Source organism: Chitinophagales bacterium (assembly GCA_020636535.1).
Lineage (GTDB): Bacteria > Bacteroidota > Bacteroidia > Chitinophagales > JADIYW01 > JADJSS01.
On the sequence record JACJXT010000012.1, the window covers coordinates 173,014 to 403,699 of the forward strand.

The 230,686-nt window shown below is 31.2% G+C and carries 201 protein-coding genes and 3 pseudogenes (2 of these 204 running past the window's edge); 78 read left to right on the forward strand and 126 right to left on the reverse strand.

Going from position 1 to position 230,686, the window contains the following annotated elements; all coding sequences use genetic code 11:
* Both H6553_10485 and H6553_10490 read left to right on the forward strand, forming a co-directional pair.
* Positions 1 to 2,203: the 3' portion of a serine hydrolase gene (locus tag H6553_10485; protein ID MCB9034254.1), read on the forward strand. The gene continues 692 nt to the left of window position 1, outside the view; the window shows 2,203 of its 2,895 coding nt (coding positions 693-2,895); its start codon lies beyond the left edge, outside the window; its stop codon occupies positions 2,201 to 2,203.
* A 44-nt stretch (positions 2,204 to 2,247) separates the two neighbouring features.
* Positions 2,248 to 3,273 carry a hypothetical protein gene (locus H6553_10490; GenBank protein MCB9034255.1) on the forward strand — a complete coding sequence of 342 codons (1,026 nt, stop codon included), beginning with the start codon at positions 2,248 to 2,250 and terminating at the stop codon, positions 3,271 to 3,273.
* A gap of 259 nt (positions 3,274 to 3,532) precedes the next feature.
* On the opposite strand, the gene dnaK is transcribed toward H6553_10490, so the two are convergent.
* Positions 3,533 to 5,428: a molecular chaperone DnaK gene (dnaK, locus tag H6553_10495; GenBank protein MCB9034256.1), complete on the reverse strand. Its 1,896-nt coding sequence runs from the start codon at positions 5,426 to 5,428 to the stop codon at positions 3,533 to 3,535.
* A gap of 266 nt (positions 5,429 to 5,694) precedes the next feature.
* Here dnaK and H6553_10500 point away from each other — a divergent pair, with 266 nt between their 5' ends.
* The 3 genes from H6553_10500 to H6553_10510 all read left to right on the forward strand — a co-directional run bounded on the left by H6553_10500 (position 5,695) and on the right by H6553_10510 (position 8,386).
* A complete protein-coding gene (locus H6553_10500; GenBank protein ID MCB9034257.1) occupies positions 5,695 to 6,645 on the forward strand; it encodes a ribose-phosphate pyrophosphokinase in 951 nt (316 codons plus the stop codon).
* Between the two features lie 2 nt (positions 6,646 to 6,647).
* A complete protein-coding gene (locus tag H6553_10505; GenBank protein ID MCB9034258.1) occupies positions 6,648 to 7,232 on the forward strand; it encodes a 50S ribosomal protein L25/general stress protein Ctc in 585 nt (194 codons plus the stop codon).
* 170 nt (positions 7,233 to 7,402) lie between these two features.
* Entirely contained in the window at positions 7,403 to 8,386 is a 984-nt protein-coding gene (locus tag H6553_10510; GenBank protein MCB9034259.1) for a transposase, read from the forward strand.
* 406 nt (positions 8,387 to 8,792) lie between these two features.
* On the opposite strand, the gene raiA is transcribed toward H6553_10510, so the two are convergent.
* The 8 genes from raiA to H6553_10550 form a co-directional block, all read right to left on the reverse strand.
* Entirely contained in the window at positions 8,793 to 9,092 is a 300-nt protein-coding gene (gene raiA / locus H6553_10515) for a ribosome-associated translation inhibitor RaiA (protein ID MCB9034260.1), read from the reverse strand.
* 4 nt (positions 9,093 to 9,096) lie between these two features.
* Complete coding sequence (locus tag H6553_10520) at positions 9,097 to 10,005, reverse strand: tyrosine-type recombinase/integrase (GenBank protein MCB9034261.1); 909 nt, start codon at positions 10,003 to 10,005, stop codon at positions 9,097 to 9,099.
* 66 nt (positions 10,006 to 10,071) lie between these two features.
* On the reverse strand, positions 10,072 to 10,263 hold the full coding sequence (rpsU, locus tag H6553_10525) for a 30S ribosomal protein S21 (protein ID MCB9034262.1): 192 nt from the start codon (positions 10,261 to 10,263) through the stop codon (positions 10,072 to 10,074).
* 77 nt (positions 10,264 to 10,340) lie between these two features.
* Complete coding sequence (locus H6553_10530; GenBank protein ID MCB9034263.1) at positions 10,341 to 11,603, reverse strand: methionine adenosyltransferase; 1,263 nt, start codon at positions 11,601 to 11,603, stop codon at positions 10,341 to 10,343.
* Between the two features lie 36 nt (positions 11,604 to 11,639).
* Entirely contained in the window at positions 11,640 to 12,242 is a 603-nt protein-coding gene (locus H6553_10535; GenBank protein ID MCB9034264.1) for a fumarylacetoacetate hydrolase family protein, read from the reverse strand.
* 288 nt (positions 12,243 to 12,530) lie between these two features.
* Positions 12,531 to 13,094, reverse strand: coding sequence for an aminoacyl-tRNA hydrolase (locus H6553_10540; GenBank protein MCB9034265.1), 564 nt, complete (start codon positions 13,092 to 13,094; stop codon positions 12,531 to 12,533).
* A 142-nt stretch (positions 13,095 to 13,236) separates the two neighbouring features.
* Positions 13,237 to 14,658 (reverse strand): glycosyltransferase family 39 protein, encoded by a 1,422-nt coding sequence (locus H6553_10545; GenBank protein MCB9034266.1) that lies wholly within the window; start codon positions 14,656 to 14,658, stop codon positions 13,237 to 13,239.
* 133 nt (positions 14,659 to 14,791) lie between these two features.
* Complete coding sequence (locus tag H6553_10550) at positions 14,792 to 16,822, reverse strand: NADPH-dependent 2,4-dienoyl-CoA reductase (protein MCB9034267.1); 2,031 nt, start codon at positions 16,820 to 16,822, stop codon at positions 14,792 to 14,794.
* A gap of 222 nt (positions 16,823 to 17,044) precedes the next feature.
* Here H6553_10550 and H6553_10555 point away from each other — a divergent pair, with 222 nt between their 5' ends.
* The 4 genes from H6553_10555 (at position 17,045) to H6553_10570 (ending at position 20,146) form a co-directional block, all read left to right on the forward strand.
* Positions 17,045 to 17,800, forward strand: coding sequence for a nitrilase family protein (locus H6553_10555; protein ID MCB9034268.1), 756 nt, complete (start codon positions 17,045 to 17,047; stop codon positions 17,798 to 17,800).
* Positions 17,800 to 18,150, forward strand: coding sequence for a hypothetical protein (locus H6553_10560; GenBank protein MCB9034269.1), 351 nt, complete (start codon positions 17,800 to 17,802; stop codon positions 18,148 to 18,150). The genes H6553_10555 and H6553_10560 overlap by 1 nt, the downstream gene beginning before the upstream one ends.
* A gap of 2 nt (positions 18,151 to 18,152) precedes the next feature.
* Positions 18,153 to 18,920, forward strand: coding sequence for a peptidylprolyl isomerase (locus H6553_10565; GenBank protein MCB9034270.1), 768 nt, complete (start codon positions 18,153 to 18,155; stop codon positions 18,918 to 18,920).
* A 341-nt stretch (positions 18,921 to 19,261) separates the two neighbouring features.
* Entirely contained in the window at positions 19,262 to 20,146 is an 885-nt protein-coding gene (locus H6553_10570) for a virulence protein RhuM/Fic/DOC family protein (GenBank protein MCB9034271.1), read from the forward strand.
* A gap of 70 nt (positions 20,147 to 20,216) precedes the next feature.
* Here H6553_10570 and H6553_10575 read toward each other — a convergent pair whose 3' ends face one another.
* The 10 genes from H6553_10575 to H6553_10620 form a co-directional block, all read right to left on the reverse strand.
* Entirely contained in the window at positions 20,217 to 20,954 is a 738-nt protein-coding gene (locus H6553_10575; GenBank protein ID MCB9034272.1) for a sulfite exporter TauE/SafE family protein, read from the reverse strand.
* A gap of 266 nt (positions 20,955 to 21,220) precedes the next feature.
* Positions 21,221 to 23,752: a phosphoenolpyruvate carboxylase gene (locus tag H6553_10580; protein MCB9034273.1), complete on the reverse strand. Its 2,532-nt coding sequence runs from the start codon at positions 23,750 to 23,752 to the stop codon at positions 21,221 to 21,223.
* Positions 23,753 to 24,019: 267 nt separating this feature from the next.
* Positions 24,020 to 25,111, reverse strand: coding sequence for a hypothetical protein (locus tag H6553_10585; GenBank protein MCB9034274.1), 1,092 nt, complete (start codon positions 25,109 to 25,111; stop codon positions 24,020 to 24,022).
* The gene (locus H6553_10590) at positions 25,084 to 25,410 is read right to left on the reverse strand and encodes an MGMT family protein (protein MCB9034275.1); all 327 of its coding nucleotides are present in this window, start codon (positions 25,408 to 25,410) and stop codon (positions 25,084 to 25,086) included. The genes H6553_10585 and H6553_10590 overlap by 28 nt, the downstream gene beginning before the upstream one ends.
* Positions 25,411 to 25,517: 107 nt before the next feature.
* The gene (locus tag H6553_10595) at positions 25,518 to 26,129 is read right to left on the reverse strand and encodes a lipoprotein signal peptidase (GenBank protein ID MCB9034276.1); all 612 of its coding nucleotides are present in this window, start codon (positions 26,127 to 26,129) and stop codon (positions 25,518 to 25,520) included.
* Between the two features lie 38 nt (positions 26,130 to 26,167).
* Positions 26,168 to 26,551 (reverse strand): TraR/DksA family transcriptional regulator, encoded by a 384-nt coding sequence (locus H6553_10600; protein MCB9034277.1) that lies wholly within the window; start codon positions 26,549 to 26,551, stop codon positions 26,168 to 26,170.
* Between the two features lie 83 nt (positions 26,552 to 26,634).
* Positions 26,635 to 27,111, reverse strand: a complete 477-nt coding sequence (locus H6553_10605) for a histone H1-like repetitive region-containing protein (GenBank protein MCB9034278.1) — start codon at positions 27,109 to 27,111, stop codon at positions 26,635 to 26,637.
* 2 nt (positions 27,112 to 27,113) lie between these two features.
* Complete coding sequence (locus H6553_10610; protein MCB9034279.1) at positions 27,114 to 30,446, reverse strand: isoleucine--tRNA ligase; 3,333 nt, start codon at positions 30,444 to 30,446, stop codon at positions 27,114 to 27,116.
* A gap of 76 nt (positions 30,447 to 30,522) precedes the next feature.
* Positions 30,523 to 30,783, reverse strand: coding sequence for a Txe/YoeB family addiction module toxin (locus H6553_10615; protein ID MCB9034280.1), 261 nt, complete (start codon positions 30,781 to 30,783; stop codon positions 30,523 to 30,525).
* A complete protein-coding gene (locus H6553_10620) occupies positions 30,774 to 30,992 on the reverse strand; it encodes a hypothetical protein (GenBank protein MCB9034281.1) in 219 nt (72 codons plus the stop codon). Before H6553_10620 ends, H6553_10615 begins: the two co-directional genes overlap by 10 nt.
* A 142-nt stretch (positions 30,993 to 31,134) precedes the next feature.
* On the opposite strand from H6553_10620, the gene H6553_10625 reads away from it, so the two are divergent.
* The 4 genes from H6553_10625 to lysA all read left to right on the forward strand — a co-directional run bounded on the left by H6553_10625 (position 31,135) and on the right by lysA (position 36,576).
* Entirely contained in the window at positions 31,135 to 33,420 is a 2,286-nt protein-coding gene (locus H6553_10625; protein MCB9034282.1) for a hypothetical protein, read from the forward strand.
* A gap of 132 nt (positions 33,421 to 33,552) precedes the next feature.
* Positions 33,553 to 34,269 (forward strand): DNA repair protein RecO, encoded by a 717-nt coding sequence (gene recO / locus H6553_10630; protein ID MCB9034283.1) that lies wholly within the window; start codon positions 33,553 to 33,555, stop codon positions 34,267 to 34,269.
* Positions 34,270 to 34,536: 267 nt separating this feature from the next.
* Positions 34,537 to 35,277, forward strand: coding sequence for a L,D-transpeptidase family protein (locus tag H6553_10635; protein MCB9034284.1), 741 nt, complete (start codon positions 34,537 to 34,539; stop codon positions 35,275 to 35,277).
* A gap of 66 nt (positions 35,278 to 35,343) precedes the next feature.
* The gene (gene lysA, locus H6553_10640; protein ID MCB9034285.1) at positions 35,344 to 36,576 is read left to right on the forward strand and encodes a diaminopimelate decarboxylase; all 1,233 of its coding nucleotides are present in this window, start codon (positions 35,344 to 35,346) and stop codon (positions 36,574 to 36,576) included.
* Between the two features lie 46 nt (positions 36,577 to 36,622).
* Here lysA and H6553_10645 read toward each other — a convergent pair whose 3' ends face one another.
* The gene (locus H6553_10645) at positions 36,623 to 37,111 is read right to left on the reverse strand and encodes a GNAT family N-acetyltransferase (protein ID MCB9034286.1); all 489 of its coding nucleotides are present in this window, start codon (positions 37,109 to 37,111) and stop codon (positions 36,623 to 36,625) included.
* 265 nt (positions 37,112 to 37,376) lie between these two features.
* On the opposite strand from H6553_10645, the gene H6553_10650 reads away from it, so the two are divergent.
* On the forward strand, positions 37,377 to 37,850 hold the full coding sequence (locus H6553_10650) for a hypothetical protein (protein ID MCB9034287.1): 474 nt from the start codon (positions 37,377 to 37,379) through the stop codon (positions 37,848 to 37,850).
* Between the two features lie 130 nt (positions 37,851 to 37,980).
* Here the strand turns inward: H6553_10650 and H6553_10655 are convergent, their stop codons facing one another.
* From H6553_10655 to H6553_10670, 4 genes are read right to left on the reverse strand one after another with little or no spacing between them, the layout of a single operon-like run.
* Positions 37,981 to 39,855 (reverse strand): hypothetical protein, encoded by a 1,875-nt coding sequence (locus tag H6553_10655; protein ID MCB9034288.1) that lies wholly within the window; start codon positions 39,853 to 39,855, stop codon positions 37,981 to 37,983.
* Positions 39,856 to 39,867: 12 nt separating this feature from the next.
* Positions 39,868 to 40,527, reverse strand: coding sequence for a VTT domain-containing protein (locus tag H6553_10660; protein ID MCB9034289.1), 660 nt, complete (start codon positions 40,525 to 40,527; stop codon positions 39,868 to 39,870).
* Between the two features lie 5 nt (positions 40,528 to 40,532).
* Complete coding sequence (locus tag H6553_10665) at positions 40,533 to 41,522, reverse strand: SDR family oxidoreductase (protein MCB9034290.1); 990 nt, start codon at positions 41,520 to 41,522, stop codon at positions 40,533 to 40,535.
* A 40-nt stretch (positions 41,523 to 41,562) separates the two neighbouring features.
* Positions 41,563 to 42,399, reverse strand: coding sequence for a DUF4403 family protein (locus tag H6553_10670; GenBank protein MCB9034291.1), 837 nt, complete (start codon positions 42,397 to 42,399; stop codon positions 41,563 to 41,565).
* A gap of 59 nt (positions 42,400 to 42,458) precedes the next feature.
* Here H6553_10670 and H6553_10675 point away from each other — a divergent pair, with 59 nt between their 5' ends.
* From H6553_10675 to H6553_10695, 5 genes are all read left to right on the forward strand, one after another.
* Positions 42,459 to 43,370: a DMT family transporter gene (locus H6553_10675; GenBank protein MCB9034292.1), complete on the forward strand. Its 912-nt coding sequence runs from the start codon at positions 42,459 to 42,461 to the stop codon at positions 43,368 to 43,370.
* A 179-nt stretch (positions 43,371 to 43,549) separates the two neighbouring features.
* Positions 43,550 to 44,080 carry a gamma carbonic anhydrase family protein gene (locus tag H6553_10680; protein MCB9034293.1) on the forward strand — a complete coding sequence of 177 codons (531 nt, stop codon included), beginning with the start codon at positions 43,550 to 43,552 and terminating at the stop codon, positions 44,078 to 44,080.
* Positions 44,073 to 45,155 (forward strand): glycosyltransferase, encoded by a 1,083-nt coding sequence (locus tag H6553_10685; protein MCB9034294.1) that lies wholly within the window; start codon positions 44,073 to 44,075, stop codon positions 45,153 to 45,155. The genes H6553_10680 and H6553_10685 overlap by 8 nt, the downstream gene beginning before the upstream one ends.
* 55 nt (positions 45,156 to 45,210) lie before the next feature.
* Positions 45,211 to 46,203 carry a hypothetical protein gene (locus H6553_10690; protein ID MCB9034295.1) on the forward strand — a complete coding sequence of 331 codons (993 nt, stop codon included), beginning with the start codon at positions 45,211 to 45,213 and terminating at the stop codon, positions 46,201 to 46,203.
* A complete protein-coding gene (locus H6553_10695; GenBank protein ID MCB9034296.1) occupies positions 46,203 to 46,799 on the forward strand; it encodes an FMN-binding negative transcriptional regulator in 597 nt (198 codons plus the stop codon). The genes H6553_10690 and H6553_10695 overlap by 1 nt, the downstream gene beginning before the upstream one ends.
* 411 nt (positions 46,800 to 47,210) lie before the next feature.
* Here the strand turns inward: H6553_10695 and H6553_10700 are convergent, their stop codons facing one another.
* The 12 genes from H6553_10700 to H6553_10755 form a co-directional block, all read right to left on the reverse strand.
* Entirely contained in the window at positions 47,211 to 48,656 is a 1,446-nt protein-coding gene (locus H6553_10700) for a peptidase S41 (GenBank protein MCB9034297.1), read from the reverse strand.
* A 783-nt stretch (positions 48,657 to 49,439) separates the two neighbouring features.
* Entirely contained in the window at positions 49,440 to 50,447 is a 1,008-nt protein-coding gene (locus H6553_10705; GenBank protein ID MCB9034298.1) for a cytochrome-c peroxidase, read from the reverse strand.
* 59 nt (positions 50,448 to 50,506) lie between these two features.
* Positions 50,507 to 51,322, reverse strand: coding sequence for a hypothetical protein (locus tag H6553_10710; GenBank protein ID MCB9034299.1), 816 nt, complete (start codon positions 51,320 to 51,322; stop codon positions 50,507 to 50,509).
* A 27-nt stretch (positions 51,323 to 51,349) separates the two neighbouring features.
* Complete coding sequence (locus H6553_10715; GenBank protein ID MCB9034300.1) at positions 51,350 to 51,739, reverse strand: hypothetical protein; 390 nt, start codon at positions 51,737 to 51,739, stop codon at positions 51,350 to 51,352.
* Positions 51,736 to 52,623 (reverse strand): hypothetical protein, encoded by an 888-nt coding sequence (locus H6553_10720; GenBank protein MCB9034301.1) that lies wholly within the window; start codon positions 52,621 to 52,623, stop codon positions 51,736 to 51,738. Before H6553_10720 ends, H6553_10715 begins: the two co-directional genes overlap by 4 nt.
* 454 nt (positions 52,624 to 53,077) lie before the next feature.
* Positions 53,078 to 53,428, reverse strand: coding sequence for a hypothetical protein (locus tag H6553_10725; protein MCB9034302.1), 351 nt, complete (start codon positions 53,426 to 53,428; stop codon positions 53,078 to 53,080).
* A 45-nt stretch (positions 53,429 to 53,473) separates the two neighbouring features.
* Positions 53,474 to 54,727, reverse strand: a complete 1,254-nt coding sequence (locus H6553_10730) for a citrate synthase (protein ID MCB9034303.1) — start codon at positions 54,725 to 54,727, stop codon at positions 53,474 to 53,476.
* Between the two features lie 79 nt (positions 54,728 to 54,806).
* A complete protein-coding gene (locus H6553_10735) occupies positions 54,807 to 55,670 on the reverse strand; it encodes a substrate-binding domain-containing protein (GenBank protein ID MCB9034304.1) in 864 nt (287 codons plus the stop codon).
* Positions 55,671 to 55,939: 269 nt separating this feature from the next.
* The gene (locus H6553_10740; GenBank protein ID MCB9034305.1) at positions 55,940 to 56,788 is read right to left on the reverse strand and encodes a TonB family protein; all 849 of its coding nucleotides are present in this window, start codon (positions 56,786 to 56,788) and stop codon (positions 55,940 to 55,942) included.
* Positions 56,789 to 56,823: 35 nt separating this feature from the next.
* A complete protein-coding gene (locus H6553_10745) occupies positions 56,824 to 57,393 on the reverse strand; it encodes a biopolymer transporter ExbD (GenBank protein ID MCB9034306.1) in 570 nt (189 codons plus the stop codon).
* Positions 57,394 to 57,413: 20 nt separating this feature from the next.
* Positions 57,414 to 58,055: a biopolymer transporter ExbD gene (locus tag H6553_10750; protein ID MCB9034307.1), complete on the reverse strand. Its 642-nt coding sequence runs from the start codon at positions 58,053 to 58,055 to the stop codon at positions 57,414 to 57,416.
* A gap of 27 nt (positions 58,056 to 58,082) precedes the next feature.
* The gene (locus H6553_10755) at positions 58,083 to 58,871 is read right to left on the reverse strand and encodes a MotA/TolQ/ExbB proton channel family protein (GenBank protein ID MCB9034308.1); all 789 of its coding nucleotides are present in this window, start codon (positions 58,869 to 58,871) and stop codon (positions 58,083 to 58,085) included.
* Between the two features lie 179 nt (positions 58,872 to 59,050).
* Here H6553_10755 and H6553_10760 point away from each other — a divergent pair, with 179 nt between their 5' ends.
* Positions 59,051 to 59,761, forward strand: coding sequence for a thioesterase (locus H6553_10760; GenBank protein ID MCB9034309.1), 711 nt, complete (start codon positions 59,051 to 59,053; stop codon positions 59,759 to 59,761).
* Entirely contained in the window at positions 59,754 to 60,401 is a 648-nt protein-coding gene (locus H6553_10765; protein MCB9034310.1) for a 4'-phosphopantetheinyl transferase superfamily protein, read from the forward strand. The genes H6553_10760 and H6553_10765 overlap by 8 nt, the downstream gene beginning before the upstream one ends.
* Positions 60,402 to 60,487: 86 nt before the next feature.
* Here the strand turns inward: H6553_10765 and H6553_10770 are convergent, their stop codons facing one another.
* The 7 genes from H6553_10770 to H6553_10800 form a co-directional block, all read right to left on the reverse strand.
* Complete coding sequence (locus H6553_10770) at positions 60,488 to 61,573, reverse strand: hypothetical protein (protein MCB9034311.1); 1,086 nt, start codon at positions 61,571 to 61,573, stop codon at positions 60,488 to 60,490.
* A 2-nt stretch (positions 61,574 to 61,575) separates the two neighbouring features.
* A complete protein-coding gene (locus tag H6553_10775) occupies positions 61,576 to 63,066 on the reverse strand; it encodes an MBOAT family protein (protein MCB9034312.1) in 1,491 nt (496 codons plus the stop codon).
* Positions 63,067 to 63,155: 89 nt separating this feature from the next.
* Positions 63,156 to 63,473, reverse strand: coding sequence for a septum formation initiator family protein (locus H6553_10780; protein ID MCB9034313.1), 318 nt, complete (start codon positions 63,471 to 63,473; stop codon positions 63,156 to 63,158).
* A 227-nt stretch (positions 63,474 to 63,700) separates the two neighbouring features.
* Positions 63,701 to 64,984 (reverse strand): phosphopyruvate hydratase, encoded by a 1,284-nt coding sequence (eno, locus tag H6553_10785; protein ID MCB9034314.1) that lies wholly within the window; start codon positions 64,982 to 64,984, stop codon positions 63,701 to 63,703.
* A 53-nt stretch (positions 64,985 to 65,037) separates the two neighbouring features.
* The gene (locus H6553_10790; protein MCB9034315.1) at positions 65,038 to 65,787 is read right to left on the reverse strand and encodes a class I SAM-dependent methyltransferase; all 750 of its coding nucleotides are present in this window, start codon (positions 65,785 to 65,787) and stop codon (positions 65,038 to 65,040) included.
* A gap of 442 nt (positions 65,788 to 66,229) precedes the next feature.
* Positions 66,230 to 66,793 (reverse strand): hypothetical protein, encoded by a 564-nt coding sequence (locus tag H6553_10795; protein ID MCB9034316.1) that lies wholly within the window; start codon positions 66,791 to 66,793, stop codon positions 66,230 to 66,232.
* An 18-nt stretch (positions 66,794 to 66,811) separates the two neighbouring features.
* The gene (locus H6553_10800; protein ID MCB9034317.1) at positions 66,812 to 67,717 is read right to left on the reverse strand and encodes an OmpA family protein; all 906 of its coding nucleotides are present in this window, start codon (positions 67,715 to 67,717) and stop codon (positions 66,812 to 66,814) included.
* Between the two features lie 547 nt (positions 67,718 to 68,264).
* On the opposite strand from H6553_10800, the gene dgt reads away from it, so the two are divergent.
* Genes dgt through H6553_10815 form a run of 3 tightly spaced genes read left to right on the forward strand, consistent with a single transcriptional unit; the run spans position 68,265 to position 72,017 of the window.
* Positions 68,265 to 69,620, forward strand: a complete 1,356-nt coding sequence (dgt, locus tag H6553_10805; GenBank protein ID MCB9034318.1) for a dNTP triphosphohydrolase — start codon at positions 68,265 to 68,267, stop codon at positions 69,618 to 69,620.
* Positions 69,621 to 69,665: 45 nt separating this feature from the next.
* A complete protein-coding gene (locus tag H6553_10810) occupies positions 69,666 to 71,075 on the forward strand; it encodes an MBOAT family protein (protein MCB9034319.1) in 1,410 nt (469 codons plus the stop codon).
* Between the two features lie 3 nt (positions 71,076 to 71,078).
* Entirely contained in the window at positions 71,079 to 72,017 is a 939-nt protein-coding gene (locus H6553_10815; GenBank protein ID MCB9034320.1) for a hypothetical protein, read from the forward strand.
* A gap of 75 nt (positions 72,018 to 72,092) precedes the next feature.
* Here the strand turns inward: H6553_10815 and H6553_10820 are convergent, their stop codons facing one another.
* The 5 genes from H6553_10820 to H6553_10840 form a co-directional block, all read right to left on the reverse strand.
* A complete protein-coding gene (locus H6553_10820; GenBank protein ID MCB9034321.1) occupies positions 72,093 to 72,476 on the reverse strand; it encodes a DUF3127 domain-containing protein in 384 nt (127 codons plus the stop codon).
* A 3-nt stretch (positions 72,477 to 72,479) separates the two neighbouring features.
* Positions 72,480 to 73,055: an adenylate kinase gene (locus H6553_10825; GenBank protein ID MCB9034322.1), complete on the reverse strand. Its 576-nt coding sequence runs from the start codon at positions 73,053 to 73,055 to the stop codon at positions 72,480 to 72,482.
* A gap of 72 nt (positions 73,056 to 73,127) precedes the next feature.
* The gene (gene serA, locus H6553_10830; protein MCB9034323.1) at positions 73,128 to 74,360 is read right to left on the reverse strand and encodes a phosphoglycerate dehydrogenase; all 1,233 of its coding nucleotides are present in this window, start codon (positions 74,358 to 74,360) and stop codon (positions 73,128 to 73,130) included.
* Positions 74,361 to 74,694: 334 nt separating this feature from the next.
* Entirely contained in the window at positions 74,695 to 75,354 is a 660-nt protein-coding gene (locus tag H6553_10835) for a DUF2461 domain-containing protein (GenBank protein MCB9034324.1), read from the reverse strand.
* Positions 75,347 to 75,784 (reverse strand): Rrf2 family transcriptional regulator, encoded by a 438-nt coding sequence (locus H6553_10840; GenBank protein MCB9034325.1) that lies wholly within the window; start codon positions 75,782 to 75,784, stop codon positions 75,347 to 75,349. Before H6553_10840 ends, H6553_10835 begins: the two co-directional genes overlap by 8 nt.
* A gap of 71 nt (positions 75,785 to 75,855) precedes the next feature.
* Between H6553_10840 and H6553_10845 the strand changes: the two genes are divergently transcribed.
* Together H6553_10845 and H6553_10850 are read left to right on the forward strand one after the other, a co-directional pair.
* Positions 75,856 to 76,134 (forward strand): hypothetical protein, encoded by a 279-nt coding sequence (locus H6553_10845; protein ID MCB9034326.1) that lies wholly within the window; start codon positions 75,856 to 75,858, stop codon positions 76,132 to 76,134.
* Complete coding sequence (locus H6553_10850) at positions 76,134 to 76,889, forward strand: MBL fold metallo-hydrolase (GenBank protein MCB9034327.1); 756 nt, start codon at positions 76,134 to 76,136, stop codon at positions 76,887 to 76,889. Before H6553_10845 ends, H6553_10850 begins: the two co-directional genes overlap by 1 nt.
* A 3-nt stretch (positions 76,890 to 76,892) precedes the next feature.
* Here H6553_10850 and H6553_10855 read toward each other — a convergent pair whose 3' ends face one another.
* On the reverse strand, positions 76,893 to 77,597 hold the full coding sequence (locus H6553_10855) for an acyltransferase family protein (GenBank protein MCB9034328.1): 705 nt from the start codon (positions 77,595 to 77,597) through the stop codon (positions 76,893 to 76,895).
* Positions 77,598 to 77,796: 199 nt separating this feature from the next.
* Between H6553_10855 and H6553_10860 the strand changes: the two genes are divergently transcribed.
* The 10 genes from H6553_10860 (at position 77,797) to H6553_10905 (ending at position 90,029) form a co-directional block, all read left to right on the forward strand.
* Complete coding sequence (locus tag H6553_10860) at positions 77,797 to 78,234, forward strand: hypothetical protein (GenBank protein ID MCB9034329.1); 438 nt, start codon at positions 77,797 to 77,799, stop codon at positions 78,232 to 78,234.
* A 75-nt stretch (positions 78,235 to 78,309) separates the two neighbouring features.
* Positions 78,310 to 80,526 carry a TonB-dependent receptor gene (locus tag H6553_10865; protein MCB9034330.1) on the forward strand — a complete coding sequence of 739 codons (2,217 nt, stop codon included), beginning with the start codon at positions 78,310 to 78,312 and terminating at the stop codon, positions 80,524 to 80,526.
* A 40-nt stretch (positions 80,527 to 80,566) separates the two neighbouring features.
* Positions 80,567 to 80,878 (forward strand): hypothetical protein, encoded by a 312-nt coding sequence (locus H6553_10870; protein ID MCB9034331.1) that lies wholly within the window; start codon positions 80,567 to 80,569, stop codon positions 80,876 to 80,878.
* A 372-nt stretch (positions 80,879 to 81,250) separates the two neighbouring features.
* On the forward strand, positions 81,251 to 81,586 hold the full coding sequence (locus H6553_10875; protein MCB9034332.1) for a hypothetical protein: 336 nt from the start codon (positions 81,251 to 81,253) through the stop codon (positions 81,584 to 81,586).
* Positions 81,587 to 81,749: 163 nt separating this feature from the next.
* Positions 81,750 to 84,338, forward strand: coding sequence for a zinc-dependent metalloprotease (locus H6553_10880; GenBank protein MCB9034333.1), 2,589 nt, complete (start codon positions 81,750 to 81,752; stop codon positions 84,336 to 84,338).
* Positions 84,339 to 84,603: 265 nt separating this feature from the next.
* Entirely contained in the window at positions 84,604 to 85,254 is a 651-nt protein-coding gene (locus H6553_10885; protein MCB9034334.1) for a hypothetical protein, read from the forward strand.
* A gap of 243 nt (positions 85,255 to 85,497) precedes the next feature.
* The gene (locus H6553_10890) at positions 85,498 to 86,010 is read left to right on the forward strand and encodes a peptidylprolyl isomerase (GenBank protein ID MCB9034335.1); all 513 of its coding nucleotides are present in this window, start codon (positions 85,498 to 85,500) and stop codon (positions 86,008 to 86,010) included.
* A gap of 274 nt (positions 86,011 to 86,284) precedes the next feature.
* The gene (locus tag H6553_10895) at positions 86,285 to 87,448 is read left to right on the forward strand and encodes an SAM-dependent methyltransferase (GenBank protein MCB9034336.1); all 1,164 of its coding nucleotides are present in this window, start codon (positions 86,285 to 86,287) and stop codon (positions 87,446 to 87,448) included.
* A 54-nt stretch (positions 87,449 to 87,502) separates the two neighbouring features.
* Positions 87,503 to 88,477, forward strand: a complete 975-nt coding sequence (pfkA, locus tag H6553_10900) for a 6-phosphofructokinase (GenBank protein MCB9034337.1) — start codon at positions 87,503 to 87,505, stop codon at positions 88,475 to 88,477.
* 235 nt (positions 88,478 to 88,712) lie between these two features.
* A complete protein-coding gene (locus tag H6553_10905) occupies positions 88,713 to 90,029 on the forward strand; it encodes an aminopeptidase P N-terminal domain-containing protein (protein ID MCB9034338.1) in 1,317 nt (438 codons plus the stop codon).
* Here the strand turns inward: H6553_10905 and prfA are convergent, their stop codons facing one another.
* The 3 genes from prfA to H6553_10920 form a co-directional block, all read right to left on the reverse strand.
* Positions 90,030 to 91,103 carry a peptide chain release factor 1 gene (gene prfA, locus H6553_10910; GenBank protein ID MCB9034339.1) on the reverse strand — a complete coding sequence of 358 codons (1,074 nt, stop codon included), beginning with the start codon at positions 91,101 to 91,103 and terminating at the stop codon, positions 90,030 to 90,032. It abuts the gene before it with no gap.
* 81 nt (positions 91,104 to 91,184) lie between these two features.
* Positions 91,185 to 93,044, reverse strand: coding sequence for an alkaline phosphatase D family protein (locus tag H6553_10915; protein ID MCB9034340.1), 1,860 nt, complete (start codon positions 93,042 to 93,044; stop codon positions 91,185 to 91,187).
* A gap of 264 nt (positions 93,045 to 93,308) precedes the next feature.
* Entirely contained in the window at positions 93,309 to 94,127 is an 819-nt protein-coding gene (locus H6553_10920; GenBank protein ID MCB9034341.1) for an SDR family NAD(P)-dependent oxidoreductase, read from the reverse strand.
* A 198-nt stretch (positions 94,128 to 94,325) separates the two neighbouring features.
* On the opposite strand from H6553_10920, the gene H6553_10925 reads away from it, so the two are divergent.
* Positions 94,326 to 94,919 carry a YceI family protein gene (locus H6553_10925; protein MCB9034342.1) on the forward strand — a complete coding sequence of 198 codons (594 nt, stop codon included), beginning with the start codon at positions 94,326 to 94,328 and terminating at the stop codon, positions 94,917 to 94,919.
* Positions 94,920 to 95,026: 107 nt separating this feature from the next.
* On the opposite strand, the gene H6553_10930 is transcribed toward H6553_10925, so the two are convergent.
* A complete protein-coding gene (locus H6553_10930) occupies positions 95,027 to 95,584 on the reverse strand; it encodes a hypothetical protein (GenBank protein ID MCB9034343.1) in 558 nt (185 codons plus the stop codon).
* Between the two features lie 275 nt (positions 95,585 to 95,859).
* Here H6553_10930 and gyrB point away from each other — a divergent pair, with 275 nt between their 5' ends.
* From gyrB to H6553_10975, 9 genes are all read left to right on the forward strand, one after another.
* On the forward strand, positions 95,860 to 97,821 hold the full coding sequence (gene gyrB / locus H6553_10935; GenBank protein MCB9034344.1) for a DNA topoisomerase (ATP-hydrolyzing) subunit B: 1,962 nt from the start codon (positions 95,860 to 95,862) through the stop codon (positions 97,819 to 97,821).
* A gap of 6 nt (positions 97,822 to 97,827) precedes the next feature.
* Positions 97,828 to 99,858 (forward strand): NAD-dependent epimerase/dehydratase family protein, encoded by a 2,031-nt coding sequence (locus tag H6553_10940; protein ID MCB9034345.1) that lies wholly within the window; start codon positions 97,828 to 97,830, stop codon positions 99,856 to 99,858.
* Between the two features lie 537 nt (positions 99,859 to 100,395).
* A complete protein-coding gene (locus H6553_10945) occupies positions 100,396 to 101,244 on the forward strand; it encodes an outer membrane beta-barrel protein (GenBank protein MCB9034346.1) in 849 nt (282 codons plus the stop codon).
* A 22-nt stretch (positions 101,245 to 101,266) separates the two neighbouring features.
* On the forward strand, positions 101,267 to 102,016 hold the full coding sequence (locus tag H6553_10950) for an isoprenyl transferase (protein MCB9034347.1): 750 nt from the start codon (positions 101,267 to 101,269) through the stop codon (positions 102,014 to 102,016).
* 12 nt (positions 102,017 to 102,028) lie between these two features.
* Positions 102,029 to 104,722, forward strand: a complete 2,694-nt coding sequence (locus tag H6553_10955) for a BamA/TamA family outer membrane protein (GenBank protein ID MCB9034348.1) — start codon at positions 102,029 to 102,031, stop codon at positions 104,720 to 104,722.
* 12 nt (positions 104,723 to 104,734) lie between these two features.
* Positions 104,735 to 105,247, forward strand: a complete 513-nt coding sequence (locus tag H6553_10960; protein ID MCB9034349.1) for an OmpH family outer membrane protein — start codon at positions 104,735 to 104,737, stop codon at positions 105,245 to 105,247.
* Between the two features lie 36 nt (positions 105,248 to 105,283).
* Positions 105,284 to 105,820, forward strand: coding sequence for an OmpH family outer membrane protein (locus H6553_10965; GenBank protein ID MCB9034350.1), 537 nt, complete (start codon positions 105,284 to 105,286; stop codon positions 105,818 to 105,820).
* A 17-nt stretch (positions 105,821 to 105,837) separates the two neighbouring features.
* Positions 105,838 to 106,641, forward strand: a complete 804-nt coding sequence (gene murI / locus H6553_10970; GenBank protein MCB9034351.1) for a glutamate racemase — start codon at positions 105,838 to 105,840, stop codon at positions 106,639 to 106,641.
* Positions 106,642 to 106,707: 66 nt separating this feature from the next.
* A complete protein-coding gene (locus H6553_10975; protein ID MCB9034352.1) occupies positions 106,708 to 110,520 on the forward strand; it encodes a restriction endonuclease subunit S in 3,813 nt (1,270 codons plus the stop codon).
* Positions 110,521 to 110,522: 2 nt separating this feature from the next.
* Here H6553_10975 and accC read toward each other — a convergent pair whose 3' ends face one another.
* From accC to H6553_11055, 16 genes are all read right to left on the reverse strand, one after another.
* Entirely contained in the window at positions 110,523 to 111,875 is a 1,353-nt protein-coding gene (gene accC / locus H6553_10980; GenBank protein MCB9034353.1) for an acetyl-CoA carboxylase biotin carboxylase subunit, read from the reverse strand.
* 11 nt (positions 111,876 to 111,886) lie between these two features.
* A complete protein-coding gene (gene accB, locus H6553_10985) occupies positions 111,887 to 112,339 on the reverse strand; it encodes an acetyl-CoA carboxylase biotin carboxyl carrier protein (GenBank protein ID MCB9034354.1) in 453 nt (150 codons plus the stop codon).
* 19 nt (positions 112,340 to 112,358) lie between these two features.
* Positions 112,359 to 112,595, reverse strand: a complete 237-nt coding sequence (locus H6553_10990) for a hypothetical protein (GenBank protein MCB9034355.1) — start codon at positions 112,593 to 112,595, stop codon at positions 112,359 to 112,361.
* Between the two features lie 411 nt (positions 112,596 to 113,006).
* The gene (locus H6553_10995; protein ID MCB9034356.1) at positions 113,007 to 113,765 is read right to left on the reverse strand and encodes a hypothetical protein; all 759 of its coding nucleotides are present in this window, start codon (positions 113,763 to 113,765) and stop codon (positions 113,007 to 113,009) included.
* Between the two features lie 145 nt (positions 113,766 to 113,910).
* Positions 113,911 to 114,294, reverse strand: coding sequence for a RidA family protein (locus H6553_11000; GenBank protein MCB9034357.1), 384 nt, complete (start codon positions 114,292 to 114,294; stop codon positions 113,911 to 113,913).
* A gap of 22 nt (positions 114,295 to 114,316) precedes the next feature.
* On the reverse strand, positions 114,317 to 114,712 hold the full coding sequence (locus tag H6553_11005; protein ID MCB9034358.1) for a DUF1398 family protein: 396 nt from the start codon (positions 114,710 to 114,712) through the stop codon (positions 114,317 to 114,319).
* Entirely contained in the window at positions 114,713 to 115,327 is a 615-nt protein-coding gene (locus H6553_11010) for an inorganic pyrophosphatase (protein ID MCB9034359.1), read from the reverse strand. It lies immediately after the preceding gene.
* Positions 115,317 to 115,811 (reverse strand): RecX family transcriptional regulator, encoded by a 495-nt coding sequence (locus H6553_11015; GenBank protein ID MCB9034360.1) that lies wholly within the window; start codon positions 115,809 to 115,811, stop codon positions 115,317 to 115,319. The genes H6553_11010 and H6553_11015 overlap by 11 nt, the downstream gene beginning before the upstream one ends.
* 169 nt (positions 115,812 to 115,980) lie before the next feature.
* The gene (locus tag H6553_11020; GenBank protein ID MCB9034361.1) at positions 115,981 to 116,229 is read right to left on the reverse strand and encodes a PspC domain-containing protein; all 249 of its coding nucleotides are present in this window, start codon (positions 116,227 to 116,229) and stop codon (positions 115,981 to 115,983) included.
* A gap of 242 nt (positions 116,230 to 116,471) precedes the next feature.
* Positions 116,472 to 117,767, reverse strand: coding sequence for a DUF2851 family protein (locus H6553_11025; protein ID MCB9034362.1), 1,296 nt, complete (start codon positions 117,765 to 117,767; stop codon positions 116,472 to 116,474).
* 57 nt (positions 117,768 to 117,824) lie between these two features.
* The gene (gene cobA / locus H6553_11030) at positions 117,825 to 118,538 is read right to left on the reverse strand and encodes a uroporphyrinogen-III C-methyltransferase (protein ID MCB9034363.1); all 714 of its coding nucleotides are present in this window, start codon (positions 118,536 to 118,538) and stop codon (positions 117,825 to 117,827) included.
* The gene (locus tag H6553_11035) at positions 118,535 to 119,473 is read right to left on the reverse strand and encodes an SDR family oxidoreductase (protein ID MCB9034364.1); all 939 of its coding nucleotides are present in this window, start codon (positions 119,471 to 119,473) and stop codon (positions 118,535 to 118,537) included. The genes cobA and H6553_11035 overlap by 4 nt, the downstream gene beginning before the upstream one ends.
* Before the next feature lie 3 nt (positions 119,474 to 119,476).
* Positions 119,477 to 120,811, reverse strand: a complete 1,335-nt coding sequence (locus H6553_11040; GenBank protein ID MCB9034365.1) for a UDP-glucose/GDP-mannose dehydrogenase family protein — start codon at positions 120,809 to 120,811, stop codon at positions 119,477 to 119,479.
* 35 nt (positions 120,812 to 120,846) lie between these two features.
* The gene (locus H6553_11045; protein ID MCB9034366.1) at positions 120,847 to 122,223 is read right to left on the reverse strand and encodes a hypothetical protein; all 1,377 of its coding nucleotides are present in this window, start codon (positions 122,221 to 122,223) and stop codon (positions 120,847 to 120,849) included.
* Positions 122,223 to 122,879, reverse strand: coding sequence for a hypothetical protein (locus H6553_11050; protein ID MCB9034367.1), 657 nt, complete (start codon positions 122,877 to 122,879; stop codon positions 122,223 to 122,225). The genes H6553_11045 and H6553_11050 overlap by 1 nt, the downstream gene beginning before the upstream one ends.
* Before the next feature lie 27 nt (positions 122,880 to 122,906).
* Entirely contained in the window at positions 122,907 to 125,372 is a 2,466-nt protein-coding gene (locus tag H6553_11055; protein ID MCB9034368.1) for a carboxypeptidase-like regulatory domain-containing protein, read from the reverse strand.
* A 55-nt stretch (positions 125,373 to 125,427) separates the two neighbouring features.
* Between H6553_11055 and xth the strand changes: the two genes are divergently transcribed.
* From xth to H6553_11085, 6 genes are all read left to right on the forward strand, one after another.
* Positions 125,428 to 126,204 carry an exodeoxyribonuclease III gene (xth, locus tag H6553_11060; protein ID MCB9034369.1) on the forward strand — a complete coding sequence of 259 codons (777 nt, stop codon included), beginning with the start codon at positions 125,428 to 125,430 and terminating at the stop codon, positions 126,202 to 126,204.
* Position 126,205: 1 nt separating this feature from the next.
* The gene (locus H6553_11065) at positions 126,206 to 127,942 is read left to right on the forward strand and encodes an ABC transporter substrate-binding protein (protein MCB9034370.1); all 1,737 of its coding nucleotides are present in this window, start codon (positions 126,206 to 126,208) and stop codon (positions 127,940 to 127,942) included.
* On the forward strand, positions 127,935 to 128,684 hold the full coding sequence (locus H6553_11070; protein ID MCB9034371.1) for a hypothetical protein: 750 nt from the start codon (positions 127,935 to 127,937) through the stop codon (positions 128,682 to 128,684). The genes H6553_11065 and H6553_11070 overlap by 8 nt, the downstream gene beginning before the upstream one ends.
* On the forward strand, positions 128,677 to 128,850 hold the full coding sequence (locus tag H6553_11075) for a hypothetical protein (protein ID MCB9034372.1): 174 nt from the start codon (positions 128,677 to 128,679) through the stop codon (positions 128,848 to 128,850). The genes H6553_11070 and H6553_11075 overlap by 8 nt, the downstream gene beginning before the upstream one ends.
* A 17-nt stretch (positions 128,851 to 128,867) precedes the next feature.
* Entirely contained in the window at positions 128,868 to 129,683 is an 816-nt protein-coding gene (locus H6553_11080; GenBank protein ID MCB9034373.1) for an SIMPL domain-containing protein, read from the forward strand.
* A 640-nt stretch (positions 129,684 to 130,323) separates the two neighbouring features.
* A complete protein-coding gene (locus H6553_11085) occupies positions 130,324 to 132,450 on the forward strand; it encodes a nitrite/sulfite reductase (GenBank protein ID MCB9034374.1) in 2,127 nt (708 codons plus the stop codon).
* 214 nt (positions 132,451 to 132,664) lie between these two features.
* On the opposite strand, the gene H6553_11090 is transcribed toward H6553_11085, so the two are convergent.
* Positions 132,665 to 133,522: a hypothetical protein gene (locus H6553_11090; protein ID MCB9034375.1), complete on the reverse strand. Its 858-nt coding sequence runs from the start codon at positions 133,520 to 133,522 to the stop codon at positions 132,665 to 132,667.
* A 133-nt stretch (positions 133,523 to 133,655) separates the two neighbouring features.
* Between H6553_11090 and H6553_11095 the strand changes: the two genes are divergently transcribed.
* Complete coding sequence (locus H6553_11095) at positions 133,656 to 134,618, forward strand: transketolase family protein (GenBank protein MCB9034376.1); 963 nt, start codon at positions 133,656 to 133,658, stop codon at positions 134,616 to 134,618.
* Between the two features lie 146 nt (positions 134,619 to 134,764).
* On the opposite strand, the gene H6553_11100 is transcribed toward H6553_11095, so the two are convergent.
* Together H6553_11100 and gcvT are read right to left on the reverse strand one after the other, a co-directional pair.
* Positions 134,765 to 135,289, reverse strand: a complete 525-nt coding sequence (locus H6553_11100) for a CopD family protein (GenBank protein MCB9034377.1) — start codon at positions 135,287 to 135,289, stop codon at positions 134,765 to 134,767.
* A 1-nt stretch (position 135,290) separates the two neighbouring features.
* Complete coding sequence (gene gcvT, locus H6553_11105) at positions 135,291 to 136,367, reverse strand: glycine cleavage system aminomethyltransferase GcvT (GenBank protein MCB9034378.1); 1,077 nt, start codon at positions 136,365 to 136,367, stop codon at positions 135,291 to 135,293.
* A gap of 372 nt (positions 136,368 to 136,739) precedes the next feature.
* Between gcvT and H6553_11110 the strand changes: the two genes are divergently transcribed.
* On the forward strand, positions 136,740 to 137,453 hold the full coding sequence (locus H6553_11110) for a glycosyltransferase family 2 protein (GenBank protein ID MCB9034379.1): 714 nt from the start codon (positions 136,740 to 136,742) through the stop codon (positions 137,451 to 137,453).
* A complete protein-coding gene (locus H6553_11115) occupies positions 137,453 to 139,564 on the forward strand; it encodes a hypothetical protein (GenBank protein MCB9034380.1) in 2,112 nt (703 codons plus the stop codon). Before H6553_11110 ends, H6553_11115 begins: the two co-directional genes overlap by 1 nt.
* Before the next feature lie 110 nt (positions 139,565 to 139,674).
* On the opposite strand, the gene tnpA is transcribed toward H6553_11115, so the two are convergent.
* The 8 genes from tnpA to H6553_11155 form a co-directional block, all read right to left on the reverse strand.
* Positions 139,675 to 140,109, reverse strand: coding sequence for an IS200/IS605 family transposase (gene tnpA, locus H6553_11120; protein MCB9034381.1), 435 nt, complete (start codon positions 140,107 to 140,109; stop codon positions 139,675 to 139,677).
* A 98-nt stretch (positions 140,110 to 140,207) separates the two neighbouring features.
* Positions 140,208 to 140,678, reverse strand: coding sequence for a Spy/CpxP family protein refolding chaperone (locus H6553_11125; GenBank protein ID MCB9034382.1), 471 nt, complete (start codon positions 140,676 to 140,678; stop codon positions 140,208 to 140,210).
* 18 nt (positions 140,679 to 140,696) lie between these two features.
* On the reverse strand, positions 140,697 to 141,380 hold the full coding sequence (locus H6553_11130; protein ID MCB9034383.1) for a hypothetical protein: 684 nt from the start codon (positions 141,378 to 141,380) through the stop codon (positions 140,697 to 140,699).
* Positions 141,381 to 141,412: 32 nt separating this feature from the next.
* Entirely contained in the window at positions 141,413 to 141,937 is a 525-nt protein-coding gene (locus H6553_11135; GenBank protein MCB9034384.1) for a sigma-70 family RNA polymerase sigma factor, read from the reverse strand.
* A gap of 227 nt (positions 141,938 to 142,164) precedes the next feature.
* Complete coding sequence (locus H6553_11140) at positions 142,165 to 142,518, reverse strand: T9SS type A sorting domain-containing protein (GenBank protein ID MCB9034385.1); 354 nt, start codon at positions 142,516 to 142,518, stop codon at positions 142,165 to 142,167.
* A gap of 101 nt (positions 142,519 to 142,619) precedes the next feature.
* Positions 142,620 to 143,930, reverse strand: coding sequence for a UDP-N-acetylglucosamine 1-carboxyvinyltransferase (gene murA, locus H6553_11145; protein ID MCB9034386.1), 1,311 nt, complete (start codon positions 143,928 to 143,930; stop codon positions 142,620 to 142,622).
* A gap of 2 nt (positions 143,931 to 143,932) precedes the next feature.
* Positions 143,933 to 144,595: a DUF4290 domain-containing protein gene (locus H6553_11150; protein ID MCB9034387.1), complete on the reverse strand. Its 663-nt coding sequence runs from the start codon at positions 144,593 to 144,595 to the stop codon at positions 143,933 to 143,935.
* A 137-nt stretch (positions 144,596 to 144,732) separates the two neighbouring features.
* Positions 144,733 to 147,042 (reverse strand): UvrD-helicase domain-containing protein, encoded by a 2,310-nt coding sequence (locus H6553_11155; GenBank protein ID MCB9034388.1) that lies wholly within the window; start codon positions 147,040 to 147,042, stop codon positions 144,733 to 144,735.
* Between the two features lie 661 nt (positions 147,043 to 147,703).
* On the opposite strand from H6553_11155, the gene H6553_11160 reads away from it, so the two are divergent.
* The 4 genes from H6553_11160 (at position 147,704) to H6553_11175 (ending at position 149,522) form a co-directional block, all read left to right on the forward strand.
* The gene (locus tag H6553_11160) at positions 147,704 to 148,063 is read left to right on the forward strand and encodes a hypothetical protein (GenBank protein MCB9034389.1); all 360 of its coding nucleotides are present in this window, start codon (positions 147,704 to 147,706) and stop codon (positions 148,061 to 148,063) included.
* A gap of 28 nt (positions 148,064 to 148,091) precedes the next feature.
* Positions 148,092 to 148,403 carry a hypothetical protein gene (locus H6553_11165; GenBank protein MCB9034390.1) on the forward strand — a complete coding sequence of 104 codons (312 nt, stop codon included), beginning with the start codon at positions 148,092 to 148,094 and terminating at the stop codon, positions 148,401 to 148,403.
* A 97-nt stretch (positions 148,404 to 148,500) separates the two neighbouring features.
* Entirely contained in the window at positions 148,501 to 148,866 is a 366-nt protein-coding gene (locus H6553_11170; protein ID MCB9034391.1) for a hypothetical protein, read from the forward strand.
* A 29-nt stretch (positions 148,867 to 148,895) separates the two neighbouring features.
* A complete protein-coding gene (locus H6553_11175; protein MCB9034392.1) occupies positions 148,896 to 149,522 on the forward strand; it encodes a matrixin family metalloprotease in 627 nt (208 codons plus the stop codon).
* Positions 149,523 to 149,532: 10 nt separating this feature from the next.
* Here H6553_11175 and H6553_11180 read toward each other — a convergent pair whose 3' ends face one another.
* On the reverse strand, positions 149,533 to 149,745 hold the full coding sequence (locus tag H6553_11180) for a hypothetical protein (protein ID MCB9034393.1): 213 nt from the start codon (positions 149,743 to 149,745) through the stop codon (positions 149,533 to 149,535).
* 139 nt (positions 149,746 to 149,884) lie between these two features.
* Between H6553_11180 and H6553_11185 the strand changes: the two genes are divergently transcribed.
* The 7 genes from H6553_11185 to guaB all read left to right on the forward strand — a co-directional run bounded on the left by H6553_11185 (position 149,885) and on the right by guaB (position 157,750).
* The gene (locus tag H6553_11185) at positions 149,885 to 150,631 is read left to right on the forward strand and encodes a hypothetical protein (GenBank protein ID MCB9034394.1); all 747 of its coding nucleotides are present in this window, start codon (positions 149,885 to 149,887) and stop codon (positions 150,629 to 150,631) included.
* A 143-nt stretch (positions 150,632 to 150,774) separates the two neighbouring features.
* The gene (locus H6553_11190) at positions 150,775 to 151,350 is read left to right on the forward strand and encodes a TlpA family protein disulfide reductase (GenBank protein MCB9034395.1); all 576 of its coding nucleotides are present in this window, start codon (positions 150,775 to 150,777) and stop codon (positions 151,348 to 151,350) included.
* A 94-nt stretch (positions 151,351 to 151,444) separates the two neighbouring features.
* Positions 151,445 to 152,017, forward strand: a complete 573-nt coding sequence (locus tag H6553_11195) for a nucleotide exchange factor GrpE (GenBank protein MCB9034396.1) — start codon at positions 151,445 to 151,447, stop codon at positions 152,015 to 152,017.
* Between the two features lie 7 nt (positions 152,018 to 152,024).
* On the forward strand, positions 152,025 to 153,182 hold the full coding sequence (gene dnaJ / locus H6553_11200; GenBank protein ID MCB9034397.1) for a molecular chaperone DnaJ: 1,158 nt from the start codon (positions 152,025 to 152,027) through the stop codon (positions 153,180 to 153,182).
* Positions 153,183 to 153,516: 334 nt separating this feature from the next.
* Positions 153,517 to 153,981, forward strand: a complete 465-nt coding sequence (locus H6553_11205) for a hypothetical protein (GenBank protein MCB9034398.1) — start codon at positions 153,517 to 153,519, stop codon at positions 153,979 to 153,981.
* 50 nt (positions 153,982 to 154,031) lie between these two features.
* Entirely contained in the window at positions 154,032 to 156,215 is a 2,184-nt protein-coding gene (locus H6553_11210) for an AAA family ATPase (protein MCB9034399.1), read from the forward strand.
* A gap of 50 nt (positions 156,216 to 156,265) precedes the next feature.
* Positions 156,266 to 157,750, forward strand: a complete 1,485-nt coding sequence (gene guaB, locus H6553_11215; protein ID MCB9034400.1) for an IMP dehydrogenase — start codon at positions 156,266 to 156,268, stop codon at positions 157,748 to 157,750.
* Positions 157,751 to 157,783: 33 nt separating this feature from the next.
* Here guaB and H6553_11220 read toward each other — a convergent pair whose 3' ends face one another.
* From H6553_11220 to H6553_11240, 5 genes are all read right to left on the reverse strand, one after another.
* Positions 157,784 to 158,329, reverse strand: a complete 546-nt coding sequence (locus H6553_11220; GenBank protein MCB9034401.1) for a hypothetical protein — start codon at positions 158,327 to 158,329, stop codon at positions 157,784 to 157,786.
* Positions 158,330 to 159,349: a COX15/CtaA family protein gene (locus H6553_11225; GenBank protein MCB9034402.1), complete on the reverse strand. Its 1,020-nt coding sequence runs from the start codon at positions 159,347 to 159,349 to the stop codon at positions 158,330 to 158,332.
* A 93-nt stretch (positions 159,350 to 159,442) separates the two neighbouring features.
* The gene (locus H6553_11230) at positions 159,443 to 160,405 is read right to left on the reverse strand and encodes an NAD-dependent epimerase/dehydratase family protein (GenBank protein ID MCB9034403.1); all 963 of its coding nucleotides are present in this window, start codon (positions 160,403 to 160,405) and stop codon (positions 159,443 to 159,445) included.
* An 18-nt stretch (positions 160,406 to 160,423) separates the two neighbouring features.
* Positions 160,424 to 161,506, reverse strand: coding sequence for an anhydro-N-acetylmuramic acid kinase (locus H6553_11235; GenBank protein ID MCB9034404.1), 1,083 nt, complete (start codon positions 161,504 to 161,506; stop codon positions 160,424 to 160,426).
* A gap of 72 nt (positions 161,507 to 161,578) precedes the next feature.
* Entirely contained in the window at positions 161,579 to 162,031 is a 453-nt protein-coding gene (locus H6553_11240; GenBank protein MCB9034405.1) for a low molecular weight phosphotyrosine protein phosphatase, read from the reverse strand.
* A 224-nt stretch (positions 162,032 to 162,255) separates the two neighbouring features.
* Here H6553_11240 and H6553_11245 point away from each other — a divergent pair, with 224 nt between their 5' ends.
* Complete coding sequence (locus tag H6553_11245; protein ID MCB9034406.1) at positions 162,256 to 163,347, forward strand: DUF5005 domain-containing protein; 1,092 nt, start codon at positions 162,256 to 162,258, stop codon at positions 163,345 to 163,347.
* A gap of 43 nt (positions 163,348 to 163,390) precedes the next feature.
* On the opposite strand, the gene mfd is transcribed toward H6553_11245, so the two are convergent.
* From mfd to H6553_11285, 8 genes and pseudogenes are all read right to left on the reverse strand, one after another.
* A complete protein-coding gene (mfd, locus tag H6553_11250) occupies positions 163,391 to 166,774 on the reverse strand; it encodes a transcription-repair coupling factor (GenBank protein MCB9034407.1) in 3,384 nt (1,127 codons plus the stop codon).
* 21 nt (positions 166,775 to 166,795) lie between these two features.
* Complete coding sequence (locus tag H6553_11255; protein ID MCB9034408.1) at positions 166,796 to 167,836, reverse strand: hypothetical protein; 1,041 nt, start codon at positions 167,834 to 167,836, stop codon at positions 166,796 to 166,798.
* 175 nt (positions 167,837 to 168,011) lie between these two features.
* Complete coding sequence (locus tag H6553_11260) at positions 168,012 to 168,434, reverse strand: hypothetical protein (protein ID MCB9034409.1); 423 nt, start codon at positions 168,432 to 168,434, stop codon at positions 168,012 to 168,014.
* 114 nt (positions 168,435 to 168,548) lie between these two features.
* Positions 168,549 to 168,956 carry a type II toxin-antitoxin system VapC family toxin gene (locus H6553_11265; GenBank protein ID MCB9034410.1) on the reverse strand — a complete coding sequence of 136 codons (408 nt, stop codon included), beginning with the start codon at positions 168,954 to 168,956 and terminating at the stop codon, positions 168,549 to 168,551.
* Positions 168,956 to 169,195 carry a hypothetical protein gene (locus H6553_11270; protein ID MCB9034411.1) on the reverse strand — a complete coding sequence of 80 codons (240 nt, stop codon included), beginning with the start codon at positions 169,193 to 169,195 and terminating at the stop codon, positions 168,956 to 168,958. Before H6553_11270 ends, H6553_11265 begins: the two co-directional genes overlap by 1 nt.
* Positions 169,196 to 169,522: 327 nt before the next feature.
* Positions 169,523 to 171,721, reverse strand: a pseudogene (locus H6553_11275) (sodium-translocating pyrophosphatase).
* Positions 171,722 to 171,852: 131 nt separating this feature from the next.
* Entirely contained in the window at positions 171,853 to 172,254 is a 402-nt protein-coding gene (locus tag H6553_11280; protein MCB9034412.1) for a heavy-metal-associated domain-containing protein, read from the reverse strand.
* 6 nt (positions 172,255 to 172,260) lie between these two features.
* Complete coding sequence (locus H6553_11285) at positions 172,261 to 172,623, reverse strand: hypothetical protein (protein ID MCB9034413.1); 363 nt, start codon at positions 172,621 to 172,623, stop codon at positions 172,261 to 172,263.
* Positions 172,624 to 172,758: 135 nt separating this feature from the next.
* On the opposite strand from H6553_11285, the gene H6553_11290 reads away from it, so the two are divergent.
* Both H6553_11290 and H6553_11295 read left to right on the forward strand, forming a co-directional pair.
* On the forward strand, positions 172,759 to 173,826 hold the full coding sequence (locus tag H6553_11290) for a PorP/SprF family type IX secretion system membrane protein (GenBank protein ID MCB9034414.1): 1,068 nt from the start codon (positions 172,759 to 172,761) through the stop codon (positions 173,824 to 173,826).
* A gap of 24 nt (positions 173,827 to 173,850) precedes the next feature.
* Positions 173,851 to 178,164 carry a PKD domain-containing protein gene (locus tag H6553_11295; GenBank protein ID MCB9034415.1) on the forward strand — a complete coding sequence of 1,438 codons (4,314 nt, stop codon included), beginning with the start codon at positions 173,851 to 173,853 and terminating at the stop codon, positions 178,162 to 178,164.
* Positions 178,165 to 178,230: 66 nt separating this feature from the next.
* On the opposite strand, the gene H6553_11300 is transcribed toward H6553_11295, so the two are convergent.
* From H6553_11300 to H6553_11310, 3 genes are all read right to left on the reverse strand, one after another.
* Complete coding sequence (locus H6553_11300) at positions 178,231 to 179,403, reverse strand: DNA/RNA non-specific endonuclease (protein MCB9034416.1); 1,173 nt, start codon at positions 179,401 to 179,403, stop codon at positions 178,231 to 178,233.
* 65 nt (positions 179,404 to 179,468) lie between these two features.
* Entirely contained in the window at positions 179,469 to 180,068 is a 600-nt protein-coding gene (locus H6553_11305; protein MCB9034417.1) for a DUF937 domain-containing protein, read from the reverse strand.
* Between the two features lie 42 nt (positions 180,069 to 180,110).
* Positions 180,111 to 181,103 carry a zinc-binding dehydrogenase gene (locus tag H6553_11310; GenBank protein MCB9034418.1) on the reverse strand — a complete coding sequence of 331 codons (993 nt, stop codon included), beginning with the start codon at positions 181,101 to 181,103 and terminating at the stop codon, positions 180,111 to 180,113.
* 128 nt (positions 181,104 to 181,231) lie between these two features.
* Here H6553_11310 and H6553_11315 point away from each other — a divergent pair, with 128 nt between their 5' ends.
* The 5 genes from H6553_11315 to H6553_11335 all read left to right on the forward strand — a co-directional run bounded on the left by H6553_11315 (position 181,232) and on the right by H6553_11335 (position 188,995).
* Entirely contained in the window at positions 181,232 to 181,873 is a 642-nt protein-coding gene (locus tag H6553_11315; protein MCB9034419.1) for a TetR/AcrR family transcriptional regulator, read from the forward strand.
* A gap of 1 nt (position 181,874) precedes the next feature.
* The gene (locus tag H6553_11320; GenBank protein ID MCB9034420.1) at positions 181,875 to 183,206 is read left to right on the forward strand and encodes a TolC family protein; all 1,332 of its coding nucleotides are present in this window, start codon (positions 181,875 to 181,877) and stop codon (positions 183,204 to 183,206) included.
* Positions 183,207 to 183,212: 6 nt separating this feature from the next.
* Complete coding sequence (locus tag H6553_11325; protein ID MCB9034421.1) at positions 183,213 to 184,268, forward strand: efflux RND transporter periplasmic adaptor subunit; 1,056 nt, start codon at positions 183,213 to 183,215, stop codon at positions 184,266 to 184,268.
* A gap of 6 nt (positions 184,269 to 184,274) precedes the next feature.
* Positions 184,275 to 187,391 carry an efflux RND transporter permease subunit gene (locus H6553_11330; protein MCB9034422.1) on the forward strand — a complete coding sequence of 1,039 codons (3,117 nt, stop codon included), beginning with the start codon at positions 184,275 to 184,277 and terminating at the stop codon, positions 187,389 to 187,391.
* A 425-nt stretch (positions 187,392 to 187,816) separates the two neighbouring features.
* A complete protein-coding gene (locus tag H6553_11335) occupies positions 187,817 to 188,995 on the forward strand; it encodes an IS256 family transposase (GenBank protein MCB9034423.1) in 1,179 nt (392 codons plus the stop codon).
* A gap of 296 nt (positions 188,996 to 189,291) precedes the next feature.
* Here the strand turns inward: H6553_11335 and H6553_11340 are convergent, their stop codons facing one another.
* The 12 genes and pseudogenes from H6553_11340 to H6553_11395 all read right to left on the reverse strand — a co-directional run bounded on the left by H6553_11340 (position 189,292) and on the right by H6553_11395 (position 202,514).
* A complete protein-coding gene (locus H6553_11340) occupies positions 189,292 to 190,188 on the reverse strand; it encodes an SEC-C domain-containing protein (protein ID MCB9034424.1) in 897 nt (298 codons plus the stop codon).
* Position 190,189: 1 nt separating this feature from the next.
* Positions 190,190 to 190,684, reverse strand: a complete 495-nt coding sequence (locus H6553_11345; protein ID MCB9034425.1) for a GNAT family N-acetyltransferase — start codon at positions 190,682 to 190,684, stop codon at positions 190,190 to 190,192.
* Positions 190,685 to 190,696: 12 nt separating this feature from the next.
* Positions 190,697 to 191,005 (reverse strand): hypothetical protein, encoded by a 309-nt coding sequence (locus tag H6553_11350; GenBank protein ID MCB9034426.1) that lies wholly within the window; start codon positions 191,003 to 191,005, stop codon positions 190,697 to 190,699.
* A 57-nt stretch (positions 191,006 to 191,062) separates the two neighbouring features.
* Positions 191,063 to 195,052 (reverse strand): T9SS type A sorting domain-containing protein, encoded by a 3,990-nt coding sequence (locus H6553_11355; protein MCB9034427.1) that lies wholly within the window; start codon positions 195,050 to 195,052, stop codon positions 191,063 to 191,065.
* Between the two features lie 128 nt (positions 195,053 to 195,180).
* On the reverse strand, positions 195,181 to 196,155 hold the full coding sequence (locus tag H6553_11360) for an IS110 family transposase (GenBank protein ID MCB9034428.1): 975 nt from the start codon (positions 196,153 to 196,155) through the stop codon (positions 195,181 to 195,183).
* A gap of 808 nt (positions 196,156 to 196,963) precedes the next feature.
* Positions 196,964 to 197,752, reverse strand: a complete 789-nt coding sequence (locus H6553_11365) for a hypothetical protein (GenBank protein ID MCB9034429.1) — start codon at positions 197,750 to 197,752, stop codon at positions 196,964 to 196,966.
* A gap of 126 nt (positions 197,753 to 197,878) precedes the next feature.
* Positions 197,879 to 198,262 (reverse strand): hypothetical protein, encoded by a 384-nt coding sequence (locus H6553_11370; protein ID MCB9034430.1) that lies wholly within the window; start codon positions 198,260 to 198,262, stop codon positions 197,879 to 197,881.
* A gap of 7 nt (positions 198,263 to 198,269) precedes the next feature.
* On the reverse strand, positions 198,270 to 199,166 hold the full coding sequence (locus H6553_11375) for a branched-chain amino acid transaminase (GenBank protein MCB9034431.1): 897 nt from the start codon (positions 199,164 to 199,166) through the stop codon (positions 198,270 to 198,272).
* Between the two features lie 206 nt (positions 199,167 to 199,372).
* Entirely contained in the window at positions 199,373 to 200,425 is a 1,053-nt protein-coding gene (locus H6553_11380; protein MCB9034432.1) for an RluA family pseudouridine synthase, read from the reverse strand.
* Positions 200,422 to 200,823, reverse strand: coding sequence for a hypothetical protein (locus tag H6553_11385; protein ID MCB9034433.1), 402 nt, complete (start codon positions 200,821 to 200,823; stop codon positions 200,422 to 200,424). The genes H6553_11380 and H6553_11385 overlap by 4 nt, the downstream gene beginning before the upstream one ends.
* Positions 200,817 to 201,499, reverse strand: a pseudogene (lipB, locus tag H6553_11390) (lipoyl(octanoyl) transferase LipB). Before lipB ends, H6553_11385 begins: the two are co-directional and overlap by 7 nt.
* 16 nt (positions 201,500 to 201,515) lie before the next feature.
* Positions 201,516 to 202,514 carry a bifunctional phosphoglucose/phosphomannose isomerase gene (locus tag H6553_11395; GenBank protein ID MCB9034434.1) on the reverse strand — a complete coding sequence of 333 codons (999 nt, stop codon included), beginning with the start codon at positions 202,512 to 202,514 and terminating at the stop codon, positions 201,516 to 201,518.
* A gap of 76 nt (positions 202,515 to 202,590) precedes the next feature.
* Between H6553_11395 and H6553_11400 the strand changes: the two genes are divergently transcribed.
* From H6553_11400 to H6553_11415, 4 genes are all read left to right on the forward strand, one after another.
* On the forward strand, positions 202,591 to 202,944 hold the full coding sequence (locus H6553_11400; GenBank protein MCB9034435.1) for a YraN family protein: 354 nt from the start codon (positions 202,591 to 202,593) through the stop codon (positions 202,942 to 202,944).
* A 111-nt stretch (positions 202,945 to 203,055) separates the two neighbouring features.
* Positions 203,056 to 204,627, forward strand: a complete 1,572-nt coding sequence (locus H6553_11405; GenBank protein ID MCB9034436.1) for a peptide MFS transporter — start codon at positions 203,056 to 203,058, stop codon at positions 204,625 to 204,627.
* A gap of 77 nt (positions 204,628 to 204,704) precedes the next feature.
* A complete protein-coding gene (locus tag H6553_11410) occupies positions 204,705 to 205,088 on the forward strand; it encodes a hypothetical protein (GenBank protein MCB9034437.1) in 384 nt (127 codons plus the stop codon).
* A gap of 286 nt (positions 205,089 to 205,374) precedes the next feature.
* Positions 205,375 to 206,070 carry a hypothetical protein gene (locus tag H6553_11415; protein ID MCB9034438.1) on the forward strand — a complete coding sequence of 232 codons (696 nt, stop codon included), beginning with the start codon at positions 205,375 to 205,377 and terminating at the stop codon, positions 206,068 to 206,070.
* A 455-nt stretch (positions 206,071 to 206,525) separates the two neighbouring features.
* Here H6553_11415 and H6553_11420 read toward each other — a convergent pair whose 3' ends face one another.
* The 17 genes and pseudogenes from H6553_11420 to H6553_11500 form a co-directional block, all read right to left on the reverse strand.
* On the reverse strand, positions 206,526 to 206,939 hold the full coding sequence (locus tag H6553_11420) for an OmpA family protein (protein ID MCB9034439.1): 414 nt from the start codon (positions 206,937 to 206,939) through the stop codon (positions 206,526 to 206,528).
* 757 nt (positions 206,940 to 207,696) lie between these two features.
* The gene (locus H6553_11425; GenBank protein MCB9034440.1) at positions 207,697 to 209,088 is read right to left on the reverse strand and encodes an OmpA family protein; all 1,392 of its coding nucleotides are present in this window, start codon (positions 209,086 to 209,088) and stop codon (positions 207,697 to 207,699) included.
* 15 nt (positions 209,089 to 209,103) lie between these two features.
* Positions 209,104 to 209,247, reverse strand: a pseudogene (locus H6553_11430) (PD40 domain-containing protein).
* 427 nt (positions 209,248 to 209,674) lie between these two features.
* A complete protein-coding gene (locus H6553_11435) occupies positions 209,675 to 210,058 on the reverse strand; it encodes a hypothetical protein (GenBank protein ID MCB9034441.1) in 384 nt (127 codons plus the stop codon).
* A gap of 146 nt (positions 210,059 to 210,204) precedes the next feature.
* Positions 210,205 to 210,369: a type IX secretion system membrane protein PorP/SprF gene (locus H6553_11440; protein ID MCB9034442.1), complete on the reverse strand. Its 165-nt coding sequence runs from the start codon at positions 210,367 to 210,369 to the stop codon at positions 210,205 to 210,207.
* A gap of 18 nt (positions 210,370 to 210,387) precedes the next feature.
* Complete coding sequence (locus H6553_11445) at positions 210,388 to 210,720, reverse strand: type IX secretion system membrane protein PorP/SprF (protein ID MCB9034443.1); 333 nt, start codon at positions 210,718 to 210,720, stop codon at positions 210,388 to 210,390.
* Positions 210,680 to 211,042, reverse strand: a complete 363-nt coding sequence (locus H6553_11450; GenBank protein MCB9034444.1) for a type IX secretion system membrane protein PorP/SprF — start codon at positions 211,040 to 211,042, stop codon at positions 210,680 to 210,682. Before H6553_11450 ends, H6553_11445 begins: the two co-directional genes overlap by 41 nt.
* The gene (locus H6553_11455; GenBank protein ID MCB9034445.1) at positions 211,035 to 211,181 is read right to left on the reverse strand and encodes a type IX secretion system membrane protein PorP/SprF; all 147 of its coding nucleotides are present in this window, start codon (positions 211,179 to 211,181) and stop codon (positions 211,035 to 211,037) included. The genes H6553_11450 and H6553_11455 overlap by 8 nt, the downstream gene beginning before the upstream one ends.
* A gap of 210 nt (positions 211,182 to 211,391) precedes the next feature.
* Complete coding sequence (locus tag H6553_11460) at positions 211,392 to 211,733, reverse strand: gliding motility-associated C-terminal domain-containing protein (protein ID MCB9034446.1); 342 nt, start codon at positions 211,731 to 211,733, stop codon at positions 211,392 to 211,394.
* A gap of 38 nt (positions 211,734 to 211,771) precedes the next feature.
* On the reverse strand, positions 211,772 to 217,171 hold the full coding sequence (locus H6553_11465) for a hypothetical protein (protein MCB9034447.1): 5,400 nt from the start codon (positions 217,169 to 217,171) through the stop codon (positions 211,772 to 211,774).
* A gap of 175 nt (positions 217,172 to 217,346) precedes the next feature.
* Entirely contained in the window at positions 217,347 to 218,042 is a 696-nt protein-coding gene (locus tag H6553_11470; GenBank protein ID MCB9034448.1) for a hypothetical protein, read from the reverse strand.
* Between the two features lie 274 nt (positions 218,043 to 218,316).
* Positions 218,317 to 218,523, reverse strand: coding sequence for a hypothetical protein (locus H6553_11475; protein ID MCB9034449.1), 207 nt, complete (start codon positions 218,521 to 218,523; stop codon positions 218,317 to 218,319).
* A 35-nt stretch (positions 218,524 to 218,558) separates the two neighbouring features.
* A complete protein-coding gene (locus tag H6553_11480; GenBank protein MCB9034450.1) occupies positions 218,559 to 219,704 on the reverse strand; it encodes a hypothetical protein in 1,146 nt (381 codons plus the stop codon).
* Between the two features lie 217 nt (positions 219,705 to 219,921).
* Complete coding sequence (locus H6553_11485) at positions 219,922 to 222,807, reverse strand: hypothetical protein (GenBank protein ID MCB9034451.1); 2,886 nt, start codon at positions 222,805 to 222,807, stop codon at positions 219,922 to 219,924.
* A 174-nt stretch (positions 222,808 to 222,981) separates the two neighbouring features.
* Positions 222,982 to 223,182: a hypothetical protein gene (locus H6553_11490; GenBank protein MCB9034452.1), complete on the reverse strand. Its 201-nt coding sequence runs from the start codon at positions 223,180 to 223,182 to the stop codon at positions 222,982 to 222,984.
* A 119-nt stretch (positions 223,183 to 223,301) separates the two neighbouring features.
* Complete coding sequence (locus H6553_11495) at positions 223,302 to 223,442, reverse strand: hypothetical protein (GenBank protein MCB9034453.1); 141 nt, start codon at positions 223,440 to 223,442, stop codon at positions 223,302 to 223,304.
* 117 nt (positions 223,443 to 223,559) lie between these two features.
* On the reverse strand, positions 223,560 to 230,686 hold the final stretch of the coding sequence (locus tag H6553_11500) for a hypothetical protein (protein ID MCB9034454.1). Its footprint extends 18,361 nt past the window's final position; 7,127 of the gene's 25,488 nt are visible here — the last part of the coding sequence; its start codon lies off the right edge, out of view — the gene reads right to left on this strand; the stop codon is at positions 223,560 to 223,562.

A 230,686-nucleotide genomic window follows, 5' to 3' on the forward strand; every position in this document is an offset into this window, starting at 1 on the left:
ATATCCATTTAGAGCAATGATTAGAAATGGTATTTCTAGTGTTATGGTGGCACATATGAATGTGTTAGCATTAGACAATACACCGAACTTACCATCTACACTTTCGCCAAAAATCATACAAGATAAACTCATAGATGATATGCAATTTAAAGGCATTGTTTTTACGGATGCTTTGAATATGAAAGGAATTACAAAATATTATCCAAGTGGAACAGCCGAAGTAAAAGCAATACTTGCTGGCAATGATGTGATGTTGTTTCCAGAAGATGTAGACCAAGCAGTAAAAGGCATTAAAGAAGCAGTGAATAAAGGTGTTATCAGTCAAGATATCATCAACCAAAAAGTAAAAAAAATATTGATGGCAAAATATTGGTTAGGTTTAAATAAACCATATCAAGCAATAAATACAACAAGTATAGTACAAGAAATCAATACACCTTTTGCAGCAAGCTTAAATGAAAAACTAATTGAAAATACCATCACTGTTGCTAAAGATGAACAGCAGCTTATTCCTATTGTAAATGTGCAACAAAAAATTGCTCATGTTGCATTTGGCAAAGGCGAACAAAATACATTTGGCAATAGATTAAATAGCTATACTAATATTAGTCATTTCTATATTGATAAAGAGAGCGACAAAGCATCAATGAATAAAATTATTGATGAACTAAAAAATTACACTCTCATTATTATTTCTGTTGATGATATGAGTCGATATGCTTCTAAAAATTTTGGATTAACCACAAACGAAATCAATGCCATTAATCAAATCAATAAAGAAAATAAAAAAGTAATTTTAGCATTAATGGGTACACCATATGCTTTAGAAAAATTTCCAGATTTTGAAAGTGTAGTCATTAGTTATCACAATACAGATATAACAGAAGATATTACTGCACAGATTTTATTTGGAGCTACTGGAGCTCATGGTGTATTGCCTGTAAGTGTTGGCAATTATAAATACAATAGTGGTGTTTGTACACAAGGCAATATGCGACTACAATATACGCTTCCTGAAATGGCTGGAATAAACAGTAGTGTTTTAGCAAAGATAGATGACATTGCTAATTTTGCAATCGGTTCTGGTGCTACACCAAGTTGTCAGATTTTGGTTGCTAGAAATGGAAAAGTGTGTTACGAAAAAAGTTTCGGTCACTTTACCTATAATCCACAAACACATAGCGTAGAAAATTCAGACATCTACGATATTGCTTCTATTACTAAAATTACAGCTACGCTTCCTTTAGTAATGAAATTATATGAAAAAGATAAAATAAATCTAGATCAACCAATAAAAAACTATTATCCATTTCCTGAAGATTGCAACAAACGATATTTAAATGCTAGAGAAATTTTATTGCATCAAGCTGGACTAGCTGCATGGATTCCATTCTATAAATCTACATTAGATAGTTATGGTTTTGCATCAGATGAATGGTACTGTCCGTATTATGACAGTCTTTATTCTATAAAAATTAAAGATAATCTTTATCTACGAAACGACTTTTTAGACAGCATTAAACAAACTATTTACAACACAAGTTTAGGTAGTAAAACTTATAAATACAGCGACTTAGGTTTTTATTTGATGAAAGATATTGTAGAATATCAGTTAAAAGATTCACTACAAAATTTAGCAAAGCAATTTCTGTTTTCACCAATGGGAATGAACCATACACTATACAATCCAAAATGGAATGGCGTAGATTTAAATACAATTGTACCAACAGAACAAGAACAAGGTTTTAGAAATGAGTTGATACATGGAACTGTACACGATATGGGTGCTGCTTTAACTAATGGTATTGGCGGACATGCTGGTTTGTTCAGTAACACCAACGATTTAGCAAAGTATATGCAAATGTTGTTGAATGGTGGAATTTATGGTGGCACACGATATTTAAAAACAAGTACTATAAATACATTTACTAGCAAGCAAGAAAGTGGCAATAGAAGAGGTTTGGGTTTTGATAAACCAACTGGAACTAATAGTGGACCAACTTGTGCTAGTGCATCTAGTGTTTCCTTTGGACATTCTGGCTTTACAGGTTGCTTAGTTTGGGCAGATCCAAAATATGATTTAATATATGTCTTTTTGTCAAACAGAATATATCCAACTGCCGAAAACAAAAAACTAATTTCGTATGATATTAGAACTAAAATACAACAAGTAATTTACGATGCCATACAAACACCTTTTTAAAATTTCTTAAGAAAAATTGTAGAAAGCTTTAGTAATTTTGCAACATGAAAAAACTATTTTTTGCTATTGCTACTGTGGTCTTATTACTAAGTGCCTGTAAAAGAGACAAACCATCAGCCAAAAAATCTGCGGAAGTCAATCAAAAAGATATTAATGTAGATATTGTACGATTTGAACGAGATTGGTATGCCATGAACCCGAAAGATGTTGCCAATAGTTTAAAACAGTTACAAGCAAAATATCCTACTATTTACGAAGCTTACTACTATTATGTAATGGAGTTTCAAAAATTTGGTGACGAAAATGCACAATTGAGTGTAATACAGAAGATGTTAACCAATACACAAATGTTAGCACTGTATGATAGTACCGAAAAAACATATCCAAACTTAGATTTTTTAGAAAAGGATTTAAAAACTGCTTTTGCAAATTATAAAAGCTATTATCCAGAAAAACCAATTCCACAAGTATTTACTTGCATTACACAATTTGCTGGATTTCCTGCCTTTACTTTTGACGATAGCATTTTAGGTATTTGTATTGACGACCATTTAGGTAAAGACTATATTTATTATCCTAATTTCTTTTATGAATATCAACTAACTGAATTAGATAAAAAATATATGAGTGTAAATGCTATTAATGTAATGGCACAAGACATCGTTCCTGCACCAGCAGCTCGTTCTACATTATTAGACAAAATGCTTGCTTATGGTAAAATGTTGTTTTTTATTCAATCGCTATTGCCAGAAAAATCTCCAGCAGTAGTAATGCGATATACAGATGAACAATGGCAATGGTGTGTTAATAGTGAAAGACAAATATGGTCGTATTTTTTAGATAAAGAATTATTATATAATACAGATCAAGAAGGATTTAAATATGTACAAGATGCACCTACTACTTATGGCATGCCAAATAATGCACCAGGAAGAGTTGGTGCTTGGTTAGGTTGGCAAATTATTAATGCTTATGTAGAGCAAAATCCAAATGTTACATTAAAAGAATTAATTAATTTAAGTGACAGCCAAAAAATATTAGAAGCATCTAAATACAAACCAAAGCAGTAATACTCAATTTACTTTTAACTTTGCAGTAATGATTGATTATTAGACTGTCTATTGCGAAATTTTTGAGAAACGCAAAAAATTGAAGCAATCTCCAACCTTAGAGTGCTAAAAATAGATTGCTTCGTTACTTTCATTTACTTGCAAAGAAGAAGACTTCTTTAGTTTTCGATAAGGTCTTTCTAAAAATCATATTGGCATAATTGAATAAAAAAAGCGTTTCCTTTTAGGAAACGCTTTAAGTAATTTTATTAAAAAGAAATTAGTCTTTTACTTCTTCAAACTCTGCATCTTGAACATCATCTGCACCATTGTTATTAGCAGTTTGTTCTTGTTGAGCTTGTTGCTCTTGTCCTTGAGTTGAATTGTACATATCTTGTGAAGCAGCAGCCCAAGCATCGTTCAATTCTTTTGTAATTGAATCAATGGCAGTGATATCTTCATTTTTATGTGCTTCTTTCAATCTATCTTTAGCTTGTTCAATAGCTGCTTTTTTCTCAGCAGGAATTTTATCGCCAAATTCTGTTAATTGTTTTTCAGTTTGGAAAACTAAATTGTCAGCAGCATTTAATTTATCAACTTTTTCTCTAGTTAATTTATCAGCTTCTTCATTCGCTTTAGCTTCTGCTTTCATTTTTTCAATCTCATCTTGACTTAAACCAGAAGAGGCAGTTATTCTAATCGCTTGTTCTTTACCAGTACCTTTGTCTTTAGCAGTTACATGTAAGATACCATTGGCATCTATATCAAAAGTAACTTCTACTTGTGGTACACCTCTTGGAGCTGGTGGAATGCCATCTAAGTGAAATCTGCCTATGCTTTTATTGTCTTTAGCCATTGGTCTTTCACCTTGTAGTACATTCAATTCTACAGAAGGTTGGTTATCTGATGCAGTACTAAATACTTCAGATTTTTTTGTAGGAATAGTCGTATTGGCTTCAATCAGTTTGGTAAATACACCACCATAAGTTTCAATTCCTAATGATAAAGGTGTAACATCTAACAACAATACATCTTTCACATCGCCAGTTAATACACCACCTTGAATTGCAGCACCAACAGCAACAACCTCATCTGGATTTACACCTTTGGAAGGTTTTTTGCCAAAGAATTTTTCTACTACTTCTTGTATTTTTGGTATTCTAGTAGAACCACCTACTAAAATTACTTCGTCAATATCAGCATTGCTCATGCCAGCATCTTTCATTGCTTTTCTACATGGCTCAAGCGTTCTTTCTACTAACGAATCTACTAATTGCTCAAATTTAGCTCTAGTTAATTTTCTTACTAAGTGCTTAGGTACACCATCAGCAGCAGTAATATATGGTAAGTTAATTTCAGTTTCAGAAGAAGACGACAATTCAATTTTAGCTTTCTCTGCAGCTTCTTTTAATCTTTGTAATGCCATTGGATCTTTTCTTAGATCCATTCTTTCTTCTTTCTCAAATTCTTCAGCCAACCAATCAATAATAGCTTGATCAAAGTCATCACCACCTAAGTGTACATCACCATTAGTAGATTTTACTTCAAATACGCCATCACCTAATTCTAAGATAGAAATATCAAATGTACCACCACCTAAATCGTACACTGCAATTTTCATATCTTTTCCACCTTTGTCTAAACCATAAGCTAAAGCAGCAGCAGTTGGCTCATTGATGATTCTTTTTACATCTAAACCAGCAATAGTACCAGCTTCTTTAGTTGCTTGTCTTTCTGCATCGTTAAAATATGCAGGAACAGTAATTACTGCTTCATTAATATCTTGACCTAAATAATCTTCTGCCATTTTTTTACATTTCTGTAAAATGATAGCCGAAATTTCTTGTGGCGTATATAAACGATCCATTATTTTTACTCTTACTGTATCGTTGTCGCCTTTTTCAATATCATACGATACATATTTTTTCTCGTTAGATATTTCACTAAATTTTTTACCCATAAATCGTTTAATAGACGATACGGTATTTTTTGGATTGGTGATAGCTTGTCTTTTTGCTGGCTCACCAACTTTTCTTTCTCCATTTTCTAAAAATCCAACTATAGAAGGAAGCGTTCTTCTACCTTCTTCTGTTGTAATAACTACTGGTTCGTTACCTTCCATTACAGCAACGCACGAGTTCGTTGTTCCTAAATCTATACCTATTATTTTTCCCATTGTTTAATTATTTTATTGTTTGTTATGACCTAGAATAGTCAAACATAATGCCAAGCAAAATATGCTGACATATTGACATATTGCAGTATGCAATGAATGAAATAGTATAATGTTTATAAGCTTTTACAAGAAAAGATCTAATATCTAAAAATCTTGGTTCTAATAATCTAAGTAAAAAAGTTTCAATACTTGCTACTCACTACTAAACTTAATACTGATAATCATACTACTTAAATTAAAAATTGTATCTTTGCACCTCAAATTTTATTGTGATAATTCCAGATGTAAAATTGATTAGTGGTAGAAAAACACACTACTTGGCAGAAAAAATCGCTGATTTATATGGTCAGGATTTAACGCCTATGGATGTCTTGGAGTTTAGCGATGGCGAATTTGAACCAGTTATTCAAGAGTCGGTAAGAGGTTCTTATGTGTTTTGCATACAATCTACTTTCGCTCCATCTGATAATCTAATGGAGTTATTACTATTATTAGATGCAGCTAAAAGAGCATCTGCTGGTTATAAAATTGCAGTAATTCCTTACTTTGGTTTGGCTCGTCAAGACAGAAAAGATAAACCAAGAGTAGCTATTGGTGCTAAGTTAGTCGCTAATTTGTTAACGGCTGCTGGTGCAGACAGAATTATGACGATGGATTTACATGCACCACAAATTCAAGGATTTTTTGACATTCCTGTAGATCATCTCGAAGCAAGAACTATTTTTATTAATTACTTAGAATCTTTAAATCTAGATGATTTAATTTTTGCTTCGCCAGATGTAGGAAGTACTAAAAGAGCAAGAAGATATGCTCAATATTTTAATACAGAAATGGTCATTTGCGATAAATATCGTTCTAAACATAACGAAGTAGCATCTATGCGTTTAATTGGCGATGTTACCGATAAAAATGTAGTGATTGTAGATGATTTAATCGACACAGGTGGTACTTTAGCAACTGCGGCCAATCTAATTATGGAAAACGGAGCAAAAAGTGTGCGTGCTTTAATTACACATCCAGTGCTTTCTGGAAATGCTTATGAAAGAATTGAACAATCTGCATTAACAGAATTAGTCGTTTGCGATACCATTCCATTAAAACAAAACATAGACAAAATAAAAGTACTCTCTGTAGCAAAACTGTTTGCACATGCCATCAGAAATGCACACGAGTATAAATCAATAAATTCATTATTCATTCCAAAAAACAAAAATTAATCATGGAGACTTTAACCATTAGCGGACAAGCTAGAGCGGATGTTGGTAAAAAAGCAACAAAAGCCGACAGAAAAAACGGCAACATTCCTTGTGTAATGTATGCTGGAAACGAGGTGGTACACTTTACAACTACTATGAAAGATTTGCGTGGATTAATCTACACGCCAAACTTTTATAAAGTAGCAGTAACATTAGATGGTACAACTCACGAGGCAATTTTAAAAGATGTTCAAGTACATCCAGTAACTGAAGATGTATTGCATGTCGATTTTCAAAAACTAATTGCTGGTAGCAAAGTATTTGCAGATATTCCAGTAAAATTAGTAGGTAATGCAGAAGGTGTTAAATTAGGTGGTAAATTATTAACTAAAGTAAGAAAATTGAGAGTTAGATCTACACCAGAAAATTTAATCGATGCCATTCCAGTTGATGTATCAAGCTTAAATCTTGGTCAATCAATTAAAGTAAAACATATTCCTGAGCAAAAATTCCAAATTTTAAACTCACCGAATATTCCTATTGCATCTGTAGAAATTCCAAGAGCATTGCGTAGTAAAGCAACTGCAGACGCAGCAGCTAAAAAATAAATCCATTAATTGTTTAATTTTAAAGCCGACATTAATTGTCGGCTTTTTTGTTTTAAATTATATGTATTTTAATATATTTTGGCATAATACTGAAAAATAGTTGGTGTATTGTATCAAGAGTACTATAAATAAAGGTTAAACTAGATATTTTATGAAATGTATTTCATAAAATATTTTCTTTGTTAAAAAATGGCAAAAAAAAGCGATGTTGGAGCTGTAGTAGTTTAGATGTAATATGCTGGGGCAAACAACAAAACAAGCAAAGATTTAAGTGTAAAAACTGTGGCATATTATTCACAAGGAATAGACCAGAACAAAAAATAAAGAACCGATTCATATGGTTCAAGAAATGGATAATAGAAAGACAAACCTACAACACATTATGTAGAGATAGTGGTTATTCAAAAGACACCTTACAAAGAACCTTTTATAAAATTTTAGAGCGTTCGCCCACGGTTAAAATCATAAAAAGAGAACAAGTTAATCTTAGAGTGGACGGTACTTATTTTGCACAGTTCTGTTTAATAGCTTATCAAGATAATCTTGATGGCTATACACAACTTATCCGTTTTTCAGATGGAGAGCATTTTGAAGAGATTAAGGAAGATTTAAGTAATTTAATACACTTAGGCATTAAATTAGAAAGTATTACCTCAGATGGTGCTAAAAGTATATTAAAAGCAATTAAACATACTGACAGTAATATAGTTATACAAAGATGCTTGGTACATATTCAACGAATGTGCTTACTATGGCTTACTAAATACCCTAAACACATAGCAGGACAAGAACTTAGAAAACATATTTTGCTATTACTCAAAATAGAAACACAGAATGATAAAATATGGTGGACAAGAGAGTTAAAGCTATGGTATGAAAGACACAAAGACTATCTTAATGAAAAGACTATTAACTTAGAAACTAGAAGGTATTGGTATACTCATAAACTACTAAGAAGATCCTACTTCTCAATAAAAAGAGCATTGCCTAATATGTTTCACTATTTAGAAAATCCAAAAATACCAAGAACAACAAATGGAATTGAAGGTTATTTTAGCCATCTAAAAAATCATCTTGATTTGCACAGAGGTTTGACTTTAAAAAATAGAATAAATTTCATCAAATGGTATGTGTATTTATCTAATGAAAAATAGAGTTTTTTTAGCCATCAAGTATACCAAAAAATGAAAAAGGTTGATAGTTATCTATCAACCCATTTTTTGTATATACATTAATCCTATTGCTAAAAAGTTGGTCTCCACCAGTGCTTTTATCCTCTTCAGATTAACTGGAGAAAGCTAAACATTATTTTTGTCAAATGCACCAACTATTTTTCAGTACATTACCTATATTTTTATTTAAAAAATAAATAAAAAACTTGTAGTGCTTTTTATTTATTACTGAAAGTCATATCATAAGAAATTTAAAATCATAGAGCATTCTCTTGCTTAAGAATTCTTATATTCATTTATTTTCGAGTAATGCTAATGAGCAATAAATCTTCTAGCGACTGATAGTATAGTTAAGTATCAGCCACTAGAAAATAATATGTTATTGAGCTTACTTTTTTGCTTTGGTTTTAATTTTTTCTATTTGTCTGCGTAATGATTCTACTGCTAAATCTATAGATTCTTCAAATTTTTTAGATTTTTCTTTAGCTATTAAAACGGTTCCAGGAATTTGCGTTTTAATGGTTACTACTTTGTCTCTTACTTGAGTATTTAGTCCTTCAAATGTAAGAATAACATCTGAGCCAATTACTTTATCATAATACAAATCTAATTTGCTTAGTTTTTTGTTGATAAAGTCTTTTAATTTTTGATCTGCATCGAAGTGCACTGATTGAATTTGTAATTTCATACTGTTACGCTTTAGGGTGAGCAATTTTATAAATTTCCTTTAATTGTTCTATTGTATTGTGTGTATACACTTGCGTTGAAGCCAAACTTGCATGTCCCATTAATTCTTTAATGTCGTTTAGTTTAGCACCATGATTGCTCATGTGTGTTGCAAAGGAATGACGCAACACATGAGGACTTTTCTTTTCTGCTGTACTACACATCGATAAATACTTTTTTATTAACCTATAAACGAAGTTAGGATACATTTGACTTCCCTTGTCTGTTAAAAAAATATAATTCGCTGTAGAATTATAGTAGTTGGTTTGTGCTTGTTGATACGCTAATAACTCTTGATAAAGAGTATTGCTAATTGGTATTAGTCGTTGTTTATTGCCTTTACCTGTTATTTTTAATTGATAAGTTATATTAGATTGTAATATATCATTCCAAGATAAATTAATAAGTTCTTCTCTACGAATTCCTGTTGCATAAAATACATCTACAATTAATTTATTTCGTAGCAATAAAAATTCATCATCTGTTACATTTGTTTTGATAGTATCATCTAATTCACCATCTAATAAATGATTAATATTTTTTTCTTCAATGTATTTTGGTAGTCGTTCTGCAACTTTTGGTGTTGTAATTTTTAGTGCAGGATTGGTTTTAATCCACGACTTTTTTAGTGCAAATTTATAGTAGCTTTTTAATGCCGAAACTTTGCGTTTTAAGCTAGTAGGTTTTTGTTCTTGATTGATTAAGGAAATTATCCAAGCACGAATTTGATTGTGTTTGGCTTGATTAATGTCTGCTAATTGAAATTCTGCGTTTAAGAATTCAGAAAATTGTTGTAAATCAACTTTATACGCTTGGACTGTTTTTAGAGAATACCGTTTCTCTTTTTGTATATAAACTAAAAAGTTATCTATCATACGCTATCTTAAACCTCAAGTAATATTCTAAAGTTTAAGATAAATAATAAAAACTAAATGTGCAAATTAATCTTCTTGTAATTTTACTTTTTCTCTGTGAATAGCTTTTAATTTTTCAGCTCTTTTTTGAACAGAAGGTAAAGTAAATGCTTGTCTTTCTCTTAATTGCTTAAGTACACCAGACTTCTCATACTTTTTTTTGTACACTTTAAGTGCTCTATCGATTGAATCTTGCTCTCTTGCGTCTATAATCAACATAAATTGTTAAAATTTTTGGAATGCAAATATACTAATTTTTTTTTGAAATTCTACTTAGTATTTAATTGAATTGTTAATTATTTCAGTTTAAATGCTTTTTTAACAACATCTACTGCATTTAACTCTTCCCAAGGAAACAATTTAACTTCTACTTTTAACTCGTTAGCTTTTCCTTTATTAAATACTTTGGTTACTTTTTTAGATTTTCTTCCCATGTGACCATAAGCAGCAGTTTCGCTATAAATTGGCGTTCTTAAATTAAATCTTTGCTCAATAAAATATGGACGCATATCAAATTCTTTTAGTGTTGCAATTTTCTTAGCAATTTCGCCATCAGTCATATTTACTTTTGAAGTACCAAAAGTATTAACATACAAACCAACTGGTTGTGCAACACCAATAGCATACGCTACTTGCACTAGAGCTTCGTCTGCAATACCAGCAGCCACTAAATGCTTAGCAATATGTCTGGTTGCATAAGCAGCAGAACGGTCAACTTTAGAAGGATCTTTGCCAGAAAATGCACCTCCACCATGAGCTCCTTTTCCACCATAAGTATCTACAATAATTTTTCTACCTGTTAAACCAGTATCACCATGTGGTCCACCAATTACAAATTTTCCTGTTGGATTGATGTGATAAATGATTTTATCATCGAAAAGATTTTGAATTCTCTTAGGTAGTTTTTTCAATACTCTAGGAATCAAGATTTTGATAACATCTTCTTTAATTTGTTTTAGCATTTTAGCTTCAGCAGCAAAATCGTCGTGTTGTGTAGAAATAACAATGGCATCAATTCTTATTGGTTGATTGTTGTCATCATACTCTATAGTAACTTGCGATTTTGAATCTGGACGCAAATATTTCATTACTTTACCTTCTCTTCTGATAGCAGCTAATTCTTCTAATAGTAGATGTGACAATTCTAATGGCAATGGCATCAAATTATCTGTTTCGCTACAAGCATAACCAAACATCATACCTTGATCGCCAGCACCTTGTTCTTCTGGTTTCTTTCTTTCTACGCCTTGATTAATATCTGGAGATTGTTCGTGAATAGCTGACAACACACCACAAGAATGTGCATCAAACATATATTCTGATTTATTATATCCTATTTTATCAATTACTTTTCTAGCAATATCTTGTACATCTAAATATGCATTTGATTTTACTTCGCCAGCTAAAATAACTTGACCTGTAGTTACTAAAGTTTCGCAAGCTACTTTTGAAGTTGGATCGTAAGCTAAAAAATTATCAATTAAAGCATCTGAAATTTGGTCGGCAACTTTATCTGGATGTCCTTCTGAAACAGACTCTGATGTAAATAAGTATGGCATAATTTAAATTTATGAATTGCAAAGATAATTAATAGATTATTTAATCGTGCAAGTTGTGATACATTTTTCGTTAATAAATGCTTGAAGTTCATCACCTATTTGCACTGGGCCAACACCTTCTGGCGTTCCTGTAAAGATTAAATCGCCTTGTTGTAAAGTAAAAAATTGGGAGATATAGCTAATAATTCTTTCAAAAGAAAAGATTAAATCGTTGGTATTGCCTATTTGTACTGTTTGATTATTTTTTTTGATTTCAAAATTAATTGCTTTATTTTCATAAGGTAAAAAATCGCCAATAAAAGCAGCACCATCAAAACCTTTAGCAATTTCCCACGGCCATCCATTTTTTTTAAGTTGAGCTTGTACATCTCGTGCAGTAAAATCAAAACCTAAAGTAAATGAGTCGATATAGTTAGTAGCAAACTTTTCTTGAATTTTTTTTCCGTTCTTGCCAATTCTCAAAACGACTTCGCCTTCGTAATGTACATCATTAGAAAAAGCTGGATAGTAAAAATCTTGATTGTTTTTTAGTAGTGCTGTTGGTGGTTTCATAAACACCACAGGATTTTCTGGATAAGCAAAGTGCTTCATCTCTTCGATGTGTTTTTTGTAATTTAATCCGATGCAAAATATTTTCATATTCTATTTCTAATATAATTATAAATTAAAAATGTTTTGTTAGATAAAGTAAAAAATCTACTTTCTTACCTATTATTAGTATTTACTTTTGTCTTGATACAAAAGTAACAAAAAATCAAGACTGCAATATCTACCTGTCGGCAGACAGGAATTCTTAACACTCGAACTGCTTAAAAAAGCTAAAAATCTTAAAACTCGCTTCGCTCAAACAACAAGATTTTCTTAACGCATTTTTATTTGTTCTCACTAAATTTATTGAATGTCATTTTTGATTGCTTGCTAGATAAATTAAATATTATTATATTTATTCATCGTATTATTTAATCCATCTGTACAGAAAGATAAAGCAGCATCTTTAGCAATATTTACTCTTTCTTCCAATTGCTTTAATTCTGCATCTGACCATTTTCCTAGTACAAAATCGACTTGCTTCCCTTTGGAAAAATTGTTGCCAATACCAAATCGCAATCTTGGATATTGATTGTTAGTCAGTACTGCTTCAATATCTTTAAGTCCATTATGACCAGCATGTGTTCCTTTGCCTTTTAATCTAATTTGACCAAATGGCAATGCCAAATCATCTACAATAACCAATACATTTTCTTGATTGATTTTTAATTCATTCATCCAAAATTTCAATGCTTTTCCACTTAAATTCATATATGTAGTTGGCTTAATTAAATGAATTTGCTTGCCTTTATACTTGGTATTGCTATAAATAGCATGTCGTTCTATGCTGAATTTTGCATCGAGTTCTTGTGCAATGGCATCAACAATATTAAAACCAATATTGTGTCTGGTATTGTTGTATTCTGCTCCTATATTTCCTAAACCTACGATTAAATATTTCATCTACTTTATATTGATATTTATCTTTCTTAGATAGGCAAAAGTAATAAAAATTCAAGACTGCTATACCATACAAGATTTCTTATAGGAAATACCAATTATACATAAAGAGTGATACAGCTATGCTGTATTTTTAAATATTTTTCTAATAAGGTTGAAGTGCTACGCCTTTCTTTACTAAATAAAACCCTTTGTAGTTTACTGTAGTATTGTTTTGTTTTTTGAGTTTGTTTTTATCTCTAGTTAATATAAAATCGTAGTGACTAATGTCTTGATTATGCTCTACATTATACAGCGTATATCCTTTGCGTTGTATAGCATATAAATAAATATTCGGACTGCCATCATCTGCACAAAAAACTGTTTTATTTGATGTACAATTATTTTTTAAGAGAAATTCTTGAAATTCATCACTAGACAGAACTGAACTTACAGTACTATAGGTTTGCATTGCACTAATAGTTTTTTTACAGTAGTATAGGTTAAAAATCAATACTAAAATAAATACTATAATTATTAATTTTGTATTCTTTACTTTATTAGTTATCCAAAATACAGCTTGTATCAATACCATTAAAATAAATGGCATAAAAAACAAGTAATAATAATCGTGCTGAATAAATTTTTCTAGAAATAAGATAGCATATAAAATAGTCGTAGCAAATACAATAGTGGTATATTTTAATATAATTGATTTTTTATTTTTAATTACACTAGTAATAAAAACAATTATTGTTGCAATTGAAAAAACAGGTAAAAAGAAAATATAAAAATTAGATTTAAACACTCGCCAAATACTTAAACCTATATCGTAAAAAGACATTGTCCAAATTGGTTGTATAGATAAAAAGTAATACGAGTCGTGATTAATGTGATTGTAATATTTTGCATAAGTATACCATAAAATTGGCAAAAACAATATCAATAAAATACAGATAATATATTTAAAATGAGAAGTGTTTTTGTTTTCTCTATAGTAAAAATAGAGTGGTACTATAATAAACAAAACATAACTTGCTTTCATTAAAACAGCAAGTATAAAAAACAAAATAGCTAAATATTTATTTATACTATTTTTATAATTATATAAATAGAATGAAAATGAAATAAATAAAAAAGATACTGCTGTTGCATCGCTTAAAAAATTAGTTCCATAGTACATTAACAAAGGCGAAGCACACATTAGCATTGTTATAATTAATGCATATCGTTGTTTTTTTATAAAGAAGTAAGCAATGAAATAAATCGCTATTAATGAACAACTCAATACTATAAAATTAATTAATCGTAATACAAAAGCACTATGCTCAAATTTAGAAGCAATAAAATAAAACAAAGGAAATTCACCTGCAACATTTCCATTCGTCGATTGTAAATTATAGCTTGCTGGTTGAAAAAAGGACAAGTTAAACTGCTTGAAATTTTGCACCATCGCCATACAATCTGCTTGTCGCCAAATGTGGGCACCTTGTATATTATGATTTAAAATAGTAGCAATATCATAGTAAAAGAAAAAAAATACTAGAAAAAAAATTAATACAAGAATGCCTTTATAGTTTGATGACATGACTTAAAGTTAAGCAATATTGCCTGTAAAAATTTGTTTTGTATAAATAAATATCAATAGTTATTACTACGAAATTTTTATAAAATAGATTATAATTATCAATAGTAATATTTGAATTTTAATAAAATTTTCTCTACACCACAGCAGCCAATCTTGTAGCTTGGTCTATTGCTCTCTTAGCATCTAATTCGCCTGCTTCAAAAGCACCACCTATAACATGTACTGTTTTGCCTAAATCTATTAATGGTTGTTCTAAACTACGCAACGAAGTTTGTCCTGCACAAATCACTACATTGTCGCATGGAAATACTTGTGCTTGTTTATTAGCATCTATAAAATGTAACCCTTCATCGTCTATTTTGGTATACTGCACTCCTGCTACCATTTTCACTTTTTTCATTTTGAGTGTTGTTCTATGAATCCAACCTGTAGTTTTACCTAATTTTGCACCTACTTTACCTTCACTTCTTTGAAACATTGTTACTGCTCTTGCTGCTTTTGGAATATCTTGTTTGATACCTTCAACACCACCTCTTACTTCATTTTGCAAATCAACGCCCCATTCTTTTAACCATTCTTCTTTGTGTAGCGTAGTAGATTCACCTTCTTGTGTTAAGTATTCACAAACATCAAAGCCAATACCACCAGCACCAATAACTGCAACTTTTTCACCAACTGGCTTGTGATGTTTCAACACATCTATATAAGATAATACTTTTGGATGATCGATGCCTTCCATATTAATATGTCTTGGATTGACACCAGTAGCAACAACTACTTCATCATATGCTTGTAAATCTGCTGGTTCTACTCTTGTATTCAGATTTACTTTTATTTGATGCAACTCTAATTGCTTATTGAAATAACGAAGTGTCTCGTAAAATTCTTCTTTTCCTGGAATTTGTTTCGCCATATTAAACTGACCACCAATCTTATCATCTGCTTCATAAATGGTAATATTATGACCTCTTTCTGCTGCATTAACAGCAAAAGCCAAACCAGCAGGTCCAGCACCAACTACTGCAATATTTTTAGGTGTACTCACCTTTTCTAATATAATTTCTGTTTCGTGACATGCTCTTGGGTTCACCAAACAAGAAGACAATTTATTGCTAAAAGTATGGTCTAAACATGCCTGATTACAAGCAATACAAGTATTTATTTCATTAGCACGATTGGTTTGAGCCTTAGCCACCCAATTTTCATCAGCCAAGAAAGGTCGTGCCATAGATACCATATCTGCACAACCATCTGCTAGTACTTGTTCTGCAACTTCTGGCATATTAATTCTATTAGAAGTGCATAAAGGAATACTAATTTCTGATTTCAATTTCTTAGTCACCCAAGTAAATGCTGCTCTTGGAACAGAAGTAGCAATAGTAGGAATTCTTGCTTCATGCCAACCAATTCCTGTATTAATAATAGTAGCACCAGCAGCTTCTATTGCTTTTGCCAATGTTACAATTTCTTCCCAATTACTACCATCATCAATTAAATCGAGCATAGACAAACGATAGATGATGATAAAATCATTGCCAACTTTTTCTCTTACTTTCTTAATAATTTCAACAGGAAACTTCATTCTATTTTCATAAGTTCCACCATATTCATCGGTTCTTCTATTGGTGTGTTTTACTATAAACTGATTGATTAAATAACCTTCGCTTCCCATAATTTCTACACCATCGTAACCAGCATCTCTTGCCAAAGCAGCACTATCTGCAAAATCATTTATGGTTCTTTTAACACCTTTGGTGCTCAATGCTCTTGGCTTAAATGGCGTAATTGGCGATTGTATAGCACTTGGTGCAACACTTAAAGGATGATAAGCATATCGTCCTGCATGTAAAATTTGCATCGCAATTTTTCCACCTTCCTCATGAACAGCATTGGTTACTATTTTGTGCTTTTTTACATGTGAGCGATTAGACATTCTTTCGGCAAAAGGTTTTAACCAACCTTCCCAGTTTGGAGCCATTCCTCCTGTAACAATAATACCAGCTCCACCTTTAGCTCTCTCTGCATAAAACTTAGCCAATCGTTCAAAACCATTTTTAGCTTCTTCTAAATTGGTATGCATAGAACCCATTAGTGTTCTGTTGCGAAGTTTAGTAAAACCTAAATCTAATTCTGATAATAAGTGCGGATAATTTTGCTGACTCATGCTTAAAAGTTTGGGACAAAATACAAAAAAATCCAATGCATGCATTATATTTATCCTACATTTTATGAAAACAAAACCCTTTTTGAACACGAAATGTCTCTCTTAAAATTTCGTAGCAAAATCAAAATTTGCAATAGAAATCTATCATAAAAATCGTAAAAAGATTCCCAATCAAGTTGAGAATGACGATTTTTATTATATCTTACTTTTAAAAGAAAATTAGTGAGCAAAATACTTAGTGTTGGAATTGTACAAACTGATTTGAAGTGGAAAGATAAAATTCACAATCTAAATACTATTGAACAAATTATTGCTTCATCTGAAAGCGTACCAAATATTGTTTTATTGCCTGAGATGTTTAATACTGGATTTTGTGTTGATGATTTGTCACTTGCTGAAGACAGTAAAGGACAAACAATTGCTTGGATGCAAAATATCGCTAATCAATATCAAACAGCAATTAGTGGAAGCATATTGTTTAATGACAATGGTAATTACTACAATAGATTATTTTTCATCAGTCCTACACAAAACATCAATTATAATAAAAGACATTTATTTAGTTTGGTTGATGAAGATAAATTATTGACGAAAGGCACTGAAAAAGTTGTGATTTCGTACAATGATTGGAAAATTGAACCTTTTATTTGCTATGATTTAAGATTTCCTGAATGGTGTAGTAATAAAAATAATGTTGCACTACAATTTTTTGTAGCAAATTGGCCACACAAAAGAATTGCTCATTGGAATCATTTATTACAAGCACGAGCTATTGAAAATCAATGCTTTGTTGTTGGTATTAATAGAGTTGGCAATGATTATTTTGGCAATGAACACCATGGTTATAGTTGTGTTTACGATTTTAAAGGCAATGAATTAATGCTTTTTAAAGATTTAGTAGGCATGAAAATTGTAGATTTGCACTTAGACGATTGGATTGCTTTTAGAGCAAAGTATCCTTTTTATAAAGATAGATAATGGACAGTACAACAATTGACATAGCATATAATGAACAAGAATGGGAAGCTGTATTGGATCAACTAGAAAACAGATTCCAAAAGCGACCTGATGTTACTTCTATTATTTTTTTGATTGGTCATAGAACACTTGGACAGTTTGAAACCAAAATAAAAAAAGAAGTAAAACAAGATTTTATGCATATTGGCGTTTGTACTTTGTTGAGTGAAGCCAATTACTACAAATTTGTAGGAAAAGATGAAGATGGTTGGCCACACTATGAGTACAATAATAATTTACCAAAATTAAATCATAAGGAACAAGAACAATTATTAAAAAAAATGATTATTGAATATTTTAAAAATTTATAATTATGAGAAAAGTTTTACGCTTTACAATTAGTATTTTAGTTTTATCATTAGTAATGAATGTGCATGCTGCTGATAAAAAAAGTAAGAAAAAAGGAAAAGTTGAAGCAACAACTATTGTTAAACCAGTAATTATTAAAGAAGAACCAAAACCAATTGTTATGCAACCAATAAGTGCCGCAGATACTGCCATTTTTGTAACTATAGAAACAAACATGGGCAACATTAAATTGAGATTATACAACGAAACACCAAAACACAAAGCCAATTTTATTAAAATTATTCAAGATGGTGTTTTAGACAGTACTTTATTTCATAGGGTAATTGATGAATTTATGATACAAGGTGGTGACCCAAATTCTAAAAATGCCAAAGTTGGAGATAGATTAGGTATGGGTGGTTTAGACTACAGAGTAGATGCAGAGTTCAACAAGAATTTAATTCACAAAAGAGGTGTTTTAGCTGCTGCAAGAGATAATAATCCGGCAATGGCTTCTTCTAGTACGCAATTTTATATTGTAGATGGAAGAACTTTTACTGCTGATGAATTGAACACTTTAGCAACTAGAACAGATAATCATTGGACAGAAGACCAAAAGAAAATTTATGAAACTATAGGTGGTGCTCCGTTTTTAGATATGAAATATACTGTTTTTGGTGAAGTAGTAGAAGGCATGGATGTAGTAGATAAGATTGCCAAAGTAGCAAAAGATCCTTATGACAGACCACTTATAGATGTCAGAATGCTAAAGATTTCGTTGAGTAGAGAGTAAGCATATATCATTATGCTGAATTTATTTCAGCATGTGTTTAGTGTTAGATTCTTATTTAATAGTAAATTCCGAAATTTACCTGTTCGGTATCATGTCTGCCGACAGTTAGAGACAGGCAAGTTCGGAATGTAGTTATATATTCAGTTAAAAATTTATAGTTATATTTGATATGTAAGTATTGTAGTATTCAGTGAATTTAATTTCAATAAATCATGATTAATGAAACTAATGATAATATCGTTTTTATTGCCTTTAAGCCTTCTTATGGTGTTACTGAATATCAAGTAATACTTGATAAGGGAGCTGATACTATTTGGGCTTCTGAACTTCAAATTGCTGATATCTTTGGTCGAGATAGAACTGTTATTAATAGACATATTAATAATGCTTATAAAGAAGGAGAATTAGATGAAGTAGCAACTAGTGCAAAAATTGCACAAGTTCGAATGGAAGGAGATAGAGTAATAGAAAGAGAACTTCTTCACTATAATCTTGATGTAATAATATCCGTTGGATATAGAGTTAAATCTCCTCTAGCAACTGAATTTAGAAAATGGGCTACGAGTAAACTTAAAGAATATTTGTTACAAGGTTATACTATAAATCAAGAATTAGTTCAATCAAATTATAAAAAGATTAAAGAACTTGAACTACAAATAAATATTCTAAATGAAAATGCTTTTCAAAATCAAAAGCAAATTACTGAAGGTTTTCTTTCAATAATAGGTCAATATTCAAAATCATTTAATCTTCTTAATAAATTCGATACAGAAGAATTATCTTTAGAGGGATTAAATGAAGAGATAATATATACAATAAACTACGCAGATGTAAAAAAAGCAATTCAAAAACTTAAAATAACTTTAATAGAAAAAGGAGAAGCATCTGATATCTTTGGCAATGAAAAAGACAAGTCATTTGAAGGAATACTAGGCAGTATTTCTCAGACTGTATTTGGTAGGCTTGCATACCCAACTATTGAAGAGCAAGCTACTCAAATATTATATTCGATAATAAAAGGACATCCCTTTAGTGATGGTAATAAAAGAATAGGATCTTTTATATTTGTATGGTTTTTAGAGCAAAATAATTTTCATTTAAATTCTGAAAAAAGAAGAAAAATTGACAATAACACATTAGTTGCTTTAGCACTTGCAGTTGCTCAAAGTCTACCAGAGCAAAGAGATATGATTATTAAACTTATAATAAATTTAATAAAAAATTAATTACAATAATGTGTGATAATACACAACAAGAAACACTACACACAAAATGGTTACAAGAATTTTTAAGTATTTATATAACGCCATCTGTAAACACAAACACCTTTAGCAAAGATATGATACCAATGACGAGTATCAATATCAATGAAATAGTTTTAAATATGTTTTGTGGTATAAATTGCAGAATGTATTTGCCTATGTAAGTACCTACTAATCCAATTACAAACAAGAACGGAATATATTTCATGTCGTGCTGGTGTATATATCCATTTTTAAAATAGACTACACTTCTGGTTAAGTCTATCATTAAATCTATCATAGCCGAAGTTGCAATAAAAGTACTTTTTTCTAAATTAAAAGCAGCCATGGTTAGTCCACGAATAGCTCCACCAGTTCCTAGTAATCCAGCAGAAAAACCAGACAGCAAACCACCTACTACTGCATTTTTATTTTCGGCTTTAATGCTATAATGCTTAAACAACAGAAAAAACAAACTCAATACAATTAAGAAAATACCTAATATTATTTGTAGCACATTTCCATTGAGATACTTAGATGCAATTCCACCTATAATAACAAAAATAACAGATGGAATTCCCATATATATAATTAATCTTTTGTCAATTCCTTTTTTAAAGAGTAGTAACTTGCTTACATTACTCGACAAATGAAAAATAGCTGTAATACCTAAGACAGAATAAAAATCAAAATAAAAATTAGCAATTGGTACAAAGAAAACAGAAGAACCAAATCCACCAATAGTGCCAATGATTTCTGCTACAAGTGCTAATACTAAGAACCAATAATTCATACTATACTTTGATGCTGTTTATTATAGTTTAAAATTAATGATAAATTATTTGTTAAAAATACATCATAAAAATCGTAAGAAAGATTCCCTTCCGAAGTTCGGAACAAGTTGGAAAAGACGATTTTTATTTTATTTGTTTCTAAATGCATAACAAGTTATGTGTTTCTTGTGGTATATTTTCAAACTAAAAATAATAATAAATTACTAAAGAATAGATTACTTCGCTACTTACATTCGCTCATAATGACACAGCATTTTATTTCATACTATGCTGAATTTCTACTAGCGTTGATGTTTCCAAATAAAGAACGCATTACCATTTTTTCGTAAGCTGATTTGTGTTTGCTGTTGGCATGAATTTTTTGCAACGCATATTGTTGAATGGTAATTAATGGCAATACAATTTTTTCTCTTTCAGCAATTGATGCTTTGCTAATTGGTTCTTCTTGCATTAGTGATTCATAGCCACTAATTAGCAATACCATTTTCTTGCTTAATTCATATTCTTTATATAAGATTTTCCAGAATGTACTAAACTCTTTATCTGATTTCATATATGCCGTTAACTCAAAATTTGATTTAGACAAAGACATCATACTATTTAATATAAGTGTTTTAAAGAATGGAAATTGATGAAACAACTTTTGTAATTCTTCTAACTTTCCTTGTTTTTGAAAGGTATCGATAGCAGTGCCAATACCAAAATAACCTGGTACATTTTGTTTTAATAAACTCCAAGCACTTACAAAAGCAATGGCTCTTAAATCTGAAAAGACTAATTTTTTAGCTTGTCCTCTTTTTCCTGGACGACTTCCTATATTAGTTAAATTATAATATTTCAAAGCACTCATTTTTTCTAAATAAGGCAAAAATTTTGGATGTTTTTTTAACGCAGCATATTTGTCATAACTCAACAAAGCCAATTCGTTCATTAATTGTTTTTGTTGTTTTGTTGGACTTGCATCTTTATACAATTCATTGTGCAAACCTGCTGTAATGAGCTGTTCGCAATTGTATTTAAATTGTGCTTCATGACCATACATACTAGAAATAGTTTGTCCTTGAATGGTTAATTGAATGGCTTCATTGGCAATATCATTTCCTTGTGCAGCATAAAAGCGATGCGTTTTTCCGCCACCTCTTGCTGGTGGACCACCTCTTCCATCGAAGAAAATAATTTTTATATTGTGCTTTCTTGCTATGGTTGTCAGTTTTTCTTTGGTTTTATAAATATCCCAATTGGCTCTAAGATAACCTGCATCTTTTGTACCGTCAGAAAATCCAAGCATTATAGTTTGAGTATTATTTCTTTTTTCTAAGTGTTTTTTATATATTTTATCTTTAAACAATAATTCGAGAATTGAAGCCGCATTGGTCATGCCTTCAATTGTTTCAAACAATGGTACTATGTCAAAATTAATTTCGTCGGTAGTATAATTGCACCATATAAAGAAAGCATAGACTTGTAATACATCAAACACAGAAGTTGCATTACTAATAATGTATCGATTACAAGCTTGTTCTCCATTCATCAGTTGAATGTATTTTAGTTGCTTGATGTTTACAACTACATCTTTAATTACTTCATCTTCAAACAAGTTTTCATCTAGTAATAATTTATTATCAAATAGTATTTTATATTTTTCTTTATCATTTATTTTTATGTAGCTTGATTTAGATAAATTATATTTTTCTACAATTAAATTCATCAATTGATTATGAATACTACTGTCTTGTCTAATGTCTAGTGTTGCAAAATGCGTTTTAAAAATATGTACTGCTGTAATTAAGTCTTGTAAATCATCAATGAATAAACCATTGTGCAACTCAATTAATACTCTTTTTGCTTCTTGTAATGGTTGAAGAATTTCAGAAAAAGTTAATAAGTAGTCATTCGAAAACATACTTTTATACAACTGATTACTTAGGTTCAATAAAATATCATCTACTAAATAAAAAGTTAGTTTTTCTCTTAAACCTTTTAACTGCTGATAGTAACACTTCATTAAAGTTTTTCTAAGTTCTTCGGCTACTTCGGCTGTTACTTGTGCTGTTACAAAAGGATTTCCATCTCTGTCGCCACCTGGCCAAAAACCAATTTGCAATAAATTATAATTTATTTTTTGATGATTATTTTTATTTATATTTTTAAATAAGTGTACTGTTCCGTCGTAGTACACTTTTTCTAGATAATAAATTATACTTTTGGCTTCATCTAATGGTGTTGGTTTCTTTTTATTAAAGAAAGATGTTTTGCCTAGTTGCTTTAGCAAATCGTCTATTGTAGTAAATTGATTATTGGTTACTGCATCTCTTAGTTTTTGAATAATATGTAATACATACGGTGGATAAAACTGTGTTGGATGTGCTGTTAACACCAAACGAACACTAAAGTTAGCCAACTTATCAAATAGTGCTTTTGTTTTATGCTGAGTATGACTGTAGTTTAAATCGTCTTGAAATGTAGTATTATTGAACAACTGTACCAATTCTTTAAAGTGTGCATCTTCGATACTGTCAAACAAAACAACTTGTCGTTCTATATATTGAATAATTTTAAATAAAAAATTAATTTGTTCTTCTTCGGTATTCATATTGGTATATCGAGTAAAGAAATCTTCTACAATTTGTAATGGTGTTAAGTGATTAGTAAATCCTTGTTGACTGTTGTTATACAAAATTGGAAGTAACATTCCTATGTTTTGCATTTTTTCGTAAGGTAAATTAGTAAATAAATTATTATAAATAGTATACTGATTAACTACTAAATTATCGAATATCTGCTTTTTATTTATCATACCTTGATGTGTGTTTATAACAAAATAAGCATTATAACTTTATTTGCACCTACTTTTGTCTAGATACAAAAGTAGCAAAAAATCAAGACTGCAATATCTACCTGTCGGTAGACAGGAATTCTTTACACTCGAACCTCCTAAAAAAGCTACAAATCTTAAAACTCGCTACGCTCAAACAGTAATCTTTGTTTAACGCTTTTTTATTTGTTCTCACTAAATTTATTGTAGGTCATTTAGTTTATTAATTAAATATGCTAAATATTAATATTATTTATTTTGTATAGTATAGGTTTTTATGTTTTTTGATAAGTCAGAATGTGCTTTTTTATTCATGCCTTTCCAAAAAATATAATCGGTTCTGTTTTTATGTACAATTTCTCCTTTTTTAAATTGTATTAATTGAATAGTGCCTTGTAGTAAAGCCCAACCTTTTTGTTTAGAAGAAAATTTGGCTTGTGTAGATGCTTTGTTCATTTCATTTTCATATTGTTGTAAATACGACCTATGGTTGAACTGCATTAATCCAGAGTTTTTATTATAATTACATGCTTCTATTGCGTTAGCATAACTCAGTAACCAATGTTCTGAGTTTAAAACAACACATATACTTTTAAATGTTAAAATACCTTGACTATATTTATAATCTCCTTTAATTTCTTTATGCAATACATATTTTGGTGTTGTTTCTTTTTTAGACCAAGCTATCGTTTGATTATAATCTTCGCTAGTAGTATGCATTTGATATTGGTCTGCACCTAAAATTAAATAATATAAATTTATAGTATATTCAAATTTTTTATAAAACCTATTACATTCAAAAGATTTACAATCTACTACTAAGTCGATATCTACTTTTACTTGCATGGTATCTTTGTATTTGCTTGGCATTACATCAGAAAAATTTATTTTAATCATTTGTAATTTATCTGCTCCAGATTCTGAAATCAAATCAAAACCATTAAACACCACTGCTGTTTCACTCCATTTATTAATGATATTTTTTGGCAACAAAATAACTCTGCTAACACTACACAATTCTCCTTGTTTGCCATTTAATGAAATAGACAATTTTCCAGAAAAACAATTAATATTAGTATTAGTTATTTCTGCAAAGTTGGTCTTAAATGTTGCTGTGTCTTTTCCAACTCCAGATGCAGAAGCATGAACCGATGAATAAATATGCTTATCATTGCTAGAACTAGAACTACTTTGTGCAATATAGTCACCTAAACGATTTAAACGATGATTGTATTTCCAAGTGTGTTCAAACCCTTGCCATATTACAAAATTATTTTGTGCATATATATTTGTACAAAAAATAATAGTAAAAATTAAGCTAATTCTTTTAATGGTATCCATTTTATTTGTTCAAAATTTTGTATTTGATTGTCTTTAATAATAACACCTTCGCTTTCTAAAAGTTCTTGCATGAGCGTTGGCATTTCAAAATGATTTTTTCCTGTAAGCAGTCCATTTCTATTGACTACTCTATGTGCTGGAACTTTAGGTGCAATGGTGTGAGCTTTATTCATAGCGTAGCCAACTTGCCGTGCAGCTGATTTAGTGCTTAAATATGCAGCAATATCTCCATAGGTACAAACGCTACCTTTTGGTATTTTTCTAACAACATCGTAAACACTTAAATAAAAATCGTTCATTAAATAACAGCTACGATTGCTAATTTAAAATATTTTTAAAGATTGTTAGCTTAAAAAATGTCAAAAAAGAAAAAATATAAAATTAGATATTTTATTTAAGTATAATATTAATTTTCATCAAATAGTTTCTTCTGAAAAAGGAATAGTGCAAAAACGCCTACGGTGATGCAAGCATCTGCTACATTAAATATATAAGCAAAGAACTCAAAATAAGTTCCGCCTTTAAATGGAATCCAGTTGGGTAATATTCCTTTGTACAAGGAAAATGAAAACATATCTACTACTTTTCCGTGTAGCAGTTTTCCGTATCCTCCACCTTCTGGAAAAAGTGTGGCTACTTGAGTAAACGAACTCTCGCTAAAAATTGCACCATAAAAAATACTATCTACTATATTGCCTATTGCTCCTGACAAAATCAGTGCTAAGCAAAAGATTAGTGCTTTCTTTGATGCTGATTTTTTAATTTGTAAATGCAAGTAATAGCTAATACCAATAACGGCAACTATTCTAAAAAGTGTTAGCAAGAGTTTAAACCAATCGCTACCTAAAGTTAAACCAAAAGCCATGCCTTCATTTTCTACAAAATGAATTTTTGCCCAATTGCCAATATAAGCAAACTCTTGGTCTAGCGTCATATTAAGTTTAACCAAGAATTTAACTATCTGATCAATCAACAAAGAAATAAAAACAGTAAGTATAGCGATTGTTCTCTTACTCATGAAAAAAATTTGAGTGCAAATATAAACAATTAACTAAGCTATTTTTGATTTTTCTTTGCTTCGATACTCAGCGTAGCATGTGGCACCGCTTTTAGTCGAGCTTTACTAATTAATTTGCCAGTTTCTCTACAAATACCATAAGTTTTGTTTTCTATACGAGCGAGTGCATTTTCTAAATGTACCAATAACTTTTGCTGTCTAGCTACAATTTGATTCATGGCTTCTCGTTGAGCAGTTAATGAACCATCGTCTAAGCTAGCAAACTTAGTTTCGCTTTCGTTAGAATTTTTAATTTGGTCTTGGTAAAAAGCAATTTCTTCTTGTGCGTACTTAACTTTCTTTAAAATCAATTCTTTAAACTCTGCTAAATCTTTATCGCTATATCTTTTTAAAGACGACTCATCTTTAGAGAGTGGTTTCAGCTCTTTATGGTGATATTGTTCGCTTCCTCTGCTTTTTACAGAAACTTTTTTCTTAGTAACAACTCTTTCTAAACTAGTTGGTGTTACTTTTTTTTTTTAGCTACTGCTTTTTTTGCCACTGGTTTTTTAGCTACCGCTTTTTTTGCTGGAGCTGCTTTCTTAGCCGCTGGCTTTTTAGCTACTGCTTTTTTTGCTGGAGCTGCTTTCTTAGCCGCTGGCTTTTTAGCTACTGCTTTTTTTGCAGGTGCTACTTTCTTAGCCGCAGATTTTTTAGCTACTGCTTTTTTTGCTGGAGCTGCTTTCTTAGCCGCTGGCTTTTTAGCCACTGCTTTTTTCGCAGGTGCTGCTTTCTTTGCTGCTGGCTTTTTAGCCACTGCTTTTTTTGCAGGTGCTGCTTTCTTTGCTGCTGGCTTTTTAGCTACTGCTTTCTTAGCAGGTGCTGCTTTTTTTGCTACCGCTTTTTTAGCTGGAGCTGCTTTCTTTGCCGCAGTTTTTTTTGCAGCTGCTTTTTTTGCAGGAGCTGTTTTTTTTGCAGCTGGCTTTTTGGTTACTTTTGCCATAATCAACTTTTTAAAATTGTCATTAATAAATTCTGTCCATTTATATCAAACGCTTTTGCATTCGATAAATTATCATGAAACAAAATTTGTTCACATAAAGTTTCGGTGCAAATATATGAATTGAAATCATGCACAACACTATTGAGAACCAATTGGTTTTGCACATTTATTATTATTTTGTCAATAACTTCTAATTGCATCTCTTTTCTTTCGTTTTGTACCTTGTTAATTATTTCTCTTGCATAACCTTCTGCAAGTAGTTCATCAGATAGATGAATGTCTAAAGCAACAGTAATTCCGTTGTCTGTAGCTACTAACCAACCTTCAATATCATCAGAAATTATTTCTACTTCTTCTCTAGTTATTACAAAGCTTTCTCCATCAATAATTAAGCCAAATGTACCTTGTTGTTCTAATTGAGTAATTTCATCGTTGGTCATTGCTTGTATTAATAAGTTCGCTTCTTTCATTTTGCTACCTAATTTTTTTCCTAGCAATTTAAAGTTTGGTTTTACTTTTTTAGATATAATTCCAGATGCATCTTCTATTAGTTCAATTTCTTTTACATTTATTTCTGATAAGATTAATGATTTTACTTTTTCTATTTGTGCTGCAAAGTTTTTATCTAATACAGGAATTAATATTTTTTGTAGTGGTTGTCTTACTTTTATTTTTGATTTTTTTCTGAGTGATAGTGCTAATGAACATATTGATTTTGCATAGTCCATTCTTTGTTCTAAGCTTTCATCAATAAAATTATCATTTGATTTTACTAAATGTGTAAGATGAATAGATTCTTCTGTATATGATGAATTATCATCTGTTAGATTTTTATACAACCACTCTGCAAAATATGGTGCAATTGCACTCATTAACTGACTGACTTGTAGTAGGCATTCAAATAAAGTTTCGAAGGCAGCTTTTTTATCTTGAGTAGATTCGCTATCCCAAAATCTTCTTCTACTTAATCTAACAAACCAATTGGATAAATCATCAATAACAAAATCGTCAATTGCTCTTGCAGCTCTTGTTGGTTCGTATTGTTCAAATGCATCTGTAACTGTTGCCATTAAATTATTCAATCTTGATAAAATCCATTTATCAATTTCTGCTCTATTTTCAAAAGGAACTGTTTGTTTTTTATTGTATTCAAATCCATCTACATTAGCATAAATAGCAAAAAAGTTGTACGAGTTATATAGCGTACCAAATAACTTTCTTTGCGTTTCTACAATACCTTCTATATTAAATTTAAGATTATCCCAAGGTTGTCCGTTGCCAATCATATACCAACGCAAAGCATCTGCACCATATTTTTCAATAGTTTCAAATGGATCAACAGCATTGCCTAATCGCTTAGACATTTTATTGCCTTCTTTATCTAATACCAATCCGTTAGATACTACATTTTTATAAGCAACAGAATCAAATAACATTACTGCTATTGCGTGTAATGTATAAAACCAACCACGAGTTTGATCAACGCCTTCTGCAATAAAATCTGCTGGAAAATTTCTTTCAAACGCTTCTTTATTTTCAAAAGGAAAATGCCATTGTGCATAAGGCATTGCACCACTATCAAACCAAACATCAATTAAGTCTTGTTCTCTGTACATTGGTTTGCCATCATCGCTTACCAAAATAATATCATCTACATAAGGTTTGTGTAAATCAATGTCTTTGTCTTTAAATGGACTTTCAATCATGATTCCTGCATCAATACTTTTTTGAATTTCTTGTTGCAACTCTTCTATGCTTCCAATACATTTTTCTTGCACTTTCTCTGTTGGATTTTTTTCATCGAAAAGCGTTCTCCAAATTGGCAAAGGTGTTCCCCAAAATCTTGTACGCGATAAATTCCAATCGACTAAATTTTCTAACCACTGACCAAATCTTCCTGTTCCTGTACTTTCTGGTTTCCAATTAATTGTTTTATTATGTTCGATTAATTTATCTTTTACTGCTGTAACCTTTATAAACCAAGAATCTAATGGATAATATATAATTGGTTTATCTGTTCGCCAACAATGCGGATAGTTGTGTTCGTATTTCTCTACTTTAAATGCTTTGTTTTCTTTTTTTAGTTTTACTACAATATCAACATTAACATCAACATAATTTGGATCATCAGTATAGTCTTTTACATATCTGCCAGCAAAGTCTGTAACTTCATCAACAAACTTACCTTGTCTATCTACTAAAGTCAAACTGCCAATTCCGTTTTCATCTGCAACTTTCATATCGTCTGCACCAAAACTTGGAGCAATGTGAACAATACCTGTACCGTCTTCTGTAGTAACAAAATCGCCACTAATTACTTTAAACGCATCGCCATTTTCTGGTTGCACATAATTGAGTAGTTGATGATAACGAATGTTTAGTAAATCGCTTCCTTTAAATTCATTAACAATGTAGTAAGGAATATTTTTTCCATCATTTTGATAAGTAGAAAAATCTTTGGTTTCGTTTTCTGCATTAAAATATTTAGCTACTAAATTTTTAGCCAATACCACAGAAATTTTTTCGTTGGTATATTGATTTATTGTATTGATTTGAACATAATCAATATTTTTTCCTACAGCTAATGCAGTATTAGAAGGCAATGTCCAAGGAGTAGTTGTCCATGCTAAGAAAACCAAAACACCATCAGCTGCATCAAATAGTTTTTTTGCTGTTAGATTATCTTGTTCTTTAATATAAAATTGTGCAATACAAGACACATCTTTTACATCTTGATAAGCTCCTGGCATATTTAATTCAGCAGAACTTAAACCAGTTCCTGCTGCTGGAGAAAATGGTTGAATTTTTAATCCTTTATATAAAAACTCTTTTTTATATAATTCTTTTAATAAATACCATACGCTCTCTATATATTTATTTTCATAAGTAATATATGGATCATCTAAATCAACCCAATAAGCCATTCTTTTGGTTAAATCATCCCACTTATCTTTAAAACGCATTACCTCTTTTCTACACTCCTTATTATAATCTTCAACGGTAATTTTTGTGCCAATATCTTTTTTAGTAATGCCTAAAGATTTTTCAACTTGTAGTTCTATTGGCAAACCATGTGTATCCCAACCTGCTTTTCTTTGTACTTGAAACCCTTGTATTGTTTTGAATCTGCAAAAAATATCTTTAATAGTTCTTGCCAATACATGGTGAATACCTGGCATTCCGTTGGCACTTGGTGGTCCTTCGTAAAAAACAAAAGCTGGACTATCTGCTCTTGTACTTACACTTTTTTTAAATATATCTTCGTCATTCCAGAAGTTGGCAATTTGTTTTTCAATTTCGCTAGCGTTATACTGTTTAAATTCTTTGTACTTCATTCGTATTTGTCTTAAATCTTTGGTGTGCAAAGATACACATAATCAAGTATATAAATAAGTGTTTGTAATTTGAGTTTTATTCGTAGTGTCCTTTAAGAGAATAAACATATAATATATTATCTTGAACGAGATATACTAACCGATGTTCCTTATTAATTCTTCTTGACCATTTTGGAGCAAGATTATATTTTAATGCTTCAGGTTTTCCAATACCAGCATATGGATTTTCTATAATTGATTTGGTTAATTCTGCTATCTTTTTTAGGATTGATTTGTTTCCTGTTTTAATCCAATACTCAAGATCTTCATCTGCTTTTGGAAGCAATATTATTTCCATAGCTTATCTAACTCTTGAACAGTTGTTTTCCGTCCTTTTCCTTTTTTTAAATCTTCATCTCCTTGTTCAATTTTTTTTACAAAATCAGTATTGTATGGACTTTGTTCTTTTGTAAGTTCAAATTTTATTTTTAGTGCCTTCATAAAAGCTTTAATTGCTTCTACTTGAGATGCATCTATTGTATGTGCTTTTATATTAACCGTTTCCATTTTTCAAAACTATGTCTAACAAAGATAATCATTTTTATTCATTTTTGAAAATCAGTTTTGTTTGCGTTTTTTGTATTTCTATTAGGTGTATTGCTTCTTTATCCATAAATTATCTCGTTAAAATTGATTAGCTTTGAACTAGATGAAACGAATATTGTTTTTATTGTTTATTGCTTGTTTTTATTTAAGTAAAAGCCAGCAAGTACCACTTGGAACTTGGACAACACAGTTGCCTTATGCTAATGCTGTAAGCGTATGCCAAAGTAATAATAATATTTATTGTGCTGCTGTAAGTGGTTTATATAGCGTAGATAAACAAAATAGTTATATAGAAAAATATACCAAAGTAAATGGTTTATCAGAAATTGAATCAAATAAAATTGCTTATGATATTGACAATAGTATTTTAATTGTTTCTTATAACAACTCAAATATAGATTTAGTTATAAACGGAAAAGTTACCAATTTGCCTTTTTTAAAAGATGCCAATATTATTGCAAATAAAACAATTTATAATATTGCTATATCAAATGGTTTTGCTTATTTAGCAACTGGTTTTGGTGTGGTTGAAATTGACTTAATCAACAAAGAAATAAAAGCATCTTACTTATTTAATACAGGTAGTAGTTATTTGAAAGTAAATGATATTTATGTTGATGATAATCTAATTTATGCTACGACAGCAAATGGCGTATATGTTGGCAATATAAATAATAGTAATTTATTAAATTTTAATAATTGGCAATTATTAAACAATGGAATAAGTAGTGGTAGTGTTGATGCAATTACTAAATACAACAATCAAATTATTATTGCTAAAGATGATGCTTTATATAGTTATAATGGAACTGCTTGGAGTTTGTTTTTAAGTACACCAACTTTTTATACCAAAGATTTGAATACAAGCAACAATCATTTACACATAGTACAGCACAATAACAATTCTAGTGCTGTAAGAATTGGCACTTATAATGGTACTGCTTTCGATTTTAATGCTAGTCAATTTAATATAGCTTATCCCTTAGAAATTATAGAAGACCAATATGGAAAAATTTGGCATGCAGATTTGTATAGAGGTTTAATCAAACATCACGACTTAAACAATTCAGAAGCTATTTATCCAAATGGACCAGCAAATATTACTTGTAAAGAAATGGCTTTTATGAATGGTATATTGTATGTTGCTTCTTCTAATATTAGTATTAATTGGAATCCTGTTGGACAAAATAGTGGTTTTTATACTGCTAAAGATTTAATTTGGACAAATTACAATATTTACAACACTGATTTACTTTCTAACTTTGCAGATATTTCTATAGTACAACCAATTCCTGCAGAAAATAAAGTTTTATTTGGTGCTCACTACACTGGTTTATTTGAGTTTGATGTAAATACTAAAACTATAGTAGCTCCAAAATATTATAGAATAAACAATATTGACAAATACAGATTAACAGGTTCTGATATAGACCAACAAGGAAATATTTTTATGGCAGATGCTTACTCTGCCGAACCAATTTTATGTAGAAAAAATGATGGCACTTATACTTACTTTAGAACTAATTTTTTAAATGGTGCATTAACTAAAGATGTGGTAATAGATGATTACAATCAAGTGTGGATTGCAAAAAATAGCAGCAGTGGTGGCTTAGTTGTTTTTAATCACAATAATACGATAGATGATGTTTCTGACGATAGATATGTGAACTATGCTGCTGGTGAAGACTTGGGCAACTTACCAACCAATCATGTTACATGTATGGCAAAAGATTTAGATGGTATTATTTGGTTAGGCACACCACAAGGTATTGCTATTATTGCATGTGCAGGAAGTGCTATTGATTACAACTGTCCTGCAGAACAAATTTGTATTGATAGAAATGATGGTTCTGGTTTTTGCGATAACTTACTAGAAGACCAAACCGTAACTTGCATTGCTGTTGATGCAGGCAATAGAAAATGGATTGGCACTAATACTGGTTTGTATTTGGTTAGCGATGATGGCAGAACTACACTACATTATTTTACTACTAACAACTCACCTTTATTGTCGAATGAAATTAGATCACTGGCAATTAATCCAGATAATGGCGAAGTAATAATTGGTACAAGTAAAGGTATTAATACTTATAGAGGCGAAGCATTAACTACTTCTTCTGCTAATGATAAAGTAATGGTATATCCAAATCCTGTGTATCCAAATTTTTCTGGAGATATTGCGATAAAAGGATTGCCGAATAATTGTCAAGTAAAAATTACAGATGCTGCTGGCAACTTAGTTTATGAAACTTATGCTTTAGGTGGACAAGCTATTTGGAATGGTTTGTTGAGCAATGGACAAAGAGCTGCTTCTGGTGTGTATTTGATATTAGCTGCTTCTGATGACAAGAAAGAAAAAGTAAGTACTAAGTTTGTGTTTTTTCATTAGAAGTACTCGTGTAAATTCAAGTGTCATTCTAGAAAATTTACCTAGAGTTTTTTCAATCGATTAGGAATGACAACACTACATAATGGTTTTGATAATTTTTACTTTATTTTGTGAACAAACCTACTGCAAGTTATGCTTACTAAAACCAAAGCTATTGTATTAAAGACTACAAAGTATGCTGATGCTAGTATCATAGCCAAAGTATATACAGAACAAATGGGTTTGGTTTCGTTGTTGTTTCAAGGTGTACGAAAATCGAGATACAATAAAGCAAGTATTATACAACCATCATATATTATTACTGTAGATATTTATTTAAAACAAAATAAATCATTATTCAATGTAAAAGAATTTAGTTTAGCCAATTTGTATTTACATATCAATAACGATTTTAGTAAGCAAGCTATATTGTTATTTGCTTGTGAATTATTGAATAAAAGTGTACGAGAACAAGAAGAAAACCAAGCACTATACAATTATGTAGAACAGTTTTTTATTATGATAGATTATAGTGATGAAAAGTTAGCACACTTGCCTTTATTGTTTTTCTACCAATTGGCTGCTTATCTTGGATTTGAACCGTTGAATAATTATTCTATTCATCAACCATACTTTAATATGGTAAATGGTGAGTTTGAAAAAATGCCAAATACTCGACATCAAAATTTATCGATAGAAGATAGTTTATTAATGCATCAATTTTTAAGTTTTGTTACTAGCAATTCGTTTAGTAGTTTAAGTAAAATCAATAGAACAAAATTACTAGACATTTGGACAAACTACTACAAAATACACTTGGCAGAATTTCATAGTTTAAACAGCATTAAAATTTTACAAGAAGTTTTGTGATACGATATGCTTAGAATTTATTATCACATTGAGAAACCCAATAATGTAAAATCTATTATCTCTTACATCTTTGCTTTCATTCTTCGTAATTTTGAGGAACAAAAAATATACGAAATCTAATGTGTGCTTAAGATAGATTCCTGTTAAAATTCTCCGTTATACTGTGAAATTTTCAGGACGATAAAATATAAAATAATTATCCATTATAAATTTTATAATTAATATTTATTAGCAAATAAAAATACAGTTTTAGAGTTATTATTGAAGATGAAACTATTACTAGGATTTTTTTGTTTATTTTCTATCAAAAGTTGTGGACAAAACAATATGCAAAACTTAAGTAGAACAGAACAAGCAGCATTGGCTTATCATACAATATTAGTACCTATTCTACAGCAAAAAGAGATAGATACCATTCCTAATTTTTTATTTCTACGAGCATTTAAAAAAGAACAACAATTAGAACTTTGGGCAAGTAATTCAAAGCAATTACAATTGATTGCTACTTATAAATTTACAGCATTTTCAGGAAAATTAGGACCAAAACACAAAGAAGGCGACAAGCAAATTCCAGAAGGATTTTATGAAATAGATTTATTTAATCCTGCTAGTCAATTCTTTTTATCAATGCGCGTTAACTATCCAAATAAAAGAGATAAAATAGTCAATGCTAATGAAGCTAAAATTGGTTCTGATATTTATATTCACGGAAGCAATGTAAGTATTGGTTGTATTGCAATTGGCAATAATAAGATAAAAGAATTATATTATATCTGTAATTTATATTATAAAAAACAAAACAAAAATATACCTATACAAATCTATCCTTGTAAAATGACCGCACCTAACATTAAAGCACTAGAAAATTCTTTTGGTAAAACGCATCCTTATTTTTCACTTTGGAAACCAATGGTACAATACTATCAGTTTTTTGAAAAAAATCACACACTTATAAATACAACTGTAGACGAAAAAGGTGTTTATAAGTTTGTACTTCCTACAAATTGATTAATCCTTTGTTAATAGAATACACAATATTCAAAATCTCACTACTTATTCCTATCTTTGTACGCTATGCAACTGACTAATAATCAATATCAAATTGGTGGCGTTTCTGTACTAGATATTTGTAGTGAATTTGGTACGCCTTTGTATATCTATGATGCTAATACCATAGAAAAAAATTATAACAGATTAATGAATGCGTTTAAAGACACACGAGTGCATATTCATTATGCATGTAAAGCTTTAAGCAATATTAATGTATTAAAATATATAAAAAGTTTAGGTGCTCATTTAGATACAGTTTCTATACAAGAAGTACAATTAGGACTAAAAGCTGGTTTTGCTCCACAAGAAATTATGTATACGCCAAACTGTGTGAATATTGATGAAATTAGAAGAGCTGTAGAATTTGGTGTAAAAATTAATATAGATAATATTTCTATATTAGAACAATTTGGACATGAATATGGCAACTCTTATCCAGTTTGTATTCGTATTAATCCACATATTATGGCTGGTGGAAATTCTAAAATTTCTACTGGACACATCGATTCTAAGTTTGGTATTTCGGTATATCAAATGCGACATGTAGAACGCGTGGTAAAAAGCAACCAAATAATTGTAGAAGGTTTGCATATGCATACTGGTTCTGAAATTAAAGATGTAGATGTATTTTTACAAGGTGCCGATATTTTATTTAATGCTGCTAAGAGTTTTCCTGATTTACAGTTTCTAGACTTTGGTTCTGGCTTTAAAGTAAAGTACAGCGAAAATGATATTGATACAGATGTTGAAGAGTTAGGTAAAAAAATAAGTGAAAGGTTTAATCAATTTTGCAAAAACTATGGCAGAGATTTATTGTTGATTTTTGAACCAGGAAAGTTTCTAGTGAGTGAAAGTGGTTTTTTAGCTGTAAGAGTTAATGTAATTAAACAAACCATGTCTACTGTTTTTGCTGGCGTTGACTCTGGACAAAATCATTTAATTCGTCCAATGTTCTACGATGCTTATCATCACATTACTAATATCTCTAATCCAACAGGAACGAATAGAATATATACTATTGTTGGATATATTTGTGAAACAGATACTTTTGGCTGGGATAGAAAATTAAACGAAGTAAAAGAAAACGACATATTGGTAATTCACAATGCTGGTGCTTATGGTTTTTCTATGGCATCTAATTATAACTCGAGATATAGACCAGCAGAAGTTTTAGTAAAAGATGGAAAAGCACACTTAATAAGACGCCGAGAAAACTTAGACGATTTATTAAACACTACTGTAGAGATAGATTTGTAAGTGCTCTAATTTTTTCTATTGCTTTTGTGAAGTGCTAAGCAAATCTTTAAACTGTTTCTCGTGCCATTAATAACACACTCAATTTTTGATTATTAAAATCTACTGTTTTATTAAAAGTTGTATTGAGAACAAAATTGTTCTTTTGTAAGAAATGTATCATTGGTTGATTGGTAGCTAAGACTTCTGTATTTATAGTAGTAACCGTTTTTCTCTTTAATAGTTCAGACAATAATTTAAAAGCAATTCCATTCTGACGATATGCTTTTTGGATTATAATTCCCATTGTTCCAAAATCATTTTTTTCATCACTAATAAAATCTAAAAAACCTATTATTTTATTTTCTATTGAAGCAACTAAAAAGACTGACCCTTTTTTATTGTTTATATATCGGATATAATCTTCTTGTTCTTTAATGTTTATTTTATTTTTAAAATTAAACAGTTGGTGTTGGTCTTCATCTAATACTTCATTTAAAATATTGCTGATTTCGGTCGCCTCTTTAATTTGTGCTGTAGTAATTATAAATTGTTGCATACTTAGAATTCCTTTAAAAATACTAATGTGATATTATATAATTATATTATAAATTTATTTCATCGTCTTTTATCAATAGGTTCCGAAATATGTTTGGAATGGTCTATACTATAATAAATAATATTAGTACAAATTAATAAAGATAGGCATAACAAATTATGAGTTGTTTATATGTACTTTTGAAAAAATACGAAATGGACAACCAACAACTTAAAATTGTAAGTTGAAAATAAATTAGGACAAGCTAAAACAACAGACAACTTTGATGCAGGAATTAGAATTAACTAAAACGGACAAGGCGATACTTAAACAGGATATTAATATCTCGTTTATTGTAGGATTTGTGTTTTGTGTTGCATTATTTATTCTTGTGATAGTTGGACCAATTTTGTTTGTTCTTTTTGGTTATCGACCTGCTGACAATTTTGTAAGCCGTGGACTTTTTACTCTTGGACTTTTCTTTATTCTCTTTATTGCTGTTTCTTGGAAAAATATTTTGAAGTTTGTAGATATTAAAAGAGGTAAAAAGTTAGTAATTGAAACGACCGACTATGAAATAAAAAAAACCAAAAATTCAGTTTTATTACGATTAAAGGACAATGAAAATCGGACAATTGAAATTTGGGAGGAATTATTGCCTCTAATAGATATTTCCCGACCTTTGAAAATTGATATCGCAATTTTAAGTAAGACAATAATCTTTATTTCTCACAATAATAAAAACCTACTTGACGACTAATCTTTAGTTAAACAATAAGTTTGGATTAAACTTCGATACTAACTATCTTTAGACAGATAGCTTTACTATCGCCAACAGAAATAGCTGATGAAATTTATACTAGAAAAAATATAAATTTTCTATAAATAATTTAATTTCCAATAAAAGAATTTATAGTTGGATCTTCGAAAAACATATTGTTGGTTGGTATGGCATAAAAGTTGCTTTCGTATAATTTAAACTGAAATAAGTTAACGCCATAGTTTTTCCCATTTGGATAGAATGCAAACTGAAAATCTAAAAATGGCATACCTAAGTCTACACTTCTAAAACGCAAACCTACACCTACACCATACTGAAAATTACTTTGTAGTATTAGCGTTTTATCATTCGGACTCAACCATGCTAAGTCTGCAAAAGCATAAACCATTCCTTTTGATAAAGCCACTTTTCTATTTAAGTATAAATCGCTTTCTAAGTTAATGGTATAGCTTTTAGAACCTCTTAGGTTCGGCGAATAAAAACCTCTAATGCCACTAGTTTCATTTACACCAAAATATCTGTCGGTTGGTGTGAAAAAACCATAATTAAAACTGCTTTTAATAATTTGTCTAAAAGAAAATTGTTGCTTTTTACCAAACGAAAGTGCATTAGACAACCAAGACTCTTGTACACTCACTAGCATTTGCTCGCCTTTTCTTTCTTTTAAAAATCCACTATAAGTAATAGAAGAATTTAAATAACCAAATTTTTTATATTGTTTACTATAATTTAAATTAGAATAAAAATAATTTCTTCTGCCAAAAATTTCATCTATCTGCGGACCAATCCAAATACTCATATTAAAACCTTTAGGTAAGTATTCCGGAATATCAACAAAAAATGCATTTTTATATAAGTAATAATCCCAGTTGGCTAATCCTAATCCAAATAAATAATTGCTAGTATTTACAAATTGTTTGCTATAATTTCTATCAATAATAAAAGGTCGGTCTTTGTAATTGTCTCGATTTATTTTTAAACCCATTACAAATTTCATTTTATTATTTCTGGTTGCCATTAATCTGTTTAATGGAATAGCATACGCCAACCAAATTCCATAATAATGCGATTTAGTTTTTACCAAGCTGCTTTCATCTCTTATGTTATTATTCAAACTCGTAGTAATATTGCCAAACTGATAGTTAATTTTAAAAGCCCATTTTGTTTTGAGTGAAATAAAATCTTTTCCTAGAGAAATGTAATTGAATTTATTATATTTATCAATAGTAAATTTATCTCTAAAATTTATTCTAGAACCCAATATGTTATTGTAGTAATAGTTTCCATTAAAAGTTATTATATTGTTTTTATTACTATTAAAGCTGGTGTTTAAATTTAAAGAATTTGGCAATCCAAAGAAATTACTAATTGTAGTACCAATAATTAAACTTTCGCTACTATAACCTGCATAAAGTGTATAAGAAAGTTTGTCTTGTACAATAATATGAACAATCACATTATTACTATCAATTGATTCTAGTAGTATATGAATTTCTTTATATCGTCCACTTTCCCAAAGCAATCGTTCAAAATCTGCAAACACCAATGGATTTACTTTTTCGCCAGTTTCAAATAGCAAATCTTTTTTTACTTGCCAAATCTTGCTGTTAAAATGAATTTTATTACCAAATTTTTGTGCTTTCTTTAGTGTAGTACAAGAATCAACAGTACAATCAAATGGTTTAAATAGTTTAATATTAATACTATCTATTATTTTATTTTCGAAAGGTTTATAAAAATCAACGCCTTTAAATTGTATACCATCACCTCTGTCAGAATAATTTAAATAAGAAATCCATTTAAAAGCATTAGTTGCTTTTTCTTCTTTCGTCTTTTCTTCTTTGTCAGATTTGTCTTTTTTCTCTTTCCTTATTTCATCATTAGAAAGTGAGTCTATCACTATGCTATCATTAACAGCATAAAGATTGTTTGATTTTACAATAAATAATATTAATATGATTGTATATTTTATTATATTTTTCAAACATTGTATGTTTTACTTTTTCTTTTTTTGTAGTACACTTTGTACACCTTTTATTAGCATTGGCAGTACAGAAATAAATACAATGCCTAGAATAAATTTTTCTAAATTATCTTCTACAAATTGATTATTACCTAAGAAATAACCGATGGTAGTAATACTGCCTACCCAAAGTACACCACCTAAAATATCATAAGGTAAAAAAGTAGTATAATTCATTTTTCCAATACCAGTTACAAAAGGCGTAATGGTTCTTACAATTGGCATAAACCTAGCAATAATAATAGTTTTGGTACCGTGTTTCTCAAAATATTCATGTACTTGATCTATCCACTCTTGTTTTACTATTGGTTTTGCTTTAAATTTTATAGACAACATTTTTTCACTAAAGAATTTTCCTACAAAATAATTGACATTATCTCCTAGTACTGCTGCAAAAATAAGTAGTGGAATAACTATAGCAATGTTTAGTCCAGAAGCAGCTGTAGCACAAATCATTCCTACAGTAAACAAAAGAGAGTCGCCTGGAAGAAAAGGCATAATAACTAAACCAGTTTCTACAAAAATAATTAGAAACAAAATGCCATAAATCCAATTTGGATATTGTGAGGTTAGTCCTAAAATGATTTCTTTAGTATTGGTTAGTAACTCAATTAAGAAATGTATAATTTCCATAGATATTATTTAAAAATGTTTTTAAAGTATTGAATGGTTAAAGGCAAACCTGCTTCAAAAGAAAATTCAGGTTGATATTGTAGTAAGTTTTCTGCTTTGCTAATGTCTGCTTGCGAATCTCTAATGTCGCCAGCTCTTGCTTCTCTATGTATTGCATTAATATCTTTTCCTAAAATATTTTTAATAGCATCATACATATAATTGATAGAATATCTTCCACCAACAGCTACATTATATGCTTGGTTCAATGCCTCTTGATTGGTAGTACTCATTGCTAAAACATTAGCTTGAACTGCGTTGTGTACAAAAGTAAAATCTCTGGTTTGTTCACCATCGCCATTAATAAATGGAGCTTCGTTTTGTAGCAATGCTTTTATAAACAAAGGCATTACTGCAGCATATTCTCCATCTGGATCTTGCTTTGGACCAAATACATTAAAATATCTGAGTCCAATTAATTCCATACCATAACAATCTGCAAATACTTTAGCATATACTTCATTCGTATATTTAGTTACTGCATATGGCGAAAGTGGATTGCCAATTTTGTCTTCTTTTTTAGGAAGCGTTTTTTCATCGCCATAAATAGAAGAAGAAGACGCATAGACAAATCGTTTGATATTATTTTCTTTTGCAGCAAACAACATATTGACAAATCCGTTTACATTGACTTCGTTGCTAGTAATTGGATCTTTAATTGAACGAGGCACAGAACCAATTGCTGCTTGATGACAGACAATGTCTATGTTGTTGCAAGCATCTAAACAAGTGTCTTTATCTCTAATGTCGCCATTAATAAAATTAAAATTTGGATTGCTTATAAATGGATTTATATTTTCTATATTTCCAGTTGCCAAATTATCTAATACGGTAACTTTGCTTTGGTGTTGCAATGAATATTCTACAATATTAGAACCAATAAATCCAGCACCACCAGTAATTAAAATTCGTTTGTCTTTTAAATTAGAAGTGTGTTCAAACTGCTTTTCGTACATGCTATTAAATTCTTAACGAAAATAAGAAAAAAAAGAAAAACTATCGCAATACTTCTATATTGCCTTCAGCTAGAAAGAAACCACGAAGTGCGTCGTAGTCTATGGTAATTCGTTCCAATTGTAAATCGTTAACAGTACCACTAATCCACGAGTTGCCTTCTTGAAATGAATTGATTTGTTCTTGTGCTAAAATTTTGGCATTTTGTATTTCTTCTCTAAAATCATATACTAAAAAATCAGATAATGATTTTACTATCTCTTGATGGTAATTGCTATCAATCCATTTTAGCATTTTACTTTCGGTTTGTAGTGTATAATTTAAGTTTCTTGTTCTAATAGTATATCTAGGATGATTGAATGACAAAGAACAAATAAGTGTAGCAATGCCATCTACTGTTCTTTTAAATTTCCACCATTTTGCATGAATTTTAAATGGTACTACAATTTCTGCTTTTGTACCAACAGATGATATAGTAAAACTATCTATATAAATACTATATCTATTTGGCTCTATATCGTAAGTTTGTTTTGCAAAATGAAAATTAAAGAAATTGCCAATTTCTTTATAGTTAGCTTTTGCTTTGAGTAAGATATTAAACTTGTAATTCGTAGTATTTTTACTCCAACTAGCAATATTAAAACTTAGTAATCGCCTAGTATTCTCAATTCTTTTTTGAACTATATTTTCTACATACGACTGAATAGATAAATCTACTTTTGCAGTGTCAATCTCAAAGGTAGTATCTTGTTTGTAAATTTCTATAGGTTTAAGCGTAAGCAGTTGTAACCATCGCTTATTTGTAAATAAATATTTTTGAAGCTGTTCCCAAATGTCAGCATAGGAAGTATCACCTAATATCCTATCAAAAATACTCATTCTTCAATTCATCAATTCATAACAATATTAGTAATAAATAATAATATCTTTGCATCGTTTTGACAAGTAATGATGAAATAAAAGCACCAGACTGGATAATATTTATCGGTCTGTCAATTATTTGGGGATTTTCTTTCTTTTTTATTAAGAAAGGATTGCTATTTTTTAATCCAATTCAAGTAGCTGCACTTAGAATGTCTATTGCATTTTTGGCGTTAACACCTTTTATTCTTCTTAATCTAAAAAAGATAAAAATAGAACCATGGCAGTGGAAATTTGTACCATTGTTAGGTTTGTTTGGCAACTTATTTCCTGCTTTATTTTTTTGCTTTGCACAAACAAAAGTAGCAAGTGGTTTAGTAGGAATTATGAATGCAACTACTCCATTATTTGTAATGCTATTAGGTGCTCTATTTTTTGGCGTACCTATCACGAAAAATAAAATTTCCGGTGTTCTAATTGGTTTTTTTGGTGCTGGATTAATTATTCTATCTAAAACTAAAGCCATACATAATCAACCATTTTCTATTCATATTATATTGCCATTGTTAGCGACTATGTGCTACGGATTAAATGCCAATATCTTTAAGAAATACTTTCAAAACAACCATCCATTAATTATTGCTTTAGTACAATATTCTGTAGTAGCATTGGTAACTATTCCGTACTTAATTTTTTCAGGAACAATAAAACAAATACAAGTAAACCCAATAGCAGCTTGGCAGAGTTTAAAATATTTATTGTTGTTAGGCGTTTTAGGTACTGGCATGGCTCAAGTGTTTTTTAATATATTGACACAAAGAACATCTGCTTTATTTGCTACAATGACTACTTATTTAATTCCAATAGTTTCTGTAATAATTGGATTATTTATTGGCGAACAAATTTTATTTATTCATATTATTGCACTTTTTATTATTTTGATAGGTGTATACTTTGTTACTAGAAAAAGAAAAGTTGTAGTTAATTAATGTGATGAATTTTTCTTATTTCCATTAAAAGTAGGACAACCACACTTTTTAGATTTATAAGCAGCACAACTACTCATTAATATCAAACAAGCTAATAAAACAAGCAATGGTTTAATTTTTCTTCTAAGCATGATTAAATATAGTAGATAAAATTCTATTTTTATAAAAAACGAAAATTTATGTCATTTATTATCGCTTGTAGAGATAAAACACCAAGTATTGGCAAAAATTGTTTTATAGCACCAAATGCTACTTTAGTTGGCGATATTATTTGTGGTGATGATTGTAGTTTTTGGTTTAATACAGTAGTAAGAGGTGATGTAAACAGTATCGTCATTGGCAATAAAGTGAATATTCAAGATAATGCTACGATACATTGTACTTATAATAAGACGAAAACAATTATTGGCAATAATGTTTCTATTGGACACAATGCTATTGTGCATGGTTGTACGATAGAAGACAATGTTCTCGTAGGTATGGGTGCTATTATTATGGATAATTGCTACATAGAAGAAAACGCATTAATTGCTGCTGGTGCTGTAGTTTTAGAAAATACAAGAGTAGAAGCTGGAAGTATTTACGCTGGTGTTCCTGCAAAAAAAGTAAAGCAATTAGACAGCGAAACATTTAAAGACCAAAACGAAAGAATTGCCAATAATTATTTATTTTACGCTTCTTGGTTTAAAAATGTAAACGATAATGAGTAAACAAAAAATATTGTTTTTATCACCATATCCATTTGGAAAAGCACCAAGTCAACGATTAAAGTACGAACAATATTATCCGTTTTTTGAAGCTGCTGGTTTTGATATTACTACAAGTTCTTTTATAGATGATGACTTATGGTCAGTTATTTATAAAAAAGGAAATTATATAAAAAAAATACTTGGAGTAGCTAGAGGTTATTTAAGACGATTAAGAGATTTATTTCGCATAAGACAGTTTGATATAGTATACAACCACCTTTGGATTACACCTTTAGGTTTACCAATAGAAGAATACTTATTTACTAAAGTAGCTAAATCATTTGTTTACGATATTGATGATATGATTTATTTATCTCCAAATAACAGTTGGTGGTATAAAGCAATCAAAGGAAAATACAAACCAATAATATTAATGAAGAATGCTAATTTTGTTTTTACATCATCACCAAGCTTACAAGAGTTTGTAAATCAGTACAACAAAAACAACACACTTATTTTAGCAAGTTATGATACCCAAAAATTTCAACCAATAAAAGAACATCAACAAAAAGAAAAGGTAGTTGTAGGTTGGACAGGCACACATTCTACACTAAAATATTTAGAAATCGTAGCACCAACTTTATTAAAACTACAGCAAGAAAAGAATATTGAATTTTTAGTAATTAGCAATGCACCATACCAACATAAAAATTTAAAAGTAAACAATATTGAATGGAATGCTACTACAGAATTTGAAGACCTAAAGAAGATAGATATTGGCATTTATCCATTAGAAAAAGACCAATGGGTATTAGGTAAAAGTGGTAACAAAGCATTGGCATATATGAGTTGTGGAATTCCTTGTGTAGCAACTGCTTATGGTACAAATAATGTAGTTATTCAAAATGAAGTAGATAGTTTTTTAGCCGATGACACAAATGATTGGGAAAAATATTTGTTGAAATTAATTAATGATGTTCACCTAAGAAAATCTATAGGTATAGCTGCTAGAGCATCTGTAGAAAAAAGGTTTTCTTTAAGTGCTAATAAAGATAAATACATTAATGAGTTGTTAAAATTGATAAACAAGAACTAATGGTTTAATATTTAAATGCTTGACTTTGTATATCTTTACAAAAAAACAACAAAATATGAAGAAACTCTTTGGTTTTGGATTTTTTATCTTGATAATAGTAACTATTTTTAATTCTACAGCGTGTAAAAACGATAAAAATAAAAATGTAGCTGCCGAAAATGCAATAGATTCTTTAGAGCATGCCTACGATTTATTGCCAGAAGAACAACAGCAGATTATTAATATTGTAAAAGAGTGGAATACAGTACACAACGATACTGCTTATTTTGATGATTTAATTAATTTTTATAATTATAATGTATTGTTCTATAAGAAAAATTTTAGTGCCAACTCTGTAGTGGCTACTAAAAAATATAGAATTAAAGGAGCTAAAACATATCGACAATTAATTATTGGAAGAATTGGTATCTATCCGTCAGATACTGGCGAGTACAAATGCGAGTTCTTGAAAATGGTGAATATCAACAACAAAGCTAAGGTGTATCATTCCTATTTAATTTTTGATAATATTAATGGCGAATGGAAAATTATTGTAGAAAGCGACAAAGAATCGGATAACAGACCAGATATGGTTAGTTTATTTGAATCGTTTCAAGAAAGCGAGTCAAAAAGTAAAGGTGATTTTAATGGCGACGGTGAAGATGAAGACTTAATCATTATCAAACCACAGCAAGATAGCACAGGAAAATACATTACTACCAAAACAAAAATTTCATTTACCAATTTCGACTTACCTGAAATAGAAGTTCCAAATTGCGTTGGTGTAAATGTACTCAACGAAAATGATGTAGATGGCGATGGTTCAGATGATTTTTCTATCGTAGTGAAAAAACCAGATGGCAGTGTTGGCGATGTAATTTTGTTTGCCTTTCATAGAGGAAAATGGGAACAAATAGCAAAATTCAAAGCACCATCTAAAGAAGTGTTTGGCTCTAGACAAAACTTAATTGAGTTTGCAGGAAGTGGTAATGTAAAAATTAGAACAGCAGTTACAGACTCATTGGGTAACGACTCATTAATTATTAAGACGATAAGTACTTGGGAATAATGTATATTCCAAAACACTTTAAGCAACAAGATATAGATAAATTGCATAGTTTTATGCAGCAGTATCCATTTGCTATTTTAATTACTACAGAAAATAATAAACCAATTGCTACACATCTACCATTTGTAATTAACAAACAAAATAACAGCATCATACTTACATCACATATAAGTAAACAAAATAATCAATTAAATAATATAGAAAATAAAGAAGCATTAGTAATTTTTCAAGAACCACATCACTACATTTCTCCAACTTTGTACGAACATGAAAAAAATGTACCCACTTGGAATTATGTAGCAGTACATTGCTATGGAAAACTACAACTACATACCAACAATGAACAACGCATTGCTGTTTTAGAACAAATGATAAACAGCTTCGAACCAAAATATCGAGAACAATGGAAAACGCTAGATGATACCTATAAAAACAATTTATTAAAAGGAATTGAATCTTTTGACATTGTTGTAGAAGAGATTCAAGGAAAAGAAAAACTGAGTCAAAACAAAACAGCACAAGAAAGAACCAATATTAAAAACCACTTACTACAACAAGAAGACAGCAATGCACAAGCACTAGGAAAAATGATGTAGAATAAATAATTTAACAATAAATATATTGGTTTTTACTTTTTAAATACAGAAGAAAACACTTGACATGGCGTAAAGTTAATTATTTAATGAGAAATTTCTACCACAATGTTCGCCCTTCTTTTGGCTAGGTACTGTTTATTAATAATTTAGATTTAAACGAATCTTAAAGGTGATACAGCTACGCTGTATTTTATAAATTTTCTATCATTTCTAATAAGGTTGAAGTGCTACGCACTTATTAAGTTGCTAAAATATAATACCAAATTAAATACTTATACTATTTTTATGTATTTTTAAAATTAAACTAAAGTTAGTATAAACAATATACAATATGTCAAGTGAAAATAATTGAGTTGGCGTGAGTTTTTACCTAGATTTATAAAAGTTACCAATGTTAGCTAATGCATTTTATTATTCGTTCAAAACTTTGTTTACATAGTCTGTCCATTCGTATTGTGGAATTTCTTTGTCCAAATAGTAGTCTGGTTGTATCCCCTTTTCATCAATCGTAAAGTCTGGTATTCGCATACTTCTTGATAGCGAATAACCTAATTGAAATTCTTTACAAGGTGATTCTACAAAATACATATTAGAAATATCCAAAACTCCAAATGTAGTTACACCAAAGAGTTTAACTTTCTTGCTTTGTTTAGCTTCCAATAAAAATTGTTCTGCTGTACTACCATTAGCTTCGTTAATAATAATACCAATATTTTGTGGAAAAGGGTAAATTGTATCTTTTTTATCTTCTGAAACTATGGACTCATCCAAATTTACAAATTGCCCTAACTTACTTTCTAATTTATCATATGCTTCTTTAGCCCATTTTTTATCTTCTTCATCAAGACCATATTCAGAGTTACTAATAAAGTCGAGCATTCTTTGGTTGTTGAGTTTTGTTGATAAGAACTCAACACCGACTGATCTAATGGGATTGGTATATAAATATGGTATAATTGAACTATACGAAGCATCACTTCCTCCTCCATTATTTCTAATATCAATAATAAGATTTTTCATGCTTAGTAATTTTTCATTATTCGCATTAAGTATGCTGTCAATACTTCTTTTGTAACTGATATTAAATGAAGGTATTCTTAAATATAATGTTGTTTCGTTTAGTTTTTCAATGTATGGCTGTTCTGCATTTAAAGCATTGAAATATTGTGCGTATTTAGGATCATCTTCAATTTTAGGATAAATTCTTGAAAGAGTAAAATGACCTATTTGTAGATGGTTGTTTCCCGTCATTGTTACACTATTGTATTCTACCGCGGAATGGTCACGCATATAGAATACAGCATTTGCGTTGTCTTCAGTTATGCTAATTTTTAATTTTACTTGTTCTTTTGTCCAAGTTTCTACACCTGATTCAATAATAAACCCAATATAATTATCGCCTTCTTTCTTAATTCCGATTGTATATGGTCCAGTTTCCCAAATTCCCTCATAATCGAAATCTTTCTTTTTATCTAAATATTTTTTGAAATTTTCTGTATTAATAGTATAAGTTTCCCAATTAGAGAATTGCTTTTCTGATTTTATAGCATTGTTTTGTTGGAATTGCTCAGTAATACTTATTGCAACATGCCCTGAACGAAAGAAATTTAACCACTCATACAATATGGGTGTGCATTCGGTAAGTGTTTTTACATTTTGCACTTTATCTAAAATCCTTTTATTGTGGTCGGCATATGATTGTTCGCCTTTGGTTTTTAAAGCATATTGAAATCCTGCATCATTTTCTTCGAAAGTTTTCTTAACCCATTCGTAGTTAGCTTTGCAATCACAATTTTGTGCAAATGAAAATATGGCTACAAACAGTAAAAAAAATAGGATTAAATTTCTTTTTGTCATAATATCGTCTATTTTAACGAAGCGTTGTTTTACGCTTACGGGTAACTTATTTATTAACTGCATTAACTTGCTGTAATTTTTTCAGTAAGTTTTTGCTATAACAAGGTACTCAATTATTTTTAATTTTCAAATATTTTATTAGTAGTTTATAGTGTTTTTTTAATTAGTAAGCTGAGTTCGGTTTAATAATTATTATAAAATACTGTTTATTAATAATTTAGATTTAAACGAATCTTAAAGGTGATACAGCTACGCTGTATTTTATAAATTTTCTATCATTTCTAATAAGGTTGAAGTGCTACGCACTTATTAAGTTGCTAAAATATAATACCAAATTAAATACTTATACTATTTTTATGTATTTTTAAAATTAAACTAAAGTTAGTATAAACAATATACAATATGCCAAGTGAAAATAATTGAGTTGCGTAACACTTAAAACTATGACAATGCTATAAAAATCGTTATAATACTTTTATTCTCAGAGTCTTCTTGCGAATGAGACTGTGATTCAGTAAATGACATAAATAGTTATAATTTATTATGCTGTTCTGGTTTTATTAGCACAATTTGCATAAGGGATAGAACGGAAAGCCCACAGCGATGTTGTAAACGAGCGAGGACTTGTAGTGATAGCCCGACCGTAACGCAGTGAAGGTTATGCTCAAATAAAAATTAAACAAGTTTGAAGTACAAATAAAAAAAGGAACACTGTTAGGCATTCCTTTTTTATTATAAATTGTCCTTTTTCTTACTATGCAAATATAAAGGACTGTTTTTACTTTAATGTGGATCTATAAATCGTTCATCATTTAAGAAATCGGTATCGGTAAGTGATTTTAAGAATGCAATTATTTTAAGTTTTTCATTATCTGTCATTGCAATTCCATTTATCAATAAACTGTCTGTTGTTGAAGTTACTATAATTCCATTTGCATAATGCTCTAAGACTTGATTTAACGAATTGGCTATTCCGTTATGAAAATATGGTGCAGTATACTCTATGTTTCGTAACGATGGCACCTTAAATTTACCTTTATCGTTTGGATTTAGTGTAACTGCTTCTCTGCCAATATCTGCTAAATTATTGCCGTTGTTTCTAAATGAACCGTCTGTAAAAAATGGTTCTGTATGACAAGCGGCACACTTTTGCCGAAAGAGTTGTAGTCCTTCAATTTCTGTTGTAGTTAAAGCATTTTGATTGCCAGCAATATATTGGTCGTATCTTGAATTGACAGAAACTAGACATGCTTGAAACTGACTGAGTGCTTTTAAAATTGTTGCTTCTGTTATTGCTTGAGTACCAAATACATTTTTAAATTGCGTAACATATTCTGAATTATTATACAATCTATTAATAATTGTATCTATCGTATTATCCATTTCTACATGACTTGTAATGGCATTTAATGGTACTAAGTCTAAATTAAATACACCACCATCCCAAAAGAAATCATTTTTCCAAATGAGATTTTGTAGTGCGAGCGTATTTCGAGTACCTATTCTATCATCTACTCCATGACTTACATCGTGATCTGCGTGAGCAAAGCCAGCATATTGTTGATGACAGTTGGCACAGCTTATAGTATAATCTAAAGAGAGCAATGGATCGTAAAATAATTTTCTGCCTAATTCAAATCCTTCTTGTGTAATTGGATTGTTGTTTAAATTATATTTAGGTGTTCCAAATTTTTCTGGCAAGTTAAGTAATGCTTGTTCTTCTATACTTTCTTCTTTTTTACAAGCACTTACTAGTATTAAAAGTAATACTATATATTTAATATATTTCATAATAAATAATTTAAAAAGAAGGCAAGTTGTTATGCTCTTACCTTCTTTAATTATAAAAATTAGTTTGGATTATGAAAATGATCGAAACTAAACATATCGGCATAATTATCAGCTACTTGAACAGACAATGGACTAAACATTATGGTAGGATTTGCTCCAAGACTTAATGTATTTGGTGTTTCAAATAGATTTAAAACATCTGCCATTATATGCATTTGAGTAGTTTTGTTTGATTTTACAACTCCTACAGAAGCTGGATTAGAACTTTGTATTGTAATTTCTTTTATATTATTTATTGTAGGTGTACTATAACCACCAAATCCACCAATATGATATTTATAGTTTCTATTTGGGTTTGTTGTGGTTGAGTCTATTTGTGGTGAACTCCCTTCAATTTTCAAGAAAATATAACCAGAATTCCAAACCCAATACATTCCTTCTGAACCACTTAAAACACCTGTCCTTTCTTCAATTGGTTTGTCTGTATTGGTTAGTGAATCTATACCTAAAACAAATTTAATGCCTTTATAATTTCCTGTTGGAATATTATTTAGCACTATTTCTTTTGACGCAGCATCATCTGCCTTTACTAAGAAAAATGATGAATCCTTTGGATAAGTATAGAACGCTCCATCTTCTTTAATGAGTTGAATATTACTTATATAATAATTAAACTTAGTTACGGTAAATGTATCTCCATTGGCATTAACATAGCTTTCATTATTTAAAACTAGTGCATCATCTCCTACCACATTTTCTAAAACAACTTGGAATGAACCAGTTGTAGTGGTACTTATATCTTCCTCTTTTGAACAAGCTGACATTAGAAGAACAGATAGGAATATTATAATATTAAATTTTATATTTGTTTTCATTTTATATTTTTTATATTTTTAATAATTTTACATTGGATGTATGTGAAATTCTACTTCGGCACTTGATTCATTTTCGTTATGATCTACTGCTGTTATTGTTAAAATAGCATCGGTATGATCTGGAACAACAATAGATAAAGTATCTAAATAAGTATATGGATTGCTGTGTAAGTGCGTCATTGGATAGTCGTACAATAAAGAATCGTCTGACAGTCTGTTGATGGTAAAACCAACTTCGTGTATGTCTTCGTCGTTTATCGTAAAGTTGATGATGACTGAATCTTTTTTGAATTCTTGTGCTGCTGTTGGACTATTAATGACAATGCTTGGTTGTGTTACATCTTCATTTTTTTCGCATGCTATTACTACTGTTGCTACTACTATAATTAATAGTGCTAATAATTTATTTGTTTTCATTTTATATTATATTTTAAATTAATGTTGAAAATTTGTTTTTGTTGTATGTTGTTTGCTGTTGTGATTTGATACATTGGTTGCTGATAACTGAACGCAAAACTCCATTGTTTGATTAATGTTTCTAATCCTAAAATGGTAGATAGCATATAGTAACCAGAATTGTTTTGGATAAAACTATTGTGCAGGTTTTTGTCGTTAAAATCTGAGCTTAGTGCAACAAATGGTTTGATGCTGCACTTGTTAAAATCTTTTAAGTAAGCACTCATTAGAGAAACGATATAAGTATTTCCATATTTGTATTTTTCTTTATTATAAGTGTTTATTTTTAAATTTACAGATTCGTTGATTATCCAATTTTTTATTCTGAAACTATACGATTGATTGAATAAGAAATCTACACTCTTAGAACCAAAGCTAAAGTTTTGTAGTAACTCGTAATCGTTTTGGATTTGCTTACCTGTTGGCAATTCTATACCTACGCCAAAATTAAGTTGGTGTTTTTTAAAGATAGAGTCTTTTGCTTGTTTGTCTATTACTGTAAAGTTGCTGAGCAATTGCATATCGCCTACATTAAAACTTTTATTGCTTACTTGTGTAGCATCTACATTATTTAGCAATAACAATGGTAGATTTACTCTAAGTGCAAGCCAACTTTTTGGTGCATATGCTCCTTGTAATACCAACGCATTGATGGTGCTATACTTCATTTGTTCGCTATTCTTAAAGTCTAACTTTCTGTATTGCCAAGTTGCTGCTACAAAGCTTTTGTTTTGTTGATTTAAAAAATCGCTGGCTAATGCATTGCTGGCACAACTACAAAAATCGCAACTGAATACTGCAATACTATAACATACGAATAGTACTGCTAAAATATTTTTTATCATTATAAATAATTATATTTAATTTGAATTACCATGATTTTTATTACATGGTTATTTACTTGGATTACTTTGTACTTGTTTTGATTTATAGTTATAGCTATATCTTAAAAATTTGTCACAATATAAAAAAACTGTCATCGAAGTATAATAAAGAAGTTCATAGATTCCTTCTTTCGAAGGAATGACGCTTTATGTTAATTTAGCTATAATACTGCTAAAAAAGCTACAAATCTTGAAACTCGCTTTGCATTCTTGTTTTGAACTGAGATTGCCACATTTTTTCGTTCCTCAAAAATTCGCAATGACGGTTTTTATAATTTATTCTCACTGAACCAGCCTGCGGTTGGCAGGTTTATTGAAGTCATTATTGTTCTGCTCAGAAAAATTAGATAATTACACCATTCTTCTTTTAGTATGACTCATCGTAATAAATAAATTAGCTTAAACCAAAATAAGTTTATGCAATAAAGTGCTGTGGTGGTTTTAGTAAGTGGTTTTCAAAACTAAAATGATAATAAAATTTATATTCTTTAAATATATTTTTATATACTTTACGCTGATATACAATTGGCTGAATGCTAAAATCATTATTTAATGCAGTAATTTCTTCTGCTACACGATTTAAGATGCCATTTTCGTCTGAGTCTTTTTGTTTTGTGTTTTTTTCTAAAGTTTTTTCTAAATGACATTGACCATCGCAATGCATTTCTGGTTTGTCTTTATTCTCACAATAAACTTTAGTAATATATGTTTTATTCAACTGATAAAATCCAACAATAAGTACTTTTTGCATAGATGAAGTTATCATCCCTAATAAAAAAAACCATGCTAGAATATTTTTCAATTGTTTTGTTTATCGTTCTTCAATCGGAAGATATGACCTTAAGGTATCTCCCATATAAATTTGTCGTGGTCTACCAATTGGCTCCTTGTTGTCTTTCATTTCTTTCCACTGAGATACCCAACCTGGCAATCTTCCTAGTGCAAATAATGTAGTAAACACATTTGTTTCAAAACCAATAGCATTATAAATAATTCCTGAATAGAAATCTACATTTGGATATAAATTTCTTGATTTGAAATAATCATCACTCAATGCAGCTGCTTCTAATTCTTTAGCAATTCTTAGTTTTTCGCTTTTAATGCCTAAGTCTTCTAGTACATTATCGCAAGCTACTTTTATAATTTTTGCTCTTGGATCGAAGTTTTTATATACTCTATGACCAAATCCCATTAGTCTAAAACCACTTTCTTTGTCTTTAGCCATGTTTACAAACTTTTCGGTATCTCCACCATCTGCTTGTATTGCTTCTAATTGCTCTAGTACTTTTTGATTGGCTCCACCATGAGCTGGTCCCCACAAAGCGTTAATTCCACCAGCAATGGCTGCATACATATTTACGCCAGAAGATCCTACAATTCTTACAGATGAAGTAGAACAGTTTTGCTCGTGATCTGCGTGTAAAATCAATAATTTATCCATTGCATCTAATACTACGCTTGATGCTGGTTTGCCAAATGCCATATTCATAAAATTGGCAACATAATCTAAGTTTGCATCTGGAGCAACAAAATCTGCACCTTGAGCATTTCTTATAACCATTGCTACTAGCGTAGAAAACTTAGCTAATAGTTTTACGATATCATCGTCGTTGGCTTGTGTTGCTTTTGGGAAATATGCCGACAATAAAACACATGCTGATGATAACTGTGCCATTGGATGCGTATCTTTTGGCATTGCTTTTATTACATTAGCAATTTCTTGTGGCACATCTGCGTATTCTCTTAATTTGCTTTTTAAGCTATCTAATTGTGTTTGATTAGGTAGTTCTCCATGAATTAGCAAATACATTACTTCTTCAAAAGAAGCTTTATCGGCTAAATCGGCAATATCATAACCTCTGTATCTAAGAATTCCTAACTCACCATCTAAGAAGGTAATTTTACTAGTAGTAGCACCTGTATTTTTATAACCGAAATCGAGTGTTACAAAACCAGTGGCAGCTCTTAAATTAGCTATATCTATTGCAGGTTCATTTTCAGTTCCTATTATTACATCTAGCTCTACTGTTTTTCCACCTAAATTAATATTCACTTTGTCTGACATAAAAAAAATTTCTGAAGCATAAAAATAAGCATTTTTAAGCTACTTTACATTAAGATATTATTACATAGAACAATTGATTTTACTCTGTCACTAATTTTACTTGTAATTCTGGAATGGCATGAGGCACTAAACCGCTGTGTATGCATATTTTAGCTGCTCGATCTTTAAATATAAAATTGACAAATCCTTTAACTAGTGGATCGACTGACTCATTAAATGCAACCGTTAATTGCTTTTGATAGATTTTTGGATAGATTTCTTTTGCAATATTATTTTGATTCAATGCAATTGTAGTATCTTTCTCTTGAACTGCTAATACTTTTATTTGATTCCTTCTTTCGAGATGTTTTTTATCGTAAGGATTACTGAATACTGAATAATTAACTACTGCTACGCTGTTTGGATATTTATCTAAATTGCCGATGAGTTCGTCGATGTTTTCAATTACAGCTGCTTTACTAAGTATGCTAGAATCTTTTGTAATTGATATTATTTTTTTAGGCACACCAGATTTTGCATTAGAAAAAAACAAATTATTAAAACTATTCAGTTTATTGATATCTAAACTACTTACACTATTATTTTTTGATGTAATGAAAGCTAAAGCATCATAAGCAAAAACCATTTGTTTTCCATTTGTTGCTGTATGTTGATTGTGATAAATTATTTCTGTATCTGATAGTGATCTAGATATAATTATATTTTGAAGTGAATCGTATAGATATGCTTTAATTAAGTCTTCTTCGTTTTTATAAACTACATTGATTGTTGATTTATCATAAATATTTTCAAATGCTTGCACCAACTGGTCGATTAAGTATTTTAATTGAATGTCTGCATAAATAGTTGTTGTTCCACTAAAATAAGTATTGGTGTTAGTTGGATGATTTCTTTTGCAACTAAAAAAAACTAACAGTAGTATAGGAAATAATATTTTTTTCATGAGTTTTCAAATTTATCTGAATTAAAAGCTCTATAAATTCTAAAGATACCATATGCGATAAGCAAAACCGCAAAGCCAATTTTATAATAAACAGACAAAAAGAAGATATTGTTTGCCATAATTAAAACAATGCTTCCTAATACAATGTAGGCAAGTCCAATAAACAACCTAATGACAAACGCTGGATTTTTAAATTTCGACCACATTGCTATAAAGATAAAAAAGTCCAACAAGATAGTTGGACTTTATGATTAAAATTGATTGTTTTATTAATATAATTTAAAGGTTACTGGTAGTGTATAGTATACTTTTACTGGTTTTCCTCTTTGTAAACCTGGATTCCATTTAGGCATACCTTCTACTACTCTTTTCGCTTCTGGTCCACAACCTCCACCTACACCATCTTTAATTACCTTGGCATCTTTAATTGAACCATCAGTATCTACATAAAATTTAATATATACTTTTCCTTCTAAGCCATTTTCTTTAGCTAAAGAAGGATAGTTAATATTCTTAGATAGATATTTCATTAACTCTGTTGGTCCACCAGGAAATGATGGTTGCACTTCTGCTCTTTCAAAAATATCTGGTTCTTTTGGAGGCGGTGGTGGTGGTGGCGTTGTTACCTCTGGTCCTTTTCCACCTTCATCTTTAGGAATTTCAATTTTTGCTTTAGCATCTTTATCTCCTTTAATTGTTTTATCAGAGATTTGAGTTTCTTTCACCTCTTCTTGCTTAGTAATTGGTTCTTCTTCTTGTACCAACTCATCTTTTTTCGCTACCAACTCTACTAATTTAATAGTAGGTCTTACTGGTGGTGGCGGCGGTGGTGGTGGCGGTGGCGGTGGTGGTGCCTCAATCACTGGAGGTGGTTCTTCTATATTCACCTCTGTCATTTCTAAGGTAACTTCTTTTTCTTTCTTTTTACCTATTTGTTGAAATACTTTTAGCTGCGCTAATAACACCATTACAACAAATACACCACTAGTAATTAAAAACGCTCTTAAAGTGTTTTTGTTAACTAGCTTTCTTAATATATATGCACCATAGTCTTTGTTTAAGTCTTCAAAAACTATATCGTCCCATGTTGCATTACTATAATCTTTATTATTACTCATAATTTCTTATAACGAATATTTTATAAAAAAATTATCTAATCTGCGAAAGTTGTTACTGTTCCACCATTATCTACCGCTTCTTGTTCTATATCTGATAAATCTTGTATAGAGTAGATTTTGGTTTTAGTAATATCCATTTCGTCTAATACATCTACTAAGTTCTTGTAGTTTGCATCTTTGGTATATTTAATTAATACAATTGTTTCAGTATCTCCATCTTTATCTTTACCAAATTTTGCATCTACCTCTTTTTGTTTTTTATAAATAATATCTCTCAAACCCTCTGGACTAAAATCAGTAGTTTTAAGTCCAACCACAGTAGTACCATTATAATACCAAATTTTATTGTCTTTGTCAAGAATTAAGTTCAACACTTTAGATTCTTTAACTGTTTGCTTCTCCTCATCATTTTCTGGCGGTTTAGGCATATTTAAGTCCATTGCCACCGATTTGCTCAATTGAGTAGTTAACATAAAGAATGTAATCAAAAGGAATGCCAAATCTACCATAGGTGTTAAATCCACTCTGGTTGACATTTTTTTACTTCTGACACCACCTTTGTGTTTCTTATTGCCACTGCCCTGGGAAGTATCTATATCTGCCATAGCTCTTTTTTATTGGTTAATTAATCTCTAGCTCCTTCTAGAGTGGTGATTAAATTATAAGAGTAAACATCATTATCTCTAAAAGTATTAATCAACTTCCTAACATCTTCTATATTTGTATTTTGGTCTCCTCTAATAGCTATTGGTGCTTTGTCTAGGTTTTCTTCTTCTACATAGACATGTCTAATAGCCATTACCCAATCTGCTAACTCGTTATTCGTAGAATCTGAAGGAATACCTGATAACTGACCTGCACTTTTTAATTCAATCATTTTATCTGACTCTAAGCCAATAGTTGCTTTTAGTTTACTCATTGGCACGCCAATTACTTCTAAACCAGATAATTCTTTTTCTTCTGCAGCAGATAATTTGATATTAGCATACTTTTCTGGTTTTAAGGCAATCATTTTATCTACTATTGCTTTTCTTTTTTCTGGTTTGCTAATAGTCATGTAGACTTTTCCATCTTTATCTAGCATGAAAGTAACCAAATCGTCTTTTACTTCTTTTTCTGCTCTAGAAGTTGGTTGAGCAATATTTACGATTTGCGGTGGAGTAAACTTAGCCGTTAAGATAAAGAAAGTCAAAAGCAAAAATGCTACATCACACATTGCTGTCATGTCTACATGGGTGCTTTTGCGAGGTACTTTAATTTTTGGCATAGTTATCTATTTTTAGCGTTATAAATTTTAATGCTTTCTTGATGCGAAAGTTTGTGTGATACTATAACCCATTTCATCTATACCATATGTTAATTTATCAATCATATTAGTACAAAGGTTATAAGAAACGATAGCAATTGCAGAAGTAATGATACCAATAGCTGTATTGATTAATGCTTCTGAGATACCTACTGCTAATGCTTCTGGATCTGTACCACCTGCACCTGCTAAGGCAGCAAACGCTCTAATCATACCTAATACAGTACCAAATAGTGCTAAAAGCGTACCAACTGATGCGATAGTTGCTAAAATCCACATATTTTTTTCTAAAGCAGGCAATTCTAAAGAAGTTGATTCTTCAATTTCTTGTTGAATCGCTAAAATCTTTTTCTCGCCTTCTAACTCTGTATTTTTTTCCATCTCTGCATATTTATGTAAACCTGCTTGTACCACATTAGCTACAGAACCTTTTTGTTTATTACATGCATCAATAGCACCATTAATATCGTTGCTAGATAATTTTGTTTTGATGTTTTTTAAGAACGCATCTATTGAACCTGTACCTTTTGCTTTACTAATAGTTAATAGTCTTTCGATAGTAAAAATAATACAAGTTAAAAAAGTTGCTAAAAGGAATGGTACTACCCATCCTCCTTTGTAGATTAATCCCATAAAGTTTGTTGGATGACCATTTTCATCTAATTGTTTTCCGAAAAACAAATAGAATAACAAATTACAAAGGATTACTGCAATAAGAATAACAAGTCCTGCTGACAATCCTGCTGGTTTACTGTTTGTTGTTTTTGCTTGCGCCATAATTATCAATTTAAGTTTAAAAAGATGTTTATTTAATTTTAACGCCGATAAAGATATATCAATTTTTTAATTCTGCAATAAAATTTATCAATTAAAATTAAATCATCAATTTTTGTTTTTTGTGTGATTATGTAAACGATACAAATTTGTTTTTGTTGTACTTTTAACTTTTTTAATGTATGAAACTGCTGTTACTACATCATGCTGGTGGTGATAAATATGCTTACAAAGTACTAGTAAATAAGCTAGAAGCTGTTGGTTTTATTTGTATATGCTATGAACTTTCTGGCAGAAGTGATAGATATGCCGAACCATTAAATAATAACTTGCAAACCACTATAGATAAGCTAGAACTATTTATAAATCAACAGTTTAAATCGAATGAAACTTATGCTATTATTGGTTTGAGTATGGGTGCATTATTGGCGTATTTAGTTAGTCATCAGTTAGTGCAAAAAGAAAAGAATGCTCCAAAATTATTGATTTTATCTTCTAGAATGTCTTTGAGTAGTTATGCTAATGATATTGATTTTAACCAAATGACTAGCGAAGCATTTTGGCAATATATTTTAAAATATGGTGGTTTTTCTGAGCAATTTTTACAACATCAAGAATTGAAAAATTTTTATGAACCAATTTTAAGAAACGATTTTAGTTTATTGAATCAGTTTAAAATTTCTATGGCTGATGAATTATCTCTAGACATTCCTGCTTATATTTTAAATGGAAAAGAAGACTTCACTATTCATCAAAATGGTATAAATGATTGGCGTAGTTATTTTAATGGTGTTTTAGAATTTGAAATTTTTAAAGGTGGACATTTTTTTCTATACGATGCTAGTGATGAAATAGTTGATTTTATCATCGGAAAAATAAATCACTATGATTGAAATACAATTATTTAATGCCACAGAACAAATTGTTGATGAAAAATTATTTGATTTTTTGTTTCACCAATTGCCTTTGTCTATGCAAAAAGATGTTATTGCACACACACATTGGCAAGATAAATGTAATATTGTTGTAGGAAAAACGATTTTAAAAAATTGGTTGAAAGACAATAATAAAGTAGCAACTTTAAACAATTTACAATACGAACAAAAAGAACGACCTTTTTTTATAAATGTAGATTTTGATTTTAATATTTCGCATTCTAAAGAAATTGTTGCTTGTGCTTTTAGTAATAATAGAGTTGGTTTAGATATAGAAAAATATAGAAATATTGAAGTGAATCATTTTCAGAAATATTTTAATGCTAATGAATTATTGCAAATAATGACTGCTGAAAAACCTTTACAACAGTTTTTTAAATTCTGGACAATTAAAGAAGCTGCAATTAAATATAATGGCAATGGCGTTGCCGTTTTAGGTGATACTGAGATTTTAGATAACGAAAAAGTAAAATGCAAAGAAAAGATACTCTATTACCAATTACGAAATATTGTTGATGGATTTTCTTGTTGTGTAGTTAGTAAAAATGAAATTGAAGCTATTGATATAAAAGTATTAAGTGTAGAAGATTTACTTTGATGGTAATTATTGGTTTTATTATGTCAAGTGAAAAATACTTGATATGGCTAATAGATGCTGAATCTTTTTCAGCATCTGTGTTAAATCTATCTTACGGCTTGTTGGTTTTGTTGAAAAAGCTGTACAATTTTTTGTGCTAGTATTTTACTATACAATTGTGCTCCTTTATTATTTAAATGATGAAAGTTATAACCATATTCAAAGCTATAAAACTCTGGATATTGTCTGATATCTGCTAGACTAATACATCTATTTTTTGGCAAAGCATTAAATACTGGTAGTAACAAACTATAAGAAGTTCTTGCCTTTGGTGGTAAAACAAAATACACATCAATTCCTTTTTTACTGCACTGTTTAATTAAGTTTTGAAGCAGTTTTACCATCTGTTTGTTTGGTTTGTCTGTAGGTTCATAATTGTTAAACGAAGCTAAAACTGTTTGATTTAAACTATCTCTGTGTGTTTTATCGTTAATAAATGCATTTCTAGATTCTTTAACTAAGTCGACTTCCCAATTGTATTCTAGTAATAAATTTTCTTCTTCATCATAAGATAAAAATCCATCTTTATATTTTCCTAGATAGTTGGTATCTAGTGAAGTATTAAAAATTAAGTTTTCTAGTGCATCTGGCATAATACCCATATTTAGTTTATTTTCTATGAGTGAACTCGTGTAGTAATAGGAATATTTTGCTCTTGTTTTATAAGAGTCCTCTTTAAGTGTTGGTATCACTCTCATAGCATTGATGTACGAAGAAAAATTTTGCCAAGAAATCCATTTTGCAGTGTGTCTATTAAATGCAAAGAAATATGGTTCGCTAGAAACACTTATAAATATTTGTTTTAGACTGTCGTTTTTAATTTTTAAGATGCCTTGTATGTCTCTTAATTCTTGTATGATATTGTGTCCATCTATTCCAAAATTAAATGACTTTATATCTAGATGATTGTCGTTTGCAATTTTATCTATAATATGTGGACTGATGTGTCTGTACTCTAAACTGCCACCAAAAAATAAAGTATTAAATTGTTCGCTGTTTTGTTTATAGTAATCTACTTTTACATGCTGTGTTTTATCGCCCCAATAAAATGGCAACAGACTACTTATAATAACTGAAATTAAAACTATTACAGTAACTATTATTAATATATTTTTAATTAATTTACTTGTCATAGTTAAAATTGAAAATAAACAAATGAAGTATTATTATATACACCAAACCAAAGTGTGCTTATTGCTAAAAAGAAATAAAACAACCATCTTTTGTTTTTGTGAAATTGTGCTACTACTGTATCTATAGGTTCATCTTTGATAAAATGTTCTATTAATAATAATATTAATAAAAAACTAATTCCTATAATAAACTGAGCAATTCCTTTATGTAATATCCAAGTAGAAAAATAATTGGCAGAAAAAATATGTAATGACTTAGCATACAACTGACCAGCAATAGTTGTCCAACTTACACCTAATTCTTGACTAGTTACATGAACTCTAAATAGTAAAAAACAAAAAGTAAGTATTAATATAGTAACGACTATATGCATTTGTTCTGGAAAGTATTTTTTATATAGTTTATATGCATTACTTGGTTTAATACTTCGTAGTACATTGTATTGCCACAAGTAACGAATTGCCATTGCTACGCCTACTAGAGAAAATGCTAAAACCATTGGCCAATTAGCACCATGCCACAATCCGCATAAAGACAATACCAATACTAAATTGAATACTACTTTTGTACCTGATGCTTTGTAAGCTCCTAGATAGAAAAAAACATAATCGGTGAGCCATGTAGATAAAGAGATGTGCCAACGCGTCCAGAAGTCTGCTAAGTTTTTAGAGAAGAAAGGTCGTTTAAAGTTTTCTGTAATATTTATTCCCATACATTTAGCAGCACCAAGTGCAATGTCTGAGTATCCACTAAAATCGCAATACACTTGAAAGAAAAAGAGTAAAGCACCAATGATGATTGTCCAACCACTTGCTTCTTGATAGTGTAAATACATATCATCAACATAAAATGCCAATCTATCTGCAATAACTACTTTTTTAAACAAGCCCCATAATATTCTAAACAAACCATCTCTTACATTATTATATTCAAAATGATGCGGAACTTTTAATTGTGGTAATAAGTTTTTTGCTCTTTCAATTGGTCCATTTACCATTACTGGCCAAAAACAAGTAAACAAAGCGAAGTAACCCATTTTTCGTTCTGGCTCAATAATACCTTTATAAATATCTAGTGTATAGCTTAACGATTGAAATGTGATGAAAGAAACGCCAACAGGAACAACAAAGTCGTTAAACCAAGGTTCTGGCACAACATATGGCAGTTGAAATAAATCGAAAATGCTTCTTATATTATCATCTATAAAATTAGCGTATTTGAAAAAGAACAGAATACCTAGATTCATTGCCATACTTAAAGCCAACCATCTTTTTTTTGATTTTTTAGTTGTTGCTTCTGCGATTTTTATTCCTGCAAAATAATCGTTGAGTGTAATTGCTGCAAGAATTAACAAATAAGATGGACTAAACGAACCGTAAAAGTAATAGCCACTTAACAACAAAAAGAACCATTGATACTTTTTATTTATCTTGAAATAGAGATAAAGGAAAATAGGAAAAAATATAAAGAAGTGTAGCGAGTTAAACAGCATTATGTATTGTGATTGAAAAACAAAAATAAAAAAACAAATGACAATGTATAGGCATTACATATAAAAACTTAAGTATACTGTTGTTGTAATTAATCTTCTATTGCAACGAAAATGTAAACATCTTCACTGTCTTTTTTCATCCAGTAGTTTTCTCTAGCAAACTTTTCTATATTTTGAATATTAGACAATACCATTGTTCTTTCTTGATTGATATCATTTATTGCTTTGGTATAATATTGTTCTTCTTTATTTAGTTGTCGAAGTTGTTTTGCCAATTTGAATTGACTGATTAAATTTCTATCAGAAATAAATAAAAGATATATAAAATAAACAAAAGCAACTAAGAAAAACTTGTTCTTGAGTATTGCTGGAATTTTGTCTAATAATTGTTTGTCTATTATTTGCACTAGAGCGTAAATGTAGTGCAAATTATTTTTTTCTTTTATAAAAAGTTGATAACAAGCGTGGAAAGTTGTAAGATAATTCTATAAACCCAAAAATAGATTCTGTATATTTCTCATACTTCAAAATTACGGACGACAAGAATGGAGATTATTACAATTTTGTTCGTTCCTCTCAAAATTTTGCAATGGCACTCTTTTATTAGTTTCTCTAACCTTTAAGCTCAGTTTAACTAAAAGAATCTAAAGTTTTTTCCTGGAAAATAAGCTGCGTCTCCTAATGTTTCTTCAATTCTTAACAACTGATTGTATTTAGCAATTCTGTCGCTTCGTGAAGCAGAACCTGTTTTTATCTGACCACAATTTAACGCTACTGCTAAATCTGCAATGGTCGTATCTTCTGTTTCACCACTTCTATGCGACATTACAGAGGTATATTTATTTCTGTGTGCTAAATCAACTGCATTTATGGTTTCGGTAAGTGTACCAATTTGGTTTACCTTTACTAAAATTGAATTGGCAATATGTTCATCAATTCCTTTCTGTAATCTCTTTACATTGGTTACAAATAAATCGTCGCCTACCAACTGACATTTATTGCCTACTCTTTCTGTCAATAATTTCCAACCTTTCCAATCATCTTCTGCCAAACCATCTTCAATAGAAACAATAGGATATTTTTTAATCCAATTTGCCCAATAATCTACCAACTCTTCTGATGTATACATTTTATGTGTTGATTTATTAAAAGTATATTTATTGGTTTTTGCATCATAAAATTCAGAACTTGCTGCATCCATCGCAATAAAAATATCTACACCAGGTTTGTAGCCAGCAACTTCAATTGCTTTTAAAACAGTTTCTATAGCTTCTTCATTGCTTTTAATGTTTGGAGCAAAGCCACCTTCATCTCCAACATTAGTAGAATAACCTTTTTCATGTAATACTTTTTTAAGATGATGAAATACTTCTACACCCATTCTCAATGCATCTGAAAATGTATCTGCACCAGTTGGCACAATCATAAATTCTTGAAAATCGATAGCATTGTCGGCATGAGCACCACCGTTTAAGATATTCATTAATGGAATTGGCAAAGTTTTAGCATTTACTCCACCAATATAATTGTACAAAGGTAAACCTGCTTCTTGTGCTGCTGCTTTGGCAACTGCCATAGAAACAGCTAAAATGGCATTGGCACCTAATTTCTTTTTATTTTCGGTTCCATCTAAATCAATCATTATTTGGTCGATATTAGATTGCTCAAAAACAGATTCTCCTAAAATAGCTTCGGCAATAAGTGTGTTGACATTTTTAACTGCTTTAGTAACGCCTTTTCCCATGTATTTTTTTCCACCATCTCTTAATTCTACAGCTTCGTGAATTCCAGTAGATGCACCAGAAGGCACAGCGGCTCTACTTACCGTTCCACTTTCTGTAATGATTTCTGCTTCTACTGTTGGATTTCCTCTTGAATCTAAAATTTGTCGTGCATGGACATTTACTATAAAACTCATATGTTAAAAATCTGTTTTAACAAATATACGAAGTGAAAATTTAAAAGAAAGATTTATTTACATAAATACAGTGTTGTTTGATATTGAAAGTTGATTTTACCTTGTTTTTGGTATTGGTTGAATAAGTTTTGTAGTGCATTTTTCATTTCAGCAAAATTTTGGTGGTGCTGATTTGGCATATATGAACACGATGTTACTCTGCCTAATAATCCTTCAAAATCAAATATTTGTTGATATGAAAAGGTATAGTAATTTATTTCAAAATCTTTAAATAGTTGATAGACATCTTCTTCTTTTATGTTTTTATGGTTTATCTGATTATAATCGATACTGAATTGATGAATAAACTTTTCGTATGCTTGCATGAATGGTTTGGTTTCGTCTCTATCATTCCAAATAATAGCAATTAGTCCGCTTGGTTTTAAAATTCTTTTGGCTTCTACTACAAATACTTGATTGAAAAACCAATGCAATGCTTGAGCACATACAATAATATCACACGAATGATTTTCTATTGTTGTTTGTATTGCTGTAGCATTAATAGTAATGAATTGCGTATATTCTTTTAAGTAGTTGATAGCTGCATCTTGCATATTTTGATTTGGTTCTACGCCATAAACTTTACAGTTTTCTTCTAAAAACAATTTTGCGGAAATGCCTGTACCAGAACCAATATCTGCTACAACAAGATTTTGTTTTGTGGTACTGTTTTCTAGTATCGTATTGATTACTGCTATTGGATAAGATGGTCGATACAAAACATAATCGTTGACTCTATCGCTAAACCGCTGTGTTGATTCCATAGTAAATTAATGTTTGCTCTTATACTAGTTGGTATTCAAAATTTATTATGTTCTTCTCAATGCTAATTGATATTACCAGTAAATGTAATAAATGTATTTTGATTAGATTGTAATTTTTTAGCAGAGAAAAAAGTAACAGTAATTTTTTCTTATGTGTAGATTCCTGCTTTCGCAGGAATGACGAGCGTTACTTTGCTGTTTAAACTGTCAGAAGGAAACTTCTGACAGCACGGAAAAATTGGCATTCTATAAGATATACTATAACTAATTCCAATAGACCACACTTTCTTCTTGGCTATTGCTACGCAGCGTCCTACCTAGCTTTAACCTACGCTTAGAGACTCTGCGAAGAAAAAAGTGTCAAGTAAAAAACACTTCACATTATTTTTTTTTGAGACTCTTCGCTTCGTAAACTACGCTCTGAGTGACGAAAAAAGGAATATTACTTACCTCCGTCTAGTTCGTCTTGCCATTTTTTAAGTGATTCCCATTTGCCTTCGTATGCTAATTGTGCTTGTTGTGGCCATGTTCCTGGATTGTGTACTCTAAATCTATCGCCTCCATTATTTAAGATTGTTTGACATTCTTCTACACTTGCATCGGCTAGTTTTTTCCATGTATCAATGCCTGCATCTTTAAACATGCCTTCTATTACTGGTCCTATGCCTTCTATGATTTTTAAATCGTCTTCTGCTACTTTCTTGCCAAATACTGTTGCTGCTAATGCTGCATTAAATGGAATGCTTGGTGCTACTGCTGCGGCCATACTAATATTGGTAGATAGTTTGCTATTGCAAGCATCTAAATCTGCTTTTAGTTTGTCTATTTGTGCTTGTAAGTCTGCATTTAAGCTAACAAATTTATCTCGCTCGTTGGTAAGCAAACTTATTCTTTGATTGCACTCATCGTGGTTATTGTTTTGACCAGCTAATAATTTTCCTAATAAATATCCTAGTAAAGCTGAAATCAATCCAACTATTAAAGGAATAAAAAAACACCAATTCATATTTTATTATTTAATATTTTAATTAATCGTAACAACTGTTCTTCTGTTCTTACTTCTACCCTCTTCTGTATTATTGTCGGCAATTGGATCATCTGGTCCTTTTGACGACACATTTAGTTTATCTGCATTTATACCATTATTTACAAAATAAGATTTTGCAAAATTGGCTCTTTCTAAACCTAAATTGATGTTGGTTTGTCTGTCGCCAGTATTGTCTGTATAACCAATAATATTTACTGTACTGCCTTCTACTTTATCTAAGTACATAGAAATTTGTGCAAATTTTTGTTTTTGTTCATCTGACAAATTGATGGTATTTTGACCTGTTTCAAAGTAAAGTATTAAAGGATTCGCTTTAATTTCTGCTGCCAATTTTTCCCAATCAATTGCATTTGAATCTGCTTCGTTTGCATTAGATGCTAGTTTCCAGCTAAAGTTTAATGGTCCGTGTAATATTGAATCTGTACTTGGTTCAAATGTATCATCTAAGCGAGAAGATAAGTTTAGTTGTTGTGATGAAATGCCTTTTGACACAAAGAAGTTTTTCACTGCGTTTGCTCTTGCTAATCCTAAATCTGGGAAAGCTGTATTGTTGACTTCATTGGAGCGATATAATCCTACAATATCAATTTGTTTGTTTGGATTGGCTTCTAGATATGCTTTCAACTCCTCTACTTTTAATTGAACATCATCACTGACTGGTTCTAGTAAATGTGCATCATTCCAATTAAAATTAAAATTGTCGTTTGCACTAAAGCTATTTGCATCATCGCCATTAATTATAAATGCATTCATGGTTGGACTAGCGATATCAGTTGTTGATTCTTTGTTACAACAACCACAACAACATAGCTTGATATACAGTAGTGTCCCAATTATAATAGTTAATAATATACCTAAAAGGTACAATGTTTTTTTAGACATCTCTTCTTTTATTTATTTGAAGTTAATCAAAAGAAATAAGAAATCAAAAGAAATTTTACATTATTTTAACATTACTGTTGGGTTTCGAGAAAACATAGTTAAATCTTAATAATTTGTCACAATATAAAAAACTGTCATCGAAGTATAATAAAGGAGTTTATAGATTCCTTCTTTCGAAGGAATGACGATATATGTTGATTTAGCTATATTTTATAACTATTTATATAAAAAAGATTTTGAAATGAATTCAGAATGAAAGTTGATTTGTAAGTTACTTCATCATTATATATACAAACCAAAGTAATTGTTTATTCTATTCTTTTTATTGTTTTGTGAGGACACGAAACAATGCTATTGATTGTCACGATTTTGTTCGTGCTTCCTTCCAAAGTTTTGTAAAGACAGTCTAATTTAATTGCATCAGAGTTTTCTTCAAATAACTTTGATGGCAACTTATACAGAAGCAGCAATAAAAGAAAGGTATAAAAGCAAATAGTAAAAAGAACAAATTCTCAACACTTTACCCAATTCTAGTTATCTTTGTTTAATGGATTGGAATACTATTTACTCCACTCAAAGAACTGGACAAAGTTTATCGACTTCTATCGATGCTAGAACAGAATTTCAAAGAGATTTTGACCGCATTATTTTTTCTACCAGCTTTAGACGATTGCAAAATAAAACACAGGTTTTTCCTTTGCCAAAAAACATCTTGGTACACAATCGACTGACACATTCTTTAGAAGTAGCTTCGGTTGGCAGAACACTTGGTGCTTTAATTGGTCAGCATATTGCCGAAAAATTTACTAAGCATTTAACCGATGATGCCAAAGCATTCTATCAACACAGCTTGTACAATGTAATAGCAGCAGCTTGTTTGTGTCATGATATTGGCAATCCAGCATTTGGACATTCTGGCGAAGATGCCATTGCCCATTTTTTTATTGAGAATGAGCGTCATCTTAAATCGTATTTTAACGATGAACAATGGTTCGACTTTATACATTTTGAAGGCAATGCTAATGCTATGCGTTTGCTGACACATCAACAGAATGGAAAAGATGAAGGTGGTTTAAAATTAACGCATACTACACTAGCAAGTATTGCCAAATATCCTTGTGAAGCCAAAGGAAAACAAAAAGGCATTTTACATCGCAAGAAGTTTGGCTTCCTACAATCGCAGAAAGAAATATTTAAAGACATTGCTCTTAGTACCAATATGATAATGGAAAACGATAATCCATTAATTTATAAACGACATCCTTTTGTTTGGTTAGTAGAAATTGCTGATGATATTTGCTATAATATTATAGATGTTGAAGATGCACATCGACTAGGCATTATTAGTTTCGATACTTGTAAAACATTATTTACAGATATTATTCATGCTTTAAATCCAGAATCTAATTATAATAAAAAATTAAATACCATATCAGATAAAAATGAAACCATTGCTTTTTTAAGAGCATTGTGTATTAACTATCTAATAAAAGCAGCTGTAAAATGTTATGAAGAAAATATAGATGCAATTTTAGATGGCAGTTTAAATAAAAGCATAATCAATATTATAAAGGAAAAATGTATTGCTTTAGATACTATAGAAAAATTTTCAATAGAAAATATTTATGGATATAAAGCAGTGGTAGAAATTGAGAACGCTGGCTATAATGTAATGTATGAATTATTACAACATTTCATACCACCAATTTTAAAAATTAAGTCAGACAGAAGTAATGCCGATAAGAAAGCACTACAATTAGTAGCACCACAATTTATTTATGATAATAACAATACCTACGAAAATGTATTAGGCATTATTGATTTTGTTTCTGGTATGACCGATAATTATGCCACCGACTTGTATAGAAAAATTAAAGGAATAGAAATTGGCATGAGTTTCTAATGAAAGCATTTAATTAATAAACAAAAATATGTAGTTTAGTGTCATATGCTTTTAAACTCTTTAGATTTTGCCATCTTTTTACCTATTGTACTGATATTGTATTGGATAATAGGCAGTAAAAGAGTTAAATTGCAAAATATATTATTATTAATTGCAAGTTATATTTTTTATGGTTGGTGGGACTGGCGATTTCTTTCCTTGATATTTATTAGCTCTATTGTTGATTATACTGTTGGTAATAAAATTCATCAAACAGAAGATAATAAAAAAAGAAAATATTTATTAATTATTAGTCTAATTGTAAACTTAGGATTTTTAGGATTCTTTAAATACGCCAACTTCTTTATAGATAGTTTTAATAATTCTTTCAATTTTCTAGGTATTCCAATTCAAGGAAGTCTGCTCAATATTATTTTACCAGTAGGAATAAGTTTTTATACTTTTCAAACATTAAGTTATACTATAGATATTTACAAACGACAATTAGAACCATCTGAAAATATATTAAATTTCTTAACATTCGTAAGTTTCTTTCCTCAATTAGTTGCTGGACCAATTGAAAGAGCAAGCAATCTCTTGCCACAGTTTAGTAAAAATAGAGACTTAACTTATGCCTATTTCTCTCAAGGATTTAAATATATTGTCTTTGGATTTTTTATGAAAGTGGTTGTTGCCGACAGAGCTGCCATTTATGTAAATGCAGTATATAATAATGTTGTCAACCACGATGGTATTACTTTTGTTTTTGCAACACTCGCTTTTTGCTTTCAAATTTATGGCGATTTTGCTGGCTACTCACTCATTGCCATTGGCACAGCAAAATTCTTTGGTTTCGACTTGATGACTAATTTCAATCGACCTTATTTTTCTACTTCTGTTAAACAGTTTTGGACGCGTTGGCATATTTCCTTATCTACTTGGTTTAGAGATTATTTATACATTCCGCTTGGTGGAAATAAAACAACAAAGCCAAGATGGTTGTCTAATTTGTTTATTACTTTTTTAATAAGCGGATTGTGGCATGGTGCAAATTGGACTTTTGTAATTTGGGGAGCTTTAAATGGTTTTTACTTGATTATAGAATCGGTATTATTTAAAAAAAGAAAAACTAATGCATTAAACTTAATAATAACTTTTATTTTAATAAATTTTGCATGGATATTTTTTAGAGCCAATAGTGTAAACGATGCATTTACAGTTATAAAAGATATTTTTACCAATTCTGGCAGATTGTATATTGGCGAAGGAGAAGATGTGACTTCTCTACTATATACAATTATGGCAATTACGATGTTGTTGTTTGTAGAAACATTTCAAGAGTATTTTAGCAATTTGCTACAAAAACCAATACTTAAAAACAGATATGTAAAGATGACTGCTTATGCTATTTTAATTTTTATTATTTTATACTTAGGCGTATTTGATGAAAGTCAATTTATATATTTTCAATTTTAATCAATGAAAAACGAATTAATTAAAATATTATCTACTGCTATAAAATTTATTATTATTTTTATTTTGATTGATTTTTCATTAGGTACTATTGCTACTAAATTAATTTACGCTCAAAAAACTGGAAAGTATGGCAAACTTATTGAAGGATTAGATAAAAGCAATGCTGCTATTTTTGTTTTTGGCAGTTCTCATGCACTTCGACATTACGATAATGATTTAATCGAACAACAGTATCAATCATCTTGTTATAATGTTGGCTCTAAAGGACAGAAAATGCTTTTTCAAACAGTGCTTTTAAAAACTTTACTAGAACGACATGCACCTAAAACAATTATTTTAGATATTGATGACGATTGGTTGTATGAATTTCCTGCTGCCTACGATAGATTAGGTGCTTTACATCCATTCTATTCAAAACATAGAAAAGTACTACGACAATCATTACAGGAATACGACAAGTATACTGGACTTAAATTAGCGTTTAAATCGTATCAGCAGAACTCTACATTTTTACATGTGGTTCGTTATTTTTTATTTCCTGAACCAAAATCTACCAATGGCTTTGAACCTTTAAACGGAAAACTAAATGCTAGCGACAGTGTTCATCTTAAAGAGATATTTAATACAGTCAATACAAATACTAAAAAAATAGATACTAATTTCATTCACTCATTAGAAGCATTTATACAATTATCAAAGTCAAACAATATAGAATTAGTCTTGTGTATTTCTCCTAATTTATATTATAAGAATGAAAAAGATAATATTTCTTATCATAAAATAATTGATATAGCAAAATCGAATCATATTTTGCTCTACGATTTTACCAATGATACCAAATTTTTAAATCAGTATACTTTGTTTAATGATGTAGACCATTTAAATATTGATGGTGCAAAACTATATACGCAACAACTATTAGATAGCTTGTTGAATAAATAAACATCAGCTTCTGAAGCAAGTTCAGAAGCCATTCTAGTTTATAATTCTAATAGAAACCTTTTGTAGATACTGTAATTAGAACGGTAAATCGTCGTCTAATTCTTCTACACTAGCATCAGTACTGCTGTTACTCATAACAGGTTCTTGGCTATAGTCTGGTTGGTAATCTTGATTGTATTCGTTTTGTTGTGCAGGCACTGCTTTCCATGCTCTTACATCAGTATACCATTTACCATTAAATTCTCTACTTTCTATATCAATAGAAAATTCATATTCTGCTCCTACTTGTAATCTAAAATTGTCAACACTATCTCCCCAAACTACTAAACATATTTTTTTTGGGTCGTAATTGCCATTTGGTTTTTCTACAATAGCAAATTGTTTTTTCCAGTTATTTCCTGCTCTACTAACGCCACTTTGTAATGGCAATAACTCTACTACTTTTCCTTTAAATTGCATCTTTTATATTTTATCGATTTGAGCTACTAAATTATCAAATATTTCATCAATACTGCCTACACCATTAATTGCTGTAAACTTATTGCTTTGTTTATAGTGTTCTGCTACTTGAGCTGTTTCATTTAAGTAAACAGCAAATCTGTTTTTAATAATTTCTTCGTTTAAGTCATCTGCTCTGCCAGAAGTTTTTCCTCTTTCCAAAATTCTTGTTACGATTTCTGCTTCTGGAACATCTAATGCCAACACTTTTGTAATGGTTGTTTCCTTTAATTCTAGTAGTTTATCTAATGCTTCGGCTTGTGCTTGTGTTCTCGGAAATCCATCAAAAATAAAACCATCTACTTTGCCTATGTGTTCATCTAATTTATTAGACAACATACCAATAGTTACTTCATCAGGAACTAACTCGCCTTTGTCCATATACTTTTTAGCTTCTACACCAAGTGGTGTTTCGTTTTTAATTTCGTGTCTAAATAAATCGCCAGTAGAAATATGACAAAGATTAAAGTGTTCTGCTAGTTTTACTGCTTGCGTTCCTTTTCCACTTCCTGGTGGTCCAAATAAAATAAGATTAATCATGAATAATTATTTCGATTCTTTTGCAAAATTACTAAATTTTATAGGTTGATACAATTTAGTTTTACACATAGTTTAATACAAAATTCTTGCATTAATAGTATGTGGAATGTTTTTAACATCTTGAACAACTTCATTATCTGCGTTAGCATCAACATCTAAAACAACATAACCAATAGTTTCGTTGGTTTTTAAATACTGTCCTAAAATATTTACCTGATGTTGCGACAAGATAGAGTTAATTTGCGACAAGATTCCTGGTACATTTTCATGAACATGCAATATTCTTCTCGTATTTTCTTGTAATGGCAAGCTTAATTCTGGTACAGTTTTACAACCAATAGTACTTCCATTATCTATAAACGATGTTAATTTTAATGCTACATCTCTACCAATATTTTCTTGTGCTTCTTGTGTGCTTCCGCCAATATGTGGTGTAAGAATTACATTGTCTAGTCCTTGCAATTCGCTTACAAAACCAGTTCCTTTTTTCTCTGGTTCTTGCGGAAATACATCAACAGCAGCACCAACCACTTTTCCACTTTCGTAAGCATTTTTTAAAGCAGCAATATCCACGACATTGCCTCTTGCTAAGTTTTGGAAAATAACACCATCTTTCATCTTAGCAAATTCATCAGCACCAATCATGTTTGCAGTTTGTGGTGTAGCTGGCACATGTAGCGTAACAATATCTGAGTTGGCTAATAATTCATCTAAGCTATTGGTTGCTTTAGCATTTCCTAGTGTTAACTTTGGTTCTACATCATAAAAAAGTACATTTAAACCTACTGCTTCTGCTAACACAGATACTTGCGAACCAATGTGTCCGTAGCCAATAATGCCTATGGTTTTACCTCTTAATTCGTACGAGTTAATGGCATCTTTTAACCAAGTTCCTTCGTGAGCGGCTTTATTTCTTGCAGGAATTCCTCGTAGCAACATAATAGAGTTAGCGATGATTAATTCAGCTACCGAACGCGTATTGGAATATGGTGAATTAAACACTGGAATACCTAGCTGAGTTGCTTTTTTTAAATCCACTTGATTGGTTCCTATACAAAAACAACCTACCGCCAACAGTTTTTTTGCTTTTTCTAAAACTGGAGCTGTAATATTGGTTTTAGAACGAATACCAATAATATGATAATCTTCTATACAATCTAACAACTCTTCTTCTGTCATTGCATTTTTAGAAGTAGTGATGTTAGTAAAACCTTTTTGATTAAATGTTTCTACTGAAGATGGATGTAAACCTTCTAACAGTAAAATTTTAATTTTCTCTTTCGGATAAGATAGTTCTTTCGCCATAATATTTACTTGTATCGAAAATAAGTATTATGCATAAGTATTTGCTATACTAAAGATAATCATAGCATTTAGTTAAGATAGAATTAAAGTAATTTGTTTGATTGCACAATAAGTTATCATGTGAAAAACACTTGATTTGGCAAGAGTATATTCTAAAGTAAATTCATCTGTGAATGTAATTATAGGTAAAAGTCTATTTTCTTACCTTTTGTCTTGATACAAAAGGCAACCAAAAAATCAAGAAAAGATGATCGCTCTACGCTACACTGCCAACGCTTTGCCGCCGCATCTTTTCATCCTACGCTTCATTTGCCAATGATTATTTTAAATTATTTTACTCATTGCTTCTATTTAAAAAGGCAACTAATGGTTGTAATGCATTGCTTCTTTTTACAATTTCTGAAAGTAGTTTCTTATCTGTAATCATTTCATCTGAGATAGATGACATTGCTACAAAATTTTTGAGTTTTAAAAATTCTATCGCTGGATTGCTGTCTTCGTAATCTTTTGGTTTTCTTTTTAATTTATTTTCTTCACTTAAATTTACAAAATATTTTTTAAATTCTTTAGCATTCAAAATGCTTTTAAATTCTGCAAAATTATAGTCAATTTCTTGTCGAATGTTGGCTAAATTTTCTGGACTTGGATCATATTTTCCTCCACCAAAAAAACAATTATTTGGTTCTATGTGTAAGTAAAATCCACCATTTTCTGAATTTTTTCCACCTTTTACTACATACAAACCTATATTGGTTTTGTAAGGCGATTTGTCATTAGAAAATCGTACATCTCTATTAATTCTAAACATGCATTTTTTTGGATCGATACTAGCATATTGTGTATCTATTTTGGCTAGTTCATTAATCCAATCTTGTAAAAAAGCAAGCAACTCAACTTTAATAGCATCGTATCTTTTTTTATTAGATTGAAACCATTCTTTGTTATTGTTCTGCTTTAACTCATTTAAGAAATCAAATGTCGTTTTACTAATCATCTGTTTTTAGTTTTTCTTCCTTGTTAATCATTTTTTCTATGGTGTTTTCTTTTAACATTTCTACCGTAGCATTTCTAATGGCTAAAAACGCATGTCTTATGCCACAAGTTTTTTCGTCTAAACATTCTTCGCATTTTTCGTAATATTTATGTGTAACACAAGGTAGTAAGCCAATAGCACCATCAAAATATCTTACAATTTCTGCCAAATTAACTTCCGATGCTTCTTTGATAAAGTAGTAACCACCACCTTTTCCTTTCTTACTATTTAAGTAACCAGCATTCTTTAAATCTAACAAAATGGTTTCTAAAAATTTTTTAGGAATGTTTTCATGTTCTGCAATCGTGCTAATTAAAATTGGTCCTTCATCTTTGTTTTTAGCAAGATAGACTAAAGCATTAATGGCGTATTTGGTTTTTTTGGATAACATGCTCTACTTAAACGATAGATTAGGTAAAGTTAATGATTTTAAATTAAAATCCTAATGCTTACCTTTGTGTTATGTCTATTAAGTATAATCAGAATACACTTTCGTTAATCGAATCGATATATAAACACAACAAATATGTAATTAGATATGAAAAAGGTTCATTTCAATCTGGCTATTGTATTTTACAAGAAAAGTTAGTTGTTGTAATTAATAAGTTTTTTGATGTAGAAGCAAGGATTAATGCATTGGTAGATATTTTTCATCAAATAGATTTAAGTAAAGATGATTTAGATGAAAAACAATTGGCGATGTTTGATGAATTAGCACAACAAAAATTAGATTTACAATAATGCGTTTTTCGTTTTTAGGCACTGGAACTTCGCAAGGTGTACCTGTTATTACTTGCAACTGTGCTGTATGCACTTCTACGAATTCTAAAGACCAACGACTAAGAACTTCGTTGATGGTTGAGTCTGACACGACTACATTAGTAGTAGATACTGGTCCAGATTTTAGACAACAAATGCTGAATAATAAAGTGCAAGATTTAGATGCTGTGTTGTTTACACACGGACATAAAGATCACATTGCTGGTTTAGATGATATTCGTCCGTTTAATTATTTATTAGATAAAAAAATTGACATTTATGCTGAACCAATGGTGCAAGATGCCTTGAAAAGAGAATTTCAGTATGCCTTTGAACCACAACAATATCCTGGTGTGCCTTTAATGAATTTGATTACCATAGATGAAACACCTTTTATAGTCAATGATATTAAGGTAATTCCAATTAGAGCAATGCATAAAACGCTACCTGTGCTTGGTTTTAGATTTGATAATTTCACCTACATCACTGATGCTAATTTTATTGATGAAAAAGAATTAGAAAAAATATACAATACAGATATATTAGTATTAAATGCTTTAAGAAGAGAAGCACATTATTCTCATTTTTCGTTAGATGAAGCTATTGCCATTGCACAAAAAGTAAATGCTAAGCAAACTTTTTTTACGCATATTTCGCACCACATGGGATTACATGATGCAATAAATAAAACCTTACCAAAAAATATGTATTTAGCTTACGATGGCTTGGTGTTGTGAGTCTTACTTAAAAAATCCAGCTCCTTTATCTAAACCTAATTGAATGAGTCTTTCAACTTCTGCTTTAACAATGTCGTTTTTTTCTTGTAATTGTATTTCGTTGCCAACATCACCTTCAAAATATATAGGTTCGCCAAAATGCATAATCACTTTTGAAGGAAACATAAAAGGAACCAAAGTAGGAAAGGATGGAAATCGCAATGCTTTTTCTAAAAATTTAATATTGCCAAAGTTGACTAATATTTCTTCGCAACCTGCAATACCAACTGGAATTATAGGTGCTTTACTTTTTAATGCCATTGCTATATAACCATTGCCAAAATTTTGTAATTGATATTTTCTACTATACGGTTTTGAAATACCTCTTGCTCCTTCTGGAAAAATAATAACTGCTTCATCATTATTCAACATCTTCATACAGTTTTCAGGATCGCCTAATGCACCGCCCCATTGACTAAAAAGTGTACCAAAAAATGGCACTTGTGGTACAAATCTTTCAAACATACCTTTTGGAGCTCTTGGTGCTTGTTCATTGGTCACTAAAGCATATCCTAATAACATCGCATCAATAGGTAACTGCCCACTATGATTGCCAATAATTAAACACCTACCTTCTTTTGGAATATTTTCTAAACCATAAGCATCTACTCTAAAATATTGCTCGTAAAAAATTTTAGCAGCATTTACAAAAGGTTTAATGCCATTCAAATTAAATCCCCAAGCATCGTAGCCATAGCTGCCTACATGGTTAGGAAATTTTGCAAGAAATGCATTTCTATGTTTTACATCTCTTGATTGTTTGATGATATTTCTAATCTGCTTTTTGATAGCTTAAATATAAAATTTAATATCTTATGTTTAGTTAAAAACAATATTTTTTACTTCAAAAGTAATAATTTTGTGCTTGGTGAAGAAAGCAACCAACATAGTATCATTAATTATTGCTTTTGTTTTTCTGTTTAATGCAAATGGTGTAATTGTATTTAAACATCTTTGTAAAACAGAAAATATTGCAAATTATAGCGTGTTAAATTCTCCTGGTTGTGAAAAAGAAAAAGAGTCAAAAGAAGAAAGTTGTTGCAAAGAACAAGCTAGTAAAAGCAATGACTGTTGCGAACATTCTTTAAGCTTTAAAAAATTTAGCTATAATGGATTTACTTCAAATCTGTTCGAGTTAAAAAAGGTAGACATTGTTCCTATTTTTAATTTTCCTATTGTACAATCTATTGTTTTAATTAAACAATGTAGAGTGCAATTTCAAGGATTAAGTCCACCATATCCAGATTATCATATTGAACAATATTTGCAACCATCTTTAGAAGCGTTGCAATCTTTCTTGTGTTAGGTCATACAATATTTATAAACACTATTTATTAATTAGATAGTGTTTTGAATTAATTGTTCACTTAACAAATTTCAAATGAAAAAAATTATATTAATAGTAAGTACAATTATACTTACACTACAAATAAAAGCAAAGACAATACACTTAATGGTTAAAGATGGCACTACCAACGAACCATTAATTGGTGCTAATATTTCAATACAAAATTCTTTAGATGGTGCCGTTACAGATATTGATGGAATGGCAATGTTAGACATCAATACAGAACAAGCAACTTATGTTTTAATTAGCTATGTAGGTTATACTACAGATTCTATATTGGTAGATAAAAAACAATCGAAGTACGAAATAGCTTTATTGCCAGATATTTCTTTAGAAGAAGTTCAAATTACTGCCAAGCAAAAATCAAACTATATTTCTGCTTTGTATCCAATAAAAACAGAAAAAATTAATAACGATGAATTACGAAAAGCGGCTTGTTGTAATTTATCAGAAAGTTTTCAAACCAATAGTGGCGTAGATGTTAACTATCAAGATGCAGCTACTGGTGCTAAAGAAATTAAGTTACTTGGATTAAGAGGTATTTATATACAAAACTTATTAAATAATCTTCCAGCATTAAGAGGACTTTCAGCAAACTACAGCTTAGACAATATTCCTGCAGCTTGGATAAGTAATATTTCTATTTCTAAAGGAATGCCATCTGTAAAATCTGGTTACGAAGGCATTACAGGTTCGCTTAATGTAGAACTACAAAATCCAATTTATAGCAAAGAAAAATTTTATATCGATGGATTTGGTAATAGCATGGGAAGAATTGAAACCAATATGCTTATCAATCATGAAATTGACCACAACTTAGGTACTTCTTTAATGTTTAGTGGAGGATTTAATCCATTGAATGTTGATAGAAATGACGATGGATTTTTAGATCAAACTAAATCTAAACAATACAATTTTGCAAATGCATGGTCGTTCAACAAAAAGAATGTAGAAGGACAATATTTAGTTAAAGCATTGAGCGAAGATAGAATTTCTGGACAAACCAACTACAATCCAATTACTACAGAAGCATCAGATAGTATTTATGGTATTCATGTAAAAAACAAAGGTGTAGAATTAATTGCTAAAACTGGATTCTTACTACAAAAACACAATGCAAGTATTGGTACACAGTTTGGCGGAACTTATTACAAACAAGATGCCAATTTTGATACAAAACAATACAATGGTATTCAAGGTTCTTTTGTAGGAAATATACTCTATCAAACAGATATAAAAAATGACAAGCACACTTTGGTAAATGGCATTAATTTTACCTATGATAATTTCGATGAATCATTTTTAAACACTACTCTTCAAAGAGACAATTATGTAATTGGATTATATGCTGAATACAGTTTTAAATTGCCTGAAAAATTTACATTAGTAGCTGGTTATCGTGCAGACTATAGTAATGTGGCAAAGTTTCAATTCAATCCAAGAGTACACATCAAATACAATATTACTAAAAACACTATTTTATTTGTTGCAGGTGGAAAAGGTTTTAGAATTCCAAACTTGTATGCAGACCATATTGCTTATTTGGCAAGTTCTAGAGATTGGCAAATTACCAATAATCCAACTTATGAAACAGCTTGGAATTATGGTGCTTCATTTATCCAAAATTTTGAATGGAAAGAAAGAGAAGGCAGCTTAATTATAGATTATTATAGAACCGATTTTCTAAAACAAATTATTGCAGATATTGACCAAGCAGACAATATTATTCACATTGATAACTTAAACGGAAAATCTTTTTCTAATAGTTTACTCGTAGAGTTTAATACCGATATTGTTAAAGGATTAAACTTTAAAGCAGCATATCGTTGGGAAGATGTAAAATCTACCTATCATGGTGTGTTGCTACAAAAACCTTTGCAAGCAATTCATAAAGGTTTGGTTACGCTTTCTTACGAAACACCAAAACAAAATTGGCAGTTCGATATTGTAACTGCTATTGTAGGAAAACAAAGATTGCCGAATAGTTTTAGTACAGAAAATTTAGATAGGAGAGCTTATTCTAAAGCTTTTGTTACACTAAATGCTCAAATTACTAAGAAATGGAAATTAGGCGAACTCTTTTTTGGATTAGAAAATTTAACTAACTTTACTCAACAACAGCCAATTTTAAATGCAGATAATCCGTATAAAACTGGATTTGATGCCAATCAGGTTTGGGGACCAATAAACGGAATTACAGCTCATGGTGGCTTTAGATTCTGGTTAGATAAAAACGAACACAATGATTAATATTATTAAAAATTTTAAACTTTAAATTAAACAACTCATTATGAAACAAATTAAATTATTATTTTCGGTATTAGCAGTAGTATTTGCTATTACACTAACATTTACAGCTTGTAAAGGCAAATGCGAAAAAGGTGAAAAATGCGACAAAACAGAACAGTGTTGTAAAGGCGATGAAAAATGTTGCGACAAATGTTCTGACGAATGTACACCAGACAATAAATGTTGCGATAAATGTACTAAAGAAGAATGCAAAAAAGAAGAAAAAGCATGTTGCGATAAAGATTCTGCTAGTACAGAAGGAGAAACAGTAACAACTGAGACACAAAAAGTTACAGATTCTATCAGTATGTAATTCTAAAGAAAAATCTGTTATAGATGGCAAAAGAAGCGTGGGAAGAAAAAATGCGGCGGCAAAGCGTGGCAATGTGGCGTGGAGCGATTATTTTTTCTTGATTTTCCATTTCCAAGCAGTGTCTCTCGGAGAGGACACTGCGTTAAGGAAAGGTACAATCTGTTATAGATGGCAAAAGAAGCGTAGGAAGAAAAAAGGAAATGTGCTCGATGTGTTATTTAAGATAAACCATTTTGTTCTGTAATTTTTCTTTGGCACGATTTTTTCTTGTATTTACATATAAACAAGCATTTCGTCATTCCAAAAAAATTCGTAGTATGCCGAAGAAATTTGTTTGGAATCTATATACAAAACAACTAAAAATGACTTATTATGAAATCAATTAAAATCATTGTACTTTCAGTAATGACAGTTTTTGCTTTAAGTGTATTAGCTAAGTCCACAAAAGTAAAATCTACATTTTTTGTAAACGGTGTTTGCGACCAATGTAAAGAGAGAATAGAAACTGCTGCATTAAATGCAGGAGCCAATAAAGCGTATTGGAGTGAAACTACTAAAGACTTAAGCGTAGTTTATGATAAGGATAAAATAGACTTACAAAAAATTCAAAAAGCAATTGCTTTAGTTGGACACGACAATGCTAAGTATAAAGCACCAGAAAAGGTTTACAATAACCTACATCACTGTTGCCAATACGAAAGACAATAACAAAACAAGTTGCGTTATTTCTGTGCAAACAGAAATCTAATTTAGCGTAACCAATTACAAAATTAGAACCACTGCTTATTACAATGAGTAGTGGTTTTTTTTTGGTTTTCTTTACAAATATTAAGAAAATATTATGCTACCTTTGCAAAAAAATATTTCACGCATGAGGCATATAAAACTTTTCTGTCTGGTAATGATTGGTTTCGTATTTATCAATTCAACATTTGCTCAAAAATCAAAAAAAGACAAAAAAAATAAAGCAACAACAACGGTAGAAGAAACTACTAAAAAAGATTCTACTGATAGTAAACCAAAACCTTTATACAAATCAATTAATGAAGTAACTAAAAATTGCAAAAAATACGATGGTTTATTCAACATCTATCAAGACACTACCAATGGCAAAGCGTATATAGAAGTCAGTGCAGACAAAATTGGTAAAGAGTTTATCTACTTTGCACACTCAATGAATGGTGTTATAGAAGCAGGTTATGTAAAAGGTGGATATAGAGACAACTCTATTTTTAAAGTAGAACAGTATTTTGGTAACATCAATTTCCGATTACAAAACACCAATTTTTATTTCGATCCAAACAATGCACTAAGCAAAGTAAAAGATGCCAATATCAATAGTCCTTTGTTTTTATCAGAAAAAATTCTAGCACAAACAGACAATAATTATTTAGTAAGTGCTGATGACCTTTTTTTAAGTGAAACCATTACACAAATCAAACGAGCTTCTTATCCAGGAAGCAGTCCAACCGAATTTAAATTAGGTTCATTAAGTAAAGATAAAACCAACTATATTGCTATCAAAAATTATCCAGAAAATACAGATGTAGCAGTAGAGTATGTGTATCAAAATCCAATGCCATTAAACTATGGTGGCGATGAAGTTACCGATGCAAGATATGTATCTATAAAAATGCAACACAGTATTATTGCAGTTCCAGAAAATAATTATCAACCAAGAAACTCTGATCCAAGAGTAGGTTATTTCGATGATAAAATTACCGACCAAACTACCACAGATGAAATTCCTTACAGAGATCAAATTCATCGTTGGTATTTAGAAAAGAAAGATTCAAATGCAGCTTTATCAGAGCCAGTAAAACCAATTGTTTGGTGGATAGAAAATACTACACCAGAATCATTCCGACCAATTATTAAAGAAGCCGTTTTAGAATGGAATAAATCTTTTGAAAAAGCAGGATTCAAAAATGCAGTAGAAGTATACATTCAACCAGATACAGCTAGTTGGGATGCTGAAGATATAAGATATAATGTTTTAAGATGGACATCATCTCCAAGACCACCGTTTGGTGGCTACGGACCAAGTTTTGTTAATCCAAGAACAGGTCAAATTTTAGGAGCAGACATAATGTTAGAACATATATTTTTAACCAATAGATTAATTTATGAAAAACTGTTCGATTTAACTAGTCAGAATGAAGAAGAACACAATCATAATTATAATCAATATGAATGTATGGCTGGTCAAATTATGAATGAGAATATGGCTACAAGTATGGCAGTATTAACTTCATACGGATTAAGTGATATTGATAAAGACAAATTTTTAAGACAAGCATTAAAAGACTTAATTATGCACGAAGTTGGACATACTATGGGTTTAAGTCATAATTTTATTGCAAGTCAAATGAATACTTTAGAACAAGTTTATAACAAAGATTATAGTACATCAAACGGATTAACAGCTTCTGTTATGGATTATACTGTTCCTAATATTGTTCCAGAAAAAATTGGCAAACAAAGTGTTTATTTTGATGATCAAACTGGTCATTATGATGATTGGGCTATTCAGTATGGTTATACTGTTTACAATTCTCCTGAAGCAGAAAAAATAGGATTGCAACAAATTCTAAGTCAATCTATAAAACCAGAGCATCGTTTTTTTAATGATGGCGATGATATGCGTTCTACAGGAAAAGGTATCGATCCAAGAGTAATGATTTACGACATGAGTGACGATGCAATTAGCTATGCAGCAAACAACACTGAAATGATGAACGATGCCATTGCTAAACTATTAGACATTTATGGAAAAGACACGGCTTCTTATCAACCATTGCGAAATGCATTTTTAATGTTATCATCTAGAGTAAATACAAACATGACTGTAGTTTCAAGATACATTGGTGGTGTTTATATTGATAGATCATTTGCCAACCAAAACTCACCAAATAAACCATACACACCAGTTCCGTTAGCAACTCAAAAGAAAGCAATGAGTACACTAGCAAAATATTTATTTGCACCAGATGCATTTGATTGTCAAGAACCAGTTTTAAATTATATTCAATATCAAAGAAGAGGATATTTAAGAGGTACAAATGAAGATGTAAAACTACACGATAGAATTGCTGGTTATCAAGACAATGTTTTAAATCAGTTATTACATCCAACGGTAACACAAAGAATTGTTGATGCATCTTTGTATGGCGATGAATATAGCATTAATGATATGATGACCGATTTAACCAACGCTATTTTTAGTGCAGATTTAGGTAAAAATGTAAATACCATTCGTCAGAATTTACAAGGACTGTATATAGAAAAATTATTGAGTATTATAGATAAAGACTCGTATTCTTTTCCAGTAAAATCTGCTGCATTTGCACAAGTTAATACCATTGAAAAATGGATGAAAGCAAATACAGGTGGCGATGCATTTACCAAAGGTCATAGAAGTAACTTACTACATATTATTAATGATACTTTAAGTAAATAATATAAAATTTATTTATCTCAAATTACAGATTAAAAATAGATCAACAGAAAAGATTAAGAAGCTTGTATCTTTTTTAGCATAAGAAGCATGAAATGCTTCAATGTTAATAACCATGCGATGAAACCATGGCAATAAGATGCTAATGTGTAACTTGGGTTTATAGTAACTTCACAAAGCATTGACTATTAATTACTTTTTCTTAATGAGTTGCTAAAACTCAATTAATCTCTTGTTTGTAACTTTGTATTACATTAAATATAAAAAAATGGACTCAAGAGAAAAATTCAAAGAAGCATTAGACGCAATCATTAATAACTTCAATCAAAAAGTAGAAGAGTTTAGAACTAGCTTTGATGATTTTACTGAAGATGTAAAAGTACAAGTGGAAGGTCAAAAAGAAAACTTTCAAGAATACGGTGAAAAGCTAAAAGGAAGATTGAATAAAATTGTAGATGTTGACAGATTTGAAAAAACTAAAGACGATATTTTAGCAGAAGCAGAAAATTTATTTGACGATACAAAGTCTAAAATTGATGAGTTCTTTAAAGTATTAAATGATAAAGTGAATGCTACTGAAAAGAAAGCAAAAGAACAAGCCAATAAATATTCTAAGTCTGCTAAAGCAACAAAATCTAAAATAGAAAAAGGAGCAAGCAAAGTAAAAAAAGACTTAGAAAAAACAGTAGAAGACATAGAAGATACAGTTAAGGATATAACCAATACTAAAAAGCCAGTAGCTAAGCAACCTGCAACGAAAAAGGCAGTAGCTAAAAAGCCAGTTGCCAAAAAAGCACCAGCTAAGAAACCTGCGGCTAAAAAGGCACCAGCTAAAAAAGCCACTACTAAAAAAACAACAACAAAGCAACCAAGTACTGCTAAAAAAGCATCTACTAAGAAAGCACCAGCTAAAAAATAATTTTTTAGTTTGTATAAAACGAGATTTCCTGCTAGGTTCGCTTAGCAGGATTTTTTATTTTAAGCATACTATAAATAACTATAATTAAATCTACACAAAATAAAATATCATACCAACAAACAAAGAAATTTATGAGATACCTTATTTTTCATTCAGATTATATATTAAAAGCGATATCTTGATTCTTGTATCTTGGCATGTATATAATTTAATTTGCGTACCTTTGTAAAAAAATATTGATATATGTTGTTAATACAAAAAGACATGGTAGTAAGTGTCAATTACGAATTAAAAGTAGATAAAGACGGCGAAATGGTCGTTGCAGATAAATCAAACGGAAATCCATTGGTTTTCTTACATGGAGCAGGTATGTTATTGCCAGAGTTTGAGCAAAACTTATTAGGTAAAAAAGTAGGCGATTCTGTTTCTTTTGCTATCAATCCAGAAAATGGTTATGGTGTACAAGACGAAAAAAATATTGTAAAAATTCCTATCGATAGTTTTAAAGACGACAAAGGTGAAATAGATACCAACCATGTAAAAGTAGGTAATGTATTACCAATGATGGATAATAATGGCAATCAATTTCAAGGTATTGTTTGCGATGTATCAGACGAGTTTGTGGTAATGGATTTCAATCATCCACTAGCAGGAAAAGTATTAAACTTTACTGTTGATGTAGTAGATGTAAGACCAGCAACTAAAGAAGAATTAGAACACGGACATGTTCATGGACCAGGTGGTCATCATCACTAAATAAATTTTAAAAAGGTCGTTTGTAATATAAACGACCTTTTTTATTTTTACACGAAAGTCATTACGAGGAAGTATGACGAAGTAATCTTTCAATGCTACTAGTTCTAGCTAATTTTAATGATTTGTCATAATACAAGCATCTGCCATTCTGAATGAAATGAAGAATCTCATAACTTAGAGATGACACTCTATATAGATTTAGCTACAATTTCCATTTCTACTTTTTCACTTAACATATCCCAATCTACAAAAAAATGGTATTACTTTTACCATCATGAATGATTTTAATAAAGTCATACAACTAATAACCAACAGTATTCAACAAAATGAATTGCTTAAATTAATATTGAGTGAGCCAAAAGCTACTAGCGATTTAAAAAAAGTCATCATACAACCAGTCATCATTAAACAAAAAAATCATTTGTCATTTGTTTATAGATACACGACCAAAGACATCACCAAAAATTTTCTATATGATGATGCACTAATAAACATTAAACAGTTACTACAAACACAGTTTAATGCTGCAAATATATTCACTACAACAACACATTATAGTGTCAATAGTCATCAAAATAAAATAAAAATTAAAGAACAAAAAAATACGACTATTACCAATAATAATTTACAGCATGATAGACAAAAAGATCAATTGTTTACACAAACTATTTTTTTAGAACAGTTAGGTTTAACCAATAGCAACGGACAAATATTACAAAACAAAGGCAAAAAAATTAATCAAATTAGAAAGTTTGTAGAAATATTGGGCGGACTAATTGAGCAATCTTCGTTGGATAAAAATAAAACACTACAAATCTACGACATGGGTTGTGGCAAAGCATATCTTACATTTGCCTTGTACGATTATCTCCATCATACAAAAAATATAAGTACAACAATAACTGGTGTTGAAGCAAGAACTGATTTAATACGACATAACAATCAATTAGCACAACAAATAAAATTTAATCATTTATATTTTGAAGAAGGATATATCTCTGACTTTAACTTTAAGAATATTGATATTTTAATTGCACTACATGCTTGCAATACAGCTACCGACGATGCTTTGTACAAAGCCATTAAAGCCAATGCTAAAATTATTGTAGTAGCACCATGTTGCCATAAAGAAATCAGACAACAAATAAGTAGCAATGATATCGCCATGCAAAGTATTTTAAAACATGGCATTTTAGCAGAACGACAAGCAGAAATGCTTACAGATACTATTAGAGCATTATTGTTAGAAATAAACGGATATAAAACAAAAGTATTTGAATTTGTATCTACAGAACACACTGCAAAAAATGTAATGATAACTGCTCAAAAAAGAGACCAAACAATTGATGTATCTAAATATCAAGCACAATTACAAGCACTCAAACAACAATTCAATATCAAAACACAGCACCTAGAACAACTTTTGTTAAAGTGCTAATCTTCAAAAAAATTGCTATTCCACTTTATTCAAAAAATACTGTATTTTTGATTGATGGCTACTATCAAACATATTGGTGTTTTTTGTTCTGGTGGCGATGCTCCAGGTATGAATGCAGCTGTGCGTGCTGTTGTTAGAACTGCAATACAAGCCAATCTAAAAGTGAGTGGTATTATTGGTGGTTATCAAGGCATGATAGACGGAAATTTTATGCCAATGTATTCGCATACAGTTGGCAATATTATTCATCGTGGAGGTACTATTCTAAAATCTGCAAGAAGCAAAGATTTTCATACAAAAGAAGGTAGAGCTAAAGCAATGGAGCAATTGAAACTTCATCAATTAGATGCTTTAATTGCAATTGGTGGCGATGGTACTTTAAAAGGAGCAACACTATTTACACAAGAACATCAAATTCCATTTATAGGTTTACCAGGAACAATTGATAACGATTTGAATGGCACAGACTTTACCATTGGTTACGATACTGCTGTTCAAACTGCTGTAGAATGCATCGACAAAGTGAGAGATACTGCACAGTCGCACAACAGAATTTTTTTTATTGAAGTAATGGGAAGAGATGTTGGTACTATTGCATTGGCTAGTGGTATTGCCGCTGGTGCCGAAGATATTTTAATACCAGAAACAGTTACTAATATTCAACAAATTGCTGCAAGAATAAACGCCAATCATCATAAGCAATCCTATTTAATTATTGTAGCAGAAGGTGATGAAGCTGGTGGTGCGATGGCTATAGCAAATGATTTTCAACAACAAAATCCAAACTATGATGTTAAGACTTTAATCTTAGGTCATTTGTTAAGAGGTGGAAGTCCTACTGCTAACGACAGAATTTTGGCTTCTCGTTTAGGTGTAGCTGCTGTAGATGAATTGCTAAAAGAAAACTATAATCATATGATTGGTATTCATCACAATAAAATTATTACAACTCCATTTGAACAGTGTACCAAACATTTATTAGAAATAAATAAAGAATATCAAAATTTATTATATAAATTATCTTATTGATTTTATTTAATATCAAATGTAATTTACTAGCACGACTTACATTCCGAACTCGTTTCGGAATCTGTTGTTAAAAAAGAATAAGACATTAAAAAAGATTCTGAAATAAACTTGCCTACTGCTAATGCAAACAGTTTCAGAATGTATTTTATTTGCTAATTTTGTATTTAGACAAAAATGCTAGTTAAAATAAAATGAAGTATTTTATATAAATCTTTAATAAGTAATCAACAATATCATGATACAAAAAAACAGATACCCAAATTTAAATCCACAATTATTTATAGATAATAGAAAACGACTAGCAAAGCACTTACCTAAAAATGCAATGGCAATTTTATTTGCTAACGATGAAATGCCAAGAACTGGTGATGCTTACTACGATTTTAAACAGAATTCTAATTTCTTTTATTTAACAGGCATTGACCAAGAACAATGTGCTTTTATTTTTTATCCAGATTGTCCAAATCCAAAATTTAGAACGACTTTATTTCTTAGAAAAACCAACGAACATATTGCAGTTTGGGAAGGTTATAAATACACCATTGAAGATGCTAAAAAAATATCTGGTATTGATACTATTGTTTGGATAGATAGTTTTGATGATACACTAGCTATGTTAATGACATTTTGTAGTGAAGTGTTTATCAATATCAACGAGAACGACAGAGCTTTGAATTATGTAGCATATAAAGATATTCGTTTTGGTAATGAATTGCGACAGATGTATCCAGCACATCAAATTAATCGTTTAGAACCGATAATGAAAAAATTGCGTGCTGTAAAAAGCAAACAAGAAATTGAGTTGATTGCTAAAGCTTGTAATATTACTAGAGATGCTTTTAATCGTGTGTTGCATTTTGTTCAACCTAATGTAAATGAATACGAAGTAGAAGCAGAAATTATTCATGAATTTATCAGACAAGGTGCAACAGGTCATGCTTATACACCAATCATTGCTTCAGGAAAAAATGCTTGCGTTTTACATTATATCAATAATAATAATATTTGTAAAGATGGCGATTTATTATTGATGGATTTTGGTGCACAGTATGCTAACTACAATGCAGATTTAACTAGAACCATTCCTGTAAATGGAAAATTTACTGCAAGACAAAAAGCAGTGTATAATGCTGTTTTAAAAGTAATGAAACATGCCAAGAAGATTTTAAAACCTGGCGTTTTGTTAAGCGATTATCAAGATGAAGTAGGAAAAGTAATGGAAGCAGAATTGATACAACTTAAATTGTTAGACAAAACAGCTGTTAAAAATCAAGATAAAGACAATCCGTTGTACAAACAATATTTTATGCATGGCACTTCGCATCATTTAGGTTTAGATGTGCATGATACTTGCGATAGATTTGCTCCAGTACAAATTGGCAATGTGTTTACAGTTGAACCTGGAATATATATTCCAAAAGAAAATATTGGTATTAGAATAGAAAACGATATTGTAATTGGCAAGACAAAAAACACTGATTTAATGGCAGATATTCCTATTGAAGTAGAAGAAATAGAAAGCATCATGCAAGGAAAAAAACGAAAAAAGTAATTAAAGTGTTTCGCCAGCTTTTAGTTTTTCAGCATTTTCTTCCATAATTAATTTATCAATAATTGGATTTAAATCACCGTTCATAATTTCTGGTAAATTATAAAGCGTTAAATTAATTCTATGGTCGGTAACTCTTCCTTGTGGATAGTTATAAGTTCTAATTTTTGCAGATCTATCACCAGAAGAAACCAGCGTTTTTCTTTTCTTAGAAATCTCTGCATGATGTTCTTCTAAAGCTTTTTCATACAATCTAGTTCGTAGTACTTTTAAAGCACTTTCGTAGTTTTTAATCTGCGATCTTCCATCTTGACACTCTACTACCATACCTGTTGGAATATGTGTTAGTCGAACAGCAGATTCTGTTTTATTGACATGCTGTCCACCAGCACCAGATGCTCTAAATACATCTTTTCTAATATCACTTTCTTTAATATCAACATCTACTTCTTCTGCTTCTGGTAAAACAGCAACTGTAGCAGCAGAGGTATGTACTCTACCTTGCGATTCTGTTTCTGGAATTCTTTGTACACGATGTACACCACTTTCATATTTTAAAATTCCATAAACTCCATTTCCACTTACTTCAACAACTACTTCTTTATAACCACCAACAGTGCCTTCGTTTTCAGAAATGATTTCAGTCGTCCACTTCATCGTATCACAATATCTCAAATACATTCTTAGTAAATCGCCTGCAAAAATACTTGCTTCGTCGCCACCAGTTCCTGCTCTAATTTCTAGAATAGCATTTTTATCATCTTCAGGATCTTTAGGTACTAACAATAATTTTATTTGTTCTTCTATTGCTGGAAGTTGAGCTTCTTGTTCGTCTAATTCCAATTTAGCCATTTCTCTAAGCTCATCATCTTTTTCTTCTTTTAAAACTTGCTTATTATAGCTAATATTGCTTAGCAAATTTTTATATTGATGATAGATAGCTACAATAGGTTCTAAATCTCTATACTCTTTTCCAACTTTTTTAAACTGTTGCATATTCGCCACTACACTTGGGTCAGAAAGTTGTAATTCCAAGTCTTTAAATCTAATCTCTATCGCTGCTAATTTGTCTAACATAGTATAACGGTGCAAAAATAATACAATAATTGCTAGTAATGTTATCTATTTAAAACTTCTTATTAAGATAAAAGAGTTGTGCTATTTAATTAAAAACTTTTCAGACGCAATTTTATCTTTTGTTATTAGTGAACCTATATAAACGCCTTTTGGAAGTGTAGATAATGAAATTTTATTGTTTGCACTACTTACATGATTTTGGTAGTATATCTTTCCACTTAAATCTGATATAGAGAGTACTGCATCTATTGGCATTAAATTTGTTTGGTTTATATTCATAAATAAATATCCATTGGTATAATAAATAGAAAATTCATTTTTATTGGTAGTTATTTTTGTAGGAACATTGGTTCTTTTATAATAAGGGGCTAAAGGTGATTTTAGTTGAACTGTATCTACAACTTGTTGTGTTGGATATAAGTTACTTTGCTTGTCTTTAGTACACAATCTATATAAAAATCTTGGTGGATAATTATTTATATTATAAGAACTATCTACATTCCAATAATTACAGCAAACAGAGTCATTATTAATTTCTAAAATACAATATCCTTTATTGTTTTGACCAATAAACTTACAATGTGGATTGTTTGGATAATACCAATTAGGATCAACTGAAAAAACATCACCATCGCCTAAACCATCAACTACAAATTCTACACCAAGTGTTTTATTGTTATTCATATATGGAGTAGTTCTATCCATTTCAATATTATATGCCATGAAGTTGTGAATATCTCCAGATACAACTACAAAATTTTCTATATTGTTTGATTTAATAGTATCTAATAATTGTCTTCTTTCTAATGGATAGCCATCCCAACTTTCTGGATGTCTAATTTTTGAAAGCGGAAAGAGCAATTGTCCTATAAAAAAAGGAGAAAAAACAACTTGATTGGACAAAATTTTCCATTTTGCATTGCTATTTTTGAGTCCATCGCAAAGCCAATTGAGTTGTGTTTTACCAAGCATTGTTCTATCAGAATCATCTATGTTTTCAATGTCGGCAGTGCCTAAAGCTGTAGTATTAAATGGACGAAGCAAAAAGCGTATATCTTGTCTGCTTCTATCCGTTCTATTGTCTATAAAATAAAACTCTGCCAAATTACCAAAAGCTTTATTGGTATTAATATAGTTCGACCTATTGGCATCATCTCTCAAAGGCATCCACTCCATATATGCTTGTATCGCTGCTTGTTTTCTTACTAAGTAATCGCCTTGATATGGAAAATGTTTGGCAGCAGTATCTGCATTGGCATCATTAGCAAATTCATGGTCGTCCCAAATCGTCATAAAAGGATATTGTCGGTGTAAATCTCTAAGCGATTCGTCTAATCTATAATGTCCATATCTTGCTCTGTATCCATCTAAAGTATAAACTGCTTGTCTAGGAAAATTATATCTATTTAAAGTGTCAAATGTATTTGGATTAAAACCATCTTCATAAATATAGTCGCCTAAGTGTATTACTAAATCTACATTATTTAAATTGTTGACTATATCGTAAGCATTATAATAAGCTCCTGCATAATTGGTACAACTAAAAAATGCTATTTTTAAGTTTTTAATAGAATCACTTTCACTAGGCAAAGTATGCGTTCTACCTCTTTGAGAGTAATTTTTACCTACATTAAATTCGTAATAATAATAAGTATTGGACATTAAATTTTGTACATCTACTTTTACAGTGTAATCTTTAGTAGCATCAGTAGTAGTAGTACCTGCTTGTATTATTTCATTAAAGCTAGTATCTTTGGCAACTCTCCAATGTACTTCTTCATAACTATTGTTGCTACTTACTCTTGTCCAAATAATAACACTATTAAAAGTTGGGTCTCCAGATGCAACACCATGGTAAAAAGGAAAGAGTGTTGAATCTGGAGTACTCCTGTTTAATGGTTGAATAGGATTTTGACTTAACCCAACTAAATAATAAAGCATAATTAGGAATAAAGAGCATCTCATAGGTAAGGTATATGAGATAAAGGTATATTATGAATTAAATAATTTTTTATACAAATAAATGTATTTGTCAAATTTTAAAAGGAATAAAAAACTATTTATATTAAATTTATTTACAATGCCTTATTGGGTTAATTTTATTTTTACTCAGTATTTACTATAAAAAACTATTAATCTTCAAAAAATTAGCGTTTTTTTTAGATTACAAAAAACTAGCATTGTCAAAAAAAACAGGCAATTTTATTAAAAAGCATCTTGAAAAATTCTTTTAATGATTGGTGTGTATCCTACTGGCATTGTTCTTTGCATGCTGTCGGCAAGATAAGTTTCAATACCAATTAACAATCTTTCGTCTTTATTTTTTATGGCTTTAATAATTTGTTTTGCAGCAGCTTTTGCAGAAGTTCTGCCAGCATTTTTTCTAAACTTTTCTACTAATTCATCAACCGTTTCTTTGTTGTCGTAATGAACACCATTTCGTACAATATTAGTATCAATACCACCAGGATGAACACAAGTTGTAGTAATATTTGTGCCTTCTAGTTCCATTCTAAGAGCTTCAGTAAAACCTCTTACTGCAAATTTTGTAGTACAGTAAGCCACTTGTTGTTTAACTCCTAGCAATCCAAATAAACTAGAAATATTTACAATGCTTGCTTCCGGTCTGTTTAACATACTATCAATAAAACCTTTGGTGTGTAGTACAACGCCCCATAAATTTACATCAACAATATTTCTAAAATCTTCTACTTTAAGATCATTGAAATCTATAGTGCCTAAAGCATATCCAGCATTATTAATTAAAACATCTATATATCGATGTTTGTCTAATACTGTCGCCACAAAATTATTAATAGCACTTTCATCACTAACATCTACTACAAAATACTCGCATTGATTCCCTTTGTTTACAATATTCGTAGCTGTTTCTGCTATAGTATCTTTGTTCTTATCAGAAATAATAACTAATGCACCAGCATCAGATAATTGATATGCCATTTCTCGTCCCATTCCAGAACCAGCTCCAGTAATTACAGCTATTTTGTTTTTAAATGATTTCATTTTTATGTTTTAGATAAGCTAAATCTACAAATGAATTTTTAAAGTTGTTTAAAACCACATTGATTTTTATCTTTTGTTTAGTAAATTTTAATTGTGTATTTATTTACAATTTTTAACATACAATTAAAACAAAATACTTCAACTTTGTGTTCTTAAACATAGAACCTTTACTAACGAGGAAATTAAAATTAAAAGATGATAAAAAATTTAAGTAAAATAGGATTGGTTTTATTGTGTGCAGTGTTGACTGTAAGTGCAACTGGTCAAACAAACTTTGCTATAGATACCAAGAAAAGTACATTAGCATGGGAAGGTAAAAAGATTACAGGCAAACACAATGGCAATGTAGATATTAAGAGTGGTACTTTAGTTATTAAGAATAACAATATTGCAGGTGGAAATTTTGTTATAGATATGAATTCAATAACATGTGCTGATATTGAGAATGAAGAGTATAACAAAAAATTAGTGGGTCATTTAAAAAATGATGACTTCTTTGCAACCGAAAAGTATCCAACTGCGTCTTTAGTATTGAAAAAAATTAAGCGATATAAAAGCGAAGCTGGAAAGTATGAATTGACAGCAGATTTAACGATTAAAGGAATTACAAAGTCAATTGTATTTCCTGCGAAATTGACAAAAACTGGCAATACTTACAAAGCAACAGCAAACATTACAATAGATAGAACTTTATGGAATATTCAATATGGTTCATCTAAGTTCTTTGATGCTCTTGGAGATAAAGCAATAAAAGATGACATTAATTTTAATGTAGAATTGCAAACAAAATAGTATCTTTACAATAAATTGTTTAGTGCAATGCTAAACAATTGGTTTTTCATAGTTTTATGGTTTTTGTGGTTAATCCCGTCTTTCGACGGGATTAATCATTTCTAGTGTTATATATGATGAATTACAGCCAACTGTTCGTTGCTAAAGAAATTATGTTGTGCTAATTCCAATAGTACAAGTTCAGCATCTTGTTGTTCAATACCTCTTGCAAAAACAACTTCTTTATTAGGTGTATTAAATTTTAATACAGTTCTATTTCGTTCTATCCAGCTTTGGTTTCTTTTTACTTTGTAAATTTCTTTATCAATTCTTAAGTTGCTAATTTCTTGTATTGGATAAAAATTTCTTCTATAAAAAAAAATAAGTGGTTTGTCTGTAATTAAATACTCGTTGGTAATGATTACTCGTTCTCTACCAAAAAACATCCAAATAAAAATAGAAACACCAATAGTGCCTATAAACGACCACGATGCAATAATAAGGAGCAATAAAACTTTAGTCCAATAACCATGTCCACTAATACTATAACGAATTAAATAAAATAAACCAAAGCACCACAAAATACTAGCAGCAATCATAATAAGCAATCGATATTTGCTCTTTCTCAAAGGTAAAATGAAAGACAAACTATCTTTAGTTGATTTTATTTTTACGCGTTTTCTCAAGGTTAATCTTATTGGCTAATTTATAAATTTATTTCAATTATAAATAAGTAGCAATGTATTTTAACTAAAAATATAGAAAGCAAACAAGAAGAACTAGCTAGCACAATAAAACACTATTCAAAGCAATATAACATTCTTTATTTTTAAATATTCAAAATACTCAAAACAAGTATACTAAATAATTTTATTTTTAACCTTTTTTTGTGGATAAAAGCCATAGTAAAACCAATGCTTTACCAGCATTTTTTCGTATCTTTGTTACTTAATAATTTTGAATGAGCGAAGACAATAAAGATATAGAAAATAAAGGATATAGTGCCGATAATATTCGTGCCTTAGAAGGTTTGGAAGCAGTAAGAATGCGTCCTGGTATGTATGTTGGTGGTACCGACTTAAGAGCTTTACATCACTTAGTTAACGAAGTATTAGATAACTCTATCGATGAAGCTTTAGCTGGCTATTGCGATAAAATTGAAATTACCATTCACAGCAACAACAGTATTACTGTAAAAGACAATGGTAGAGGTATTCCTGTAGATATTCATAAAGAAAAAGGTGTTTCTGCTTTAGAAGTAGTAATGACCAATCTACACGCAGGTGGTAAATTCGACAAAAACAACTATAAAGTTTCTGGTGGTTTAAATGGTGTGGGTGTTTCTTGCGTTAATGCTTTGTCATCACATTTAACAGCAACAGTACACAGAAACGGAAAAGAGTACATACAAGAATATTCAAAAGGAGAGCCATTATATCCAACTAAAGAAATTGGTACAGCAAACGATACAGGTACTATGGTTACTTTTTTAGCAGATGATACCATTTTTGATGAAGTAAACTACAAGTACGAAACTTTAGCTAATCGTTTAAGAGAAATGTCTTTCTTAAACAAGAATGTGCGTATTACGCTTACTGATGAAAGAGAAGTTGATGATAATGGCAATCCAAAAAGTAATACCTTTTATTCTGAAAACGGATTGGTAGAATTTGTTCAATACATTGATGCTAGTAAAACACCAATCATTAATGAACCAATTTATGTAACAGCTTCGCAAGATGATGTTCATGTAGAAGTAGCTATGCAATACAATACAGGATATTCCGAAGTGATACAATCTTACGCTAACAATATCAATACTTATAATGGCGGAACACATGTGTCTGGTTTTAAAAGAGCCATTACACATTATTTCAAAAAATATGCAGATGCCAACGGATTCTTTAGCAAGTTAAAATTTGCTGTTTCTGGCGAAGATTTTAGAGAAGGATTATCTGCTGTTATTTCTATAAAAATTCCAAATCCACAGTTTAAAAGTCAAACTAAAGACGAAGTTACCAATTCAGAATTGTCAGGTATTGTTTCTGCTTGTGTAGGTAATGCCTTAGAAATCTACTTAGAAGAAAATCCAAAACAAGCAAGAACTATAATTGATAAGGTAATTATTGCTGCTACAGCTAGACATGCTGCTAGAAAAGCTAGAGAATTAGTTCAACGAAAAAGTGTTTTGTCTGGAAGTGGTTTGCCTGGAAAACTTGCCGATTGCTCTGAAAAAGATCCATCGCTTTGCGAAATTTACTTAGTAGAGGGTGACTCTGCTGGTGGTACTGCAAAACAAGGTCGTAATAGAAATTATCAAGCCATTATGCCTTTGCGTGGTAAAATTCTAAATGTAGAAAAAGCACTCGAACACAAAATCTACGACAACGAAGAAATCAAAAACATTTTTACAGCATTAGGTGTTACTAGAGGAACAGAAGACGACGATAAAGCACTCAATACTGTAAAACTTAGGTATCACAAAATTATTATCATGTGTGATGCCGATGTCGATGGTTCGCATATTACTACACTTATCCTAACTTTCTTTTTTAGATATATGCGAGAATTGGTAGAAAAAGGATATGTATATATTGCCAATCCACCATTATACTTAGTTAAAAAAGGCAATAAACAACAATATGCTTGGACAGAAAAACAACGCTTAACAGCTATTAAAGAAATTGCTGGTGATGCCAAAGAAGATAGTGTACATGTACAACGATATAAAGGTTTAGGTGAGATGAATGCTGAACAATTATGGTCAACTACCATGAATCCAGAAACCAGAACGCTAATGCAAGTTACCATAGACAATGCAGCTGAAGCTGATAGAATTTTCTCTATGTTAATGGGCGATGAAGTTCCACCAAGAAGAGAATTTATAGAAACACATGCTACTTATGCTAAAATTGATGTTTAAGTTGCTATGAAAAAAGCTGTACTTACAGGAGCTGCTGGTCATATTGGTTTTAATGTTGCTCAACAGTTATTAGAAAAAAAATATGAACTTACTTTATTGGTTCGTAGTATTAATACTAATGTTATTGAATTACAAAACCAAGGAGCAACTGTTGTACCATGCAATTTATTTCAACCAGAATCGTACGAACAATATTTAAACAATATTGATGTTTTATTTCATTTAGCTGCAGAAAATACTACAGCTATGGCAAATGCTGCTAGTGTATTAAGCAACAGCATCGATTTAACGAAAACAGTACTACAAACTTGTTTAAAACAAAGTGTTCCTACAGTTGTTTATACAAGTTCTGTTGTAGTCATTGGCAGAAGTACTGACAAAAATATTCTGCTAAACGAAACCAATCTTACTACAACAGCAGAAAGTCCTTATGTAGAAGGAAAACTACAAGCAGAACAGTTTGTTACACAATTCATCCAAGAAAACAATATTGATGTTCGTAGAGTTTATCCAAGTTGGGTTGTTGGTAGTGGCGATGCAAAACTAACACCTCCACATAAAGTTGTCAAAGATTTTATAACAAAAAGCCAACCATTCTATTTTGATGGTGGTGTATCTATTGCAGATGTAAAAGATGTTGCCTACGGACATATTGCTGCTTACGAAAGAGGCGAGAAAAACGGTTCGTATATTCTTTCTGGTGATAATATTACATTCAAAGAATTATATCAAATTTTATCATCGTATTCGCATCAAAAAATGCCAAAAATAAAACTACCTAAGTGGTTTATTTATATAGCAGCATGGATTTTACAAAAAGCATTAAAACTAATAGGCAAAGAATCACCTATTAGTCCAGAATATGTACAAACAGTGGTAGGCAATTATTCTTGGTATGATAGTACTAAAGCACAAAAAGAGCTTGGTTTTAAAATCACTAAAGCCAACAACAGTTTAAAACCAGTTGTTCAAGATTCGTATAAAAGAATGGCAGGTACTTTATTACTAGGAAAACAAACCAAAACACTACCCACTTTAGCTCCAAATACTAGCGAAGATATTTTGTTGATTACAGGAGTTCCTGGTTGGTTAGGCAATAGAATGATAGACATTTTAATTAATGGCGACAGATTTGGCAATTATCGTTCTAATAGAAAAGTTAGAGTTTTAATTGAACCAAGATTTAAAGCTTATATCAACTTACCAAGCAATTACGAAATTGTATATGGAGATATTACCAATGCTGATGATATGCTACAAATTACAAAAGGAGTAAAAACAGTTTTTCATTTAGCAGGAGCTATTTATCCTAAAAATATTGATGTATTATACAAAGTAAACGAACAAGGCACTAAAAATTTAGTCGATGCTTGTATTGCCAACAGCGTAGATAGATTTATATATATGAGTACCGATTCTACTTGTGGTCATGGTACCAAAGCACAACCTATTTTTGATGAAAATACCAAAGCGACACCTTATAAGAATTATGGTAAAAGTAAATATGCTGGCGAAAAATATGTATTAGATAAAACTGCTGAAGGAAAAATAAAAGGAACAAGTTTAAGAGGTTTTTGGTTTTTTGGTCCATTTGCACCAGACCGACAATTAAACTTTGTCAATATGTTTTATTGGCCACGACAAATTGTATTTGGCAATGGCAAAAACTTAAGAAGCATTTCTCATGTAGATAATATTATTAGCGCATTTTTTGAAGCAGAGAACAATGAAAAATCTGTAGGCAATTGGTATTGGATAGGCAACGACCAACCATTTTTAACTGTAGATAATATTTATCAAGCTATAGCAAACGCATTAGGTGTAAAATACAAACCATTGTATGTACCTAAATTTGTATGTAGATTACTAGAACTATTCGATAGCGTTTTAGGTAAGTTCAACTACTTACAACCAACTATACACGCAGCAGGTAAATTTGACTACGACATAGCTGGCACTATAGACAAAGCCAAATCAGACTTTGGTTACGAGCCAAAAGTAACACTAGAAGACGCCGCAAAAGAGCTAGCAAAGTAAAATACCCGTCATTCTCAACCTGCCTGCGGTAGACCAGATAAATTTCTTCGTTATACTACGAAATTTTCTGGAATGATACGCCATTGCTGAATGGTTATTTGTTTATAATAAATAACCTGAGTTCGGTTTTAAAAATATCTAAAAATTTTATAAGTGCTTAATTTATATTGTACTAGTTGTATGTTTTAGTAACTTAATAAGTGCGTAGCACTTCAACTTTATTAGAAATGATTGAAAATTTATAAAATACAGCGTAGCTGTATTACCTTTAAAATCTGCTTAAATCTAAATTGTTGATAAACAGTATTTTACAATAACTTTTAAACCGAACTCAGGTTAGTAATGCGTGGCGTAGCTACGCAACCTTAAAAACAAACAAAATGAAAACCTATTTTCACTAATGCCTAATTTGGGTTAAAACCTATTTTTAAGTTAAATTATTATAAATCAACCAATAGAAACATTACTTTTAAACACACTTAATTAGTTTAATAAGCGTTATTATAGTATCTTTGGAAACTTTTTATTGCTCATTTTTTGAACAAAATAGCTAAAATATTTGTTGTACTACTTTTTTGCCTAGCAAATACAAGCCATTCTTATGCTCAAGAAAAAGAATTCGGCGTTTGGGCAGGTACAGTAGTTTATCTAGGCGATTTAAATCCTAATGTCTCTTTCAAAAATGCAAGACAAGCTTTTGGTACATTTTTCCGATACAACTTAAATAATCGAATGGCACTAAGAGCAGGTATCAACTATGGGTTTCTACAAGCTAAAGATGCCAATGCTGTTCGTTATCCATACTTACAACACAGAAACTTAAGCTTTAAAAGCCAATTATTTGAAGGGATGCTAGCTTACGAAATTAACTTCTTTCCATATTCTAATGTACCTAATAGCAAAGAAAGAAACTGGACGCCTTATGTATTTGGCGGAGCTTCTTTATTTTACTACAGTCCAAGTGTAAGATACGATGGTACTAACTTTAAACTAGAAGCCATTGGAACCGAAGGACAAAAAGATCCAAATGTCATTAAAAAAGAAAGAGGATACCAAAGTTATAGTTTTGCAATTGCTTATGGTGGAGGAATTAAATATGCCTTAAACCAAAATTGGGCAATCAATGTAGAAGTTAGTAGCAGAGCAACTTTTACCGATTTTATCGATGATGTAAGCGGAAAATATCCAGCAGCAGATGAATTATATTACTTATATGGCGATGTAAATATTGCAGAGTTACTATCTGATAGATCTACCGAAGTAGGACCAAAAATTGGCTACGAAGGCAAACAAAGAGGAACGAGCAAAGACAAAGACCGATTTATGTTCTTAGGTGTTACACTTACATATACTATTCACGATCTAAAATGTCCAAAAGTATTCTAACTTGGAAAACCAACCACAACATATCGACTATAAATCGCTTATCAACTTAAATAAGTTGCCTAAACACATTGCTATTATAATGGATGGCAACGGAAGATGGGCTCAAGAAAAAGGAAAACACAGAATCTTTGGACATAAAAATGGTGTAAGTGCAGTGAGAGCAACTACCGAAGCTTGTGCAGAACTAGGCGTACAACATCTTACACTATATGCATTCTCTACTGAAAATTGGAACAGACCACAAACCGAAGTAAGTGCATTAATGGAACTATTATTCTTAACCATCGGAAAAGAAATAAAAACACTACAAAAAAACAACATCAAGCTTAGTGCAATTGGAAATATTGACACACTACCAGAAAAAAGTCAAAAAGCACTACTAAAAGCTATAGACGAAACCAAATACAATACTAGAATGACATTACACTTGGCTTTAAGTTACGGTTCTAGAGAAGAAATACTACAAGCAACAAAAAAAATTGCAGAAGCATATAAATTAGGAAAAATTAATATTAATCAAATCAATGAAACCGATTTTGATCAATACCTTTACACCAAAAATATACCTGATCCAGAATTATTGATAAGAACAAGTGGAGAACAAAGAATTAGCAATTTCCTTTTATGGCAAATTGCTTATGCAGAACTTTACTTTACCGATAAATTTTGGCCAGATTTTAATAAAGAAGATATCTATCAAGCTATTTATGACTATCAAAATAGAGAAAGAAGGTTTGGAAAAACAAGTAAACAAATTGAAGAAAATGCTTAACGAAATTAAATTATGAATATTAAAATTACTAACTTATACATACTCTTTTTTCTTTGTTTTATAACAACTCAACAACTTAGTAAAGCACAAGATTCTGTTAGCATCAATACTATCGAAACAGATGAAAGCAATGCACTATTTTCCTACAAAGAACCAAAATCATACAAAATAGTAGCTATAGATTTTGATGGATTAAACTATCTCGACAAAACAGTAGTCACTTCATTAACTAGTTTAAAAGTAGGTCAAACCATTACCATTCCAGGCGATGATGTTACAAAATGCATCAAAAATTTATGGAATCAAGGACTTTTTGGCGATGTGAGTGTATACGCATCAAAAATTGAAGGCAACGAAATATCAATAGTCATTAAAGTTGAAGAAAAACCAAGACTAAACAACATCAATTTCGTAGGCATTAAAAAAGGCGATGCTCAAACACTTATGGAAAGCATAGAAAGTTTTAAAGCACGACCACTTACACCAGCACTTAAAAACAACATTGCTAATATTGTTAAAGACTTTTACATAGAAAAATCATATTTAAATACTACGGTAGATATAGAAGAAACTGAAGATGTTGGTTTAAAGAACAGTGCATCAATCAATATTAATATAGACAAAGGCAACAAAGTAAAAATAGAATCGGTTACTTATTTAGGCAGAGAAAATGGCGAATTGGCTAAAATGCGTAAAGCAATGTCTAAAACAAAACCAATGTCTAAAATCTCATTAATTGATGAAGATGTACCAGACTATTCTACTAAGCAAAAAATTAAAAACACACTATATACACTAGCCAATTTAAATCACATTTCTTTAATGGATTTCTTAGGAAGCAGATTTAAAATTGCATTTAAAGGCACTAAGTTCAACGAAGACTTATACAAAGAAGACAAAAACAACTTGTTGGCTTATTATAATAAAATAGGATATAGAGATGCTAAAATTCTAGAAGACACAGTAATTACTAATCCAAATACAGGCAATGTAAATATTATTATTAAGCTAGAAGAAGGTAATAAATATTACTTTAGAGACATTAAATTTAAAGGTAATTCTAAATACAGCGAAGAACAATTAGCCAAAGTATTAAATATAGAAAAAGGCGATGTTTACAATACAGAGTTATTACAACAACGCTTATTTTCCGATCCAAATTATGGCGATATCAGTTCACTTTACTACGATGATGGTTATTTGTTCTTTAGTGCAAATCCAGTAGAAGTTGCAGTAGAAAACGATTCTATTGATCTTGAAATTAGAATTAACGAAGGACCACAAGCAACGATAAAAAATATCATAATAGAAGGCAACGATAAAACCAACGAACATGTAATTCGTAGAGAATTAAGAACATTACCAGGCGATAAATTTTCTCGTACTAACTTAATTCGTTCTCAAAGAGAGTTAGCCAATCTAGGATTTATCGATCCAAATGAAACACAAATTGTACCTATTCCAAATCCACAAGACGGAACTGTAGATATTAAATATTCTGTAGTAGAAAAATCTGCCGACCAAATAGAATTATCTGCAGGTTGGGGCGGACAAAATGGTGGTTTAATTGGTACGCTTGGTTTAAAATTTAACAACTTTTCAGTTAAAAATATGTTCAAAAAAGGAACATGGTCGCCATTACCAACAGGAGATGGTCAACAATTTAGCGTAAGAGTTGAAACCAATGGTAAACAATACCAAAACTATAACTTCTCATTTACAGAGCCATGGTTAGGTGGTAAAAAACCAAATGCATTTTCTGTAGCAGTGTTCCGTTCTCGTTTACAAGATGTATTGAATAAAGAAGTAAGAGGTCGTCAAATTACCAATGGTTTGTCGGTAGGTTTAGGAACAAGACTTAAAAAACCAGATGACTATTTCATTATGCGTGCTTCTGCAGACTATTATGGCTATCAGCTAAATAATTTTGGCGGAAGATATTATGTAAACAATCAACCATTAACAGATGGTAAATTCAACAACTTAAACTTTACCTTAAACCTACAAAGAAACAGTATCGACCAACCAGTGTTTCCTACAAGTGGTTCTAGTGTGTCTTTATCTTTAGAATTTACACCACCATATTCTTTATTTAAAGGAAAAGATTATAACTACGATGCATTAAGCGATGCAGAACGATATAAATTTGTAGAATATCATAAGTGGAAATTTAATGTAGATTGGTATACTTCTCTAGGAAAATCTAAGTTTGTACTACGAACAGCAGCTAAATTTGGTTTCTTAGGAAATTATAATAAAAACTTAGGTACAACACCTTTCGAAAGATTTGAAGTTGGTGGAAATGGTATTCCTTCTTCTGTAACTTTATTTGGTACAGACATTATAGCACAAAGAGGTTACGAAGGACCATACTCTTCAAATGGTGGCGATCCAATCTATAACAAATTTGTAATGGAATTACGCTATCCATTCTCATTAAATCCATCTGCAACGGTTTACGGTATTCTATTTGCAGAAGGAGCCAACACTTATAAAGATATTAAAAACTATAATCCATTCCAATTAAAAAAGAGTGTGGGCTTCGGTATTAGAGCCATTTTACCAATGTTTGGATTGATTGGAATTGATTATGGCATACGATTTGATAATGCTAATGGTAGTAGTATCCAAAATGCTAATGGTTTCTTCGATTACATCGGTAAAAACGGAAACATATCATTCATTTTAGGATTCGAACCTGAATAAAAAAATATTATTATGAAAAAAGCAACTGTATTATTTAGCTTATTATTTTTAGTTGTAGCAGGAAGTTTTGCTCAACGATTTGCTTATGTAGACACGAAGTATATTTTAGAAAAAATGCCAGAATATACACAAGCACAAGCTGCATTAGACAAACAAGCAGCACTTTGGCAACAAGAAATCGACAACAAAAATGAAGCACTTAAAAAAATGTATAACAAATATCAGGCAGAAGAATTTTTATTGTCTGATGATTTGAAAAAAGAAAGAGAAAATGAAATTATGCAGGCAGAAGAAGAAGTAAAAGAACTTCAAAAACAAAGATTTGGCTTTAATGGCGATTTATTCACTAAAAGACAAGAACTGATTCAGCCAGTACAAGACAAAGTTTTTGATGCAGTGCAAAAAATATCAGAACAAAGAGCGTACGATTTTATTTTCGATAAAGCGTCTGGTGGTGCTACCATGTTGTACACCAATCCCAAATACGATATTAGCGAAGAAGTCATTAAAAAACTAGGACTATAAAAACTTATTTGTAAACCAATTATAATTTTAAATAACATGAAGAAATTTTTAACAATTGCAACACTATTTATTGGATTAGCATTTTCTGCTAATGCACAAAAATTTGGTCACTTAAACTCTCTAGATTTATATAGTTTAATGCCAGAAGTAATCGCAGCTGACTCAATGGTGCAAGTTTATGCTCAAGAGTTAGATGGACTATTAAACGATATGTACACAGAGTACGATACTAAAGCGAAAGGAGCTTCTGAGAAGAAACAAAAAGGACTTTTAACACCAGCTTCTGAAGAACTAGTATTAAAAGAGTTAGCAGATTTAGAAAAAAGAATTACCGATTTTCAAAATTCTGCTGATGCTAAAATTCAAGACAAGCAGTCAAAATTATTAGCACCAATTAACGAAAAAGTATACAATGCTGTACAAAAAGTAGCTAAAGCAAATGCATATACTTATATTTTTGATGTAAGTAGTGGTGCTTTAGTATATGCTAATCAAAGCGACGATGTTTTGCCTTTAATCGCTAAAGAATTAGGTTTAAAACTTCCAGCAGATTATGGCAAAACACCTCAATAAAAATTAATCAATAGTAAATGGATGCACAAAATCCAATAGGTATATTTGATTCTGGTATTGGCGGCTTAACGGTCGCCAATGCTATTTTAGCACTATTACCAAAAGAGTCTTTAATCTATTTTGGCGATACTGCTCATTTGCCGTACGGTGATAAATCTGCTGATGCGATTAAAAGCTATGCTAAAAACATTACTGAGTTTTTACTTAAGCACAAAGTAAAAATGATAGTTATTGCATGTAATACAGCATCGGCACATGCTTATCATTTGGTACAAAATATCGCAAAAGATATTCCTGTTATCAATGTAATAGAACCAGTAGTCAATTACATTTTAGATAAGCAATACAAAAAAGTAGGCATTATTGGAACACAAGGTACTGTCAACTCAAAAGTGTACTTAAATCAAATTCAAGAAAAATCAAACACTATAAATGCAGTACAATTAGCTACACCTTTACTAGCACCAATGATAGAATCTGGATTTGTAAATGGCGAGATTTCTCATTTAGTAATAGAAGAATATTTAAGCGATGCTTCCTTACAAAATATAGATAGCTTGATATTAGCTTGTACACATTATCCACTAATAAAGAAAGAAATAGAAGCATACTATAAAAGCAAAAACTTACAAGTAGAAGTATTGGCGACCAACGAAATTGTAGCACAATATGTAAAACAGTTTGCTATAGAAAACGGACTAGTCAATTACAATAATGAGTTTGAACGAAAGTTTTTTGTATCAGACTATACACAAAGCTTTGAAAAAACCACTCAGCTCTTTTACGGAAAAACCATACACCTAAAGCAAGAAAAGTTGTAAATAATATATAATTTAATTTCTTTAGTAAATTATTACAATAAATTTTTATAATTTTGATATATTCTTATGAATGTACACAACTTTGTTAAAGCACTAAATTTTCTTCCAAAAGAGAACGCTTCTGATATTTTTATTAAAAAATATGCAGATAACTATGCTATTGAGGTTGATGTAAAGAATTCAATCTTTAATTTTGGTGGAAAAGTTAAAGTTGGAGATAAAGCAATTCAAAATATCACAAAACCAGAAGATTGGGTAGTATTTGAATGTGTGGATAGGTTACTCGAAAAAGGATATAAACCAAAAAACATCTCATTAGAAAAAGTTTATCCAGCAGGACATGGATTTTCTGGAAGATTAGATATTTGTGTTACACATGATGATGGTTCTGAGTATTTATTAATTGAATGTAAAACCTACGGTAAAGAATTTGATAAAGCTTTAAATCGCTTAAATAAAGATGGCGGACAGCTTTTTACCTATTTTAAGTTTAGTAATAAGGCAGATGTTATTATGCTTTATACTTCTGAATTGAAAGGAAAAGAAATTGTTTATCAAAACGAAATTATAAAAATTGAAGCCGATTATAGAACTGGTGATGTAAAAGATTTTTACGAAAAATGGAATAAATTAACCAAAGACAATGGTATTTTTGACACTTGGGTAAAACCTTACAACTTTGAAAGTAAAGCATTAACAATAAATGACTTAGAAGAAATAAGACAAGAAGATAGTAGCTTTATATTCAATCGTTTTTTAGAAATTCTTCGACATAATGTAGTTTCAGATAAAGGAAATGCTTTTAATAGAATCTTCACCTTATTCCTTTGTAAAATTTATGATGAAAAAGATAAAGAAGATACCGATAAAGAATTAGAATTTCAGTGGTTTGAATCTCCATTTACTTATGATGGCGTTTATTATGAAAAAGACGACCATAAAATTTTTCAAATTAGATTGACCGATTTGTATAAAAATGGTATGAAAGCATTTTTAGAAAAAAATGTAACTGATTTATCCGACCAAGAATTTAATGATAAATTTTATTATTTAACCGAAGAGCAAAGAGCACCAATTCTTGTTGAGTTTAAAAAGATTAGATTAGAAAAAAATAACGAGTTTGCTATAAAAGATGTGTATGATGAGCAATCTTTTTATGATAATGCCGTAGTGGTTAAAGAAATTGTAGAATTGCTTCAAAAATATAAAATACGCTATACAAAAAAACAACAATACCTTTCTGATTTTTTTGAATTACTGCTAACTACAGGTTTAAAACAAGAGTCTGGACAATTTTTTACACCAGTGCCAGTTTCTCAGTTTATAATTAAAAGTTTACCTATCGATAAAATCATTGAAGATAAATTGCAGAAAGGAGTAAGCAATGAATACTTGCCTCATGTAATAGATTATGCAGCAGGAAGTGGACATTTTCTTACAGAAAGTATGCACGAAATCCAACGGATTATTGATAGTAATGAGTTTTTAGGGTTAAAAAAAGATGTAAAAAAGTTTATAGATAAAGCTAAAACCTATCATTTTGACTGGGCTTTTGATTATGTATATGGTATAGAAAAAGATTATCGCTTAGTAAAAGTCGGCAAAGTCGGTTGTTATTTACACGGCGATGGATTAGCGAATGTTATTCATTCTGATGGATTGGCTCGTTTTAGTCATTCAGATTATAAAGGAATTTTAAAACATCAAGACAAAGATTTTCCTAAAGAAAACAAACAGTTTGATATTGTTATCTCAAATCCACCTTATTCAGTTTCAGCATTCAGAAACAATGCTTCTAAATATTACAATCAGGAAGAATTTGATTTATATAATAAACTCACAGATGTTAGTTCCGAAATAGAATGTTTGTTTATAGAACGCACTAAGCAATTGCTTAAAGATGGTGGCGTGGCAGGTATTATATTACCAAGTTCTATTTTAAGCAATTCTGGTATATATGCTAAAGCTAGAGAAGTTATTTTGCAATATTTTGATATTGTAGCTATAACAGAGTTAGGTTCTAATACCTTTATGGCAACAGGTACAAATACTGTTACTTTATTTTTAAGACGAAGAAACAATTATGATTGCGAAAAAATAAAATCGTTTGTAAATAGGTTTTTAGACAATTTTTTAGACAATACTATACAAATAAACGATAATACCCAAGCCATAGAAAAGCCAATTGCTAAATACATAAACCATGTTTGGCAAGATATTTCGTTTGATGATTATGTAACACTATTAAAACAAAAACCAACAAAAGCAATTGAAACACACGAAATATATAAAGAATATAGAAAAAAGATAAAGGCAAAAGACGAAAAAGCATTTTGGCAAACACTAATAGAAATAGAAACAGAAAAATTGTACTATTTTATAATGGCATATCCGCAAAAAGTAGTATTGGTAAAAAGTGGTGAGAAAAATGCAGAAAAACGATTTTTGGGATACGAATTCTCCAACAGAAGAGGAAGTGAAGGTATACACCCAATACAACGAGGAAAAAATATAAGTGATTGCACGCAATTGTTTGATGAAGATACTTTTGAAAACCCGAGCAAAGCAAGCACCTATATTTACAAAGCATTTACAGGTGATTATGATTTTGCAATTGATAAAACGATGCAAAAAAATATTTCTCGCCATGATTTGGTAGATATGCTCACTTTTGACCGAGTTGATTTTGAAAAAAACATTTCACTTTCGGTTAAAAAAAAAGTAAAGATTGAGAGTAAGTGGGAATTAGTTAGAATTGGAGATTTATCGAAAGAAATAATTAATGGAAGTACACCCTCAAAAAACGAATTTAAATTTTGGGACAAAAAAGAACTAAATTGGTTAACTGTTGCTGATTTTAATTCAGATAAATTAGAGGTCGATAATACTGAAAATTTTGTTTCTCGTTTTGCTTTAGAAAATAACAAAGTTAGACTTGTTCCAAAAAACAGTGTATTGGTTAGTTGTACCGCAACCATTGGAAAAGTTGGAATTAATTCAATAGAACTAACCACAAATCAACAAATTAATTCAATTATTTGTAATCAAAATATTTTGCCTTACTATTTAGGAAATATTTTAAAAGTACACGGAAAATTATTAGAAGAATTAACATCAAATTCTGGCGTGAAACATGTTAATCTTCAAATGCTTAATGACTTTAAAATTCCACTTCCACCTCTCAACATTCAACAAAAAATAGTTGCAGAAATTGAAGTTTTAGAAACCAAAGAAAAGGAAGCAAAAGAGAAAGTTGAGGAACAAAAAGAAAATATTAAAAATGTAATTTCTAAAGTTTCAGGAAACTTAATTTCTCTATCAGAAATAACTTCTAAAATTGGAAGTGGAGCTACTCCAAGAGGCGGAGAAGGTTCATACAAACAAAATGGTATTTCATTAATTCGCAGTCAAAATGTTTATGATAATGAATTTTATGAAAAAGGATTGGCTTTTATAGATGAAGAACAAGCTGAAAAACTAAAAGGTGTAACAGTTGAAAAAAATGATATTTTATTCAATATAACTGGAGCTTCAATTTGCAGATGTTGCATTGTACCTGAAATACATTTACCAGCAAGAGTAAATCAACATGTTTCAATAATTAGAGTTACTAAAAAAGCTTTACCAAAATATGTTCAAACAATATTGGTTTCTGAAACTTATAAAAATCAATTATTAGAAATTGGAGACGGAGCAACTTCAAGAGAAGCAATAACAAAACAACAATTAGAAGACTTTAAAATCCCACTTCCACCAATTACCGAGCAACAAAAAATTGTTGCCAAAATTGAGAAAATAGAAGCAAAAATTAAGGATTTAGAAACAGAAATTGCTTCAATTCCTAAACAAAAGGAAGCTATACTGAAAAAACATCTTTAATGCTACTCTTCTTCATGCAACTCAAAATCTTCTAAAAATTTTGTAGTAAAATTGCCTGATTGAAAATTGGCATTGTCCATTAATTGTAAGTGAAATGGTATTGTTGTTTGAATGCCTTCTATTTTCATTTCAGTTAAAGCTCTTTTCATTTTTTGAATCGCCGATGGTCTGTCTTTTGCTTTAACAATTAGTTTTGCAATCATAGAATCGTAAAAAGGTGGAATACTATAGCTTGGATATACTGCTGTATCTATGCGTACACCAAAACCACCACTAGGAATATAATTGGTAATTTTTCCTGCATTTGGTTTAAAATCATCAAAAGGATTTTCTGCATTAATTCTACATTCAATAGCATGACCTGTTGGCAAATACGCTTCTTTTTCTAATTTTGCACCAGCAGCCAATTCTATTTGTAACTGAATTAAATCAACTCCAACTACTTCTTCTGTTACAGGATGTTCTACTTGTATTCTGGTGTTCATTTCCATAAAGTAGCAATTTTTGTGTTTGTCTACTAGAAACTCAACTGTACCAACACCTTCATATTTAATAGCTTTAACAGCTTTTGTAGCAGCATCGCCTAAAAGTTTTCTTAGTTTATCATCTACAAAAGGTGAAGGCGATTCTTCTACCAATTTTTGATGTCGTCTTTGAATAGAGCAATCTCTTTCACTAAAATGTGCTGCATTGCCGTGTTGATCGCCAGCCACTTGTACTTCAATGTGTCGTGGTTCTTCAATAAATTTTTCTAAGTAAACACCACTGTTGCCAAAACTTGCACCAGCTTCAGATGTTGCCATATTAAAATTGCTTTCAAAATCTTGTTCATTCCAAACTACACGCATACCTTTTCCACCACCACCAGCCGTTGCTTTTAAAATGATTGGATAACCTGCTTCTTGTGCTAATTTTTTTCCTTCGGCAATATTTTTTATTAAATCTTTAGAACCAGGAATACAAGGTACTTTTGCTTTAAGCATAGTATCTTTAGCTGTAATTTTATCGCCCATTAAAGCAATTTGTTGTGGTGTTGGTCCTATAAATTTAATGTTGTTTTCAGCACATCGTTTAGCAAAGTTTTCATTTTCTGCTAAAAAACCATAACCAGGATGAATGGCATCTGCTTGAGTAATTTGAGCAACCATTAATATATTATATATATTTAGATATGACAATTTAGAATTTGGCGGACCAATACAAAAAGCTTCGTCTGCTTCTTGAACATGTAATGCTGTTTTGTCTGCTGTAGAGTAAACGGCTACTGTTGCAATATTCATTTCTTTACAAGAACGAATAATGCGTAGTGCAATTTCGCCACGATTAGCGATGAGTATTTTGTTGAAAAGCTTCATCAAACAAAAAACTATTTAGGTTCAATTAAAAATAGTGCTTGATCGTATTCTACAGCTTGTGCATTGTCTAACATTACTTTTACTACTTTGCCACTTACCTCGCTTTGAATTTCGTTAAACAATTTCATGGCTTCTATGATACACAAAACATCTCCTTTTTTAATGATATCACCTACTTTTACAAATGGTGGTGTTTCTGGATTGGCAGAACGATAAAAGGTACCTACCATTGGTGCTTTTATTGTAGTTAAATTACCTGTGTTTTCTGTAGTAGTACTTTCTGTTGGTGTTGTTGGTGCTACGACATTGGTTGGCGTAGTTGCTATTGGTGCTTGTAAAATTGGTGTAGTAGTACTTCCTTTTTGTGTGATTTCAATTTTTATATCTTTCTCTTCTATTTTGATAGAAGCTAAGTCGTTGTCTTTTACTAATTGAATGAGTTTTTTTATGCTGTTAAAATCCATATTTTGTTATTCTATAAATTTATTTTTTCTTTTTACTTTTTTTGTTCTGAGATTCTTGAGAACTCATATCGTTACTTGCTTTGCCTTTTTGTTTTTTAAACTTGTTTTTTTGCATGGCTTTATTGTTCTCTTGAATTTTTTTCCAGTCGTTGTATTGGTCTTGCGGACAACCCATTTTTTTGCTACAAGCAGTAGATGCAGTAGAAAACAGCAATACTGTAATTAAAATTAGTATGTATTGAAAAACTTTTTTCATTAGTATAAAAGTAAGCATTTTTTTGATAATATAAATAGTTGTGTGTGCTAGTATTGAGTAGTGTGCTTTTTTATGATTGTTCTTTTGCTGTGATTTTATGAATATTACAATATAGCTAAATCTTAATAATTTGTCACAATAAAAAAAACTGTCATCGAAGTATAATGAAAGAGTTCATAGATTCCTTCTTTCGAAGGAATGACGCTTTATGTTGATTTAGCTATGGTGCCAAGCATTGTTATAGTTTAAAACTTTGACAATGTTTTGTAGCAGACTTTTTGCATAAGGGATAGAACGGAAAGCCCACAGCGACGAAAGGAGCGAGGACTTGTAGTGATAGCCCGACCGAAATGTAATGGAGGTTATGCCAAAGAATCAGTCAATAGTCATTTGTTGGTATTTGCAATTGGACTATACAAGAGCTCTAAAAACAATTATAGATAGTATACATACTATAATTAATGATATTGATACTTTTGTTATTTTGAGTGGTGCTTCGTTGAGGTTTAATTTTTTGTAACCGCCTAAGACACTAAAGTAAGTAAATGGCATAAAGATAGTTGGTAATAAACTTACCCAAGTTACTACTGGTAAATTTAATAATGTAACAAATATAATTGAACTATATATTGGTAGTAAGAATAATTGTTTGGCATTTGTTGTTTTGTTGAATATGGTTTCGTTTTTGTAGTAAATAAATTGTTTGGCGAATTTTCTAAACAATATATTTATCCAAATAAACATAACGATTGCTATAATAATTGCTACAACTGTTGGTATGTGGAAATAGGCGAAGATTTTTCCTGTGTCGCCTTCTGTTGCAAATGGTGCTATTAAAAAATAACCCATAAATGTTAATAGTCCTTGCATGCCAAACCACTGCATAAATAGTTTAAACAGCGATGGTTTTATTATTTTGATGGCAATAATCAATGCAATGATACCTTGTATTAAACTAATGATTGGTCCTGCTGCTGCTACAATAGTGTTTTGTGTGTCTGTGCCAATTGTTTCATTAAAATTGACATAGTTGTGGTGTAAGCTTGGATGAAAGCCAAAGTATTGTGCTACAATATAGTGTCCGAATTCGTGAATGATAGTTACTAGTAGTGTAACAGATATTACTATAAGTATGGAATTAATTGCTAATGCATTTTTTGTTTCTTTCATGGTTTATTTTTTATTATATGTTAAGTGTTAATACTTGATATGGCGTAAATACTCGACATAGTATTAAGATATTTCGCTCATGCTTTGCTTAATTATGTGAAAAGAGATTGCTTCGTCATTCTTCCTCGCAAAGACGAATTGAAAATTATTCCACTATTGCTGTAAACTCAATTTCTACTAATAACTTTTCGTCTATTAGTTTTGCCATTTGGTACATGCCTGTAGCTGGTTTACTGTCTTTAAAGAACAGACTGTGTGCTTTGCCAATTTCTTGCCATTGCGAAATGTCTGCACAGAAAATTCTGGTTCTAATTACATCATCAACGCTTGCATTAAAATGTTCTAATACTTTAATTGCTTTCTCTATAATACATTTAGTTTGTTCGTATACATTGTTTTCTCCTACAACATTTCCGTTTACCGTTGCTGTAGTTCCAGAAATTTCAATGATATTACCCATTTTTACTGCTCTTGCATAGCCAATTTCATCTTCCCAAATTACGCCATCTTTAAAGTGTGTTTTGCTCATTTATCTATTTGTTTTAAAATTATTAATTTATTGTTGGTATATTTTCTACTAGTACTTCGTTGTGATTAACATCATAATAAGTGCAAATCATTTTGGTTAAATCTACTATCCATTTTTCAATTCCAGTTGTAGCACAATCATTACAAAAAGTAAAATAATCTGTTTTTCCTTGTTGGTGTGCTTTGAGTTGCGTACTAAATTGTTCTTTATTTACTACAGTTGTTATTGGTAAGTCATCATACATTGGTGTTGATTGAATAACAAAATTGTCTGCTCCAAAATAAGAAGTCTGACTATTGATTACTTTGGTTTCAAAACGCAATACACCAAAGTTTTTTATGGTATGAATATACATAGGAAAATCGTTGCCAGATTTTACTTTGCTATGTGCTGCTGTTATTTGTTCTATTGTAAACATCTATATATTAAAATTATTTTTATAATCTTTAATACTTTCTGCAATTACTTGATGTGCTATTGTTTTATTGTACACTGCTGTAATGTCGCAGACTTTATTTTCATTAGGTAAATTTTTATAGGTTAAAAAATAATGCTTTAGTCTATTTATAACATCTGTTGGTATGTCATCAATATCGTTATACGATTGAAAAACATCATCTCCTTCTAAAACTGCAATTATTTTATCGTCAGCTTCTCCTTTGTCTATTAGTCGTAAACCACCAATAGGTTTTGCTCTTACTAGTATATTTCCATTATGTATATTTCTACTAGTAAGTACACAAATATCTAACGGATCTTTATCTCCATCTGTAATTTGAATATTAGGTTCGTGTTGTTGTGCAAATGTAGCTACACTTTTTTCGCAATAAGTTTGTGGAATAAAACCATACAAACAAGGAATGATATTAGAAAATTTTTGAGGTCGGTCTATTTTTAGAAAACCACTTGCTTTATCAATTTCATATTTAACTGTATCTGTTGGTACAATTTCTATAAAAGCATATACTTCGTTTGGTGTTGTTTCCAACAAATCAATTCCATGCCAAGGATGTGCTATAAATTTATTTTTCATCTATTATTTTATTCAATATTGGTGTGATTGATGCTGTATCATATCCTTTTTGCAAAGCAAATCTATATAACTTTTGCTTTTTTTCTAATATACTGTTTGATTTTATTTGAGACGCTTTTTTTTCTAAGAGCAACTGCAATCGTTCTTGATATTCAAATTCATTTAATTGACTCAATGCTTGTTGAATTAAATTATAGTCAATTTGTTTTTTTAGTAATTCATTAGTGAGTTTTTGTTTTCCCCATTTTTTGTGTTTGGCTTTTCCATTAATAAAACTAGCTACAAATCTTTCTTCATTGTAAAAATTATTTTCTTGTAGATGTTCAATAATGGTATCTTGCATTGCAACTGGAATTTCTAGTTTATACATTTTTTGTTTTAATTCTGCTAAACACCTTTCTTGATAACTACAATAATATTCGAGCTTAACTATAAACTCATTAAGCTGTTCTTGATATTCTTTTTCTTGTTGATTTAAACCCAAATTACACATTAGAAATTTATTACGAAAAAATTATACTTTATATTTACTTCTGTACTCATTTTTTCTTTCCTCAATGTAGTTAAAACTACATTTCCGGAATAAAAATTCCGTGCTTTGTAAATATTTTGTATAATTCTCTCTCATGACAAAGTCTAATATATAATTTGGGTTAAATATCCCAAACTGGAACTCTTTTAGAACGAATACTATATTTTAAATTCAGTATAAAAGTTAATATTAGATAAATGATTATTGGTGAACCTAATGCAATAAAAGAAGTATAAATAAAAAAGAGTCGGACTTTTTTAGATGGAATTGCCATTTTTCTACCTAGGTAAGCACAGACACCATATACATTTGCTTCTATTACATCTCTTAAACTTTTTGAATGTAATAGTTTTATTGGCTTTTCTAACATAGTTTAAAGGTAGTGATTTTTAGTTTTTTTTGAGATAAAACATTGTCAAAATTTTAAACCTTGAAAATATTCATCAATGAAAAAAAGCACTTCAATTTAAGTAAACTTGTGAAATAGGTCATGGTGATAAAATAACGAATTCGTAGATTATGAATTTATTTCAGAACCTTTGATAATAGAATGCTTAGTAACAGATTCCGAAACGAGTTCGGAATGCAAACAGCTTTTAAATTGTAGTAGCATTAAACATAAAATACATTTTCTTCTTCTATATAGTTCTGAATTTTGTTTGACTGTGCTAATACATGATGTCCGATGACACACTGCAAACATTTTTGTTTAGTACAAAACTCATCGTGTAATTCTATAAATGCTTGTGAGTCGTAAGCTGTTTTATGATTAAAATGTTCGTAATCAAACAGTTTGGTTTTATTATTGGTTTCTTTTGATAAAGAATAATAATATTCTAAAATGTACTCTAATGGTTTTTGTTCGTATTTAGCATAAGTATATTGTATTGGCAAGGTATAATTAATTAAAATTTTATCTATTTGTTTTTTGCCTAAGCAATTTGTATGATTGCTTGTAGATTTGTCTAATAGATAATGTGTTTGCCAATAAACTGATGCTTGTACATTTTGTAGTGTGTACTTTACCTTATCTAATTGATAGAGTCGTACAAATTGTGGTGATGTATGCAACAAATTGGCTAATTGCGACAAACGGATACTTGGAAATGACATTGGACGAATACGAAAGTAATTCCAATATTTTTTGTTACTGATTTTGAGTTGATACTTTGCTTGTAGAAAGGAAAACTCTTTTTGTAGCATGCTCGGATAATCGTCTGAAAAATTATCATGTAGTAAGCCAGCAACACCAAATAGTAATGCTTCTAACTGAAAAATATTATCGGCGTGTTTGAGTAGTACTGAATAGGGTAAATTTACCAATAAGTTTTTTGCGGCAAACTGATTGCTTTTATCAAAAAAGCATTGTACTAAATTGTAGTAGTGTACTTGATTCCAATCGCCATTAAATTGATGCAATTGTTGTTGTATTTGTACACTTTTTCGTTCTAAACGATGAATAATTGCTTTTTCTTTTGCTTGTTGAATGACAATTGAGTTAAGTGTTGCTGATAAATTTTTACATTTTACTACATTATTGTTATCCATAATAGTACGATATTTTTGTAGTAGCAATGGCATCACTCTTCCGTTGAGTTGTAGTGTTGGCATTCCGTTAATTAGTTCAACATCATTAAAATAAACGACATGTAAAATAACTGATTGGTAATTGCTGTCATTTGTATGTTGATGTTTTATCCAATCTGAAGCAAAGACATGAATTTCTATATTTCCAAAAAGTTTTATGCCATTAATTACAATACTTGCATTTAAAAAATCTGGTCCATGTTGTGTAGTATTATAATCACCTTGATAAATAATTTGCAAGTCATCTTGAGTTACCGTTTTTAAATTGGCAAGATGGTATAGTTGAAACTTCCAGATATATTGTAGTAATGCTTCTTTCATCTTTACTTTATATAAAGACGCAAGAAGTATATTTTTTCCATAAAAAGTTAAAACAAATTACTGCATATGTTCAACAACATTACCTATTATAATTAATGCTGGAGATTTGATTTGTTGTTCTTCTTTCAGTTGAATGATATTTTGTAGTGTCCCTTTGATGTATTTTTCGTTCTCAAAACTTCCATTTTGAATGATTGCAATTGGATGATTATTGCCTCTTTTTTCTATAAATATATCTATAATTTGTTGCAACTGACTCATTCCCATTAAAATAACAACAGTAGCATTTGATTGAGCAGCTATAATAATATCATCAGAGATTTGACATTTTTTTGTAGTACCTGTAACTATCCAAACACTTTCGTTAGTGCCTCGTTTGGTTAATGGAATTTGATGTAAAGAAGGAATACCAATAGCAGACGAAATTCCTGGAATTACTTCTACAGCAATATTATGTTTTGTAGCAAAATCAACTTCTTCTTGCCCTCGACCAAAAATAAATGGATCGCCACCTTTTAGTCGAACTACTGCTCCAAGCTCATTGGCTTTTTCTAAAATCAACTGGTTAATTTCTTCTTGCGAATGATAGTGTGTTCCAGCTCTTTTGCCTACATAAATACATTCGGCATCTTTTGCGTAATTTAATAAATCTGTATGTACCAATGCATCGTATAAAACCACTTTTGCCTGTTGCAAAGCTTTCATGCCTTTAATAGAAATTAAATCAGGATCTCCAGGACCAGCACCAATGAGTGTTAGTTTTTTTATCAATTGAAAACAGCTTCTTTAAAATAGTCTAGTGTTATTTTTAAACCTTCGCTTCTGTTAACAGTTGGTTGCCAACCTAAAATAGTTTTAGCTTTAGTAATATCTGGTTGCCTTTGTTTTGGATCATCTTTTGGTAAATCTTGAAAAACAATTTTAGATTGATTGCCTGTTAAGTTTTGAATTTCCTTAGCAAAATCTAGCAGTGAAATTTCATCAGGATTGCCAATATTTACTGGCAAATGATAATCGGACAACAACAAACGATAGATACCTTCTACTAAATCTGCCACATAACAAAATGAACGCGTTTGAGAACCATCGCCAAAAACAGTAATGTCTTCACCTTTTAATCCTTGACTCATAAATTGTGGTAAAGCTCTACCATCATCTAATCGCATTCTTGGTCCATAGGTATTAAAAATTCTAATAATTCTTGTGTCAACTTGATGAAAGTTGTGGTAAGCCATAGTAATTGCTTCCATGTATCTTTTAGCTTCATCGTAAACACCTCTTGGTCCAACTGGATTTACATTTCCCCAATATTCTTCATTTTGAGGATGAACAGTTGGATCACCATAGACTTCGGAAGTAGACGCTACTAGAATTCTAGCATTCTTTTCTTTTGCTAAACCCAGTAAATTATAAGTTCCCATTGCACCAACTTTTAAAGTCTGAATAGGCATTTTTAAGTAATCAATAGGACTTGCTGGTGATGCAAAGTGTAAGATATAATCTAATTTACCAGAAACATGAACAAAAGTAGTTACATCATGATGATGATATTCGAAGTTTGGATTTGGAAATAGATGTTCTATGTTTTTGATATTTCCAGTAGAAAGATTATCCATTCCTACTACTTTATATCCTTCTTTAATGAATCTATCGCATAGGTGAGATCCTAAAAATCCAGCCGCTCCTGTAATTAAAATTTTTTTCATTACTTAATCATTTATAGTTTTTCTTCCTATACTATTATAATAAAAACCAAGCTGTTGCATCGTTTCTAAATCGTATAAATTTCTTCCATCAAAAATAATTGGTGTTTTTAATATTGCTTTAACCTGACTCAAATCAGCACCTCTAAATTCAGACCATTCTGTAAGAATAGCTAAGCAGTCTGCATTATTTAATGCATCCATATTCTTATCTACAAAATGCAATTTTTGTTTTTGTTCATCAGATAGATTGCTAAAATATTGTGCTACATTTTCCATAGCTTCAGGATCATATGCTTTAATTGTAGCACCAGCTTCTAGTAAATCTTTAATAATGTATAAAGCAGGAGCTTCTCTAATATCATCAGTATTTGGTTTAAACGCTAAGCCCCAAATAGCTATAGTTAAGTTGCTTAAATCGCTACCATAATGATTGATGATTTTTTCTACCAATACATGTTTTTGAATGTGATTGACTTTCATTACTGCATCTAAAATCTTAAATTGATATTGATTTTCTTCTGCAATTTTTGCTAGCGCTTGCACATCTTTAGGAAAACAACTTCCACCATAACCAATACCAGGAAATAAGAATCGTTTACCAATTCTATTATCGCTTCCCATACCTACTCTAACTGTTTCTACATCAGCACCAGTTTTTTCACAAAGCAGTGCTAACTCATTCATAAAAGAAATTCTAGTAGCCAAATAAGAGTTAGCAGCATATTTAGTCATTTCTGCACTCTTTTCATCCATAAAAATAATTGGATTGCCTTGTCGCACAAATGGTTTATACAGTTGTTCCATTAAATCTTTAGCTTTATTAGAACTAACACCTACTACAACTCTATCTGGTTTCATAAAATCGTCAACAGCTACACCTTCACGCAAAAATTCAGGATTGGAAACCACATCAAAATCGACAGTTGCATTTTTAGCAACAGCATTTTTAACTTTTTCGGCTGTACCAACAGGAACTGTACTTTTATTGATGATGACTTTATAATCTGTAATTATTTTACCCAAAGTATCTGCCACATTAAGCACATAAGACAAATCTGCAGAGCCATCTTCTCCTGGTGGCGTTGGTAGTGCTAAAAAAATTAGTGTAGCATTTTGAATAGCTTCTTCTATAGAAGTAGTAAACTTTAACCTTCCTTCTTTAATATTTCTTTGAAAGAGCGTATCTAAACCTGGTTCGTATATTGTAATTTGTCCAGACTTCAGTTTATCTACTTTCTTTTGATCGACATCTACACAAGTAACATGATTACCTGTTTCAGAAAGACAAGTTCCTGAAACCAAACCTACATATCCTGTACCAATAACAGCTATATTCATTTAATTTAAATTATTGAAGTGCAAAAATAAGTAAATTATGTTGTATTCTCTGGTTTTTTGGTAGCATCTACACTATAAAGAATAGTTAATCCTATAAAATAAAAAGGCATCATTGGAATTTTATATCGTGCTAAAGCACCAAAATTAAAACTAGTAAATCCAACAGCAAAAGCAAAGATGATAGAAAAGGTAAAACAGAATAAAACATCTGGATTTGAAAAAACATTTTTAAAGACTTTAATTGGTCCTTGTCTGAAGAATAGCATTAATGTAAAATAGAGTGTGGCAACAGCTTCTATTGCTGCAATAAAAAGTGTAGGTTTTCTAGCTTCCCAAATATAAGGACGAAATAAGGCAACATTAACTGCTTTTGGAAAGACTTTTATCAAGCCCATTGTAGTATATTCTAAATCGCCAAGTGTATATAGAGAGGCGTCTTGTTGTTCTGAAGAATATACCAACCAATTTTGAGTGTCTTTAGCAGTACGCATTAATTGTTCAAAAGAATATCTTTCAGCGACGGAAGCCATTTGACTTAACATTAATAGACCAATGCCACTACCTATTACAATTAATATTGGTGCAATAAAAACTTTTACAATTTTATTTTGTATAGTTAGAGCATATTTAGCAAAGACCCATAAAGATAATGCTGGCACAAACGCTAATATAATATATACTTTAATTGTTTTAACTAGCAACACCGACAATAACAATGCAATAATATATTTTATTTTTATATTTTTATTGATAAATAATTCATAAGTCGAGTAAGTCAAAACACCCAATGCACCAATACACAAAGGTTCTTTCATTAATCCTGTTCCCCAAAAGAATACAGAAGGAATAAACAAGCAAGATATGGCAATTTCTTTTTCTAAATGTGGATATAGTTTATAGAAAAGTTTAAATAATTTCCAAAAGCCATAGTAAGCAAACATTGTAAATAATAAAGAAATAAGTATATATGTGTTAAGACAAAAAAAACTTAATACATATCCAATTAATATTACTGTTCTTGTTCCGTCTTCAATTAAGTATGAATAATATCCACCAAAATATTGATATAGTATATTATTATAGTTAGGATTAGAAGTATTAAAAAATGTATCTATTATAACATTAAAATCTGTAAAGGTAAATTTTCTAAGCCACAGCATTACTTTAAAATAAGACATGGTATCTCCGCCATGATAATAATATTGGTACATTAAAGCAGACATTACTGCTCCAAACACTCTTACATACCATCCTTTTAAAAAATATTTTTGATAAATTGGATTTGTTTGTTTCTGTACATGTTTCTTTAAAAAAAAGTGTACTATTAGCAAAAATGGTATTATTAATAATAAATCATTTATAAATAGTATGTCTTGTCCCCAACCATTTCGTAAATGTGTAAACCAATCCATTACACCTCCAAGTATTTAATGAAACTTTCGGCTCTTTCTTTTAAATGGTCAGTATATACATTTTCTGCGGATTGATAAATGACTTCGTAACCAAACCTTTCAAAGGTATTAGCAATAGCTGCATAATTTTCTGCTTGTAGTATTAAGGTAATTTGAGCAATATTGTTTTCTTTTCTTGCATAATTGCTATAGTAGATTTGTGCATGATTTGATTCTACTATTTTAGCAATATCTGACATTGCATAATTATTTGCTGTAATTTCAACTACAAATATACTTTGGTGTTCATTCAATATATTATTATCAAATAAAATATTAATAATACTTTCTGCTGAAGTTAATCCAAGGAAATTTTTACTTTCATCTACTATTGGTAAGATAAAGCTATTGTATTGTTTTGCTTTTGCAATTAGTTCTATTGCATGTTTATTTTCGGAAACAGTTATTGGTTCTGCAAAATCAATTAAAGTTGACAACAATGAATTGTTATCATAGTTATATAAAAAATCTTCACTAAATCTACCAATAAGAACAGCATTGTCTACTACAAAAGCATAAAGCGAGTTATGTGTAGTACACCATTCTATTGCATCGGCAACTGTTTGGTTTAACCTTAATGGCATTAAATTAATATCTATCGCATCTTTTGCAAACATAGCTTGTGATTAAAGTTAATACAAATTTTAGAAATCAAAATCAAAGCCAAATAAAAATCCCCATTTTGGTGCTGTTGGTACTCTGTGTGTTAATCGCCATGAGAATCCAACTTTAAAAAATTTGACAATATTTTCTATACCAAAGCCCAACTCTAAGTATGGTTTTTTACCTACTTCTGTTATTTCATTATACTTGTTTGATGCTTTATTGTTTGGATTTAAAGTTCCTAAAACGCCTCTAAAATCTATATACTCTCGTAGTTTTAATTTTCTTATTCCTGGAATTTTATTCAAGAAAAATCCATCAAAATGATGTATTAAAATCCACTGTAGGTATTGGTCGCTCACAAACTCATAATCGTTCATTAAATTAAATGCTCTGTTATTAAAGATATAAGTTTGATTGCCATCATGAACTTCTGACAAGAAGAAAGGAACATTGCCAAAAACTTTACCAGCTTGAACGCTCATTTCTAGTTTACCTATTGGTTTGATTTGAACTAAATCGGAGAAATAAAACGAGAGTTTATGATAGTTGTATTCACTCTTTAAAATGTTTTTAATACCATATACATATTCAAACTGAAATACAGGAATACTTGTTTTATTAATACTCGTTCTAAAAATAGTTTTGTTGCCTAAAAATTTTTCTTTAAGTGCAAATCTTAAGTTTAAAATTAGTTCTGTTTGCGTTAGATTGTAGTGTAAGTGTTCTATTGGAGCAGCCACATCTTCTACATACTGAAATGGAATTAAACCTGGCTCTATTTTTCTGTTTTGAAAAGTAATGCTTGAACTATAACCTTCTCGCCACTCAAAATCGTATTTAATTTTCGCTTCTCTTGCATATAATAATTTTTGATTTCTGTTTCTAAGCACTGCAATATTCAATAAACTACTTGAAGAAATGGCTTCGGTAGTTCTTCTTAATTTGCTTACATCATAAGTATATTCTAATGTTAAAACTTGCCTTGGTTTCTTAGAAAGTAGTGCTTTTACAATTCCACCGTATTTCCATTCTTTATCTCTTAAACCATAAGCAGCTTGAGTTCTTAAGAAAATATTTTTTGAGAAATCTTCGTTGGTTTCAATTCCTAAGCCAAAACGCCAACCTTCTAGTTGATTATAGCTTACTGCACTTGATACTGGACCTATATCAATTGGACCAGCTTTAACATTTCCACTAATTAGAATTTCAATAATATAAAAATAAGTTTTATATGCTTTTACTGATTGAATGGTGTCTACTAAATGATAAATAGCGGCTTCATTTTTACTGAGTGGAACATAACGAGCAGAATCCCAAAATGCTTTGCTTTTGTTCGATGCATCATCATCAACAATTACTAGTTCTTTCAATGCTTTTACATTGTCTTCTATTTGTGGTTTGTTGATTAGAAAATCTTTATATGCTGCTTTTTTTCTTATTACAATAGAAGGTTTATTGGGTATTGGTTGAAACTCTATAGTAAAATTGTCTTTAGATAAAATCCAAGCAGTAGTATCGGCAAATTGAAAATCTTGTTGTATAATAATTCTACTAATAAAGTTAATATTTACATGTTTTGCCATATTCATTTGAATACTCTTTATGGCATAATTATTTTCGGATACTACAAAATTTCCAAAAAAAGTATTCGACCCTTTTCCTTTTGGCTGAAATTCCATTCTATAATGCACTACATTATCAATAACCATAGTGTCGATAACTCTATAGTTGTAAAACAATTTGCCACTTGCTGCAATTGGACTAATGAATTCTTTTTCTAAGATATTAAATCCATTGTCATAGATATTATATTCTGTAGCAGAAGCACCTAAAAAAGCACCTAAACTTTCATCTTCTGTTCCAGAAATTTTAGTAGCAAGTACTCTTTCTTTAAACTTATTTTGTGATTTAGAATAGTATACTTCCGACAATGTTTCTGACAACATCATTGGTAAAAATGGTTCTTCTTCTGAAGTGCTATCTATATTATTAAAAACAAAAGCAAAAGGTTTTAACAACTTTCTATTCATCAATTTGTCATTGAGATTTTTAACATCTACTTCTACCTTACTGTATGCATTGTACTGATAGTTATTAAATTTATTTTTGTCATTTATTGGTTTGTTCTCTTGAATTTTTCTAAACAAATAATCTTCTAGTGCTTCTTTATCTGCATAAATAATAGTTTCAAATAATTCATTAGCATCTTCACTCAATTGAAAGTCAATCTGCTGTCTGCTTATATCTTTTATTTGTTTTGATTGTTCTTTATATCCTAAAAAAGAAACGGTAAGCGAATCATAGTATTCATTCAAAGTAATCTTATAATATCCAGTATCATCTGTAGAAGTACCTATAGTTGTTCCTTTAATATAAACATTAGCAAAAGCAACACCTTCGTCTGTAATTTTATCTCTAATAACACCATCAATAAAGTACTGAGCTAATACTGTAGAGCTTAAGAAAAAGAATAAAAAAAATATGTTTACCTTTATGCTTTGCATTAAACCGTTGAAGATAATAATAAGTAGATATTTAGCATAGAATAGTTGTATTTTTATGAATGATTTAAGTATAATTTCTTATAATGTTAATGGCATTAGAGCTGCAATTAAAAAAGGACTAATTGATTGGATTAAAAGTTCTCCTTATCAAGTATTTCTTTTTCAAGAAATTAAGGCAGATGAAGCCGATGTTCCCAAAGAACTTTTTGAAGATTTAGGTTTTGAATGTCATTGGTTTTCTGCTCAAAAAAAAGGATATAGTGGCGTTGGCGTTATTAGTAAAGTTCCTTTAACCAATATTATTAAAGGAATGAATAACAAATTGTACGATGCAGAAGGAAGAGTTATTCGTTTTAACATAGGAGATATTCACTTTATCAATGCTTATTTTCCATCTGGCTCTAGTGGCGATGAAAGACAAGCGATTAAAATGGAGTTTTTAGATGACTTTTATAATTTTGTGGATGCAATAAAACAAACACATCAAAAGATTGTAATTGCTGGCGATTATAATATTTGTCATGAAGCAATAGACATTCATAATCCTGTTGGTAATAAAAACTCTTCTGGATTTTTACCTGAAGAAAGAGCTTGGATGACAAAATTCTTTGACAGTGGATTTATAGATTCTTTCAGAAGTTTACATCCAACATTAAAAGATCAATATACTTGGTGGAGTTTTAGAGCTAATGCAAGAGCCAATAACAAAGGTTGGAGAATCGACTATCAAAGTTGTAGCAATGCACTCTCTAATCAAATTGTAGAAGCAGCAATCTTTCCTGATGTAAAACAATCAGACCATTGTCCAATTTTATTAAAACTAAAACTATAATATGAAAAAATATATAATAATTTTACTGTCTTTTTTAGCCATTGCTTGTGGTTCAAATCAGTCATCAGAATTTAAACTAACCAAAGCCAAAGGAGACAGATACTATGGTGGTACTTTTAGATACAATGAAGAAGAATATTTTAAATCACTATATCCTTTAAATATTACAGAAGTAACTGGACACAGAATTGCAGAACAAATTTATGAAGGATTGGTAAAGTTTAATGTTAAAACACTAGCTATTGAACCTTGCATTGCAAAACGATGGGATATTCTTGAAAATGGAAAAGTGTATATTTTTCATTTAAGAGATAGCGTTTATTACCATGATGACGAATGCTTTCCTAATGGAAAAGGAAGAAAAGTTACAGCTCAAGATTTTAAATACTGTTTCGATAGATTGTGTTTCCATGATCCAGCAAACAATCAAGGCACTTGGATTTTTCAAGATGTAGTACAAGGTGCAAATGAATACAACGAAGCAACTGCAAACGGACAAAATCCTAGCGAAGGTGTTAGTGGTGTTCAAGTAATCAACGACTCTACGCTTTCTATTACATTAGAAAAACCTTACGCTGTTTTCTTAGCTCGTTTAGGTTTAATTTTTGCTAAAGTATATCCAAAAGAAGCAGTTGAACATTATGGACAAGAAATGCGAGTAAAATGTGTTGGAACAGGTCCTTTTTATTTGAATAAGTTGATAGAAAATCAAGTGGTATTTTTGAGTAAAAATGAACAATATTGGAATAAAGATGAATTTGGAAATCAATTGCCTTTGCTAGACAACATTAAAGTTACTTTTATTAAAGAAAAGAAAGCAGAGCTAGAAGAATTCAAAAAGGGAAAGTCCGATTTAGTCTATAAGTTTCCACTAGAAATTATTGATGAAATTATTGATGTCAATGCCAACTTGCGTCCAGCATTTCAACAGTTTCAAGTGCAATATATGCCATCTATGTCGCTACAATATTATGGTTTTTTACATATAGGAAAAATCTTTCATGATAAAAATGTTCGTTTAGCTTTTTGCTATGCTGTTGACAGAGAAAAGCTGTGTAAGTTTACTTTAAAAAATACTGGTTTTCCTGCAAAATATGGTGTAGTTCCTCCAGGAACTGGAACTTATCCTTCAGACAATGTAAAAGGATTTACTTACGATCCTGAAAAAGCTAGAAAATATTTAGCTGATGCTGGATTTCCAAACGGAAAAGGATTTCCTAAAGTTACACTACAATTAAATAGTGGTGGTTCTAGAAATACACAAGTTGCAGAAGCTATTACAAAAATGATAGAAGAAACTTTAAATGTAGAAGTAGATATGCTAATGGTACCTTGGGCTCAACACACCGAAGCAGTTGAAGCAGCTAAAGTCGATTTCTTTAGAATGGGTTGGATTGCAGATTATCCTGATGCAGAAAACTTCTTAAATTTATTTCATAGTAAATATGTTCCAGACGATCCTACACAAAAAACATATATTAATTCTTATCGATTTAAAGATGCTAAGTTTGATGCTTTGTTTGATAAAGCAGTAAGTACTACAGATGAAACTGAAAGAAATAAACTCTACAATCAAGCAGACCAAGAAGTAATAGACAATGCTGCGGTATTGCCTACTTACTACGATATAGACTTTAGATTACTACAACCAAATGTTCGTAACTGTCCACAAAATGCCATGGAATACAGAGAGTTTTCAGAAGTATATTTAGTTCCAAAAGAAAAGAAAAATGAATAATGAAACTCAAATAAAATCTAAAGATACTTATTATAATACTGGTGCTACTATTGCTGTAGTAACTATTTTGGCTATGAGTGCTATGTTCGCTTTAATTGTAGCCAATAGTCCAATGTGGTTAACACTTCCTGTTTTTTTAGGATTAATGTTCGGATTAATCAATTTATCTACAGCTTATCATACTGTTACTATTAACGGATTAGAACTCAACAGAACAATAGAAGCAGTTCATCAAAAGCTACCACTAAAAACAAAAACAGAACGCTACGAGTGGAGTCAAGTGAAATGGTACAAAGAAGGAAAAGACAAAGGCAGATATACCAACGAATTTGAGTTTCTAAAAATAGGATTTAATAATGGTATTGTTTGGACAATCACAGATAGTAAAGGTGCAAATAAAGCAGCGTTTGAAGAATTTAAAACTGAATTTATAAATCAAATCAATAAGTTTAATCATCATTTATCAGATGAAACAATTAAACCAAACGACTCACTGCTTTCAAAAAAAACAAATACAATTTCTACTACTTCTAAAATTGAAAAAAGACCATCATTTTACGAAACCATTTGGGCTCAATTATTTACAATACTCTTAGGAATATTGATTGCATTAATCGTTACCTTTTTAATTTTCAATCCATCATATATAAAGTTTTCAACTGTTTTTAGATTGTCAGCTATTTTAATTCCTGGATTTGTCTATATGTATTACAGAGTATTTAAAAACAAAAATCATGAGTAAACAAAAGAAAAATAATAAACAGAATAAAGTAACTGAAAAGAAACAAACACTAGAAAATCAAAAACAAGATATTCAAGAAACACCGTTTGATAAATTTACACTAATGCCAGAGTTAGAAGAATTAGTCAAAAAAAATCCAAATAGAAATATTGGTTGTGGAGGATAATTATTATTTTTACTCACATGAAAAGATATTTAATAGCAATTCTATTATGTTGTAGTGTAGCAACACTTCACGCTCAAGCAATTACTACAACCAACGGAACAGACAAATATATAGAAGTGAAAGTAAGCGATACCATGATGGTAGAAGCAGACCAAGTAACGCTTATTGTTTCTATTGAAGAAGAAAAAGAAAGTTGGGATGATTGGGATTGGGATGATGAAGAAGAAACTGACGATTTAGAATGGAATGACAAAGACAAAAAAGCTAAAGGAACAGGAACAGTTGTTGATGCTACTAGCGAAGAAGTTGAACCAGAAAATAGTTTTAGTGAAAATCAAAAAGCAGTAGAAGCCATTTTAAATAAATACAAACTAACTTACAAGTTTACACCTAAAAACAATAGCTCAAATCCATTTGCAAAAGATTTTTCATTATATGAAAACAGTTATAAAGTAACCATTGGTAATATTTCAAATTTAGAGAAAATAAAAACAGAACTAAACGCAATAGACAATGTTAAAACTGCCGTTACAGAAACAATTGTAAAAGACAAATACGCCTACGAATTAAAATTAATTGACAAATTAATGAAAAAAGCAAATACCGAAGCCAACACTATTGCTACAGCTATGCAAGTAAAACTAGGAAAACCATTAAATGTTTCTAATCAATCTTGGGAAGACTTATATTCCAATATGTTAAACAACAAAGAAAGCATGGGTGGTTTTGGTGCTATTTTTTCTATGATGGGAGAAATGTTTAAAGAAAATTCAGAAAATCCAACTAAAGTTACCATATCAAAATCTCTTATTGTAAGATATGCTTTTGAATAGTTTTTAATTTATTGTAAAAGACTAACTAAGAAGTACAGACCAATGCAGTTTATCGTAGAAGCATTTTCAGCAATAGATGTAAAATATCTCGGAATTGCATTGCGAGGAACGAGCAATAGGCATGAAGAGATAAATTTATCATCGTTTTGCTTAACTAAAATAAAAATAGAACAGAAGCAAAATTGCCTTAAATGCTTCTTGACTCTTGCCTGCTGGCAAGCAGGTTTTAGTTACCTTTTGTATCAAGACAAAAGGTAAAAGAAAATACTTCAACAAAAACCATTTATAAAGTACGCAGACAAATAATACCTGTTTTTCCGAACTTGCCTGTCTCTACCTGTCGGTAGACATGGTACCGAACAGGTAGATTTCGGAATCTGTTTTTAGAAGATTCTGAAATAAATTCAGAATGAGCTATATATCATTTTGGTCTAATTCCTATAAAAAATAACCAAACGCTTTCAAATTAAAAAAACATTAAGTGCTTTTATAATTTAAGAAACTGTGCTATTTTAGTATTGTTGAAAAAGAATCAAAATAAATGTTGTTGTTGCCTTACTAATTAAACTTAGTCAGGAAATACTATATTTAAAAATATATACCTGTCTTAAACGACAGGTTTTTTTATAAAAAATAAATTATGAGTGATATTACGCTAACAAAAAACATTTCTCCAGAAGCAGCCAAAGACATCTTTGAATTGCAACAAAAAATAAATGGTTTTATTAATGGAGAAATTCCAGAAGATAAATTCAAACACTTTCGTTTAACTAGAGGTGTTTATGGTCAACGACAATTAGGCGTTCAAATGTTTCGTATTAAAATTCCTATGGGAAGAATTAATCCAGCACAACTCATAAAAATTGCAGAACTCGCTGAAAAATACGGAAATGCCAACTTGCATCTTACTACAAGACAAGACATTCAGTTACACTATGTAAAAGTAACAGACGCTCCAGCTGTTTGGGTTGGATTAGAAGATGTTGGACTCACTGGTCGTGAAGCTTGTGGCAACACGGTTAGAAATATTACAGCTTCAGCAACTGCTGGTGTAGATAAAGATGAACCTTTTGATGTTTCTCCAGCTACTTACGAAATTTATAAATACTTACTACGAAATCCTATCAATCAAGATATGGGAAGAAAAATTAAAATTGCTTTTTCTTCTTCCGAGAGCGATTCTGCTTTTGCTTATATTCATGATTTTGGAATGATTCCTAAAATTGTTGATGGCAAAAGAGGATTTAAAGTGGTAGTTGGTGGTGGATTAGGTGCTCAGGCAATTACTGCTGTAACAGCTTACGAATTTTTACCAGAAGAAAAATTATTTCCATTTATAGAAGCTGGTCTTAGAGTATTTGATAGATATGGTGAACGACAAAGACGACATAAAGCAAGAATGAAATTTTTGTTGAAAGACTTAGGTTTAGAGCAATGGATGAAATTGGTAGAAGAAGAAATGATTGCTACAAAAGTAAAGTCATTTCCTATTAATTGGAATGCCATTCCAGAACCACAACCTGCTTTAGAAAGTGCCATTCCAAATTATACTATTGATGACGAACAAGCATATCAAGATTGGTTAAAAACAAATACATTTGAACAAAAACAAGCTGGTTTTTATGGCGTATTTTTAAAAGTTACCAATGGCGATATTAAACCAGACCAAGCAAGAACAATTGCTGAGTTAGTAAACGAGTTTGCTTCGCAAGATATGCGTATTACCATGAACCAAAACTTGCTTATAAAGTTTGTTCGCAAAGAAGCATTACCTTATGTATATAGTATTTTGAAATCATTAGGTTTTGCAAATGTTGGCTATGGTACTATTGCAGACATTACCACTTGTCCAGGAACAGATACTTGTAACTTAGGTGTTACCAATAGTATGACTTTAGCTAGAATTTTAGAAAAACAAATTCAAGAAGAATATTACGATTTAATATTCGATAAAGCCATACATATAAAAATGAGTGGTTGTATGAATGCTTGTGGTCAACACATGTCTGCTAATATTGGCTTACACGGAAGTTCTATTAGAGTAGGCGATAAAGTAGCTCCAGCAATGCAAATTTGTTTAGGTGGTGGTGTTGATATAAATGGCGTAGGAACTGTAGCCGATAAAGTAGTAAAGTTACCTACGAAAAAAATGCCAGAAGCACTACGCACTATTTTAAACGATTACGAAGATAATGCTACAGAAAACGAATACTTTAACGATTACTATCAACGACAAGGCAAAAAGTATTTCTATTCATTATTAAAACCAATTGCAGATACTGAGTTATTTGTAGATGATGATTTCTTTGATTACGGACACGATGAATTATTTACGCCAGAAGTTGGCGTAGGTGAATGTGCTGGTGTTGCTTATGATATGATAAGTATTATTATAAACGATGCATGCATTAAACAGAAAGAAGCTAAAGAAGCATTGAGTAAAGATTTATATGCAGAAGCTATATATTATGCTTACACAGGTTTTGTAATTAGTGCCAAAGCTGTTTTGTTAAGTCATGATGTAGAATGTAATACACAAATTAAAATACTACAAGATTTTGATACACATATCATCAACGAAAACAGATTATCTATAGATGGCAATAGCTTTGAACAAATGGTATTAGCCATTAATCAAAATGAACCAAGCGAAGCTTTTGCAAAACAATATGTAGCACAGTTTAAGCAATTTTTAGAACAAGTGGTAACCTATAGAAATCAGTTTATAGAAGACAAACCAGTATTAGAAAGCAATTATAAAGCATAGCTTAAAAACCATTGTGTAGTCGAGAGGAAACTCTCGACAATATCAGAAAAAGATAAATTCTTTGGGCAGTAGTAAGGAAACTTTCCACTGCACGAAAAATATAGCTAAATCAACATAAAGCGTCATTCCTTCGAAAGAAGGAATCTATGACCTCTCTCATTATACTTCGATGACAGTTTTTTATATTGTAATATATTATTAATATTTATATATATTAATAGCTCAATTCATATATTTTATCTACATCAAAAACATAGGTGAAGTTGTTATATTTTTTAGCAGTTACTTTATTTACTTTTCCTTCATTATTTCTTTCATAGCTATATTGAAAATAACTTTCTTTTTGCTTGATTAAATCTTTGTTTTTATAACCAACAGTTAAACCACAAAGTTGTGCAATATAACTTAAAGAAATATCGTCATTGTATTCCATTGGATACTGAAAAAATAAATCGCTCTGTAAAAAATTCTGACAAGGAATGAATACATCGTCATAAGCATTGTTTAAAAAGTAAGTGTTATTCATTGTTCCATTACAATAAGTAGTAACAAAAATGATTGAATAATAACAATACATATATTTTGTAAGATTGTTATTGTTATAAGTAAAATCATATGCTTTGTTATTACTTTGAAACAAAGCACCAACACCATTACCATTAATAGAGTCTACTAGATTATTATTATCGTAAACAAAATTAATTTTCTCTTCCGTTCTTACAGAATCAATCCAAATACCATTTATTAAAGTATCTTTTTGATAAACAGCATTGACCGATTTTAAATAATTGCCTTGCTTGATAAAATAAAAATTGACATCAAAACCATCGAAAGAAGAATTTGTTTGTACAAAAATAGTATCTAAATGATACGACAATGAAACCCAATCTTGATTATTTCTTTGTATAGACTGCAACTGTCCTGATGAAAAATTAAACGCATAACGATTTAATACATTACCCAAAGAGTCTTTCACCACAATAGATTTGATAACTGTAGTGGTATTACTATCTTCTTTCTTACAAGCAACAACTAAAGCAAAAGCCAACAGCATAAAATAAAACAACCGCATAAAATATATTTACTATTTTAAATGTACGGAAAAAATTAAACCTTATACAATTTTTTAATGAAACACATAAAATCACGATTGTTTAAAATTAAATATTGGCTTTTTTTGTAATTTTAGCTGCACAACAAAGAAAATGACACTATCTAACATTACATACACAGCAAAAAAAGATACCAGAAGTGGTTTTGGTGATGGCATTCACGAAGCAGGAAAAAACAATCCGAATGTAGTGGCACTTTGTGCCGACTTAATTGGTTCGCTTAAACTGCAAAACTTCATCAAAGATTTTCCAGATCGTTTTATTCAAACAGGAATTGCAGAAGCCAATATGATTGGCATTGCTGCTGGTTTAACTATTGGTGGAAAAATTCCTGTAGCTACTACTTTTGCTAATTTTGGTACTGGCAGAGTGTACGACCAAATTCGTCAGTCGGTGGCGTACTCTGATAAAAATGTAAAGATTTGTTGCTCACATGCTGGTTTAACACTTGGCGAAGATGGTGCTACGCATCAAATTTTAGAAGATATTGGTTTGATGAAAATGCTACCACACATGACTGTTGTTGTTCCTGCAGATTACAATCAAACGAAATTGGCGACACAAGCAATTATAGAAAGAAACGGACCAACTTACTTGCGTTTCGGCAGACCTGTTTGGCCAATTTTTACACCAGAAAACGATAAAGATTTTCAAATTGGTAAAGCTCAGTTTTTAAGTAAAGGCACTGATGTTACTATTATTGCTTGTGGACATATGGTGTGGCAAGCTGTAGAAGCTGGTAAAGTGCTAGAAGCAAAAGGCATTTCTGTAGAGTTGATTAATATGCATACCATTAAACCTTTAGATGTTGATGCTATTTTGCAGTCGGTTAAAAAAACGAACTGTGTAGTTACTTGCGAAGAACATCAAAAGTTTGGTGGTTTAGGCGAAAGCGTAGCAGCAGTATTATCAGAAAATTATTTAGCACCACAAGAATTTGTTGCTGTAAACGATTCGTTTGGCGAAAGTGGAACACCAGACCAACTTTTGGAAAAATATGGTTTAATGCCAAGTGATATTGTTAAAGCTGCTGAAAAAGTTATTAGTAGAAAATAATTCTTTAAATTATTATGGACGAATGAGAAAAGTAAAGTTTATCTGTCCGATATGGTGCTTTTTTATTTGTCCTTACTAAACCAGCCTGCGGTTGGCAGGTTTCTTGAAGGTCGTTAGTCTTATTATATCTAAAAAAAGAACTAAAACTAGTCTTTTCTTAAAGTGGCATATAGTTTAATGCCTAACATCAATAAAATAGACAATACAACAACACCAATTAAACCAAACAGCCAACTTAAATTTGTTTTTACTACTACCAAGAAAACAATACTAAATAAAAAGAGTGTAGAAATTTCGTTGATGATTCGTAGTTGCTTAGAATTATATTTGAATTGATATTTTTGCTGTTGTTTATATATGTTATGACAAAATAAATGATAAACATATAATCCTAGAACGAAACACAACTTTATAATTAACCATGTAGGAAAACTACCGTAAAGATGCAGAATAGTTAAACCAAGTATTAGAGTAATAATTGCAGATGGTGTAGTAATAATATTCCACAAGCGTTGTTGCATGAGCAAGTTTTGTTTTAGTAAAATACTACGGTCTGGTTCTGGTTTTTCGTTTGCTTCGGCTGAATAAATAAATAATCTTGGCATATAAAACAAACCTGCAAACCAAGTAACTACAAAAATAATATGCAATGCTTTAATGTATAAAAACATATTATAAAAATGGTAATTTTACAATTTCTGCTTTTAGGTTTTTGTTTCTAACGGCAATATAAATTTCATTTCCAACTTTGGCAAAATCAGTATCAACATATCCTAAGCCAATACCATAATTTAAACTCGGCGATTGCGAACCACTGGTTACTCTACCTATACTATTTCCACTAGCATCAACAACCGTATAATCATGCCTTGGAATGCCTTTGTCTATCATTTTAAAACCGACTAATTTCTGTTTGGCACCATTGGTTTTAACATCAGCAATCATCTCTTTTCCTACAAAATCTTTATTGAATTTAGTTACCCAAGACAATCCAGCGGCAATTGGCGAAGTGCTGTCGTCAATATCATTACCATATAAACAAAATCCTTTCTCTAAACGCAGCGTATCTCTTGCTCCAAGACCAATTGCTTGCAGGCCAAAAGGTTTTCCTGCTGCTATAATTTTATCCCAAATAGTAGTAGCATGGTCGGCATTAAAGTACAATTCAAAACCTCCAGCACCAGTGTAACCAGTAGCAGAAATAATTACATTGTCTACACCAGCGAATTTTCCACGAATAAATCTATAATAAGGAATTGCTTTTAAATCGACATCGGTTAATGATTGCAAAGCATCTGCCGCTTTTGGTCCTTGAATTGCCAACAAAGCTGTTTTGTCTGAAATGTTGTGCATTTCTACATCGTAGCTATTGTGTTGTTGAAACCAGTTCCAATCTTTGTCAATATTACCTGCGTTGACTACACACATATAATTGTCATCGTCTAAATGATAGACCAATAAATCGTCGATAATTCCACCATCTTCATTAGGCAAGTAAGCATATTGTGCTTGATTTCTTTCGAGTTTGCTTACATCATTAGAAACGATAGATTGTAAAAAAGCCAAAGCATTTGCTCCTTTAATAATGAACTCGCCCATATGCGATACATCGAACATACCAACAGCATTTCGTACACAATGATGTTCTTCTATAATGCTTGTATATTGAATTGGCATATTGTAACCAGCAAAGCTTGCCATTTTAGCACCTAATTCGATATGCTTTTGAGTAAGTGGCGTATTTTTCATGGTGAAAAGATAAGAAGAATTTGGAAAATGAAGTGTCTTTATCTTTTATGCTTCTCTTGAAAAAGTAGATAAGTCTTTTTTATATAAGCGGTGCGAATTAACTAAAGTCGAATTAAATCTATTGAAAAAACCTGTAATAGGAAGCAAGAATTAGAAAACATGCTATAGATTAATTTTTATTTTCTTGACAAACCTATTTTTATGTTACATGATAAAATACTGATAATCATACTGATAATATTTCTAATAAAATAATACAACAATAAAATAGCTTTTTTAATATGACAATTGGCAAAATTTGTACTAAATATAACGGTTGCTATATTTTATTTTGTGGTGTATAAAAATAAACATCTATTATATAAAATAATAATGAAAAAAGTATCAATTATAATTCCAGTTTACAATGAAGAACGAACGATAACTAGTATTTTAGATAAACTGATAGAAGTTGAATTAGTTAATAATATATTAAAAGAAATAGTTATAGTTAATGATGCGTCTACAGATAATAGCGAGCCAATAATTATAGACTATATTGAACAAAACAGACAGTATAATATCAAGTATTTTAAGCATATAATTAATCAAGGAAAAGGAGCCGCTTTACATAAAGGAATACAAGAGGCAACAGGAGATTATTTGATTATTCAAGATGCTGATTTAGAATATGATCCAACGGAATACAATTTATTATTTGAACCAATATTTAAAGGCAATGCAGATGTAGTATATGGTTCTAGGTTTATAGGAGGAAAGCCACATAGAGTATTATTTTTTTGGCACTCTGTAGGCAATAAAATACTTACTTTTATTTCTAATATGTTTACTAATATCAATATAACAGATATGGAAACATGTTATAAAATATTTAAAACTTCTTTAATTCAGAATATAAATTTGAAAGAAAAAAGGTTTGGTTTTGAACCAGAGGTTACGGCTAAAATAGCCAAAATTCCAAATATTAGATTTTATGAAGTTGGTATTTCATACTATGGAAGGACTTATGAAGAAGGAAAAAAAATTGGATGGAGAGATGGTTTTAGAGCAATCTATTGTATTCTCAGATATAATTTATTTAATTAATGCTACTATTATTATTGTTTTTATTTTTTATTAGAAATGAAAAACTGCCATCAATTCAGTTGCTATTTGAAAGTTTAATAAAAGCATATTTGAGTTCTAGTTTAATTGTTCTTATAAATGTAGAACTGTGTTCCTTGTTTAATCTGCTTAATCATGTTACTTTATTAGCTGTTTATATGTTGGAACTCTTGATTGTTGTTGTTTTTATTTTTCCAAGATATAAAAATATAATTAATATTATTATGTCTATTGTTAAGAGAAAGAAGAAAATATATTTTTATCTTTTTCTATTCTCTGTTTTTGTTTTACTATTTCTAGCAATATTTATTCCAACGACCAATAATGATTCTATCTCTTACCATATGCCAAGAGTTTTTTATTGGATGCAAAATCATAATGTAAACTTTTATCCAACATTAAATGGACGACAGTTGTTTTCAAGTCCATTTGCAGAATATTTAATACTTCAAAATACACTACTAAGCAATAGCGAATACTATAATAACTTGCCACAATTACTTGCAATGTTTATGAGTTGTGTTACTGTATATCTTATAACAATTCAGTTAAGTAATAAAAAGAAAACAGCACTTATAGGTATGTTATTTTGTTTCTGTTTACCAATGGGAATTTTTCAATCAACAACAACTCAAAATGATTATGTAGTTGCAGCTTATTCTATAATTTTATTATATTATATATTAATTTCATTTAAAGAAGGAATAACTTTGTCTAATTCTATTTTTTTTGGAGTTGCATTAGTTTTAACAGGATTAACAAAATTTACTGGCTGGATTTTAATAAGTCCTTTCTTATGCTTTTATGGTTTAAAAATCTTATTTCGACATAAAATCAAATCAATAAAGCTAATAGTTATTACTGGACTATTAACATTGTTATTATTGCCTTCGTTTTATAGAAACTATAATTCTTTTAATAATGTTATTGGACCAAAAATGTCGGAGCCATTATCTGTTCCTGTTACAATGACAAACTTAAGTTTAAAAGATGGAATTTCTAATACAATTAAGAACATAGCAGTTTCTTCAGCTGTACCATTTGCTCCAATTAATAGAATTTCTAAAAAAATAGTATATAAAATACACAAATTAATAGTTGTTAATGTAAATAAAAAATGGAATAACTATAATAATATACCATTTAGTAATAATTTTATTTTTCATGAAGATGGTGTTTCAAATTTCATACACTTAATTTTATTTCTATTTTCATTAATTTGTCTTTGTTTTATTAAATACAATAAACTTCTTAAAATCTATGCACTATTATTAGTTAGTTCTTATCTCTTATTTTCCATTTTACTAATGTGGCAACCTTGGCACAACAGATTAGAGCTGCCTTGGTTTGTTATATTGTGTCCTTATTTAGCACTATTTATTTCAGAATTTAAATGTTTTAAATATATTATAATTAGCTTAATGATATTTTTTATGATTCCTTGTCTATTGTTAAATCCATCAAAACCAATAATTAATGTGTTTGGCAAGAAGCATTATCAACCTATTTTTTTTTCTGGAGAAGATTTAAAGATACTTAAACAAAAAAATGCTACCTTATTTAATGCTATTGACAACAGTTTAACTAAAAATAATTTTAATGGAATTGTATTCTATACCACAGAAAATGATACCATAAAAAACAGAATATCAAAAGAAATAGATTTTAATTATCCAAGATCTATTTTTAAGAAGACTTATAATGAACGAATGTTTGCGAATGATATAACCATATATCATCAGATAAAAAACATGAATATATTAATTGATAATAATACAAATATAGCAATGTCAATATTAGCAGGAACACCAGAATATGCCATTCTATATTCTTTAAGAGAAAACAAAAAAGTGCATCAAATACAAAATATTGGAGTGTTAAGCTCGTTAAAAAATTTGCCCAATGCAACAAAACCATTTGAATATGATTATCTCATAACCAATAATTTTTTACTAGAAAAACAAATTAATAAAAACAATATTGATTCGATTTATGACTTTGCTTATTTTAGACTATATCATTTTAAAACAAGGCAACATAAAAAATATATAGTACAAGATGTGTTGCAAGATTTTTATAAGGAAGCAAAATAAAAAAACAATGTCAAGCACTATAATCTTGACATTGTTAAAAATAAACCACTATGGACTAAAAGTCCATAGTTTTGTTACGGACTGAAAGTCCTATTTCGGACAGTACTTCTCTATTCAATTATAAAATTATCATTTGAGTTCGTATTTGGATTCCTATGATGTTCTAAATATTCATTTACCATTTCATCTGTTATATTACCTGTACTCCAGCAACCATAACCTATTGCCCAAAAATGACGACCCCAATATCTCTTCTTTAACTCTGGAAACTCTATCTGTAATTTTCGTGAACTGCGTCCTTTCAATAATTTTACCATGCTACTTATTGATTGTGATGGACGATATTCTATATGCATATGAATATGATCTTTGGATACTACTCCTTTCAATATTACAATATCTTCTGCTTCACATATTTGCATCAAAAGACTTCTACACCTTACTTTTATATCTCCTTCCAATACTGCATATCTATATTTTGTAGCCCAAACAATATGTACTGTAAGCCGTGATATGCTATGACCATTGACCCTTTGGTATTCCATACTACAAAAGTAAACATTTTTAGAAGCTAAAGCGAAATGCACTAAAGTGCATAGTTTTAACTATTTTTGAGACCAATAAACTTATGAATTATTTGAGATTAATCTTCGTTTGGTGGTGGTGGTGGACCTTCGCCTGGTTTTGCATGATTAATTAGCATCTTTTTAAAATTGTCTTCCGCTGTAATTAACTTTGCTACTTGTTTATTGTTAAGCACTGTTTTAAACTGTGCAATATATTTTTTGGTTAACTCAACATCTTTGGTTTTAAACTCAAGATGCTTATTAATTAAATTAGTTACTTCTGCTTCTGTCATTTCATCAATTGGCTTCTCTTTGTCAATATCACCAATAGTGTTTTTTCGCAATGCTTTTTTTTCGGCTTCAAACTGATTGTAAATTGGCCAAAATTTTTGTGCTTGCTCTTCAGTCAAATCTAATCGTTGTGTGATAAATCCAATTTTTAATGCTTCAATTTTTTCTTTAGATGGTTTGTCAAACTTTGGTGGTTGAGCAGAAACGATAAACAAAAATCCTGCTGTAAATAATAATAGTGTGAATATTTTTTTCATAATTATAAATTTTATTTATTAAAATATATAAGTTTCATCGTCGTAATAATCAAAAGTTGCTGGATTGTCTTCTATATATTCTTTAATTGAATTGGCATCAATAGCATTAATAGTTGATACATCAATATCTTCGTGAATATTTGTTTCTTTAATAGCTACTGTTGTTTCAATTGGCTCAATGGTTTTGGTGTTAACTGCTAATAGTTTAATGCTATCTAAATTAGTATTAAAGACTGTTTGCACATCACTTGGTTCAAAATCATATAAATTATTAGCTACATAGTTTTGAATATCACTTGTAGTTACTTCATTTAGCAATGCATTATATGATGTATTGGTGTTGTTTTGTTTGATGATGAAACTCAAGCCAAGAAAAAAGATACCTATAATACTAGCAGCAATACTTAAATGCTTAAATGAAAATCTTGATTTAGAAATGGCAACCACTTTTGTTTTAGGTAAATCAAGCGAAGCGTAAAAATTTTCAAAATAGTTATTTGGAATATCTTCTACCTTTTTCTTATTGATAGCTTGTAATACGCTTGGCGTTTCTGTTTCAAGTTCAATTTTATTCCAAATGGTATCTGCCAACAAATCAAAATATTGATTAGGAACAACTACTTCTTTTTCTTGCAATTTTATTTGATGCAATAATTCTGCTTGTTCTTTCAATTCATTTAATATGTTGTTTTTTTCTTGCATTTAATAGTTAGACTTTTTTAACTTAAAAAGGTTTAATGGCTTAAAATAAATTCTTCAATTTTTTTTGCTGCATGATGATAAGACGCTTTTAATGCACCAACTGATGTTTCTAAAATTTCGCTCATTTGCTCGTAAGGCATTTCATCATAATAACGCATTACAAAAACTTGTTTCTGTTTGTCTGGTAACTGTGCTAATGCTTTAGCTAATTTTTGTTCTATCTGTTGTGTGTTGTCGCTATCTACACTTGTTTGTTGCGAAATATTGGACTGACTAATATCTACCGAAAGATGTTTTTTGTTTTTGTTGATGAATGTTAGTGTTTCGTTCGTTGCAATTCTAAAAATCCAAGTGTATAAAGAACTATCGCCTTTAAATTGAGTACTATTTTTATACACTTTTATAAATACATTTTGTAAGATGTCGTTAGCATCATCATGATTGTTGGTCATTCTTCTAATATGGTAATACAATGGCTTTTGATAAGTGGCTACCAATGTTTTAAACGCTTGTTCTTTAGTGTTTTCTTGTTGAATAGCAATCAGCAATTCGTCCATATAATTGTTTAGACTAAAATAATACCAAAAGGTTTAATTGAACAAAATATATAGGTTGAATTTATTTTAGTAGCTTTTTTATTTTGTTGAAATAAAAGTCTTCAAGTTGATTGTTTCTTAGAGCTTTTACAGTGAACTACAAAGCTATCTCTATTAGATTGCCACATTTTTTTCGTACTTAAAAAAATGACTACAACAGTTTTAAATTATAAATTAACAAAGAAAAACTACTTCACAGTAACTCTGCCCGTAGTAATGATTTTATTATCTATTCTTAGTTGATAGATGAGTATGCCTTTAGATTTTAAATCGTTCTTATCAATTTTTACTTGATAATCTTTAATATCTTCTACTTTATAAACTTCGCTGCCAATTAAATTATAGAAAGTAACAGATACTTTAGCTGTAGTAACATCTACGCTTTGATCTATACTAATAATGGCATCTGAAACAATTGGATTTGGATAAACTTTTACAATATTGGCATATTTGTCATACGCAAACTCAAACTTAGCACTTGCCATTTGATGGCTTGCTATGCTTAAAATTATGACCAATAATAATGTAAAAAATCTATTCATACGCTTTTACTATATCTCTACACTTGTAAATTTATCATAATATTTTTAAATAAACAATACTTGTGCCAATTTTTTTTCGATTTCTTCGTTATCGCCAATAACTATAATCTAACAATATCTGCACCTAAAGCTCTTAGTCGCTCGTCTATGTTTTGGTAACCTCTATCTATTTGATGAATATTAGATATCACGCTTTTTCCTTCGGCGGATAATGCTGCAATTAATAAAGAAACACCAGCTCTAATATCTGGCGAACTCATATTAATTCCTCTTAATTTATATTCTTTATTGATGCCAATTACTGTTGCACGATGTGGATCACACAAAATAATTTTAGCACCCATATCTATCAATTTATCGACAAAAAACAAACGACTCTCAAACATTTTTTGATGTACTAATAAACTGCCTTTTGCTTGAATGGCTGTTACTAGTATAATACTTAATAAGTCTGGTGTAAACAATGGCCAAGGTCCATCGGCAATACTTAAAATACTACCATCAATAAACGATTTAATTTTATATCTTTCTTGTGCTGGAATAAAAATATCATCGTTAATAAATTGCATTTCTATACCTAATTTTTGAAAATAAGTTGGAATTAAACCTAACTTGTCTAAACGAACATCTTTAATGGTAATTTCAGAAGAGGTCATTGCTGCCAAACCAATAAAGCTACCAATTTCAATCATATCTGGTAGCATGGTATGTGTAGTACCATTTAATTTTTCAACGCCTGTAATATGTAGTAGATTAGAACCAATGCCTGTAATTTTTGCACCCATTCTTACCAACATTTCGCAAAGTTGTTGTATGTATGGTTCGCAAGCAGCATTGAAAAGAGTAGTTTCGCCTTCTGCTAAAACTGCTGCCATAATAATATTGGCTGTTCCTGTAACCGATGGTTCTTCTAGTAAAATATAAGCACCTTTTAATACATTGGCAGTTAATGAATAAAAACTATTGATTTTATCAAACTCGAATGTAGCACCTAATGCTTGAAATCCTAGGAAGTGTGTGTCGAGTCTTCTTCGTCCAATTTTATCGCCGCCTGGTGTTGGTAAATATGCTTGTTTAAATCTTGCTAAAAGTGGTCCAAGTATCATTACAGAACCTCTTAAGTGTGTTGCTTTTTGTTTGAATGCTTCTGTCAATAAAACTTCTGGTGAAATATTTTTAGCATTAAATGTATAGCTGTGTTCATTGTGTTTGGTAACAGCAACGCCCATATCTTGTAGTAAAAGAATGAGTTTGTTTACATCTAAAATATTAGGAATATTGTTGATGGTTACATCTTCTTCGGTAAGCAATACTGCCGAAATTATTTGTAGTGCTTCGTTTTTTGCACCTTGTGGTTGTATAGTTCCTTTTAATGGTTTTCCTCCGTGTACTTCAAAAGCATCTGCCAACATAATTATTTATAGCGTTTATTTCGGTTTTGGTAATTTCGGTTTTTGTTGTTTCTGTTGTTCTTTTTATAGTTGTTGTTTTTCTTTCTGCCGTTACTGCTATTTTTTGCTTGTGTAATATTTATTTTAGCAGTTGCTTCAATCTTCATTTCATCAGTAATCACCAACTCACCTTTAGATAGTGTTTTGATGTCTTCTTTGATGAGTTCGTCGTTTACTTCTTCAAAACTCCAATTTCTATACGCTAGTTTCATGTAACCAGCAATCATCTCTATAAATGCTTTTCTCTTTTCTGGATCTTTTTCTAACATGGCTTTCTTTACCATGGTTTCTACATTCTTTCCATAATGGCGAAATCGCATATTGTGTTTTGGATAAGCCATTGGTGTTGGTTGTATATAAGCAGTTTCTAAGGTTGGCTTTGGATATGGTGAGTTGACTTCTAGTTTAAAATCAGACATGATGAACAAATGATCCCACAGTTTTTGTCTATAATCTTGTGTGGTTTTTACTTGTGGATTGAGTTGAGCCATCATATTAATAATAATCTCAGCAACGGCTTGTCTTTCTTCGTCATCTTTTATAGAAACAGCGTGATTTATCATTCTTTGAATGTGTCTACCATATTCACGCATAATAATATTTTCTCTTGTTGTGTTGTAAAACATAAGTTTTTAGTATTTAAAAAATGGAGCAGTTTAATGAATAGCTTGTACTATTATACACTTGCGAACTACAAAAATGATGCTTTTTTTTAATTTATCAAACTATTGCTTAAAAATAATGGTGTAGATTGTTGAACTAACTACTCAATCACCTCTAGTTTTGCAAACTTAAGCATGATTTTTTTGTTGCCTGATGTATCAAAATAAATGGTTGCAATTTTATTATCGCCAACACCTTCTATAGCAATTACTTTTCCTGTATCAAATTTTTCGTGGTAAACTTTTGTGCCAATCGCTAAGTCGTTTAATGCAACATCTATTTTTGCTTTTTTAACTGCTTTACTTTTTGAAGTTAAATTTTTGCTGATTTCAGTCGTAGTAATTGGCTTTGCTGTGGTTTCTTTTGCTTTAGATAAATACCACTTGCTGTTAGAAGTTTCGTCTGCAATAGTATTTTGTGTATTTTCTTTTTTCTTTTGTCCTAAAAACTTTAAATGCTTATCATTAATTTCTTCTATAAATCTACTTGGATCATTATAGTTTAACTGACCAAATTTGTAACGCATTAAAGCATAAGACAGTGTAAGATATTGTTTAGCTCTAGTAACAGCTACATAAAATAAACGGCGTTCTTCTTCTATGTCTTCTCTACTAAAAATAGACAAAGCAGATGGAAATAAATTTTCTTCTAATCCAACTATAAAAACACTTTCAAACTCTAAACCTTTGGCTGCGTGAATGGTCATCAGCTTTACTTTAGGTCGCATGTCTTTATCATCTTCATCTTGATCAGTCAATAAAGAAATTTGTTGTAAGTAAGCGGCTAAATCATTTTCTGGTTTCACTTCTTCCTCTTCGTATTCTGGTTTTTCTTCTACGGTATATTCTTTAATACCATTTAGTAATTCTTGCACATTTTCATATCTGCTAATGCCTTCAACTGTTTTATCATTAAACAGTTCTAGAACTAACTTAGATGTTTTTCCTATATATTCTGCAATTTCGTAAGCGTTTTTAGTCCTCAACATTACTTGAAAACTCTTAATCATCAAAGCAAAATTTTTGATAGCATTAATTGCTCTTGCTGTTAAACCTTGAATAGTTTCTGCATGTTGCACCATGTGCCATAAAGGTAAATCATGTTCATCTGCTGCTATAATCAATCGTTCAATAGATGTCTGACCAATGCCTCGAACTGGATAATTAATGACTCTTTTTAGTGCTTCTTCATCATTCGGATTAACAGTTACTCTTAGATATGCCAAAAAATCTTTTATTTCTTTTCGTTGATAAAAAGAAGTGCCTCCATAAATTTTATACGGAATATTGAGCTTGCGTAAAGATTCCTCGAATGAACGAGATTGTGCATTGGTTCTATATAAAATAGCTATTTCATCATTGCTGATGTGATGACGCATTTTGTGTTCAAAAATAGTATCGGCTACTAATCTTGCTTCTTCTGTATCTGACTGTGTTTTATAGACATTTATTTTATCACCATCGGTTTTGTTCGTCCAAATTTTCTTTTCTAATTGGTCTTTATTGTTTTTGATGATATCGTTTGCTGCTTCAACAATAAAAGGTGTAGAGCGATAGTTTTGTTCTAATTTATATATTTTTAAATCTGGATAATCTTTCTCGTAATTTAAAATATTTTGAATTGTAGCACCACGAAAAGCATAAATACTTTGAGCATCATCACCTACTACACAAATATTTTGGTTTCTATCTGCCAACATTTTTACAATAGCATATTGTACCGTATTGGTATCTTGAAACTCATCTATCATAATATGTGTAAATCGCTTCTGATATTTAAGTAATACATCAGGAAAGTTAGATAGCAACTCATGCATTTTTAGCAACAAATCATCAAAATCCATTGCTCCAGCTTTAAAACATCGTACACAGTATTTTTTATAGAGTTCACCAAACTTAGGTCGTCCACTTTGTTCATCTTCTTCAATTAAGTCGTCATAGTTGTCGTAATCATTCGGACCAATTAAATTATTTTTACAATTCGATATTCTGTAAAAAACAGTCGCTGCTTTATACATTTTATCGTTCAAACCTTCTTCTTTAATAATGGTTTTTAATAAACTCTTTGCATCAGCAGTATCATAAATGGTAAAATTATTCGGATAACCCAATTTGTTCGCTTCCATTCTTAAAATTCTAGCAAAAATAGAATGGAAAGTTCCCATAAACAAATTTCTAGCTTCGCCACCTAGAATGTGTTTAATTCGTTCTTGCATTTCTTTGGCAGCTTTATTGGTAAAAGTTAGAGCCAAAATTCTAAAAGGGTCAATGCCTTGTTCCATCAAATAGGCAATACGATAAGTTAAGACTCTAGTTTTACCAGAACCAGGTCCAGCTATAATCATTTGAGGACCATCTATATTAGTAACTGCTTGGTGTTGTACTTCGTTTAATTCGTCTAAATACGACATTGAACAAAGATAATTAACTGCACTACATTTTTAAAAGTAAATATCAACAAGTATTAAATTAAACCATTTTAATAATACAGCTATTTTTTCAACACACAAATATCTATTCCGTTAATAACTACATAAAAAATGTGATACTGATTAGTATTCGGAAGAGCAAAATAAATTTTGAACATTTTTTTGTTGAGTTCAAGGCAAAAAACACAGGCATAGCCAAAAGCTACGGCGAGTATTTTTAACGAAGAAGTCAGCAAAAAAATGCAAAAGAATAAAGCTATTTTGAATGCTAATTAGTATTAACAATTAAAGTAAAATTTAACATAATATATTTTAATTTTAATATTTTCTGTATTATATTTGTTATCAATTAGTATAAGACACAAGAAACCATACACAAGAAACCACACTCAAGAATATTGGTCTTGCATAGCTGTTTTATACTATAAAGCGTTCTTTAAATCTGCGTCACTCTGAACGAAATGAAATGTAGTGAAGAGTCTCTTATTTGTATCACAGAGATACTTCGCTCGTACCTCGCTCAGTATAGACGATTACCCAAAAGGCGTCCACTCTGAGCATTAGCGAAGTTTACCTGTGGTAGACAGGAGTCTCACATTTTATTAAACAAAAAACAAAATTTTAAACAACAAAATAAAAAAATATGAGACAAATTATTGTAGCCCTAGTGGCATTAAGCTGTATAATAAATATAGCTTGTAAAAAAGACTGTAAAGAAGAAGAAGTAATAGACCCAAATAAGGTTTATACTGGTGTAGTAGTTCGTTATTATAACCCAGAATGTGTAAGTACAGGATTGAATACACCACCTTATTTAATGCGAGTAAATGATTATGTTTTAGATTCCTTCATTACCATGACTTTGCCTAGCCAGTATAGAATTGAAGGCAAACAGCTAAACTTTAAAATTGCTGAAGATAGTGTAAATATTGCTTATTTAATATGCAATGCCTCAATAATAAATGGACCAAAATTATTAAAAATAGATGATATCACCGAATAAAATTTAAAACCTTTAAAAATATTTTATTATGAAACCTTTAATTTTAAAATTAATGCTGGTAGTGTTATGTCTACTAGGAAAAGCGTATGCCAAAAACAATGTTTTCTATTACTCCGATAATAGAAAAATAACACTTAGTGTAGATACCAATATAATTGTGTATAAAACCAAATCGGATATAGTAAAAGAGCAAATTCAAAAAAAATTTCCAGCACTACAATATATCGATGAAAACAAACATCAAGTTATTCGTTTGTCAACAAATAAAGCTATAGCTAATTCAAAGCAAGGCATCATAACTAGCTATTGTCAGTACCTTGCAAACAGTACTTCAATATAAAGACCAAAACATTAGTTTTAAATTTAAGCAAGCTCAAGAAAAACCTCAGTTGAATAACTAATAAAAAATATTTTAAAAACAAAATAAATTTATCATCATGAAGAAATTAATTTTAATTCAATCACTCGCATTCCTTTTATTTGCATTTTGTGATAGGAATGAAACTGACTCTTGCGACTATGATATGTGTAACCCAAATAGAAGCACAATATTAGTTGCTGAAAACTGGACTGGCTACCTTAGCTATTACAATGACTTAAATAAGTGGGCGGCTAATATTCACATTCAAGGCACAATAGATGGAATACGCACTTGTATTATTTGTTCAGATATACCAGACTCATTAAAGATTATTGGTAAAACAGTAGTTATTAGCGGTGAACTAAAAGAAAGTTGTGATACACCAACACCCGTACTCGGAGGACAAGAAATTTATTTTATTAATCCAACTAAATTACAATAATGAAAAATATGTTAATAATAGTATCTATAATGGCAAATGCAATTTTTTGTAATTCAATTTATTCTCAAATAAGATATGACAATGGTGGAATATTAATAGAAAGTTCTAGCAGTAGTGAGTACACAATTCATGGTAATAAATGGAATAAGCAGTTTGTTACTTATTTCTTTGATAATATAACAAATGATATTACGCATTCTGAATCAGCAAAAGAATCAATAAGAACAGCATTCAAAACTTGGCAAAATATAACTCGTTTATATTTTATAGAAGGGTGTAATATAAATGATGCAGATATTGTAATTAGATTTGCAAGTGGAAATCATGGAGAAGGAGAATCTTTTGATGGAGTTAATGGTGTTTTGGCACATGCCTTTTTCCCACCACCCAATGCAGGATCTTTAGCAGGTGATGTTCATTTTGATGATTCTGAAACATGGTCATTATTATCCCAAAATAGTAGTTCTCAACCAATTGATTTACAAACTGTTGCTCTACATGAGATTGGGCATAGCTTAGGATTGGCACATTCAACAGTAAGTGGTGCTGTAATGTATGCATATTATGGAGGTACAGATAGAGACTTAGAATCTGATGATATTAATGGAATTAGAACAATATATGGCTCTTTATTACAGGAGCTTCAAGTTTTGTAAATAATGGCACTTATAACATTGCCGAAACTTTACCTATCGGATATACTCTAAATTGGTCAACTAATATTCCGTGTGTTGCTTTCTCTACTAGTGGAACATCAGTAACCTTAACAAGTAATGGATATTCTGGATCTCTAACTTTAACAGCATTAGTAAGCAATGGATGTAGTAATATTTTATTTACAAAGGAAATACAGACTTCTTCACCACCACTTACTATCACAGGTAGTGGTTCAATATGTACCAGTGGTAGTAGTAGTACTTATACACTTAATGGTGTACCTATAGGTGCTATAGTTACTTGGTCTTATGCCTCACCTGCTAGTGGTATTGTTACATTAACACCAAGTGGCAATACCTGTGTGCTTACTAAAAATAATACAGATAATGGTTTAATTACATTAGTAGCTACTGTTACACTATGTGGTCAAAACTATACTGCTATAAAATACATCAACTCTGGGTTGCCATTTTTCGATGAACCTACACACGCTATTCCTAGCTTTATAGATTGTGATGGTGCCACCAACTTTCAATGTTATACTTCTGGACCTGATGGAACAGTAAAATGGTATGCTGCTAGACCATTAAATCATACTAATACTTCATGGACAAAAGTATGGTCTGTACCAAGTACTGGTTCAGGCATAATTTGGTCAGGCAACTCAGCACCAAATAATACATTAAATGCTGTAGATGTACATTTTAGAGCCAATAACAGACAAATAACACTTAAAACAACAGCTTCAAATGCTTGTGGTTCTGCTGTTCAATATTATTGTTTTGCTACAAACAATACGGCTTGTCCACCAAGTGGATATGCATTAATGAGCGACTGTAATAATTTTGAAGTTAGCTTACAAACTATGTCCAAACAAGTCCAAATACAACAAAGTAGTAATTCTTTATGTAATACAGAAAGTGAATCACTACAATTAAATAGTATACAAATAATAGACAAACTGGGCAATGTTGTCAATGAACAAAAAGTAGATAATGTACAAAAACTATACAATATAGATTTATCAATGGCAAAAAATGATATTTATTTTGTATTACTACAATACGATAATTATGTAGAAACACATCAAATAGCAATGTTTAAGTAAGTAAATTATTCTATTAAGTAAATTAAAGCAGGTTGGTTATTAAATCAAACTGCTTTTTATGTACATGACTTATTAAATTAAACCATTTTAACAGTATAGGCATTATTTTTGATTATATTTGTAGCAAGCAATAGAAATACAGAATGAAAAAAATATACTTATCACTTAGTTTTATATTTATTGTACTAATAAGTCTTGCCAATCAACCAGCAATTGGTACTAAGGCACCAGAAATAAGCGAAAAAATGCCAAATGGAGAAATACTTACACTGTCTTCTTTACAAGGCAATGTTGTTTTAATAGATTTTTGGGCTTCTTGGTGTTATCCTTGTAGAAAAAAAAATCCGCAAGTAGTTGCACTATATAATAAGTACAAAGAAACTTCTTGGAATAAAGCAACAACCAACGGTTTTGTTATTTTAAATGTATCGTTAGACAAAAACCAACAAGCATGGGAAGATGCAATTGCTAAAGATGGTCTAGTTTGGAAACATCATGTAAGCGATTTAGGTGGTTGGAATGCAAAACCAGCTCAAGATTATGGCATTCGGTCTATACCACAAACTGTTTTAGTTGATGAACAAGGTTTTATCATTGCTTATAATCCATCAATACCATTTGTAGAAGAATTTTTAAACAAACGAGTTTTTGTTTCTAAAAAAGAGTTGAAAGAAAAACAAAAGAAAGAAAAGAAAAAGAAAAGTAAAAAATCTGAATAAACATACGAGCAATTGACAGCTAATAAAATTATGTCAAATTGTCTGATAAAATCCTTTGGCAAGTTATTTGTCGAAGGATTTTTAAATAAAAACAATGATGAACGAAGAGATAAAAGATAAAGACGAACAGTTGGAACAGGACACAGTAAATCCATCAACTGACGATATACATACTACTCAACAAAAAGAAACGGTTGAGAATGCAGAAGAATCAATCGACGAATTGGCTAAAACACAACAAATTGCAGACGAATACAAGGATAAATATCTAAGATTATACGCAGAATTTGACAACTTTAAAAGAAGAAATGCTAAAGAAAAATTAGACTTAATCAAATCTGCTAGTCAAGATACCATGAAAGCACTTTTGCCTATTTTAGATGACATTAAAAGAGCAGAAGCCAATTATGAAAAGGACAAAAATGCAGATACTTTTGCCAATGGCACACAATTAATCAATGATAAACTCATTAAAGCATTACAACATAAAGGTTTGGCTAAAATGGATTGCTTAGGCAAAGATTTTGATACGGAATATCATGAAGCAGTAGCAGAAATTCCAGCACCAAGTCCAGAGTTAAAAGGTAAAATTATTGATGTAGTAGAAGATGGTTATACTTTAAATGGTGTAATTATTAGATATGCAAAAGTAGTGGTAGGTAAATAAAAATATTATGGTAAAAAGAGATTACTACGAAGTACTAGAGGTAACAAAAACTGCGTCTGGAGAAGAAATAAAGAAAGCTTATAGAAGGTTAGCATTGCAGTATCATCCTGATAGAAATCCTGATGATAAAAATGCAGAAGAAAAATTTAAAGAAGCTGCAGAAGCTTATGATGTGCTAAGCAATCCTGATAAAAAAGCAAGATACGATAGATTTGGACATCAAGCATTTGGTGGAGGTGGAAATAGTGGTGGCTTTGGTGGTATGAATATGGACGATATTTTCTCGCAGTTTGGTGATATTTTTGGTGGTGGTGATGGTAATCCTTTTGAATCATTTTTCGGTGGAGGCAATCGTCGTTCTAATCGTAGAGGTAATGGCAGACCAGGAAGTAATCTTAGAGTTAAAGTAAAATTGAACTTAAAAGAAATGGCTTATGGTGCTCAAAAGAAAATCAAAATAAAAAAATATACTACCTGTACAACTTGTGATGGCATTGGAGCGAAAGACAAAGACTCTTTCCAAACTTGTAATACTTGTAATGGAAGTGGTGCTGTAAGAAAAGTAACGCAAACTTTTTTAGGACAAATGGCAACAACTTCTACTTGTCCAACTTGCGAAGGAGAAGGTAGAATTGTAACCAACAAATGTACTAAATGTAAAGGCGAAGGTAGAGTGTATACTGAAGATACAATTACACTTGATATTCCTGCTGGAGTTAGAGAAGGTGTACAGTTTTCTATGCAAGGAAAAGGAAATGCAGGAATAAGAGGTGGTTATGCTGGTGATTTGCTTATTTATGTAGAAGAAGAAAAACACGCAGAATTAGTTAGAGAAGATGACGATGTGGTGTATACGCTTTATTTGAATATTGCAGATGCAGCTTTAGGAACACAGGTTGAAGTACCAACAATTGATGGAAAAGCAAAAATTAAAATTCCGAAAGGCACACAAAGTGGTAAACTATTTAAGTTGCAAGGCAAAGGTATTCCAAACTTAAATGGATATGGCAAAGGCAATCAAATAGTAAAAATACAAATATTTACACCAGTAGATTTAACAAAAGAAGAAACAGACTTGTTAGAAAAAATGCGACTATCAGACAACTTCAATCCAAACGAACAAAAAACAAAAAATAAAGGTTTCTTTGAAAAGTTTTTTTCTTAGGTTAGCTATTTCTTTGCTGTAATAATATTACTATTAGTTTAATTAAAGAGTGTTTTATAGCAACAAAGAAGCGTAGGAAGAAAAAATTCGGTGGCTAAGCGTGGCTATGTAGCGTGGAGCGATCATTTTTTCTTGATTTTTTGTTTCTTTTTTATCAAGAAAAAAGAAAAAGAATAATAGTTTAAGCATTATTTTTTGTTAGCTTGAAATGCTTTATAATGTTACAGAAACTCGAAGTACTCAATAACAACTACTATTAAATTAGCTACAATACAAAATGTGCTACTAATTAGTTAGTCCGTAAAGTAGTTTTTATTTAATTTTAGCTATCAATATGGAAAGTCCTTTAGACATCAAAACTATAGTAGCTACACTCAACAAAGATTTACCACTACACAGTATGTGGGACGGATTTTGGATTAGTCGCTTCAAAGGAAAAGAATTAAACATTTCTTGTAGTTTTGATAGAAGTTATTATAGAAACTACGATATTATATTTAAAGATGTCATATTCTTTAACTTACCAAGTGAATGGAGAGATACTGATATTTATGGAGACGACTTAATTCGTTTGAGTAATAAAACAGAGTTTGGTCAACATCATCCAAATTTTAATACCGAAGAGTATAATATCTTTGCCATAGACATTCATTTTAACAGCAAGGAATATTCGTTCTTTGTCGTATCAAAAAGAGTATACTTATATAAATGTGAAGGACAGCACTGCTTTCCAGAAGTAGATTACAAAGAACCATTTACAAACGAACCATTTCCTTGCACTAAAAATAGAGTTTTGTGATTTCATAATATTTATTTTACGCTTAACTATTTTATGCTTATTTTTAATTTATGGAAAACCTTTTTTATATAGGACTAGATAAAAATATACTATACCAAAAAGAATTTATAGACAATGGATATCCATTAAAGTATTTTGGACCAACAAACAATATAAACATATTAATTGGTGCAAATAATTCTAGAAAGAGTAGGTTGATGCGTAATTTGATTGTGGACTTACAAGAAGAAGTTACTCCATACTATGAGTTTAACATTCAAAAGAAATTAAATTCAATTCATTTAAAGTTAAATTCATTAATAAAGATGATGAATCTATTAAATAGAGATAATTCAATAAATTTAGTAATTAACTACATTGATAGAATAACACATGATGAGAATCTAAAACATATTTTGGATAATAAAGTAGATATAAAGACAATAACCAATACAAATAGAGCGACTATAAACCTAACAGTTAAGAAGGCAACTGACTTAAAAGAAAATATTAAATTGCTATCAACTAGAGAGTTTATTACATTAGTAGATAAACAAGGATTCAGTGGGACAAACAGTAAAGAAAAGATAATTAAAGATATAAATAATTTTATTTTAGAATCAAATTTAATTGTAAAGAGTTTAAAGTCTACTGAAAAAAACAGCTCTCTTTCAATGTTTGAGATAGATGAAAGTAGAGAGAAAGTTACATTGTTACAAAAAATTAATAATTCTAAATATAGAGTATTAGAATTTAGTTCTAATTTAGAAAGAAGTACAATTCTATTATTCTTAGAACCATTAATTACCGAATTAGAAAACTTTGAATCTTTAATTCCAAATAAATTAAGTGTAGAAAACATTACTTATATTCCTATATTACGAACAGCATATTCTTTATATAATAATAAAAACGGGAAGGTCAGTAATGATGTTTTAAAGGAAACGGTAACAGAACTATATTTTAAGAATAAAGATTTTAATAATAATGAGCATAAAACATCAAGTTCATTTAAAATATTTAGTGGATATACACTTTACGAAGAAATAAAAACATTACGAAACAGTATTAAAAAAGATAGAGACAAATTAGATAAGTTTCAAGAGTTTATCGGCACTCATTTTTTTAACACTAAAGAATTTGATATTATATCACAACATAATAAATGGGATTCTAAAAATGAGCATATATTAATAAAGCTGCCAAATGAAGATGATAGAACACTACACAATCTAGGAGATGGAATACAATCTTTAATTATTTTATTATTTCCAATTTTTATGGCAAATGAAAATGATTGGTTTTTTATAGAAGAACCTGAATTAAACTTACATCCATCTTTGCAAAGAATCTTCTTAGAAACAATAAGTTCCAATAAAGATATAGTATATAAAAATCTAAAAATATTTTTTACAACACATTCTAACCATCTATTAGATTTAAGTATTGAACATCCAGATAATATTACTATTTTTTCTTTTGAAAATAAATCTAGTAGTAAAGAATCTGTATCTGTTATTAAAGAAATTAAATCAAAAGATTTATCTATTTTAAATCAGTTAGGTGTAAATAATAGTTCTGTATTTATGGCAAATTGTTCTATTTGGGTTGAAGGACATACTGATAGAAAATATATAAAAGGATTTATAGAACTATACAAACAAGTTAATAATTTTAATTATAATGAAGATATACATTTTTCTTTTTTTGAATATTCAGGTAGTAATTTAATGCATTATAATTTTGATGATGAAGAGAATGAAATTGATTTAATAAATGCAAATTTTCTGTCTAATAGAATTCTCGTCGTTGCTGATGAAGATACTGGAAAAGAAAAAAAACATAACTACTTTAAACAGGAACTTAAAGAAAAGTATATTACTACAAGAAGATTTAATTCAGAAGAACTTGAAGGAGGAAAAGAAATTGAAAACCTATTACCACCTATTATTATTGAAAAAATGATTAAAAATATATTTAAAGAAAATAAGTTTTTAATTCCCAAAAAAGAGACTAAGCATGAAGATTATATGATGAAATCATTTGGTAGTTTTATAAAAACAAAATTTCAAATTAAAAACAAAGTTGTATCTGATAGTAGTAGTTTAGCAGGAGAGTATAAAGGGAAATTTGCAGATACCTTTTTAGAATTGGTTAGTAATAAAGAAATTAAATGGAATGATTTAGGAATTATAACTCAAACTTTTACTAAAGAAATTATCAAATTTATACAAGAGAATAATACAAGAAACTAACACTACAAAAAACTTTTTTCTAAATAATTTTCTTTTCCGTATCTTTGCATATGGAAATCAACTCACGCTTTTCTCAACACAAATTTGCTGGTGAAGGTCTAACTTTCGATGATGTATTACTCATTCCATCGTACTCAAATATCTTACCAAGAGAAACCAACTTGCAAACTAAAGTCACTAGAAACATCAGTATCAACATACCTATTCTGTCGGCTGCTATGGACACCGTAACCGAAGCACCTTTGGCAATTGCTTTAGCAAGAGAAGGTGGCATTGGCGTCATTCACAAAAATATGAGTATAGAACAACAAGCAGCTCAAGTGCGTAAAGTAAAACGCTCTGAGTCTGGCTTAATCATCGACCCAATTACACTTAAAGCCAATAATAAAGTAGAAGATGCAATGCAACTCATGGCAGAAAATAAAATTGGTGGCATTCCTATTACAGACGACAATAATTATCTCATTGGAATTTTAACCAACAGAGATTTGAGATTTTGCAAAAACTATAAAATTGATATAAAAGATTTAATGACCAAAGACAATTTGGTTACTGCTCCAGAAGGCACGAGTTTACAACAAGCAGAAAATATACTACACGAATACAAAATTGAAAAACTGCCTGTTGTAGATAAAAATGGAAAGCTAATCGGACTAATAACTTATAAAGATATATTAAAAGTTAAAAATTATCCAAATGCAAGTAAAGATGATTTAGGAAGACTACGAACTGCTGCTGCGGTTGGTGTTACCGAAGATATGTTTGATAGAATTAGTGCATTGGTAAGCGTAGGTGTAGATTTTATTACCATTGATACTGCTCACGGACATTCGGCTGGTGTTATCAACGCAGTAAAAAAAGCCAAACAACAATTTAACCATTTAGATATTGTAGCAGGAAATATTGCAACTGCCGAAGCAGCCAAAGCTTTAGCCGAAGCAGGTGCAGATGCTATTAAAGTTGGCATTGGTCCAGGTTCAATTTGTACTACGAGAATTGTTGCTGGAGTAGGTGTTCCTCAACTAAGTGCTATCTACGAAAGTGCTATGGCTTTAAAAGGGACCAACATTCCAATTATTGGAGATGGTGGTATTCGTTATACTGGCGATGTAGTGAAAGCAATTGCTGCTGGTGCCAATACTATTATGGCTGGTTCTTTGTTTGCAGGAACAGATGAGAGTCCAGGACATACTGTAATTTACGAAGGCAGAAAATTTAAAGTGTATAGAGGCATGGGTTCATTAGAAGCCATGGATAGTGGAAGTAAAGATCGTTATTTTCAAGATGTAGAAGACGACATTAAAAAATTAGTGCCAGAAGGTATTGTAGGAAGAGTACCATACAAAGGTACATTGAACGAAGTGGTGTATCAATTTATTGGTGGATTAAAAGCAGGAATGGGCTATTGTGGAGCGAAAGATATTCCTACACTACAAGAAACAGCACGATTTGTAAAAATTACTGCTGCTGGCGTAAACGAAAGTCATCCACACGATGTAACCATCACCAACGAAGCACCAAATTACAGTAGATAGCAAGAAGTTTTTTAATGATTGAAAAGATAAGAGTTATTCCAAATAGTCTTCAATAATGTCTAGCCAGTCTGCGTAAATGTCTACGCTGCTAATACCAGCTTTTTCTTCTTTGCTACAATTAATAACTATTCCTTTTACTTGCTGATTGATTGCTATTTCTAATTTTTCTTGTGTCCAATCATCTACAAAAAAACAGTTGGTATGCTTATTTGCATTAGATATATTTCTAACAATATAATCTAAATCATCATTTAGTAATTCATCAATCGTAGTAATATCATTTAGATTGATGAAAGTATGCGTACCAATTTGTGCTTCATCTATATAAGTATAATCAACTTCAACAGCATCGAATTGTAGTTGTTCGTGTACAAATAAAATTTCTTCAATACTTTGATAATTGGCAAACTGACCAACTATTTTAGGTTCGTGCAACCAAGCAATAATTTCTTTTGCTTTTTCAATGGTAAGTGCATTTTCATTGAGTGCATCGAAACAAAATCCAAAATAATGTGTAGGATAAGCTGCAAAAAATCTTGCGTCAGTTAAATTAGATATGTTTCTTACATATAATTGCATCTATAGTTTAATTTTATAAAAGTATTGTAATGCAATAGTACTTAATAAAACACCATAAGCACCAAGTTGGTGAATCTCTGCAAAAAAGATTGGAATATTGCCTTTGCTACTCATTACAGTTATTATTCCAAGAGTAATTTGTAGTATAATTAAAAGAGCAAGAATGGTTCTTTCTAGCTTAAATTTTCTATAATCAATGTGCTTGGTTTTAATCCATAAATAAATAAAATATAGAATAATAACAAAAGCAATATTTCTATGAATAAACTGAATTAATAAATTAAAAGATGCTTCGTAGGAAACACTAAAATCAATAGTGTTTGGATAATAACTACCATTCATTAATGGAAATGTATTACATGCTAGTGCAGCTTTAGAACCAGCAACCAATGCACCAACACCAATTTGTAGAATAACCAAAACCAAAAATCCAACAATAGTTGCATTGTTTTTATTGCTCATAGGTTTATTGTATAAATAACCTAAAGCAAATCTAAATGTAAGTGCTATAATTAGTGTTGCTATAAGCAAGTGAAACATCAGTTTAAATGGATTAACTAATACTTTGTTGGCTTCTAAACCACTCATTACCATTATCCAACCAACAATGCCAGCCAAACCACCTAATGCAATTAGTAATAATAATTTTAGTATATCTTTTTTAAGTAATATTTTTTTAATTATAAAATATATCATTGGAAGAAAAGCACACAATCCCATAAATCTTGCCCAAAAACGATGAATGTATTCCCAAAAAAATAACGACTTAAATTCTTGTAGTGTTATAGTACTATTGACTAATCTGAATTGGTCGAATTGTTTGTATTTTTCAAAAGCTATTGTCCACTCTTGTACATTCATAGGTGGAATAAAACCCATGATAGCTTTCCATTCTGTAATAGATAAACCAGAACCAGTTAATCGTGTTACACCACCTAAAAATATTTGAACTAACAGCATGAAAACACCAAGCATTAGCCAAACACCTATAATTTTATTTCTTTTTTGTTCAGTAATCATTAGTTGTAATTATTTTGTTTTTCGCAGAGTCCTCTATGAGAGACTCTGCTAGGAAGATTAGAGATTTCATTACTCTGTTGTTCAGTTCTCATATTACACTTCTATATGTTTTAATGTCGCTGCAATACTTGTAAATTCAAATGGCAAATAGTTTTTTATTTTACTATTGTCGTATTCAAAATTAACTTGTGCCAACAACATTTGTTCTTTATTAATACTTTTAGATTTGCCTGTTATCCAACTTTTCAATGTTTCAAAAATAAGATACAAATTAATCATATAATTTTTTAATACTTTATTTGGAATTGTAGCATTTGTAGATTCTGCAATAAGTGAAATGTAGTCTTTAAAAGATAAATTTTCTCCTACTACAATAAAATTTTCATTGGGTAAATCTCGTTGACTAAATTGTATAGCAATACTTGCTACATCTTGTACTGCAACAAAACCATTACTTCCTGAAGCATAAAATGGCATTCTGTTTGTAGCGACTCTTTTAATTAAATTTTGTGTTGCTTTATTTTGGTCGTTACCTTTTCCTACAATAATTCCAACTTGCAAAACTACAGCATTAATTCCTTCTTGTATTCCTCTATAAATTTCTTTTTCTGCCAGCGATTTACTAATACCATATTGTGTATTATAATCGTTCTTTTCAAACTTAGTGGTTTCATCAATTATGCCTTTATTAGGTTTGGCACCAATAGCAGCAATAGAACTAATGTGTACTATATTTTTAACTCCTTTTGCTAAAGCAACATTTATAACATTAGCCGTTCCTTCAGTATTTATTTTATATAACTGATTAATATCTTTGTTTTGATAACTGATTTTTGCTGCACAATGAATGATAGTAGAAATACCTTTCATTGCATCTTCCAAAGTAATAATATCTAATATATCTCCATGTAAAATATTATTTTTACTGATGTAATTTTTAATATAATCTATGTTGGAAGATGTTCTAACTAATATTTTAAATGGAATATTTTGTTCATGCAACTGCTTAGCAATTTCGCTGCCTAAATAACCAGACGCACCTGTTAACAAAATCATGGCACAAAGGTACGGTATTTATGGCATATAGATAGCTCCGCCAATGCTATTTTTAGAAGCACCAGTAACTGAAGCCATTACATTTGGAATTTCTAAATAGCGTAGCGTACCAAAGAAAGCAATAGCCAAAGCTTCTTTAAAATCTATAATTTCGTTAGAGGGAATTTCGACAGTAATTGCAGTATTGGCTCGAATGCGTTCTACTAAAAAATTATTTTTAGCACCTCCACCTGTAATGAGTAATTTTTGATTATGGTTGATATTATTTTGTACAATAACATTGTTGACTTGCATAGCAATATGTTCTACCATAGTTGCCATTTTATCTTCAATAGTAATATTATATTGGTTAATACAATTAATCCAGTACTCAAAAACATGTTCAGTACCCAGAGATTTTGGTGCTTTGTTTTGTAAGAATTCGATATTATTGAATTGTTGTAGTAAATCGTGATTAATTATTCCACGCTTTGCAATAGCACCATCTTTGTCGTAATTTTGATTGACTTGATTGGCTAAATAATTTAAAACAGTGTTTGCTCCAACTACATCAAAAGCTATACAATTATTATTTTGATGAATGCTGATGTTGGCAATTCCACCTATATTTAAAAATAAATTATAGTTTGAAAACAAATATTTTTCTGTAATTGGAACAATCGGAGCACCTTGTCCACCAAAAGCCATGTCTGTAGTTCTTAAATCACAAATAGTTTTACAATTGGTAATTGCAGCAATAGTTGCACCACAACCAATTTGCGTAGTAAAGCTTTTATTAGGTTGATGAAAAATTGTTTGTCCATGAGAACAAATTATATTTATATTATTAATACTATATTTATTTATGAATAATTTTGTAGCATTGCCAAAATATTTACCTAGTGTATGATGTAATTGTGCTAATTCATAAGCACTTGCTTTTGGAGCTTGTTTTAATGAAACAACTAAATCATTTTGATAAGGTGTATAATCTGTTTGAAGTATTTTAAATTGAAAAGATGGATTTTGTTTGTCTTGATTCCAATTGAATTGTACAAAAGCAATATCTAAACCATCTAATGATGAACCAGACATTAAACCAATTGTATGAATTGTTTGCACAGGATAAAGGTAGTTATTTTAATTAGCAGATTAGCTAATATATTAATAGCTTAATTTCTAATTACTAAAGTTTTATTTATATTTTTCTATAATAACATCACAAGCTTTGTTAAGCATTTGGAACACTTCTTCAAAACCATTGTCATTCCAATATGGATCTGGTACACTTCTATTTTCGTTTGGATAGATTTCATTGAGAATGAGCTTAACTTTTGCTTCTTCATTTTTATCTAAAGCCCAAGCTAAAATATCTTTTTTGTTAGAAGTATCCATAGCAAAAATTAAATCAAAATTTTCGTAGTCGCTGTAATTAAATGCTCTTGCTTTTTGTTGTGAAATATCTATTCCATGTTTTTGTGCTACAGCTATAGACCTTTTATCTGGTGGATTTCCAATGTGCCATTTCCCAGTTCCAGCACTATCTACTTGCCAACCCAATCCTTTTTGCTTGCATTTTTGTCTTAAAATTCCTTCGGCTAAAGGAGAACGACAGATATTGCCTAAACAAACCATTAGTATTTTCATAATGTAATATTAGTTCACATCAAAAATAAGAAAGTAAACAAAATATTTATAGCGGATACTAATTAACATTCAAAACAGCTTTATTCTTTTAATGCATTAAAAAAACAAAGAGTATATTATAATAATTGACTATATGATAAGTATATTTTTTGTTATTATTTTAAAAAAACTGAAACACAACAATTGTTAACTAAGTTTTAAATTGCAGTTAAAATAAAATTATTATGAAAAAGAGACTAAGACCTTTAATGTATCTATTTATTGTTTATTTTATTTCCACGGCTGCTGTAATGGAGTGCTCTCCAGATGAACCTGTCTGTGATAATGGATTTACAGATAATAAGCTAGAAAACTTATTTAATAGAAAATGTGGTTGGATAGCAGGAGATGCTTGCTATTCCCTTCAACTAAGCAATGGCAATCATATCTGGATGTTTGGTGACAGTTATGTAGACCAATATGATTTTTCAACAGGAACGGTACCTTGTATGTTTAATACTAATAATACAATGCTTTATCACTTACCAAATAACTATAATGATGTATTCACATTAAAAGGTTATTTTTCTGTAGGAGGAGACATGACAAGTCCTGTTGAATGGCCAGGTGCTGCATTTGAAACTAATAGTAAAGCTTATGTTTGGGTAGGTTCGTTTAATAGTAGCATGCAAATACAATCTCAAAGGTTAAAATATTTCAATATTGATGATGTAAATACTAATGGTATTATTAATTTACCACAATATAAAGATTTTAATTATAGTTGTGGCTTTGTAAATAAAGGAGATGGCTATATATATGCTTATGGTACTACAAGTGGATTTGGAGCCAGTAGTTATGGTCTTAATGCTTTAATTTTAGCTCGTTTTCCCAAAACAAATGTCAATAGTTCTGCATGGAGATATTGGACTGGCAGTTCATGGAGTAGTAATATTGCAGATACAAAACAGTTAATGTACGCAGTATTGCCTACTGTTGCTAAAGTTGGCAATAAAGTGGTAGTTATTTCACAAGATTTAAATTTAAATTGTAACTCAGCATATCATAAAATTTATGCAGCTTATGCTAGTAATGTAACAGGCCCATTTTCTAATAGTGAACCAGTTTATACAGTACCTTCTATGTATGGAAGTATACCTCATTATTATTCTTGTGTAGCACATCCTGAATTTGTAAGAAATGGAAAAACATTAGTAACTTTTTGTATTAATGAAATTGGTACCAATTGTCATACCTGTAATGGTGGTTTTAAACCTAATTTATACAGACCCAAAATGGTTTGGTTAGATTTAAGTGGACCAACTGCAGGTAGTTAACCTAGATGTTGATTTTTGTTCTTTAGATGGACTGTGATTTCTATTACAGTCCATCTAATTTTATATGCTCTACAATGTCTTTGAGTAAGTGTTCTGCTTGGTGCATGGTTTTGATGTTCTCGTAGATTAAAATGAGTTTATCGCCACTTTGTTTTAGCATACACTTGTTTTTGCCTTGTTGTATATATTGCATAATTTTTGGAAAGTCGTTGCTTTCGTAAAATGCAGAATTTGGATTTTCTATAAAGTAGCAAGACATTTTATTTTTCTTCAACGATATTCTTTCAAAGCCAATTTTCTTAGCCAACCATCGTAGTCGCAAACCATCAAATAATTCGCTGACTTGTTTTGGAATTTTTCCAAATCTATCAATTAGTTTTTGTTCAAATTTAGCTAATTGCTTTTCGTTTTCAATATTGTCGAGTTCAGTGTATAGTCGCAACCTTTCATCTGTGTTTTGAACATATTCACTCGGAATTAATAATTCAAAATCTGTATCAATAGTACAATCATATACAAAGCTTTCTTGTTTGGCTATTTGGTCTTTAAACAAATCTTTAAAATCAGTGTGCTTTAATTCTTGTATCGCTTCGTCTAAAATCTTATGATACATCTCAAAACCAATATCAGCAATAAAACCACTTTGTTCTCCACCTAATAAATTTCCTGCACCACGAATATCCATATCTCGTAAAGCAATTTGAAAACCAGCACCTAAATCGGCAAACTCTTCCAAAGTTTGTAGTCGTCTTCTAGCTTCTTTAGTAAGCGTAGATTTTGGTGGAGCTAATAAATAACAAAATGCTTTTTTATTGCCACGACCAACTCTTCCTCTAAGTTGATGCAAATCACTCAAACCAAAATGGTGTGCATTGTTGATGATAATGGTATTGGCATTTGGAATATCTAAACCAGATTCTACAATATTGGTACTGAGCAAAACATCAAAATTGCCTTGCATAAAATCGAGCATTATTTTTTCAAGCTGATGACCTTCCATTTGTCCGTGTGCAGCTTGAATAGAAATTTCTGGCAACAATTTTTTGAGCATGATTTCTAATTCGTGCAAGTCTTTAATTCTATTGTGAACAAAGAAAACTTGTCCGCCTCTAAACACTTCAAATTCTATGGCTTCTTTAATCGCTTCTACATTAAATACTTGTACTTCGGTCTCAACTGGTTGTCTGTTTGGTGGTGGTGTCATGATGTTCGACAAATCTCTAGCACCCATTAATGAAAACTTAAGTGTTCTTGGAATTGGTGTAGCTGTAAGCGTAAGCGTGTCTATGTTTGGAGCAAAACTTCTTATTTTTTCTTTTGCACTTACACCAAATTTTTGTTCTTCATCTATAATTAATAAACCAATATTTTTAAATTTTATCTTTTTATTTAATATAGCATGAGTTCCTATAAGAATATCTATTTTTCCATCTACTAATTTTTTGAGTGTTTCGGTTTTTTCTTTCGCACTTTTAAAACGATTGATATAGTCAACCGTAACAGGAAAATCAGCTAAACGACTGCTAAAAGTTTTATAGTGTTGCCATGCTAAAATAGTAGTAGGTACTAGCACTGCAACTTGTTTATTATTGCACACTGCTTTAAATGCTGCTCTAATGGCGACTTCGGTTTTTCCAAAACCAACATCACCACAAATTAGTCGGTCCATTGGATGTGGCAACTCCATATCTGCTTTTACTTCTTGCGTTGCTTTGTATTGGTCTGGCGTATCTTCGTAAATAAAACTAGCTTCCAACTCATCTTGCAAGTAGTTGTCTTTTTCAAACATAAAACCTTCTTGCACTTTTCTTTTGGCATACAAAGCAATGAGTTCTTTAGCAATGTCTTTTACTTTCTTTTTGGTTTTTTGTTTTAGATTTTGCCATACATTAGAACCTAATTTATGAACAGTAGGTACTTGTCCTTCTTTACCTGCATATTTGGTAATCTTGTGTAAAGAGTTGATGTTTACATATAATAAATCATTGTCTTTGTATTTGAGTCGAACCATTTCTTGTTCCTGACCATTGATATTCATTTTTTCTAAACCAGAAAAAACACCAACACCATGGTCAATGTGCGTTACAAAATCGCCAGGATTCAGATCTTTAAGCATACTAATAGTAACCGACTTACTTCTAGTAAATGCATTTTTAGATTTGTATTTATGATAGCGTTCAAAAATTTGATGGTCGGTATAACAAGCTAAGTTTAATGATTTATCTATAAATCCAGAGCTAATAGATTGATAAATTGGAAAGAATTTTACAGCAGCTTGTTTGTCTTCAAAGATGTGATAGAAGCGTTCAATTTGTCGTGGATTTTCTGCAAAAATAAAATTATTGATTTGCTCTTGGTTGTTTTGTAATAGATGTTGTATGATTGAATCGAAGTTTCTATTAAAAATAGGTTGGTCTTCTTGATGATAGGTAATTGTTAATGAATCATTTTTATTAGTATATTGTTGTTTAGTATAAATTTCAATCGTATTATATTGTAAAAACTGATTGATAAAATCTTCGTCTGTAATAAATAATTTATCAATAGTTTTGTTATAGAAATTATGCTCTTGATGTTTTTTGTTTTGATGAATATTGTTCCAAGATTCTACAGCTTTGTAGTATTGTTTTTGAGTTTGTTCTTGTAGTAACTGATAATCGTTAAACCAAATAACAGTATCTTTTGGCAAGAAATCGAAAATAGTTGCACTTTGTTCTTCTATAAATTGTTTTTGAATATTTGGAATAATAGTGAGTTCGTTTATTTTCTTCAATGACAATTGCGTTGCTGCATCAAAAGTTCGTAAGCTTTCTACTTCATCGTCAAACAATTCAATTCTGTATGGATTATCATTGCCAAACGAAAAAATATCTATAATGCCACCTCTTATAGAAAACTCGCCAGGTTCGTAAACAAAATCTGTTCTTTCAAAACCATAAGTCAATAATAAATCTAATATAAAATCAATATCTATTTTTTCTCCTAATTTTAAAAACAGTGTATTTTCTTGTAACTTTTTTTTGTGAACCAATTTTTCAATAATGGCTTCTGGATACGAAATAATTAAATTGCCATCTTTTCTTTGTTGAAGTAATGCATTGAGTGTTTGAGCTCGTAGTAAAATATTGTTGTTGTTGAGTTCATCGAACTTACCTAATTTTTTATACGATGATGGTAATAAAAGAATGTCTTTGAGTTCTAAAATACTTTGTAAATCATTTTGAAAATAAAGTGCTTCATCAACATCGTTTAAAATAAATAAATGTGTTTGATTAGATTTTCGATGCAGTGCTGTTGCTAAAAATGCTTGAAACGAACCTTTAATTCCACTACAAAAAACATGTGCCTTTTTGCTTTGTAACTGTTGATGAATTTGCGTAGTTCTCGAGTCTTTATCTATGTTTGTTAAAATGTCTATAATATTCATTGCTGAATGAATTCTGTGCTTTTAATTAGAAACAATAAATTGTTCAAAAAAGTTGGCATTCTTAATTTGATTGACAGATTTTTTATTTCCTACTACAAGCAACTGATATAATGAATCATTGCTATAGATATATCTTACTCTGTAATATATTTTATTGTATTTAAATACATATTCTCTGTTATTCGCTCTAATCAACCAGCTTTCTTTTTCTTCTTCAATTTTTGGATTGATATAATTACTTAAAGCTTGAAATGCAATTTGAATTAATGAATCTGCATTTTGTTGTTGTTCGTAATTCCTCTGACTAATTAAATACGATACATTATTAGATTCATCTTGAAAATAATAATTATTAACAATATATTTTACTGTATCATTTGATGCAATAACATCTTTCTTTAGTTTAGGTTCGTTTGGAAACTGACATTCAAATCCATCATAAGCAAACGATTGCCAATTAGTTATATTTTTATTTTTTGACTTTGTTTTTTTATCTTTTGAATTATTGTTAGTTATAATTTCTGTTGGATTATATTCTAAGCTATTAAAGAAATAATTAAAAATAGCAGTGTAGTTGTTTTTCCCGAAGTAACTTCCAGTAACTGTAGTTAAATAATCATCTAAAATATAAATTCTATAATTAGATGTTTTTTTATCTGGCGTTACAATGCTAACACTGGTATATGCTCTTCCTTTATTGTCTATTGCTTTATCAGTAATTGGATAAGCTCCATTTTCTACTGTAATTCTTTGAATTTCTTCTTTGATAGCAGTTTTGGCTTCTTTAATACTAATGAGTGGTCTTAAGGAAACTTCAAACTGTAAATCCAATGCTTTATGTTCTGCTTTAAACAAATATTGTGTTTGCAATCCTTTTTCGGTATAAATAGATTTTTTATCCATTGTAGTTTTATACGGAAATTTGATTGAGCCATTAATGAATTGTAGTGGTGTTTTGTACCAAGACGAAGTATCTGCTATTGAAATATTGGCATCTTGTGCTAATATAGTTGTAGCAGAGATTATGCAAAATGTAAGTAATAAGAGAAGCTTTTTTGCCATTGCACAAATATAAAGCTTATTCAAGAAGTAGTGTAGAAAAATATAAAATTTAGGAATTGAATTCTCTATGATTAGGTTTTGTTGTAAAATAATAATTGTTATAGATAAAATAGTTCATTTGGGTAAATAGATTCCGTATATTTTTCGTTCCTCAAAATTACGAAATGACGAAATTTTAAGAATTACTACCTATAGTAAAACTTGCTGGCGAACATCTTAAGTCAATTTTATTATATGCTGGTACATATTCTTCAATAAAAACTTCATCGCCATCTTGTGTATATTGAATTAACTCTTGTAAGTCCATTTGTTTTAATTTCAACAATCGTAAATAAACAGGTGGTTCATTTTTTCCTGCAGTAGATTTTATAGTGATGTTGAAATATATTTTATTGACATTATCTTTAGAAACGGTAATAATTCCTTTAGATTTTTTAGAGAATAAATCGCCACAAGCTATTGGTTGGTTATTGACATATACTTGTACACATGGATCAGCAGAAATCTTTGAATCGTACTTTTCAATAGCACGAGGTGGTTGCTGTGCATGTGTAAAATACATCAACGCCATTATCAATATGATGAGTATATTTCTCATTTTTAACAAAGTTAAACAAAATATGTCAATTTATGTGCCAAAATATTAAAATATGTTATTAAGAAGCAAAAAAGACGCCAAATTGGCGTCTTTTTTTATAATTTGATTGTTTGATTAATCTTTTTCTCGTCTTACCCAATTTTCAATTTTTATTTGCTTAATTCTTTCAAACTCTTTTATGTTTTCAGTTACCATTATTAAATCATGTTCAATTGCAGTGCATGCAATTAGCAAGTCAAAGTCGCTAATCATTTTACCTAAATTTTGAAGTCTTACTTTTTCTTTTCCATAAGTTGGAATTGCATCGAAAATTGGTAAGATTGTAAGTTGGCTAATAAATTTTTCAATTAATTTGAGGTTCTTTTGGGAGTTTGTGCTTTTTTCTGCACCAAAAACTAATTCTGCTAATGTAATTTCAGAGATAGCACAATTAGAAAGCGTTACTTCATTCAACTTATCAATTATGCCATATTTCCCTCTAAAGAAATGAATACAAATGTTTGAATCGAGCAAGTATTTCATTATAAATCAATTGGGTTTACCTTTTCAACTCTTGAGTTTTTAATATCATTTATTATTTCGTCTGAACTTCTTGTGTCTTCCCACTCACCGTATATACTTTTTAAATCGAAAGGTTCTCTCTCTTTCACTTCTATTGATTCAGTTAATTTTACAATTAGGCGTTTTTTAGAAATATTATCAAGTCTTGACAGAAAACTAAAATATTTATCAATAGTTGTATTTTTTAATGCTATGCCCATTACTTAACTTTTATCAAAAGTACAAAATCTAACAACAAAAAAGACGCCAAATTGGCGTCTTTTTATTTTATTCTTGAATGAAGCTTAAAACTACTCTTCTTTAGTCTTCGTTATCTCTACTTCTTTCTCTATGATTTTTTTCTTTTTGCAACAGTCTTTTTTGCCATCTTTCTCGCAAGCTGCTTTTTCACCTTTGCACTCTTTTTTACAACCACCTTCTTCGCATTGGCTTGGATCGCAAATTTCGCCAGTTTTAATACATACTTTTTGAGTGATGGTATTGCCAAAAGAATCTACATAAGTAGTATCTCTAGTACAAGTTTTCATAGTAGCACATTGCTCCATTTTATCTTTACAATGTTCATTTGCACCACTACACTCAGCACCACCTTTTACAGCAATATGTGGAGCAATAATTAACGCTACAATAGACATCAACTTAATTAAAATATTCATAGATGGACCAGAAGTATCTTTAAATGGATCGCCAACAGTATCACCAGTTACAGATGCTTTATGTGGTTCAGAACCTTTGTAAAATATTTCACCTTTAATGTTAGCACCTTTCTCAAATGATTTTTTAGCATTGTCCCAAGCACCACCAGCATTGTTTTGGAAAATTCCCATTAAAACACCAGATACCGTAACACCAGCTAATAAACCACCTAACATTTCTGCACTTGACACATTTTCAAAAACACCTTTAAAACCAAATCCAACAGCAATAGGCACTAATAAAGCAATAGCACCAGGCAAAATCATTTTTCTGATAGATGCTTGCGTAGAAATTTCAACACATTTTTCGTATTCTGGTTTTCCTGTTCCTTCTAAAATTCCAGGAATTTCTCTAAACTGTCTTCTTACTTCTTCTACCATGCTCATCGCAGCTTGACCTACAGCAGCAATTGCTAATGAAGAAAATATAAAAGGAATCATTGCTCCTACAAATAAAGCAGCCAATACTGGAGCTTTATATAAATCGATTGAATTAATTCCTGCAATTCCAACAAAAGCCGCAAACAAAGCTAATGAAGTTAAAGCCGCAGATGCAATAGCAAAACCTTTACCAGTTGCAGCTGTTGTGTTTCCTACAGCATCTAAATTATCTGTTCTTTCTCTTACTTCTTTAGGTAAACCACTCATTTCTGCAATACCACCAGCATTATCTGCAATTGGACCAAATGCATCGATTGCTAATTGCATAGCTGTAGTTGCCATCATACCAGCAGCACTAATGGCTACACCATATAATCCAGCAAAAGAATAAGAAATAATGATACCAGCAGCTAAAATTAAAATAGGAATTAATGTTGATTCCATACCTACAGCCAATCCACCAATAATATTAGTAGCATGACCAGTTGAAGATTGCTCTATAATAGAACTTACAGGTCTTTTTCCCATAGAAGTATAGTACTCTGTAATCCAACTCATAGCAGCACCAACGATTAATCCGCAGAAAATAGCACCAAAAACACTCAGTTTTGTAAACTCAACACCTCTAATACTCATAGTAGTATCTGGCAACAAATAATCTACTACAAAATAAGAAGCAATTACGGTTAATATAATAGAAGACCAGTTTCCTAAGTTCAATGCATTTTGTACACTACTGTCTTCGTTTTTAACTTTTACAAATAAAGTACCAATGATTGAAAATACTAAGCCCAAACCAGCAATTACCATTGGTAAAAGAATTGGAGCATGTCCTAGCATATTGCTTCCTTCTGGAATTACAATTTCTCTACCTAAGACCATAGTTGCTAAAATAGTTGCTACATAAGAACCAAATAAATCGGCACCCATACCAGCCACATCACCAACATTATCACCAACATTATCTGCAATAGTAGCAGGATTTCTTGGATCGTCTTCTGGAATACCCGCTTCTACTTTACCCACTAAGTCAGCACCAACATCGGCAGCTTTGGTATAAATACCTCCACCAACTCTAGCAAACAAAGCAATAGATTCGGCACCTAATGAAAAACCAGCCAATACTTCTAATGCTCTTTCCATATCTACTCCGTTTACATCACCATTAGCACCAACATATAAATTATAAAATACAATGAATAAACTACCTAAACCAAGTACTGCCAAACCTGCAACGCCTAAACCCATTACTGTACCACCAGTAAATGATACTTTTAATGCTTGAGCTAAACTTGTTCTAGCAGCTTGTGTAGTTCTAACATTTGCCATAGTTGCTACTTTCATACCAATATAACCAGCTAAAGCAGATAATACGGCACCTATTAAGAATGAAACAGCTATGATTGGACTAGAATTTTCTACTAATGTTCCTGAGAATCCTAGTAATATTGCAGCAATTACTGCGAAATAAATTAATACTTTCCATTCGGCTTTCAAGAAAGCAATGGCTCCATTAGCAATGTGAGAAGCTAACTCAACCATGTTTTTATCTCCTGCATCTTGTTTAGAAACCCAAGCATATTTAATAGCCATAATGACTAATCCAATAATACCTAGGAAAGGAGCAACATAAATCAACAAATCTTGCATAAATATTTTTTTTGAGGTGCGAAGATACAATATTTTGTAAAAATTAACTAATATTTTGTTTTTAGATAGCGTTAACAAATTAAAAAAGCCACTCATTAAGAGTGGCTTATAAGCTTATTGAAAACATTAAACTAATCTTTTTTGTCGCAAGACTTCTTTTTTGTTTCGCCTTTTTTGCAAGCAGGATTAGTAGCTCCTTTTTGACAACAACTACTTGGTTTTCCTGCAACTTGATTTGTTTCTTTGCCATTTGTATTGTTAGCAACAGTATAGCCAGTATTTTCTGCCAATGCTTCAATTACTTCTTTGCTGTTAATTTCATCCATATCAAAGGTTACTGTAGCAGTTCCTGTTTCAGCACTTACAGCATCAACCGATTTAATGCCTTTAATATTTAATGCTTTTTCTTTGAATTTATTTTCACAGCCACCACAAGTCATACCTTTTACTGATAAGTTGATAGATGCTAAATTGCCTGCAAACATTAAAGTTGTAACAAAACAGACAATTAAAAATGTACTTACTTTTTTCATAAAAATTTATTTTAAATAATAGATTAATCCAATTACTAAGGCAAGATAAAACATTAACAAAGATAATGCCACTAAAATTTTGTTATTTTTTTTAAACCCAATTATTCCTAGTGGAATTGCCAATAAAGCCATTGTAATTTTTGGATCTAGCATATGGCTATAAGTTTCTGATGTAATTCGTTGTATCAACATATAAATTCCAGATACTAAGAAGATTACAGAAAAAATAGTTTCTACTACAATTGTTTTCTTTTTAAAGTTAGCATAAGATGCATTCCCAGTTAAAAAAAGTACAGATTTAACAGTGTATGATAGTAAGAATAATACCACAAAAGTTAAATGTATGTGTTGCCAAATTTGAAAATTCATTAGTGATTAATTTAATATTTAGTTAAAATTCAGCAACAAAGTTATTAATTTTCTGTTTACATAGAATATTAAATTTATCTTTGTACGACTACTATAAGAGTTAATAGTAACTTAGAAATATAAAAAGGTTGAGTTTTGAGAGTTAAGATTTTAATAATTGCTTTATTGGCAATACAGACGAGTTTGAATGCACAAGATCCTAATTTTGCTCAATATTATAATTTTAGAGTGTTCTTAAATCCAGCAGCAACTGGCTCTGAAAAAGGATTAAATGTAGCTGCTATTTATAAAAATCAATGGTCATATGTTCCTAGTGGTTTTAATACTTATGGTATTAGTGCAGATATTCAGTCTGCGAGACTATCTTCTGGTGTTGGTATAATAGCATATAGAGATGTAGAAGCCAAAGCATTAATTAAGAACTATGTAGGAGCATCTTATGCTTATATTGTTCGTATTTCAAAATCATTTAATTTACATATCGGATTAAAAGCTGCCTTTGTTAATAATCATTTAGACCAGAGTAAATTAATTTTTTCTGATCAATTAGATCCAGAAACTGGTTACGATCCTGGAGTTAGCAATGGCATAGATATTCCTATAAGAAAAGTAAACTATTTTGATTTAGATGCAGGAATCTTAGCACGATTTAAATTTGATATTCGAGAAAATCCAGTGCACAACTCAATAGGTTTTGCGGTAAGTCATTTAACACAGCCAGATGAATCTTATTTGAATATTGCGACAAAAGTTCCTATGCGTTTTACGGTACACTATGGTTCTATGTTTCCAATATTTGGCAATAAATACAAGCGAGAGCCAATAATGTATATCTCGCCAGTGTTTAAATTTGACTATCAAAATAAAATTAGAGTGTATAATGCTGGATTTTTTACCACTTTCAAACCATTGTATTCTGGAATTATGTATCAGCTAAATAAGCTAGATTTTAATAATACTCATGGTTTAATTATTACAGGCGGAATAAATTGGGATATGGGAATGGACGAAGCAATGACACTTAATGTTGGATATAGCTACCAAATGGATTTTACAGGTGTAGAAACAAAGAGTAGAGGACAGCATGAAATTACAATGCGACTGAATTTTAATAATGTAGCGTTGTATTCTCCAAAGAAAAGTAAACCTAAAAGAATTGATTGTTATGATTTTCCTGGTAAAAAAGCCGTAAAATTGTTTTAAATTTATAAAGATTGAATTGATATTGTGATACTTAGAAATTTTATATTAATACTAGCAAGTTTATTTATTAGCTATTCTTTTGCTCAATGTAGTGGAAATGGCGGTGTTTCTATTTCTCCAGCTAAGTCTAGTTATTGTGCAGGAGAACCTATTACATTTCAAGTAAATAATCCCAATTCAAATTTTGAATATAGAATTCGTATTAACGGAGTTACTTATGATGATACCATTGTAACTGTTGGACTGCCTGGAGCTGCAACAACTAAAATTTATACTGTAGATGTGCAATTTAAAGGAGTAATTGGTGGTTGGATTTCTTGTCAACCATTAGATATATTAAAACCATCAGTTACTATAAGTCCTTCTCCAGATCCAACATTAATAGATGTAACTCCTGAACCAACGCAGAGTTCTCCTTTTAGACAATGTCAGCAGCTATCTAATAATTATACTTTAGATGTGCAAAATGGTTCAACAACAGCAAGTTCTTTTAATCAAACCTATATTATTGATTGGGGAGATGGTACTACTACTGGAACAATAAGTAATTTTACAAATTTATCTCACACCTATAATTCACCAGGAGGATATACGCTTGCTTTTACTGTTAGCACTAGTGATTTGTCTGCACCTTGTAATACTGTTACACATTATTATGATGCTTATTTTGGTGTACTACCTAATGTTGGTATTTCTAAGGTAGGAGCGTTAATTAAGTGTGCACCTGTAACTGCAGAGTTCTTAATTGATACATCTGTAACAAATAGAAACCCTATAGGAACTTCCTATGATATTTTTGTTGGCGGAGAACTGATAGCAACATACAATCAGCCAGCTCCTAGAAATATATTTCATACATATACAAAAACTTCCTGTGGTGAAAATTGTAGTGGCAAAGAATATTATGAGATTAAAGTAGTAGCAAAAAATGGTTGTGGAGATCTTCCAGCTACAGTTTGTGAGCCAGTTAGTGAGCAACCAAAACCAATACTGCAAGTTCCTGATACTGTTTGTATTGGTGTAGCTACACCACATATCAATCAAACACAAGAAAAAGATTTACAATCTAATGGAACTTGTCAGCCATTAAAAACAGAATGGACTATTACTCCAAGTACTGGTTGGACACTCAATAGTGGTGATATGACTGAAGATCCTACAATAAATGTAACTTATGATGTTGCAGGAACTTATTTAGTGGAAATGAGAGCAATTTCTACTTTATGTGGCGACAGTATTATTACAAAGAATGTAGTAGCTGTACCAAAACCAGATGTTGCTATTACAGTAGATAAAAATAGTTTATGTACTGGAGAATCTGTTAATGTTTCAAATGTATCTTCTAATCCTAGTACTGTAAAATATACTTGGAGTATTACACCAAATACTGGTTGGACGATTACTTCTGGTTCAATTACTTCTACGAATTTTACAGTATTATTTAATAACGCTAGTAATTATACTATTACTTTGTCTGCGAACCAAAGTGGCTGTACTGATGTTGCTAGTGAAACAATTAATGTAAAAGAAGCACCAACCATTACACAACAAGGTATTTTTGATACACTTTGTTCTATTCCAGCTGATTTATATCCATATTTTAAATTTACATTTGATAAAGGTGGTGATGCTAATACTACATTTAATTGGGAACTTGATGGTGCAACACCAAGTAGCTCTTCTATTGAAAATCCTGGTAAAATTACTTATGCCAATGCTGGAGATTATACGGTTTTTGTGGAATTAGTTAATCAATGTGGTAACGATTCTATAAGAGTGCCTTTTAATATTCAAGATAATCCAAAACCAGATGCAGGTACAGATTTTTCTATATGTAAAAATGCAGATAATATTATATTAACTGGAAATCCAAGTGGAGGTGTTTGGTCTGGACAAGGTTTTGTAAATGTAAATTCTGGAGAATGGAGTCCAAGCTCATTTGCTAATGCAGGAACATATGATTTAGAGTATACCATTAACCAAAGTAGTGCTTGTCCAACTATGGATACTTTAAAAGCAACTATTACAGAAATTGTAGGACTAACAGCTGGACCAGATCAAACAATATGTAAGCCAGACCTATTAGAATTAGAAGGTGATCCTAATTTTACTGGTGGCAATTGGATAGGCACAGGAGTAGTTAATTCTTCTACAGGAATTTTCAATGCTTCGGGTTTAACACCTGGAAATTATTCTGTAGGTTATGTTTTTCAAGATGCTAGTGGAACTTGTAGTGATACTGCTTACAAAATAGTAACTGTTTATGATAGTATTCATGTAAGTAATAATATACCAGATTTATGTGTAGGACAGTCGTTTGATTTTGGAACGATTACTGGCAATATGATTTCAGCACTTTGGGATTTTGGCGATGGTACACCACTAGGAATTATTACTAATCCAAAGCATACTTATACTAGTGCCGGAACTTATACTGTAGAGTTACAAGCAGAAACTGCTGATGGTTGTAAAGACACCGTATTCTTTACTGTTAATGTTATTCAAAATCCAGATTTATCATTTATAATTACACCAGATTCTACTTGTACTGGACAAAATGTTGCTTTCTCATTTCCTCCAACACATCAAGCTACCAATAATTATTTATGGAGTTTTGGCGTAAGCACGATTAGTGATAATGCTCCAAATACACAAGTAGTTAATTTTCCAGTTCCTTCATTTGCAGATACTTTGTATCCAATTGTACTAAAAGCTAAATATTACTGTGGCGATGTATATGCTTATGATACTGTAAAAGTAAAAGCACCAGCTTATGCCGCATTTTCAGTTCAAACAATTGGGTGCTCACCATATCAACCACAGTTAACAAATCAGTCATATGGTACGCCTACCAATTTTTATTGGGATTTTGGCAATGGACAAACTTCAAATCTAGCAAATCCAATTGCACCTACTTATATTAATACTACCAATAGAGATACTACTTATACAATTACACTTACTGCTTCTAATATTTGTGGAACAAGTACTGTTTCTAAAACAATTACAGTATTAGGCAATCAAGTAGAAGCCAGTTTCTTTACAGATATTACACAAGGTTGCGAGCCATTAACTGTTTCCTTTTATTCTACATCAACAGTAGGAACAAATCAAACATGGACATTTGGTGATGGTGAACAAGGATATGGTGAACAACCAGCTCATACTTTTACTAATAATGGCACTTATAATGTAAAACTGTTAGCTACTTCTACTTGTGGAAAAGATTCTGCTTATACTACAATAAAAGTATTACAAAAACCAACAGCGAGTTTTACCGTTGGAGCAACTTGTGTAAATAGTCCAACACAATTTAATAATGCTTCAACAAGTGCTAATGCTTATCAATGGAATTTTGGTGATGGTGATGCATCGAGCATAAAAAACCCAACACATACATATACAAGTACTGGAAGTTATGTTGTTACGATGCATGCTTTTAATAGTAATGGTTGTGAAGATTCTACGCAATTGGCTATTGGTGTTAGTACTAAACCAACAGCAGACTTTGATGTTCCTTTTCCAAATGTATGTTTAGGTGAAGCCATTCAGTTTGTTAATAATTCAGTAAGTGCTAATTCATTTTTATGGAATTTTGGCAATGGAGAAACTTCTACTGTGGCTGCTCCAAATTATGTATATCCAGCAGCAGGAACATATACGGTTTCTTTGCTAGCAATAAATGGTAGTTGTAGAGATAGTATTACCAAGCCAGCAGTAGCAGAAGTTTATCCAAATCCATTGGCAGATTTTATTGCATATATTACAGATAATGGTTTTGAAGATCCTGTAGAATTTACCAATACTACAGCTTTTGGCGATGAGTACTTGTGGGTTTTTGGTGATGGAGATTCTTCTGTAGAAGTAAGTCCAATTCACCTGTACGAATTTAAGAAACCTAATTATAAAGTATATTTATATGTTGTAAGCGAACATGGTTGTACTGATACGGTTATTAAAATAATTGGATATGAATATGATGGAACACTATTTGTTCCAAATGTTTTAGCACCAGAATTAGGAGCAGGAAATGAGTCTTCTATCTTTATGCCAAAAGGATTTAACTTAAAAGAATATCATATAGAAATATTTTCTACTTATGGTCAGTTACTTTGGGAAAGTACTGCATTAGTAGATGGACAACCTGCAGAAGGTTGGGACGGAACTTATAAAGGCAAATTGCTACCTCAAGATGTTTATGTTTGGAAAATAAGAGCCATTTTTGAGAATGGACAATCGTGGGAAGGTATGGCATCTCCAGAAGATATTAAAAATCCACCAGCAGATTTATCTAAAGTGAAAAAGCGAACAATGGGTTCTTTGTTGTTGATTAGGTAGTTTACAACAATATTATTTATCAATAGAATAAGATTCTAAAATAAATTCAGAATGAACTCGCTTGGTTTATTCTTTAACTTCAATTTGTTTTTCGCTATTGGCAATAATTTGTGGTGTACCTTTGTATTGTCCAACTTTTCCAGAAACACAAATAGTTTTATCTTTTAAAGTATTGAAATCGTAGGAGAAATTACCTTTGTTTTTTCCATAAATTACTACTGTAAATAATTGGTTTGGATACGATTTATCTAAATTAATATAAGTCGGATTACTTTTTCCATTTTCAACTGTTTTTACACTGACAGCTTTACCACAAACACACGCGTCTTTTCCTATATAATCTATTGCTTGTATGGTGTTGATTTTTCCTTTACCAAAATTTTCATCTAAAATTTCATCAGTAATAGATTTATAATCTTTATCCCAATCAAAAATATCGTGTTCTTGTTCTAACTGATTTTCTAATGCATCGTCTAAACTAGGCAAAAAATCAATTCCAGTCAATTGTTCAATGCTATCAATAGACACTACATATTTATCTATTTCAAAAGGAATATTTTTATTAGGCATTAAAAAGGCAATAGCTTTAAAGTTTGGAGGATATAAATCGTACAATATTTTATAAAAATATTTTGGTGTAGCAACCATATAAGAACCTTGTTGTAATAAACCTAATTTATTGTTTAAAACTGGACCAGTTACTACGAATAATTCATTAGATTGAATTGCCAAACTTCTAATAAACATTTCAAGTTTTGCCCAAGTGCCTCTGTTAAATTCTGGATTTTGTGGTGCAATATTAGAGTAGAAATACGATTCTGCAACTGCTTCTTTATTCCATCTAAAATCTGCTGCTGGTGCCATATGTCCTCTATCATATCCGCTATAAATAAAATCAGAAGAATCTGCTGTACTTGTTTTAGTTAATTTTTCTGGAATAAAACCATTGTCTTTATAGTTTGTTCCAAATAAAATATCTTTAGTAATAATGTGTGATACCCAATATGGCTGTTTATATTTTGAAGAATACGCACTTATAAAAGCAGTGTGTTTTACTAATTCTGCATCTGAAGGAAGCGTGTGCGTAGTTAGTGAATCTAATAAATGATTAATGTAGTTTAGCTTCTTGTTCTCAATTTTGTTGATGATTTTATAGCTGTTGTTGTAATATTTTTTCTGTGCAAAACACGATTTCAAACCAGTAAATGATAAAATCAATAATAAGATAAGTGTTCTCATAATGCTCTAAAATAAAAAAAGTACTTCAAACGATGAAGTACTTTAAATATAATTTTATTGAATGATTATTTCTTGAATAGTTTTCCTAAGAAACCCATGCCAATTTTTACTGCATCATCTGCTACATTACCATCGCCATTTTGATCTAGTAATTGCGAAATAATACTTTGATTTTTTGGTGCTTCTTTTTGATATTGTTGTGTAAACATATTGAGTAAAGAAGCTAATCCATTAGCATTTAAACCTTGTTGCTGCGTTTGATTTCCTAATGCTTTTAAAACTATTGGAGCTAAAATCTGTAAAATTTGTGCTGCTTGTCCAGTATTTACACCAGTATTGTTAGATAAAGCATTTTCTACATTTTGTGTATTGCCACCTAAAATATGTTTTAATATAGAGTTACCTTCTCCACTCAATGCACTTTGAGCAATATTGACTAAGTTGCTACTTAAATCGCCTGCATTACTGTGGTCTTTTGTAATTGCATTAAATAAAGAGGCAGCACCAGTTTCGCTTGATGAGTTCTTCGTTAATGCATTTAAAAGTGTTGGCAATGCTAAACTAACTGCACTTTGTGCTTGGCTTTCGTTTAAGTTTAACTGTTGACTAATTAATTGTGTTGCTTGATTAGCCAATGATCCGTTTAAAATTTGATTTAAATCCATGTTTATTTTTTATTTTTAAAAATTATTGTACAAATATCATTCCTAAATTTTAATGATAATTTTTCCAAACTGTTTTCCAGCAGCCATTCTATCGAAAGCAACTACTGCATCATCTAAATTATATGTTTCATCAATGATTGGAATTATTTTATGTGTTTCTATAAAGTCCACCATATTATTAAAATCTTCATCGCTTCCCATAGTACTTCCTAGTAATTGTAAATGATTCCAAAATATATTACGCATATTTAAATCTTTTGGTAAACCACGAGTAGCACCATAAAAAACATACCTGCCGTTTTGTTTTAATAAACTCAATAACAAATTCATGCCATCACCACAAGCACTATCAATAATTACATCAAAACCATTAGCCGCTTTTGACATTAATTTCATATCCTCTTCAATTTTGTAATTGCAACCACCAGTAGCTCCTAACTGCATACATTTATCAACTACTTCATTCTTGCTTGATGTAACAAAAACTTCTGCTCCAACAGCCATAGAAAATAAAAAAGCAAACTGAGCAACACCACCACCAACGCCAGAAATTAAAACTTTAGAGTTTTGATTAATCATTCCTTTATTAAAACAAGCATTGAAAGCTGTTAGTCCACCTAAAGGAAAAGCTGCAGCTTGTTCTAATGTAAGATAATTTGGTTTGGTTTTAATTCTATCAATATTTACTACAATATATTCGGCAATAGTACCTTGCGTAGGCATTCCTAAAATTTGATATGCTCGATTTTGAGCTTTAGGATTATTTCCCCAATTAATATTCGGATTGATGATGACTTCTTTTCCAATCCACGAATTATCAACAGCAGTACCAACTTGTTCAATGACACCACTTCCATCAGAACCTAAAATACTTGGATATTGAATTTTAGCATATTGTCCAACTCTAATCCATTCATCTCTATGATTGAGTGCTGCAAACTTTAGTTTTATTAAAACTTCATTTTCATTTTTAATTTGTGGTATTTCAACTCCTTGAATACCAAAACTGTTTTCATTTAAGACTAATGCTTTCACTTTTTTAGCTATAAATCTAAGTATTTTTTGTGATTAACGATAACTTAATGATATAAATATGGAAACTTAAAAACTTTTTAGAGTTTCCTGCGTTTATTTGAAATATCTTTGCAACGCCTAATTATAAAATGGTAAAAGAACAAAACATAGAACAACAAGACGAGCTTTTAGCTTTCAAAATTCATGAGAAAGCAACTGAGTTATTTAGAACTATTGGTGTTAGAAATACTACTATGGATGACTTAGCAAAAGAGTTAGGTATTTCTAAAAAAACACTTTATAAAGTGATAGGCAATAAAGCAGACTTGGTTTTGTTTTGTATTTCTAAAGATATTAACCAAAGAGAATTAGAGTTAAAAGCAATAGAGCAGCAAGCAACCAATGCCATTGAAGAAATGATACTTGTAGGAAAAGTAATTTATAATTCACTACAAATATTTCATCCATCAACCATTCACGATTTAATGAAATTTTATCCAAGAGGTTGGGAAAAAATTGAAGAACATAAAGTTAGTTTTTCTAATAATTTAATTAAAAAAAATATAAGAGAAGGTATTGCTCAAAAACTTTATAGAGAAGATATAGATATAGAATTAGTATCTGATTTTTATGTTAGCTTATCTACTTTAAGTTTACATAACTATAGTAATCATTCAAAATATACAGTAAGTACTGTTTTTAAAGAAATATTGGCTTATCATATCAATGCTATTGCATTACCAAAAGGAAAAGAATTATTCAATCAACTATTTAATCAATTTGAAATATAGTATGAGAAAAAAAATATTTATAATAAGTATATTGTTTTATTTTGTAGGAAATGTTACTGCTCAAGAACTTTTTAATCTACAACAATGTATAGATTACGCTTTAAAAAATAGTGTAACTGTAAAAATGGCCGCTAATGATGTAGCTGTTGCTTATGCTAAGAAAAGAGAAGGACAGTCGGCTTATTTACCACAAATAAATGCACAAGTAAAATGGGATGATAATCTTAAATTGCAATCTACTGCATTTCCTGCTATGGATTTTGGTGGCGTTAGTATTCCTGGACAAACGCTACAAATTGGTAATAAATACAACACTACTGCTGGTATAGAATTAAATCAAATGATTTTCAATTGGTCATATATTCAAGGTATTAAAGCAATACAACCAGGTTATGAGTTGGCTCAAATGAAAAAACAACAAACAGAACAAGACCTAATCTACAATGTTGCTGTTGCTTACTACAATATTTTGGTAATTAATGAAAACGAAAAACTAATTCTACAAAATGAAGAAAGATTAGCTAAAACGCTACCTATTATTAAGTTGCAAAAAGACAAAGGCGTTATTCGTCAAGTAGATGTAGATAAAGTTCAAGTAAATTATAACAATGTACTGATTCAAAAAGATATTTTATCAACAAAAAAAGATATTGCTTATAATAATTTAAAATATACAATAGGAATGCCATTAACTGATGATATTGCTATTGACTCTACGGTTACTACGGCAAATGCAATTAAAGCAAATTATGGAGATACAGCAAATGTAAAAAACAGAATAGAATTACAAATGATAAGAAAAAATATCTACTTACAAAATATTCTATCTAAAAGAATTTCTGCAGGATATATGCCACAATTATCATTCTATACAAGATATGCAGCTAATTCATTTGGCGATAAGTTTGTAAATTCATTCAATAATTGGCACGATTTTGCAGCAATAGGCATTAGTTTAGATATTCCAATTTTCGATGGATTAAGAACCAAGTCATCACTACAACAAGCAAAGCTAAATATTGCTACAATGAAAGAAGACTTGATACAAAAAGAGCAAGCCATGCAGTTGCAACTACTTAATGCCAACACACAATTGCAAAATGCAGAGCAAAACTTAACGATAAACAGAAACAACATCGACTTAGCTAAAAATGTATTAGATGTTGCTACACTACAATACCAAAAAGGTACAATTAGTTATACCGATTGGATGGCAAGCGATTATTCTTATAGAGAAGCAGAACAAAACTATTTAAATACACTAGTACAGTTTATACAATCTAAGCTAGAAGTTGATAGAGCAAACAATAATATTGAATCATATAAACAATAATAAAGAATGAAGAGTAAAATTATAATAGGTGTCGTTGTTTTAGCACTACTTGGTGCTACAGTTTACAAACTGTCTCAAAACAAAAAAGTAATCGATAAAAACGAAACACCAATTGATAGATCAAACATACCAGTTTCTGTAACTGTTGCTAAAGCAGAATATATGCCTGTAAGTACAGATTATGCTATTCCTGCAACACTCGATATCAATAATAGTGGAACTATTACAGCAACACAACCTGGTAAATTAATTAGCTTTAAGGTAGAAGTTGGTCAGCATGTTTCTAAAGGACAACTAATTGGTAAAATTGATTCTAAGCAAAGAGAAATTGGTATTAAATCATACGATGTTACATTACAAAAACTACAAGATGATTTAAAACGAACTCAAGAGTTAATCGCTGGAGATGCTGCACCTGCTAATGCTGTAGATGATATTAAATACAATATCGAAACTACCAAAATTCAAAAAGAAAATATGCAACAACAAATTGCAGACAATAATATTTATGCACCAATAAGTGGAATTATTGTTCAAAAAAATGCTAATGCAGGCGAGTTTGCAAATCCAGGTACACCATTAGCTACTATTATGGATGTATCGCTTTTAAAAGCGGTAGTGTTTGTTGGAGAAGACAATGTATACGAATTAAAACTTGGACAAAAAGCTCAAATTTCTTCTTCAATATTTCCAGGTAAGTTAGTTACAGGTACTATCAAATACATCAGTCCAAAAGGCGATGAAAATCACAACTATAAAGTAGAAGTAGTAATACCAAACAGTGGTTATAAAGCAGGAACTTATGTTTCAGTAAAATTCAATTTCAAAAAACCAGCTGCTGCATTACAAATTCCAAAAAATGCATTAGTAGAAGGTATAAAAGATCCGTATGTATTTGTAGTAAAAGACAATAAATCAATTATAAGAAAAGTACAATTAGGCGAAGAAAATGGAGAAAACATTATTGTAATAGGTGGTTTAATTCCTGGAGAACAAGTAGTTATTTCAGGTCAAATTAATCTAAGCGAAAACTCTAATGTTAAGATTATAAACCCAAAATAAAACAAAATGTCTATTACCGAATTAGCAATAAAACGACCATTACTAATACTTGTTATATTTACAGTATTAATACTTTTTGGAATTATAGGATATTCTAACTTAAATTATAATTTACTACCTAAGTTTGAAGCACCTATTCTTTCTATCCAAACGGTTTATAGAGGAGCATCATCTGAAGAAGTACAAAATAATGTAACTAAAAAAATAGAAGATGCCGTTTCTTCTATAGAAGGTGTTGATATTGTGTCTTCTACTTCTCAAGAAAATGTTTCGGTTGTAGTGTTGCAACTAAAGCAAAAAACAGATGTTACACAAGCACAACAAGATGCTGAAAGAAAAATAAATAATATATCTAATGAATTACCTGAAGATGTAGACAGACCAATCATTTCTAAATTTAGTTCTAGCGATATTCCTGTACTTAAACTAACAGCATTTGGTAATGTTAGCGATGAAGAACTATACGATTTTGTTGATTTGACTATAAAACCAATTCTCTTAAACACTAAAGGTGTAGGACAAGTAAACTTAATTGGTGGTTCTAAAAGAGAAATTAAAGTCAACCTAGATAATGATAAACTACAAGCTTATAATCTATCTTCTGCACAAGTAAGTCAGGTAATTATGGCAAGTAATATGTCTTATCCTGCTGGTGCAATTGAAGATAATAACAATCGATTTACGATTAGACTAGATGCAAATTTAGGCAGTGTAGACCAACTCAATAATTTAATTATTAGAGAAAACAGAGATGGTAGTAGATTATTATTAAGAGATGTTGCTAGTGTTAGTGATGCCATTGCAGAACCAACATCTATTAACCGTATTAATGGTAATGTAGGTTTAGGTATGGAAATATCTAAACAAACAGATGCCAATGCAGTTGAAGTAAGTACTGCAGTTAAAGCTCAGTTAGATACTTTAGTTAGTCAATATAAAGACAAAGGTTTTAATTACGAAGTGGCTATCGACCAATCTACTTATACCGTAGAATCTGCAAATGCAGTAACACACGATTTATTCTTAGCTGTGTTTATTGTAGCTGCTGTAATGTTAGTTTTCTTACATAGTTTTAGAAGTTCTATGTTTGTACTAGTAGCATTGCCTTCTGCTATGATACCAACTTTCTTATTAATGTATTTAATGGGATTTTCACTCAACTTAATGACCTTACTAGCACTTTCATTAGTAGTAGGTATTTTGGTAGATGATAGTATCGTAATCTTAGAAAATATTTTCCGACATATGGAAATGGGAAAAGACAAGGTAAAAGCATCTATCGAAGGTCGTAGCGAAATTGGATTTACAGCAGTTGCCATAACTTTAGTGGATGTCGTAGTATTTGTTCCATTATCATTAGCTGGTGGATTAATTGGAAATATATTAAGAGAGTTTGCTCTAGTCGTTGTGTTTTCTACCTTAATGAGTTTATTTGTTTCTTTTACACTTACACCTTTATTAGCTTCTCGTTGGGCAAAATTACCACACCTTAGTAAAGACAGTTTATGGGGAAGAATTAATCTTGGATTTGAAAGCATGATTGATAAACTAATTGATGCTTACGGAAAAGTATTAAATTGGGTATTAGGTCATAAACGCTATGTAATTACAGGAGTGATTCTTTTGTTTGTTGGAGCTGGTTCTATTGGTGCACTTGGATTTATTGGTAGCTCTTTTGCTGGTAGTGGAGATAGAGGCGAGTTTAGTTTAATTGTAGAGTTAGAACCACAAGCTACTTTGTTTCAAACCAATAAAGTTACACAACAAATTGAAAAAACACTATTAAAACATCCAGAGGTAGTTAGAGTGTTTACCAAAGTTGGTGCTGTTGGTACGCAAATGGGAGAAAGTATCTCTACACCAAATCAAGCAGATATTACAGTTTCACTTACCGACAAACGAGAAAGAGTAAAATCTACAGATGAAATTGGTAAAGAATTGCGTGATGAGTTAGATCAAATTCCAGGAATTAAATTTTCTATTAAACCTACAAGTGTTACAGGTAATAATCAACCACAAATACAAATTGTAGCAATGGGTTCAGACTACGATGAACTTTGGGTTGCTGCTCAAAAAATTCATGATATTGTAAAAGAAACACCAGGAACTGACTATGTTGAGTATAGTACTAAATCGCCTAAAACAGAAATTCAAATTAAACTAGATAGAGATAAAGTTGCCAAAATGGGATTAACAATTCCTGCAGTTGGTGCTGCTATTCAAATTGCTTTTAGAGGAAATGACAATGCTAAGTTTAAAGAGCAAGGAGAAGAATATCCAATCAATATTGTTTATGATGAAGCCGATAAAAAAGATATTGCTAGTCTAGCCAATACCATTATTCAAACACCAACTGGTGGAATAATTCGTTTAAGTGATGTTGCAAATATTGAAGAAGTACAAGGACAAGCTATCTTAGAAAGATACAATAGATTAAATTCAGTACAAGTATTAGCATCTACTGTTGGTCGTCCTACTGGTACAGTTACTGCAGATATTCGTGAAAAAATTGATAAAGCTAATTTACCAGCAACCGTAAAAGTAGATTATTTGGGTGAAGAAAAAAATCAACAAGAATCTTTTGGTAGCTTAGGTTATGCTATGTTAATTGGTATAGTATTGGTATATCTAATTATGGTAGCACTATATGAAAGTGTAGTTTATCCTTTTGTGGTATTATTCTCTATTCCAGTTGCCTTAATTGGTTCAATTTTAGCACTAGCACTAACAATGGAAAGCTTAAGTATTTTTGGCTTTATTGGTTTTATTATGCTAATGGGACTCGTTGCCAAAAATGGTATTCTAATTGTCGATTTTGCCAATCATTTAAAAGAGAGAGGTTACGCACTTAAAGATGCACTGATTGAAGCAGGTAGAGAAAGGTTACGACCAATATTAATGACCACTTTAGCAATGGTATTTGGTATGTTGCCAATTGCCTTATCAAATGGACCAGGTTCCGAGTTTAAACGCTCTATGGCTTGGGTTATTATTGGTGGATTAACAAGTTCTTTACTATTAACCTTAATTGTAGTACCAACTGTTTTTTATTTAGTAGATAGATTAAAAGAAAAAATATCAGGAAAAAAACAAGCTAACAATGCAGTATTAGAGGTTGAATAAATAAAGTATTTAATAAGTCGGAGATATAAAAACTGCCTTATTTTGGAGCATTTGCTATGATAGTAAATGCTCTTTTTTTATACGGTATTTATTTGTTGGACTCAAGAGTCATAGCCAAAAGTTTATGGCGAATATTTTAACGCAGAAGTCAGCGAAAAAATGCAAAAGAATAAAACTGTTGTGAATGCTAATTAGCATTAGACCTATTTAAGCTGAGTTATGGATTAAGTTTTTCATAATTAATTAATAATCAATGTGTTTATTGCGAAATTTTGAGAGGAACGAACAAAATTGTGACAATCTCAAACTATGAACTGCTATAAAGTAGATTACCTCATACTGTCCCAAAAAGTGTGTCTAATAGATAAAAAAAGGTTTCCCACAATTAACTTTGTTAATAACAACAACAACAAAATTTAATTAAGATGGAAAACCAAATCAAACCTACAAAAGAGCAATTAGAAAAAGCAATTAATTTACATTTAAGTGAACCAAATGGAATTAATGAGTTATTTAGCATGGTCATCAATGGACTAATGCTAAGCGAAAGACAACATTTTTTAGGCGAAGAACTAAGTAGTAAGAACAAAGGCAATGGCTATCGATCGTTAAAAAAATCAGGCATGGGTAATCAATTAGAACTTAGAGTTCCACGCGACCGATTAGGGATGTTTAAGCCATTAATCTTAGGCATATTAGAACAACAAGAAGAACGGATAAAAGACCTAAGTTTTGCCTTATATGGAAAAGGATTAACCACAAGACAAATCAATGAAATACTGGTAGATATTTACGGAACCAATTATAGCAAATCAAGTATTTCTCGTATAAATACAGAATTTGCATCGATAGTAAAACAATGGCAACAAAGACCATTAGACCAATATTATCCTGTAATATTTATAGATGCTACACATCAAAAAGTAAGAAGAGATACAGTAAGTACCGAAGCATTTTATGTAATCTTAGGACTAAAAGCTGACTTCACAAGAGAAGTACTCGGCATTACTAACTTTCCTACAGAACATGCTAGTGGCTGGACAGAATGCTTAGAAACACTTAAACAAAGAGGCGTAGAACAAGTAGACTTATTTGTAAGTGATGATTTAACTGGACTAGATAGCAGTATTTCAAAATGCTTTAAAAACAGTAAACATCAAAAATGTATATTACACTTTCAAAGGCAACTAAGCAAAAATATAAGAGTTAGCGATAGAACTGAATTTTGCAACCAAGTAAAAGCAGTATTTAATCCAGACGATCAATACTATACTGTAGAACAAGGCATAGAACAACTAAAGCAAGTACTCAATAAATGGATAAAAAAATATCCTAAATTACAGTATACTTACCAAAGAGATGACTTAGCATTGTTATTTACTTACCTTAGATATGACTATAGAATAAGGCGTATGATATATACTACCAATTGGATAGAACGACTCAATAAATCCTTTAAAAGAACACTTAAAATAAGGAATGCTTTACCCAGTATAGATGCAACTTTAACACTTATGGGATATGTTGCTATGGAAATGGAAAATAAAACATATAAATATCCAGTAAGAAATTTTAAATTTGAAACAACTTTTAATATAATATGACAAAGTTAACAGTGGAAAACCTTCACATCACAGACACACTAATTGGGACACTACCGATTACACCTGTCTCTACCTGTCGGCAGACATGGTGTCGAACAGGTAGACTTCGCTTCTTTCATCCACTCGTAAAGACGAAAGGTTATTTTGGTTATTGCGTTTTGTTAATTTGCTTAAACCGAACTCAGGTTAATAATTTATTCACTCGAGTGTAAACTACTAATTGCTTTCTTAAATTCTTTGGAATAAAAATTATTCATATTTTAAATATCATATTAAAATAATATATTATTAATTGCCTAAACAACATTTTTTATATTTTTTCCACTTCCACACGGACAGAGTTCGTTTCTTCCTATTTTTTTTGTTTCTCTAACAAATGGTTCTTGTTTAGTAAAGTAATCATCATTATTATAAAAAAAATTATTTTCTGTTGAGTTTCTATTTTCAAAAGCAATTAAATCTTCATTTAGTTTATAAACCGAAACAAGCTCTCTTTCCTCTTCTGTGACTTTTAAGAAGTCTTCATATTTTCCATAAACCATATAATCGATATAATTATTATCATATAACTTTTTAATTAATACTTTTTGTTGTTCATTAGGATTGGCTATGTAGTTTATAAAAAAAGCAAAATAAGTATGGTCAATAATATTACTATCTTCATCTAAATTAGCGTAAAACTCCAATAATTCTGTCCAATAGTTTGAAATGAGTGTTCTTTTATCTTCGTTTTTTAAATATAACTGATAAATAGCTAAGGCGATTTCTTCTTTATTAAAAGTATCTATTTCTTTTTCTGTTTTTAGAAGAGCAACTAATTGATGAATATCATCATAAGCAAAAAAGTAAACGATATTCCAAAGATATTTACAAACTGTATCGCCAAACCAAAAATCCATTTTTTCATCTTCCCAATGTATAATATCAAAAACTATATCTAATTGATTTTTAGCTTCTATTTCTTTAAGTATAAACAAGGCATATAAAAGTAAGTTATATGATATTTCATCAAAATCAACTTCACTACCAAATAAAGAATTACAAAAATGAATAGTTGTTCTTAAATCTTCAATTAAACTTTCAAGAGGTAAACTTAAAATGTTATTGAGTTCATCATTTGTAAGTGTTTTATTAAAATATATTTTTTCTAAAATAGTGTGATTTAGTTTTGGTATGTTTATTTTTTGTTCCATATTATTTTAATATTTTTCCCATATAATATTCATCATAAAAAATATCATTCATTAAAATCGCTCTTTTTCTTGTGCCTTCAATTTCAAAACCTATGCGTTGGTATAATTTAATAGCTCTTGTATTGTGCTTCATTACTGTTAATTCTAGTCTAGAAATATTATTTACTATACACCATTGTTCTGCTTTTTGCATTAATTGAGTAGCTATACCTTTACTAGAAAATTTTTGTAGTACACCAATGGCAATACTAGCACAATGATTTATTTTATTAAGCATACTTCTTTGTATTAATATGAATCCAACTAAAATATTATCTACTTCAAAAGCAAAAATACTTCCTGTTTTGTTTATTGCTTCCATTCTGTTCGACATTTCTTCTACTGTAGTATTGCGTTCACCTTGCTCGTACAACATAAATGTAGTTTCATCATCTAATGCTAATAATAATTGTAGAAATACTTCAGCATCATCTTTATTTAGTTGTTTGATGTTCATATAAATAATAAATTATTTTATTAGATTTCCAGTATTATCATAAACTAAATCGAATGAAGTAAACTGAATAATATATTCATTTCCTTTCTCAAAAGCATTATAAACAATTTTATTGCTATCTAGATAGTTTAGCATTTCTGTTTTGTTTAAACCTTCTGATAGTAATTTTTGTAATTCGGTTAAGTCGTTTTTGTAAGCTTCGCAACTGTCTTTGTAATAACTATGTCCAACAGCAGTATCCATTTTATTATGAATCCAAAATAAATTAGTTAAAAACAAGAAAACCAAAGTTATCCAAAAAAGTATTTTATATATTTTCATAGTTTTGCTTTGTATAAAATTACAAAACTATTTATTAGTTGATATATTTTGTTACACTTACTGTTTCACTATCTTTTTGATGCCAATTAGTTCTTTAGTTTGTGTGTCTTCTACTGCTATGAAATAAGCTCCTGTTGCAATGGAAGATAAGTCTATATTAATATTATTGTTTGTGATATTGGTAAGCACTTTTAATCTTTTGCCTTCTATGTTGACAATAGAAATATCTACGCTTTGCTGTGTGCTTGGTTTTGATAGTTCTATATTCACCATACTATTAAATGGATTTGGATAAGCATTGATACCAACATCATATTTTTTCTCAAGTATTGCTGTGGTTACTCTGAGGTTAGAGACTAATGTATTGGTTACTGTATTGGTAATAACTGGATAGTTAGTGAACTTGTCAAATACAATGTTTGCTGTATTATTTATGACTGTGTTCTCTGGTAAGTCTTTCTTTGGCTTGATGCTAAAGGAAACAAAACCTTGACTTGCAACTTCATTAGTAGCACTATCTGGCAAAATGATTGGATGAAAAGTAAACGACAATTCATGATACTCATTAGCTGTACCAATATTATAAGTTTGTTTTTGTATTTGTAAATTACTGTGTGATGCTGCTATAAATTTGAATGTGTTAATATCTAAATTTTTATCTAAAGAATCGGTGATTTGTACATGAAAAGCCGTATCGTTTCCTGTATTTTGAAAACGAATGATATAGATAATGTCTTCATCTTTGTAAGTTAGGTTATTCTCACCTTCACCTTTTGGATTGGCTTGTTTGTCGTTTGGATCAAATGAGCAAAAAATTAGAGAATAAAAAGGACCATTGATAGCAATTTCATCGTAGCTTGGTTTTTTTGCTTTACAGTCATCTGTATCAATATCGCCATCACCATCAATATCTGTGATTGGTACAATATCACAATCATAAAAGATATAGTCATTATAGCCAAAACTATCAATTGCACTTAATGGTACTTCTAAAACTACATAGTGGTCATTATCTGCTGCTGTACAATGGCAGATTGTAACCTTATCGGTTGTAGTACTTCCTGTATTATTATGATATGCTGTAGCATTGTTATACAAAACTGGCACTACTGCTTGAGCAGAAAGCGTTAATGTATCTCCAGCAAAACTTTGGTCTGCGACTGTGTAGTATTGTATTATCGTTTTGCTCTCTGTTGGATATAAATCATCAAAGAACCAAAAGCGTTCACTACCTGAAGTACTATCTGTTGGCGTATTATTTGGACTATCCACATATGTAATTAGGTTTTCTTCTGTTACTGTAACATAACCATTTAGTTTTGTAGTTCCTGTATTAGTATAGGTTATTTGAAAAGGAATATCTCTAGCACATCTTGTATTGGCTTGAGCTATATTGGTAAATTTTAAATCATTAATTAAATGCTTAGGTGTAAAGCCAAAATAAAGTGTATCTGTTGTATTATAGTTTGAAAGATCTAAATTATATACTTCAGGTATTGTTGTTTGCATCCAGTTAGTATCTATAATAGCAGAAATAACATAAGCTCCTGTATCTAAAACAAAAAGTGCATAACCATCACTACTAGTAAAAACGCCTAATTCATTAGGTGCTACTAATATCTCTGCAAAATTTAAAAGTCGTTCACTACCATCTTGTACTCCATTGTTATTTTCATCATAGAATGCTATTGCTTTAATTAATGGTTTTTCAATTAAATTTTGACGCCAGAATAATTGTACTATAGATGATATTAATAAATCAGAAATACCATCTCCATCAATATCTGGTGTAAGTATGGAATGAAGATAATCATCTGTTATATCATTAACTATTGTATATGCTACGGTAAATAATCCAGTACTATCGTCTTTACTTAGAATGGTGGTATTATTTTGTGTTAAACAAACTATATTATTAGTACCATCTCTATCAATATCTGCAATGGTAAATGCCTTGATTGGATTAGCTCCAGTAGTAATGTCTATACTGTTAAAGATGCCATTGCCATCATTTTTGAACCATGTAAGATTACTGGTATTAGGAATATTGTAAATTAAATCTATACTACTATCATTATCTACATCGGTACTGTATATTTCTGTATAATTACAATTGTTAGTAATAATTTGTGGTGCTGAAAAACTACCACTTCCATTATTTTGATACCACAATAATTTTCCACCATTAACTGCTGAAATAATATCTATATGTCCATCGTTGTTTACATCATTAGATAAAAGTGTACAATTATTAAATGTATCTGTAATTGATATTATATTCTCAGTACTAAAAATATTATTGCCATCATTTTTATACCATGCTAATTTATTGGAGTTAGAAAAAAGAATATCGTTAAAGCCATCGTTGTCAATATCTATAGAATGTATAGCAGTTATACTATCGATTATATTTACAAGAGACTGACTAGTAAAGTTGCCATTGCCATTATTTTTATAGTAGGCTATATTATTATCGTTATAAGTATATAGAATATCTACATTTCCGTTGTTGTTAACATCTGCCAGCTCAACTTGGTTAATATAGTTGACACCAGTTTCTAAAAAGTATGGACTTTCAAAACTACCATTGCCTTTATTTTTATACCAGCCAATTCTATTATAAAAATAAAATACAATATCGTTATCTCCATCATTATCTATATCATTAGAATGTATGTTTTTTGAATAATACAAAGAATCACCATGTACATTTTGATAATTATTAAAATGTTGTACGCCATTGGCATCACTTAGTGAGTAATTGATTTCACTTAAAGAAGTATTGAAACCAATACTATTATATAAAAAATCTGGATGGTTGTCCCCATTTAAGTCTTCAAATAAATAACTGAAAAGATATGGTGAATCAAATGTCTCTCTTAGTGGTAAAGTTTGTTTAATACTAAAATTATCATTACCATCATTTAAATAATAGAAATATTCATAGCTATTATCAATAATTATATCTTTATGATTGTCTGAATTAATATCAACAAGGTCTAATCTTATAGGAAATTGAACAAATATAGTTTGTGCTGGCAACTCTAAAATGCTTTTGTAAAAAGAAAAATTACCCATACCATCATTTTTATAAAGATTTACATATATAGAACTTCCACCAGGAATACCACTGCTAGTAGTTGTTACCATAAGGTCTTTATCTCCATCATCTTCTATATCTACTAAGTTAGCTGAAAGTATTGAGGTTGTTATGCAATATCCTCCATCCCAAAAAGTTGTACCTCCAATAATTGTCCTTTTTTGAAAATTACCATTGCCATCATTTTCAAACCAAAACAAACTATCTGGCATACAAAGTGCTTCAAATAAATGATAATTATAACCTGATAGTTTGTTTACTATATCTATATCTCCATCTAAGTCTACGTCCACAACACCAGTATTATAAACTAAAGGAGATGGGAATTCTTCACTGGTATTAGGAAAGATATTAGATTGTGCTATAAAATTGCCATTGCCATCATTTTGAAACCAAGTATTGTTAAGTCCTACAACATCTAGATTATTATCTCCATTCATATCTGTTAATGCAACTACTCCATCTGACGAATAGGATGGGTTATCAAATGGAGTGGTTAAAATGTTGTGCATTGTATTAAATTGTTCATTACCATTATTCTCATACCATTTATAATAACTAGTATCTTCATCTGTATTTTTATAATAGACAACTATATCATTATCATTATCACTATCTATGTCTCCAATAAGAAATGGAACAAAAGGATCGCCATAAAAAAAGAAATAAATAGGTAATTTTAAGTTTATAATATTCTTTGGCTTAGAAAAATGACCCAAACCATCATTTTCAAACCATACTATTTTGTCTTGTATACTATTTGGCTCAAGTATATATGAAATAACATCTAAATCACCATCATTATCTAAGTCTGCAGTTGTAGAGTAGGTAGCTCCATTTGCAGCATCAATTAAATGAGCATCGCTAAACGGTTGTGCGTATAATTTGCTATTTGTAGTAAGTATTAGAATACATATTAGTGCCAAAAATTTGTAGTAATGCCTCATAGGAATGATTTTTTGCCATAAATATAAATAAATTAAATAAACTATCCTTGCTTTTTTGTAGGATATATTTGTTAATTCTTTTGTTTTAATTTGGAGAGATTCTTCGCTTCGCTCAGAATGTTCTGTGCTTAAAAACAAACTTTTTGCATAAAATTTTCATTATATACTTCTTTATTTTTTGCTATTGCAAAGGCTTGTTTTAATAACTTATTAGCTATTGCTATTTTTACTACTCTTTCTGCTTTGCCTTTGGCAATTAATCTTTCATACATTGCTATACATGCTTTATTTAGTTTCTTGGCTGACCAACTACACATATACAATAACTTCCTTATTTGCGATTGTCCCATTTTACAAATATGTCCTCTGCCTCGCACACTTGTTCCTGATTCATACTTTCTCGGACTTAGTCCTACATATGCAATTAACTGTCTATAATTATCAAATTTTTTAAAATTATTGGTAATTACAGTTAACATGACGGCTGTTTTTTTACCTATACCTGGTATTGTTGCTAAACGCTCTAGAGTGTCTCCGTATGTTTGTTCTGATAATAATCTAAATCTTGTTTCTAATTTTTCTTTTCTTCTTTTTAGGGTTTTTATATGTTGATTTAGTTCTTGCTTTAATGATGAACTTAGTATACCACTGCTCGTATGTGCTTCTAACTGATGTTGTGTCTGACTTACTTGTTTACTTAATAACTCTATTGTGGAATATAGTTGTTTTAACTCCATTACTTCTTTATCTTGAGATTGCCATAACTCTGGATTTTGTTCTATACCATACATTGCTATGGTTTGTGCGTCTTTCTTATCTGTCTTTGCTCTTTGAAGTTTCATTTGACTGTATCTTCTTATAACCAAAGGATTTACTACACTTACTTTTATATTATTCATTTCTAAATACAAAGCTAATTGTAGATAATAACTGCCACTTGCTTCCATTACAACATGACTCTGTTCTGAAATAAACTTACATAACTTTTTAAATCCAAGTTTGTTGTTTTCTAATACATGATGTTGCCATTTACTAGTTTTGCTGTCTAATAATGCTACATCAAATGTTTGTTTACTAATGTCAATTCCTATAACTTTACTCATAATATTGTTTTTTTGTGAAAAGTAATACTACACTAACTTATCTATCCTTAATACAAGCTTTATGCTTAATGTTCTGTTCAAGTTTTTTGTAGTAATGGGTAAAGGGATTAACATTGCGAACGGTCTTTTTGACTAATGACAAACTAAAATCTTACTCTTTACCCTTTACTTTTCCTGTTAATAATTTCTACTAATTTAATTATTTATACAAACATAGGATGGGTAAAGGGATTAACATTGCGAACGGTCTTTTTGACTAATGACAAACTAAAATCTTACTCTTTACCCTTTACTTTTCCTGTTAATAATTTCTACTAATTTAATTATTTATACAAACATAGGATGGGTAAAGGGATTAACATTGCGAACGGTCTTTTTGACTAATGACAAACTAAAATCTTACTCTTTACCCTTTACTTTTCCTGTTAATAATTTCTACTAATTTAATTATTTATACAAACATAGGATGACGAGAACAAGTAGAAAAGTTAGAGATGCTATGCATCTTCACAACTTAGGTTATATGTAGATGCTGAAATCTACCTATTCGGTAGACAGGCAAGTTCAGCAAGAATTGGAGATTCTTCGCTTCGCTCAGAATGGAAGAGTCCATAGATTCCTTCTTTCGAAGGACGATTTCTCCTTTATTTTGTTTCTAAATGCACAACGGATTACATATTATGTTTTTATAGTATAGACTTTTCACCACATGATTGCTTATAAAAATACATTGTGTTTTTTGTACAAATAAAGTAGTGAAATCTTATTGATAATATCTTTTAACAATAAAAAACTTGGCTTAGGTTTTTTAATGAATTTCTACATCAGCATCGTTGATATAGACTTCATCAGCATTATACATTTCTATAGAGTATGTGCCTCTCTTTGTAAATTTATAATTAGTAGATACAATATTCCAATTTGGTTCTACATTAACCTCTAAAGTTTCTATAAAATCATCACCTAGATATATATCAACATAAATTAAATCTGTTTTAAATTCAACATCTCCTTTTAAAATCAAAGCAACATCAACATATCCTTTTTCCCTTGGAATTGTAAACTCATCATTCTGACCTTGTACAGCAAAATTATTATTTTTATCTAGCCCAGTTCCAAAAACAATTTCAGTTTCTTCATAATACCAAGTGTCTACTTCTTCATTATCCTCATCTTCTCTATCATTATAATTAGAGTTAGAACTGCTTGCATTATCTGCATATTTAATAGTTACTTCTGTAGAAGCTAGTTCTGTTTTATCTTTTAATGCAATAATTCTGTATTTTCCTGGTTCAGTAAAAAAATAATCGTACAAAGCCCAATTTGAATTACTTTCTACATCGAATTTCAAAGTTTCGTATGGTACATATTTCCCATTAAAGTATTTATCAATATATAAATCTAATACTCCTTTAATTGCTTTAGGTTGGTTGTATAATATATAAACATATCCACCATCTTGTTTTATGCTCCATGTACTGTATATACCACTTGGCTCTCCAGTATTTTCGTTATAGCTTTCGCAAGTAACAATTTTTTGTGCATTTGCAACTACAGAGCCAATCATCAATAGTGCAATAAATAGTAGTTTGTTCATAGTTAGTTATAATTTTTAATCGAAGTTAAATCAATTAAATGAATAAAGCTATAGTTGCTTAAAAATTTATAGTGAAAATTAGTTAAAAAAGACAGCTTAATAAATTACTAGTCAATTACTCATATATTAATATGTTTTGCCATGTAATTTGCCTCTAGTAGTATTGTAGTATAACTTTGTAGTAAGTTGTTTTTCTATGTCGATATTTAAACCACCAACCATATCTAATAAGCGAATAATGGCATCTGCAATTTCATCTTCAAACGAATCTTTTATGTTTGCTTCAAAGTTGGTTTTAAAATCTGTTTGTTGATTCGTGTTGAAAGCACTCCAATTAGCAAATTTTCCTTTGCGATGTGCTTCCATAGCTTCGCCTAATTCTGATGTAACAAGCATTAGCATTTCACCTACATTGCGTTCTTTATCCCAAAAACCTTTTGCTTTATTGTCGGTATATATTTGCTGTGCCAATTGATTAATTCCTGTTACAGTATAGTTGTTTTCTGACATATTATAGTTAAAAATATTCTAAGAAATTGGTGTCTTTTCCTGCTACAATTCTTTTATATCTGTTGTGAAGTAAGTGTCCTATGGTGTCTTCCCATTTTAAGTTTAAAGTATGTCCATTTATACTTTCAATTCCTGCTACTTCGGTTGCTGTACCTGTAAAAAAAGCACCGTCTGCTTGCATTACTTCTTCTGTTCCGTATTGCTTTTCAATAACTTCGATGCCCATTTGTTTAGCAATTTCAATTAGCGTTAAACGCGTAATTCCTGGAAAAATATTATTTAATGGCGGAACAATCAGCTGTCCGTTTTTTTCCATAAAGAAAGATGCACCTGGTCCTGTTGCTACATATCCTTCTACATCTAAGATTAAAGCATCATCATACCCTTTTTGTTTGGCTTCTCGTGTTGCTAAAATAGAATTCATATAATTTCCTGTTGCTTTTATTTCTACTGGCATTGATTTTGGACTTGGTCTTCGCCAAGAGGAAACCATAATTTTTAGTTTGTTATTAGGATAATATCTGTTCCATTTCCAGCAAGTCATGAGTACATTTGGTTGGTCTGCATCAACTGCTCTAAGCGTCATATTTTTATCCATAAAAATTAATGGACGAATATATGCTTCTTTCATATGGTTTTGTTCTATTAATTCGTAAGCAAAATTAATGAGTTCTTGAACTGTATATGGTAGTTTGATATTTAGTTTTTCGGCAGAATTTGCTAATCGTTCGAAATGTCGTCTTACTTTAAATAAGTGTGGTCCACTTTGTGTTTGATATGCTCTTATTCCTTCAAAGACACCATAACCGTAATGGAGCGTTTGATTGAATGGACTTATCTTAAAATCGTCGACTGGTTTGAACTGTCCATTAAAGAAAAGGATTGATTTATTAGTATGATACAACATCTTGCAAATAAAATTAACAATATTATTGAAAATGAGAAAATATTTTATTGAGTAGTAAGACTTTTAGTAGCAGGAATTTTGCATAAGGGATAGAACGGATAGCCCACAGCGAGTTGAAAACGAGCGAGGACTTGAAGTGATAGCCCGACCGTAGGTTATGCCATAAACTTAGTCATTTTTAATAGTTGTTTAAAATATATATATTATGATTCTGCTTGATTTTGTAAACTACCAGAATATCTATCCCATTTTTCTAGTAGTTGTGTAAAGTTTTCTGGTAGTGCTTGTTCAAAGTACATTTTTTGTTTGTTGGTTGGATGTATAAATCCTAGTGATTTGGCATGTAGTGCTTGGTGTGGCATAAGTTGTAAGCAGTTATCAATAAACTGTTTGTACTTTGTATATACTGTTCCTTTTCTTATTTGGTCGCCACCATAAATTACATCGCCAAAAATAGTATGTCCAATATATTTTAAGTGTACTCTTATTTGATGTGTTCTGCCTGTTTCGAGTTTACATTCTACTAGTGTAACAAAGCTGTATCTTTTAATAACTTCGTAATTGGTAGCCGCTGGTTTGCCTTCTAGTCCATCAACATCTACATAAAATATTTTTCTGTTATTTGGATTCCTTGCAATGTTGCCTTCTATTCTGCCTTTGTCTTCGTCAACATCTCCCCAAGCCAATGCAATATATTTTCTATCAATTGTTCTATCAAAAAATTGTTTGGCTAAGTGATTTAAAGCCAACTCTGTTTTGCCTATAACCATTAGTCCAGAAGTATATCTATCGATACGATGTACTAAACCTGGTCGAATATCGCCGTTGACATTAGGTAAGTCTTTACAATGCCACAACAAAGCATTGACTAAAGTGCCTGTATAATTACCATGACCTGGATGACATACCATGCCTGCTGGTTTATTAATTACCATAATATCGTCATCTTCATATATGATATCTAATGGTATATTTTCTGGTTGAACAGTATAATCCCATTTTGGTTCTGGCATTACTACACGAATAATGTCGTTGCCTTTGATTTTATAATTGGACTTTACGACTTTATCGTTGACTAAAATATTTTCGGCAGTTGCTGCTTGTTGAATTTTATTACGAGATACATTAGGAATTTTTTCGGTAAGAAATTTATCTATACGAAGTGGTGATTGACCTTTATCTACAATGAAGCGAAAATGTTCAATCAATTCATCTTCATCATGAATGGTGTCAATATCTTTGTCTTCTAAATTCATTTTATTAATATTCCTTTTTTGTTGATTATAGGAACAGTTGTTAAGTTTTCTTTGCTTATACTTCCTTCTACAAAGATAAACTTTCTATCGTAGATTTGAGTACCTATATAAAAACTCACCATAAACTCGTTGTTTAAGTGATGTAACTCGCTAGGTATTTCTTCAATTTTTGCGAATGAATTTGGAGCAACATCTCCCATAAACCAACGCAGCGTAGATGTTTGCAAGTGTTTATCTTTTTCTACTTTGTATCCTTCTGAAGTAATGAGCATTTTTTCTTTCGCGGTTTCTCCAAAATTAATAATGTAAGCACTCCAAATTGGTTGACCGTTATCGTTTTCTTCTACAATCGCCATGCCTAAATCTGTTACGGTATTAAAGTTTATATCTTTTAACATTGTATCTTACAATTAAATATTTTTTCAAAATTATTAATTAGTAATTGTTTTACTTTATCTTTTTCTATTGTTTGATTGATTTTTTTTGCATACTTGTAACGCCTTTGTCTGCAATACCACATGGAACGATATAATTAAAATAATCTAAATTGGTATTTACATTGAGTGCTAAACCATGCATGGTTATCCATCTGCTCATCTTAACACCAAAAGCACAAATTTTGTTGTACGCATGATTTTTTTTAACCCAAACACCTGTTTCTTTTTCCAACCTTTCACCAGTAATATGATGTGCTTGTAGTGTTTGGATAACAACTTCTTCCAAATTTCGCATGTATTGTTTTACATCTGCTATAAAAAAATCTAAATCTAATATTGGATATATAACAATTTGTTCTGGTCCGTGAAATGTGATATCTCCACCTCTATTGGTTTCAAAAAACTCAATGCCTTTTTGTTGTAACAACTCTTTTTGTAGTAATAGATTTTCTTGCTTTCCACTTTTTCCAAGTGTAATTACTGGATAATGCTCACATACTATTAAATGCATGTTGTTTTCGTTAGAAATGGCATTCAATTTATTATTGACCATTTGCTGAAAGTATTCAGTTTGTATAGCTAATGCATCTTGATAATGCATTAAACCACAGTCGTGAAGTTGTACGACAGCCGACATTATATTGTGTATTTATTTATATAATAGGATTTTCTGCTAGCTTGTTTTTTAGTTTATTGATGACATCAATTTCAATGGCATCAACACCTTTTAATTCTGCTAAATAACAAGACACCCAATCTGTGATATGAATTAAATACAATGCTCTTTCAATATCATGTTCTCCTTTAGAATATAATTCTATAACTGTACTTGCATACTGAGAAACAACCTCTTTTACAAAATCCATTCTTTCTATATTGCGTTCGTAGTCTTTATTATTTCGTAAGAAGATAACACCAATTTGCTCATTTCTATCTCTCCAACCTACTAATTCGTTGTGGTTCATTTCTGGTACAACATGATGCCAAGCAAGTGTTTTAGCATTTTCATTAATTTGTTGACGGAAACGAACAGATACACCTTCAAACTTTGCACAAGCATATATTACTGGAATTTTTCCGTTGAGTTGTTCTGCAATATTCTTAGCAATTTGTTGTATATCGCTTGCTTCGCTATTCAGTAAATCTATACTATTTTGTAAGTATGTTTTAAAGTTTTCTTGGATTAATCCTAAGTAGAATAAAATATATAATAACTGAACAAAAGACTGACCAAAACAAGCTCTTGGTGGCATTCCTCCATCAATTAAAATATAATCTAAATCATTTGTTTCTGCATATTCTTTTACTAAACCACCAGAAGTAACACAAATAATTTGAGCATTTGCTTTTTTGGCTTGTAGTAAAGCACTCATGGTTTCTTCAGTGTTTCCTGAGTAAGAAGAAACAATAACTAAAGTATTTTCGTTTACAAAATTTGGTATTTGATAATCTTTATTAACGACAATTGGAACTTCAACATCATCTTTAAGAATATCGCTTATTATAGTGCCACCAATACCAGAACCACCTAATCCACTTATTAAAATATTTCGTATAGGAAATTTATTTTTGCCAATTTTAGCTACATCACCAATAGCCATAGCTCTTGTAAGTTGTTCAGGAAATGCATTGACTAAATCAATCATATTCATCTTGTTAAAAATTTATGTAAAAAAACAAAAAAGTACTTAATTTACCTATTTTATACTGTTATAAATATTAAAAATCGTGCCAAATAAACAAGCCATTGGAAATATAGGTGAGGCAAAAGCTGTTGATTTTTTGCTTGATTTAAAGTATAGCATTTTGTATAAAAATTGGCGTTTTAAAAAAAGCGAAATTGATATTATTGCTTTAGATAATAGTGCTTTAGTTTTTGTTGAAGTGAAATTGAGAAAGCAATCGAGGTTTGGTTTTCCTGAAACAACTGTAAGTGATAATAAAATTAAAAAAATGCATGAAGCTGCTGATGCATACATAGCAGAGCATAATTGGCAAGGTGAATTGCGATTTGATATTATAGCTATTAGTCAAACGAATGACACTTACACAATAGCACATTTTGTAGATGCTTTTTACTAGTTAAGTTAGTTATTAGTTAATAAGTCATTGAGTTATTAGTCTTTATTAAGAAGTGATTTGTTAGTTCAAATTCAAAAAAAAGCATATCTTTCGTTTCAAATTGCTAGAAATATGAGTACTGTAAGTGATGAATTAAACCCAATAGAACACGAATCGTATATTGCTGATGGCATTAGTGGTCATCCAAAACAATTATACCTTTTATTTTTTACAGAAATGTGGGAACGCTTTTCTTATTATGGAATGCGTGCATTATTTGTTCTATATCTTACAGCTCAAATTATAGATGGTGGTTTGGCATGGAATTCTACAGAAGCATCTAAACTTTATGGTTGGTATACTGGCTTAGTTTATGTTACGCCAATTATTGGTGGATACTTAGCCGATAAAGTTTTTGGACATAGAACAGCTATTATATTAGGTGCCTTTATTATGACTTTGGGCCACTTATCTCTAGCTAACCAACAGTTGCCTTTCTTTTATCTTGGATTAGGACTGTTAATTATAGGCAATGGTTTATTTAAACCAAATATCTCATCTATTGTTGGACAGCTCTATAATCCAAATGATGGAAGAAAAGATGGTGCTTATACTATTTTTTATATGGGAATTAATGTAGGTGCTTTTTTAGGTATTTTAATGTGTGGTTGGTTGGGTGAAAAAGTTGGTTGGCATTACGGTTTTGGTTGTGCTGGTGTTTTTATGTTTTTTGGTATGATAGTATTTTGGGCTTCTCAAAAAATATTTGGAGAGCTTGGAAAACTAGAAAAAAATAAATTAACTCAACAAAATATTAAAGAAAAAAATAAACCATTAACCAATATAGAAATTGACAGAATAAAAGTAATTGTAATATTTTCTTTTGTCACAGTCTTCTTTTGGTTGGCTTTTGAACAAGCTGGTTCTTCTATGACTTTCTTTGCAAAAGATTTTACCAAACGAACTTTTGATAGTATTGCAGCAGCCAATGCTTTTAAACTAATAAACACTATAATTTCATTAGTACCATTAGCTATTTTATTTTATGTATTATTTAAAGTTGGTGGTGCAATCAAAAAAATCCCAATTGGTATAATTGTTATGACTATTAGCGTATGCATTTTATCCGGCTTAATGTATTGGATGATTAGCACACAAATTTCAGATAAAGATTTAGAAATTCCTGCCTCGTGGTTTGGTGTACTTAACTCTTTATTTATTTTTACACTGGCTCCACTATTTTCTACTATGTGGGAAAAATTAGCACAAACAAAATATAATCCATCTGCACCATTAAAATTTGCTATAGGATTATTTTTAGTTGGTGCTGGATTTTTAGTGCTAGTAATTGGCTCTGCATCAATTGGGAAAGGAGATAGCATAGCTAAAGTAAGTATGTTTTGGTTAGTATTTGCTTACTTATTACATACCTTGGGCGAATTGTGTATTTCTCCAGTAGGTTTATCATTAGTAAACAAACTATCGCCTCAACGATTATTAGGATTAATGTTTGGTATTTGGTTTTTCTCATCAGCCATTGCTAATTGGATAGGTGGTTTCATTGCAAGCTTTATGGAACGCATTTCAAAAGAAAGTTCACTTTCAACCTTTTTTATGATTTTTGTAATTAGTTCCTTCTTAGTTTCGTTATTTATTGTAATAATGAATAAAACAATAAATCGCTGGATGCATGGTGTAGGTTAATCTTTTTACTTATTTTTGCACTTGAGATGCATCTTTAGCACAGTTTTTGTCGTCTAAAAGCATAAACAACCCTGAACATGATTGGAACTAAAGAAGTGAAAGCTTTTGTACATATATTGATTATTGTTTTAATTGGCTCATTATCTATGCTGATCTATAGAAATGAAAAAACTAGTTTTAAAGACCAAGTTATAGTTGTTGGTGGCGATACTTTGGGAAGAAACTGGGATAATCTGCCATCTGCTAAAGAAATTGAGGACCAAAGAATTAGAGAGTTGGAACAAGCAGGAAATCAACAGTACTACGAAGCAATGCCACAGCAAGAAGAAGCTACCGCAGATAATTTTTACAACGATTATACACCAACTACCTTTAGCGATAAAGCTTATAGAGAACAAACACAAACCATAGTAGCTCCAGATGGGCGAGAAGTAGTGGTTAGCAGTGATGGATATTATTAGTTAATAGCTATTGGATTTTATTGAAGAACTTGAGGTTCGTTCCAACATAGAATATTAGCCAATTTATTTGTCGCTTATTTTAGAAATTAAATCTACATTACAAATTCGTTTTGTAATTTTCTTAATAAACTATTTTATTGATAAATTATGATAAAATTAAAATTTTTAAATATATAATTTTATTATTTATATATTTAAAAAACAAAAGAAACAGCTTTACACTTGAGTCTTCATTTTTATATGTCGATATTTTTTAATATCTTCACTACTATTAAAAATTATAATTATGAAAAACTTGTTTTATCTACTAGCGTTTTTAATGATTGTCTCTTGTTCTAACTATGGTGAAAAAATAGTAGTTGACAAAACTGAAATTTACTATAAAGATGGTGTAACTAAAGAGCAAGCGGAAACACTAGGGAAATATTTACAAAAAGCAGAGTTTACGGACGATAATGAAAAATCTGTTCAGCTAACAAAAAATGCAGACAATAATCACCTTATATTTAGAATGGTTGTAGATGAAGCGTATGCTAATGACAAGCAATACGATGCAATGTATAAAAGTTTTGCACGCAATCTTTCTGCTGCGTTAAATCAACCAGTAGATTTTGAAATTTGCGACAATAGTTTTACTACTTTAAAAACTTTTAAAGCAGATGATATATCTAAACTTGTAAATGTTGGCAATACTGAGTTATTGTATACTAAAAATATTTCTGAAGAGGAATTGAATAGTATGATTGCTCATTTAGAAGAAAGCAATAAAAGTGAAGATGTGCCAATGACAATAGAATTGGATAAACAAAACGACACTATTATTTATAGAATGGTAGTAAAAGAAAGTTACTTGAATGATGCATCTTATGAAGCAATATTTAAAAACTATGGAACACTACTTTCAAGAGAAGTTTTTAATGGCACACCATTACAAGCAGAAATGTGTAATGATATGATGCAAACAGTGAAAGTTGTTCGGTAATACATCATATAAAAATCAATATTATCAAAAGGAAATCTATAGTAAAATCAGAATAAAAAGTCATATATTTATAGTATGAGTTATTCGTTAGATTTTCGCAAACAAGTATTTAAAATAAAATTAGAAGAAGGTTTAACCTTTCAACAAACAAAATTTATTATTATTTTTGACAACAGAATTAAAATTTAAAACAACTCAACTTTTTAACTTTACACACTTCTTGGGATACTGCTGTCAGTCTAGATTTAAATCCAATAGAAAAGAAATGGACACGAGTCAAATAGCTAAAAAAAATTAAGATGTAACCCTTACTGAGTTATTACTCTCAAACTTATGACCAATTATAATGATTTGACATAACTGTTCAACTAAAACACTTAAGGGAGTAATATAGTGTTACTCCCTTAAATTTGTTTCTAAACATTGTGACTTTTTTATATCTTCCTCTCTCCTTCTTAGAATGGGCAGTCTCTACATGGGTTGACTTGCATATCAAATCTTTGTAGTGATTTGAAGTCGTAGCCACCACCTACTATTCTAAACTCTGTTCTTCTGTTTCTTTGGTGTTCGTACTCGCTACATGGTACACCATCGGTACAGCCGTTCACTGGTTGTGTTTCGCCGTATCCTTTGGCTTGTAGTCTGTTTTTTTGTATGCCTCTTGCTATTAACCAGTTCACTACACTCTGTGCTCTGCGTTGCGATAGCTTGATGTTATAATCATACGGTGCTCTTGAGTCGGTATGTGAGCCAATTTCTACTATCACACTTGGGTTCTCTTGCATGAAGCTGAGTAACTTGTTTAAGTCGCCTTCACTCTCTTCTCTTATGTACCACTTGTCAAAGTCATAGTATATGTCTTTTAACACGATTGTATACTGTTGTTCCATCTGGATAGCTGAATTGGTATGCCATCGCCATCTGTGTCTATCATGACAGCTTATTTAGAAGAAAAGTAATAAAAGTGATTATGTGCCAATGACAATAGAATTGGATAAACAAAACGACACTATTATTTATAGAATGGTAGTAAAAAGAAAGTTACTTGAATGATGCATCTTATGAAGCAATATCTATGGAACACTACTTTCAAGAGAAGTTTTTTAATGGCACACCATTACAAGCAGAAATGTGTAATGATATGATGCAAACAGTGAAAGTTGTTCGGTAATACATCATATAAAAATCAATATTATCAAAAGGAAATCTATAGTAAAATCAGAATAAAAAGTCATATATTTATAGTATGAGTTATTCGTTAGATTTTCGCAAACAAGTATTTAAAATAAAATTAGAAGAAGGTTTAACCTTTCAACAAACAAAATTTATTATTATTTTTGACAACAGAATTAAAATTTAAAACAACTCAACTTTTTAACTTTACACACTTCTTGGGATACTGCTGTCAGTCTAGATTTAAATCCAATAGAAAAGAAATGGACACGAGTCAAATAGCTAAAAAAAATTAAGATGTAACCCTTACTGAGTTATTACTCTCAAACTTATGACCAATTATAATGATTTGACATAACTGTTCAACTAAAACACTTAAGGGAGTAATATAGTGTTACTCCCCTTAAATTTGTTTCTAAACATTGTGACTTTTTATATCTTCCTCTCTCCTTCTTAGAATGGGCAGTCTCTACATGGGTTGACTTGCATATCAAATCTTTGTAGTGATTTGAAGTCGTAGCCACCACCTACTATTCTAAACTCTGTTCTTCTGTTTCTTTGGTGTTCGTACTCGCTACATGGTACACCATCGGTACAGCCGTTCACTGGTTGTGTTTCGCCGTATCCTTTGGCTTGTAGTCTGTTTTTTTGTATGCCTCTTGCTATTAACCAGTTCACTACACTCTGTGCTCTGCGTTGCGATAGCTTGATGTTATAATCATACGGTGCTCTTGAGTCGGTATGTGAGCCAATTTCTACTATCACACTTGGGTTCTCTTGCATGAAGCTGAGTAACTTGTTTAAGTCGCCTTCACTCTCTTCTCTTATGTACCACTTGTCAAAGTCATAGTATATGTCTTTTAACACGATTGATGGTCCTGTTGTTCCATCTGGATAGCTGTCTGGTATGCCATCGCCATCTGTGTCTATCATGCCACCTGGTATTGGATCTAGTATTACTTCTACTTCTTTTGGATTAACACCACATCTCATGTCTATCTTACAATCGCCATCATCTTTGATTACTTCTGTGTAACCTGGTAGGTATCCTTCTTTGTTGGCTACTACTATGTAATCACAGTCGCATCTTACTATCTCGCATATCTTACCATTCTCATCTGCTACTAGTGCTTTTGTCCATCCTTCACACTTGCTAGACAATAGTATCTTCGCTCCTGCCAGTGGATGGGTGTTCTCTGGTGTTTTGTTGTCTATGTTTTCTATGCTTTCTGGTGTCGTAGTATTTGGTATGTTTAAGCTCTCTAAGCTCTTACCTAGTACCGTGATGCTCATTGCATACTCTTTGCTCTTCTCTAATGGTATTTTTACAAACACTGTGCCGCCTGGCTCTACGCCTTTAGTGGTAGCACATACACTGTTGTTGCTAGCATAGCCTTCTGCACTCGCCTCAAAACAGTAATCCATATTCTTAATCACTCCAAACTCAAACTCTCCATCACATTCCGTTTCTGTTCTTCCTTCTTCACTGCTCGTAGTTTTGGCAATCATCTTTACTTTACTCTCACATATCGGCTCGCCTGTTTGTGCATCTACTACTATTCCTTCTAAATATATGCCATCATCCTCAAAGCTATAAATGTCATCTAAGCCATGTCCACCTTCTCTGTTCGATGTAAAGTATCCTGTGCTTTTGTCTTCGCCATACACCAAGCCAAAGTCATCATACGAACTGTTGATTGGTGCTCCTATGTTTCTTATCTTACCTACTTTGTCTGTCTTTGCGTCTACTTTCGTTCTAAAGATGTCTAGACCGCCTAATCCGCCATGTCCATCACTAGCAAAATATAGGTTATTATCTTTATCTACATACGGAAACATCTCCATGCCTTCTGTGTTGATTTACTCATTCCTAAGTTCTTTGGTGTACCCCCAACTGCCTTCGCCTTCTTTCTGTGTTACATATACATCTGTACCACCGTAACCACCTGGCATATCACTGATAAAATACATCGTATTACCATCTGGTGTAAGTGCTGGATGTCCTACACTATATTCATCGTTATTATAGGCAAACTCTTTGTCTTTTCTCCCACTTCAGTCCATTCACCTCCGATTCGTATATCTTTAACTTTACTATCTTATCATCACTCTTGCCTGTCTTGCCATGATAGTAGTTGTTTCTAGTAAAATATACCTTATTCCCTTCTCGGTGTGAAGCTTGGTGTTGCTTCGTGATACTTCGTACTGGCATCGTCTTTTAGCTGTTTTGGCTTGCTATCGAACTTCGTACCTTTTCCTTCTACAAAGTACATATCAAAAAACTGTGTCCCTGTCCATGTGTGTTCTCTGCCTATTGCTTTTGAACTGTCTCTACTTGAGGAGTAGTATAAGCCACCGTCTTTGTAATATATTCAAAAATCATATCCACCACTGTTAAAATCTAAATTATGTATTTCGTATCTATCTCTACTTAGTAAGTACTGTCCGTAGTCCGCACTTGCTTTGAGTTGATTCCCTGCTCTTTTATCTTCGGTACACTTTGCTTGTAATTGGCATACCACTTTGCTGCTTCTTCATACTTCTCATTTGCCTGTAGCATTTGTGCGTAGTATAGCTTGTATTTTGGATCTAATTCATCTCCTGCATTTACTGCTTTGCCATACCAATACTCTGCTTGTACAAAGTTAGATGTTAATCTATAGCAATCGCCTAACTCGCTCATCGCTTTGACATCGCCTTCACCTTTTTTCTTTAGGTAATCTTCATATAATGGTATCGCTTCTTTGTAGGCTAAGTCGTTGTATAACTTCTCTGCTTTGCTTATGCCTCCTATTGCATTTTTCTGTAACTCCACCGCCTTCTATTACTTGTGCTTTGGTTTGCATGCCTAAAAACAGGAGCATCATAAGTAATAGTACTATTTTGCTTATGTTTATTTTTATTGCTCTTTTTATATATTTTTGTCCCTTTTTCATTTGTATTTCTGTTTTAGGTCTTTTTTTAAAAATATCTTGGTGTGATTACTTTTTTCTTCTCAAAGCCAAAGTCATAGCCTAGTATCACTTCATAACTACCATTGTTATAATCTCCGAGTTTGGTTAGTGTATAATCATAGGCAAAGCCTATTAACAGTTGTTTGGTTGGCCATACCTCTAAAAAGTGCATCGAAGCTATCGCTGTTCGTTAGTCCTGTCTTCTTGTTGTGAAAGGCAGTTCTATAGGTTCGCCTATGTTTACTCTATCGTAAATGAGTAAGCTTAAGTTAAAGTCAAACTCATGTGGTATCTTTTGCTCTGCACTAGCTATGTATTTGTACATTATCTGTGGTCTGATTTTAAGTACCTTACCTGCTGGTATTACACCTCCTGCTAGTGCAAAAAAGTGTGGTGTTCTGCTTGCACTTGTAAAGCTACCTTGTGAACTCTGTGCTAGTGCGTCTACTTGGTCTTTGTTGTACAAGTCGCCTTTGATAAAGTTAGGTACACTCGCTCCTACATAAAAATACTTGTGATAGATATATAGTCCTGCTCCTACATGGAAGTATTCTACTTACATTCTCTTGGAATACTGGATCTTGTTGTTCCAATGGATTTAACTCCGATAAGTTGCTCTTATACCATAGTATACCTGCATTGATACCAATGCTTAACTTTACGCCTTTGCCTAGTGGTACTCGGTATGCGTAACTTACATCAAACCATGTTTGGTTCGTTACACCTAGTCTGTCGTTCACTAAGAAAAAGCCCATGGCTGAGTGTTCTTTCTTAAACGGTGAGTGAATACTCACTGTCGTTGTCTGTAGGCTTCCATCTATGCCTGTCCACTGGTTTCTATACAGTCTTACTAATGCTTAGCACCTCTCTAGAACCTGTGTAACCTGCGTTGATTGGCAACTTGTTATACATGAACTGCGTGTACTGTGGTTCTTGTTGTCCGTATACCACTCCTGCTTGTAATAGTAACAGTAGCAACGCCATTTTACCGAATACTTTAAGACTATTTATCATCTCTTTTCTTTTTTATTTGTTCCTTTTATTGTTCCTTTTTTTTTGCCTTTGGGGCAGCATGCCTTCTATTACACGCTGCCTTATTGGCTTTTTGGTATTCTCTCTCTTTTCTTATCTATTACCTGTGAATGACTATAAATCCTGCTTTGTTCACCTGCTCTCCTTCTCTGGTTAAGTATTTCAACACATAGTAGTAAGTACCATCACGGTAGTAGTGGCTCCTTTGTACTCGCCATCCCAGCCGGACAAGTTGCTATATGCCTCGTTTCTATACACCTCTATGCCCCATCGGTTGTAAACGCATAACACTACATCTACTGACTCTTCTATACATGGTATGTACCAAGTATCGTTGATACCATCTCCGTTTGGTGAGATCGCATTTGGTATGATACAGCTTTCTATCTCTATAAATACCCATGCTGTATCGTTACCATCCGGATCGCAGATTACATACTGGAAGCTGTCTACTCCTCTGTAGTCTACCTGTGGTGTATAGGTTATCGTGCCGTCTGTATTCATTCACTACCACTTCCATGCTTCGGTGCTGTAATGATACCTTACGGACTACATACTTGTAGTGGATCACTATCGGTTTGTTCGTCATTACCTAGTACCGTTATTGTAATTGGTGTGTTTACATCGGTTACCACTGTATCATTATTTGCTACTGGTGGCACGCCTGTTACCGTGATGATAACCGTAGTCTCGAAGCATTCGCCGTCCTCATTACATGCACTTATACATAGTGTATCTGTTCCCTTAACATCACCTGCCGTGTAAACCAAGCAACCTTCCTCATTAATGTACCAACTAATATAGTCTTCTACGCCTGCTGTCGCTCCTGTGCATGCCGTTATCGTAATAGCTGTGCCTGCCGGCGTAGTGAACTCACAGATGCTGTCCGTTTCGTTGATTGGTATTATCTCTCTTATAGTATCTTTTGGTTCTTCTACTGTGATAATGATGATAGTTGTATCGCACATGCCTAAGTCATCGCATACTGTAATACATATCGTATCGTTGCCTGTAAAGCCGTCTTCTGGTGTATATACTATACATGGATCTGTACCTGTTATCTCTACATTTGCATTGCCATCGCAGGTACTGATGCTCGTTACCGTGCCTGATAATTGCACCGTATCTAAACATACTGTTACCGGACATCCATAACAGGTCGTATCTCTGATTGTATCCACTGGTATACAGCCGCTGATATCTACACATACCCATACACTATCTCTACACAAGTTCTCCTTGTCTTCTACTACTACCCAATGACAACCACCTGGTACTACTATCTCGCTACCTAAATAGGTTTCATCAAAATTAAAGTTAATGATTGATTTAAGAACCTGTGGCTGAGTTGCAAATATTATCATTGCACTATCTTGGTCGTAAATCGTAGAGAAATTACCAGCGTATACGGTTAAGCTATCTCTATACCACATACCTTCTGGCCTTACCATATTCATATAAGTCACTAACTCATCTAATGTATAGAATTCAAAATTATCAGTGATTAATGTGGTATCATCTACTTTCCAACGCTCTAGTATATGTTTAACTCCATCTACATATGTTTCTGGACTAAATGAGTATCTAGCATTTACTAATGCTTGATCACATATCTCAATTCCAGAAGTATATAAATCACTACTTACATAGATATTGTAGTTTTGAATATCATTATATGGTATCGGTAAGCACAATCTGCCTTCGTAGTTATCACATACTAAATCTATCGTATCCTCTACTATTAAACTATCGCAGGTTGGACATACTATACAAATTTGTGCTGTATCTCTACATCCTGTCATCGTATCTACTAAAATCACTTCATGACATCCTTCAGTAAGTACTAGTCTAGAACCGCTATAAGTAGTTTTATCATTATATCTAACCGAATAAGTTGCGGCTTCTGGATGTAATGAGAAGAACTGTAAACCACTTCCTTCTCTATAATCTACATTTGGATTAGCAGACTTAATATTCAGTCCGTCTACAAACCACATACCTGATGCGTCTACACTGTTCATATAGCTCGCTAACTCTGTTAAGTTACTGAAGTTAACCATTGGTGCTAATGTTGTAGTACTATTAACGCCCCATACCTCTAATAAGTGTGGTACATTGTCTACATAATCTATCACCTCAAAATTAAATCCTGCTTCTACAATTGCCTCTCCACAACCACTCTCACTGCTAAACTGTTGTGCACTTAGCGTACCATCTATATAGATATGATACCTTTGAATAGTATTCAAATCTAATGGTATACAATAGTCGCCTTCGCCATTAAAGTTACATGTAATTGTAGTATCTGAAATAAAATCACAATGATCTGATAAGTTGCTGATGATCGCTACTGTGGTATCGCTGATACCTGTTATCGTATCTGTTTTGATGATACATAGCGTGTCTAAGTTGTAACCTACTACTTCACTTCTATCTATGATGATACATCCGTTCTCATCTGCTGTGTATGTGTTACCACTATTGTCTATCGCTCCTGCACAATCGCTGATCGTTGTTACGATGTTACTCATACCATTGTCTATTGCGGCACATATTGTATCAGTAGTGAAGATGATATTTGTATCTCGTATCGTGTCTTTGCTTGGTAAGTTACTAATAATCACTACTGTCGTGTCTGTGATGCCTGTTGTGGTATCTATCGTTACTACACATAGTGTATCTAAGTTGTAACCTACTAAGTCGCTTCTGTCTACTACTATACATGTCGTTCCTTCTACTACTGCATACGAGTTGCCACTGTTGTCTATCGCTCCTGCACAGTCTACTATGTAGATGCTGTCTGCATTCATGCCTACTTCTACATCAACACAGATCGTATCTGTCGTCTCGATGATGTTCGTATCTCTAATCGTATCTTTTTGTGGTAAGTTAGAGATGATCGCTACTGTGGTATCGCTGATACCTGTTATCGTATCTATTTTGATGATACATAGCGTGTCTAAGTTGTAACCTACTACTTCACTTCTATCTATGATGATACATCCGTTCTCATCTGCTGTGTATGTGTTACCACTGTTGTCTATCGCTCCTGCACAGTCTGATATTGTTGTTACGATGTTACTCATACCATTGTCTATTGCGGCACAAATCGTGTCGGTTGTGAAGATGATATTCGTATCTCGTATCGTGTCTTTACTTGGTAAGTTAGAGATAATCACTACTGTCGTGTCGGTAATACCTGTTGTGGTATCTATCGTTACTACACATAGTGTATCTAAGTTGTATCCTACTAAGTCGCTTCTGTCTACTACTATACATGTTGTGCCTTCGATTACTGCATACGAGTTGCCACTGTTGTCTATCGCTCCTGCACAGTCTACTATGTAGATGCTGTCTGCATTCATGCCTACTTCTACATCTACACATATCGTATCTGTTGTTTCGATGATGTTTGTATCTCTAATAGTATCTTTCTGTGGTAAGTTAGAGATGATTGCTACTGTCGTATCGCTGATACCTGTTATTGTATCTGTTTTGATGATACATAGCGTGTCTAAGTTGTAACCTACTACTTCACTTCTATCTATGATGATACATCCGTTCTCATCTGCTGTGTATGTGTTACCACTGTTGTTCATCGCTCCTGCACAATCGCTGATCGTTGTTACGATGTTACTCATGCCATTGTCTATTGCGGCACAAATCGTGTCGGTTGTGAAGATGATATTCGTATCTCGTATCGTGTCTTTACTTGGTAAGTTAGAGATAATCACTACTGTGGTATCGGTGATGCCTGTTGTGGTATCTACTGTTACTACGCATAGTGTATCTAAGTTGTAACCTACTAAGTCGCTTCTGTCTACTACTATACAAGTCGTGCCTTCTACTACTGCATACGAGTTGCCACTGTTGTCTATCGCTCCTGCACAGTCTACTATGTAGATGCTGTCTGCATTCATACCTACTTCTACTGCTACACAGATCGTATCTGTCGTCTCGATGATGTTCGTATCTCTGATAGTATCTTTTTGTGGTAAGTTACTGATTATCGCTACTGTCGTATCACTGATACCTGTTATCGTATCTGTTTTGATGATACATAGCGTATCTAAGTTGTAACCTACTACTTCACTTCTATCTATGATGATACATCCGTTCTCATCTGCTGTGTATGTGTTACCACTGTTGTCTATCGCTCCTGCACAATCGCTGATTGTTGTTACGATGTTACTCATGCCATTGTCTATTGCTGCACAGATGGTGTCTGTTGTGAAGATGATATTCGTGTCTCTGATAGTGTCTTTACTTGGTAAGTTAGAGATAATCACTACTGTTGTATCGGTAATACCTGTTGTGGTATCTACTGTTACTACGCATAGTGTATCTAAGTTGTATCCTACTAAGTCGCTTCTGTCTACTACTATACATGTTGTGCCTGGGATTACTGCATACGAGTTGCCACTGTTGTCTATCGCTCCTGCACAGTCTACTATGTAGATGCTGTCTGCATTCATACCTACTTCTACTGCTACACATATCGTATCTGTCGTCTCGATGATGTTCGTATCTCTAATCGTATCTTTTTGTGGTAAGTTACTGATGATCGCTACTGTGGTATCGCTGATACCTGTTATCGTATCTGTTTTGATGATACATAGCGTGTCTAAGTTGTAACCTACTACTTCACTTCTATCTATGATGATACATCCGTTCTCATCTGCTGTGTATGTATTACCACTGTTGTTCATCGCTCCTGCACAGTCTGATATTGTTGTTTCGATGTTACTCATACCATTGTCTATTGCGGCACAAATCGTGTCGGTTGTGAAGATGATATTCGTATCTCGTATCGTGTCTTTACTTGGTAAGTTAGAGATAATCACTACTGTCGTATCTGTGATGCCTGTTGTGGTATCTACTGTTACTACGCATAGTGTATCTAAGTTGTATCCTACTAAGTCGCTTCTGTCTACTACTATACAAGTCGTTCCTTCGATTACTGCATACGAGTTGCCACTGTTGTCTATCGCTCCTGCACAGTCTACTATGTAGATGCTGTCTGCATTCATGCCTACTTCTACTGCTACACAGATCGTATCGGTCGTCTCGATGATGTTCGTATCTCTAATCGTATCTTTTTGTGGTAAGTTACTGATGATCGCTACTGTGGTATCGCTGATACCTGTTATCGTATCTGTTTTGATGATACATAGCGTGTCTAAGTTGTAACCTACTACTTCACTTCTATCTATGATGATACATCCGTTCTCATCTGCTGTGTATGTGTTACCACTGTTGTCTATCGCTCCTGCACAATCGCTGATCGTTGTTACGATGTTACTCATACCATTGTCTATTGCTGCACAAATCGTGTCGGTTGTGAAGATGATATTCGTATCTCGTATCGTGTCTTTACTTGGTAAGTTAGAGATAATCACTACTGTCGTATCTGTGATGCCTGTTGTGGTATCTACTGTTACTACGCATAGTGTATCTAAGTTGTATCCTACTAAGTCGCTTCTGTCTACTACTATACAAGTCGTTCCTTCGATTACTGCATACGAGTTGCCACTGTTGTCTATCGCTCCTGCACAGTCTACTATGTAGATGCTGTCTGCATTCATGCCTACTTCTACTGCTACACAGATCGTATCTGTTGTCTCGATGATGTTTGTATCTCTAATCGTATCTTTTTGTGGTAGAGTTACTGATGATGATGTTCGTATCTCTAATCGTATCTGTTTTTTACATAGCGTGTCAGTTGTAACCTTACTTCTGTCTATGATGATACATCCGTTCTCATCTGCTGTGTGTGTGTTGTCATCGCTCCTGCACATCGCTGTTGTTACGATGTTACTACCTGTTATCGTATCTGTATTTGATGATACATACTGTCGTATCAGTATACCTGTTGTGGTATCTACTGTTACTACACATAGTGTATCTAAGTTGTATCCTACTAAGTCGCTTCTGTATACCACTTACTTCATATGTGTTCACTTCCTATCTATGATGATACACAGATCCTGTTCTCATCTGTTAGAGATGTGCTATGTATGCTGATACCTGTTATCGTATCTGTTTTGATGATACATATCTAAGTTGTAACCTACTACTTCACTTCTGTCACATCCGTTCTCATCTGCTGTGTATGTGTTACCACTGTTGTTCATCGCTCCTGCACAATCTTACGATGTTACTCATACCATTGTCTATTGCGGCACATATTGTATCAGTAGTGAAGATGATATTCGTATCTCGTATCGTGTCTTTACTTGGTAAGTTAGAGATAATCACTACTGTCGTATCTGTGATGCCTGTTGTGGTATCTATCGTTACTACACATAGTGTATCTAAGTTGTATCCTACTAAGTCGCTTCTGTCTACTACTATACAAGTCGTTCCTTCGATTACTGCATACGAGTTGCCACTGTTGTCTATCGCTCCTGCACAGTCTACTATGTAGATGCTGTCTGCATTCATACCTACTTCTACTGCTACACAGATCGTATCTGTTGTCTCGATGATGTTTGTATCTCTAATCGTATCTTTTTGTGGTAAGTTAGAGATGATCGCTACTGTAGTATCGCTGATACCTGTTATCGTATCTGTTTTGATGATACATAGCGTATCTAAGTTGTAACCTACTACTTCACTTCTATCTATGATGATACATCCGTTCTCATCTGCTGTGTATGTGTTACCACTGTTGTCTATCGCTCCTGCACAATCGCTGATCGTTGTTACGATGTTACTCATACCATTGTCTATTGCGGCACATATTGTGTCAGTTGTGAAGATGATATTCGTATCTCGTATCGTGTCTTTACTTGGTAAGTTAGAGATAATCACTACTGTCGTATCTGTGATGCCTGTTGTGGTATCTATCGTTACTACACATAGTGTATCTAAGTTGTAACCTACTACTACTTCGCTTCTGTCTACATCATCTGCTGTGTATGTGTGTATCGCTCTATTACTTCGATATTTGTTACGATGTTATCATTGTCTGCACAGTCTACTATGTAGATGATATCTGTATCTCATTCGTGTCTTTACTACTACTATCTACTGTTACTACACATAGTGTATCTGTTGTATCCTACTAAGTCGCTTTTGTCTACTACTATACAAGTTCTTCGATTACTGCATACGAGTTGCCACTGTTGTCTATCGCTCCTGCACAGTCTACTATGTAGATGCTGTCTGCATTCATGCCTACTTCTACTGCTACACAGATCGTATCTGTTGTCTCGATGATGTTCGTATCTCTAATCGTATCTTTTTGTGGTGTTAGAGATGATACTGTTGTGTATCTGTTTTGATGATACATAGCGTATCTAAGTTGTAACCTACTACTTCTTCTATCTATGATGATACATCCGTTCTCATCTGCTGTGTATGTGTTACCACTGTTGTTGATATCGTTGTTTCGATGTTACTCATACCATTGTCTATTGCTGCACAAATCGTGTCAGTTGTGAAAATGATATTTGTATCTCGTATCGTGTCTTTGCTTGGTAAGTTACTAATAATCACTACTGTAGTATCTGTGATGCCTGTTGTAGTGTCTACGGTTACTACACATAGTGTATCTAAGTTGTATCCTACTAAGTCGCTTCTGTCTACTACGATACATGTTGTGCCTTCGATTACTTCGTATGTGTTACCACTGTTGTCTATCGCTCCTGCACAGTCTACTATGTAGATGCTGTCTGCATTCATACCTACTTCTACATCTACACAGATTGTATCTGTAGTTGTGATGATGTTTGTATCTCTGATAGTATCTTTTTGTGGTAAGTTGCTGATGATTGCTACTGTTGTATCGCTGATACCTGTTATTGTATCTGTTTTGATAATACATAGCGTGTCTAAGTTGTAACCTACTACTTCGCTTCTGTCTATGATGATACATCCGTTCTCATCTGCTGTATATGTGTTACCACTGTTGTTCATCGCTCCTGCACAGTCTGATATCGTTGTTTCGATGTTACTCATACCATTGTCTATGCTCGCACAGATGGTGTCTGTTGTGAAGATGATATTCGTATCTCTGATTGTGTCTTTGCTTGGTAAGTTACTGATGATTACTACTGTTGTATCGGTGATGCCTGTTGTAGTATCTACTGTTACTACACATAGTGTATCTAAGTTGTAACCTACTAAGTCGCTTCTGTCTACTACGATACATGTTGTGCCTTCGATTACTTCATATGTGTTACCACTGTTGTTCATCGCTGATGCACAGTCTACTATGTAGATGCTGTCTGCATTCATACCTACTTCTACATCTACACAGATGGTATCTGTAGTTGTGATGATGTTTGTATCTCTAATAGTATCTTTTTGTGGTAAGTTAGAGATGATTGCTACTGTTGTATCGCTGATACCTGTTATAGTATCTGTTTTAATAATACATAGCGTATCTAAGTTGTAACCTACTACTTCGCTTCTGTCTATGATGATACATCCGTTCTCATCTGCTGTGTATGTGTTACCACTGTTGTTCATCGCTCCTGCACATGTCTGATATCGCTGATTGTCACGTTGATGTGATGTTACTCATACCATTGTCTCATTGCACAGATGGTGTCTGTTGTGAAGATGATATTGTATATCTCGTATCGTGTCTTTTTGGTGTTAGTAAGTTACCTGTTATAGTATCTGTTTTAATAATCACTACTGATGTATGTTACTACTGTTGTATCCTGTTGTAATGCTACTGTTGTTATCTACTGTTACATAGTGTATCTAAGTTGTAACCTACTAAGTTGTATCCTACTAAGTCGCTTCTGTCTACTACGATACATGTTGTGCCTTCGATTACTTCGTATGTGTTACCACTGTTGTCTATCGCTCCTGCACAGTCTACTATGTAGATGCTGTCTGCATTCATACCTACTTCTACATCAACACAGATTGTATCTGTAGTTGTGATGATGTTTGTATCTCTAATAGTATCTTTTTGTGGTAAGTTGCTGATGATTGCTACTGTTGTATCGCTGATACCTGTTATAGTATCTGTTTTGATAATACATAGCGTATCTAAGTTGTAACCTACTACTTCACTTCTGTCTATGATGATACATCCGTTCTCATCTGCTGTGTATGTGTTACCACTGTTGTTCATCGCTCCTGCACAGTCTGATATCGTTGTTTCGATGTTACTCATACCATTGTCTATTGCTGCACAGATGGTGTCTGTTGTGAAGATGATATTTGTATCTCGTATCGTGTCTTTACTTGGTAAGTTACTAATAATCACTACTGTAGTATCTGTGATGCCTGTTGTAGTGTCTACTGTTACTACACATAGTGTGTCTAAGTTGTATCCTACTAAGTCGCTTCTGTCTACTACGATACATGTTGTGCCTTCGATTACTTCGTATGTGTTGCCACTGTTGTCTATCGCTCCTGCACAGTCTACTATGTAGATGCTGTCTGCATTCATACCTACTTCTACATCTACACAGATGGTATCTGTAGTTGTGATGATGTTTGTATCTCTGATAGTGTCTTTCTGTGGTAAGTTAGAGATTATTGCTACTGTTGTATCACTGATACCTGTTATGGTATCTGTTTTAATAATACATAGCGTATCTAAGTTGTAACCTACTACTTCGCTTCTGTCTATGATGATACATCCGTTCTCATCTGCTGTGTATGTGTTACCACTGTTGTTCATCGCTCCTGCACAGTCTGATATCGTTGTTTCGATGTTACTCATACCATTGTCTATGCTCGCACAGATGGTGTCTGTTGTGAAGATGATATTTGTATCTCGTATCGTGTCTTTGCTTGGTAAGTTGCTGATGACAACTACTGTAGTATCTGTGATGCCTGTTGTAGTGTCTACGGTTACTACACATAGTGTGTCTAAGTTGTATCCTACTAAGTCGCTTCTGTCTACTACGATACATGTTGTGCCTTCGATTACTTCGTATGTGTTGCCACTGTTGTCTATCGCTCCTGCACAGTCTACTATGTAGATGCTGTCTGCATTCATACCTACTTCTACATCTACACAGATGGTATCTGTAGTTGTGATGATGTTTGTATCTCTGATAGTGTCTTTCTGTGGTAAGTTAGAGATTATTGCTACTGTTGTATCACTGATACCTGTTATGGTATCTGTTTTAATGATACATAGCGTATCTAAGTTGTAACCTACTACTTCACTTCTGTCTATGATGATACATCCGTTCTCATCTGCTGTGTATGTGTTACCACTGTTGTTCATCGCTCCTGCACAATCGCTGATTGTCGTTACGATGTTACTCATACCATTGTCTATGCTCGCACAGATGGTGTCTGTTGTGAAGATGATATTTGTATCTCTGATGGTGTCTTTGCTTGGTAAGTTACTGATGATTACTACTGTTGTATCGGTAATGCCTGTTGTAGTGTCTACTGTTACTACACATAGTGTATCTAAGTTGTAACCTACTAAGTCGCTTCTATCTACTACTATACATGTTGTGCCTTCTACTACTTCGTATGTGTTACCACTATTGTCTATCGCTCCTGCACAGTCTACTATGTAGATGCTGTCTGCATTCATACCTACTTCTACATCAACACAGATGGTATCTGTAGTTGTGATGATGTTTGTATCTCTAATAGTGTCTTTTTGTGGTAAGTTAGAGATGATTGCTACTGTTGTATCGCTGATACCTGTTATGGTATCTGTTTTGATAATACATAGCGTGTCTAAGTTGTAACCTACTACTTCGCTTCTGTCTATGATGATACATCCGTTCTCATCTGCTGTGTATGTGTTACCACTGTTGTTCATCGCTCCTGCACAGTCTGATATCGTTGTTTCGATGTTACTCATACCATTGTCTATGCTCGCACAGATGGTGTCTGTTGTGAAGATGATATTTGTATCTCGTATTGTGTCTTTGCTTGGTAAGTTACTAATAATTACTACTGTAGTATCAGTGATGCCTGTTGTGGTATCTACTGTTACTACACATAGTGTATCTAAGTTGTAACCTACTAAGTCGCTTCTATCTACTACTATACATGTTGTGCCTTCTACTACTGCGTATGTGTTACCACTATTGTCTATCGCTCCTGCACAGTCTACTATGTAGATGCTGTCTGCATTCATACCTACTTCTACATCAACACAGATGGTATCTGTAGTTGTGATGATGTTTGTATCTCTAATAGTATCTTTCTGTGGTAAGTTAGAGATGATTGCTACTGTTGTATCGCTGATACCTGTTATTGTATCTGTTTTAATAATACATAGCGTATCTAAGTTGTAACCTACTACTTCGCTTCTGTCTATGATGATACATCCGTTCTCATCTGCTGTATAGGTGTTACCACTGTTGTTCATCGCTCCTGCACAATCGCTGATTGTTGTTTCGATGTTACTCATACCATTGTCGATTGCTGCACAAATCGTGTCTGTAGTGAAGATGATATTCGTATCTCTGATTGTGTCTTTGCTTGGTAAGTTACTGATGATAACTACTGTAGTATCGGTGATGCCTGTTGTAGTATCTACTGTTACTACACATAGTGTATCTAAGTTGTAACCTACTAAGTCGCTTCTGTCTACTACGATACATGTTGTGCCTTCGCTTCTATCGCTATGCACAGTCTACTATGTAGATTGTCTGCTACTTGATTAGTGTATTAGTTGTGATGATGTTTGTACCACTGTTGTTCATCGCTGATGCTACTGTTGTCTATACCTGTTATGTAGATGTATCTAAGTTGTCTTGCATTCATTGATGATACATCCCTACTGTGTATGTGTTACCACTGTTGTTCATCGCTCCTGCACACTGATATTGTTTTTGATACTCATACCATTGTTGCACAGATGATGATATTTGTATCTGATTGTGTCTTTGCTTGGTAAGTTACTGATAATATTGTAGTATCTGTGATGCCTGTATTGTAACCTACTGCTTCTGTCTACTACGATACATGTTGTGCCTTCGATTACTTTGTATGTGTTACCACTCATTGTCATCGCTCCTGCACACAGTCTACTATGTAGATGCTGTCTGCATTCATACCTACTACTCTCTACATCAACACAGATTGTATTGATGTTCTATATCTTTTGTGGTAAGTTGTACTGATTTATGATATACATAGCGTGTCTAAGTTGTAACTACTACTTCGCTTCTGTCTATGATGATATTTCTCATCTGCTGTGTAAACATTGCCACTGTTATTCATCGCTCCTGCACAATCGCTGATTGTTGTCTCGATGTTACTCATACCATTGTCGATTATGTGTCTCTGAAGATGATATAATCGTGTCTATATCTAGTGTTGCGGATAACTACTAGTTCTATCGTGTCCTGATGTTAGTATATGTTTTATTGTGATGATATATTATAAGCACTCTCTCTCCACTATCAAATTGTTTAGTTGAACAGGTATGCTGCCTGTTGTAGGTTGTACACATAGTGTATCTAAGTTATAACCTACTAAGTCACTTCTATCTACTACGATACATGTTGTGCCTTCGATTACTTCGTATGTGTTGCCACTGTTGTTATCATGTCCACAATTAACAATATATGTAGAATCAGCATCCATATCTGGATATACATCCACACAAATCGTATCTGTTGTATTAATAATATTAGTATCTCTGATTGTGTCAATTCTACAAGGAGCAACTGCTACATTCAAGATTAATGTATCTCTACAAGGATCTGATGGATAGATAATTTGATATCTTCCTGTAGTATTAAATGTTTGACCATAGAATGTTACAGATTCACCATCACAGATAACTGTATCTATAGTTTGGCTAGTTCCACCATCTTGAACAGTTACTCTAACGATTATTTGACTATCACAACCTACACTGTTTTCTAAAGTAATTATATCTACAGTAGTTGCGGAATATAATCTACCTGCTATAAGCACGCTCTCTCCACTACAAATTGTTGTATCTATCTGAACAGGTATGCTAGGTTGTGCGACAGTAATTACTATTTCTAAAGTTCCTGCACAAGTTCCATTATTTATTGTTTGATAATAGGTATTTGCCGTACTATATGTTTGACCATTAATAGTTACTGACTCGCCACTACAGATAGTTCTTTCTATAGTTGTTGTATCTGCGTCATCAATTACTATTAAGTTTAATGTTACGACACTATCACAACCAACACTATTTGTTAAAGTTGTAATATATGTACCTGTTACTGCATAATTATTTCCGCCAACAGTTACATATTCTCCTTGACATATTGTTTCATTAATTACAGTTGCTGATGGTGTTAATGTTGTTAAATTAAGTGTTACGACACTATCGCAACCAACACTATTTTCTAAGTTAATTGTATAAGTACCCGCAGTGTTAAATGTTAATCCACCGATATTAACTGTTTCACCTAAACAAATTGTAGTGTTAAGCGTACTAGCAGATGGTTGTAGTTCTGTAATAGTAACTTCTAAGACGCCTTCACATTTACCATTATCTATATTTTGATAATATATACCTGCTGATGTATAAGTAACTCCATTAACTTCTGTGCTACCTCCTGCACATATTGTTGCTGAAGTTTCTATAGTATCATTACCTAACATAAAGATATCTACTGTTACTAGCGTATCGCACTGATTAGCACCAGCTGGTAAGATAAATTCGTGATGTCCTGAAGTTGTCCAAACAGAATCTCTGAATGTTACTTGTTCTCCTTCACAAATTTGAGCTTCAATTTCTATTAGTTCAGTTTCTCTTACTCCTAAGTTTAAAGTTACTATACTATCGCAACCTGTGCTTGATGTTAAGGTTGTTGTATATGTACCTGCGTACTCATAATCCATTCCGCCTATACTTACTACCTCGCCTTCGCAGATTACTGTATCGATGATCGTTTCTACTGGTTGTACTACCGTTACATTCAACAATAAGGTGTCTTCACAGCTCGCTGTTGGATAGATGATTCTATATGTGCCTGTACTTGAGAATGTTTGTCCGAAGTAAGTTACACTCTCGCCTGCACATATCGTTGTATCTACTGTTGTACTGCTACCTGTTGTTGTGGTAATATTCAATACTATTGTACTATCACATCCTACACTATTTTCTAATGTAATGTTATATGTTCCTGCTTCTGTATATGTGTTTTGATTGTATACTATTACATCGCCTGCACACATTACTGTATCTATTATTATTGTATTGCTTGGCTCATTAGTTGTTATGATTACTTCTAATGTTCCTGCACATGTGCCATTGTCTACTGGTTGATAGAAAGTTCCTGCCATTGTATAGTCTACTTCGTTGATAGTTACTACATCTCCTTCGCAGATTGTTTCTTCTATCGTTGTTGTATCGCCTGGCTCTATTACTGTTAAGTTCAGTGTTACTATGCTATCACATGTATTGGCTCCTGTCAAAGTAATATCATAAGTACCTGTTACTGCAAACTGACGACCTGCTACGGTTACAAACTCTCCTTTACAAATTACACTGTCTATCTGTGTTTGTGCTACTGGTAACTCTGTAACATTAACCGTAATTGTACTATCACATCCACTTGCATTATCTATTACTACTGTATAGGTTCCTGCTGCACTGAATGCTCTGCCTGCTACTACTACTGTTTCTCCTGCACATATCGTTGCGTCTACTGTTGATACTGATGGTTCGTTTACTGTTAAGTTCAACTCTACTACTTGACTACACTCTTCGTTTGATACTGTAATATAGTATGTTCCTGTTGCTGTAAACTCTTCGTTTCCTACTGTTGTACTTTCTCCTGCACAAATTACTCTGTCTACTACTTGTGTATCTGCTTCACCTATTACTACTACATCTATGCTGATTACACTATCGCAACCATTTGATGCTGTTACTGTTTGTGTATAGCTTCCTGTTTGTGTATATGCTACTCCGTTTACTATAGTGCTTTCACCTTCACATATCGTCGCTTCTACATCTTCTTCGTAGCTGTCTAATACTGTTAAGTTAAGTGTTACTATACTGTCACAACCCATAGCATTGCTTAGTGTTGCCATGTATACGCCTGTTGCTCCGTAGCTGTTTGTTCCTACTGTATATAACTCTCCATCACAAATAGTATCTGTTACCTCTACTGTATCTAATGGATGTACAAATACATCTAAGATTAGTGTATCTCTACATGTACCATTTGGATAGTGGATTAAGTAATGTCCGTTTGTACTAAACTCTTGTCCGAAGTAAGTTACACTCTCGCCTGCACAGATATTCTCTTCTACTCGTGTTGCTGGACTTGATGCGTCTATCGTAATATTTACTACTACTTGACTATCACATCCTACACTATTTGGTAAGGTAATGCTGTGTGCTCCTGCTGTATTAAACAATTGTCCGTTAATTACCACTGACTCGCCTGTACAGATTGTTGTATCTATTATTGTGATTGCTGATGGTGCATTTTCTGTAATTACTACTTCTAGTGTTCCTGAACATGTGCCATTGTCTACTGTTTGGTAGAATGTACCTGCTGTATTGTATACTGTTCCGCTTACTATTACTTCTTCGCCTGTACAAATGCTTTCTGCTATTGTTGTAGTGTCGCCATCATTGATGACTACTAACTCTAGCGTTACTGTACTATCACAGCCATTTGATGCTGTTAGCGTTTGAGTATAAATACCTGTGCTGGCGTATTGTAAGCCATTTACTTCGTAAGTCTCGCCTGCACAAATCTCTGCTGACAAATCTGTTGCTATTATTGGTAATACTGTTAAGTTTAGTGTTACTACGCTATCGCAACCTACACTATTCTCTAAGTATGTTGTATAGGTTCCACTTGTACTGTATACTACTGATCCTACTTGTACTGTTTCTCCTGCACATACTGTTCTGTCTAGTGTTGTTGCACTTGGTGTTAACTCACTTACTACTACTTCTAGTACTCCTGTACACTCACCATTATCTATGTCTTGATAGTAAGTTCCTGCTGATGTATAGGTTACGCCATTGACTGTCGTACTTCCACCTTGACACATACTTGCTGTTGCTACGCTTGTATCGCCATCTAACACTACTACATCTACGGTTACTAAAGTATCACACTGTCCTGCTACTGCTGGAAGTATAAACTCATAGTGTCCGCTTTCTGTAAATGCCATGTCTCTAAACACTATCTCTTCGCCTGCACATATCTGTCCTTCTATTACGATATATTCTGGCTCTCTTACACTTACATTTAAGGTTACTATACTATCGCAACCTGTGCTTGATGTTAAGGTTGTTGTATATGTTCCTGCGTACTCATAATCCATTCCGCCTATACTTACTACCTCTCCTTCGCATATCACTGTGTCAATGATCGTCTCTGGTATTGGTGCTAAGAAAGTTAAATCTACAGTATCTCTATTCACACAAGTCATCGTAGAATCTCCTACAACATATTCAAATTGATATGTTCCTGCTACTGCTACTGTTACATATGCACTACTATCTGTAGTATTAATAATACTTACTCCAGCAGTAATTGCAACCCATGTTGAAATAAATCCTTCATCCGTTGGATTTCCAGAAATTAGGACATTTTCAATTCCACATAAAGTTCTAGGACTTCCTGCTTCAGCATAAGCAATTGGAGGATTGTTAATCTCGAATGGTAAAATATCTGTGAAACAAATATCATCTGTGATATCTACTAAGTATTCTCCATCTGGTAAACCAGAAATACATAAACCATCAATTATAGCATCTTCTACATTACCTGTAGCTCCTGGTGCTACTCTTAAATTAGATAAAGAGTACGAGCTATCTCCACCTGTGATGATTGCACACATAGTATATGGTGCACATGCATCTGGTCTTGTATATTCTAGCGTAATATAATATGGTGGTAAAGAGGTAATTGTATCTTCAACAATTTTCTCACAGCCAATACCATTATTACCTCTGATAGTGAATGTATAAATACCTTGAGTTAAGCCAAAGATTTGGTAAGGTAAATCTGCATTAGTAATAGTATCTCTTTCATTGCCATACGAAATTACATATGGTTGAACTCCTGTTAAGGTATCAATATTGATTTCAATTACTCCATTTACATCTTGGAAGCATGAATTATTAGTGATTGTTGTTGCTGTTGCTTCAAAACCACTATTGTTTGGCAATATTACTCTAAGTGTGGTATCGCAACCATCACCACCGTTATCCATGAAAGTAAAGTCATAGATACCACTTTGTTGGTTAGTTAATGAAATTACACTATTAGTTTGATTTGTAAATACTTGTGGCGTTCCAAATGCATCTACAAAAGAATAGTTATAAGAACCTGTAAAGCCAGTAACTGACAAGTTGATAGTTCCACCTGCTGCTCCAGGACATGGTGCTGGAACTAAGCTAGTAACTGCGACATCTATGCCTCCAGTATTAATAGATTCTATTGTTATTCTTTTCTTAGAAGTACATCCAGTGGCATCTATCACTGTAACAAATAATGTACCCGCTGGTAAATTGCAAATATTTAAAGTTGTATCTGTTTGATTAGAAGCACTGTATAGTGTGTTTCCATCAATATCTCTAACAATTGCTGTATATGGTGCTGTAAATACTGTTTGAACTATATCTATACACGCATCTGCACTAGCACAACTTGCTGTTGTAATATTTTCTACAGTAAAGCTAGCACCTCCATATTCTGTAATACAGAAAGGTACAGATTCAATTTCACAAACAGCATCTGCAAAAGTTGCTTCATAACAACCTGTAGCTAAACCTTGAACTGTAATATTTGGTGAAGTTAATCCACTAGCAGACAGTATGCTTCCTGTACTAACATTAGTAATAGTATAACTATATGTTGGTTGACCATTCACCAATACAAATCTTACCTCTCCATTATTTTCACCACAAGCAGCTGGTATTTCTGTTACTGCTAATACATCTAATCTACAAGGACAAGTTGGATTTGTCAATACCACACTTAAAGTTCTTTGACAGCCATTAGCATCTCTAACTACGATTTGATAGAAACCAGTTCCTAATGTATCAATTGTGTTATTGGTTGTCCAAACAGTATCTGTAGCAGAATTGCCAATACCAATCCAGCCGTACTCATATGTTGGTGTACCTCCTGTAGCATTGATAGTAATTCTACCATCTTTTAGACCACAATTTGGTGAAGCATAGTTGTAAGAGTATGAGATTCTTGTAGGTTGAGTTAATGTAACTCGTTCTGTATTAGAACAAATATAATCTTCGGTTACTTGAACTATTTTATATTCTCCTGCATGTAATCCACAAACTTGAAGTGGTAAAGACATGCTTGAGTTCCAAGTAGCCACCGTATCGTCGTCTGCTGGATTTAAATTACCTTTTTCATCTATTATATAAACAATAACCGCAGGATCTACTACTGTAGACTTACTAATACAACCTGTATTGCTATTATAACAAGTTAAGTTAGTTAATACAAAGTCTGCACTTGGATTAAACTCTGTAATTTGAATAGTAGCTTCTACAACATCTGTACAAGTACTACCACCAACAGTTGCCATAGTAAATACATTCACTGTATAATCTCCAAAACTTAAATTGCTAAAGCAAACTGAGTCTGTAGTAACTGGTGCTGATGCACTACCAATTTTAACTGGCTGTGTCAAATCTCCTCCAGTTAATACGAAATAATATAGTCCTAAACCATTATGTGCTTTAACACATAACTTACCATCTTTTAAGCCACATTGAGATACATCAAAAGTATCTATTGTTGCTGTAAAGCCAGTTGGGCTTACTGGAATTGTAATTGTGTCGATTAAAGGACAACCTACTGCTGGACAAGCACATGTGTTACCACTGTTACCTGCTGCACACATTGCTATTGGTTGTAATATTACTAGGTATTGACCTGGTTCTAAATTGTTATAAGTATTTGATGTTACTAAAGGAACGCTTACACTAACTGGTGTTAATGTGCCTCCATCAATTTTTTGTAAACCAACCGTTGGATCAATACATACATAGTGTGTGCTATCTCCAATAACTGCATATTTGTAGATAGTTACGCTACCATTAGCTGGACCACAATTAGTACTTGGTGTTATAGTAACAAAAGGACTAATTGCTGTATCGCCACCTTGTGGTAATAATAAGTATGGTATAGTATCTGAGAAACAACCATCTGCTGTTTGTACCAGAATGTAGTAAGGTTCTGTACCAGAAGGTAAGTTATTTCTAAAGTTATCTGTTCCGCCATTGCCTGTAATAGCTGGTGGATACTGACCTGGGAACTGACTGATATAGTAAGTTAAAGGTCTTGTTAGTGTATCTGGATCTGGATAGCTGATATTTACTGAAATACTACCATTGAACTGACCACAATCTGGTTGAGCTGCAATAATTTCTAAACCAATACTGTCTGGACATTGAGGACAGTCTATAGTATCTACTGTTTCGATTACAATAGTTTGTGTACCTCTATATGCTTCACAGCCATTGCTCGTACCATATATTTCTACTTGGTAAGTACCTGCACACAAACCAGTTTGAT

What these genes read in the sequence shown, in the direction of transcription:
- H6553_11010 (MCB9034359.1), bottom strand. Translation starts at nt 115,327, where the DNA reads ATGAAAAATAAATTTATAGCACATCCTTGGCATGGAATTGATTTGTTG.
- H6553_11070 (MCB9034371.1), top strand. Translation starts at nt 127,935, where the DNA reads ATGAATAATGAAACTCAAATAAAATCTAAAGATACTTATTATAATACT.
- H6553_10710 (MCB9034299.1), bottom strand. Translation starts at nt 51,322, where the DNA reads ATGAAAACAAATATAAAATTTAATATTATAATATTCCTATCTGTTCTT.
- H6553_11440 (MCB9034442.1), bottom strand. Translation starts at nt 210,369, where the DNA reads ATGCACTTTTTAGAGGTATGGCCAACCAAACAACTGTTAATAGGCTTT.
- H6553_11280 (MCB9034412.1), bottom strand. Translation starts at nt 172,254, where the DNA reads ATGAAAAAAGTAAGTACATTTTTAATTGTCTGTTTTGTTACAACTTTA.
- H6553_11475 (MCB9034449.1), bottom strand. Translation starts at nt 218,523, where the DNA reads ATGTATCATCAAAACAGATACACAACAGTATCATCTCTAACACCACAA.
- H6553_11065 (MCB9034370.1), top strand. Translation starts at nt 126,206, where the DNA reads ATGAAAAAATATATAATAATTTTACTGTCTTTTTTAGCCATTGCTTGT.
- H6553_11225 (MCB9034402.1), bottom strand. Translation starts at nt 159,349, where the DNA reads ATGATTACTGAACAAAAAAGAAATAAAATTATAGGTGTTTGGCTAATG.
- H6553_10685 (MCB9034294.1), top strand. Translation starts at nt 44,073, where the DNA reads ATGAGTAAACAAAAAATATTGTTTTTATCACCATATCCATTTGGAAAA.
- H6553_11170 (MCB9034391.1), top strand. Translation starts at nt 148,501, where the DNA reads ATGAAGAAATTAATTTTAATTCAATCACTCGCATTCCTTTTATTTGCA.
- gyrB (MCB9034344.1), top strand. Translation starts at nt 95,860, where the DNA reads ATGAGCGAAGACAATAAAGATATAGAAAATAAAGGATATAGTGCCGAT.
- tnpA (MCB9034381.1), bottom strand. Translation starts at nt 140,109, where the DNA reads ATGGAATACCAAAGGGTCAATGGTCATAGCATATCACGGCTTACAGTA.
- H6553_11405 (MCB9034436.1), top strand. Translation starts at nt 203,056, where the DNA reads ATGAGTACTGTAAGTGATGAATTAAACCCAATAGAACACGAATCGTAT.
- H6553_10725 (MCB9034302.1), bottom strand. Translation starts at nt 53,428, where the DNA reads ATGATAACTTCATCTATGCAAAAAGTACTTATTGTTGGATTTTATCAG.
- H6553_11150 (MCB9034387.1), bottom strand. Translation starts at nt 144,595, where the DNA reads ATGTTTTACAACACAACAAGAGAAAATATTATTATGCGTGAATATGGT.
- H6553_10540 (MCB9034265.1), bottom strand. Translation starts at nt 13,094, where the DNA reads ATGAAATATTTAATCGTAGGTTTAGGAAATATAGGAGCAGAATACAAC.
- H6553_10590 (MCB9034275.1), bottom strand. Translation starts at nt 25,410, where the DNA reads ATGAACGATTTTTATTTAAGTGTTTACGATGTTGTTAGAAAAATACCA.
- H6553_10810 (MCB9034319.1), top strand. Translation starts at nt 69,666, where the DNA reads ATGCTTTTAAACTCTTTAGATTTTGCCATCTTTTTACCTATTGTACTG.
- H6553_11080 (MCB9034373.1), top strand. Translation starts at nt 128,868, where the DNA reads ATGAAAAGATATTTAATAGCAATTCTATTATGTTGTAGTGTAGCAACA.
- H6553_10840 (MCB9034325.1), bottom strand. Translation starts at nt 75,784, where the DNA reads ATGTTATCCAAAAAAACCAAATACGCCATTAATGCTTTAGTCTATCTT.
- H6553_11490 (MCB9034452.1), bottom strand. Translation starts at nt 223,182, where the DNA reads ATGAGTGGTAACACATACAAAGTAATCGAAGGCACAACATGTATCGTA.
- H6553_10535 (MCB9034264.1), bottom strand. Translation starts at nt 12,242, where the DNA reads ATGAAAATATTTTGCATCGGATTAAATTACAAAAAACACATCGAAGAG.
- H6553_11005 (MCB9034358.1), bottom strand. Translation starts at nt 114,712, where the DNA reads ATGTTTACAATAGAACAAATAACAGCAGCACATAGCAAAGTAAAATCT.
- H6553_11050 (MCB9034367.1), bottom strand. Translation starts at nt 122,879, where the DNA reads ATGTTTGCAAAAGATGCGATAGATATTAATTTAATGCCATTAAGGTTA.
- H6553_10915 (MCB9034340.1), bottom strand. Translation starts at nt 93,044, where the DNA reads ATGCTTTATTATTTAGTTGGGTTAAGTCAAAATCCTATTCAACCATTA.
- H6553_10720 (MCB9034301.1), bottom strand. Translation starts at nt 52,623, where the DNA reads ATGATAAAAAATATTTTAGCAGTACTATTCGTATGTTATAGTATTGCA.
- H6553_11255 (MCB9034408.1), bottom strand. Translation starts at nt 167,836, where the DNA reads ATGGCAAAAAAGCTTCTCTTATTACTTACATTTTGCATAATCTCTGCT.
- H6553_10845 (MCB9034326.1), top strand. Translation starts at nt 75,856, where the DNA reads ATGTCTATTAAGTATAATCAGAATACACTTTCGTTAATCGAATCGATA.
- dnaK (MCB9034256.1), bottom strand. Translation starts at nt 5,428, where the DNA reads ATGGGAAAAATAATAGGTATAGATTTAGGAACAACGAACTCGTGCGTT.
- H6553_11035 (MCB9034364.1), bottom strand. Translation starts at nt 119,473, where the DNA reads ATGAAAAAAATTTTAATTACAGGAGCGGCTGGATTTTTAGGATCTCAC.
- H6553_11190 (MCB9034395.1), top strand. Translation starts at nt 150,775, where the DNA reads ATGAAAAAAATATACTTATCACTTAGTTTTATATTTATTGTACTAATA.
- accC (MCB9034353.1), bottom strand. Translation starts at nt 111,875, where the DNA reads ATGAAGCTTTTCAACAAAATACTCATCGCTAATCGTGGCGAAATTGCA.
- accB (MCB9034354.1), bottom strand. Translation starts at nt 112,339, where the DNA reads ATGGATTTTAACAGCATAAAAAAACTCATTCAATTAGTAAAAGACAAC.
- H6553_10820 (MCB9034321.1), bottom strand. Translation starts at nt 72,476, where the DNA reads ATGCAATTTAAAGGAAAAGTAGTAGAGTTATTGCCATTACAAAGTGGC.
- H6553_11300 (MCB9034416.1), bottom strand. Translation starts at nt 179,403, where the DNA reads ATGAGAACACTTATCTTATTATTGATTTTATCATTTACTGGTTTGAAA.
- H6553_10870 (MCB9034331.1), top strand. Translation starts at nt 80,567, where the DNA reads ATGAAACAAATTAAATTATTATTTTCGGTATTAGCAGTAGTATTTGCT.
- xth (MCB9034369.1), top strand. Translation starts at nt 125,428, where the DNA reads ATGAATGATTTAAGTATAATTTCTTATAATGTTAATGGCATTAGAGCT.
- H6553_11025 (MCB9034362.1), bottom strand. Translation starts at nt 117,767, where the DNA reads ATGAAAGAAGCATTACTACAATATATCTGGAAGTTTCAACTATACCAT.
- H6553_10920 (MCB9034341.1), bottom strand. Translation starts at nt 94,127, where the DNA reads ATGAAATCATTTAAAAACAAAATAGCTGTAATTACTGGAGCTGGTTCT.
- H6553_10530 (MCB9034263.1), bottom strand. Translation starts at nt 11,603, where the DNA reads ATGCCATACTTATTTACATCAGAGTCTGTTTCAGAAGGACATCCAGAT.
- gcvT (MCB9034378.1), bottom strand. Translation starts at nt 136,367, where the DNA reads ATGAAAAATACGCCACTTACTCAAAAGCATATCGAATTAGGTGCTAAA.
- H6553_11365 (MCB9034429.1), bottom strand. Translation starts at nt 197,752, where the DNA reads ATGAACAAACTACTATTTATTGCACTATTGATGATTGGCTCTGTAGTT.
- H6553_11140 (MCB9034385.1), bottom strand. Translation starts at nt 142,518, where the DNA reads ATGAATAGATTTTTTACATTATTATTGGTCATAATTTTAAGCATAGCA.
- H6553_11415 (MCB9034438.1), top strand. Translation starts at nt 205,375, where the DNA reads ATGAAAAACTTGTTTTATCTACTAGCGTTTTTAATGATTGTCTCTTGT.
- H6553_11125 (MCB9034382.1), bottom strand. Translation starts at nt 140,678, where the DNA reads ATGAAAAAAATATTCACACTATTATTATTTACAGCAGGATTTTTGTTT.
- H6553_11155 (MCB9034388.1), bottom strand. Translation starts at nt 147,042, where the DNA reads ATGTCGTATTTAGACGAATTAAACGAAGTACAACACCAAGCAGTTACT.
- H6553_10875 (MCB9034332.1), top strand. Translation starts at nt 81,251, where the DNA reads ATGAAATCAATTAAAATCATTGTACTTTCAGTAATGACAGTTTTTGCT.
- serA (MCB9034323.1), bottom strand. Translation starts at nt 74,360, where the DNA reads ATGGCGAAAGAACTATCTTATCCGAAAGAGAAAATTAAAATTTTACTG.
- H6553_11090 (MCB9034375.1), bottom strand. Translation starts at nt 133,522, where the DNA reads ATGCGGTTGTTTTATTTTATGCTGTTGGCTTTTGCTTTAGTTGTTGCT.
- rpsU (MCB9034262.1), bottom strand. Translation starts at nt 10,263, where the DNA reads ATGTTGATTATAGACGCAAGAGAGCAAGATTCAATCGATAGAGCACTT.
- H6553_11460 (MCB9034446.1), bottom strand. Translation starts at nt 211,733, where the DNA reads ATGAATACAGACGGCACGATAACCTATACACCACAGGTAGACTACAGA.
- H6553_11160 (MCB9034389.1), top strand. Translation starts at nt 147,704, where the DNA reads ATGAGACAAATTATTGTAGCCCTAGTGGCATTAAGCTGTATAATAAAT.
- H6553_10605 (MCB9034278.1), bottom strand. Translation starts at nt 27,111, where the DNA reads ATGGCAAAAGTAACCAAAAAGCCAGCTGCAAAAAAAACAGCTCCTGCA.
- H6553_11205 (MCB9034398.1), top strand. Translation starts at nt 153,517, where the DNA reads ATGGAAAGTCCTTTAGACATCAAAACTATAGTAGCTACACTCAACAAA.
- H6553_10770 (MCB9034311.1), bottom strand. Translation starts at nt 61,573, where the DNA reads ATGACAAGTAAATTAATTAAAAATATATTAATAATAGTTACTGTAATA.
- dgt (MCB9034318.1), top strand. Translation starts at nt 68,265, where the DNA reads ATGGATTGGAATACTATTTACTCCACTCAAAGAACTGGACAAAGTTTA.
- H6553_10745 (MCB9034306.1), bottom strand. Translation starts at nt 57,393, where the DNA reads ATGGCAGATATAGATACTTCCCAGGGCAGTGGCAATAAGAAACACAAA.
- H6553_10890 (MCB9034335.1), top strand. Translation starts at nt 85,498, where the DNA reads ATGTTGTTAATACAAAAAGACATGGTAGTAAGTGTCAATTACGAATTA.
- H6553_11220 (MCB9034401.1), bottom strand. Translation starts at nt 158,329, where the DNA reads ATGCAATTATATGTAAGAAACATATCTAATTTAACTGACGCAAGATTT.
- H6553_11325 (MCB9034421.1), top strand. Translation starts at nt 183,213, where the DNA reads ATGAAGAGTAAAATTATAATAGGTGTCGTTGTTTTAGCACTACTTGGT.
- H6553_10965 (MCB9034350.1), top strand. Translation starts at nt 105,284, where the DNA reads ATGAAGAAATTTTTAACAATTGCAACACTATTTATTGGATTAGCATTT.
- raiA (MCB9034260.1), bottom strand. Translation starts at nt 9,092, where the DNA reads ATGAAATTACAAATTCAATCAGTGCACTTCGATGCAGATCAAAAATTA.
- H6553_10955 (MCB9034348.1), top strand. Translation starts at nt 102,029, where the DNA reads ATGAATATTAAAATTACTAACTTATACATACTCTTTTTTCTTTGTTTT.
- H6553_10800 (MCB9034317.1), bottom strand. Translation starts at nt 67,717, where the DNA reads ATGTCTAAAAAAACATTGTACCTTTTAGGTATATTATTAACTATTATA.
- H6553_10690 (MCB9034295.1), top strand. Translation starts at nt 45,211, where the DNA reads ATGAAGAAACTCTTTGGTTTTGGATTTTTTATCTTGATAATAGTAACT.
- H6553_10715 (MCB9034300.1), bottom strand. Translation starts at nt 51,739, where the DNA reads ATGAAAACAAATAAATTATTAGCACTATTAATTATAGTAGTAGCAACA.
- H6553_10825 (MCB9034322.1), bottom strand. Translation starts at nt 73,055, where the DNA reads ATGATTAATCTTATTTTATTTGGACCACCAGGAAGTGGAAAAGGAACG.
- H6553_11045 (MCB9034366.1), bottom strand. Translation starts at nt 122,223, where the DNA reads ATGGATTGGTTTACACATTTACGAAATGGTTGGGGACAAGACATACTA.
- H6553_11305 (MCB9034417.1), bottom strand. Translation starts at nt 180,068, where the DNA reads ATGGATTTAAATCAAATTTTAAACGGATCATTGGCTAATCAAGCAACA.
- H6553_11320 (MCB9034420.1), top strand. Translation starts at nt 181,875, where the DNA reads ATGAGAAAAAAAATATTTATAATAAGTATATTGTTTTATTTTGTAGGA.
- H6553_11385 (MCB9034433.1), bottom strand. Translation starts at nt 200,823, where the DNA reads ATGTTAAAAGATATAAACTTTAATACCGTAACAGATTTAGGCATGGCG.
- H6553_11345 (MCB9034425.1), bottom strand. Translation starts at nt 190,684, where the DNA reads ATGAACATCAAACAACTAAATAAAGATGATGCTGAAGTATTTCTACAA.
- H6553_10695 (MCB9034296.1), top strand. Translation starts at nt 46,203, where the DNA reads ATGTATATTCCAAAACACTTTAAGCAACAAGATATAGATAAATTGCAT.
- murI (MCB9034351.1), top strand. Translation starts at nt 105,838, where the DNA reads ATGGATGCACAAAATCCAATAGGTATATTTGATTCTGGTATTGGCGGC.
- H6553_11370 (MCB9034430.1), bottom strand. Translation starts at nt 198,262, where the DNA reads ATGTCAGAAAACAACTATACTGTAACAGGAATTAATCAATTGGCACAG.
- H6553_10960 (MCB9034349.1), top strand. Translation starts at nt 104,735, where the DNA reads ATGAAAAAAGCAACTGTATTATTTAGCTTATTATTTTTAGTTGTAGCA.
- H6553_11000 (MCB9034357.1), bottom strand. Translation starts at nt 114,294, where the DNA reads ATGAGCAAAACACACTTTAAAGATGGCGTAATTTGGGAAGATGAAATT.
- H6553_11480 (MCB9034450.1), bottom strand. Translation starts at nt 219,704, where the DNA reads ATGAACAACAGTGGTAACACATACACAGCAGATGAGAACGGATGTATC.
- H6553_10700 (MCB9034297.1), bottom strand. Translation starts at nt 48,656, where the DNA reads ATGACAAAAAGAAATTTAATCCTATTTTTTTTACTGTTTGTAGCCATA.
- H6553_10680 (MCB9034293.1), top strand. Translation starts at nt 43,550, where the DNA reads ATGTCATTTATTATCGCTTGTAGAGATAAAACACCAAGTATTGGCAAA.
- H6553_11135 (MCB9034384.1), bottom strand. Translation starts at nt 141,937, where the DNA reads ATGGACGAATTGCTGATTGCTATTCAACAAGAAAACACTAAAGAACAA.
- H6553_10905 (MCB9034338.1), top strand. Translation starts at nt 88,713, where the DNA reads ATGATACAAAAAAACAGATACCCAAATTTAAATCCACAATTATTTATA.
- H6553_11210 (MCB9034399.1), top strand. Translation starts at nt 154,032, where the DNA reads ATGGAAAACCTTTTTTATATAGGACTAGATAAAAATATACTATACCAA.
- prfA (MCB9034339.1), bottom strand. Translation starts at nt 91,103, where the DNA reads ATGTTAGACAAATTAGCAGCGATAGAGATTAGATTTAAAGACTTGGAA.
- H6553_11095 (MCB9034376.1), top strand. Translation starts at nt 133,656, where the DNA reads ATGACACTATCTAACATTACATACACAGCAAAAAAAGATACCAGAAGT.
- H6553_11380 (MCB9034432.1), bottom strand. Translation starts at nt 200,425, where the DNA reads ATGAATTTAGAAGACAAAGATATTGACACCATTCATGATGAAGATGAA.
- H6553_10750 (MCB9034307.1), bottom strand. Translation starts at nt 58,055, where the DNA reads ATGCCAAAAATTAAAGTACCTCGCAAAAGCACCCATGTAGACATGACA.
- H6553_11335 (MCB9034423.1), top strand. Translation starts at nt 187,817, where the DNA reads ATGGAAAACCAAATCAAACCTACAAAAGAGCAATTAGAAAAAGCAATT.
- H6553_11495 (MCB9034453.1), bottom strand. Translation starts at nt 223,442, where the DNA reads ATGAGTAACATCGAGACAACAATCAGCGATTGTGCAGGAGCGATGAAT.
- H6553_10620 (MCB9034281.1), bottom strand. Translation starts at nt 30,992, where the DNA reads ATGGAAACGGTTAATATAAAAGCACATACAATAGATGCATCTCAAGTA.
- H6553_11410 (MCB9034437.1), top strand. Translation starts at nt 204,705, where the DNA reads ATGATTGGAACTAAAGAAGTGAAAGCTTTTGTACATATATTGATTATT.
- H6553_10650 (MCB9034287.1), top strand. Translation starts at nt 37,377, where the DNA reads ATGCAGGAATTAGAATTAACTAAAACGGACAAGGCGATACTTAAACAG.
- H6553_11355 (MCB9034427.1), bottom strand. Translation starts at nt 195,052, where the DNA reads ATGAGGCATTACTACAAATTTTTGGCACTAATATGTATTCTAATACTT.
- H6553_11425 (MCB9034440.1), bottom strand. Translation starts at nt 209,088, where the DNA reads ATGGAGATGTTTCCGTATGTAGATAAAGATAATAACCTATATTTTGCT.
- lysA (MCB9034285.1), top strand. Translation starts at nt 35,344, where the DNA reads ATGCAACTGACTAATAATCAATATCAAATTGGTGGCGTTTCTGTACTA.
- eno (MCB9034314.1), bottom strand. Translation starts at nt 64,984, where the DNA reads ATGAGTTTTATAGTAAATGTCCATGCACGACAAATTTTAGATTCAAGA.
- H6553_10940 (MCB9034345.1), top strand. Translation starts at nt 97,828, where the DNA reads ATGAAAAAAGCTGTACTTACAGGAGCTGCTGGTCATATTGGTTTTAAT.
- H6553_10995 (MCB9034356.1), bottom strand. Translation starts at nt 113,765, where the DNA reads ATGAAAGAAACAAAAAATGCATTAGCAATTAATTCCATACTTATAGTA.
- H6553_11340 (MCB9034424.1), bottom strand. Translation starts at nt 190,188, where the DNA reads ATGGAACAAAAAATAAACATACCAAAACTAAATCACACTATTTTAGAA.
- H6553_11175 (MCB9034392.1), top strand. Translation starts at nt 148,896, where the DNA reads ATGGCAAATGCAATTTTTTGTAATTCAATTTATTCTCAAATAAGATAT.
- H6553_11195 (MCB9034396.1), top strand. Translation starts at nt 151,445, where the DNA reads ATGATGAACGAAGAGATAAAAGATAAAGACGAACAGTTGGAACAGGAC.
- H6553_11130 (MCB9034383.1), bottom strand. Translation starts at nt 141,380, where the DNA reads ATGCAAGAAAAAAACAACATATTAAATGAATTGAAAGAACAAGCAGAA.
- H6553_10730 (MCB9034303.1), bottom strand. Translation starts at nt 54,727, where the DNA reads ATGTCAGACAAAGTGAATATTAATTTAGGTGGAAAAACAGTAGAGCTA.
- H6553_11240 (MCB9034405.1), bottom strand. Translation starts at nt 162,031, where the DNA reads ATGAAAATACTAATGGTTTGTTTAGGCAATATCTGTCGTTCTCCTTTA.
- H6553_10585 (MCB9034274.1), bottom strand. Translation starts at nt 25,111, where the DNA reads ATGGATACCATTAAAAGAATTAGCTTAATTTTTACTATTATTTTTTGT.
- H6553_10975 (MCB9034352.1), top strand. Translation starts at nt 106,708, where the DNA reads ATGAATGTACACAACTTTGTTAAAGCACTAAATTTTCTTCCAAAAGAG.
- H6553_11100 (MCB9034377.1), bottom strand. Translation starts at nt 135,289, where the DNA reads ATGTTTTTATACATTAAAGCATTGCATATTATTTTTGTAGTTACTTGG.
- H6553_11075 (MCB9034372.1), top strand. Translation starts at nt 128,677, where the DNA reads ATGAGTAAACAAAAGAAAAATAATAAACAGAATAAAGTAACTGAAAAG.
- H6553_10705 (MCB9034298.1), bottom strand. Translation starts at nt 50,447, where the DNA reads ATGAAATATATTAAATATATAGTATTACTTTTAATACTAGTAAGTGCT.
- H6553_10740 (MCB9034305.1), bottom strand. Translation starts at nt 56,788, where the DNA reads ATGAGTAATAATAAAGATTATAGTAATGCAACATGGGACGATATAGTT.
- H6553_11270 (MCB9034411.1), bottom strand. Translation starts at nt 169,195, where the DNA reads ATGGGCATAGCATTAAAAAATACAACTATTGATAAATATTTTAGTTTT.
- H6553_11115 (MCB9034380.1), top strand. Translation starts at nt 137,453, where the DNA reads ATGCTACTATTATTATTGTTTTTATTTTTTATTAGAAATGAAAAACTG.
- H6553_11360 (MCB9034428.1), bottom strand. Translation starts at nt 196,155, where the DNA reads ATGAGTAAAGTTATAGGAATTGACATTAGTAAACAAACATTTGATGTA.
- H6553_10880 (MCB9034333.1), top strand. Translation starts at nt 81,750, where the DNA reads ATGAGGCATATAAAACTTTTCTGTCTGGTAATGATTGGTTTCGTATTT.
- H6553_10580 (MCB9034273.1), bottom strand. Translation starts at nt 23,752, where the DNA reads ATGATAAATAAAAAGCAGATATTCGATAATTTAGTAGTTAATCAGTAT.
- H6553_10670 (MCB9034291.1), bottom strand. Translation starts at nt 42,399, where the DNA reads ATGAGTATTTTTGATAGGATATTAGGTGATACTTCCTATGCTGACATT.
- H6553_10625 (MCB9034282.1), top strand. Translation starts at nt 31,135, where the DNA reads ATGAAACGAATATTGTTTTTATTGTTTATTGCTTGTTTTTATTTAAGT.
- H6553_11165 (MCB9034390.1), top strand. Translation starts at nt 148,092, where the DNA reads ATGAAACCTTTAATTTTAAAATTAATGCTGGTAGTGTTATGTCTACTA.
- H6553_11395 (MCB9034434.1), bottom strand. Translation starts at nt 202,514, where the DNA reads ATGAATATGATTGATTTAGTCAATGCATTTCCTGAACAACTTACAAGA.
- murA (MCB9034386.1), bottom strand. Translation starts at nt 143,930, where the DNA reads ATGTTGGCAGATGCTTTTGAAGTACACGGAGGAAAACCATTAAAAGGA.
- H6553_10635 (MCB9034284.1), top strand. Translation starts at nt 34,537, where the DNA reads ATGAAACTATTACTAGGATTTTTTTGTTTATTTTCTATCAAAAGTTGT.
- H6553_10790 (MCB9034315.1), bottom strand. Translation starts at nt 65,787, where the DNA reads ATGGAATCAACACAGCGGTTTAGCGATAGAGTCAACGATTATGTTTTG.
- H6553_11350 (MCB9034426.1), bottom strand. Translation starts at nt 191,005, where the DNA reads ATGAAAATATATAAAATACTTTTTTGGATAACTTTGGTTTTCTTGTTT.
- H6553_10850 (MCB9034327.1), top strand. Translation starts at nt 76,134, where the DNA reads ATGCGTTTTTCGTTTTTAGGCACTGGAACTTCGCAAGGTGTACCTGTT.
- H6553_10565 (MCB9034270.1), top strand. Translation starts at nt 18,153, where the DNA reads ATGAGAAAAGTTTTACGCTTTACAATTAGTATTTTAGTTTTATCATTA.
- H6553_10595 (MCB9034276.1), bottom strand. Translation starts at nt 26,129, where the DNA reads ATGAGTAAGAGAACAATCGCTATACTTACTGTTTTTATTTCTTTGTTG.
- H6553_10815 (MCB9034320.1), top strand. Translation starts at nt 71,079, where the DNA reads ATGAAAAACGAATTAATTAAAATATTATCTACTGCTATAAAATTTATT.
- H6553_11230 (MCB9034403.1), bottom strand. Translation starts at nt 160,405, where the DNA reads ATGATTTTGTTAACAGGTGCGTCTGGTTATTTAGGCAGCGAAATTGCT.
- H6553_11260 (MCB9034409.1), bottom strand. Translation starts at nt 168,434, where the DNA reads ATGAGAAATATACTCATCATATTGATAATGGCGTTGATGTATTTTACA.
- H6553_10490 (MCB9034255.1), top strand. Translation starts at nt 2,248, where the DNA reads ATGAAAAAACTATTTTTTGCTATTGCTACTGTGGTCTTATTACTAAGT.
- guaB (MCB9034400.1), top strand. Translation starts at nt 156,266, where the DNA reads ATGGAAATCAACTCACGCTTTTCTCAACACAAATTTGCTGGTGAAGGT.
- H6553_10575 (MCB9034272.1), bottom strand. Translation starts at nt 20,954, where the DNA reads ATGAATTATTGGTTCTTAGTATTAGCACTTGTAGCAGAAATCATTGGC.
- recO (MCB9034283.1), top strand. Translation starts at nt 33,553, where the DNA reads ATGCTTACTAAAACCAAAGCTATTGTATTAAAGACTACAAAGTATGCT.
- H6553_11110 (MCB9034379.1), top strand. Translation starts at nt 136,740, where the DNA reads ATGAAAAAAGTATCAATTATAATTCCAGTTTACAATGAAGAACGAACG.
- H6553_11265 (MCB9034410.1), bottom strand. Translation starts at nt 168,956, where the DNA reads ATGAAATACTTGCTCGATTCAAACATTTGTATTCATTTCTTTAGAGGG.
- H6553_11055 (MCB9034368.1), bottom strand. Translation starts at nt 125,372, where the DNA reads ATGCAAAGCATAAAGGTAAACATATTTTTTTTATTCTTTTTCTTAAGC.
- H6553_10615 (MCB9034280.1), bottom strand. Translation starts at nt 30,783, where the DNA reads ATGGAAATAATATTGCTTCCAAAAGCAGATGAAGATCTTGAGTATTGG.
- H6553_10660 (MCB9034289.1), bottom strand. Translation starts at nt 40,527, where the DNA reads ATGGAAATTATACATTTCTTAATTGAGTTACTAACCAATACTAAAGAA.
- H6553_10755 (MCB9034308.1), bottom strand. Translation starts at nt 58,871, where the DNA reads ATGGCGCAAGCAAAAACAACAAACAGTAAACCAGCAGGATTGTCAGCA.
- H6553_11020 (MCB9034361.1), bottom strand. Translation starts at nt 116,229, where the DNA reads ATGTTAGAAAAGCCAATAAAACTATTACATTCAAAAAGTTTAAGAGAT.
- H6553_11455 (MCB9034445.1), bottom strand. Translation starts at nt 211,181, where the DNA reads ATGGCGTTGCTACTGTTACTATTACAAGCAGGAGTGGTATACGGACAA.
- H6553_10835 (MCB9034324.1), bottom strand. Translation starts at nt 75,354, where the DNA reads ATGATTAGTAAAACGACATTTGATTTCTTAAATGAGTTAAAGCAGAAC.
- dnaJ (MCB9034397.1), top strand. Translation starts at nt 152,025, where the DNA reads ATGGTAAAAAGAGATTACTACGAAGTACTAGAGGTAACAAAAACTGCG.
- H6553_10665 (MCB9034290.1), bottom strand. Translation starts at nt 41,522, where the DNA reads ATGTACGAAAAGCAGTTTGAACACACTTCTAATTTAAAAGACAAACGA.
- H6553_10735 (MCB9034304.1), bottom strand. Translation starts at nt 55,670, where the DNA reads ATGAAAAAAATATTATTTCCTATACTACTGTTAGTTTTTTTTAGTTGC.
- H6553_10520 (MCB9034261.1), bottom strand. Translation starts at nt 10,005, where the DNA reads ATGATAGATAACTTTTTAGTTTATATACAAAAAGAGAAACGGTATTCT.
- H6553_11285 (MCB9034413.1), bottom strand. Translation starts at nt 172,623, where the DNA reads ATGAATTTTCAAATTTGGCAACACATACATTTAACTTTTGTGGTATTA.
- mfd (MCB9034407.1), bottom strand. Translation starts at nt 166,774, where the DNA reads ATGAATATTATAGACATTTTAACAAACATAGATAAAGACTCGAGAACT.
- H6553_10865 (MCB9034330.1), top strand. Translation starts at nt 78,310, where the DNA reads ATGAAAAAAATTATATTAATAGTAAGTACAATTATACTTACACTACAA.
- H6553_10645 (MCB9034286.1), bottom strand. Translation starts at nt 37,111, where the DNA reads ATGCAACAATTTATAATTACTACAGCACAAATTAAAGAGGCGACCGAA.
- H6553_11315 (MCB9034419.1), top strand. Translation starts at nt 181,232, where the DNA reads ATGGTAAAAGAACAAAACATAGAACAACAAGACGAGCTTTTAGCTTTC.
- H6553_10765 (MCB9034310.1), top strand. Translation starts at nt 59,754, where the DNA reads ATGATTGAAATACAATTATTTAATGCCACAGAACAAATTGTTGATGAA.
- H6553_10885 (MCB9034334.1), top strand. Translation starts at nt 84,604, where the DNA reads ATGGACTCAAGAGAAAAATTCAAAGAAGCATTAGACGCAATCATTAAT.
- H6553_10795 (MCB9034316.1), bottom strand. Translation starts at nt 66,793, where the DNA reads ATGAATTGGTGTTTTTTTATTCCTTTAATAGTTGGATTGATTTCAGCT.
- H6553_10775 (MCB9034312.1), bottom strand. Translation starts at nt 63,066, where the DNA reads ATGCTGTTTAACTCGCTACACTTCTTTATATTTTTTCCTATTTTCCTT.
- H6553_11085 (MCB9034374.1), top strand. Translation starts at nt 130,324, where the DNA reads ATGAGTGATATTACGCTAACAAAAAACATTTCTCCAGAAGCAGCCAAA.
- H6553_10760 (MCB9034309.1), top strand. Translation starts at nt 59,051, where the DNA reads ATGAAACTGCTGTTACTACATCATGCTGGTGGTGATAAATATGCTTAC.
- H6553_10560 (MCB9034269.1), top strand. Translation starts at nt 17,800, where the DNA reads ATGGACAGTACAACAATTGACATAGCATATAATGAACAAGAATGGGAA.
- H6553_10505 (MCB9034258.1), top strand. Translation starts at nt 6,648, where the DNA reads ATGGAGACTTTAACCATTAGCGGACAAGCTAGAGCGGATGTTGGTAAA.
- H6553_10545 (MCB9034266.1), bottom strand. Translation starts at nt 14,658, where the DNA reads ATGTCATCAAACTATAAAGGCATTCTTGTATTAATTTTTTTTCTAGTA.
- H6553_11330 (MCB9034422.1), top strand. Translation starts at nt 184,275, where the DNA reads ATGTCTATTACCGAATTAGCAATAAAACGACCATTACTAATACTTGTT.
- H6553_10990 (MCB9034355.1), bottom strand. Translation starts at nt 112,595, where the DNA reads ATGAAAAAAGTTTTTCAATACATACTAATTTTAATTACAGTATTGCTG.
- pfkA (MCB9034337.1), top strand. Translation starts at nt 87,503, where the DNA reads ATGGCTACTATCAAACATATTGGTGTTTTTTGTTCTGGTGGCGATGCT.
- H6553_10895 (MCB9034336.1), top strand. Translation starts at nt 86,285, where the DNA reads ATGAATGATTTTAATAAAGTCATACAACTAATAACCAACAGTATTCAA.
- H6553_11245 (MCB9034406.1), top strand. Translation starts at nt 162,256, where the DNA reads ATGAAAAAGAGACTAAGACCTTTAATGTATCTATTTATTGTTTATTTT.
- H6553_10550 (MCB9034267.1), bottom strand. Translation starts at nt 16,822, where the DNA reads ATGAGTCAGCAAAATTATCCGCACTTATTATCAGAATTAGATTTAGGT.
- H6553_11040 (MCB9034365.1), bottom strand. Translation starts at nt 120,811, where the DNA reads ATGAATATAGCTGTTATTGGTACAGGATATGTAGGTTTGGTTTCAGGA.
- H6553_10610 (MCB9034279.1), bottom strand. Translation starts at nt 30,446, where the DNA reads ATGAAGTACAAAGAATTTAAACAGTATAACGCTAGCGAAATTGAAAAA.